Here is a 223591-nt window from a genome sequence, read left to right on the forward strand (position 1 = left end):
ACATGCTCAGCCGAAGGCCGCCTGCGTGCACCGCAGTTACCAGTCCGAGTGATCAAGTACGAGAGATCGTTCGGGCCCTGAGGTTAAAGATCAAGCTAAGGGCTGTCCCGTAATCCCTGGCGGGCGCACGACGACAGCTACGGAACCTCGCCGCGTTGTCGGAACGCCCGAATACATCCAGTATGCGGACGCTCCTCCGCCTTGCGATGCAGCGCATCTGACGCCGCGCGCTGATCCACCAGGGATTGCGGGACAGCCCTTAGGCGGACGATGATCCGGTCTGCCGCAGACTTCGAGATTCCGAACAGCGGGGCGAGCTGCCGCATTGTGAGGTTCGTGCGCCAGTAGGCCGCGACCATCAGGGCCCGGTTCTCTAGCGGGAGGCTCCACGGCCGACCTTTGCGGACCGCGTCCGCCACCCTGGCGCCGCAGCACCGTCACCAGCTTCCCGAAGGCACGGGGGCTGAGCCCGGTGAACGGGGTTACCCAGGACGGCTCCGACGCCGTGATCACACCAGCCACAACAAGATCATCCCAGGCCGGTCAGGGTGCCTTCGTCGAGCGAAATCGGCATGGGAGATCATGCAGGGCATGACTACCGAACTGATCACCTGGCTGCACGAGCAGATCGACGCCGATGAAGTGGCAGCCGCAGACCAGCCACCCATGTCATGGCTTCCCGAAGGGCTGTCCCCCGACAACCCGCTTGCCGCGCTCTACTCACCGGCCCGCACCATCGCCATGCGCCGTGACTTGCTCGCCGCATGGCGCGACCCGGAACACGCCGGTACCCATGACCACGACAGCGTCGACTGGTCCCTGCGGGTCCTTGCAGCAACCGCCTACTCCGATCGCCCGGGATACCGCGAAGAGTGGGCCCCTGCCGACGACGAGCCGGCCTGACACCGTCGACTCCGCCAGCTGGACCCGAGGGCTGGCCCAAGCCGGTCAAGCTTCGTTGAGACTCGTCAAAGTTCGCTGAGACGGGTCACGCAGCACAGTTACGGGACAGCCCTTAGCCGAACCTGCCCGCAACGGCCGACCGAACGCGTACCGGAGCGTACCGGCCTGCCTCAGCCGGCGCCGTCCTGCACCAGCTGGTGGATGATGACCGCACCGCGGGTGGCGTAGCCCATCGATGATCCCCCACATCGACACCATCGGTATGGGGCAACGACTCCCGCCAGGCCCGACCGACCACGCCTTCACTGCTTGCCTCACGTGCCTTGACTTCCTCCAACCCGCTGACCTGTGCAAACACTTCACAATCCAAGACAACGGCGAGAGTCGCCGTTCAGCACCGTGTGCATATCAGGTGACGGGTGCTCAGCGATGGCTGCGCCCGTCGGTCAGTCAATGCCTTCGATGATGCGGAAGTCGCGCTCGACGGCGTCGGAAAGGACCACCAGCGCCTCCTGGTATGCCTCGCTTTCGTGTGCCGCGACGGCCTGTTCGAAGCTGTCGAACTCGATCAGGACAACGCGTTGCGTGTTTCCGGCTTCGTGGGCGACGACCCGGCCGTCACGGGACAGGAGCCGCCCGCCCCCAGCTTGGACGGCCGGACGGGCCGGCTTGTCGTAGGCAGTCAGGCTCTCAGGGTCGGAAATGGCGCGGTAGACACTGACCCAGTAGCGCAGACGCCGCACAGCGCCGGCTACGGCTTCGGGCTGACCACCTTCGCCGCCAGGCTGGTCCTCGTCCCGTTCTCGGTGCTGGGGTTCGTCGCCGGCAGACTCACGCCCCGGGTTCGGACAATCGACGCACCCATGCTCCTGGCCGGCAGCGCCGTCATCGTCGGCGGCGGGTTCGTCCTCTCAGCCGAGTCAGGGCCGGTCGAGTCGGTGACCGGCTCGCCAGAAGGCCGACGGCCCCGTCGCCTCGCCTGCGGGCCGGCGCCGAGGAGGCATATCGACGATCGCCTACGCCAATGGCCTGCTGATACAAGAGAAACAGGCGGACCACGACTCGGCCGGCAACATGCGCCGCCTTGTCGGACACTGGCCCTGGACCCCCGTGATCACCGACAGCCGGGCCCGGCTCCACGCCCTCCCGGTCCCCGGATGCCCCCGCCTTCCCGTCCCTGATCGAGGCTGACTCGCGGATGTCCAAGCAGCTTTCGGGCTTTGTCCACGCACCACCCCTGTTTCACCGTTCCGTCCGGGCATACTGGGGCATGGAGTTCGATCCGGGTATGAGCCTCGACGAGGCGGCAGAACTACTGGCTGCGACAGTCGTTGAGGCGTACTCCAGCAGACCGTCTCTGCTGCTCGACGAGGACACGGTCGCGCTCGCTGCGTGGGTAGAGGATGCCGGCGTGCGCCCCGGGGACGACAAGGGATTGCTCGTCCGGCCCGACGCGGTCGTTCCGGTGCTCACCTACCACCTCATGACGAACGCTCTGTTCGACTCTCCTGTCAGCCTCGAGAAGTACTGGGCACTGAACGCCGTCCTGGACTCAGCCGGGGTGGTGGACACTGCTGTTGCCAAGTCCGCGACGACGCTGCGGGCCGACCACACCCGGCTGCTGATCGAGCTCAGCGCCGCCCTCTACCTCGGCCACGTCTCGGACGGCGACACCGGACACCTGCTTCTCGCTGCCCGAACTGCCCGTCTGGCGATGAAGATCGCACCGGAGTCGACGCTCCGGAGGAGCGCTGCCCGCACTGTTTTGGCCGTGGGAAAGACGTTGTCCGAGGAGACCCGCGATTCGTCGGTGCTCGATGAGGCGATCGAGCTGGGCCGTCTGCTCCACCGGACGATCAGCTCGCCGGGCGCGGTCACCGACGACATCGACGTCGATCTGCTCGCCAACTTCGGGGCTTGTCTGCATGCGCGAGGACGCCTTTCCCAGGAGTTGCCCTACTTGAGCGAAGCGGTCGACGTGCTGAGGCTCTCGGTGCGGATCGCGGCCGGACGGCCGGGCGAGGCGCTGGCCCGGCTCAACTTCTCCCAGGCGCTGTATTCGCTGGCCGAGACTCGCGAGGATCCCGCGGGCGCCGAGGAGGCCTTCGTCCACGTGCGGGCCGCCGCTAAATTGGTCAGAGCAGAAGACCCGCAACGGCATCAGTTTTTCCGGGCCCTGGGCGACGGGTGGGCCCGGCGCCCAGGCGACGAGGGCGCGGCGGCAGCCGCCGGTGCTTACTGCGAGGCACTGCGCACCGCGAACGAGGGCCGGGGCGGGCTGCTGGTCCGACTGGCGCGGAGCGTGGAACGCGCCTTTGCCGACGAGCCGGCCGCGGCTGCGGTTGTCGAGTTGATCAGTGGGGTGCGTGAGAGCGCCGAGGACGGCTGGATCGCGGACACCCTGTTCGCGGAGGGTCTGTCGAACGCGTTCAGCCGGAACAACCAACGCCGGTACCTCGACACAGCCGTCGAGCACGCGGAGCGGTCCGTGGACCGGAGCAGTCGTCACCCTCACGCGCTGGCGGCTCTCGGTCTCGCACTGTCCGAGCGCGGGCGCGTCACCGGATCGGTCCCTGATGCCGAGGCGGCGGCGGCCGCGCTTCGCGAGGCGCTGGACAAGTTCGTCGACCGGGAGGGCACCCGGCGAAGCGCGCGCCGCCTCTCCACCGTGCTGACCCGGTTGTACGAGCACAGCGAGGACCTGACGCTTCCCTCCTTGTTCCTCGGTGCGCTCCGGGATGCGGAGGCCGCCTCGCCGGACCTCGATACGCGCAAGGCGTTGGCGCGGGCCCTCGATGCCCGGTTCGAGCGGACCCGGGACCCGTCCCACGGTCGGGAAGCCGCCCGGCTGTGGCGTGCCGCCATGGGATTGGAGGCCGACGACGCCGAGTCGGTGTGGCGGCTGTCGGCGCTGCTCATGGACTTCGGCATCGCAGGCGATCCGGACGCTGCCGGCGAGGCGCTCACGCTGGCGTGGCGGCTGCGGCGTGGGGACCCTGAAAACCTGGCCCGCCTGGACGTGCTGGCAGTGGCCGCTGAGGTGGCCGGGCAGTTTCGTGAGCATGTGGGCGCCCTACGCGAGGTGGTCGACGAGGTGCGCACCGCTGCGCCGCCGCCGTGGACCGGCGCGGCAGTGTCCACCGTCATCTCCGGCGTGCGCCTCCTGCATATCCTCTTCGAGGAGACCGAGGACATGGACGCGCTCACCGAGGCGATCACCGTGGCGCGGCAGCTGGTTTCACAGCCCGGGGTCTCCCTTCGGCAGCGGGCGAAGGCTCGGGGCGTCCTGGCCCAGGGCCTCATACGGCGGCATGAGTTCAGTGGTGACGTCGCCGAACTGGACGAGGCCATCGACACGCTCCAGGACGCCCGCGAGGCGGACCACGTCGGCGACATCGGGAACGGACCGGGCCCGCGGCATGTGGAGTCAGGGCAGGCGCGGGAGCACGCCGTCGCACTCGCCTCCGGGCTGACCGGCCGGTACGGGATCACAGGAGTCGTCGCCGATCTGAACCGTGCCATCGCCCTGTACGACAGTGTGCTCGACGTCCTGGCACCGGCCGACCGGCCGACCGCGCTCAGCAATCTGGGCATGGCCCTGCGCCTGAGAGCGGCACACCACACCGATCCAGCTGACCTGCGCCGGGCGTACGAGGTAAGCCTTGAGGCTCTCAACCTGACCCCGGCCAGTCACCGCGAGCGTCCGAGGCGCCTGATCCACTTCTCTTCGGCGGCCATCGCGCTCGCGCAGGATGACCCTGACCAGGAGCGAGCACGTGGGGTGGCGGATCTCGGGGTGGCGGCAGCACGTGAGGCGCTGTCCACCGCGCCGGACGGACACAGCGAGGAGTTGCGCTACGCGCAGTCGCTGGCCATGGCGCTCCTGGTTCGGCAGCGCACCGGCTCGGACGATCTGGATCTGCGGGAAGCTACGCACACGTACGCGCACATCGTCGACCGCACGCAGCCGGGGCACACACAGCACTCTATGGCGCTGCTCAATCTCGCACGGGCGCATCACCAGCGCGGCATGGGTCCCGACGGCTCCGAGGGCGCCCTGGAATCGGCGGCCTCGTACGCGCGACGAGCAGCGGTCTCCCAGACCGCGGGGCAGGTACATCACGCCGACACCCGCATTCTGCTGGCCCAGGTGCTGAAGACGCTCGCGGATCGTACCGGCAAGGTGTCGTACGCCCGCGAAGCCGCGAGCCACCTCCGCGACGCCGCGCAGGCGCCGGACGGGCCGCCGGACGGCCGGCTCAGAGCCGCGGTGCACTGGGGGCATCTGGAGACCAGTCAGGAGCGTTGGCCCACGGCCCTTGCAGCATGGGCAACGGCCGTCGATCTTCTGCCGATCGCGGTCTGGTTCGGATTGGACCGGTCGTTGCGCGAGTCCCACCTACGCCGGTACGAGGGGATAGCACGCCATGCCGCCGCCGCAGCTCTCGACGCAGGGCAGCCGGAAACCGCGGTGGCCCTCCTCGAGCAGGGGCGCAATGTGCTGTGGGCGGGAGTGCTGCGCACACGCACCAGCCTGGACGAGGTCCGGGCGACCCATCCGGAACTCGCCACCCGCCTGGAGGAGGTGCGCGCCCGTCTCAGCGCCCTGAACCAGGCCGCCGCACAGTAGGGAGCTCACCCTGCACGGGAGGCGCGGGACGGTGGTCCATGGCCACGGAGCGGCCCGGCACGGAGGGAGACAGTTCAAAAGCTCCAACTCGCTTCTCTTCGCGTCGCGTTCGGGGGAAAATGGAGCGTCACGTCCTGGAAGTGAAGGAACGCGCCGCATGTCCGAAGCCAGGTCGCATGCCGATGAGCGGATGGCGCTGGCCCGCACATGGGACGAACTCGTCCATACAGTGCGCTCGGCCGGCTACGAGGACTTTCTTCGGCCGCCACCCCTCGACGCCCTCCTTCCGGCTGCCGCCGGCGGGCCCGTGGTCATGGTGAATGTCGGCAGGTGGCGGGGTGACGCCCTCATCGTGCGTCCGGCTGGGGTGACGCACACGCGGCTGCCCGGCCTCTCGGAACGCGAGGCGCAGGAGCAGACCCTCATGTATCTGCGGGTGTTGGAGGACGTGGACAAGGCAGGGCTCGAGGTCTTTCGCGCCCGGGCCCGTTACGACGACGGCGACGTGAGCCCTGCGGCGATCCGGGGGTACACGCAGGCCAAGGCCGAGCTGCAGCGCGCCACCCGTCGGCGGGACGCCACGTTCACCGACGTCCTGCGGTGGCTGTGGCGGACCGTCGCCGAACCCGTGCTGGACGAACTGGGTTTGACGGCGCCGCCGGAGCCCGGTCGGCCGTGGCCGCGCGTGTGGTGGTGCCCCACCGGACCGCTGACGCTCCTGCCGTTGCACGCCGCCGGCCACCACGACGAACCCGGACGGGCCGGTGGGCTCAGCGTGCTGGACCGGGCGGTCTCCTCGTACACGCCCACGCTGCGGGCGCTTATCGATGCGCGCCGTCCGGCCGCGAAGACGGGCCCGGACGCACACATGCTGATCGTCGCCGTCCCCGAGGCACCGGGCCAAGTGCCTCTGACCGAGGTGTCCGGCGAGAGCGAGCTGTTGTGCGCGATGTTCCCTTCCGCGCACACGCTTTTGCAGGCGGGCGACGCCACGGTGCCGGCGGTACGTGAGGCGATGGCACGGTCCCGGTGGGCGCACTTCGCCTGCCATGGGGGCCAGAATCTCGCCGATCCCTCGCAGGGTGGCCTGCTTCTGAGCGACGGCGTGCTGAGCATCGCGGACATCGGCGCCGGCCAGCACGACGGCGACTTCGCGTTTCTGTCCGCGTGCATGACGGCTGTCGGTGGCGTCCTGCTCCCGGACGAGGCGATCACGCTGGCCGCGGCGATGCACCTCACGGGGTACCGGCATGTGATCGCCACCCTGTGGTCGGTTCATGACCGGACGGCCGCCACGATCACCGCCTCGGTCTACGCTCGGCTCACGGTTTCGGGCGCGTTCGATCCGGCGGACTCGGCTCTGGCGCTGCACGACGCGGTACGCCATCTGCGCGACACCGAGCGCCTGCCGCCCGCCGCGTGGCTCCCGTTCACCCACACAGGTCCCTGACAAGCCCCCCTTTCCTCACTGGGAGACACAGATGACCGACCGCGACGAAGAGCGGGCGCCGCGACAGGAGCCGGAGCTCGAGTACCGCGAGACCACACGCCCCGAGTACGCGGAGTGGGTGGCCGAGAAGTTCACGATCGAGGAGCCGGAGCCGGGGACGCAGATCGTGCGGGGGCCGTGCCCACGCTGCCGTACCGTGATCGACATACCTGTCGTCAGTGCCGTCTTCCGGCTCGTAGTGGACGACGCTCTGGGCGTCACCAGGGCCGTTTGGGGCCGCAAGCGGGCGTCCGCGCCCAACCCGCAGGTGGAACCGATGATGTGTACCTGCGAAGACCCGCATCTGGGCCGTCCGCAGGACTACGTCGGGTGCGGCGCCTACTGGAACCTCACCATTTCCCCACCTCCTGGGCAGCCGACGCCTTCCCGCCGGCCGGACCGGGCCCCGTGACCCGTGACCCCCGGCTCTCCGCCGGGCCTGCCCCCGCGACTCCCGGCGATCTGCGTGCCGCCCAGGAGCGCGACCGTCTGCTCCGCGGCGAGCTGCCCCGTGTGCGTGAAGCCGCTGTCGCGTGGCGCAACGGCCTGGGCGCGCTGCTCGCCGGACTCATCGGCTTCGGTCTCGTCAAGGGCCGCTCCGACATCAGCCAGTTGGCCGCCGGATGGGCGGTAGTCGTCGGCCTCCTTCTTCTGGCATCTTTGACCGCCGGGGCCGCCGGGGCACTGCTGCTGGTCAGAGCGGCGCACGGCAGCCCTCTGCGTGCACCGACCCGCAACCCGCAGCCCGCCCGCATCGCCGACCACTTGGAGGCGCTCGCCGGCGCGAAGGCCCTCCGCTGGGGCGTGCTGGCAACGGTGTGCTGTACCTTGCTGCTCGTCGCGGCGGTGGGCACGACCTGGTACGGCCCGGGTCGGGAGAAGCCCTCGTTGCTGGTGCAGACGCCCGCGGGTCCGGTCTGCGGCGCGGTCGTCCGGCTCCATCAGGGCGTACTGGTCCTGAAGACGGCGGTCGGCGAGCAGCGGGTGAACATGCGCACCGCCAAGGGGCTGGCAGCTGTCGACGCGTGCTGAGAGAGGGATGCTCCGGGACGGGGCGGGACCGGGCGGTGTCCGGTCACGGAGGGCCGCCGGTTTGCGCGCGCCGGGTGACGGCCTCCGCCACCCGGGCATCGGTCGCTGCCGGGTGGCCCTCGTTACGCAGCCGAGTCCATACCGCTACGGCCTCGTCGGCGGCAGCGCGGGCCGGTCCGGCCTCACCGGCCCCTCTCCGGCAGTCGCGCAACAGATCAAGCATCAGGCCGAGCCAATGGCCCTGGAGCGGATCTTCGTCCCAGATTCGGCGCCCCCGTTCGACGCCTTCTTCGGCGACCACACGGCATTGCTCGAAGTCCTTCAGGGCCAGCAGATCGACGGCGAGTTCATGCATCGCCGCCAGCAGGTGAGGTTCGTACTTCGGCGGGTCGGCCGCGGCGGCCCCCCGCAGCGCGGCGAGGAAGGCGGTCATGACGGACGCCGCCTCCTGCAAGGCCGAGATACCTGACCGCCCCTCACGCATCTGCGTCACGGCAACGTTGCGAAGCGTGTGGTGCAGGTGGTTGCGGGCGTCGAACAGCCGGTCCTGGATCTCCACGGTGGGAGGCGTCGACTGCGCGGCGCTGAGCACGGCGATCTGTTGCCTGGCCGCGTCCAGTGCACCCTCCGGGTCGTGGTTGACCACGAGCAGCGCGGACAGCTCTCTCAGGGCTTCAGCCCACTCGACCGCGGTCTTTGCACCGCCGCCGTTCTCAACCCTGCGTCGGAGAAGGTCCGCCGCCTCCCGCGAGGAGTCCACCGCGGCGGAAGGGCTGCCGCCGCGGGCTTGGAGCGTGGCGCGTCGTCGCAGGACGCTCGCCAGCAACCCCTGCCCCGGTGTCAGCTCTGCGGGCATGTCACGGCACAGGAGTTCGGCGTGTTCCACGTGGGCAAGGGCCTGAGTGAGGTCGTCGGACCTCGCCGCAAGGGAGCTCAGTTCCAGCAGCACAGCGACACGTGCCCCCGTGCAGCCCGTCGCCTCGGCGCCGGTGAGAAGAGCGTAGGCATTCAGCGCCCGCTCCAGATAGTTCCTGCCACGCTGCGTGTCACCCAGCGCGCACGTCATCGAGCCGATCACGGCCAGGACGTCCGCGAGCTCCCTCGTGGTGCGCTCCGCAGGGTCCAGGGCCGCCTGTTCCTCCAGAAGCGCGGCCAGTTCGACGTTGACAGCGAGCGCTTCGTCGTAGCGTCGCAGCCGCGACAGGGCGCGGCCCTTCAGCCGCAGGATGCGCGCGAGCCATTGCGGCGGCAGCCGGGGTCCTTGGGCCGGGGGCAGGTGGTAGAGCTCAACGGCCTCGTCGGCGGCGGCGACAGCCTCCGCATCGCGTGCGAGCCCGGCGAGCCATAGGGCGGTGTTCGCCAGGGCGTTGCCGAGGTCGACTCTCCAAATGTCCTCGCCTCGCGCGACCAGACCGCGCATGACGGCGATGCCCCGCTCCGCGGTGGTGAGCGCCTCGGCGTAGTCGCCGTTGTCACCATGCTGCTCACTCAGAAGTACCAGGGCAAGTGCAAGACGGGGTGCGCCCTGCGCGGGAAAATCCTCGGCGTACTCGGTGAGGACATCGACGGCCTCGACGCGGGCCGCCGCACTGCCGTCGGTGTTTTGCATGCTGTCGAGCAGGCCCGCCAGACGCTCGAGGGTCGTGGACAGTTCGACGGTGTGGTGCGGCAGGCGTCTGGACAGCCGACGGCGGATCTCCGCTTCGGCAGTGAGGGCGCCGGCCGCCTCTCGTGGTTGGCCCGCCATTGCCAGGTATCGGCCCTCGGCAGCCAGAACGCGGGCGAGTTCCTCGTCGTACGCCTCGGGATTGGCGCGGGCCAGCTTGGTATAGAGCCGGACGGTCTCGCCCGCCGGGTCCAGTGCCTGGTGCGGACCCCGCTCGTGGGCGACGATCGCGGCCCGCTGTGACAAGGAGCGGGCGAGATCGGACTCGTGCACGGCAGGCAGCAGATCGGCCAGACGGCGGTAGATCTCGACCGTTTCACGGGAAGCGTCGTCGGCCTCCGCCCAGCGGTCGTTCTCCACCAGGCGCATCGCGAGGTTGGACAAGGACCGGGCCAGGTCGCTCTCGTGCGCCGGGGCCGAATGGGCTGTCAGGCCGCGTCTGAGGACCACCGCCTCCTCTTCTGCGGCCAGCCCTTCGGCGGGTGCTCCGGTTTCCGCCAGGTGGATGCCCAGGTTGGACAGGGAGCCGGCCAGGTCGCTCTTGTACGCGTCGTCGGCGCGTGCCAGTCGTCGCCAGACATCGTTCGCCTCGCGCTCGGCGGAGAGTGCCTCCTGGCGGCGGCCGTCCTGCCGCAGGTGGAGTCCGAGGTTGCCGAGTGCGGTGGCCAGGGCCACGTCGCTCTCCTGCTCGCCGTCGCCGTCCTCGCCTCCTTCGGCCCAGGTGCCGTCCCGAAGCCAGGTCCGGGCGATATCTGTTGCTTCCTGGGCGGCTGCCATGCCCTCGGCGCCGCGCCCGAGCCGCATCAGGTGGGTGCTCAGCACGCTCAGGGCGAGGGCGAGCCCGCCGGCGGCCGATGGCCGGGGTGTATCGGCCAGTCGTCCGCGCGACAGAGTCACGGACTCGTGTGAGGCAACCGCTGCGGCTTCGTAGCGTCCCACCTCGGCGAGCCGCACTCCGTACAGTCTCAGCGCGTCAGCCAGTGCGCCGACCTGCTCCGGGGCATCCCGTTCCACCTCGCGCCATAGGTCGACCGCGTACCCCGCGCTGTTCACGGCCTCGCCCAGCAGGCCTTCCAGCCCTTGCCGTGCGCTGAGTGCGGTGAATCCCGCTGCCTGCTGGGCACGGTCGTCGGCACTTTCCGATGCGCCGGCGGTCGCGGACACGATGGACTCGGCACTTACCTCGGGGCCGGTCAAAGCCCTCCCCCGGCCTTCCCCGGCCGGAGAGAGGTCGTTGTCACTCCCGGCGGTGATCTCGTGAGGGGCCGGCGCACGGTCCTGCGCAGATGGCCCCCGGTCATCCTGATCGCGATCCATGAGCCCCCTCCACCAGATAACGACCAGTATGCCCGGTCACAGTCCACGCGATCGCTGGTTGTCCGCAGCGCCGTTGCCTCGATCCTGTGAGCACCGGGGTAAGGGATTTCGGCAAGCGCGTGCCGCCTCAACCGGGCTGCCACCGCCCGCGGAAGCGCCCGATCCCGCCAGCCGACCGCCCTCCACGACTACCTAGGCCATCACCAGGTCCCCCGGGCCGAGGTCCTGGCGAACCCTGGGCAGTTGACCTCCGTACCTCCAAGATCCCCGACGGAGTCAAGTCAGCCCCATGGAATGCCACGTGCCAGCGTCTGGCGGTGCTGGCCGGCCCGTCCGGATGCCACCGGATCGCCGACACTCAACCAGCCCGAGCCGGGCACGTACAGGCACACCGCATCGGCCGGCGCACGGGGTGAAGCCGGCGGCCTCGAAGTCGATCAGCCGGGCATCGGCCGGGCCGCAGGCGTGTACCACGTACTGCGCACCACCGCCGCCGTGGAACTCACGCCGGGCGCGTACTCGATCGCCCTCCAGGTCAACGGGCGCCGTTTCCCGGCGGCGGGCCTTTCGTGTCCGGGGGCCATGCCGTACTGACCTTTCATCCGAACTGATCCGGTCCCTGTCGAAGGGCGGGGCGGCCTCCTCGCGCCACGTCCCGGTCAACTACGCCCAGTGCGGCTGGCGGTGGCCCATGGCTGTCTCCCTCCGGCTGTCTTGCGACCGGCGGCATTTCAGCCAACGCCCGCTCAGGGGGCACCTTGTGCGGCGCAAGGGCCCATGCACCCCGCAACTTTCGGAAGCCGCATGGAATCGGGATTCGAGACTCGGCCGAAAAACACGTGTTCGAAATCTCGATGGGCTCGTTGAACCGGACGACACCGCAACGACCCGCAGAAGGGAGCGACGTTGAGACGCACCGGCCCACGCCGCGATACTCCACCAGACGCAAAGAGCCCGCCGGCGAAGAACACGATCTCCGACGCGGAGCGCGAGCTGTACGGGGGCAGGCTGCGCTACGACCAGTCCTACGTACGTCACGCGGGCCCGCTCACCCGGCTTTCGTTCCGGCACATGGCGGCTGCGCTGCCGCGCATGGTCGCCCTGGTTCTCCGCACGGGCTGGCAGACGGACCGTCGGGCGATGGCGGGAGTGGTGGCCGCGCAGCTCGGGCAGGGAGTGACCGCGGCCTGGGGGCTCGTCGCGGTCAACAGCGTGCTCACGAATCTGTTCGCGCAGGGCCCGACGGCCGACAGGCTGCGTGAAGCCCTGCCGGCGTTGACGGTACTGGCGGCGACCGCGGTGATCGCCGCGTTGCTGACGGCGTGGTCGACGGCGATGTCCGGCCGGCTGGAGCCACAGGTCGAGCGGGCCGTCTCCGTGCGCTACTACACGGCCGTCACACGCGTCGAGCTGGAGGCGACCGAGCGCCCTGAGGTCCAGCGCGTGCTGGAGGCGGGCCGGTTCGGCACGGATTCAGCCCGCAGCATGCTGATGCTGTCGGTGGGGGTCGGCAACGTGCTCATCTCGATGACGGCGGCCGCCGTGGTACTGGCGTCGTTGCACTGGATGCTGCTGCCGATGCTGCTGGTGATCGCCCTGCCCAAGGGATGGGGATCAGTCAGCTCCGCGCGCCGCGAGTACGTGTCGAAACTGCACTGGATCGACCACCGAAGGGCCATCGCCTCACTCCTGGGTTTCCTCACCCGCCCGCACGCGCAAGGCGAGATCCGTGTGCACGCCGCCGGGACGAAACTGCTGAAGAGTTATGAGGAGATGTCGCACCAGACCGAGGTGGAGCAGCGCCGCCTGGCCCGTGCGCAGGCCTCCACGGACCTGGTCGCCGGCGCTTTCGCGGGCATCGCGTCGCTGGCCTGCTACGGGGTTCTGTGGTGGCTGCTGGCCGACGGCTTGCTGCCACTGGCGGTCGGCGGGACCGCCGTCCTCGCGATCCGCGCCTCGACCGCCCGGTTGACCTCGCTGGTCCAGCAGGTCAACCGGCTCTACGAGGAGCTGCTGTTCCTCACCGACACCGAGGACGCCATCGCCCTGGCCGCCGAGAACGCCATCCCCACCACCGGCACCCCGCTGCCTGCCCGCGTCCACCAGATCCGAGTGGACAACGTGTCGTACACCTACCCCGGGGCCGAAGCCCCCGCGCTTCGCGACGTCAGCCTGCGGGTGCGCCGCGGCGAGGTGACCGCGCTGGTGGGTGCGAACGGCTCCGGCAAGACCACCCTGACCAAGGTGCTGTCCGGACTGCTACTGCCCCCGGAGGGCCAGGTGTGGTGGCAGGACACCGACAGCGGTGACCGGGTCGAGCTCCGGGACGCCGACCGGGACGAGGTTTTCGCCCTGGTGGGGCTGCTCGCACAGGACTTCCCACGCTGGGAGATGACCGCGGCTGCGAACGTGGCGATCGGCGCCGGTGACCGCGTCCGCGACATGGTCCGGGTGAAGTCCGCCGCACGGTCCGCCGGCGTCCTCGAGTTGATCGAGGGGCTGCGCCACGGCTGGGACTCCATCGTCTACAAGGGCTACGAGCGCGGCGTTCAGCTCTCGGGCGGGCAATGGCAGAAGCTGGGCACGGCGCGCAGCCTGTACCGAGGCGCGCCTTTCCTCCTGGTCGACGAACCGACTTCGGCCCTGGATCCGCATGCGGAGATCGCGGCGTTCGAAGGCCTGTGGTCCCTGGCGGAAGAAGGCCACGCCGTCGTTCTCGTGACGCACCGCCTCGCGGCCACGGCCAACGCTGACCGCATCTACGTCCTCGACCACGGGCAGGTGGCTGAAAAAGGTACCCACGAGCAGCTCATGGCCCGGCCCAACGGCATCTACCGAGGCATGTTCACCGCCCAGGCCGCTCAATACGAGGCGAACGCTCCGCTCGTTCCTTCGCAGCCCGGACGCCCCTCGACGCCGGAGTCACTGAAGGGCGGCCCGCAGTGAGCGTCTCCGTGATGGGCCGGATCTACACCCGTGGGCTGGTGGGCACCGGCGCGGAACTCCTGGCCCGAGCACTTCAAGGACCACATGGCAGGGATCGGCTGCCCGATCTGCGCCCGCGACTACGCCGCCGAGCACATCGGGTGGGGCCTGCTGATCCACAAGGGAAGCGTCGCGAACACCTACCTCTGGCGCAGCGGACAGGTCCGCGGCCATGTGTGGTGACCCGCGCCGTGCTGCATGTCGCCGAGCCGACCGAGATGACCTCTTTCGAGGCCGAGGCCGAGGCCGCGGCCGCGGACTGGCCTGCCGGCCTGGTCACGTCCGTCGCCGCCTACCGGGAAGCCAACCCGGCCATCCAGTCACGGACCGCCCGGCAGTGCCGCGATTCGCGGCCTGCTGTCTGGCCTGCTCGGTATACCAGCTCTCAGAACCACTCGATGGCCCAGCTGCGGTTACTCCCCAGCTGGAGGCGTACGGACGGGCCCGCCGCGGGGCCCTGGGTGTGCTGTGCGCCCGCCTCGACGAAGCGGAGGAGGTGCTCCGCGACTCTCTCCGCTGACGTCACGATCTCTTCCCACTGAAGGTGAGTCCCTTGTCCACGTCCACCGGGCGAACCGCCAGCACAGCTGTGATCATCATCAACCGTCATGGCCAGTTCCTTCTGCATCTGCGCGACGCGCACAAACTGATCTGCGACGCGGGTACCTGGTCGCTGGTCGGAGGGGCCCCGGAGGGGGACGAGAACCTGGACGAGGCGATCGCCCGCGAGATCTTCGAAGAGACCGGCCTCGTCCTTCCCGAGGTGGCCCCGTACGCCACCACGAAGGCCCACGGCCCATACGTCACCGAGGACAACATCCACCTCTACACCGCCTGTTGGAACGGTGACGCGCGTGCGCTGCCGGTGTCCGAGGGCATCATGTTCGCCTGGTTCGACCTCGCCACCATGGACCAGCTCTCCATGTGCCCGTGGGCTCACGAGGCGATCAAGTCCCACCATGCCGAACGCCCCGTGCCGCCCGTGCCCGTGCCACGCCCCGTCGGTGGCCACGGCGGCGCGGGGGCAGTGAAGAACGTGATCGGCGCACACCTCTTCCTCGAGCGCGACGGTGCCACACTTCTTGGCCGGCGGCACCCCGACGTGGCGTTCGCCGGCGACGCCTGGCACGCCCTCGCGGGTCACGTCGAGTGGGAGAGCGTGGGCGCGTGCCTGGTCCGGGAGGCCTACGAAGAGGCGGGCCTCGTGATCGATCCGGCCGACCTCCAGTTGGTGCACACCGTTCACCTGCTCGACGACCACAAGGGCGCCGAGCCCCGCCTTCAGTTGTTCTTCGCAGCCTCCCGGTGGAACGGTGAGCCGGAAATTCTGGAGCCCGACAAGTGCACGGCCTGGACATGGTGGCCGCTGGACGCTCTGCCGGAGCCGATGGTCGCCTACACCCGTGCCGCGATCGACGGTATCCGCGCCGGCACCGCGTACACCGAACTCGGCTGGGATGGCCCCGGCCGGCCGGAGGAGCTGCTGACATGACCTTCCCTGCCTCCTCAGCCCTCTCCGGGCCCTGCGGGCCAGCCGGTGACCGGACCGGCCCAGCCCGGAAGGAGATGGTCGACCGCCTCGAAGATGACGGCGTGCTCACCGATCCCCGATTGCGCGAGGCCCTCGTACGGTTGCGCCTGGACGTCCTGCTGCCGCACGCCTACGTCCGAACCAGCGAACCGGGAATCGAACCGATCCAGTGGCACCTGCTCGACGGTTCCCATCCGGAGGACCGGCAGGAGTGGCTCGACCTCGTCCACAGCGGGGAGTCCGTCCTCCTTCAGCGCGATGGGGAACCGCTCGAGGCTCTTGGCCGCGGGCCGGTGACCGGCGGCCACATGACCTCCATGTCCACCTACCTGCCCGCCACCGTCGAAGCCCTGCAGACGCTGAGGCCGGCCCCCCGCAAGAATTACCTCGAACTCGGCCCCGGCCCCGGCGTCTCCTTGGCTCTCGCCGCCTTGGTCACCGGCCACGGCTACGCCACCGGCATCGAGCGGGACGCTTCCATGGCGGCTTTCGCCCAGCAGAACCTGGACCGGCTGGCGCTCGGTGCGACCGTCGCCCAGGGGGACGCGCTCGACGGTCACGTCCCCGCGGCCCCGTACGACCTAATGCATTCCGGTATCGGCGTTCCTCGCGTGCCGTGCGCCTGGGTGGAACAGCTGGCTCCGGGCGGACGCCTGCTGACGACACTGACGACCCGTACCCCGAGCTGGCCCGGGCAGCTGCTCGTCACCCGCACCCCGGCGGGCAGCATCGAGGCGGTCCTGCAAGGAAGACCGCGCGGGTACCGGCCGCTGCACGGCTACCGATGGCTCACCGCTGTAACTCTCCGGCCTCGGATCGCAGCCGAACCCGGACGGCCGCGCGCGACACGGCTGGCTCCTCTGCCAGATGACGCCTACGGCTTCTGGATCGCCGCCGCCTACCTCGCTCCCGGCCTGGTACGGGACTTCCAGGCCAAGACGATGACGGTCGTCGCCCCCGAGGACGAATCCTGGGCAGTAGCCGATTCCGACGGCGCCACCGTGCGCACCCACGGCCCGCGCGACGTGTGGGCCGAGCTGGAGGAGGTCCACGCGCGCTGGGTACGCGCCGGCCGCCCCAGCCTGTACCGGGTCGAGATCCCCGCGGCCGACGGGCCCCAGCACGTCACCTCCGGCACCGGTCCCGACGCCCTGACGTGGACGCTGCCCGCCGGCTCCGGCACCCCGCAACCCCGACGGTCCCCTTCCACACCTGACGTGAAGGAAGCACTGTGAGCCTGGACCTGGTCCGCCTGTCCGATGCCTGGGCCGGCCGTCCCGACCTGTTCGCCGCCTTCTTCTCCGGGTACGGAAGATCCCTGACCGCCGTGGAAGAAGCACGCCTGGTCATCGACGTGGCCCTCGATTCCGTGAGCGGCATCGCATACGGCAGCGAGAACTGTGATCCCGAACTGGTCGAGCGAGGCCGAAGGACGCCGGCCCGGCTGCGGTCCGAGCACCGTGAACCCTTCTCATCGACAGGAGATGCCCCGTGAACGCCCAGACAGCGCCCACTCCCGAGACCACACCGCCGAACACGGCCGCCGCCGGTCGGCCGCCGGTCCGTGCGGCAACACCCGATGACGCCGAAAACATCATCCGGCTGCGGTCCGAGCACATCCTGTCCGCGCCCCTGAGCGAAGAATGGATCCGGCGCTGTACGGACGAGCTGTCGCCGCGGCTGACGCCGGCGGGAGACGCGCGGGCCTTCGTCATCGACGCCCCGGACGGCACCCTGGCCTCCTGCGCCCTCGGCCTGATCCACGCCGTGCTCCCGGCCCCCGCCTACCCCCGCGGTCTGGCCGCCCACGTACAGGTGGTCGCCACGCACCCCGGGCTCCGGCGCCGTGGCTACGCCCGGACCGTGGTCTCCGCACTGCTCGACCACCTGTCCGAGGTCGAGGACGTCACTCTGTTCGAACTGACCGCCAGGGTGGAATCGGCGCCGCTCTACCGTGAGCTGGGCTTTGCGGGAGGCCCGACGCTGATGCGGATGACCCGTCTGAAGCAGCCGGCAGGCGCGAGCACCGTCGGCGGCAGCCCTGCTTGGCTGCCACCCGAGCAGTACGCCGAGACGGTCCTGAAAGCCACAGCGTGGGCATGTGTCCTGTTCACCGACGAGGACGACGGGCTGCTCCAGCTGCATTCCGTCTACTCCCCCGCGCATCCCTGGCAGTTCGTCGGCGGAACGATGGACCCCGGTGAACGCCCCTGGGAGACGGCGGTACGTGAGACGCGCGAGGAGACCGGCCTCGCCGTGTCCGGCCCGCCCCGGCTTCTGGCCACCGTGTACGGGCTGCCTGGCGCCGAGTGGCCCTACAGCACGATCGGGATGGTCTTCGACGGCGGCCGGCTCACCGCCCGGCAGATTCAGGGCATCACTCTGAATCCGCAGGAGCACGACGAGGTTCGCGTCCTGCCCCTCGCGGAGTGGAAGGCCCTGATGCCCGACCGCGACTTCGCGCGGCTGAGGGCGGTGGAGGAGGCCCGCCGCACCGGCGAGGCCGCCTACTTCGGCACCTGGGACTGGGGAAAGTAATGAGTGGCGACCTCATCTTGATGGCCGACCTGCGGGTCGCAATCTGGGCCCTGATGAAGGAGTACCCGGCCGCGGAGTACGGGCCGGAGGACTGGATCTGAAGGTGTGCCGCCAGAGCCGCCCCCCAGTGGGATCAGCCATCAAGGGCCGTACCCCGAACAGGAGAACAGAACGTTGCAGCAGATCTCAAGGGACGCCTGGCAGGAGCATTACGACGACGGGAAGGGCTTTCGTCCTCTGAGCGAAGCCGAGCGGGCGTTGCTGACGGAGCACGTTCCCGCCCCGGGCAACGGGCGCGCGCTCGATGTCGGATGCGGAACCGGTCAACTCGCCGTCGCGCTCGCGCGCACGGGATACGACGTGGACGCGGTCGACTACACCGAAGGAGCCCTGGCACGGGCCCGCGCGGAACACGCCGGGGAGCGGCGGGTGCGGTGGTTGTGTCTGGATGTCGAGGATGACGCCCTGCCCGACCCGCCCGAGGGACAGCCGCCCGGCTACGACCTGGTGGTCATGCGGCTGAGTGTCGCCTTCATCCAGAATCGGTCATCCGTGCTGCGCGCCCTGGGAGCCCAGTTACGCGCAAGGGGTGCGCTCGTCGTCATCACCCCGGTCGTGGAGCACACCTCGCAGGAGCGCCGGCACATCGCGCTCGACGAGGACGACCTCAGCCAGCTCACACAGGGTTTCGAGGAAGCGACGAGGTTCGACACGGAGGGGCTGGCCGTGGTGGTGCTGCGCGGCCCGGGCGGGTCGTTCACCGCGCTGGAGAAGGGGCGACCGGCGCCGCAGGCGGTGATGGGTGCTGTCGCCGTCCTCACGGATGGCTCGGGCCGGGTTCTGCTGGGCCGCTCGATCAAGGGCATGTGGGAATTGCCCGGCGGCAGAATCGAGGCGGGTGAGTCTGCGCAGGGCGCTGCCGTCCGGGAGCTGGCGGAGGAGACCGGGCTGACGGCCCACGAACAGAACGCCCACGTGATCACCGTCCTGCACGATGACCGCCTCGACCTCCGCCGGATCACCCCCGTCGTCCGCGTCACCGCATGGGAAGGCGAGATCCAACTCAGGGAACCGGAAAAGTTCACCCGGTGGGAGTGGCACCCGCTGCACACTCTGGCCACCCTGGGACCAATCTTCATGCCCGCCGCCCAAGCGCTCAACGCGGTGTGGCCGGGCGTGCTGACCGGCCTGCCGCCCATCCATTCCTACCCCGGCACGTTCGACGCCCCGGCCGTGCCCGGCGAGCCTGCCGAGGCCGTAAGCCTCCGGCACGCCATGGCAGACAGGATCGTTGCCGGCGGCTGGGCGCCCTCCCCCGCCGTCCGCCAGGCGCTCCGCACAGTGCCGCGGCACCGCTTCGTCCCCGAATCAACTCTGGTGACGGCCTATCACGACGACCTTGCCGTGGTGACGGTCCGGGAAGACACCGGGGCTGCGGTCAGTTCTGTCTCGGCGGCGTGGCTGCAGGCCGACATGGCGGAGCAGCTGAGGCTGGAGGCGGGCATGAGTGTGCTGGAGGTCGGATCGGGCGGGTTCAACGCGGAACTGCTTGCGCACCTGGTCGGGGAGCGCGGCCGGGTGGTGAGCGTGGACCTTGACCCGTACGTCGTGCACCGCACACGGCGGCTGTGTGCGGAGGCGGGCGGCGGCCGGGTTACCGCTGTCCTCGGCGACGGCTGTCTCGGCGCGCCGAGCCACGTCCCCGCCGACGGGTTCGACGCGATCGTGGTCACGCACAACGTGTCCGACATCGCACGGGCATGGCGAGAGCAGCTCGCCGAAGGAGCCCGGCTGGTCGTGCCGCTGGAGATGGGCGGCTACGCCCGCTCCCTCACCCTGGTCCGGCGCGGCAACGTGCTGCATGGCGAGCACTGGACGTACTGCGGGTTCGTGCGCGACCGCGGCGCAGCCGCCCGTACCGCTCCGGCCGTCCCTCTGGCTGATGGCCAGGTCACGGTGCGGTGGGAGGACGGGACGCCCGGCGACATGGCGGGTCTCGACGAGGCTCTGCGCGGGCCCCGGCACGAGCGCTCCACCGGCCTTGTCGTCCGGGGAAGCTTCAACTTCGAGACCTTGCAGATCTATGCCGCGACCACCCTGCAGGGGTTCTGCCGCCTGTCCGCGCCAACGGGATCCACGCTCGTGGCGCAGCAGGACGCGGCCGCGATCCTGGCAGACGGCTCGCTCGCCTACCTGACCTACCGGAAGGTCAAGGATGCCCCCGAGCCGGGCGACAGTTTGACCGAGTTCCTCATCCACGCCTACGGCCCTGCAGCCGAAGAGGTGGCGGAGCGCTTCGCCGAGTGCGTGCGCGTCTGGGACCGCGAGGTGCGCGAGAGCGGCTATCCGCCGATGACCATCCACCCAGCCGCCACGCCCGACGACCAACTGCCGCCCGGCGACGTGCTCGACAAGCCGAGCGCACGGCTTGTCCTCCAGTGGCCGGGCCGGCCCCCCGCCGACGCAGTGAGCCTCTCGACCGCAGGGGAACAGCGTGCCTGACTCCGACGCGCTGATCCCCGAGATGGCGGCGCCCTCCACGATGCCGTCCCTGCTCGGCGTGTTCGCCCACCCCGACGACGAGAGCCTCCTCGCCGGCGGTGTCCTCGCCCAGCACGCCGCCACGCACGCGCGCACCGCCGTCGTCACCATGACGTGGGCGCCCGACAGCCCCCGTGCTCCCGAACTCGCCGACGCCTTGAGGGCACTCGGAGCGGGCTCCCCTCGGATGCTCGGATACGGCGATGCCCGCAACCCGCAAGCGGCTCCCGGCCGTCCCCGCCTCGTCGACGCACCGCTCGACGAGGCGGTGGCCGCCCTGGTCCAGCAGATCCGCTCGTTCAGGCCCGACATCGTGGTCACGCACGACGCCCTGGGCCAGCTGACCGGTTTCCCTGTCAAGTCAATGTGTTCGCGTTGGTCCTTCGCGGCAGTGGCCTCTGCCGGAGGCCACGGCCCCCGGTTCGTTCGGCAAGCGAAGTAGCCGAGTTCCCCAATCAAGCGCTAATAGTGCGGCCGCAGTTATGGGGTCGGTGGCCGCGGCGGCGGTATTGGCTGAGGCGGGCTCGATACTGGTGGCGGCGGCACCACCGACCCCCATAACTGCGGCTGCAGTATTAGACCCTGGACGAGGTGAAGAACTTCTCCAGTACGGACTCCCAGCTGAAGCCCAAGATAAGAGCCGCATACCAGGCGATATCCTTCTCCGGCTCGGCGCTGCGGTAGATGGCCAACACGATGGCTGCCGTGATCAAACTGAATATGAGCAATGCGTCGTACTTTTTAACCCATGGGGGGAAGCCCCGGGGCGCCAGTCGGCGGAAATTCCTGCACTACGAAACCACGAATGACCGGGAAAACGACTCCGATGACAACACCGGCTGCGATGAGCAGATAGTCCGTCATATCAGCGCTCCCCTCAGAGGCAGTCGCCTCCTGCACTACCCAGCCCTGCGTCTGGCGGAATACCATCGGATTCGGTGGCGGCCACTGCGAACGAGGTGCGCCAGCTTGGGCCTTCCCGGGATGTTGGGCGGTCAATAATGAAGACGAATGCTGTCCGCAAGTAGCTTTGCCTTTCATATTTTGACGCTTCGTAGTACCCGAAGGCTCCAAAGACATGTGTCTCCAGGAATTCACCGCGGGTGATTCTTTCGAACTGGTTGGCGATCTCTCCTGGTGTGCGCCATCTACTCTCCATACTCTCCGTACGGACCCGGGTGGTGATGTCAGCGAGCGTCATGCCGTGCGACACGTAGACCGTCACTCGACCCCCGGGGCCCACACTGGGAACATCTTCGATCGAGGACTCCCAGGATGAAACGCTGGCACTCTCAATATCTTTGGGGAACTCGCCGACCAATGGTCGGCCGATGCCACGCCCAGGTTTCAAGATCCTATTATCGATCCATTTTCCTAGATGCTGAGCGAAGGAGACGATTCTCTGCAATTCGCCACTCTCGGCACTCACCCATTGACGTCTCTCCAGCGTGAAAGAGTCGTCACGGACTCTGACCTCGGCGCTTTGGGAGCTTTCTTTGAGGCGCCCAAGCACCTCATCACGGCCAGCCAGCTTGTAGTTGGCGGGCGGGAGGCGGCTAGACTGAATCTGTGCCACCCAGGACTCTATGTCACGGGCGGGCAGTTCGTTCCAAGTCAAGGACACACCTCTGCTCTGATCGACGGCGTATCTGCGGTCCTTGGGGGAGGTGGGTTACTCAACGTCGACTGCTGCAAGATGTATTCGGCGTCATCGTCGTCGTCTCCGATGGCGATGGCGACCGCGCGGTCCGTTTGGGGCAAGCTGGTCTGCTGGACCGCGCTAAGCCACGACGGTGCAATTGGCATTCCCGCCTGAAGATTCTCCGCGAATGCCAAGCCTCGCAAGGATGCTGATTGGTTGACAGTGGCAGGGCCTGCAAATCCCAGGATAAGCCGCAGCGCAGCGCCGACTCCCTGAGACCACGAATCCATCCAATTCGCATCAGAGAAGTCCACGAGGTCGCAAGTGTCAAACACGGCGATCACGGGCCCCGCTGCGCCTATCCCAGAGGAGGCTGGACTCCAATCCGCTCCATGGAGAGCGACCTTGTAGGCCGCCGACTTGTTTTCCCCGTGCGTGCTCAAATAGAGGAAATCCACAGCATCGGCCAGCGCCATTTGCGTCCCATCCAGATCCTCGGCGAGCAACCTCTCATCGAACCGAAGAAAGGAGATCGTGGCGCCAGCCCCGATCATCTGCTCGGCGAAGAGAGACGGTGCGCGGTATGCGTATCGCAGGCGGCGGTAAAGAATTCTCACCGGCCAAGGTCGGTCGAAGTGGGTTGACCACCCAACCCCCAGCCGCGGCGACGTGTTCATAGAACCCATTGTCATCCGCCGCGGCATCCCCCGCTCGGTGAGCCGAGCTCGGTGGCGGAGCACCCGGCCGCGGCCAGCGTGCGGGTGGGCATGGAGGGCCGAAACCCCGGTGCTGGCCGCGCTGCAGCTCACTACGGTAGGAGCCTCGGCGAAGAGCCGAACCCAAGACGTGGAGGGCGGCGGCGATGAAGCGCCTTGAGCTGGTGATCGTGCAGTTTGAAGAGGTCAAGCGCCTCATCGAGGTCGGGCGGGTCCCGCAGCTGCGGCTGGCCCACATCCTGCTCGACAGTGCCGTCGAACTGATCATGCACCGCATGGCCGAGGCCGAACTCCACTTTGAGCGCATCGACTTTGACCAGCTTGAGAATCTCCGTCGGCTTGAATCGATGCGCAAGAGCGACAATCCCTTGCATCGCCGCTTTGCGACCGGACCGAGCGATGACCAGCTCCGTGCAGAGATCCAACGACTTGAGGGAAGGGTGACCTCGAAAAGGAAGCGGAAGCGGATCAACGACAACTTCGGTGACAAAGTCGACTTCCTGGTCGAGAGGGAGAAGCTTCCTGGAGACCTTGCGCCGGTGCTGAGGAAGCTGCACGACTACCGGAACGAGACCTACCACCGCGACCAACACCGAGTCGAAGTGATCCGCCCCGCCGTCTTGATCTACTTCGACGCTGCATGCACGGTCCTCGACCGGTACGAGCCGGGAGTTCTGATCGGTGATGGCCGCCTGGGTCCCGAGCTGGCGCGTTTCCAGGACAGTTCGTCCAGCCAGCAGAACCCTTTCGAGATCTCCCACCGTGCTGCGAAGCAGCTGAGGAAGGAAGTCGGTCTCGACCTGGTGACGGTGAGGGACGCGCTGGTCGGCCATCTCCTTGGACGCCTTGAGGATCTTGAGTCGGGTCTCGCCTACATCGAGGAGAACAGCGCCAGCGGCGCGGTCCCGGGCGACGCCATTCGGATCATGCAGATCGAAGACGGAGACCTCGACGCGATCTTCGACAAAGATGTACTGCGGACCAGGAAGTTCCCGCTCACAATGAAAGACGTCAAGTCCTGGATCACGCGGGCCATGGCGATGGAAGAGATGGACGACAAGCACGCGCTCTTCGCAGAACTCGCCGCTCTTGAGGACGCCTTCGAGAATCTCGAACAGAAGGTCCGGGAAGCGGTCTGGGCAATCGACGAGGCAGCGAACATGCGCTAAGAGACCACCGCCATCGTTTTGCGAGGGCCGCTGCGGCGGCCCGCCCCGACGGGCGAGCCCCTCCGCAGCCAGTACTACGAGGCGGTCTCCACCGTTGCGCTGTCGATCCAGCGGGCTAGGAGGCTGAAGGCGGTGAGCTGTTCGAGAGCCTCGTGCTCGGGCAGCTCGGGAAGGCCGTCCTCGTGGCTGTTGGGATTGCGAATCGCCGCGAAGCAGCCCTCTGCGAACGCCATGACCCCGCGCTGCATGCTCTTGAATGTGTCGCTGCCGTCGTCGGGCACGACACGCAGCTTGGGCCGACCAGCGACGGGCTGCTTGTCGTTCAGAGAGTCCTGGAAGAGCTTGGTCTCTGAGAGGTCCCGACGACCGAGCTTGTTCTGCGTCTCGGCATTGATCTTCCGTGCGGCGGCAGTGACCGCCTCACGGAAGTGACCGCTCTGCCAAAGAGACCTGGCCCCCTCCCACGCCCACGGATGGAGAGCAGCGGCACTGATCTGCGGAGCGTTGTCGCCAAGCCTTTCACTGATCTCCGCGTCAGCGGCGATCGTCGCCTTGGCGCGGACAGCCAGTTTGCGATGCCCCGTCCATCGCCGGTCCGGGCTCATGTTCATCTCAAGGTTGTCGCGCCACTCGGGATCGAGGCGAGCGAAGATCCGCTCGACTACGACGGCCTGGGCAGTGATCTGATCCTCTTCGCCTGCGTGCTGCCGCCCCGGTCTTCCGCTGGGAAGGCGCTTATCCACGATTGTGGTCATGTTGATGAAGTTGTCGAGCTGTTGATTGGCCCACTCAGGGTCAGCGATGTTCGTCACGAGGCCACCATGCGGCAGCACTCGCTTGTTCGGCTAGTCCATTCAAGCGACTTAGCGGCGTACGACTTCGTCGTGCACCATCGCGTACGGACCTGTGTGCTCAGCCGCCTGTTCGAGCCGGGGCGGCCCGCGAGGGCTGGAGGCTCAGCTGGTGTGCGGGCGGAACGCAATGACGTTGTCCGGGGTCTGGGCGGGCTCCGCCGGCGGCGCCTCTGGCCCCTGGGTGAGGACAGCGCTGGCGAGGGTCAAGTTGGTCACCAGCTGGCGGAGCTCTTCAAGCTCGGTTCGCTGGTTCGCGATGGTCTTCTTGAGCTTGGCGACGGTCGCCCGCAGCTGCTTCTCCGTCTCCGGGACCTGCTTGGTCTCCGTGCGGACGCGCTCTTCGAACTCGTTCTTCAGGTCTGCGTGCCGCTTGTAGAGAGCCATGCGGTGGACGCCGGCCTCGGCGGCGAGCGCGGCGGCGGTGAGGCTGCCGTTGGAAGCGGTGGCCTTGCCGGCCAGCAGCCGGTCCATCGCCTCGCGGATGAAGGTGCGTTCGTCCTGGTTCTGCTGGTTCAATTCAAAGCCTCGGCGGTCTGGGCGGTGGCGTCATGGGCGTCGGCCATCTTGCGGAAGTTGTCGGCGTTGCGACGCAGCCGGGTGGCGAGCTTCTCCGGGACGAAGGTGGCCTTGATATCGATCTCGTCGGCCTTTTCCCGCATCTGCTGTGCGTGGGCGTCGGTGCGGACGGTGTTGCCGCAGCCTTGCTGGCAGGCGTACTGCCTCGGCGCGGTCGCTCCCGGATCGGGTTCGCAGAGCGCGTTGTCCCGCTTGAACGCGCAGATCAGAAAGGCGTCCGGGTTGTCGTAAAGCACGATGCCGCCCCGAGCGAGGAACCTGGCGGCCTTCTTCGCGAACGTCGTGGGGACGATCCGGCCCTCGAACCGCGGCGTCATCGCAGCAGCGGTCAATGCCCGGCGAGCGGCCGGGCCGGAGACCTTCTCCCCAGCAGCGACACGGTCGCGCAGGTGGGCGGCGGTGTCAGCGGCCGCCAGGGCCGTCTCGATGTCGAGGACGGAGTGGATGCCACCGCGGCTTCGGGAGCCGTAACCGCTCGAGGTCCGGGCGTCCAAGATGGTGCGCAGGTGTCCGTACTGGATCGCGAGCGCGACCAGCCCTCCGGGCTGTCGGGCGATGTGCCAGGCCAGGGTCCTTCTGAACCGGGACACGCCGAGCGCGCCGTGGGGGTCCTGGGGGATGGACTGGTCCGACAGCCCTTGCACTTGGGCCTCCTGGTTTACCCATACGATGAAGTCCTCGATCCGAAGGTTCAGGGCGTGTTTCTTCAACGCTCCATGGCGGCCTCGTCGTCTCAGGAAGTCGTGATGGGTGGCGCTGAACAGCAGCTCACCGTGGGGAACCATGCGTTCGAGGGTTCGGATCGCCCGGACAACAGGGGTGATCGCAACCCAGGGGACAGCGCGTTGTTCACCGGCGTAGACGTGGTTGCCGTCGTCATCGGTGACGTTCTTGAAGTGACGGCTGCGGATCAGGTGGCGCTTGACTGTGCGGTCTGAAGCAGGCTGCGGGTCAGGACAGCAGCCTGACTGCAGAGCTGCGACTTCCTGTGGACGCATTCCCGTCAAATAGAGGCATATCACCAAGGCGGCGGTTCCGAGATGCCGCATCAACTCGGCGGCTTCGTGGTAGTCAAGGGATTCGCGCCAGGGGCTTCCCTTGATGCGACCGGTGACCGGCACTTGCATAGGGCAGGGGCCAGGCCGTTGGGCGGCGAGCGAGGTGAGCCCGTGCCGAACATTCAGCCGGTCGACCTGGGCGAGGCTAGCGCCGGTTGTGCCGGCGAGGTAGGCGCGAGCGAGTTTGAGGGTTCCCTGCCTCCCCATGGCGGGCAGCTGGGCCCCTCCGCGCAGAAGGGGCAGCACCAGAGCCTCCAGTGCGACTCGCCCAGAGATCGTTGTCCGGTTTGTGGTGGCGAGAGATCGCAGGCGACAGTGTTCAGCCCACGCGGCCAGGATGTCGTCGGCGAAGTCTTCGACCATGCGGATGGCCCAGACCAGCAGTGGTCCGATGACCTGAGGATCGAGCGGCTCGGTCGAGTTCTCGGTCCTGGCACTGGCGGTGTCGGCAGGGGGAAGGAAGTCGTCGGCGCCCTCGGTGTCCCACGGGGGACGGTCGATTCCAGCAGGACGTGCGCTGAGCTGGTCGAACAGCCACAGGTCTGTCAGCCGCCCCAGGACTTTCTCGGCTTCTGTCCGGCTGCATCTGTCCGTCCAGCGCTGGGCAATGTACCGCCGCCATGCGTCGGTGTCGCATTCAGCGAGATCTGTGATCCCATGCGCGTGAAGCCAGCGGGCCAGCCGCATCCATTCACGGCAGGTGACCTGAAGCACGCCGGCGGAGCGGCGAGCTCGGGCCCGTGCACCGCGGGTCTGCAGATACGTGGATCGGAGGCGTCCGTTGATCATGGTCCAGGCGGCGAGTTTCACCTGGCCGTGGAGGTCTCGGGGGCATTTCTCCCAGTTGATCGCGGTGAGGTCTACTCCGGGGTTGTCGATGAGCGGTGCCAGCGGCCAGAGCGCGTCCCGGAAACGCGCGTTGTGGTGCGAATTGCCGGGCCGAATCCACTGAGGAAGCACCACCAGTGTGTCGCCTGCGGGCATGGGCAAGGTGTAGGGGTCGTCCTGGTGGGCGAGGGCGCTGGTCATGGAGCGAGGTTCCCTTCCAGCAGGAGATCAATGACGAGGTGGTCGTCCTCGTCGACCTGGCCCAGGGCGGCACTCCAGGACGCCGGGCCCAACTTGCTGCGCAGGTCGTCCAGCCGGAGCAGGTGATCTTGCCAATGCCTGTTCCAGGAGTCCTCGTGCAGTGCGGATCGCAGACTGAGGAGGCGTTGGTGCAGATGGGCCAGACGAGGGTGGTGGCCAGGGTGAACGTGAGCGTTGGGACAGGCCAGACAGAGTAGGTAGTCCGCTCCGCAGTCGCCGTCCCCGGTCGGCCAGGGACTGGCCGTCGCGTCCTCGCAGTCGGCCGTTGCCGTTTCTTGGTGCCCGGGCACTCGCTGTGGACTCAGGCTGCCCCTGAACACGACGTCCCGGGCCTGTTCCAGGGCCTCGGCCGCTCCATCTGCGATGACGCTCTGGGCGGCTCGTTGGACGTGCTTGTCCGGCAGGACGTAGACGCTCTCGTGTGTCCCCTGCGCCTGCTGCAACGGACGGCCTTCGCGAGTTACTGTCGTCCTGCGCGTCCGCTGGAACGGCGATCCGCCCAGTTGGTGTGCCCGCGCCCACCGCTTGCCGTCGGTGCCCGAGACGCCGAAGGCGAGCGGACCGACCGGCATAGGGCGGTCCAGGTTCTCGTGCTCCTGACCGATCCGGCCTGTGCGGGCTACCATCAGCAGATCAGTGCCTGGAGCCAGGCGGGCGGCCAGATGACGGCTGTGCTCGGTCGCTTCCAGGGCCTGAGTGATCAGTCGCCCGCGAGAGCCGGCCCCGGAGTCGGTGATGTTCTCCGTTGAGTACCAACGTCCGCCGCCACGGCGGCGCTTCTCGATCTGGACCTGGTAGGTCTTAGCTGCTCTCTCTGCCACTGCGGGCGCAGTGGTGGGCGTGGGCATGCGGTCATAGACGGACAGGTTCCATCCGAACCTGTCCGTAAGGAGGACGGCCAGCGCCGTCAGTTCGCCGCGGGTGAGGAACAGCCGCCCCCAGGTGCCCTCGGGCCTCCTCCCACCAGGGAGACGGTGGTTCCTCATGAAGGCTTTGCCCTGCGGGCCGACCTTGCGGGGGACGTCACCAGTGCGGGCGACATCGTCGAGGATCTGGCCAAGCCGCCACTCACGGCTACCTTCATCAAGCGCGCCGGACCGCCACTGATGCAGCAGCTCAGAGTTCTCCCGAATTCGTAGCAGGGCCGCCCGGAACTGCTTCTGCGCGGCCAGCCGCACCCGTTCTCGGTCCTCCTCGTCGTAAGACTGCTTACTCGGACTGGAACTGGGAATGCGCCGGGCAAGCTCCTCGGCCACCGGTCCGTCAGCCAGTCGGGGATCCCGCCAGAGCAGGGCACGGACGAGCTGCAGCGCGTTCCGCCCCGCGCTGGATCCGATGTGCTGCGTGCGCCAACGCTTGAGCATGGCCGCGGTCAAGCCGTCCAAGTCCGACGGGGGGTTCTCCACCTTGGACAGGAACCGCGCGAACAGGTGCAGCTTCTTCCATGTGCTCTCCGCCGTTCCGTGGCTCGTCCACCGGACGGACTGGGCGGCGAAAAGGGCAGCCAGGGACTGCTGCATCGGCGCGGCCACGGCCAACTGCGCGAAGTCGAACTCCTTTGCGTGGCCCGCTTTGTTCAGTACGGTCACCACAAGTGTGCCTTGAGCCAGCGGGGCCTCGGCGCGGTGCCCAGATGGCGGCCGGGCAGCACGACGCCCGCGGGGGCTCACGGAGCCCCCTCGAGGAGGCTGTCGATGTCCTGGATTCCCTGCGTCTCCCGAGCGAGGCGCGCGAAGACGTCGTCCAGGCTCTCGACGTCTTCGCCGTCGGCGGTGGTCTCCGCGGCCGCCAGGATGGACTCCAGCTGCAGGTGCGACACGGGTGCGAGATAGTGGCGCTTCGTGGTCTCCACGTCGGAGTGCCCGAGGAGGGTCTTCACCAGCCACCACGGATCGCCGAACAGCATGGCGAAGTCACGCAGGTCCGCTTTCGTCAGACCGTACCGGGACTCGAACAGCTCGTTCAGCAGGATCAGCATGTAGAGCGCCATAGAGTGCCTGGCGGCATGCGGGGTGGCGTACGGGCTCTTGCCACGGACGTTCGCCAGCCGGAACCTCCGGTCGACCTTCCGTTCCTCCTCGTTGAGCAGGACATCTTCGCATCGCAGGTTCGCGCTCCTGAACACGCCGTTCCAGCGATCCGGTTCCATGGGCAGGCCCTGTTCGGTCAGCCACAACCAGGCCGGCTCCGGCCCGTCCGGCCCTTCCAGAAACAACCGTCGTCGCTCGCGCCAGCCCAAGAGGCTCAGCTCCTGCCCGCCGGCGACGCCGTTGGCGTCCACCCATTCCACCTTCGGCTTGCTCCCGCGTGTCACGCTCGTGACCAGCCGCATCGTCGTCAGTCGGTCGTAGCAGCCCGCAGCCTGGGCCCGCTGAACGGCCCAGGCCCGCTCCGACTGGACATACGCCTCGACCTGGCCGACAGCGTCCACGGACGCGTAGAACGTGCGGGTGTTCTTCGCCCTCGTCACCGCGCCCGCGATACGGCCATGCAGGTAGCGGCCATGCCGCAGGTGCTGGGTCGGCAGCTCGAACGTCAGCAGCGAACCGCCCTCCTGCCGACGCAGGCCCGAGCTCAGCAGAAGCTGCACGAAGCTGGTGTTGCGGATCTCCGTCCGCGACTCCCACCCGGGCGCCGCCACCCCGGCCCGGGTGTGGCCGCGCAGCCCGACGTCCGACCACAGGCCCCATGTCCGCGGCGTCAGCCACGACACCCGCGCGCTGACCGAGTCTGGGGCCCGGTCCTCTCGTCGCGATATGTCTACCGGCAGAGGGTAGACCTTGCCCCACTTGAACAGCTTCGTGAACGCCGCCGCCTCGCGGTTCCACTTCGTCCCGCCGACCCGTTGGGGGTTCTCCAGGGCTCGGCACCGCCAGTCGCGGAAGTCCACGAGATCCTGCTCGGTCGCCTGCTGCCACGACACTCCGCGCGAAGACAGGAAGTCAAGAAGGATGCGAATATCCGTCGCGTAATTTCGCTTGGATTCCCGTTCCAGGTTCCGGAACTCCTTGGAACGGACGAAATCCAACAGGCTCGAATCGACCATGCCGTCCGGTCGCACGAATACAGGTCGCCCGGCATCAGCCTGATCTGGGACACCCCCGTCGGCAGGTCCTGTACCCCCAGCACGCCACCAGTTGGGAGCGTCCCCCAGTGCTCTGGATCCGGTACCCGCACCACATGCCACGTACTCAACCTGCGCCTCCCCTGATGCTTGAACACGCTCAATCATCAGGGAAACCGGTCACCCGGACCACCGCCGCACCCACCAGGCCGCTCTCCTCGCCGCTCAGGCCGCGGGCCTCCCGCACCTCCACCCTGAAGCAGGTGAACCCTGGCAACCGCACGCCCTGTACTGCGCGACGCACCCCGAGTCAGGTGTCAGGGAGCTCAGGCCGCATCTGGGGGCCGTCGGCAAAACCGTGCTCGCGGTCCCGGACCCGTACGCCACCACCACGGTCGATATCACCCCCTGGTGGGAGCAGAAATGGGCCGCGGTGTCTTCGCACCGCGCGGAGGTCGCCCGCGAACGGTCGCTGCCCGGAATCCTCGCGCGCCTGCCCGAGCCGATCCGGCGCAGGATCATCGCGACCGAATTCTTCACCCGCCTCGTGCCCGGGCCCGCCCCGGACGCCGCCCATCAACTCACTCGCTGACAGGGCCAACACCCTCCATTCCTGCCCCGTCCCCTTCTGACTCGGGGAGCCATGACAACCACATCCGCCCCCGGTGAGCCCCCAGGCAGCGCCCTGACCGACGAGGCGTAGGGCGCCCAGCGCGCCTCGGCCGCTCTGTGGTCGGGCACGTCTGTACTGATCACCCATCAGTTCGGTCAGATACTGGTCCAATACGTCGACCATCGCGACACATGTCTCGCACCAGGCGGTGGTCTTGACCAGGGCGAATCCCCCGCTCGCGGCACCGCCCGTGAACTGGAAGAGGAACTCGGCGTCACACCTGTCATCGATCGGTGCCTGGCCGTGGACTGGATCGCCGCCGTAGGAGTCGTAGATCAAGGCCGGTGTCGGAGGTATCCGACACCGGCCTTTGGTCGTTCGCGGGGGTGGTGCCGGCTGCGGAGACCTATGGCTGCGGGCGGACTGCGTACCTCAGGACAGCGCTTGGCTGCCTGGCGCGAAATGCGGGCGGGGTATCGGGGGAAGGTTCACGGTCGGCCATGCCTCCACCTGACGCGTAACGCCAAACGAAGATAAAATGAGATGGTCGTTACACCCTCCGAGTACATTGCCGCTTCACGGGAGCAGCCATGGCCGACGTGGTTTTTGCCAACAGTGAGAATCCGATAACCCCGAGCATTTCGATCATCCATGACGACGAATCGTTCCGTGTCGAATGGGTGGCTTTCAACGTCAGCACCCAAGACCTTCCGTCCTTCGTCGACCGTCTGCTCGTCGAGAGGATCCCGGAAGGCTGCCCCGGTTCCGACGACGTCGAACATGAGGCCGTCTTCGACAGCGACGTGGACGGGGACCCGGCGGACTTCACCGAACCGGATCTGCTCGCGGGTGAGGCGGGCCCGCTGATGCAGCCCCAGGTGGGGCCGTTTCCGGTCGGGGACTACCGGCTCACCGTGACGCTGGCCAACGACCTCGGAGTGGGGCACACGACGTTCCACTGCGTTCCCGTCGTGGCCGCGGTCTGAGCCGGCGGAGACGCGCGGGCAGAGGCAGTACCGAGGGCGGAACCGGACAACCGATCCGGTGATACGCACGAGCTGAGGAGAAATCATGCCTTACGGCGGAGCAGCCGCAGGCCCCACGTGCCCGGGAGCAGCGACGGCGGACACCAATGTTTCGCTGAGCAGTTCCCATTGGTACGAAATCGTCAATGACACGGACGACCCGATCGTCGTGGACATCGTATGTGAATTGTCCGATTCAGAAGGGCATACTGCGTCCGAGGTCCGCCGTGAGTCGATAGGGCCGCAGAACGACACGACCGCCACAGAGACGCTGTATCTGGTCGCCGCCTATCCCTCGCCGGGCCAGGTGACCGTCACGGCCACCACGACGCTGTCGGGCGATGTGTCGACGAGTGGGTCCAACATGTGCACCTTCAGCGTTTCGGAGGACGCCCTGTCTACGAGGTCCCCCTCACCGTGAACGCGGGCGGCCCGCGGCTCTTGCGCCGCGTGCGGCGGACCACGCGTCGCCCAGTGCGCTCGGGCGGGCGCGTCCGGTCGGCGGCCCGGCAGGCCAGCGCGTAGCCGGCGTTACCCGGTGCATGCCCCACCTCCCCTTCGCAGACGACCGTGGAAACGGACAGCGCTTCCTCGATCTTTTGGCGGCGGGTCGACTACCAGCCGATGAGCCGCTGGCCGGTCCCGCGTTCTTCACGACGGACCGGCGGCCGGGCGTCACCTCGCGCGGCCCGCACGCCCACCCGAGTCGAGCGGACCCCTCCTCCATGCAGTACAGGGTGCACAGGCCGTCGAACTCGACGATGTGGGCAAACAGCGTTTCCGCAAAGGGGAGTTGAGCGACGCTCCACATGAGCGGGAATGGCTGGCTTGATAAGAGCCACGGTGGAGACGCCCGTGCGAGCGGTCGGATGCCTTGGGCGTACTTGGTGTGCGCCGGCACGATGGACACGAACGTCGAAAGGCGGCGGAGGCTACTTCTCCTTTTGGATCCACCGTTTGACGATGGGCGGCGTGGAGACGGAGCAGGCGATGTCTGCAGCCGGACTGCCTGGAGTGCGCAGACCCTCCAGCAGCACCGAACAGATTCAAACGCCTGCCGAGCTTGTTCTTTACCTACCGTCCGCGTCATAGGACGAGGATGGGCGGTTCCAGACGGCATCTGACCGGCCGACAACCTTGCGAAGTTCGCGGGCGCTTCGTGGCGATATGGCCTGCATGACGGTGTCGAGGAGGGCACGTGCTTCGAGGGGGTTGCCGCAGCAGTACCAGTGCACGTTGCCCCACTCGTAGTCGTGCCACAGATCCCGCTCGGGCTGGTGGACGTAGTTCTTCCACAGGACCGCAGCCGTACTGACATCGCCTGGCTGCAGATAGTTGCGGGTGTGCTCGAGACGGGTGATCTCGGAAAGTGCACGCGAAGACAGGCCGTCGATGATTGGCCTTGCACCCATTGTCAGGTAGCTTCCGGGGGCGCCGGAACGGATCTGTCCTGGCCGTCTACGCGGCATGGACCTTTCGGTTCGTCGTCATGCGGTACATGGTGCCACGGTCTCGAATGGCTTCTCGAACGGATCCGCTCGCAGCGCTCAAGGAGCCCGCCGACCAGCTGCCTACCGAACTTCAGCAGCGCGGACAGCCGCCACCACGCGAACAACTACTGCAACGGCGCAAGGCCTTCATCTGCCATCTGCGGGCGGGTCTCCTGCGCCGCCTGCCACCCAAGGCCGTGGCGGGCGCGCTCGCCGGGCCGCCGCACACCCAGCAGCCCAGCCGTCCAGCCCACGCCGGTCGGACCGCAAGAGGAGTCGCGTGAGCACAGGGCGGGCTCAATTTCTGGGCGCTCTCGCGAGCCGAGCCGTCGGAGGCGACTTGTACCCTGCACTCATTCGACGATCGGACGATCACTGGCTCGGCCAGGTGGGCACGGGGCGGGCGTCCAGGAGCGGGAGCGCGGGGATTTCGATGAGTGACGCACATCCGATACGAAGCCGCAGACCGGGCCTGTCGGTCGGTGCGCGCATCATCGCCGGGCTCGTCCTTGCCGCGATCGGGGCCGTCGCCGCCTGGCTCCAGCACGACGCTCCCCGCCGAAGTGCGGAGCCGCGTACGGAATTCACCGCGAAAAATCCGCCCGCCGGTCTGCCCACCGCGCTCACCACCGGCCAGCACCTCCACTGGTCCCGCTGCACCTCGCCGCCCACCGCGCGCACGGGCTACGACTGCGCCGCCATGAGGACCCCCCTCGACTACCGGAAACCGGGCGGCAGGACGATCGACGTCGCCCTGATCCGCCGCAAGGCCACCGGCCCGAACGCCCGGCGCATCGGCTCGCTCGTCCTCAATTTCGGCGGCCCCGGCGTGTCCGGCGTGAGCGGACTGCCCGAACACCTCAACCAGTACAAGCCGCTCCTCGACCGCTACGACCTGGTCTCCTTCGACCCGCGCGGCGTGGGCGCGACCATCCCCGTGCGCTGCGGGAAGACCGCGGACGACACCGGCTACGAAGGTGCCGACGCCTGCGCCGAACATTCCGGAGCGCTCCTCCCGTACATCGGCACCTCGCACACCGCGCGCGACCTCGACCTGATGCGCTACCTCCTCGGGGACGAGCGGCTGCACTACTTCGGCGTCTCGTACGGAACGGCGCTCGGCGCGGCCTACGCCCACCTGTACCCGTCGCACGTGGGACGGCTCGTCCTCGAAGCGTCCGTCGATCCGACCGAGGACCTCGACGAGGAGCAGGTGTCGCAGGTCAAGGCGGTCCAGGCGGCGTTCGACCGGTTCGCTGCGCACTGCGCGGCCCGCATCCGCCACTGCCCGACCGGCGACGGGCCCGAGGAGGCCGCGCGTCGCATGGCGCGCCTGGCCGACCGCCTGAGGAAGAAGCCCGCCCCCGCCGGCGGCGGAGAGAACCTCGACGCCGACGACCTCGCGTACGCCGTCGGCGACCATCTCGACCTCGGCACGGACGGCTGGTCGCCGCTCGCCAAGGCCCTCACCGCGCTGATCGACCACAACGACGCCCGTCCGCTGAGCAAGGGCGCGGACGACATCGGCTCCGCCGACCAGACTGCGACCCCACGCGACAACACCCGCGCCGCCCTGACCGCGATCACCTGCGCGGACTCCAGCCTGCGCCCCGGCTTCGAACGCCTCGACAGGGACGCGGCCCGCGTCAAAGCCGCCTCACCCGTCTTCGGCACGGCCTGGTCCATCGGCGTCTACCTCTGTTACGACTGGCCGTTCGACGGCGAGCGCGCCACGCCCCAGGTGAACGCCGCCGGCGCGGCCCCTGTCCTAGTGGTCGGCGGCACCGGCGACCCGACTACCCCCTACCCCGGCGCCCGCCACATGGCCCGCGCCCTGGGCGACGGCGTCGGCGTGCTCCTGACGGCCGAGGAAGAGGGCCACGGCACATACCCGCAGAACCGCTGCGTCACGGAGACGGTCAACCGATACCTCCGCACCGGCCACACCCCGACCCCGGGGAAGGTGTGCCGGGGCAGCATGTCATGAGGCCCGTACGCATCCCTCAGGCGGCAGCCCGCACACCGGATCGCTCGCAGGGGCCCCGGCGGTGCACCATCACATCGCCCGGTCCGAGACCGCGTTCGGCTGGGCGCCGGCCGAGCGGTCGGCTTCCGTGGGGTGACGGCCTGGCGGCGGCTGTGGGAGTGGACCGAGGCCGGCGCCTGGGCGCGTCTGCACGAGGTGCTGGCCGAGTTGCGCAAGGCGGGGCTGCTGGAGATGGACGACGCGGCGGTCGACGGGACACACGTCCGGGCCCTCAACCGGGGGGTCACACCGGACCTTCGCCGGTCGACCGCGGGCGTCCGGGAAGCAGGCACCACCTGATCACCCAGCGGAACGTATCCCCCTTGTGGTGTCCCCGACCGGCGGAAACCGTCATGACGTCACGCAGTTGAGGCCTCTACACGACGTATTAGCCGAACCCGCCATCCGCCCGTGCTCCGGAGGGGGATGGCGGGATGTGGCGGGATTGCGTCCCCGAAGCGAGGAGGCGCGGCGCCATCTCCCTCCGGAACTTCAGGGGAGCGCGATTCTCATCGCTCCCACGGCGGAGGCGTTGCAGGCGGCATTCGACGCGCGCTGAGCGTTCCGCCCCCTACCGGGGTGCCCATTCTTTCAGCCGAGTCACGTTCGGATCCGCGGTCTCCGTGACAATGCGTCGGCCAACGGCCCCGCACGAGCCCTGCCGGGCGAAAGCACGTCCTGATTCATGTCCGAGGGGCCCGGGCACAGGACCGTCCTGGCGTTCAGGCCCAACCACCCCGAGGACGGCGTCGGCACACCCGCCCGGGCCCGCACAAGCGACGGCCCGGACGGCAGCGTCGTCTTCGAGGGAGCGCGGAACGGCCGATGAGGCTGTGGGCGTGCCCCCGGTGATCGAGCGGGGCGAGCGTCTCGTTCAGTTCGTGCATCGCCTCCGCATTGGACAACTGCACACGGGCCGCAAGGACGATGTCGGCGGCTGGCGTGGGACGAACGTCCGACCGGGCGAGCGAGCGACCCGACGCGGGCTGCGGGGGTGGGACGGGTGTGCTGGAGCTGGGACACGGCGTACGCAAGTTGCCCGGCAGGTCCTCGGATGCGGTCTCTTCTCGGCCGCGTCTTACACGGCCCGGGGCGGGCTTTCTCTGGGTTGTCGCCGTCGGGCGAGCCCGTCCGTCGCACGCGGTGGCATGAGGTCTTCGGAGCCCGTTCCTCCCACCGGGCCGGACGTCGGGCAGCCCCTTCGTGGCGCGGAGGTGCTCGGCGTCGCGCGCCGTGCGTACCCGTATGCCATCCCTGAGTGGCGCGTGACCATCGATACCGTAGCGCTCTCTTCCCTCGTCGACGTCTGCCATCCGGGGCGGGGTGATGCCGGCAGAACGGGCTCGCGCGAAGTGGCGTGGAGCGGGGATCACCAACCCGTGAGGCAGGCGTGAGGCGGGCTGGCGCCTGCGGTTGCGATCGACGCGATGACCGACGGCCACAGTGACCTGATCGCCCCGAAAGCGTTGAAGAAACACACCGGGCGCGCGCCCGACAACGAATCCGAGGGAAACCGATGAAGAGCAAGACCGTCATGCAGATCAGGACAGCCGCTCTGATCGCCGTACCGTCCATGGTCCTCGTGGCTGTCGTGAGCACTGCTGGCACGGCGGAGAAAGCGCCCCGCGACCTGCCCCCGACGGTCGGGGCGATGAGGGTCGCGCCAAACGACGGCGGCGTGGGGGTCCATTTCTGGCAGGGAATCTCGATTACTGATGAGTCAGGTGACTTCTGAGTCGTCAGCGACTGTTTCTGAAGCGATCGGCCCGGGGGGCTGGGCGTTGGCCCCTCATGGGCTTCCGTTCGCGGAACGGTCACTGTGACCCTCCCGCGAATGGTCTCCCAAGGCTTCCCTTTCGTGCGTTCTCGTTCCGACCTGCTGATTCCAAAGTTCCGAAAACAGGGACTCGCGTGGGGTGGGGCGGGTTTTTGGCGGCCTGCCGACCGCCTTGGGCGGAAGGGTTTCGGTGCTCCGGCGGGGCAGGCGGCTTGAAGGCGCAGGTGCCGAGAGCGCGGCGGATCCGGGCGGGAGTGAGTCCGTCGAGTGGGACGCACTGTCTCCCACGGCCGTCGGAGGTCGGCTGCCAGCGGGCAGGCGAGTCTGGGCCGGTTGATTACGGCCAGGAGCAGCCAGGTCCAGCGGTCGGCACATTCCGGAGCGCGGGTCTTCGGGCTGGCCCAACCCGTTCATACGGCGTCATCCCCTGAGCCCGTGACGGAAGGATTTGCTCCCTGGGCCGACGCAGAACCGCCACCAACTTCCCGGTCGGGGGCTCAACCCCGTGAACAGGGCTATCCAGGACGGCACCGACGCCGTGATCACACCAGCCACACGGAAATCATCTCCTGTGGCCCGGGCTCCGCGTGATGTCGCGCAGAATCCGGTGGTGCGGCACGGCTCTGGCATCAAGAATCACCGGATGCATGAAGTGAAGCTGTCCGACGGGATCATCACTCTGTCCCCCCTGCGCGTGGACGATGTCGAGGCGCACCTCGCCGGGGAGGACGAGCTACTCGTTCGTTGGCTCAACGGCGGTCCCGGCACGCGGGAGGGCATTGAAGCGTATTTCCGGCACTGCCGGGAGCAGTGGGACACCGCCGGGCCACTTCGCGCGTTCGGTATCCGGATGGGTGCCGACGAGGTGCTTGTGGGCACGATCGACTTGCGGTTCGCAGGAGAAGGCCTGGCGCCCGGCCAGGTGAATGTCGCCTACGGCCTCTATCCGTCCTGGCGGGGGCGTGGCCTGGCTACTCGCGCGCTCCTGTCGGTGTCCGAGTACGCCGCGAGTGAGGGCGGAGCGGAGGCGGTAATCCAGGTGGAACCGGAGAATCCCGCATCTGCCGCAGTCGCACAGCGGGCAGGATTTACCCCCTGCGCGCCGACGCGCAGCACGGCCGACACACGCTTCGACTGGTACATCCGGGACCTGCACGACGCCGCCCGGTGACAACCCAGAGTTACCGGACAGCCCTTGGGTGACGAATCAGGACTCGTTGGCCCATCATCCCTGTTCCACCCCCTGTGGGACCAGTTCCGCGCGCTGATTCCTGACCGGCCCGAGTTCGATCCGACCATCCATGGGCGTGCCACCGCCGCCGGGTGCCCCACCAGGTCGTCTTTCGCCGCGTCGTAGACGCCTGAACCACGGCTCGGGAGTGAGCGGATCGCCGGCAAGGAGAGCTCGGCCACTGCGATCCGCCGCCGGGTCAGAGAATGGGCTCACCTCGCACTCGCCACGCGGCTGCACGCGATCGCCCTGGCCGCCTACGACACGGTGATCGGCCTGAACCACAATGATTTGTCTGCTGACGGCTGTCACACCAAGGCCCCTTGCGCCGCGGCCAAAGCCGGACCGTCACCGGACGACCGTGCGAAGCAGGGACTCAAACGCTCCACGTTGGTCAACGCCAATAGAATCCCGTTGGGCATTGCGTCGGTCGGCGCGAACCGGCATGACTCGAAACTGCTAGAACCGACCATCGAGGCGGCCGAAACATGGGCGGCCCTGCCGTCGAATCCTGGACGATCACAGGCTGATCGGCGAGATAGCCGTTAAGGGCATCCCGGCTCCGATCCACGTTGTCAAGCGGTGAGTGGTCGAACGTACGCAGTCAGGATGAACGGCTACGGCAAGCTCCGGACGTGAGTCGAATGCGGCGGCGAGCTCGTCGATTTCTACCTCTCGCCGCCTCGTTCATCTCCGTCCGCGCGCTGATCCGCCGAGTGCGCAAGCTCTCCCGCTGAAGCACAGGCCAACAGCCCGCCGACTCCGCTGACCAGTGACGTTCGCTCTTAAGCGATCAGTAGGAAGCACCGGGCAAAGCTTCTGGATCCTGGACACGTTCAGTGGTGGCCGTGGGCGGTGTCAGAAGCTCCGCCGAAAAGCCGCGCGACAGCGCGGAAGGGGAGAGTGACAACGGTAGCAATGGCACCGCCGACAGAACGAAATACGTCTGCAATTGCCTTCAGCATGCTACTTCCTCCGTTCAATGGCGTCGACACGGTGTGCCGCAATACGCTGTTGATCAATCGCATACCCGGCCTGCCGGCGAGAAAACCAAGGCGATTTTCGTCGGCTACGCGTTGCAAGCGCAACATAACCGCGGTGGGCGGGCACGCGGGAGTTGCGCGGTCCCGGCGACAAGCCCCCGCCAACCCAACGGCGCTCGCCCCTGCGCTGGTGCGGATGGCGGGGCGATGGCAACGTACGCGGAGCGGCGGATCACTCCCCGGCTGACGACGGAGAAGGACTCCGCGTTGGTCGAGGCGGTGTGCCAGGTGGAGGCCTCGGCGTACGCGGGGACGGCTTCCCGGACCAGCACGAGGCGGCCGAGATGGGGGTGATCCGCACGCACGTCACGGTCACCGACGACCAGCGGTTGCTGACCGCACCGCACTGATCCGCATAGTCACCGGTGGCGCGTTCTCAGCCCGGGCCCTGTCCGACAGGTCTTCGCGGCCCAGCTGCGCCGCGTAGGCCCGGTGCCGCTCGGCTACATCCACGCCGGCGACAACCAATACCTTCATCAAGCAAGTCGGTTGTCAGGTGAAGGGCTGTCGGGTTTTGCCACGGCGGTCTTCAGCCGACTGTTGTCGCAGTGTGTGACCGTCGGATGTCCCGTGCGCCCATACAACTTGGCGATGGCTGCGCACTGAAGTGCCATGGCCAGCGCCATGGCCAGACAGATCCCGGGCAGCCCCGAACCCGACAGGCTGAATGCAAGTGCGAGTTGCAGTGCCACGCCGCACACCGTGATCCGCGCGAGGGCGGCGCTGCCACCGCTGCCCTCGAACACCCCGCCCAGCGCGATGAAGCATGCGAGAAGCACCAAGTACGGTCCCAGGCAGCGCAGATAGAGTGCCCCCGCCCCGACCACCTCTCCCTCGCTGCCGAATGCACGCATGATCGTCGGCCCGGCTGCGAGCAGTATGAGCAGAGCCGTGAACCCTAGCGATCCGGCGAGGAGCAACGCCTGCCGTCCGATGTCCCGTCGCTCGTCGCGGCCGGCACCGAGTAGATGGGCGGTGCGGATGGCGGCGGCCTGGCGAACCGCGTAGAAGGCCATGGTCGCGACGTACATCGCCTTCGTCGCGATCCCGTACGCGGCGACCTCACTGACGCCGATCCGGGCGACGATGGCGACAAGCGCGAGCGCCCCCGCCATTCGTGCGACGAAGTCAGCCGACATGGGAAGCCCTGTCGCAGCGGTCCTGCCCGCATCGGCACTGAGCGAACCGGCGCGGTTCGGGGCTGCCTGGGCTGCCTGCCGCAGTACGCCATTGCGATGCAGCGCCGCAAGGCCGCAGATGAGCGCGGCTGTCCGGCCCAGCACTGTGGCGATCGCTGCCCCACGCACCCCGAGGTCGAATCCCAGGATGAACAAGGGATCCAGCCCGAGAATCAGGCCGTTCGCGAGGATCGCCAGCTTCATCGGGGTGCGGGTGTCGCCCGTGCCTTTGAGGATGCCGTCTACGACGTTGGTGGCGAAGAACACCCCGATTCCTGGCAACGCGATCGCGAAATAGCCCGTGGTGAGGGGCAGCGAGTCGCCGCTGCCGCCGCCGAGCACGAGGTGGGCGAGCGGTTCGCGGCCCAGGTATCCACCGATGGCGACCAGAGGTGTGACGCCTGCCCACAGGACCCATCCGCCGCGCACGGCGGATCGCATCGCTGCCGAATCCCCCGCTCCTCTGGCTCGCGCGACCAGCACAGTCGTGCCCGAGCCGGCGACGAGGATGACGCCGAGCAGCAGGTTCTCGAGATTCGTGGCGACAGCTACCGCGGCAACAGCGCTCCCGCCGAGCCGAGCCACCCAGACCATGTTGATGATCCCGGCCGCGACCCCCGCGAGTAACTCGAAGTAGACCGGATACGCGAGCGACACCAGCGTGCGTCGGTGTTCTGCTGCCCCCATGACTGCCCCCTCTTTTCGCTGTACCTCTAATCGAGGTACAGCGAAAAGAGATAGCATGGCAGGATGGGCCGAGCAAGCGCGCCGACAGGCGCGGGAAGGAGTTCGGGGCATGCTGGAGCTGTCGATTCTGGGCTTCCTCTTCGAAGAGCCTCTGCACGGATACGAGGTGAAAGCCCGCATCCAGGGGCTCAGTGGCCACATCCGCCCTGTAAGTGACGGAGCGCTCTATCCGGCTATCTCTCGGCTCGTGAAAGCGGGTTCGATCAAGCAGCACACCGAGCCTGGAAGCGGTGCCGCACCCCGCCGGATCCTGTCACTCACGGAGGCGGGCCGCACCGAACTGCTGGCCCGATTGCGGCACCCCAAGGAGGCCGAAATCACCGATGGGCAGCGCTTCTTCACGCTGCTCGCCTTCCTGCACCATCTCCCGGACCGTGCCGAGCAGGCTGCGGTGCTGCGTCGGCGGCAGACCTTCCTCTCGATCCCGGCGAGCTTCTTCTACCGCGAAGGCGAGCCCGTACGAGCCGAGGAGGCGCCCACCCTCTTCCAGCAGGGCATGCTGCGCATCTCCCGCGCCACCGGCACCGAGGAAAAGAAGTGGCTGGCCGAGGCCATCGGCAGCCTGGAAGGTTGAACACTGGCCGATGGAGGCGCAAGGCGCCTACAGGCCGTGGGCCCCCGCGCCACCAAGGGATGGGATGTGCCCATCTTCAGCCGGTCATTCGTCCAGTTCCTCCCGGGCCCGGAAGCCGGGTGACGTGCTGAACCCCCCCGATTTACTCGCGGGTCTGCTCCGACTCCAGGGACAGCTCGGTGGCGGCGCGGAGCGGGGCGTGAAGACCTTCCCTCTCCGCTGCGAGCCCCGCTTTGATCTTCGTCAGGGTTCGCGCAGCACGATGTTGTCGTCGGCCATGCTCTGGACGACCTGCGGAGCGAATTTCTGCGCCTTGGCCCGCGGCCGGAACTCGTCCATGAGCTCTTCGTGATCGCCGTAGACAACGTCGCGCCATAGCCCGCACTTGGCGATCAGCTCGGTCCCCGTGAGCTTTGGCGGTGCCGGTCGTCCACCGCGTCGGCCTCCATGAACTCGACTCCCGGAAGGTGTCCGTACAGGCTGCGGGCCTTGATGGCGGCTTGCGCCCACCGCCCCAACCGCCTGGTGGCGCTACGCCCGGACGGGTGACAGGCTTGATCAGGTGGACCGTGACCGGATGGAGAAGCAGCTGCTGGACGGCTTGACCGTCGACACCAGCCGGCCCGAGCAGCCGATCCTGCTCGACGAGGCGGGCAGGCCGATCAAGACCTGGCGGGAGAACTACCCCTACGACCGCAAGATCCACCGCAAGGAGTACGAGCGGATCAAGCGCATCCTGCAGATCGAGATGCTGAAGCTCCAGCGGTGGACCAAGAGCACCGGCGCACGGGTCGTGGTGGTTTGCGAGGGGCGGGACGCGGCCGGAAAGGGCGGCACCATCCAGCGGTTCACCGAGCGCCTCAACCCGCGTGGCGCGCGCATCGTGGCCCTGGACAAGCCCACGGACCGCGAGCGCGGCCAGTGGTACTTCCAGCGCTACGTGGCCCATCTGCCGGCGCCCGGCGAGCTCGTGTTCTTCGACCGCTCCTGGTACAACCGGGCCGGAGTCGAACGGGTCATGGGCTTCTGCACTCCGTCCGAGTACGACCTCTTCCTCGGGCAGTGCCCGGAGTTCGAGAAGATGCTCGTCGACGACGGCATCATCGTGGTCAAGTTCTGGTTCTCGGTCTCCCGCGCCGAGCAGCGCACACGCTTCGCCATCCGACAGGTCGACCCGGTCCGTCAGTGGAAGCTCTCGCCCACGGATGTGGACTCCCTTGATCGCTGGGACGACTACACCACTGCGAAGGTCGACATGTTCCGCGCCACCGACACCGAGCACGCGCCCTGGACCGTCGTGAAGAGCAACGACAAGCGCCGGGCACGCCTCGAAGCGATGCGCAGTCTGCTCGCCCGCATCGACTACACGGCGAAGAGCGACGAGGCGGTCGGCAAGCCGGACCCCCTCGTCGTGGGCCCGGCCGCCACCCTGCTGGAACCGGGCGAGGAGGACACCGCTCTCTCGCCCACCCGCCTCGCCCCGCACGCCGAGGGGCCGGGCGAACATCCCTGATCGCTCAGCCGCGTGTGGCGGTGACGTCACCGTTGACCGTGGTCAGGGTCATGTCGTGCCCGTTGCGCTCCGTGGCGGAGGGGAACGCTACCGAGGCACGGCCGTTCCGCGTCGTCGCGTCGGCGGCGTAGTCGGGCGCGTCGCTGGGCAGCGTCACCCGCACAGAGCCGTTGGTCGTGGCGGCGTCGAGACGGGCCGGTGAGGTGGTGCTGCTGAGCGTCACGTCACCGTTGACGGTCTCCGCGTGCAGACGCGCCGAACTTAGAATGCCCGCGCGCACGGAGCCATTGCGGGTGACCAGACGGACGGTGGCGTCGTCGAGGCCGGACCGGGCGACCGTCACGTCCCCGTTGACAGTGGTGAGGTCCAGCGCCGCCGCGAGGCCGGCCACGTCGATGCCCGCGTTCCTGGCGGTGACCGTGACCGAGACCCCGGCGGGGATGCCGACCGCGGGCATGCGGGGGCACTGCCCGTCCTCGTGATCGCCCTGCTCGTCGGGCGCGGGATCTTCGTCCCCGGAGCAGGACAGGTCGAGGACCCAGGTGTCGTCCCGGTGGGACCAACGGCTGTCGATCCGGGTCTCGATGACCGCCCGGTCGTCTTCGGCCGGCCGCAGACGCACGCCGTTGTCGGTCGTGATCACCAGATGCGATCCCCGGCCCAGGTCGGGCGGCGCTCCATCGAGCCCTGCGCCGGGGTCCCCGCCGCACGCCGCCAGGAGGGGAACGGCCGCCAGCAGTGCGGCCCATCGCGATCGATGCGTGAAAGCCGTGAGGTTCATGTTTTTTCGTCTTCCCTGCGCGAAGCCAAGCCATCCCATGGCACACGGTCCTGACTCAGCGGGACAGCAGCTCGATCAGCTGGTACGGGACCAGGAAGAAGCCGAGAACCAGCGGCTACGAGCTGCCGCAGGCGACGCCGCTCGTCCCCAGCACCCACGTCCGCCAGCGGAAACGGCCTAGATCTTTTCGACGTGCCGAGGGTGGTACGCGACCGGTGACCTGGAGGGTGATGCACGACGGGTGACCTGCTGGGACGCGGCCAGACCGGCTCCGCCACGGTGCCGGGCGCACGGAACCGTTTGACGCCCTTCGCATCGACGAAGCCGACCATAGGTTCATCACGAAGCTCGTCGTCAGAGTGCTGCGCGCCAACCGGGGCACCGCGGCCACCGCCCACTCGGCGTCAAGGGCTTCCAGTGGAAAGCCCCGGCCGGTCGGGGGAGGCCTGCCGGGGCCGTATGAGGGGTGTGGGTACGGAGGGTGGTCGCCTCTCGGCGGAGGGCTCCACGGGGCTTCAGCCGAACGATCTTCCCCATGGGCTATAGGTGAGGCCCGGGGACACTGTCCCCTCCGTACCCACATGCAGATGAACGCTCAACTATTCGTGGGCATTCCCCGGCCCCGCGGCCCCGTTGACGAGATGGTCCAGACAACGGTGCCCGGTCACGGCAGACCACCTCCACCCCGGGCCGTTGCGCAACGACGCGAGCGAGGCACCTCTCCCCCGGCACCTGGCAGGTGCCGGTACTGCCTGCCTGCCCCAGCACCTGCCATGCCTGGTCGGACAACTCCCGCCGGGCCCGGGCTTGCGCTCCATACGGCCCTCCGTCCGCGGACACCAACACCCAGCACAGTGACGCCGCACGGGCGCCGAAGGACCCTGGACCCCGTTTCAAGTCCTCGGTGAGCCAGTCGTACGGCTGCGCGCCCTCGGCCAGGACCGCGCCCACGGCGCGGTCCTGAGTGCGGCTGGTCCAGTGGGCCGCAACGAACGCTCCGTAGGGCCGGCCCACAGTGCCCGGTCGTGAAACTTGCCGCAAACCTACAGAAGCCTGCGACGGGAGATTGCTAGGCGTCGCGGCGCAGTGTGAACCAGAAGGTCGGCACCGAGTTGGTGCCTGGTGTGACGTCGAGTAGTTCCCAGCCGGGGAACCTGGCGCGGAGCTCGTCGGCTGTGACGCCCGCCGCCCACGACGTGATCTCGGTGGTCGAGCTGCCGAGCGGCTCGGGGCCGTACCCGAACATCAGCAACAGTGCTCCGGGAGCGGCGCGGTGGGTGAGTCCGGCGGCGTATGCGTCGCGGCGGTGCAGTGGGACCCCGCAGTAGCAGCTCAGGTCGAAGAACAGGTCGAAGGGGCCCGGCACGTTCAGCTCGTCGAGGCGGGTGGCGTCCCCGTGCAGCAGCCGCACCGCGACTCCTGCGTCCGCGGCCTTCTCACTGGCCTGGTCGACTGCGCGATCGATCAGGTCGACTGCCGCCACCTCCCAGCCGTGCCGTGCGAGGTAGATGGCGTTGGTCCCCGTGCCGCAGCCCAGTTCGAGAGCGCGGCCGGGCGGCAGCGCGCCGTGTCCCTCTACCAGGGCGACCAGTTCGGGCGGCGTCACGCCGGTGTCCCACGGTGGCTTGCCGGCGTGGTAGTAGCCCTCCAGTGCCTGGTGGACGGACTCCTCCTCCGGGTCTCGTCGCGTTGAGGCCGGGGCCGGTTCCGGCTTCCGGCTGGCGTTGGACTGGTCCATCGTCCCCTCCAAGATATTAGAGTTAAACTCTAGTGACACACTCTAGAGCTAAACTCGCGACATGGAGCATGTCAAGCAGCCGGACAAGCGAGCGGAGCGCTCACGCCGCACGCGTGCAAAGATCGTCGAGGCGGCGCGCGAGCTGTTCGTCGCGCAGGGGTACGGGGCGACGAGCCTGCAGGAGGTCGCGGACCGGGCGGGCGTGGCCGTCCAGACGGTCTACTTCGTCTTCCGCAACAAGCGCACGCTGTTCAAGGACGTCGTCGACACGTCCATTGCGGGGGACACCGAGCCGGTCGCGACCATGGATCGTGAGTGGTTTCGCGCCGCGTGCGCCGAGCCCACCGCCGTCGGCCAACTGCGCGCGCACGTCCACGGCACCGGCGAGATCCTCGGCCGAGTCGCCCCGATCATGCCGCTGATCGCGACAGCCTCGGCCACCGACCCTGAGATCGCCGCACAGTGGCCGGACGGCCCCGACCCGCGTTACACCGTGCAGTACGCAGCGGCCGAAGCCCTCGTCCGCAAGCCCGACACCCGTCCTGAGCTCTCCGTCGAAAGGGCGGCGGACCTGCTGTTCGGGCTGCTCAGCCCGCAGCTGTACCTGATCTTCGTCCGCGACCGCGACTGGTCACCGGACACGTGGGAGGAGTGGGCCCGTACCGCCTTGACCTCCCAACTCTGCGCCGACCCCGGCCAAGCGGACGGACGTCACGATGGTCCTCCAGCCCGCAGTGCTGGTGGCTGACCGCCTGGCCGGCCTCCTGCGGGCCAGAGGGAACTGTTCCGGCCGGCATGCCCTACAGAAGAGCAAACGCGGCCGGCGAAGCACCGGACCGGGCATCAGGGCCTCAGCAGTCCGCCCACCCACCAGTCATGCGGCTTGCCGTCGTTGGCGATGCCGCGATTGCGCAGCGTCCCTTCGACGGTGAAGCCGAGTCTCTCGGCTACAGCACGCGAGCCGGTGTTCCCGGCCATGGCCCACCACTCGATGCGGTGCACGTCGAGGGTGGCCCAGCCCCATTCGCACAGTGCCCGGGCGGCCTCCACCGAGTACCCGCGTCCGCGCTGCTCCTTGACCGCCCAGTAACCGAGCTCCCAGACGCCGCGGCTGATGAGGGTCAGGCAGTACGAGCCGACGAGGGTGCCGGTGTCCTTGCGGAACGCGCCGAGGGTGTAGTCCTTGTCCTCAGCCCACTGGGCGGGCAGCTTCTCGCCGACGAGCTTCTCCGCGTCCGCACGCCGGTAGGGCACCGGCACCGGGGTGTAGAACTGGATGTCCTCGTCCTGGCAGGCTTCGTACACCACATCCACGTCGGCAGGCGTGAAGGCCCGCAGCACCAGACGATCAGTCTCAAGACTCACTGGATCCATCGCGGCAGTATGACCGCCGTCGACAAGTGGCGACCAGCGAATATCCCGACCGAGCACCACCCGTGACAACACCCCGGGCTGGTCAGCGGCCCCCGCACCCCCGGATCAGCTGCCCTGAGACGGGGCTACACCTACCAGCATTCGCGGACCGGGCTGTCGATCAAGATGTGGCCGTTTCTGCGTCCCATGCGCGTTGTTCTTCGGCGACGCGCGCTTCGTCTTCGACGGTGTGGCTGCCGACGGCGCGGTTGCCGTAACCATGGTGGACGACGAGGATCTGGTTCTTGTCCCCATACTTGTCGCGGGCGATCACTTGGTACTCCTTCGAGATGACGCCGGCAGCGTACTGAACGGTCCGACGGGCGGCCTCGTACGGGCGGTCACGTATGGGCGGTCACGCCCCGGGACAACCGCCCGCTCAGTAACCGCCCTTCAGCATCGCCGCGGTGACCCGCCACAGCCCGACGCCCTCGTCATCGTCGCGGCCTACGCCGAGGAAGCGGCGGCCGACCCGGTGGCCCGCATCCTGGACGGGTTCTTGCCATGACGGGCCGGGCCCCGGCCGTCAGGGCGACCGGGGCCGTCACTCACGCCCCACCGCCTCGACCCGCCGGGCCAGGGCCTCGTTCATCGCGCGGAACTGCGGGAGCGTGTCGGCCCTCAACTGCCCCTCCACGAACGGCACCGCGACTCCGGTGAAGGATTCACTCTGCGTAAGGCGGACGCGATGGTCCCCGATCTCCTCGATGACGAACCGGTGCTCCCCGTCCGCGATCCAACCGGGCCCCATCTTGCCGATCCACCGCAGCTCCCGACCCGGCTCCGCGGTCAGGACTTCCGGAGTGAAGACGGTGTTCCCGGTCCTGTCGTGCATCACGTTGCGCAGGGTCGCGCCCTCTTCGAGGCGTCCGCCCTTCGACGTGACCTCCGACGAGGTCATGAACGGGTTCCACTGCGGATAGGCGGACAGGTCGGTCAGCACCTGCCAGACGTGGTCGGACGACGCGTCGATCTCGAGGGAGGCGGTCAGCCGGACGGGGTGGGTGTTGCTCCACGCCGTGTACCCGCCGAGCAGGGCGACGAGCCCAGCCCCGGCCCCGAGGAGTACGCGGCGCCTGCGGTGCCGGGCGGGAGTCGGGGGCGTATCGGTCGGCGTGGCCGGTAAGGCGGTGGTCATCGTCGGACTTCCTCTCCATCAAGGGCACAAGGGGGTGCGGCGGGGACCGGCCTCAGGCGGAGGCACCCCGCAGCACGCCGGTCACGAGCCGGTCGACGTACATCGCGTCGATGGGGCGACCGGTGATGAGCAGCCGGTAATACAGAGCGCCGGCCAACTGGTCGAAGAGCACCTCGGGCTCGACGTCGTCGCGCAACTCGCCCGCGTTCCGCGCCTGTTCGATGAGCCGGAGCACCAGGGCGTTTCGCCGGGCGAACATGGCCTGTACGGCGGAACCGATGTCCGCGTGGCGCGCAGCGGCGGCGGCGACCTCGGCGACGAGCCCGGCGGACGTGTCACCGGACGCTGCGGGGCGTCCGGCGAGCCGCATCCGGTCGAGGCCGTCGACGATCGCACTGAGGTAGCCCGTGAGATCGGCGCGCACGTCACCCCGGTACTCGACGGGGACCTCGTCCTGCATTCGCGCCACGACGGCGACGACAAGGTGATCCTTGGTGGGCCACCGCCGGTAGAGCGTGGTCTTGGCGACCCTGGCCTTCACCGCCACTTCGTCGACCGAGAAGGCGTCGTAGCCGCGATCGAGCAGCAACTCCAGGGCCGCGCCGGTGATTCGGGCATCCGCCGCCTCGCTGCGCGGCCGACCGCGCCGGACTGCCGGTTCCATGAGCCCACCCCTTATCGCTACGACCGTCTCGTAAAACGAGGGTAGCGTCGCGCCCTGCATTACGCAACGACAGTAGCGAAAAGGTGCGAGAGCCTGGACGCCCGCGTCGCCGCGATCGTGAGGCACGTCGCCCGCGTCAGTCGCCTCTCACCGTCAGGCACCGGCCGCCGGCAACGGGCCCGTGCCGACGGCTCCTCGTCCCTCTCGTCCTCGGCCCTCCACGCCTCCGCCCCCGGTATGCAGAGGGGGATGAGGAGCCGTGCGGGCGGCGAACTCCTCCCGAACACGGCCTCATCGGGAAGACTCGGCGAAAGAGCGCCTCGTCCCCCGCAGCCCTACGGCGGTCGACCGGGCGAGCGTCTCCCGCACCGCCGGCTCGACGGGAAACGGCTCACCGCTCCAGCGGGATCCCGTAGCCCGCCGCGGCGTTCGGGGGTACGGTCTCGCTCGGTTCTCATGGGTCTCGACAACCACATGATCACCAGCCCACGTGCCTGCTCTGCTTTCCGGCACCCCGTGCCGCCCAATGGACTTGACGACACGTAACTCATGAGACCGGGGAACCGGACCAGTCCCCATCGCGCAATGCCAATGCCCGCCCCGTCGCCGGGACAGTGGTCAGAAAGTTGTGGCACGGAATGCGATGAGGGCGATGGAGACGGTCGTGAGGACGGCCGCTGGGGGTGCGCCCCTGTAGTCGCTGGCGCGCAGATGTGTGGCGACCGCGCCGACGAAATAGAGCGTCAGGCCGACGGCGGCGGCGAGGCCGAGGGCCCCCCACCAGAGCCCGATCACGAGGCCGCCCGCGCCGACGATCTGAGCGCTGCCCAGTAGCGGCAGCATGCGGTAGGGCAGACCAAGGGTGGACATCTGGTCGACAAGCCGCTTCGGCCGGGTGAACTTGGCTCCGGCCGAGACCAGAAGCACCGCTGACATGAGGGCGGCAACGATGGCATAGGTGATGAACATGGCGAGACCTCAGCTCTTCGACGGGGTGGAGCAGGGAAATATCGGATGGCCTGGTAGCGCCCTGTTTCGCAGGTCAGGCGTTGTCGAGCAGTAGGGCGCTGAGTCCTACGGACTTCGTGATCATGGCGTCACTTCCTGACGCCGGCCCATAAAAGCAAAACGCTCACCGTTGACTGAGTCTGCGAAATGGGCCCGACGGCCGGCTGGGCCCGGTCGGGACTGCCTCCCAGATGCACCAGCGTCATCGGCAGCCCCAAACGGCGGGCAGCCGTGCGCTGCCCGCAACCCTCCAACGGCTCTCCGCACCGGCGGCGCGCATGCAAGGCGGGGAACGAAGGCGACACCTTGCAGCGGAGGACGGAACTGCCCCGCCGCACGTGATCCCACCCCCTATGGCGATCATGCGCAGCAGGTCGACTTTCGCGGCAGAAACTTCTTCATAGCGCCCCATGCCGACGCCGAAAATCTCGAACGTCGCGGCGTAGGCACAGCGACGCGCCGTGATCTCGGCACGACCGCCTGAGATGAAGTCACCCTGCGCGAAGCCCTGGTAGCGACAGACAAGGTCGAGCACGCTCAAGACCGATACTGCAGGGGTCAGAGTGATGGAGGAGATTCTGGCAGCGACGGTTGCGAGAACGACTGCCGGCGAGGACACCGTGAACCTGGAGGTGCGATGGGCCCCGACGCCGAACACGTCGAGTCCTGCCTGATCCTCGAAGACGCCCACATCAACGGTGTCGCGGACTCGCCTCGGGCCGGTGTCACCTGGGAGCATGTCGGTGAGCGGGAAGACGCCGAGCTCGACCTCGGCGCTCTCCGGAGTGGTGCGTTGCATGCCTTCGACGTTAGGCAGCCGATAGGTACCTGAAGGTACCCTTCGGCTTGTGAGCCTCCGTCCCGGAACCGTCTTTCTCGCCGACTGTCCCGCCCGTATGGCCATCGAGATCATCGCCAGCAAATGGGCCGTGGTCACGCTGTTCGCGCTGAGTGACGGTGCCCTGCGGCACGGAGAGCTGGTCGAGCTCATCGGGGGCGTCTCACGCAAAGTACTGACGCAGACGCTGCGCCGTCTCCAGGACAACGGGCTCGTCGAGCGTCGCGTGTACGCCGAAGCGCCACCACGGGTGGAATACAGCCTGACCGAGCTCGGGCGCACCCTCGAGGAGCCGATCAGAAGGCTTACCGAATGGGCGAGAACCAACGGTGAGGCAGTCGTCGCCTTTCATGAGGCGGCTGAGGCGGCTGAGGCGGCTGAGGCGCAGGATGCCTAGACAGCGCCCTTCAGCCACACTGACCGTTTGTTTGGTATGGCGTTGGCTGACGGGCGGGAATCTGGACTGATCTGTTGCGCACCGAGCCTTACGAGCTCGTTGGCGCGCGGCGAGGGTACGGAGTCGTCCTCCAATCCCCGCCCCTGTCATCGCAAAGGCACTCGGCTATCACGACAAGACCGCCACCTGCCTGGTTACCGAAGCCGCCGGAACCTGGAGCCGATATACCCCTGGGCGATCACACGCGATGACCTCCGGGAACGGGTTGACGGACGCCTCACACCACCGACGCCCGGAAAGGATCAGTGGGATTGATCTCCGCGTCGTCGAAGAGTTGCTCCAACGCCTCATGCCCCTCGCGCCGGCGGAACTCGATTTCGGCGGCCGTCACAGGCAGGGCCCACAGAAGGCGGGCGTGCCCCCCGGGCAGCGGACAGCGCTCAAGATCAGGTCCGTGGAGATAGGGCAGGCTGATCAGCAGGTGGTCGCAGGTCGAGCCCGGCACCCATGGTTCACCGATCGGCATGCTGTGCTCCAGGTCGAGCTGGTGCCCTCCGCAGTGGTAGTAGGCGATCATGGCCATGAGGTCGATGAACCGCTGGTCGCGGACGTGGGCGGTCATGACGAACTCAAGCCCATGACCATCCTTCTCCATCGCGGCCCAGCATCCTGCGGTCACATAGGCCCAACTGTCGCTGCGCGGACCGGGGCCGACAACGAGAACCCGCAGGTCGGGCACAGCCTCGCGCCGTTCCCGCCCAAGGTCGCAGGCGACGGCCTCCACAAAATGCCCCTCGAAGAACGCCCGGACATGTGACTCAACGGCCTCCGCGGCCAGCAGCCTCGCATCACTCACCGCGCGATCATGCCAGAGCACAACCAATCGACCTCTCAGCGTCATGGTTCGTGGGCACCAGCCGCGAATACGCGACACCTCAACATGTGGGCCTACTGATCCCAGGGCCGTATGACGGTCTTCTCCGCGCGACTCGTCACCTTGTCTCGCGCAAGGGACAGGTGGGCTGGAATCTTCCGCATGCCCAGGGTGCGCCATAGGCGTCGGGTCCGATCCGACGACCCGGCCTATCGCGCGGTCTCGCGTGGCGCACCTTCACCGTTCCGCAGAGCCGTCTCGAGAACGGCGTCCAGAATTCGCCGGGAACTCTCCAGTTGGCTGATCGTCTCGGTGACGCGGGCGCGTTCGCGCCGCAACTCGCCGATGAAGGTCGGGCATCCGGATGGCACCGTCAGTTCGTCCTTGTCGCGCACACAGTGCACGACCTTGCCGATAACCGCGGTGGAGAGCCCTGCGGCGAGCATGGCCCGGATGTGGCGGACCATGGCGACGTCTGCCTCCGCGTACTCACGGTAGCCGTTGTCCAACCGTGCCGGCCGGAGCAGACCCTGCTCCTCGTAGTAGCGCAGCAGCCGCCTGCTCACGCCGGTTTCGAAGGCGAGGTCGCCAATTCGCATCCGGTGCCTTCTCCTTGACCTTCACATTGATGTGACCCCTTACCGTCCCCAGTATCGCTGATCACGAAATGGAGGGACCGGATCATGCCAAGTGCGGTGGTCATAGGTGCGGGACCGGGGATCGGGCAGGCAGTCGCCCGTCGGTTCGCCAGAGAGGGGATGCCGATCACGCTGATCGCCAGAGGCGGACAGACGCTGCGCGTCGTTGCGGAGGGGCTTGCTCCCTATGGCGTCCCGATCCTTACGTTGCAGGCCGACAGCACCGACCGAGCCGAGTTGGACGCGGCCCTGGACCAGGCCGTCAGAGAGCACGGCGTACCGGAGGTTGCCGTGTACAACGCCGCGCTCGTCCGCGCGGACGAGCTGGGAGAGTTGTCGGTGCGCGATCATATGGAAGCATGGGCGGTCAACGTGGTCGGCGCGCTGAATGCCGCAGCGCGCCTCGCGCCCGCAATGGCAGTACGAGGAAGCGGGACGTTCCTGGTCACAGGCGGCATGCCCCAGCCCAAGCCGGAGTATGTAAGTCTCTCCCTGGGCAAAGCGGGCGTCCGGACCCTGATCGCGCTACTCGATCAGCAGTACGGCTCCTTCGGAGTCCACGCGGCGAGTGTCACCGTGGACGGCCCGGTCGCCCCCGGCACCGACTTCGACCCCGACGACATAGCCGAGCACTACTGGCACCTGCACACCCAGCCGCGCCACCAGTGGGACCGCGAGGCGCTGCACGTCGGCCGCTCCTGACAGCGCGCGGCTGGAGTTGCCGCCGGACCCGGGCTGCCGGCTCCGGACAGCCCAGGGCCGTGACCTGCCTGAGCGGACTACGAGTGACCGTCGGGATCGGAGATCGGCCTCGTAGCACGGGAAACCGCTGCGTACGTGAGGGTGGCCACGTTCTGGCTGAGTTCGCCGGGTCACCGGCAGAGGCCGTGGAGACCGCGAAGGCGGAAGCATTCGTGCCGGCCTCATCGCCTCGGCGAGGGACGGGGTGAGGCGGCCAGGATGTCAACGGCCTCACGTATGGAGCGGTACACCGTCGCGACGCCGACGCGGACGCCGGCGGCCAACTGGGCGCAGGTGTCGCCGTACCGCAGGTGAGCCAGGGCGAGCATGGCTTGTCGCCTGGTCGTGAGATATCGCCACCGGATCACGATCTCCATCCGCCGGGAGCGAAGGTGCCGGTCCAGAAAGCACAGAGTACGGCTGGACAGATCGATCGACGACGGGCAGACAAGCAGGCGAGGCCCCGAGGCTCCGAGGCCCCGAGGCTCCGAGGCTCCGAGGCTCCGAGGCTCCGAGGCTCCGAGCACAGGTTGCCAAGACTCGCCGTCAGAAAAATGTCATTGGAGGTGGGGACTGAGTCTTTGCTTCGGACGCCTCAACGACCGCAAGGACGTGGTGGAGCGCTGTCAGGAGTCGGGTGTCCGCCGAGCCTCGATCCGCAGGAGTGCGCCGTGCATGAGGGCGGATCGCTGGTGTAAGCCAGTCCTACCGCCTGGAGGGAACCACCGGTCCCCGGGCGATCAGGACGTCGGCTTCGTGGCGCCAGCCGAGGGAGGAGTAGAGGCGCTGGCCTTCCTCGCTGGCGATGAGAAGACCGGTACGAGCTCCCCGGGCCACGGCGGCCTCCGCCAGAGCGCTCATCATGGCGCGCCCGAGGCCGCGACGCCGGTGCGCCGCGTCCGTCTCGATACGATCGGCGATCGCATCGGCGCCGACGACGGCGATGGTGCCCCGCGCCGCCACCTCTCCGGAGGAGTCATGGAGGGAGACCACCGTGACCGGCCCCTCCGTGCGCACCTCGCGCTCGTACGGCGCGGCGGGCGCGTGCTGCGGGTGCTCGGTGAGATCGGTCGTCATGAACCACTCAGACCGGTGGAGCAACTCCAGTCCGGCCGTGCCGACAACGGCTTCGACGCTGCCAGGGTGCAGCGTAGGTACCGTGAGCCAGGTGGTCTGCCGCGCGGCGGCGACGGCTGCCGCCAGCCGTGCCACGGACTCGGGCTCCTCGTCCGCACGGAGCGCGAACACTTCGACCTCGCGGCCGGGTTGGTCGCACTTGGACAGCAGGCCGTCCCCTGCGGACTCGACCGGCTCGGCCTCGGGCAGCGAGCGCGCCACGGTCCAGCCGTTCAGCCAGCGTCGTATCAGCTCTGGTTCGATCTTCGTCATCCGGCGATTAGAGCACGACCGCAACCGGTGGACAGGCGAATATTCGGCCGCCGCAATCTGCCGCGTCAGGCGACGCCGCTCTCCCTTTGACGGCCGGTCGGAACCCGGCCCAGGTCAACTGTCGTCGCTGATCGAACCGTTGTCGCCGAACCAGGGTCCAAGTCAGGTGCCGGACGGCCGAGAGAGTGCCGGGTCGGTAGACGTCGTGCAGGATCTTGCTCGTGCTACATATGGGGACCCAGTGGGACGATCTACCGCAGGACTTGGGCTTTGGGTCGGGCCTGACGCGCTAACGGCGGCTTGCCGCATGGAGCGAGGCCGGCGTCTGGCACCGGCTGCGTCTCGTGCTGCTGGCCAGGTTCCGAGCCGCGGGGCAGCTCTACTGATCGCGAGCAGTGATCGACTCCTCCCCCGCCCGGGCCGCTCGTACGGGGCGAGCGGCCCCAGGCCCGCCGCGGTCACTACACACGGCGCGATCACTCGTTCGCTGTGCAGCTCGGTCGAACCCGTCCCGCACCCGACACCACCCGGCCAAGATCCCCACACTTAAGCCGTTGACCAGGACATACACCGCAGCCCGACTGGAGTACTAGCGCTGCGGGGCGGACGTTCTGCCATTGGTGCCCATGGACTCGATCATGTCGCGTGCGGCACGGACGAGTGAGGCGTTGTCCTCGGCGGTGGTCCCGTCGGGCAAGTGGAGCACGTCTTCCAGGCCGATGCGCATGGACAGGTCGCGGGAGGAGGCCATGAGTAGGAGGGGCCATGAGGCGGGTCCTTCGCCGTGGAGGAGGAGGGGTGCTTCAGCGGCCGGTGAGAGTTCGCTTATGAGTCCGGCCGCCGTGGCTGTGACAGTCTGCGGATCAGAATCGGTGACCTCCGCCAGGACGCGCAGGACCCGGTGGGCCTCGGGCCAGGCAAGGAATCGTTGCGTGGCCCGGGTTCCGGAGTAGATGCCGGCTTCGATGCCGATCCCACGCTCCAGCAGTGCTGCTGCGACATCGCTGGCCCCGTCCTCGTGCCAGTTCACTGAGGCGTGATCGGGAAGGACAGTCCAGGAACGGATGTGGGCAGCACGCTGGGCGGGGTCGGGGAGGGTCCAGGCGCCGGTGGTGACGCCAACGGCGATGTTCGGAACCGCTGCTCGGACGGCGGTGACCGCCGCGGCGACGACGTGCGGTTCCAGAGTGTCTTCACCTTCGGGGGTCTTGGGATGGAGATGGATGTCCTGCGCGCCCGCGGCGACCGCTGCCTGGGCAGCGGTCGCCAATTCTGTCGGAGATATAGGGAGCACGGGGCATTCGGTGCGGGTCCGGGCACCGTTCAGACAGACTTGCAGCATGTGCGTGATCTTCGCAGACTGCACGGACTGCACGGCAGTACCCGCCCCGCCTGGTGACACGGTGTTGGTGCCGATGGGGACTGCGGAACCATCCGCCGGCACTGCGCCACCGTCCGTGACACCCAGACTCTCCCCCGAACGTTGCAGGTCGACGAGCGCATCCCCATGCACGACGTTCCGGCCTTTCCACCGAATGCGAACAACGACCATCAGGCGTACTCAGCGGGCGTCCGACCATCGAAGCCGCTCGGCGGTCCGCCCTCAAGGACACCGCCATCGAAGAACGGGGACGCTACTGACGCAGCCACAGTCGCGGGTTGCTGGAAGTACACCGGCGCCTTGGGACAGCCGCCGACGTTCCCCGAGCGTCTGCTGAGTCCAGGCCCTGCCGTGGAGTCGGCCCCCAGCAGGGTGGTGCGGACGGACGGCCCGTGGCGGCTGATCTGCCCACCCATCTGAGTCCGGTCACGAAAGGCAGGGGCGTCCAGACGCCTCGGAAGGCCGCACGCGCCGAAGCTTCGCCTCAGGACGGGGTCGGGCGAGCAAGGCGGTTGCCAGCCCTCCCCGTACGTCTGGTGACCGGGCGGCGGCCAGGTTTCCGTTTCGCTCCATGGGGCCAGAGTCGGTCCGCCCACCCCTTCCCACTCCGGGATCGCGCCTCCCAGTCGTCGGTGCACCGATCAGCCGAGCTCCGGCCCTCCGTGCCCGGCGAAAGATCTGACCTCGCGACCGTTCGAATGGCCATCACACTCCCGCTGCTGCCCCGACCGCCTGCCCGATCTGCCAGAGCGCAACCGATCCTGCCCGCATGCAACAGCGCATCGACCGGCTGATCGTCTCCCGTGCTGGGCCGTGCTGTTCGTCGCCTGCAATCGATACCCGGGCCCCGTCGGCAGGCATCCGGTGTCCGCCGGGCGCACTGCCTGGCCTCGCTCTAAAGGGCGTTGTCCAGCGTCAGGGTGAGCTCGGCGATCCGCCACCTACCGTCGGACCGGCGCAGGCCGAACGTGTAGACCCCGGTCGAGACTATCTGGATGCTCTCGCCTGTGTTTCTCGTCTGCAGGAGGTAGGCCCGCGCCTCGGCGGTGGCAGCGTCCGTCGTCGTGACCACGACGTTGCCCAGGTGGTGCCGCACCCTTCCGGTCTGGGCCGTGTGCCCGTCACGGATGAAGTCGAGCACCGCCGCGCGTCCGGCGACCGGGCCGAACGTCCCCTGTCCGGGCATCGTGGAAGTCCAGATGGTGTCTTCGGTCAGGACTGTTTCCAGCCCGGGCACGTTCAGCTCGTCCAGGGCGTGCGCGTAGTGCGCCACGGTCTGCTGGAGTTCGGCGATCATGAGGCCACCGTCAGCACAATCTTGCCTTGGACGTGGCCCTGCGCGGCTCGCGTGTGTGCACGGACCGCTTCGGACAGCGGGTAGATGCTGTCCACCCCGACCTCAAGGTTGCCCTCGTCGAACAGGTGCCCGATCTCGGCGAGCTGGGCGCCGTTGGAACGTACCTGAATGTTCGAGACGGTGATGTCCAGACGCGCCGTCTCTTCCGGGTCGTACTGGGCGAAGAACACCGGAAGCATGGTGCCGCCGCGCTTGAGCACGGTCAGGAAGCGTGCACTGTCCGGGCCGCCGACGGTGTCGATCACCAGGTCGACGCCGCTGACCACGTCCGCGGCCTGCGTCGTGGTGTAGTCGATGAACTCATCGGCGCCGAGCTTGCCCAGGAACTGCTCGTGCCGGCTTGACGCCACCGCGATGACGTGTGCCCCCTTCCACTTCGCCAGTTGCACCGCGAAGTGGCCCACTCCCCCGGCGGCCCCGTTGACCAGCACGGTCATCCCTGGCGTGATCGGCACCGGCTGGTGCACCTGGCCGGTGAAAGGAGACGGCACGTCGTGCCCGAGATCAACCAGGTACTGCCAGGCCGTAAGCACGGCCATCGGCGCCCCAGCCGCCTGCACGTGGTCGATACCGGCCGGCTTGTGCGCCAGGTCCGAAGCCGGCGCGGCCACGTACTGGGCGTACGTCCGGCCGTCGAACCCGGGGAACCGCAGCATGCCGAAGACCTCGTCACCGACGGCGAACCCCTGCACGTCCGGAGCGACCGCCTGGACCACGCCCGACATGTCAGTTCCGGGGATCAGGGGGAACTCCAGCGCCGGCCTCATCTCGGCCGGCATGATCTTCATCCCCTCACGCAGGTACCAGTCCGGCGGGTTGATGCCCGCCGCGTGCACCCGGACGAGCACCTCGCCCGGACCGATCTCGGGAACCGGCACCTCGTCGTACTGCAGAACTTCCGGCCCGCCCGCTGCGTGGAACTGGATTGCCTTCATCGCGCTTGTCGCTTTCTTGGGGAAACGTTGCTCCTTCAGTCAAAGCCCGGGACGGCATGCCCGTCCAAGACCCGTTCGGCAACCTGATCATTCCGAAACGGCATGACGCGTACCCTGGATGGGTGAACGATCTGGGACAGGATTTGGAACTGCGGCTGGTGCGCTACTTCACGGTCGTGGCGGCGCACGAGCACTTCGGCCGGGCCGCCGCCGACCTGCACGTAGCCCAGCCGGCGCTGAGCCGCCAGATCAAACGGCTGGAGAAGTACCTCGGCACACGGCTGCTGGACCGCACCCCCCAGGGCACCCGGCTCACTCCGGCCGGGCAGACGTTCCTCCCCCAGGCCCAGGACCTGCTGCAGGCCGCCCGCCAGGCCGAGCTGGCCGTGCGCGAACAACCCCGGACCGAACGAATCGCCATCGGCTACGTCGAAGACCTGGTGATCACTGCCGCCGTACGGGAACTGCGCCGCCGTTACCCCGACGCCGAGATCACCACCCGGCATCTGAGCTGCCGCGACGTCGGGGCACTGTCCGACAAGCGCGTCGACGCCCTGATCGCGCGAGCCCCACTACCACTCGTCGCCGACGACGTTTTCACCACGCCGCTGTACGAGGAGCCCCGGATGCTCGTGGTCCCCCGCGGCCATCCTCTGGCCGACCGTGCGTCGGTGACCGCGGAAGAATTGGCCGGCGAAGAGGCTGCGCCGTGTGCGTTCGAGACCTCGGACTGGACGTCCTACCGAATCCTCGGGGACGGCGTGCCGCCGATCGAGAGCTACGAGGACAAGCTCGAACTCGTCGCGAGTGGCGACGCGATCGCTGTGCTACCGGTCGGCGATCGGCGTAGCTCACTGCGTCCCGACCTCGTCACCGTCCCGATCGAGGGCGCTCCCCCCAGCCGGGTCGTCCTGGTCACGCGCAAGGGTGACCCGAATCCGATGATCAGGAATCTCCGGCTGGCAGCCACGGCCGTCCTGACCGCCCCGGCAGCCTGACCGGGACCAAGGCGGGCGATGACCATGACCATAGGCGACGCGTCCACCACGGCCTCCGAGTGGAGGTCCTCCGGCACCGCAGGCTGAACACCGCTCGCCGCAGGGATTGCCCGTCTTGGCACCGAGGCTCTCGTGTGTCTCGGGAAACGCCAAAGGCCTGCGCTCTTCTCGCAGGGTGCACAGGTCCGGGGCGCTGGAGTGCAGCAGGACACTCCCACGGCCCGGGCCCCTGGATCCGGACCCGAAACGATAACGCGAACCTTCCCGGTCCATGATCCAAAGCAGAGGAACGCAGGGGAAAGCAGGGGAATCCCGGGGGTCTATGAGTGCTCGCATCCGACTGTGGTGTGCAGTGTGATTTCGGGGGTATCCGATGAGCCTTAGCCGATGTTGCTCATGACGAGGGTGGCGGTGTGCTCCCAGTGGTGCCCGAAAACGAAGATGTGCCGCTGGCCAGCCGCCCGATGCTGTCGGCTCTGGCCCTCGTCGGCGACGAGCCGGTGGCCGAGGCCCGGCGCGTGGCCCGTGGGTTCTTGACCGAGGCGCAGGCCGTGCACGGAATACCGGTGTCGGACCGTGCGATGGGCATGGTGCAGTTGGTGGTCAGCGAGCTGGTGACCAACGCGCACAAGTACGCGCCCGGCACGTGCCTGATGAACCTGGAGATCGGCGACGGTGCCGTGGAGATCAGCGTGTGGGACACCGATCCGACGCTGCCGGTGGCCCAGGCCCCTGATCCGGGCCGGATCGGGCAACACGGCCTGGAGATCGTGATGGGCGTGTGCCGCAGCTTCGAGATGCGCCGCGAGCCGGTGGGCAAGCGCATCAGGGCCGCCGTCATGCTGGCCGACGACCCCGGCGGGGGGCCTGCGGGCCAGCTGATGTGACTGGCTCCACCTGTGGAAGGACGACTTCCGGAGCGTGGGCGCCGGAGTATTTCGTCGACGACCTGCTCAATGACATAGGTCTTCTGCGCCCGGGAGCACCTCTTGGTCAGGGCGCTCACCCACTGGGCTTCTTCAGCGGTCGGCAGATGAGCGGCTCTCCCAGTACCGCTAGCCGCGCACGCTTCACCTCCATGAGCAGCGTCTTCGCATGATCGAACCGAGATACCTCGAACCCGACGACCGGCCGGTCCGGCGCAAAGCGCAGCCGGCCGCGTTCACCGAGGCCCCGTACGCCTCCGACGCGACACGTGCGGATCGGCGGGGGGAAGCGGGAGGCAATGGGGAGGAACGCTTGAGGAACCGGCCGGCGGTCCCCCGCGACCACGCCCTGGCGGCTGCGGGCCAGTTCGTCGCGGCCGCCGCCCGGGACGTCGCCTGACCACCCTCGCCGCGGACCGCTGACCAGGGAACCCGCTGCCATAGGCGCCGTTCGCCCCTGGCACCCCAGCCCCCCAATCTGACAATTTCTGCGCCCGCTCGACGTCGACTGGACCGGTCCCAGACAAGCGGTCCCTCCGCAACGGCAGACCGTTCGCACGGCGTCGCCAGAAACCTGTCAGGCGCAGCCGAACCTCGGCTGGTGCTGGAGCACCGCCTGCCTCAAGGAGTCCATCCGAAGCAAGGCCAGTGGTCTGGTCGACGTGCACGTCGCGGCCGAAGGACTACGCGCCGCTGAAGCGTTGCTCCCGGAGAACGCCGCTGCTGTCTGCAAAAGGCCGGGCCCGCCGTCCACAGGGCGGCGGCCCGGCAGATCCCGCCGCCTCGCTGACCTCACCTCAGCTCCCGGGCCACTCGCTCACCGCCCCGGAGACCGAGCTGTGCGCTCGACTCCGGTCCCGACCGCACCCGAACGCCGAGATGCGGTAGGACCTACGTGCTACCCGCTGTGGTCCGGGGCGAGCCCCCGGCACTGGGCGTTGATGCGCTGGGCTTCTTCGAGCTGGTCCTCGAGGATGACGATGCGGCAGGCGGCCTCGATGGGGGTGCCCTGATCGACGAGCTTCCGGGCGCGGGCGGCGATGCGCAGCTGGTAGCGGGAGTAGCGGCGGTGGCCGCCTGCGGAACGCAGCGGGGTGATGAGGCGGGTTTCACCGATCGCGCGGAGGAATCCCTGGGTGGTGTTGAGCATCTCGGCGGCCCGGCCCATCGTGTAGGCGGGGTAGTCGTCGTCATCGAGACGGCCGTAGGAAGCGTCTGCTGTCATCGCACCTCTCTGTGGTACACGCTGGAGGGGCCCGGGTGCCATGTGGCACCCGGGCCCCGAAGGAACTGCTACACCATCTGCCGACCCTTGTCCTGCGTCGGCCTTCTGTTTCCGCCGACCCGGCCGAACTGCTGGCTGGGATGCGGGGATCGCGGTTGCTTGACCGGAGACCACCTCACTATCGATGTCCTGCGGTACCCGGACTCAAGACGTCCGCCCGGGCGATCCTGATGGCGCCTGGCTCCTCCGTTCTTTCCCTCTTGAATGAACTAAACTGCGTACTGCTGGTGGCCTGCAACAGCGCCACTCTCCGGCAGCCAGCCCCGTCGCCCGTCCTGCATCTGCTCTGGCTTAGAACCCCACTGCCGAACCTCCCGGCACGCGCGCCCGCAGCTGACGCCTTTACCGAGGAACTACTGCAAACCGCACTGCTGGTACCGCTCCTGGTGGCCCCTGATCACTGCGGGCCACCCGGTCCGGTCGTCAGCCCGTCGCCGTCCTGAACTGCTCTGCTCTGGCTTCGGAACTCCACCACCGCACCGTCCTGCGAACTGCACTTGCGGGTACTTCTGCCCGGCAGTTCATCTCTGCCGGGCCCTTCTCGATCTCGGCTACGAGAGAAACCATAATCACGCCCACCCCCCAATGTCTACTCCGGCCAACAGAGATTTTCGTGTGTTCGACAGTGAGGTAGTCCCTCTCGAACGGGCAGGAACGGGGTTGAGGGGCCTCAGGCCGGGCACAAGGTGCCGCACAGGGCAGACCGGGCATGACGATCCAGAAACGGGTGGCCTGATGGACACGATGAGCGTCAACGGCGAGGCCGGCCCTTCGGCGACCGCGGTCGCGGACGCACGCGATGCCACCCGGGCCTTTCTGGAAGCCCTCGGGCAGCCAGGCCTCGCCCCCGCAACGGCCGACACCGTCGTCCTGGTCGTCTCCGAGCTCGCCACCAATGCGCTGCGCCACGGCGGCGGAACCTTCACGCTCCGCCTCACCGCCCGCCCGGAGACCATCGAGGTAGCCGTCGACGACGCCAGTCCGCAGGCGCCGCTCATGCGCACCCCCGACCTGAACGGCGGCACGGGCGGATTCGGCTGGCCCATGGTCAACCGCCTCGCCCACACCACCGCCGTGACACCCCGGCCCGCCGGGGGCAAGACGGTGAGGGCCGTGCTCGCCCGGGCCCAGTAGCACCGCCACGCCCCTCTCCCCGCTGACCTGAAAGGAAGCGGTGAACACGCTGATCAACGGGTACACGGTCCGGCGATGACCCCCAGGATGCTACGGAAGGACAGACGCACATGACCCTCTTGCCGCCCCTTACCCCTGCTCAGCGCACCGAGGCCCTCAAGAAGGCGGCTGCGGTCCGCCACGAGCGCGCCGAGATCTTGGCGGCACTCAAAGACGGCCGCGTCTCGCTGAGGGAGGTGCTCGACCGGGGCGATCCGGTGGTGGGCAAGATATTTGTACGGCGCCTGCTGGAATCGCTGCCCGGTATCGGCAAGGTCCGCGCCGGCCAGCTCATGGACAGCCTCGGCGTCTCCGACCGCCGCCGCGTCCAGGGGCTCGGCACCGTCCAGCGCGCCAAGTTGCTGGGTCTGTTCGACACCGCCCGTTGACCGGACCCGAGCCCCTTCGGATCAGCCCTCAGTCGGGCCGCGTGGTGCACCTCCAGCGGCGAAAGGCACCGAGACGGCATGGCGACGTTGCAGAACGGGGGCCCGCCGCCATGACCAGGCTGGGGACGTCGTAGTCGGCATCCCTGACGATCACGACGATCGGTCCCCACCTGCCACTGCCCTGCGTCAATGAGCCGTTCCACGACTCCCTCGGAGCTGGGCGGCTGTGACCGCGGTCGCAACGTCGGCCGGCCCGAACCCGAACATCGGCAAACCGGCGCGTAGTTGCAACGGATCGCCATGGGAATCACGCCCCGTATCCGCGGCAGAGGTATGCCGAGGATCACCCCGGGGTCAGCGGTAGCGCTGCCCCCGGGGCCCGGCCGGGTGTCAGCGGCGGGTTTCGACCCTCAGGTTGCCGCGGGTCACCGCGCGCATCCTGTCGCTGGCCAGCATGTCGTGCGGGAAGCCGAGTGCGATCGCGCCGGCCTCCTCCAGGCGGGCCAGCTGGGAGGCCGTGAAGTCGACCTCCAAGGCGCCCAGATTGTCCTCCAGCTGCGCAAGAGTGCGGGCGCCGATAAGCGACGCCGTCACATCCGGGTTCTGCAGGGTCCAGGCCAGCCCGACCTGAGCGGTTGTACGGCCCAGCTCCGCCGCGACCTCCTTCACCACATCAACGATGTCCAAGGCGCGGTTGGTGAGTCCACCATTGGCGATGTTGAAATTCTTACGGGTGCCGTCGTCGCCCGCGGCGTTCGTCGCAGTCAGGTCGTCGCGGCTGTACTTGCCGGTAAGTATCCCGCCGGCCAGTGGCGAGTACGGCACTACGCCCAACCCCATCTCGCGTGCCATGGGGATCAGGTCACGTTCCCCGCTACGCTCGATCAGGTTGTATTCGATCTGCAGGGCGACCAGCGGCGACCAGCCGCGCAGGTCGGCGATCGCCTGCATGCGCGACACCTGCCAGGCCGGGGCGTTGGAGATCGCCACGTACAAGACCTTGCCCTGCCGAACCAGATCGTCCATACCGCGCAGGATCTCCTCGACCGGTGTCGTGAAATCCCACACGTGCAGGTAGAGCAGATCGATGTAGTCCGTATTGAGCTGTCGCAGACTGGCTTCGACCGACGCGAACAGGCTCTTGCGGTGCGGGCCCCCGGAATTCGGGTCGCCGGGCCGGCGCAGCGTGGTGTATTTCGTGGCGAGCACCAGGCTTTCGCGGTTGTCGCGGGTGAATTCGCCCAGCAGGCGCTCGGAGCTGCCGTTGGTGTAGGTGTTGGCGGTGTCGATGAAGTTGCCGCCGCGTTCGACGTAGAGCTTGAACAACTTACGTGCCTCGCCCTGCTCGGCGCCCCAGCCCCACTCGGTGCCGAAGGTCGCCGCGCCCAGCGCCAGGGGTGAGACCCGCAGCCCGGAGCGGCCCAGCAGCCGGTAGGTATCGAGGGTGAGCGACATCATGTCCTCCTGAACTTGTGATCCGTTGTCGAGCACAAGCCTGGGACCGCCGCGAGCCGGGGATAAGGGAAAGAAGTTCCTGGGAACATCAGTCCTACCCTGGCTGTTGGATCGAACATGACGACGCCCACCGTGGACACGGCACAGGAGCTGGCCGCGTTCCTGCGGACCCGGCGCGAACGCCTGGACCCGCACGACTTCGGCCTGCCGTCGCGTCAGCGGGCCCGGCGGACCCCGGGACTGCGCCGCGAGGAGGTCGCCGAACTGGCCGGGGTCAGCATCGACTACGTCGTGCGGCTGGAACAGGCCCGGGGACTGCGGCCTTCGGCTGACGTGGTGGAGGCGCTGGCCCGGGCGCTGCGCCTGGCTCCCGACGAACGCGTCTACCTCTTCAACCTGGCCCAACAGCGCCCCCGCAACGCAGACAAGCCCGCCACCACTGCAGCACCGCCGCTGGCCCGGCTGGTCGCCGACCTGTCGCCGCTGCCGGCCATGCTGATGAACCACCGCTACGACATCCTGGCGTGGAACGCCGAGATGGCGAGGCTGCTGCTGGATTTCGACACCCTGCCGCCGTCGCAGCGCAATGCGATGTGGCTGTGCCTGGTGCACCCGGAAATGCGCGAATTCTATGTCGACCGCGAGCGCGTCGTGCGGGAGGGAATCGCCCACCTGCGCGCCGCATGGGCCGCGCACCCGGAGGACCAGGCGTTGACCGACCTCATCGCTGAATGCACCACCCATAACGAGGAATTCGCGCGATTGTGGGCCGAGCAAAACGTGAAGGTCAACGGTCGCGGACACAAGGTCATGCGGCATCCGCGGGCCGGTGTGATCGCCGTGCACTTCGAAGTACTTATGCCGCTCCAAGATCCGGACCAGCGGTTGATGATCGGCCGCGCCGCGGACGCTGAGAGCCGGTCGGCATTGGACCGGTTGTGCGCACGGTGACGTCAAGCCGGCATTCCGGCGTGCCTTCGGAGTCCATCGGTGAGATCCGGGCCGAAAGCATGCCGCGCCGAAAACCATCCGCTCTGGTCCGCCGGAACTGACTCGTCTTCCCGACCTCCGGCTTCCGTGCGGTGGCCTTCTTGCGGGGCCGCATCTTCTGCACCGTGGCGGCCCTGCCTGGCAGCGGCGGACATGAACCCGGGGTGTCACCAGGTCTCCAGACCCTGGATCGGGTCGATCGATCCCACCCGATCGCATCGGCAGCCACACAGGGCACCCGTGAACCGGTGAACCTGCCCGGTCGCAGCACAATCGTGTTGACCGCTCCCGGCAGGCAGTGCTTGAGTCGGTGAGTGGACAGCATCTCTACCAACCGGCGTTTCTGGAACCAGATCAGCAGCGCCTACCAGCAAAAGCACGACCCGCAGATCGGCGCAACGCCCCGGCTGTGGGGCACGTACGCCATCCCCGACGCGCACCTGCACGCCCTGGGCGACGTCACCGGCAAGCGCGTCCTCGAACTCGGCTGCGGCGCCGGCCAGTGGTCCAGGGCGCTCGCCGCTGAGGGTGCCACCGTGGTCGGGCTCGACCTGTCCGAAGCCCAGCTCTCCGCGGCAGCTCGCGCGATGGGAGCGGCCCGCTACTCGCTGGTGCAAGGCGCCGCCGAACACCTCCCGTTCGCCTCCGACAGCTTCGACCTGGTGTTCTGTGACTACGGCGGCCTCAGCTGGGCGCCCCCGCACCTGGCCGTCCCACAGGCCGCACGCATCCTGCGCCGCGGTGGGCGCCTGGTGTTCAACGTCGCCAGCCCATGGTTCGAAGCCTGCTACGACGAAGCCGCCGGCCGCGTAACGACGACGCTGCAACAGGACTACTTCGGGCTGGACGCCATCGCCGAAAACGAGGGCGCGGTCAGCTATCAGCGCACCTACGGCGACTGGATCAAGGTCCTGTGCGGCGCAGGACTCGTCATCGACGACCTCATCGAGCCGCGACCGGAACCCGGAACAGTCAACGGCTACAACCAGACCGACCCGCCTGACTGGGCAAGCCGCTGGCCGGCAGAAATGCTCTGGGTGACCCACAAACCGTAAGCACCGGGGGAAGCCAGCAGCCTCGATCCTCCGTTCCGAGCGGCGCCGTGCCCAGTCGTCGCACTCGGGCATGAGCAGCTCGGCGAGGTAGCCTGGTAGCCATCTCCCGGGAGGTGGGCACGACTCACCGACGTCGCTACCCCACCCGACCCGACTCCACGTCAGCTCGTAGTGCCCGCGACAGCCCCACTGCTACCTCTCGTCGACGTCCGGCACAGCAAGCAGCCGGCGAGAAGCAAGGAAGAGCCGTTGACAACTGTCGGCACCAGCTGAAGGACGAAGCGTGATGTCTCAACCTGCCCCGGACCTGGCCAGTCTCTATCCCGAACTCGGTCAGGACGGCACGCTGCAGATTGTCCTGCAGAAAGCCGTTCACCAGGCCGGATATCGGTTCGAGGTGCTCCCCGAACGAGCTGGGGCGTGGAAGCGAACAGGAGCCCGGGCGGACAGTGACAGCCGGACGACGAACGCTCACCTGGGCATTCAGAACCGCTGCTTCATCATGAGTTTCTGGGACCGCGGTGTCGCGATGGCCAAGGGCACGACAACCATTTTGAACGAGGCTGCCGCAGCTACCGGGCTCTGGCAGTCCGGCGCCAACGTGGAAGATATGGCATCCGCATGCCCGTTCGTCCACCCCGGCCCGCTCGCCGAGGCTCACGAGCGCGGCACCGCCGTCGAGACCAAGTGGACGATCTACCGTCAGACTGCGGCGTCGCACGTCGACCATGACCTCATCGAAGCGTCCTACGCCCAGCCACGGCTTCGCGCCTTGTTTCCCTTCCATAGCCACAGGTCCCTGGCCTTCAGCCGCTGCACCGGTTTCCCCTACACCCACGACGCTCCCGTGGTTACACCCGTAAGCGGGAGATACCGCGTCACCTGGTGGAAGAGTCGCTCGCCTCAGGGACCGGCGGACATCGGCGAGACTGACAACCCGCGTGACGCAGTCGCCTTGGTCGTCGCCCACCTTCCCCCGGAGTACGGGCCGGCGGTCGCCGGCACTGCCGATGACCTTGACAAGTCAGTTTCCGCATAGGCTCCATGGAAATTCGCCTACGGCCACTTGGCCGCCTCGGCGTCGCATGCCCACGTTCCTGCACCGGTCGTCGCGGGAGGCGGTTGGGCTGGCCGGAACCGCCATCCTTACCTGATGAGCCGCAGGCTCGCCCGAGTCTCGTCCCCCATGGGGATGCTTCAGGGGAGGTTAGCGAGTGAGGGTTCGTTTCGATGCTGGGACTGGGACTGGGTGGGGGTGGGCGACCTGGTCGTGAGAAATGATGCCTGGCTACGGCCTCCGGGCCTCGCCGTATCGTTCGGGCCTCCGATTCCGATCCGCTGCTCCAAGCCTCGGTCACGAGCATGACACTGCGGGGGCTCTACCCGTTCACCGGCCTCGGAGTCAATGCCGCGGCCGACGAGGCGCTTGAGCGTGTGATGCGTGCTGTCGATGTCACTGGCCCAGCACCAGCTTCTGCAGTGCCGCGCGCGCCCGGCTATCGGACTCGGCGCGCCGCGCTATCACGGTCGCCAGCTCCGTCGCCCACTCGTCCAGCGCCATCGGCCTGTTCGACAACACCACACCGTGCACCACGGTGACCACCCGGGCCCGCGGGCATCCCAGCGACAGATCCAGAATCAGGCGCCGGTCGTCCAAGGACACTTCCACCTTGCTCACCGAGCCCTTGCGCCCTGAAAGCCGGTCGCTCATGGAGCGCCGGCGCTCGAACGTCACCGACCCGGATGGCAGGGCGTCCGCCAGCGAGTCCGTCAGGACCCGGGCGTAGATCTCCAGATCCGCCAAGTCCTGGCGCAGAGCGGCGGCCAGCATGTCGATCGACATGGGTGCAGCGAACTCCTGCTCTTCGCTCATCGTGTTACCCCGCACTCGAAGACCCGACCGACAGCACGGACGCAGCGCCTCTCACCCACCGAGACTCAGCACCATCGTCGGCCGTTCGATCTCGTGATCCGGCCGCAGTTGCCGGACCGCCGTACCGATCGAGAAGAACTCCGTGGTGTGCCCACCCCAGCGGTGATTGTGCGCATCCAGTTGCACACCGACGACGCCTTCCGCGTGCAGCGCCTCCGCCTCCGTCTGCATCCGTGCCATCGCCAGCTCGCGCGCGTCGTACAGGGCTTGGGTGAAGGGCTCGATCTCGACGTTCCTGCCGACGTTCGAGAACACCGCGCCCACCTTCTGGTGGGCGATGTGATAGACGCAGGTGCCCATCACCATGCCGAGCGGGGCGTATCCAGCACGAATCAGTGTCCAGAAGTCCTGCCCGGACAGGTCGGACGTGAAGGCCTGTCCCTTGTTGTTGCGCCATTTGCCGCCACCCGGAGGGGGGTTGTCGGCCTTGATGGCAGTGCCGATCGCAATGAACTCCGCGATGTCATTGCCGAACTCCCGGGCCTCCACCGTCAGCCGGACTCCGACGATCCCGTCCGCACCCAGCTGGTCCGCTTCCGCCTCCATACGAGACATCGCCAACTCGCGTGCGTGGTACATCGCCTGGCTGAGCGTCTTGAGCTCCTGGTTCTTTCCCCAGCGCCGCACCTGCATGCCGACGTGGTAGATCGAGCTTCCCAGCACCATGCCGAGCGGTTGGAAACCCGCCTCACGCACCAGGAGGAACTCATTCACCGACAAGTCGCTGGTGAAGATCGACCCGGGCTTCCCGGGTTCCAGCTCCGCCAGCCGTCGCATCGCATCCGCGGGAACGCCCCCGGCGCTCGGCTGTGACATCGTCATACCCCTACCCCTTTATCGCGCCGAACGAAGCCGGCACCCGCCCCGGCGTCGGCGGAATCGCTCTCGATGAGTAGCAACTAGTTGTTGCGTTCCATGATCTCCTGCGCCGGCCGTTCGTAGCCCCGGCGTTCCCCCTTCGAGCCGGGCGCCATTGCCGCCAGCCGCTCACGCAGCCGCTCGCCCCCGCTGCCCAGCGGCAGCACCGACAGCGTCTCCTGCGGCTGGCGCAGCGTGCGGAATCGGGTGATGGCGGTGCCGACCATCGTCGACTCGGCGACGTGGTCCCACTCCTCCGCGTTGTTGATGTTGAGGCGTGCCTGGTTGCAGGACCCCTTCCAGACACGTAGCTCGCTGTCGGCCATGACGACCCCGTCCGCACCGCACTGGGCAGCCCGCTGCCACAGTTGCTTCCTGGCGTCGGAGCGCACCTCGTTCACCAGCGCGCTCCACCCGCGCATCTCGACATTGCGCCAGGATTCCCGCTGGAGGGCCGACTGGTAGTCGTCGTGCCGTACGGCGATGGACATGCCCACCAGGAGTTCGACCGGCACCCATCCGGCCCCGAGCAGTTTCGCAAACCCCTGACCGTCCAGATGTGAGGTGAACGGCCGTTGAGGGCGCGCGTCCGGATCCGAGCCCCGCGCGCGTACCGCCGTCCCGATGACCTGGAATTCCAGGCAGTTGGGCTGGGCCATGAAGGGCGTCATGGTCAGGCCGGCGGATACCACTCCGTCACCGCCCAGCGCGCGGCACTCGGCCGTCATCCGCCCCAGCGCGGAGCGACGGGCCTTGTCGAACACCTCGACCAGTCCCGCGGAGGGGGCCCCGGACCCCGACACGGCAACCTCGGGTTCGGCACCGACATCACCGCCGCGGCGGGCGTACGAGTTGTAACCGGCCCATTCATACGTGCAGTTGTGATAACCCGAGTACTTACCGGTGGGCCCGATGTGGAAAACCGCAGATCCCATCACCTGACCCACTGGTTCGAAGCCGACCGACCGAATCGCCGCGAACTCCCCGGTCGAAAGGGCCGACGTCCACGTCCCACTCTTCTCCACCGCGGCCATCCGCTCGGCCGCGGCAGGCGGCAACCCCTGGCCGTCCCATGGCACCGACATGTGCCTCGCCTTCCTGTCCGGCGAAACGCCGACCATGCCCCATCGCATCTTAGTGCTATGACCACGGGTCTCGCCGGTTCAGCGTCTCCGGTTCCGTATCGGTCAGTAGGCGGTCGTCGCTGCCCAGGTTCGGACCAGGGTGCGGGCTCGGTGGATGTGGGCCCGGGGAGCGACGTCGTGGTCAGCTGGCTGCCGGATGGCGCGTCGCTGCCGCCCTGCCGGATTCGGCGCCGACTTGCCTTTTGAGCAGGGCGTTGGCGCGTACGGCGACGGCGTGGACGCCCTGATCGCGGCGTCGAACACTTGCCCAGGAGCGGTGAGTTCACCGCCCTCGGGCTCCCTGACCGGGTGGCGGAAGCCGGCTGCGGCGTTCTCGTAGCTGAGGTCGGTCAGGGTGGGGATGCCCAGAGTGGTGGCGAGTCGGTTCAGGGCTTCGCCCAGGCCGTGGGCGCGGGCACAAGGGGCGCCGTGCTCGCGGCCCGGGCGGACAGTGGTGACCCGGCTCGGCCATCCGTCCGGGGCTGCGGCCTGCCGGGCTGACGCCCTCACGATGCCTGGTCCTCGATCCAGGCCACTACGCGACCTCGCGCATGGGCATCGAATGCCTGCTCGTGGGGCTCTGCACGTTCGAACCGGTGGAAGTACGCGCCACGCACGCCGGCCAGCTCGGAGTCGAGGGCCACCCGAAGGACCGCCAGTGTCCCGTCATCGAGCGTCGAGGCGATGGGGAATCCTCCCTCGCTGACCATACGGGTGGGCATCTCCCGTGCGGGGTGGACGACGTTTACCGGAACACCGCCTTGAGCCAGCTCGATCGCGGACATCACCAACGCGACCTTGCTGCGACAGTACGCCTGGATCCCGTCATAGTCGCGCTCGTAGTTCAGATCGTCCAAGTCGATCGGCAGCTGCCCCATGCTGCCCACCTGCACGATCCGCCCGGCCGGAGTCAGGGCGCCAGACAGCTCCTGGGCGATCAGGTGTGGGGTGATCGCGTTCACCGCCATCCGGAGCTCGACGCCCGCGGTGTTGGTCTCCCTGGAGGTGGGATCGGCTCCCCCGCCGACCGCGGCATTGTTCACGACGAGGTCAAACCGGCCCTCGCTGACGACCGTATGACACATCCGCTGCACCGCCATGTGGTCGGACAGGTCGCACTCGACCACCAACGGTGCGGGTGCACCCATCGTCCCCGCAGCCGCCACCAGGTCATGCGCCCGCGTCGCGGTGCGAACGGGCAGTACCAGTCTCCAGCCACGCCGTGCCAAATCCATTGCGATCTCGCGCCCAAGCCCGGAGGCGGCGCCTGTCACCAAAGCGGTATTCATGCCTTGAAGACTATCAAGAGATTGATGTCTTTCAACGGTTGTAGGCTAAAGACATGGCACTGACGGTGAGCGAACGGCTTGGGTACGACATCAAGGCCACTGAGGTCGCGTTCATGGCGGCGAAGACCGAGGCGCTGAGGCCGATGGGCCTCACGGTGGCCCAGTACGCCGCCCTGCTGACGCTTCGTGACAACCCCGGCATCAGCGGCGCGGGTATCGCCAGGGCGTGCCTGGTCACGCCTCAGGCCTCAGCGGCCACCCTGAAGACTTTGGAGGCCAAGGGCCTCGTCGTGCGCGAGCAGGACGATTGGAACCGCAACAGCCGCCCCAATCGCCTCTCCGAGGAGGGGCGGCGCCTGACCGACCTCGCAGACTCCGCTGCCGAAGCAGTCGAGCAGCGCATGTACAGCGCGCTCTCCCCGGCCGACCGCGACGCACTGCGACGCATCCTCGGCCAGTGCCGCGCCGCGGTCGTGGCGGGCCCCTGACCCAAGCGACTCCGGCTGCTCGCCTCAAGCGACTCCAGCTGCTCGTCTCCTTGGGCGACGCACTTCAGCCCCCACCACGCCGGCCTTGGGGCATTCACGCAGGGTCGGCGGGAGGGGCGGGGTGGGTCGAGCGGATGTTGTGCAGTGCTACTCATGCGAGTCGCCCTACCGATGCCGCCCAGCTCGGACACAGCGGTACCGCGCAAACAAAGTGCACCAACCGTCTTGAGGCGTTCGCGAGAAGGGTTCAGTGGGATGTACAGAGTCGGTCTCAGTAGACAGTGACGACAGGCGTGGTGTCGGCGGAGGTCCAGCAGCACAGACTCTGCCGCATCGGCATGCGATTCTCCGAGTTGTCGGTACTTCTCGGCCGGCATCCAAACCGTCATCGCATGGCTCCGAAGATCTGACGCTCCGTGACAGCTCCACGGGAGTGAGCCAGAACCCGGAAACAGACGTCAGTGGCAAGGGGTCCAGTCGCCGTAAGTCGCGTCCCAGCCAAGGATGCTGAGCGGAGCGGTGTGAGCATGTGGCGTCTACTACAGTGGCGAGCGGGCCGTGACTGGCGCTGAGGTGGAGCACCACCGGGGAGCGGCCTGACGAGAAGTCGATGCCGTGCGCCTGGGCGAGTGGTAAGCAACGCCTGGAGGCAACGATGTCCCCGACTCAGACAGCTCAGACCATGGACGGCACCAGCCTCGCCAGCCGCATGGTCGAAGAGGCCGCTGCCGGGGCGGCGAAGATCTCGCGGCGCACGGGGACCAGCCCCTGTCTGGCAACGGTGCTGGTCGGAGAGGACCCCGCTTCGGTCACGTATGTCCGTATGAAACGGACGCGGTGCGCAAAGGCAGGTATCCAGTCCCGGCACATTGCCTTGCCCGCAGCTACCACGACTGCCGAACTGATCGACACCCTCGCCGGCTTGTCCAATGATCCGGAAGTGCACGGCATCCTGCTCCAGCATCCTTGCGGTCCGCACATCGACGAGCGAGCAGCGTTCGAAGCCATCGCCCCGGAGAAGGATGTCGACGGGGTCACGACGCATTCCTTCGCCGCGATGACCTTCGCGCTGCCGGGCTTCGTCTCCTGCACTCCGGGCGGGATCATGCGACTGCTGGAGGAGTACGACGTCGGTCTCGCCGGCAAGCACGCCGTCGTGGTGGGTCGCAGCGCGATTCTCGGCAAACCGGTGGGGATGCTCCTGCTCTCCCAGGATGCGACGGTGACCTACTGCCACTCCCGCACGGCTGACCTGTCAGCGATTGTCCGGGAAGCGGACATTGTCGTAGCGGCCGTGGGACGGCCTCGGTTGATCAGGGGTGAGGACATCAAGCCTGGCGCGGTGGTGATCGACGCCGGCTACAACTCGGGCAACGTCGGCGACGTCGACTTCAACGCCGCTCTCACCCGCGCCCGTCTGATCACCCCGGTGCCCGGCGGAGTCGGGCCGATGACCATCGCCGTCCTGCTCGCACAGACCGTGGAAGCGGCCGCGAACCAGCTCGGATTTCAGGAGCTCTGACCTCCTCGTCAGAATCCCAAAGATGCCCTGACGGCAAGGTTCGGCCCGTGGAAGAAGTGGTACTCCGGCTGGAGGAGTTGCTGTTCCCGTCGATCGCAGATGTGGCGGTGCTGTCGGTCGACGTGAACGACGAGGCGGTACGCAGAGAGGCCCGAAGCACGGCGGCTGGGGCCGTCTGTGCCGGATGCGGGAGCTGATCACGGCGGGATCGCTCCTCCCTGCGCTTTCCTGGTGGTGTGCCCAGCGGAGGGAGGCGGCTCGCACTCTGCTTACGTGTCCGCAGGTTTCTCTGCCCGGTCATCTCGTGCGGACGGCGGACCTTCGGGGAACAGTGGTCAGGGTTGACCCGCCGTTACGGCAGGCGGACCGAGCGGCTGCGGTCGACGTTGGCTGCGGTCGGCCTCGCGCTCGCCGGCCGGACCGGTGCCCGGCTCTCCAGCGCCTTCGGAGTGGCCGTCAACCGCAGCACGGTGCTACGGCTGGTCACGGCATGGCCCCACCCTCAGAAGCCGTTGGCATACCGATGAGGGAGTCCGTCGATCGAAGGAGTCTCGTTCGGTTGATCGCGGGCCCTGCCGGCATGAGAGCAGGGCTTGGCGGTACGGGGAGGATTCGGGGGAGCGGACGGCCGCACGCTGCTACGGTCGAGCGCCATGAGCTGGCTTCCCGACGACTTCGTCCACCCCGTCCTGGTACCGCTGCCGGGCGGTGGTCATCACCTGCGGCCGATCCGGGAGGCGGACACATCGCTCGACTATCCGGCTGTGATGGGTTCGCGCGAGCGGCTGTGGACCATCTTCGGCCCGGCCTGGGGCTGGCCCGCGCCCACGATGACCTACGAAGCCGACCGGGCCGACCTCTTGCGGCACGAGAGGGAGATCGCCGCACACCAGTCCTTCAACTACGCGCTGTTCGATGCGGCGGAGACAGCTCTGCTCGGCTGTGTCTACATCGACCCGCCGGAGAGAGTCGGCGCGGACGGCGAGATCTCCTGGTGGGTGGTGGACGAGCTGGTGGGCAGCAAGGTCGAGCAAGCCCTCGACGCGCTGGTGCCGCAGTGGATCGCCGCCGACTGGCCCTTCGAGCAGCCGCGCTTCCTTGGCCGCGAGATCTCCTGGCCGGACTGGCTCGCCCTGCCGGAACATCCCGACGCGTAAGCAGCTGTTGTCGTAATGATCTCGGGACTCGGTGATCGAACAGCCGTCTCGATTGTGTGGTCGTCGGGTGCTCGATGCCTGCGCGGAGGGCCTCCTGAACAGCTCGCTGGTGTCGAATCACCGAGCATCAGGAGGCCCTGGTGTCACAGCCTTGTGCGCCGATGCCCGTGCAGTCCACCGCGGGCACCCGGGAGTGTGGCTGTCTCGCTCACCGGTTCGGAAACGCGGCCGACCATCCCCTGCGCGAGCGCCTGTATCCGACCGACATGTCGGACGCGGAGTGGGTGGTGGTACGGCCGTTGCTGCCGGTGCCGGGCTGGATGCGGGGCCAAGGCGGGCAGCCGGAGGCGTCCTGCCACCGCGCAATGCTGGACGCGATCGGCTATCTCGTGGATAACGGCATCACGTGGCGGGCGATGCCGGCCGACTTCCCACCGTGGGACCGGGTTTATGCGTTCTTCCGCCGCTGGCGCGACCACGACCTGGTCCGGGAGTTCCATGACCGGCTGCGCGAGCAGGTTCGGGAGAGGGCAGGACGCGAAGCCCTGCCGACGGCTGGGGGCGTCACAACTCGGCCGCCGTCACCCCGCGTCGTCCCCGACTGGATCCTCCGCCGGTCCGCGTCCCTGACAGAGACCGCCGCCTTCAGCTCAAGACGGTCCTGGTCCACTGCCCCGAACTTGACGCCCTGACCCCCAAGTAGCAGGCGCACCTGTCCACGCTGGGCATCGAGCCGCTTCATGCCCCCTCCCGTTCCGACAGCCACGCCCCCGAAGGGCCCGGACAAGGCGCAGCAGACGGCGGGGCGGGACCGGCTTGCCCAGGACCACCTGGTCGTGCTGCGGAAGCTGGGGGGCCGTGGGCTGAGGGGTGTTGCTGCCTTCGATCAGAGATCCGCCGGTACTGGCCGTGCAAAGGCCGGCGTACACGCGAATGCGCTCAGCCAGGTACGCGGATACGTACACAGGTTGCGGGCCGGCCCGAGCGCGGCCGCGGCCATCCGCCATCCGTCATCCGTCATCCGTCGTCTCAGGATGGCGGACACACACTGCCGGCCAGGGCTCCCTGCGGCCGACGCCTGCATCGCCCGCAGGGAGCCCTGGACGGGCATTCAGACGACGATGACCCGGCGCCCGCGGGAGTGGCCTGCCTGGCTGTCGATGTGTGCCGCCGCGGCTTCGGCGAGCGTGTACGACTTCTCGACCGGGATGTGCAGCTTTCCCCGCGAGATGAGGTCTGCGGCCAGCGCGAGCGCCTCCTGGACGCTCCCGGCTACGCCGGAGAATCGGACACCGAGCTCCGGCGCACCGAGATCGGCGATGGAGATCACCTTCTGCGGGTTCCCGGCCAGTTCGACGAGCTCGCGGATCACGCCCGAGCCGGCCAGATCGAGGGCCGCGTCGACCTGGCCGAGCTGCCGCACCCGCTCGACCCAGCCCTCGTCGTACGTCGTGGCGAGGGCGCCCAGACTGCGCAGATAATCCTGGTTCGCTGCCCCGGCCGTGCCGATCACCGTGATGCCGCGGTCGCGGGCGATCCGCAGCACCGCTGAGCCGACTCCCCCGGACGCGCCGCTGACCAGCAGGGTCTGCCCGGACTGCACACCGGCCTCGCGAATGATGCGCAGCGCGGTCTCCACTACGGACGGGTATCCGGCCGCCTCTTCGAACGTCAGGCCCTCGGGCATACGAGCCCAGGCCGACAGTACGGCGAACTCGGCATACGTGTGGGAGCCTTCGCCGAACACCTGGTCACCCACCTCGACTTCTTCGACACCCTCGCCGACCTCGTCCACCACCCCGGAGGCGTCCAGCCCGACTCCGGAGGGCAACTCGATCGGATGGGCCCCCAACTTCTGTCCTTCACGGATCCTCCAGTCGACGGGGTTCACGCCCGCCGCCCTCACAGCGACGCGTATCTGGCCGGGGCCCGCGTGGGGCTCCTCGGCGTCCACGAGGTGCAGGACGTCCGGACCGCCGAACTCGGCGAAGCTCACTTTCCTCATGCGGCAGACCGTAGCACTAACGGTTAGCCTTTTGAAACCGATGCAGTTTCGTATCTGATAGCGTCAGGGTATGACCGTGACGTCCGGACGCCGTGAACGCAAGAAGGCCGCAACGCGCCAGAGGATCGCCGACACCGCCCTCCAACTCTTCCTGGAACGCGGGTACGAGGCGGTGGGAATCCGTGACGTAGCTGCCGAGGCCGACGTGGCCGTCACCACGCTCTTCTCCCACTTCGCCTCGAAAGAGGCCCTGGTCTTCGAGCGGGACGATGACTTCGAGCAACGCCTCACGCAGGCGGTCACCGGCCGGACGCCGGACGAGCCGCTCATCCCCGCGCTGCGCCGGGAGATCCAGGCCCTGGTCCGCCATTGCACGGCGGACAGCGCCACCCCGATATGGCGCATGATCAACGGCTCTCCCGCCCTGCGGGAGTACGAGGAGTCGATGAGGCTGCGCCACGCGGAGACGCTGGCAGCGACCATCGCCGCCGATCCCGACCTGTCACAGACCACAACGGCGAGCCGGACGATCGCGCGGTTCGTGATCGACGCCTACTCACTGGCCCGCGAGGCGCCCGATCCGGACGCCGCGTTGGACGAGATCTTCCGGATGATCGAGGCAGCCTGGGCCGTCACCCGCCCCTCGGGAAACCCCACCGGCCCGGCCGGACTGTAGTCAGCACTCGACCCAGCCCCGAGCTCGCCCGTCCGGGAGGCCATCGCCGGCGTGCACGGCTTCATGTGTACGTACGGCCGTACCCGACTGAGCACACAGACCTGTACACCGACAGCAAGAGGAGTTCCGAGGGACTGGCCTACTTGGCCCATTCGGCCCAGGAAGCCCACGGGCGCATGGTCAGCGAGGAGGCCGAGGTGATCCGCTGGACATCCGGTGAGGGGTCCCTCGAGTAGTACCAGCGTTGATCGAAGCGATGTGTTCCTCGGACGCCACTGCGACACGGCGGTGACAGCAAACGGCTTGTCTCAACCTGTTGATGACGCTTTCGTATCTACACGAGCGCCGCCCGATTCGCGGTGGCGCGCCGATATCAGGGGTGGGATCAGCGTTGAGGAACACGTTAGGAAGAGGCGGCAGACTGACGACGGTGCTGCTGGCGGGCGCGCTGGCCGGATCGGCGCTGACGACGGCCACCGGTACCGCGTCCGCAGCCCCAGGGGTCGCGGCGGTGGCCGCGGTGCCGTCGGGTCCGGGCATGGAGCTGTCGGCCGCGTCGTTCACGCAGATGACGGTGGACGAGGTCAGCCGGCGCGTGTGGATCGCCGGGGACCGGGTCTATCCCGACGGATCGCGGGACGGCGAACTGGTCGGCGTGCTCTACGGGGGTGTCGGGCCCGCCGTCGCGAGCGCCCATATGACCGCCCCCCTGTCCGGCGTAGCGGTGGAGCCGGACGGCTCGAAGGTCTATGCCGGGCAGTCGGACCACATCGCCAACTACTCCCACCACACCGGGTTTTTGGACCCCCTCGACCCGATTCCGGCCCCGGCCGACGGCTGTGGGCGGGAGCTGGTGCACACCGGCGGGCGACTGTTCTTCACCAGCCGGCCGGCCGCGTCGCCGGAGGGCTGCGCCGGCGCGCCGGGCAGTGTCGGCGTCGCCGCGACGCCCGACGGCGGCAAGGCCGGGCAGGTCATGTACTCGAGCTCCCGGGTCCATCTCGAGGGAGGGCCTGGAGGTCTGCTGGTGACCGCTCCAGAGCGCTGGTCCCCGACCGACGATCCTGACCTGGGGATCTACCGGGTGACCGACGGGGCGGACGGGAACCTGCTGGAGTTCCTGGGTGAGCGCCGGTTCACCGAGGACGGCACGGGCCGGGGCATGGACTTCCGGGACGCCGACTTCTCAGCGGACGGCTCCGTCCTCGCGGTGGCCGACGGGGTCCGGGGAACCGTACTGCTCAGCGGCCAGGACGCCCGCTTCCTCGAGAACCACTACGCGCCGCTGCCGGAGGGCGTGGCGCCCACGGCCGTCGCCTTCAGTCCCGACGGCAAGTGGTTCGCCCAGGGCGGCGCGGCGTCGGGCGATACAGCCGACCTGACCCTGGCGTTCGCCGACCCGTCGGTCGAACGGCAGCCGCTGCGTATCAGCTTCGAGGACGAGGCCGCGGGCCACCGCGTCGTCCCGCGGGGCATGGAGTTCTCCGGGGACGGACAACAGCTCTTCGTCGTGACCTCCAACCCGGAGGGCACGAAGTTCTGGCTGCACACGATTCAGACCCGGGAAGCCCTGGCCCCGTCGCGGTTCGTGGACGTGACGCACGGCCCCGCCGTCGCCGGGGGGCCGTTCAGAGTGACCGGACGACTGGACCTGGACGGACTGGCACCTACCGAGGCGCCGCGGATCACCGTGCAGCGGCTCAACGGCCTGGAGGTCACCGACCTGCCGCCCCTCCCGGTCGCCGAGGACGGAACGTTCGTCCTGGAGGATGTTCTGCCGGACCTGGTCGGGAACGTCCAGTACATACTCGGCTATGCCGGTGACGAGGTCCACTCCCCCTCGGAGCACTGGCTTGTGGTGGACACGGTCGAGGCGTCGAGCACGGGACCCGCGGCGGCCGGTAGCCGGTAGTCGGCTCACGGTACGGCGGGCTACCTCGGGGGCCTGGCCGGTCATGGAGAAGGTGAGCGGCCCCGGCGGGCGTCCGAGGGGTTCGTACAGTCATGTTCGGCACAAGCCGGGCCGGGGCCATCAGCACACACACCACGACCGCCCCGCTTCGAACCATGCGCCCCGCCTCTCGACGAACCCGGAACGCACCAAGCCCCCGCAGCACCCCCGCACACGCGTTGGCCGGCCTCGGACGTGACCGGGCCGGCCCTGACCCCGCGCCGACGGCGCCCTCCCCCGGATTGTCCAGGGGTGGGTGCCGACGTCGGAGGTTCTCAGCACTTCATGGTGGCGCAGGACAACCCGTCGAGGCCCTTGAACTCGCCCAGACAGACGCCACTACGGGCAGGACTCAGCCCGTGGGGCACTGCGGCGTGGGTGCGTCGGCGTCCTTCCGGAAGCCGCCGTCGGTGAGGGATGCCTCCCATTGGAATGGCGGGCAGGCGATCAGCGGCACGGTGACGGAGATGCTCTTCGACTCGCCGGGGGCGAGTGACCCCAGATTGCAGATCGCGTCCTCGTCGGCAAAGAGGCATGCCGACGCCGGTGTGAACTTGAAGTTCGAGTGGATGTAGGAGGCCCCGAAGACCCTGAGTCCCGCGTTCTTGGTCTCCTTGTAGCCGTTGGTGACGGTCAGCGTGTAGCTGGCCATCGGCGGGTCGTACTCAGTCTTCCCCGCCGTGGCAGTGGGGTCACTGATGTTGGCCCGCAGCCGCTCCGTATCGACCGGGGTCTCGAAGGAGGCGTTCACGTCCATCGTGCCGTTGGTGCTGACTCCGTACTCGGCTCCGCCGTCGGACCAGGAACCGTCGAGGGTCACGTTCGCGGTGACCTCGTAGTTTCCGGGGCCCGGGTACTGAAGGCGGTCGCTGAGGCTGAAGTACCCGATCAGGTTCCCGTCCTTCTTGAGGGTGTAGTACGCGGACTGCCTGGTGCAGCCGCGCCAGCTGTCGAGGAGGCCCGGCTTGCACTGGGCCTCCAGCGTGATCCACATGTCGTGTGCATCCTCGTTGAGGCACAGCTGCCCCCACGTCTTCTTTGCGTTGGTGCCGTCAAATTGCTGCTCGGTGCAGACCTTCTGCGTGTCCGTCGGAGCAGCGACGGAAGTGCCGGCCATGGACAGGCTGAATGAGCCGGCGAGAGCGACAGCGGCGATGGCACGCCTCTTGTTGATCATTCCCTATGAACGACATCGGGCGCACCACGTCACGGGGCTCGTCCGGAATTACGCCGCAGAGCTGCAGGTCGGGCAGCATGAGCACCGGTCCGGCCCAGAGAAAGACGACCCCCCGGCGGCGCTCGGTCGCGGCGGGACCGGTGCACTTGCCGACGGGTGCCCGCCCGGCTCTGCCCCCCCCAGCATCCATGCCAGGTCCCCCAGCCTGCTGGTCTTGCCGGGGCCCGGCTCACCGAGAACGACCTGGACGGGCCGGCCCGGCTCCGCCGCCTCTGCTCCTCCAGGTGTCGCGCCAGTGCCTCCTCCTGGCCGCGGACTACGTACACGTCGGCCAGGGCTACTGCGTCGGGGCCGCTGAACGCGCTGGTCCGGGCGAGCGCACTGTCACTGGCATGCTCCAGGTACGTGTGGTGGCTTCTGCCGCCGTCGGCGGACCGGCGGGTCGGCGACCAGCAGCTCGCCAGCCCGTTCCGTCCGTGGGCCGGGCAGCCGGCCGCCCACCCGGCCCACGGAAATCATGGGGTCGAAGACACACAGTCAGTCCAGGCTGTGCGGCAGGTCGGGGGTGGCGCTCCGCCCCTGCTCCCGCCGGGCTCCACCCGCGTGGCGATCTCGCAGCGCGGCAGACGGTCATCGAGGAACGATCACTGCCGCTCCCGTGCTACATATCTGGACATGAACACGTCTGGCAGGGGCGGCAGTTCGGGCGCTGTGCACGAGTGGGTCAACACGTTGGGGGTGTTGTTCGCGGTCGGTCTTTCCCTCTTCACTCTGTACCGAGATCAGACGCAGCGGTCCAACGATCAGGCCCGGGAGGCGATGAAGGTCAATATGTACTGGACTGGTCCGGCGGCCGCGCCCACCGGGGTGATGGTGGAGAACCAGCAGTCGATCCGCATCGAGGATGTGACCGTTCGGCTTGAGGTGGGCGGCGCGAGCGTCCAGCAGGTTCGGTTCGGTGAGGTGCATTCATGCACGCTCGATTGGTTCCCCTTCGGTGCCCACCAGTCGCAGGTGAGGAATGACGCCTTGGTCGTGCTTCAGTTCCGGGATGCGTCAGGTCGTTGGTGGCGGATGAAGCCGGGGCCGGTTCTGGACAAGATCGGTGACAGGGAAGCTCGCCGGGAGGGCGGGGACGATCTGGTTGCTGCCTGGGGCCTTGAGCGCGGGACCAGCCCTTCCAACGGCTGCGTCTAGCGCCCGCTAGGCCGTGTCTGATAATTGATCTTGTGGCTGGTCGAGGTGAACTGACGGATGCGGCGTGGGAGCAAATACGACCGCTGCTTCCTGCGATGGATGGGCGGGGTAGGCCCTGGCGGGATCACCGGCAGGTGATCGATGGGGTGCTGTGGCGGCTGCGGACCGGTGCTCCGTGGCGAGATCTGCCCGAGCCGTACGGCCCGTGGCAGACCGCCTACGAACGCTTCGCCCGCTGGGAAACCGATGGCACATGGGCAAGGTTGCTCGAGCTCGCGCAGGTCCGCGATGACGCGGTGGGCCGCATCGAGTGGACCGTGTCGGTGGACTCCACCATCAATCGTGCCCACCAGCATGCCGCCGGCGCCTGCAAAAGGGGGAGCCCTGCGGGGACAAATTGGAGGATCCGCAACGCTCGGCGGCGCGGCAGGCTCTCGGCCGATCCCGGGGAGGGCTGACCACCAAGGTCCACCTGGCCGTCGACGGACGAGGCCTGCCGCTGTCCATCGTCCTGACACCGGGCAACGTCAACGACTCCACGATGTTCGACGCAGTCCTGGACGCCATTTACGTTCCCCGGTCCGGGATGGGCAGGCCACGACGCCGACCTGACCGGGTGCTGGCCGACAAGGCGTACTCCTCCCGGGCTATCCGGGCCGCGCTCAGGCATCGTGGCATCAAAGCCACTATCCCCGAACGCTCCGACCAGGTCGGCAACCGGCGCCGAAAGGGCAACGCCGGCGGCCGCCGCCCCGCCTTCGACCGGGAGGCATACAAGCACCGAAACGTCGTTGAACGCTGCTTCAACCGGCTCAAACAGTTCCGGGCCGTCGCCACACGGTTCGACAAGCTCGCCACCCGCTACCAGGCGGGACTGCAGCTGAGTTCGCTCATCTTGTGGCTACGCGATCTGGTGCCGTGACCACCGGGCGAACAGACTTCGCCGCCTGCGAGGCTGAGTCGTGAACGCCGTTTGCGGGACACCCAGCGCATCGAGCCGTGACATGAGCCGAACCTCTTGCTCTGATGTGACAGCGATCCACAGGACTGTGCCTGTGTCGCTGGCGCTGAAGATCTCTCGACCCTGTCGCCACGCCTCGGCATGAATCGTGTAGGGAGCCAAGGCCAGAAACACGTCGAACTGCGTGTCGTCGCGGACATCGACGTCAATCCCCATGCCAGGATCAGCTTTCGCAGGCCGGACGCCCTCGGCCACCTCGTTGGCGGCCATCGACAACACCTGCTCGTACGCGGGCGCCACTTCCGGTGGCCATGCGATATCGCTGTAGGCATCGACGTGAGCCGTCTCGATGCTGTCTCGCAGGACACGAAGCGCCTCGCGGTGAACACGTACCACGTCTGCCGCCTCCAGGCCGTCTCGGAGGAACAGGTCTCGACGTGGTTCAGCGGCTTCACTGGTCATGCGGCTCAGCCTTTCACGTGCCGATGTCGTCCGTTTGAAGGGCCTGACCGGCTGCGGCTGCCCTTGTGGCCACGCAGCTGACGACTTCCCTCGCCCACAGCTTGATCATTTATCAGACAGGGCCTAGCGCCACGGCCGGCCGCTCGCCCGGCTCCAAGGTCGAGGAGATCGGCGGTCATGGCCGCCACTCCGCCCGGTGGTCGGGGTGGCGGCGTAGACACAGCTCGCCGACGCCGGCAACCATCGAAGTGAAGGTCAGCTGCCGCTGACATCTGGGCTGCACTATCTCGAAGCACGGTGGCCCACCAGCAGATGAACCCACGTCCGACCCCTACGCCGACCAGCTCGCACGAGCCGTCGACGCCGTCCTGTCCTTTCCGAAATGACAACTGGAAGGTCTCTCCGAACCGTTCGAGCAGGCCCATCCCGAACAAGTTGATCCTTGCGGGACCGACGTGCGTGGGGCGTCCCGTCCGGGACTGATTCACCCTTCGTCGGCAGTCTCCAGGATCGCGCGGAGGCGCGACAAGCATTCACTGACGAAGGCGGGATAGGTGCCCCAGTAGTACGACACCCCGCTGACTCCGACGGCGATGGCCCACGCCCGGGCACGCAACCACGTCACGTCGTCGAGGCTCATGGCGTTCCAGTACGCCTGCCGAGCCGTGGGCGGAAGGTCCCACAGAGGCGAGTGCTCGGCATCGGGAAAGCCGACCGAGAGGCATCCGAAGTCGATGACCGCATGCAGCTTTCCCTGCTGGACCCCGAGGTTGGTGGCTTTGAGGTCGCCGTGCAGCCAGACCTCTCGGCCGGATGGCTCGGGCAGGGCGAGCGCGCTCTGCCACAGGTGTCGCAAGCGCGCGATGTCGAGATCGAGACCTGGGATCGTTCGACAGACGTCGAAGCACCCACTGATCCACCGGTCACAGTCCGGCAAGGCACCTCCGCGGTACCAGCTGAGCTCGCCTTGACGAGCGGCTCCCATGAGGGGGAGGGAGTGCAGCCTCCGCACGATCGCTGCCAGGTCCGCCCCGAAGGCGGGCCAGTCGGTGACCGATCCTGGGCCGGCTTCCTCGCCGTCGATCCAGCGGTAGACCGACCAGACAAGCGGAAAGGCCGAACCCGGCGTACCGGCGTGCACCGGCTCCGGGATGCGACAGGGAAGATGCGGAGCCAGCCGCGGCAGCCACGTCTGTTCCTTCTGTACCGCCTTCGCGTTGTCCGGTGTGCGCGGCAACCGTACGAGCAACTGGTTGCCGAGCCGATACATCGTGTTGTCCGTGCCCGCACCGGCCGGCGAGATGGGGAGGCCGGCCCATTCCGGGCGCTGCTCCCGCAGCAGCGCTCGGACGATGGCCTCGTCCACATCGACCTCGTTCTCATGAAGTGTCACGGTGACAGCCTTCTCCCCGGACTTCGCCGTCACCAGTGAAATATTCGAGGCGGTCGTCGCTCGGAGCTCGATCCGCTGAGGATCCGCCGTGGCAGGTGACACAGAGCGAAGATCTGGCAGTTCCCATGGGACAGGACAGACGCCAGCCGCTCCAGCGGTGTTCCTTGGAACGAGATCTGACGGTCTCAGCCAAGCGTGTGGGATCCCATGTCCAGCGGACATGGGACTGCACCATCCAATCCCCGGCGACGAGTGGCTCTTCGAAGGCAGGACCGATCACGCTCCTGGAGAGGACATGCGACGTCGCCTTCGAGCTGCGCGGATTCCTGGAGGCGGATCCGCTGGGATGATCCGAGGTGACCGACCACTCCCATCCACCACGTACAACCCATGCCCGCCGACTCCCGACGGAACGGAAGTGTGAGAAGGGGCTTATCTTCTCGGGCATGGATCATCAGGGACAGTTTCGTCGGGCAGCGCTTGAGTTGGGCATCCCGGACGACGAGATCAGCAGGTTCAGCCAGCACCTTCGTCTGGCGATCGGATTGTCCGGGGGCGGCGATGGTTCTCCGGTCGGGCACATCGGTGGGTTGCCCCGACTGCCGGTGGGCATGAAGTGGCCGTCCGCCGGGGACATTCCCTTGCCGTTGCTCCTTTCCGTCGATTGTGGGGCGCTGCCGAGGGTCGACGGCTTCGACCTGCCGGCGGACGGGACGCTGCTCTTCTTCGTTCACCAAGAGATGGACTTCGGCGCATCGCGGGCCGATCCGGGGCAGTACGCGCGAGTCGTGTATGTACCGGACGGCACCGAAACCGCGGTGGCCGAACCCCCCGACTCCGCGTGTGCCGGCGAGCGGATCGACGTCTGCGCCGATCTCAGAGCCGATCTACCCCTGTGGCTCGAGGAGGGCGACGAGGACTGGCACGAGTTCTGGGAGGATCTCGAGTGGGACGACATGTCACCCTTCCAGCAGCAGTTGGCCCGGTACATGGAGCGTGAGCTGCCGCACCTGGACCAACTCCGGTCTCTGGCCTACGGCCTCTGGTCCTCCGGCGCCTACCGCGTCATCGGCGGGTACGCCGATGACGAGGCGACGGTCGGCAGCATCATGGCGAAGACCCTCGGGAAGGGAGAATGGCTTTCCTATCTGGACGAGGACGCGCTCCAACTGGCGAGCGAATGGATACCGCTCGCCAATGAAGGACGGGTCTACGAGGAGTACTACACGAAATTCATGATCCGTCACGACGACCTGGCCGCCGCTCGGTGGGACAAGGCGCTGGCCGTGACCATTTTTGACGCCCCGTGATCAGGTTCGCCGCACCTCTACCCAGGGGGAGCTGGCGAAGGCTGTGCACAAAGGCTGTCCAGGCGTCCGCGCCAACGGTCACGACCGGGCCGCCAGGGTTCTTGCTGTCGCGGACGGGAACGGTGGGGCAGGCGTCGCTCTGGGCCACCTCGACACACTGAGCCCTTCCCATCATCCGGCTGAGCAGGCCGGTTGAGCAGGCCAGCTGCAGGGCAAGGACGGACTGGACGAGAGCGGTGACTTGGGAAAGCGCGTGCCCCCGCGGCCTGTAACGGACAGTCCGGCGATACCGCAGGGCTCTGGCACCTGAGGGTGGCGGGAGTGATCGGCAAGACGTGCTGCGTGATCACCGACGAGACGGACCACTCCGCTGGCGCACTGGAGGTGAGGGGGGTTCGCTATCCACTTCGTGAAGAAGATCGATCAGCCGGCAGGGCCTCCAGCGCTGGAAGACCAATACACCACCCACGACGCTCGCCCTTGACAGACTGCGGTCGGTGAAGCTGTGCGCTGGGGCGGCGGGAGCGAGCCGGAGGGTGTGCGGAAACCCCCGCCGGCCCGGACGAGGAGGTCTCCGCCACCAGCCAGACGGGACGGCCGTCCCGTTCGAAGCGCTTGATGATGGCCTCGCTTTCGAGCATCGCAGCGACCTACCGGCTGGCCATGGGGACGGCGGTGGGAGGGTCGGTGATGCGGCGCACTGCTTCCAGGGAGGCGGCGCGGTGCTCGGCAAGCCGACTGACGGAGCAAGGCTCGCTTCCGGTGACAGCGGCCGGGCATATCGTTTTGGATCAGTTAGTCATTGGTCTGGACGGGCCGTTGAGTGACGCGCAATGGGCGCGGCTTGAGCCATTACTGCCGGACCACCGCACTCCGAAGCGAGGTGGCCGCTGGCGGAACCACCGTGAGGTGATCGATGCGGTCGCCTTCACGTCCGAACCGGCACGCAATGGGGCCACCTGCCAAAGAAGTACGACAACCGGCGTGGCGTCTACAACCGGCTGCGCATGTGGCCCGGCGACGGGAGCTGGGAACGGCTGTTCACCACGTTGATGGTCCAGGCGGACGCCGACGAGGACCTCAACTGGGTCGTCACGCTGGACGCCGCGATCGTGCGCACCATCAGCACGCGGCCGGAGCCCGCAAGAAGGGGGCCCGGATCGCGAACCGGGCGATCACGCCATCGGTCGGTCCCGCCCGCTGATCCGATCGGATCAGCGGGCCTGCTGCTGAGTAGCGCTGCTGAGTACGGATCGGACCGTCATCGCGGGGTCGGACGCTGAAGCTGGTATGGCGCGGCAGCGCCCACCACACTCTTGCCCATTTCTAGCCTGTTGGCTGTGTGGGAGCGTGACTTACGGCTTGTCAGCCGGCTTGAGGCTCTCGGTCGGTCCAGCGAAGGCGAGGAACAAGGAACGAGAACTGAGAAGCCACAGGCCGTTGACCTTGAGGAAGACGTCCTCGTAGTGGCCCACTTGGGTAGGAGGCCGTGGGGGCACGTAGCCGTTGGTGTATCCGTCGACACGATAGGTCGTGAAGTAAGTGGTCGCCGTTGCTGTTGCCTCGGATGTGAGGGTCACCAGGATATTCGTGCATATCCGACGTGAGAGGCGGTCTGCGGGACGACCAGCGAAATAGGACCGCAGTGCGTCACGGCCCTGGACCCGGCGGTCGCCTTCAGCCCATTCCCAGACTCCGTCCTCCGCGAACAGCTCGGCCACCTCACCCGGGTCGCCGAGGTCGAGCGTGTGGACAAACTTGACGATCAGGCGCTCGCAAGCTCGCTCAGCGAGGAGACGGTCCGTGGGATCAAGGGTTGCAGTGGTAGACATCCCCGATGTCTACCAGGGTGGCAAAGGGCATCGCGACACCTTTTGACGCCCGCGCGATCTCACCCTGAAGCAGCTTCGATTCGCCTCCGTGCCGATGAACTCCACAGAGCGGGAGCGATCCGACCGACCGACAAGCCATAAGCCCTGTCTGACAAGTACTGCGCGACTGAGAGAGCTTGCTGTATCGGATGTGCGCTGGGCGCTCGTTCTGCGGGCGAGTTTGGGCATCTTCCGATGCGTGGTGCACGTCCTACAGGACGTGCACCATCAGCACGATGGCGAGGGCAACTCCGAGCAGGCCCGCCATGTCGTAGTGCTTCCAGAATGGTGTGCGGGAAACGAGCGCCGTCTCCGCGCGCTCAGGAGCCACCGGGTCGTAGAGGACGGCAACGCTGTCCCCCTCTCGGGTGCCGGCGGGGACGTGGGCTTCATCTGCGCTGTGTGTCCGCTTGACACCGTCTGGCGTCGTGTAGCTCAGAAGGAACTGCGGGCCGCCCTTCCCTCGCCAGTCACGATCGAAGCACCGAGCGGTGACCTCGACACCCCGGAAACGAAGCGTCAGCCGGCGCCGCATCTGCCACACCACTGTCAGCAAAAGCAAAGCTGCGACGCCGTCGTAAGCGATCATGTCCTGCACCCTCAGAACTCCTCGGCTTCGCAGCGGCACTGATGAGCATTCAACCAGCCGTCGGCGCCCTCGAGGACTACGTTGCCGACTCGCGGAGCCAGAGGATGAGTGAGGCGAGGTGGAGTCGGCCCGGGTAACGAGCGGCGAGCTTGTCGAAGCGGGTCACGATCGCCCTCCTCCGCCGACCCCTGGCGCCCGGAGCTCCCTCGGGTCGTCCCCGGGCTTGCAGCACATCACCCACGACACGGCTCTACGTGCGCCAACGCCGTTCCCGTTACCGGATGTCGTGGTCGGGGTGGGCCCCGTCGTACTGGTGCCGAGCCTCGGCGATGACGGCGCGATGGGCGAGGGACCAGTCGGCGAGTGCTTTGACCAGGTGGGTCAGGCTGTCCCCCGTCGCGGTCAGGCGGTAGTCGACCTGGGCCGGGACGGTTGGGTACACGGTGCGCAGGACGAGTCCGTCGCGTTCCAGCCTGCGCACGGTGAGGGTGAGCATGCGCTGGGAGATGCCGTGGATGGCGCGTTGCAGTTCCCGGAAGCGACGTGGCCCGCCGGCGAGTTCGACGATCACGAGTACCGACCACTTGTCCCCGATGCGGTCCAGGACGTCGCGGATCCCACAGTCCGGGTGTTCTTCGTGCCCGCAGGGGTCGAGGTCGGCGGGTGCGGTGGTTACCTCGGTGTGCGTGGGTGACATCGAACTGCCTCCTTGTGGCCTGTCCTTGAGCGGATCAGGATCAAGCGTAGTTACTGAAGAGAACCACGACGGAAGACTGTGACTGACATGATCCTGGTGACCGGAGCGAACGGGCAGCTCGGCTCAGCCGTGCTCGCGGCGCTGCACACCCTCGGTGCGCCCGCGACGGGCGGCAGCCGTACCCCGGGCGGGGGGATGCGGAGGCTCGATTTCGACGACCCCACCGGCATCGATCTCGCCGGTGTGTCGACCCTGGTACTGATCTCTGCCGGCTATGCCGAGGACGACCAGGTCATCAGGCGGCACGCGGCCGTCCTTGACGCCGCCGTGCGAGACGGCGTCCGGCATGTGGTCTACGCGAGCCTGACCGGCGCCGGTGACCATCTCGCTTTCGCCCTGGCGCACCGTGCGACCGAACGGCTCCTGCGGGCCTGCGGTCTGCCCTGGACGATCCTGCGCAACGGCCTGTATGCCGAACTCTTCGGCGGTCTGGTGATGTGGGCCGACCATGGGATGGAGTCCGCATTCGGCGACGGCGCTCTGGCCGCGGTCGCTCGTGTGGACCTCGCCGAGGCTGCGGCGATCATCGCAGCCGGTCCGGCACGCCACGGCGGGCGCACCTACGACCTGACCGGCACGCCGATCACCGCAGCTCAGGTCGCCGACCGGCTCGTCGTCCCGCACCGGACCATCGGCCTGGCCGAGTACCGACGCAGGCTCCACGACGAGATGCCTGAATTGCTGCCCTTCCAGCCGCCCATGCTCGTCTCGATCGCGACCGGCATCCGGCACGGCTTCCTGAGTGGCACCGGTTCCGACCTCTCCGACATCCTCGACCGCCCGGTCAGCGACCCACTGATGACGGCTGTCGCCGCCGCGTCCGCCACGAGACCGGGGCGCGGTCAGGAAGCGGCGCGCAGCACGCGGCGGACGACGACATGAGTCCTTCCCTGCCTGTCGAGCACCCTCGTGGTGTCAGAGGTGGTCTGTAGGGAAGCTACCGTCCGGCGCGAGGACCTCCGCACGGAGCATGGAGGCAACCCGACTGCGGGGAGCGTCGAAGCCGCAGCTACGACGCTCCCCGCCGCTACCGCGGGCGCGAGGGCAGCTCGAAGTGCCATGTGAACACGCGGAATCCTGGACGGACCCGGACCCGGGCTCGGACTCGGACTCCGGACTCCGGACTCCGGGCTCGGACTCGGACTCGGACTCGGGCTCGGACTCGGGCTCGGGCTCGGACTACGCACTCGGACTCCGCACTCCGGACGGTCCGTCCTGCACCGGCTATGCGGTGGGCGGGACGTGGGTGTCCGGTGCCAGGGTGCGCAGGACATCGAACTCGTTGCCTTCGGGGTCGGCCATGACCACCCAGCTCCGGGCGGGGTCGTGGCCCATGTCCACCCTGGTGGCACCGAGGCTGAGCAGCCGTGCGACTTCTTCGTCGGTGCTGTTGTCGACGGGGCTGATGTCGAGGTGGAGCCGGTTCTTCACGGTCTTGGCCTCAGGCACCTGTATGAAGACCAGGGTGGGCGGCATCTGGCTTGCCCGCACCGCCTCGACGGTCGGCTCCCAGGAGCCGATCTCGGCCTGGCCCTCACTCCGGTCGAGCACCGTGAAGCCCAGGACTTCGCACCAGAAGGCCGCGAGCCGCTCCGGATCGTGGCAGTCGACGACCAATTCGGTGAACCTGCTGGTCATGGCTTCTCCAGGGCGGTAACGGTGGAGGCGGGCGTGCTGAGGATGCCATCGAACGCGTCGATGACCGGGGTGCGCTGGAAGACGCTCTGCATACGGATGTGCTCGGGGCCGCTCAGTTTCTCTGCCCGGGCCTGACGGAGATCGGCCACGGCGAGTCCGATGCGGGTGTCGGCGAAGGCCGCTTCGATGCTTTCGGGCACGGGCGGATTCAGCGGGGTGTCATGGATGCCGAATCCGAAGGCAGCCTCTTCGTCGCGGCGCATCTCGGCAGTGTGCCCCATGACGCTCGTCAGGCCGAGGGCGAAGTAGGAGTCACCGAGGGCGCTGTGCAGGTGCTGCCCCATGGGGAGCCCCGTGAGGTGGCCGTCGAAGAAGATCGGTGTCTTCTGGATGTGGGCGTTGTGGGCCACCAGTACGACGCGGGCCGTGGGGTCCGCTCGGTTCAGGTGCCACAGCAGCGATTCGGCCATGTAGAGGTCACGGGCCGAGGTGTCGGCGGTGAGGCCCTCTCCGGCGAAGAGGGCAGCCATGGCGCGGAAGGTGTAGTCGCCGTGACAGGCGGCTTCCAGGCAGCGCAGGGCGCTGTCGTAGCCCCGCTGGTCTCCACGGGAGAGGTACAGCGGTTTGAGGGCCCGGAATCGGATGTGCAGCCGTGTCAGGAGTGCGCTGAGGGTGTCCTGCTCGGTGGTGGCCAAGCGCGCCCACGCCGGTGCGGCCACGGCCGCGGAGTCGCCGGCGAAGGATGCGGCGATCGCGACCGCGCTCCGGACCGCCGGCAGGGCTTCCGGGTCGATCCGGCGGAGGTAGTCGGCGACGGGGGTCAGGGCGGGAAGCAGCGACCCGCCGGCCGCCGGGATGTCGATGCCTGCGAAGCGAACGGGTGTTGCGGCGGTGCGGTTGTGCCGGCGGATGAAGCGCAAGGGTTCGGCGAGTCCGATGGGCACCGACGAGGCCAGGAGCGCGGAGAGGTCGCCGTCGGCTCCCTGACCCTGGGCCCAGGCGTCGAGGGGGATGCCCTCGCTGAAGCCGTACTCGAAGGCCAGGACGGTGAAACCGCAGCGTTCGACGAGGAATCTCAGGATGCGCCGGCGCATCGCGGCGAACTCGTCGATGAAGTGAGAGTGCTCCCCCAGAGCGACCACTCGGGCGCCGTCGAAGAGTTCGCGCAGCGGTTCCAGGTCATCCAGGGGCGCTGCGGGGTCGAGGTGGCTGAGCCGGGTGGCATGGCTCTGGAGCCAGCCGGTGAAGGGCGTGGGGTCGGTGACAGCGGGCATGCTGGTGGCTCCTCCGCGAAAGGCCGTGACGAGGACGCGGGCGTGCGGGGTGGATCACGGGCGCCCGAGGGTGGGCGCCGCGTCTTCCAACTGGTCGACACTGCCGGACATGAGAGTCCTTACGTGCTTGGTGATGTGCTCCACCGGCCAGTCCCACCAGGCCAGCGCGAGCAGCCGGGCGATGTCCCGGTCGTCGTATCGGGTGCGGACGACACGGGCCGGGTTGCCGCCGACGATGCCGTAGTCGGGAACGTCGCGGGTGACCACCGAGCCGCTGCCGATGATGGCGCCGTGTCCGATACGCACGCCGGGCATGACGGTGGTCCCCTGGCCGAACCAGACGTCGTTGCCGACGACGGTGTCTCCGCGATTGGGCAGGCCGGCGAGCAGATCGAAGTGGTCGGCCCAGGAGCCGCCCATCGTGGGAAAGGGGAAGGTCGAAGGCCCGTCCATGCGGTGGTTGGCGCCGTTCATGATGAACCGCACCCCGGTGCCCAATGCGCAGAACCTGCCGATGACCAGCCTCTCCGGGCCGTAGTGGTAGAGCACGTTGCGGGTCTCGAACGCGGTCGCGTCGTCCGGGTCGTCGTAGTAGGTGTACTCCCCGACCTCGATCAGCGGGGATGTGACCAACGGCTTGAGCAGCACCACCCGCGGCTGGTCGGGCATGGGGTGGAGGGTTGTGGGGTCGGCGGGTACGGGCATGGCGAGCGTCCTCATCGTGCAGGAGTGGTCGGAACGGGGTCCGGCGTCGGCCGGTGGGTCGGGGCCCCCTCGTTCTGCGGAGGTCCGAACCAAGCGAAAAGTGATTGCCGCAGTGCGGGTGCGAGGCTGCCGGAGGATGCGCCCACGGGGGCGGCCCAGGCGATGTGGCCGTCCGGGCGGACCAGGATGGCGTCGGCCGGCCGGAGCTCGGTGCCGCCGACGTGGACGTCGACGCGGTGGGCCCAGCCGTCGGCGATCTCGCGGAGGTCGGGACGGTCCGCGAGGTCGAGGAACACGGGGCGCGCGGGATGCATGAGTTCCGCGACGCTGGTCGTGCCCTGGCCGGTGTGCAGCGTGAGGTCGGGCGCGAAGGTGCCGGTCAGGGCATGCTGGTCGCCGTCGGGCGACGGGTGGCGGATATCGCTTCCGGCGACCATGGCTCCGATGCGGCGCAGGGGTGCTTCGTCGCCGAGCAGTTCCTGGAAGACCTCGCGGAGCGCTTGTGCTGCGGGGTCGTGTCCGCGTCGTAACGCCGCCTGGGCGCGGGTGTGCAGCAGCGTCCGCGTTCCGGCGGCGTGCCGCTCGCTGTGGTAGGTGTCCAGCAGGCCGGGCGGCGCCCAGCCGTGGACCTGGGCGGCCAGCTTCCATGCGAGGTTGACCGCGTCGAGCATGCCGGCGTTGAGGGCGACCCCGGTGGCGGGGAACTGGTGGGCTGCATCACCGGCAAGCAGGATGCGCCCCTCTCGGTATCGCTCGGCCTGCCGGGCCTGGAACTGGTATCGCGACAGGCGCAGCGGCTCTCCCAGGGGCAGGTCCGCACCGAGAACACGACGGATGCTGTCCTGGAGCTCGGCCAGGGTCATCGGCGCATCGTCTTCGTAGGTGGTGTTCTCGTCCTCGGTGGTGGAGATGAGCAGTACCTCGGACGTGAGCCAGCCGAACCCGAACACCCCGTGCTCGGTCCGCGTGAACCCCGCACGGATCCTGTTCAGCCCGGGCACGTCGAGGTCGCCGTTGTCGCACCGTCTCGCCCCCTCGGACAGCTTGACGTGACTGAGCCGGTTGACCTCGGGACAGGTGGTTCCAGGAAACGGGATGCCTGCCACCTCACGCGCATGGCTGCGCGCGCCGTCGCAGCCGACCAGGTAGGGAGCGGTCACCCTGTACGGCCCGTCCGCGCAACGGACTTCCGCGGTCACGCTGTCCTGGTCCTGGCTGACGCGGACAACCTCGTGTCCGCGGCGGATCCGGGCCCCGAGCCGTCCGGCGCGTTCCTCCAGCAGATACTCCAGACGCGGCTGCGGTATCTGCACCGAGCGCAACGGTGGATCTGCCACGTTCCTGAAGTCCAGGTGTACGTCACCGAACGGGAACCGAGGAGCGGGGTGAGGGTCCGTGGCGGCCGCGTGAAGATCTGCCAGCATGCCCCGGTAGCGGAGCAGTTCCAGGATCTGCCCGCCCACCCCGTTCGCTCGTGGCGTCTCGCGCAGCTGCTGTTGCCGCTCCAGGAGCAGGGGGCGCACGCCGGCGGTTCGCAGTTCTCCGGCCAGCATCAGACCGGTCGGCCCCGCACCCACGATGATCACGTCAGCGTCCACTCGCCCCTCCCCACTAAGGCACGGCACGTGCCGTGTCGATGGGCAGAAGCGTGCCTGGATCATGGAGTCCTGTCAAGAACGGCACGTGCCGTGCCGGTAGGGTGGGACCATGACCAACGCCCGTCGTAGCGGCCCCGACCTGACAGAATCGATCAAGCGAACAACGCTGGAACTGGGCCAGGAGCTCGGCTACGCCAAGCTCAGCATCGAAGCGATCGCCGCCCGGGCCGGTGTCGGCAAGCACACCATCTACCGCCGATGGCCCTCGAAGGGCGCCCTGCTGCTCGACTCGCTGCTTTCGCTCAATGAGCCAGGTCTGGACTACCCCGACACCGGCGATGTTCTCGCAGACCTGCGCCAGCAGATCCACGAGGCCGTCGACCTCCTGACCGCGGCACCGCTCCGGCCCCTCTTCCAGGCCCTGGTCGGCGAAGCCCAGCACGACCCCGGCGTCGCCGCCGCGCTCAACGAGCGCTTCATCGCTCCCCAAGCGGACAAGACCGTGGCACGCCTGAGAACAGCCCGAGACCAGGGACAGCTCTCGCCTGACTTCGACCTGGACCTGGCCATGGCGATCCTCTCCGGACCGCTGTACTTCCGTCTGCTGATCACGCAGGAACCACTGACCCACGAGTACGTCGATCGAACTCTCGACGCTCTCTTCACCGGGATGGGGCCCCGAGCGTGAGATGAGATCAGCTTGCCGGCGCTGGGGCAGCACTCGGCGGGCTTTCTGACGGCAGCCGAACCGGGCCGGTCCCGGCACGGGCGTCGAAGGCGCGGGCGGGGGTGAGCACCCGCGTACGGTCGAGGAGAAACGGCACTGCGTCCGGACCGGTCGCATGATCAGACAGCAAAGGCCACCTGATCAGGGGAAATGCCGCGCCGGATGCCCGTGCGGGAGCCACCGGGACGCTATTACTGGTCGGGTCCGCCGCACGCCATGACGGAGGTGTGGCCGACCCGACCCCGGAAGGAACTCAGTCATGCGGAAGTCCGCCACCCTGCTCGCCGCCGTTGCCCTCGCCTTCGCCACCGCGTCGCCCGCCAGCGCCGAGGTGAACAGTACGTGCGGCCAGTACATCTGTGTCATGACGGCCCACCACAACCGCTTCGTACAGGACATCACCGTCCAGACCCGCGATGGCAACGCGGGTGTGCTGCGGGCCTACTGGGGTGAGTTCCGGTCGGGCCGGGTCACCGCCGCCTCCCACCGCTGGGCCGTCGGGTACGAGCAGGCGGGCGCCAAGCTCGTCTGCGGCGCCCTGGAGCGCGACGGCCGCACCATCGAGGACGGTATTTGCGTGACCATCTGACGCCGCTACGTCCCAGAGGCCCGCGCGACGGGAGCGGTCCGCCCCACTTCCCCGCGCGAGCCCCCGGACGTGCCCTGCGGCAGCGGACTGCCGGCTGCTACAGGATGGCTCATGAGCAGTTCGTTCCAGGCACCTGCGGAGAGCGGCCCGGTGCCGCCCTCCCGCCGGCCGGTACGGACCTCTCGACGAGGGCCTCAGTGTGGGTGACAGATACGTGTCCCCGGGCCGGAGCTCCGCCGGTCGCCTGCGCTGCCCGGCGGCCCCGGCCGACTTGGTGTCGACCATCGCCGCCGACCCCGCACGAGGCGGATGACGTTGGCCTCGTGCGGTTCCGCCTCGCCGCTCCCTCGGCGCGGGCCCGGATCCCGGCATCCCGGCCCCGGAACACGGTCGGCAGTTCGGTCAATCTGTGGCCCGGTGTGCCAGGTTCGCCTCACGGAAGGCCTCCCAGGCGTCCGCCACAGGGCCGACGTGCCCGAGCTTGTCAGGGTTGTTGACCGTGCGGATCGTCTGGATCTGCCCGTCGAGCACGTCAAGCGCCCAGGTGCTGAGGACCTGGCCGTTCCGGTCGCGGAAGACGGCGCCCGGCTGGCCGTTCACCGGGTGCGGCTCCACCATGCCACCGCTCCTGATCACCAGCGGGGCAAACGTCGCCAGCGCCCCCAGCACGTTTTCGGCACCGAAGACGACGGGCTTGAATTGCGGGGCCTTGCCGCCGCTGTCGCCGACCATGTGAACGTCGGCGGCCAGCAGCTCGGCCAGCCCGTCGACGTCTCCATCCCGGAAGGCGTCGAAGAAGCGTTCGGCGAGTTCTTCACGTTTCTTCCGGTCGGCCTCGAACCGGACCCGGCCCGCATCCATGTGTCGGCGTGCCCGCGTCGCGAGCTGGTGACATGCCGCCTCCGACCGTCCCACGGCCGACGCGATCTCCGGGAAGCCGAAGGCGAACACCTCCCTCAGGACGAAGACCGCGCGCTCGAGCGGGGTGAGCCGCTCCAGCAGGAGCAGGGCCGCCATCGACAGCGAGTCTGCCAGCTCCGCCGACCGCTCCGGATCCTCGTACGGATCGGTCAACAGCGGTTCGGGCAGCCACGGTCCGGCGTACTCCTCCCGCCGGACGCGAGCCGAGCGCAGCACGTCGATCGAGATCCGGGTGACCACGGTCGACAGGAACGCCTTGGCCGACCCCGGCCGGGTGGAGGTGGCCTGGTCGCGCAGCCATGTCTCCTGGACCGCGTCCTCTGCCTCGCTCACACTGCCCAGCAACCGGTAGGCGATCGAGAACAGCAGCGGCCGCAGTTCCTGGAACTCTTCGGCCTTCGTCACTCCGGATCCTCCTTGAAGTCACGCCGCCACGAGCGACGGCAGAGCTCCCAGTCGGAGAAACCGTGTCTCTTGGCGAACAATTACCCCTGTCGGGTGGCCGGCTGACACCAGGGTCGAGCTATGTCGCCGGTTCAATACAGCGCAGCTGTCCAGGACCACCATCACCAGGGCACCGGGCCCTCCTCGCTGAAGAACCCGGCGGTCGCTCCGTCCGCGCCGAGCGTAGCCAGGCGCACCACGACTTCGGCGGCCTGCGCGACCGTGAGGAACCCCGTGTGGTTGTTGCTGTCCGTGTCGACGAATCCGGGGGCGACCGCGTTGACCAGGATGCCGTGCTTCCGCAGCTCGTTGGCGTACTGCACGGTCAGGGCGCTCAGTGCGGTCTTGGACGGCGCGTACGCGGCCGACGGCAGCAGCGCTGTGAAGGGGCCGTCCGGATCGCTGGTGAGAGTCAGCGACGCGGCATGACTGCTCACGTTGACGATGCGTGGCGCCGGCGACCGCCGCAGAAGGGGCAGCATCGCGTTGGTCACCGCGATCACCCCGAAGACGTTGGTCTCGAACACCGCCCGGACCATGTCCAGGTCGACGGAGCTCGGGACTTGGTCGTGGGCGTCTTCGGGCGACACCTGTCCGGAGCCGGTGATGCCGGCGTTGTTGATCAGGACGTCGAGCCGGCCGAAGCGCTCCTCGACCTGCTTCGCGGCCTCTTGCACGGTGGCCTGGTCGGTGACGTCCAAAGTGATCGCGTGCGCGTCGCCGCCGACCGTGCGCACCGCCGCGGCGGCCTCCTCTCCACGCAGTGGGTCTCTGGCCCCGACCACGACCGTCATGCCCAGCGCGGCAAGTTGCCCGGCAACGCCACGACCGATCCCCTTGTTCGCCCCGGTGACCAACGCGACTCGCTGGTATGTGCTCTGCTCGCTCATGGCCTGCTCCTTGTTGTCGCGGCGGGTTCTTCGCGGAACCTGTCTTCACGACCTGAGACGAGACAGCCCGGCCGTCTCTGACACGCGGACAGAAGAAGTCTTCATCGGGGAGGCGGATCGGCCGAGGTCGTCAGGCAGGACGGTCTACGCGCTGTCGAGGTTTCACCCAGCGGTGCCACCGGTGCGACCAGTCCCAGAACCGCCGGGGTGAGCCACCACCGCCCGCCGCCGGCGATGCCCGTAGCGTCGAGGCAGCGGCGGCAGGCGGGCGCTGGATGGCGGCATGCAAGGCTGAGCGCGGACGGCCGAGAGCGCCCGGGCTTGTCGATGACGTCGGCGTCACCGTCGGCGTTGGCGTTGGCGTTGGCGTTGGCGTTGGCGTTGGCGTTGGCGGTACCGTCGCGGCGCCGGCGTCGAGGACCACCCCGGGCTCCTTCGCTCACCGCGCCGAGCCGCCGCCGCACCAGCGCGTCTTGGCCTCCGGCCGCCACCACCCGTCAGCCGAGCCGGGGATCCGGATAGGTGTGAGGATGTCAGGACGCCGACGTGGCCAGGTAATCCCCGTGCTCCAAGTCGTCAAGCAGTGTCGGGTGGATGGGTGACCAGCCGAGCAGCTCCTGAGTGTGAGCGCTGGAGACGGGCCCGTCGAAGCCGTAGGCGGTGGCCATGAACGGACTCACGAAGTGCGTGGCAGCCTCGGCGGGAGTCAGCGAGACCGTGGGCAGATCCAGGCCCCGGGCGATCGTCTCCGCGATGCTCTTCAGGGTGACGCCGCTTTCGGCCACTCCGTGCAGCACGCTGCCCGCAGGCGCCTTCTCCCATGCGAGGCGGAACAGGACTGCCGCGTCGAGTCGATGTACGGCAGGCCACCGGTTGGCGCCGTCGCCGACGTAGGCCGACACGCCGGTCTTTCGTGCGGTGGCGATGAGCATGGGGATGAAACCGTGGTCCTCGGGACCGTGGACGGTGGGAGCGAGGCGGATCACGCCGGCGCGCACTCCTCGGTCGGCGAAGCCCAGGCACGCACGCTCGCCGACGATGCGGAAGGCAGCGAGCCCGGCCGCGTCGGGCTCGTCCTGCTCGGTGGTCTCCCGGCCCGCGGGCATGACCAGGGTGCCCGAGGTGACGACGAGGGGCTTGCCCGAGTGCTCCAACGGCCGGCCCAGCGTCTCGATCGCGGTCCGGTCGCGCCGCATCATGTCGTCAAGGTCGGAGAAGTCGCCGCCGTACGCCATGTGCAGGACGCCGTCGGCGGCTGCGGCGCCGCTGTGCAGGCTGTCGAGATCGTCCAGGGAGCCGCGGTGCGGGGTGGCCCCCAGGGACTCCAGCCGGGCAGCGGCGGCATCCGAGCGCGCCAGACCGGTGACCGAATGGCCGGCGGCGACGAGCTCAGCGACTACTGCCGGGCCGGTCTGGCCGGTACCACCGGTAACGAAGACATGCATGACACTCTCCCCTTTCTTAACGCCAGTAACTGGCGCTACGTCGTGGCCTTGACTGTAGGTAGCGTCAGTAACTGACGTCAAGTAGCGCCAGTCAGTGACATATCCGGTAACATCGAGGGATGCCACGGAGCGGAGCAGAAGCGCGACGCCGCCTTCAGCAGGCGGCCCTGGAGCTGTACCAGGAACGCGGGTACGACCAGACCACCACGGCCGAGATCGCCGCCCGGGCCGGCGTCAACGAGCGCACGTTCTTTCGTCACTTCCCGGACAAGCGCGAGGTGCTCTTCGACGGCGAAGCCCGCCTCCGGGCCGCGCTGACGCAGGAGGTCGCCGACGCCGCTGACGGCCTGCGGCCGCTCGACCTGCTGCTCTGCGCCTTCCGGAAAGCCGGACGGATCCTTGAGGACAACCGCCCGTTCTCCGAACCTCGGCTCAAGGTCATCGCGGTGACACCAGCACTCCGCGAACGCGACTTGGCCAAGGCCGCGTCGCTCACCGAAGCCGTAGCGGAGGCGCTGCGGCAGCGCGGAGTCCCCGACCGGCTGGCCGGCCTGGCAGCCCACACCGGCTGGGCCGCTTTCCATCAAGCAGCCCAAGCCTGGATCGACGACCCCTCAAAGAGCTTGGACGCACATCTCATCCGAGCCTTCGACGATCTACGCACCCTCTCCGCGACCGCCCCACCGGCACAGACGCAGCCTGAAGGCCGATAAGGCCGCGCACGGCCGCTGATCAGTACGAACGAAGTGGGCACGACCACTGCGCGGCTCGGCCGCGACGTCTACGTCGATCCGGGTGCCAGGTCGCACACCACGCCGACGAAGACGGCCGTCTCTGCACCGATTCCGTACGCGATGAGGGCACCGAGTGCACATGCGGCGACTGCCGCGCCCTGCCGAAGCTCGGCCGACCTCGTCTCCGACGACCGGGAGAGGACGCTGCCGCCTGGGCTACCTGCAGGCGAACAGACCCCGGCAGAAATGCCCGGCACAACCCTGCGCCGCGCCATAAAGTCTTGCCTCGATGCAGAGACAAGTGCAGTTCACCGAGCAGGTTGTGCGGTTCCGTGACTACATGCCGGAAGAAGATCGGGAAACGTTCCTGCGTCTGGTCACCAGGATCGCAGCTGAGCCTGAAGGCGCCGACAGCCACCTCACCTACACGACCGACACAGTGACACGCACGGTGTGGGAAGACCACGTAATGGTCCAGTACGTCGCGACAAGCTTCTACGTGATCTTCATCGAACTGGACATCTACGACGCATCACGCGGCTTCAACGAGGTGTAGTCGGCCACGAGAGGGCCCCGGTCACCCGTCGGGCCATCGCTACCCCAGCCTTCATCGACATCCCCGCACCTCCGACGACACCGGGCCCGGTCGCGCCACTGCCACCGCACACGGAGGGCTCCTCTGCGGAACTGGCCGAACCCACCCACCCCGTACCCGGCACCACTCCGTTGAAATGCTCAGGCTCAAGCCGTGGACCACGACATACACCGCCGATGTCCGGCTGGAGCAGCAAGGCCTGGCCGGCGGATCTTGGTGGGTAGGAGGTGTCCGACGATCCCCGGCCACCGGCCGGCCGCGGAGGCTGTTCCGGGAGCACCCGCCCAGGCAAACCCCTCGGTATCGCCACAGAACCCATCACCAGCCCTGTTCACCACGGCGCATCAGGGGCACCACCGGAACGGCGGCTTCCACCCTCTGCGTACGATGCGGGCGGTCAGCTTTCGCACATACGGATGGAAAGGCTCCGCGCCACCATGTCCGGCCCTCAAAGCCACGAGTCCTCGCCTCCCCCGCCCTCCGCACCCGGCCCCTGGTGGCAGACGGGCACCGCGCGCGTGGGAGCCATCGCCGCCGTCCCCCTGCTGGGCCTGGTGAACGACCGGCTCGGCGGCGTGGCCCTCCTCGTCGCTCTGTTCCTCTTGTGGCGGCGCAGCCCCTGGCCCAGGTCGGCCCGGGTTGTCGCCTCGGTCGCGGCGATGGCCCTCTTCGGGGCAGTGCTCCCCGAGCAGCCTGCCGACACCCCGGCCCGGGCGGCGAACGCCGAGGCCACGAAGCCGCCCACCCGCCCCAGCCGCTTCCCCACCGCCTCGCGGGCGACGCCTGAGGCCACGATGCCCACGGTGCCCGACCTCACGGGCGACTCGCTGGACGTGGCCTTCCCGAAGTCGCGGAGGAAGGGCTTCACGGTCACCTACCACGACGCCTCGGACCAGAAGCGGGAGGTGACGGCCCGTTCGCTGTGGAAGGTCTGCTTCCAGGAGACCGGCGGATCGCCCGCGGAGCCGATCGTGGACTTCGGTGTCGTACGCCGCGAGGAACCGTGCCCCGAGACCGAGGGCAAGACGGTGCCGTGGAAGAAGATGCCCGACGTCCTGGGGCTGACCTGGCGCGCCGCCGTCCCGAAGGTGACGGCCGCGGGCGTATCCGAGGACGAGGTGCACGCCGAGGCCGCGTACCTCAACGACACGCTCCCCCGTGAGGGCGAGTTCGACGATTGGCGCGTGTGCCGGCAGGACCCGGCGAGCGGCGGCCCCCTCACTGACAAGATTTACGTCGTGAGCCTCGCGCTCTCCTCGCCCGACCACGGCTGCCCCGCCCCGGACCGGGGCAGGGACGCCTACCTGCCGGACCGCGACGACGACGGCGACCCGGACTACCTCGACCCGTACCCCCGCGACCGGAACCGCACGAGGCTGTACCCGAACGGAATCCCCGGCGGTGCGGGCGGCTCCGGAGGTTCGGGTGGCTCTGGCGACGGCTGGCACATCTGCCGCCACACACGCTGGTGCTGACGGTGTCTTGACGCGGCGGGGAACAGTCCGGCCTTCACCGGTTCCCGCCCTCTGACGTTCACCCCCCAGGATGGGTTCACCTGATCTTGGTCCTATCCGCGATGCCCGCGGCCTGCTGGACCTTGGTGGTCAGCCCGCCGCGGGCCCGGCCGGTCAGTGACGGCTTTGCTGCAGCCGAGGCTGCGGAGCGGGGTCTCGGTGGGTCGTGGGCTGGCTAAGGGCTGTCCCGTAGGCTGGCGGTCATGAATCCGGCCATGACCAGCGGTGGGCCCTCTGAGCCCGCCATCCTTGACGCCATGGAGCTGACCGCTGATCCAGGGATGGAGGTCCGGTTTGCGGAGTCGGCCCACCAGATCCTGGCGGAGCTGGTGAGTGGGGGCGCTGCGCTGGGCTGGGTCGAACCACCCTCGCGGGATGAGGTGGTGGAACTTCTCGGCCACGTCGTCTCTGCGGTGCAGGACGGGGATGCGGCCCTGCGTGCCGCTTATCTCGACGGTCGGCTCGTGGGGCTGGGGTACTGGCTGCGCTACGCCCGACCGACCCATCGGCCACATGCCGATCTGGAGAAGATCGCGGTAGAGACTGCTGCCCATGGTCGGGGCGTCGGTCGGGCGCTGGCCTCTGCGTTGATCGCTGACGCCCGGGAGGCGGGTATCGAGGTCCTCACCCTGGATGCCCGTGGCGACAACACCAGTGCCCTGCACCTCTACCGGTCGCTGGGCTTCACCGAATACGGCCGTCTTGCCGACTTCGTCGCCGTCGGCGAACACCGCTACGACAAGGTCTTCTACATGCTGGACTTCCGCCGGTACGCCTGACCAGTGCCACGCAACAAGGCCCCGACGGCGGCCGGCCGTGCTCCGCGATCCTCCATGCGAGATGATCAAGACAGGGGTGGTGGGGAGGGACTGTTCTACGGCCGCCTGGTCGACAAGGAGGAGCGGACTCCGTCGTCCCCCTCCCGGCTCGCGCAACCCCCGAACGCGTCGCCCAGAACACCGCCGCGGCCGACCTGCCCTCACCGCCGACGACCTCGCCCGCATTACGGAGTCGCCCCCGACGGCGGCATCGGCGGACGCCTGAACTGACACAAGCGTGCCCTGCCCACCCCTCTTCCGAAACGATGTCACCTGGCTCGTCCCGCCCAACCATGTCGTACAGACCGGGCGCGTCAGTTGGCCACTGGGCGTTCCGCCTGGCCGACCTGGTACTCAAGGCCGACATCGTTGTGTCGGGTGTGCAACCAGGGCACAAGCTGCGCGATGCCCCACACGATCTCGACGGTGAGGAACAGCCAGAGAATCCGCGCGGCACCCTCGGCCAGCGCGTACACCATCCACACGGAGAACAGGGTGCGTGCGACGCCGTCGAACAATCCGTGCACACGCAGCGGCCGAACGATGCGCAGGGCGGCCCAGACGACTACGACCGAACCCATCAGATTTGCGTACAAGGTTTGCCACACGTCGAGTTCCGGCAGGACACCCCACCCGAGTGCGTCGCCCGACGACGACAGTGCACCGTGCACCAGCGCGTACGTCCACGGTGTCGCGAATCCCGCGGTGACGGCGAGGTCGTACCAGGCGCTCGCGCGTACGACACGAAGATAGGCGGGACGTGCGGGGGCGGAAAGACGGATCATGACGAGGTTCCTGTTCGTCTGGGGGTCACCGACGCCTGAGGCTAAACAGTGGAGTACGGTCCAAGGTCAAGTCCGTGATCCGTGAAGGGGGCGCTGAAGTATGCGCATCGGAGAGCTGGCCGCTCAGACGGGGATGACCAGGGACACCCTTCGGTTCTACGAGAAGATCGGCCTCATCGAGGGGCAGCGCCTGGCCAACGGCTATCGCGACTTCGGGCCCGAGACAGTGGCCTGGCTGCACTACGTCCGTACCGCACAGACACTCGGCTTCTCTCTGGCGGAGATCGCGCGGACCGGCGAGAGACTGAGCGGGGCGCCGGATGTCGCTGAGGCGCTGTCCGCACTGTTCGAGGAAAAGATCCAGCTCGTCGATGCACGCATGGCGCAACTCGCCACCCTGCGCGCCGACCTCGCCGAGCGCGTCGGCACCGGCTGTCCCTTGCGAGCAGGCCGGCTGACCGATGGTGGCGGTAGTGAGCGGCGTCAAGGTGTGTCGCCCGGGTAGCGGAAGGGCCCGTGAGATGCACGGTGCTGAGCGCTGTGCTGTTCTGGAAAGGTCTGAGGGTCCAGCTCAGGTGGGCCGACGCACCTACGGAGCGGCGGAACATGACACGAAATGCCTACCTTGCAATCGCCCTAGCCGTGGCTCTGGTAGTGCCCTCCGGACTTTCCGTAAGCCTGCCTCTCAAGTCTGCAGTCGCCGCCACTACGTGCCCGGTTCATTTCCTGGGCCTGCACGGCTTGAACGAAGAGAGCGATCAGCGGTCCGAGCCCATCAACGCGACCTGGACGGCGTTCAAGTCCGCGGTCGACGCGAAAGCGGCCCGCCCCGTTCGAGATCTTGTCTTCTTCCCTGAAGTGACGACACAAGAATTCCTGGACAAGACGTCCAAGAGCCGGAACGGGATCGCGCCGGATGTCAACGCAAGCGTCTCGGCCCTCCAGAACGCTATGGACCGAGCCGTCAGTCAGTGTCCGTCCACGAAGTTCGTGCTTGCCGGCTATTCCTTGGGGGCATGGGTCGTCGACAAGTTCCTACTCACCGACTCGCACCGCCGTCCCCTCGTACTCGCGGCCCAGCTGTATGGCGACCCGCAGTGGAACGCTCCAGGAAAGGGGAAAGGGCTGGCCGTCATCCTCGGCCACAGTCTGCGCACCCCTTACCCCCCGTTCGCCGACCGGGTGCAGAGTCTCTGCAACCACCGTGACCCGGTCTGCGGGACCGGCTACCGGGCCGGAACAGCGGACCTCACCCGCCGGGCGGCGGATCTGCATGACGTGAAGTGCCCCGGCGACTCCGCTCACTGCTACGCCGGCCCGGCCACCACGCAGGGTGGGCAGTTTCTGGCCTCCAGAGCCACCGTCGACTGGAAGAACCGTGCTTACGGTGTGACGTGCGATGACATCGCCGACCAGGCGGTGCCCATCTCGGTACGCAACGGCCGAGGGGTCGCGCGGGGAAGCGGCATCGGGGGTTACGACCAGTGGCAGGTGCGGATTCAGCGGATCACCCGGGGCACAGTGCCGCGCCTCGGTGACGTGACCGCCGTGCTGTTCTCCTGCAGCCCACAACCGAGCAACTTCAGGCTCCAGGAGTTGCGCGTATACCGCACGGCGGACGGTCGGGAAGTCGGCCGCACGCCCACGTTCCAGGTCGACGGACTTGCCCCGGAGTATCAGCCGGGCACCGTGAGCTTCCGCAGTGGACGCCTCCTGGCAGACGTCAAGTTCTACGGGCCTGGCGACAGCCATGCCACTGGCCCGTCGATGCTCCGTCACATCAGCTGGCGCTGGGACGGCAGCCGGTTCGTCCAGCAGTCCGAGATCAGCACCGAAAAGCCCGACCGTACAGCCCTGAGCACACAACACGTCACCGTCAACGGAATTGGTCCCCTGACGATAGGCATGCCCCGCACCGAAGCCGAGCAGGCGATCGGAGCCCGCATCCCTGATGGCCCAGGAGGCCCTGACTGTAAGGATCTGCGCATCGAGGGAGGGCCGGAAGGGCTGCTGCTGCGCTTCAGTACTGACGACCGTCTCGTCGCGGTCTATGTCCTGTCACCTGCGTCGACCATGACCGCATCGGGAATCCGTCGGGGCAGCACACGGGACGCGGTACTGACGACATACGCCGAGGAGATCGAGGAGCCGAACGCGGACGAACTCGTCTTCACCCCGAGCGGAGCACAATTCCAGGGCAAGGTCATCACCTTCGCCATCGACGACAAGGGCGAGGTCGACCGCTTCATCGCGGGAGAGACGAACTTCGCCGACCCTCGGCCCTGCGGTAGCGACTGACGCCGATTCCGGCATCGGCAACATCCACAACGGAACAACGCTTTGTTGTCTCAGTGGGTGCCGGCTTCGCGGCACGCCTCTCAGCCTCAAGCGGTCCCTGCGTCAATCCTGCGGTGGTCGCAGCGGGCATGCGGCCGCAGATGCGCCGGATCCACGGACCGTGCGGTGGGGTGCGCCGCCCCCAGACCCGTACCTGCGGCGCACCGACCGGCAACCGGAGTTGGTACACGCCGGCCCGGCCCGTTCGCGTACGACAGCAGATGAGCGACGCCTGCAGGGGATGCTCGAACTGAGGCAACGGCAACTGGCGGGGGACCACGTCCCACGACAGCGGTCCCGCTCCTCATGTTCTCGCTTCCACAGGGCGCGAGCCGCCTCTTCAAGACCGCACTGAACTGACCCATCACCGAGGCACCGGACGCCGAGACCGGTGACACCATCTCCACTCACACCGACACCGACCCCGACACCGGACCGAGAGACGGAACTTCCCGCCAGGCGGGTTCCGGGCCATGCAGACGGCCGGTTGGATCCTGTCACTGTCCCAAGCATTCACTTATGCTCGGGTTCGGCCTATCCGCCTGTTCCTGTTCCAGGAGGTTTCATGCCACCGTCCAGGATGTACTGCTTCACCTGCGACTCTGACGAACAGCACCGCCCCCTGACCGGGAACGAGAAGGTCTGGCTCAAGAACCGTACCGGTCGCAGAACGGTCGACGAGTTCTTCATGTGCACGGCGCCGAGCTGCCGCAATGTACGCAGCGGTTTCAACAAGCGCCCGTTCGAGCCCGTCATTCGCGTACCCCTACCCGACTGACACGCGAGCGCAGCGCCGGCGCCACCGCCCGTACGGACGACGGAGCGCGAGGCGGGATCGGCAAGCCCTGCGCGTGACAGCTGGGCCGCCGCCCGGAGCCGGTCGCGGTCTGGACGTGATCAGGTCCCCGCGGCGACGGGATGTTCGCTTGCCCACCGGCCTGGTCGAGCCGACATGCCTCGCGCCCTTGGAGAGCGCCCCCGGGCGCGGAGGGCGGACCTTGCGCCGCGCCTGCCCATCTCCGGGAGGGAGAAGCAGCGTTGCACCGCCGCCAAGGGGCCCCTCGCGCCCCCTCACGGATGGCGCGGCCCGACGGGTGGTGGAACCATGGAATTGGTGCTCTACACCACTCACTCCACGCTCTCGCGAGGAGGCATGGTCATGGCCAAGCGTCTGGTCGTCTGTTGCGACGGCACATGGAACTTCGCCGACCAGCCGAGCAAGACGAACGTTGCCAAGGTCGCCCTGTCCGTGCGCCAGGGGTCCGTCGGCGGGAAGGACCAGCGGGTCTACTACCACAGCGGCGTCGGTACCCAGCAGTGGGAGCGGCTGCGGGGTGGCGCCTTCGGAGCGGGGCTTTCGCGGAACGTCGCGGACGCCTACCGGTTCCTCGTCGAGACGTACGAGCCCGAGGACGAACTGTTCCTCTTCGGCTTCAGCCGGGGCGCGTTCACCGCCCGCAGTCTGGCGGGGCTGGTGCGCAACAGCGGCATCCTGCGGCGGGAACACGTCGACCGCTCGCAGGCGGCGTGGTCCCTCTACCGCAACCGGACCGAGCACCCGAACGGCGCGGCGTCCACGTTGTTCCGTCGTTCGTACGCCCGCGAGACGGGAATCCGCTTCATCGGGGTGTGGGACACCGTGGGTGCGCTGGGCATACCTCTGCCGGACGCCGCTCCGCTCCAGGCGGCGGTGAACGGGTTCAACCACCGCTGGGCGTTCCACGACACCGAGCTGAGCGGCTGGGTCGAGGGGGCCTTCCACGCGCTGGCCATCGACGAGCAGCGTTCGGCGTTCCGACCGGCGCTGTGGCACCAGCGGCCCGACGCCGCCCGGCAGGGACAGGAGCTGAAGCAGGTCTGGTTCGCCGGGGTGCACTGCGATGTCGGTGGCGGGTACACGGAGGCAGGGCTGTCCGACATCGCCCTGCTGTGGATGGCCGACCAGGCCCGGCGCTACGGGCTGGGCTTCGACGACGAGGCGCTCAGCGCGGCCGGGCCGGAGGAGATGACGCCGCACGACAGCGTGGACTTCCGGGTCGAGCCGGACAGTTCGGGTGAGTTGCATGAGTCGCGGACGCGCATGTACCGGCTGGCCAAGGCCTACCACCGGCCGCTGGGCAGCGCGGTGAACGACCGGGACGAGCCCGACGGGAACGAGTTCCTGGCGGTCCCGGCCAAGGAGCGCTACGGGCGTGACGCCGGATACCGGCCGCCGGAGCTCAGTCGGTACCTCGCCCACCAGAAGCGGGTCCGGCTGGAGCCCGTCCTGCTGCCGGACCTCGCGGCCGGCCTGCCGCCGATGCCGCCCGCCGCGTCCGCACCGAGGACCGGCCGCACCACCCGATGAGCGTACGCACGGGGGCGCCGCACCACCCGAAGAGCGTCCGCACGGTGGACCGGCCGCGCCACCCGATGCGCTGACCACCGCCGGACGCCGCGCCTTGCTGCCGGCCTTCGCCCGCGTCTGCCCCTTCGCCACCTACGGCCCGCGTCCCTGCCGGACAGCCTGGAGAGCCCCTCTGTTCTGTCGAATCGGTACTCCTCCTGCGCGACGAACAGGCCCTGGCCTGGGCCGTCGGGGAAGCGGGTCACCGACCGCGCGAGGAGCGGATCGACCACTACGCGCGCTGGATCGCTGTCACCCCGACTCCCACACCGGCCACGAACGGAGCCACCCACGAACGGAGCCACGAACGGAGCCGAGCCACCGGCCGAGGGCCGAGGCCGCCGCGCGCGGAGGACCGGGGGCGGATTCACTGAGCCAGCAGCCGGACTGGGACCGGCAAGGATCCCGCCGGGCCGGTGCGGCGGGGTCCTTGCCGGCCCCAGACCGTCAGCCGGTCTCCACCAGCGCCGACTTCTCACGGTCCCGGTCAGCCGTGGATTTCTCAGGAGTCCTCGAACAGCAGGTCCTCGGGCGGGCGGGTCATCCGCACGGTCGCGCCGTTCGTGGTCTCCACGACCCGGTGCAGTCCGACGCAGCGTTCGCCCGTGGACAGGATGGAGAACCGGTCCCCCACGCCGGCCAGAAAGGCGGGGAAGCAGGTGAGCGGCATCGTACCGAGGTTCAGGTAGTCCACCAGGCGGCGGAACAGCTTGGGCAGGAGCACGGCGTCGTCCGTCAGTGAGGACAGGCCGTCCACCTTCACTCCGGTGAGGGTGACGTCGCTCGGCCACAGGCCCCGGCCCTCTGTCCGGGCCTGTTCGGCCGTGGTGGCCATCTCGGCGCGCAGGCTGGTGAACAGGCTGCGGTAGAACGTCGGGTAGGCCAGACCCGCGGTGAGCAGGTGGTGGTTGAGCGTCGTCCGCAGCACGGCGGGGTCCACGTCGATCTCCCGGCCGCTGTCCCCCGGGGGTGCGCCGCGGCCCGCCAGGGCAATGCACCGGCCGTGGACGTCGGTGCCTCGGGTGAGAACGAAGCCGGGGACCGTGTCCGGGGTGGAGGCGATCACGCTCTCGCCCTCACGCTGGACCTCGGTGAAGCCGATCCAGCTCAGCAACTCGTCGCGCGCGGCGTGGGCGAACTGCAGGGGCTGGTGGACCCGGTTGGCGCCGTAGTGCGTCTCCAGTGCGTCGATCGCGTCCAGCCGCAGCTTCGCGCGGCCGGTGGCGCTGTGCTCGACGCCGCGGCCGAGCCCGCCGCCCACGAGGTCCCACTCGGCCGGGTCTCCGGCGGTGAAGGCCACCGTGTCCCCGTCCGGCTGGGAGCCCTTGATGTCGTAGAAGCCTCTGATCAGGAGCATCGGCATGGCGACTCCTCAGGGTGGTCCCCCTGTGTTCAATTATGCGTCTGAACAGGGCCTTTCGCACTCTACGGAGGGCAACGAGCCGCCGTCGTGCCGTCAGTTGAGCGAGTCTCGACGGCACGTCGGGCCCGGGTGTCCGGGCCCTGGCCGTACAGCCGCGGGGCAGGGCCTCGGTAAGGGCGCACAAGGCCGTGGATGAGGGCGCCGACGCCGGGAGGGCGGAGCTGCCGAGGCACTAGCGGAATGCGCGCAGCGCGGCCTGGTCGGCGACATGGTGACGCAGGCAGGCGTTGCTCCTCGTAACCGCGCGGCAGGCGTCGTGGACGCCGCCCAGGAGCCGCAATACTCCGCTCGGAGCGCGGGCCGGCGGTCGCCTCCACCGCTCGCCTCCCGGGGCCGGCTTCGACGACCGCGTCCAGCGCCACCGGGCCTCACCGCCCTGCCCGCGACCGTACCCGCGACGACTGTGGGCAGCGCGTCGGCCGGCGCCCGGCACATGGCCGACCTCAGCCGGAACAGCCGGGTACGCGTAGCCGTAGGGCCCCGAGGGGTGGCGCGTGGACGACTGCGGGGCCCTTTTACGCGGCCTGGGTCAGCTCGGCGCGGCCGAACAGGAGCGCGTAGCCGTTGGGGAGCCGGCGCAGGATACGGGTCAGCAGGTCGGGGCCCGCCAGGGCGGCGACGGCGGCGAGGACAGCGCCGGTGTCCCAGCGGATGGTGGCGGGGGTGGCTCCGGCGCGGTCGGCGAGGTCCTTGACGAAGGACCAGCCGGTGAGGGGCTGGGTGTCGGGGACCTGGGCGGTGAGGACGGCGGCGGCCTCAAAAGGGAGGCGGCCGGCGAGTTCGACGCGTTCGTCACCCGTCAGCTGGCGCCCGAGTCCCGCCAGGACCAGGCGGACGGCTTCCTCGGCCCGCTCCTGGGTGGGGTAGGCGCCTTCGTAGCGGACCTTCTCCAGCATCTGCCTGTACGTCATCACGAGCGGGCGCTGGAGTGGTGCGCGCAGGTCGGAGATCACTTCGGTGGGTTCCTTCCGGTATCCGAGATGGTGGTGCCGGTTCCCGGGCAGACGCGGGCACCGGCGCGTGGTCGTCAGGTGGGCTGGGGGCGGCCGAAGAGGAGGTCGTAGCCTGCGGGCAGCTGCAGCAGGATCTGCCGCAGCAGATCGTCGCCGGCCGCGTCGGCGACCGTGCTGAGGACCGCGCTGACGTCCCAGGCCGCGGTCGTCTCCGTGGCTCCCTCGATCCAGGCCGCAGTGGCCCGCACGAACCGCTCCGGCACGAGGGGCTCAGCGCTCTGCAGCGGATTGAGGAGGATCAGGGCGAAGCCCTCCGGCAGACGCGCCGCCAGCTGGGCCCGTACCTGGCCGACCAGGTGCGCGCCGAGCAGGGCCAGCACCACGCGGGCCGCGCGTTCCGCCTCCTGCCGACTGCCGTACTCGCCGCGTTCCTTCACGTGGTCGAGAAATGCTTCCCATCGCAGAGTCATGTCGGCCGCCACCTCTTTTGTCAGGTCTGGTGGTTAAGCAGGACGGGGCGGGGGGAGACCAGGCGCCTCTCCCCCGCCGGACCGCCCAGGACGCCGGGCTCAGCCGGAGAGCTGCCTGTGGGAGGACTCCCCGCCGACGGCGATCTTGCGGGGCTTGGCGCGCTCGGCGATCGGAATGCGCAGGGTGAGAACCCCGGCGTCGTAGTCGGCCTTGATGCGCTCGGTGTCCAGCGTGTCGGCCAGCACGATCTGGCGGGAGAAGACACCCAGCGGCCGCTCCGACAGCTCCATCACGACGTCGTCGGCCTTCGCCGCGGGCCGGCGCTCGGCCTTGACCGTCAGCATGTTCCGCTCCACGTCGATGTCGATCGCCTCCGGGTTGACACCGGGGAGGTCGAAGGCCACCACGTACTCGTCGTTCTCACGGTAGGCGTCCATCGCCATCACGGACGGTCGCGACCACGTACCGGAGCTGGTCAGCTGCTGGGCGAGACGGTCGAGCTCGCGGAAGGGGTCGGTGCGCATCAACATCGTGAAACACCTCCAGAAGGTTCGGGCAGTACCTGCCAATGCGCTGCACTGAATCCGTTGTAGCATGTCATCCAATGGATGACAAACAGGAAGTCATCGAAAGGATGACACTTCTGAAGGAGGTACTCATGGCAGCAGCCGACTCGTCGGCCTCGTCCAGCGCCGACGGCCACAGCCCGGCATCATTTCTCGCCGCCGCGGCAGCCCTGGAGACCATCAACAGCGCTGTACGCGCCGCCCAGCGCGAGGATGTCGATGCCCCCTCCGACGAGGGCACCGACCCGGAGCAGGCCCTGACCTCCCTCCTGCTGCTGCGCCACGTACGCGAGCAGCTGGCCGGATGGGAGTCCGGCCTGATCGAAACCGCCCGCGACGCCGGAGCGAGCTGGGCCGACCTCGCCCACCCCCTCGGTGTCGCCAGCCGCCAGGCCGCCGAACGCCGCTACCTGCGAGGCCGCCCCGGCCCCCCGGGCACCACCGGAGAACAGCGCGTCCAGGCCACCCGCGAACGCCGGGCCGCCGACCGCACCACCGCCACCTGGGCCCGCGACAACGCCGCCGGCCTACGCCGCATCGCCGCCCAGATCACCAACCTCACCGACCTCCCCACCGCCGCCCACCACCCCCTCAGCCAGCTCGACACGGCCCTCGCCCAGGACGACCCCGCCGCACTCCTCCCACCCCTCAACGCCACCCGTCCCCACCTCACCACCACCCACCCCGACCTCGCCGCCCGACTCGACACCCTCACCGGCCCCGCCCACGACAAGCCCGACAGCCATCCGTGAAACAACCCCGAACACCCTGGCCACCCACCCACCCCACAACAGGAAGCCGAAGCCTGTCCCGCTGCCGCCGCCCAGAACAACGCTCTCGTCTCACCCGGTCCCTGTCCGTGACGACCGGGACTCTGCCGGGAATGGCACCGCGGCGTCCTTGCCGCATCGACGGCGACCCCGGCACAGCAGCCGAAGCTTCCGCCGACGTCCTCGAGCGAGTCCCGAACGGCTACCGCACCGGCCTGGTTCGCGCACTCCTGCTCCAGTCCGCCTTGGCCCACGTCCACATGCTGCTGACGCAGCAGGCCCTCGTCGGCCCGAAGCGGGCTGACTCCTCACCGAAGCGGACCGGCGGGCGCACACCCCGCTGTTCTGGACCCATGTAATGCCTACGGCAAGGACGGCAAGGTTCGAACTGGACGTGGACAGACGCCTCGGTATGGACCTGACCGCGCGGGCCCCCGCGCCCGGGCCGCGCAGCCACCGAGGGCAGACCGGCTGCGGCCACAAGGTGAGGAGCTGAGGCCCGGACTCCCGCCGAGCTCAGTCACCACTGCTCACTCACGACTGCTCAGTCAGTGGGTAGAACTCACGCCGGGCTCAGCCCCAGGTCTGACCGGCCGGTTCCTTCACGGTGCGGTTGAGCCGGTTGAAGAAGTTGGTCAGCGCGATCTCCAGGTTGATCGCGCCGATCTGCTCCTCGGTGAAATGGGCGTTGGCCTCTTCCCAGATCTCGTCGGTGACACCCTCCGCACCATCCTGCAGCCGGGTGGCTCCCTCGGCCAGCGCCAGCGCCGCGCGCTCCGCATCGCTGTAGAACGGCGCCTCACGCCACGCCGCCACATTGTGCAGCCGCTCGTCGGTGTCACCGGCCTTCTTCCCCCCGGTGACACCGGCGTGGACGCACGCCGAGCAACTGTTGATCTGGCTGGCGCGCAGGTGGACCAGCGCGAGCAGCTTCGGGTCGACGCCCCCGGCAGCGATCGCCTTGTGGAGGTGCTGGATCGCGGTCCACACATCGGCGTTGTTCGTGTTCTTGTTCTTGAGTCGGTTTTCCATGTGGGGTGCTCTCCTTCTTCGGGTTACGTTGCGGGGCTGGTGCCCGTCACCCCTATGACGAAGCACCTTCCATGGAGGTAACAACATGCCCGGCGCCCATCCCACCGATCCGATCGCCGATGCCTTCGAGTCCCAGCGTGACCGGCTCCGGGCCATCGCGTACCGCGTGCTCGGGTCACACGCCGACGCCGAAGACGTGGTCCAAGAGGCGTGGCTGCGTCTCTCCCGCCAGGACGCCGACACCATCAACAACCTCGGCGGCTGGCTGACGACCGTCGTCGGCCGCATCAGCCTCGATGTCCTGCGGTCCGGCCGGACCCGCCCGGAAGTCGCCTTCGACGACCAGGTACCCGAACTCACCGTGACACTCGACGACGCTCCTGCTCCGGAAGACCTCGTGACCCTCGGGGATGCCGTCGGCCTCGCGCTCCTCACGGTCCTCGATTCGCTGCGCCCGCACGAACGACTGGCGTTCGTGCTGCACGACGTGTTCGCCGTGCCCGTCGAGGAGATCGGCACCATTCTCGGCAAATCCGCTGATGCGACCAAAATGCTGACCAGCCGCGCCCGCAGGAAGGTACGCACGGCTCAACAGCCGGCAAGCGCCCTACGACAACAACGCGAAGTGGTCCAAGCCTTCCTGGCCGCGGCCCGTGACGGTGAGTTCGAGCATCTTCTACAGATCCTCCACCCCGAAGTGAAGTTCACCGTCAACACCGCGAACGGCCAGTTCGTCATGCTCGGAGCCACCGAAGTCGCCACCCGCGCGCGAATGGCCAGGGACGCAGCACGAGGACATGCGGCGACCGTCAACGGCCGCCCCGGCGTCATCTCCTGGAGCGAAGACGGCACCCCGCTCTCCCTCCTCGTCTTCAACGTCGTCGACGGTCGTGTCACCGAGATCACCGCTGTGATCGATCCAGCCGAACTCGCGCTATTGGACCTGCCGTACCCGGTGTGACTCCCAGCCGGCGACGGACCCTCGTCCACCCGTTCCGGGCGGGGCTGGGTGAGGGGCTGGGCCGGCCCCGTACGGTGCTCAGCACCCCACACCGGCGGGTGGCCACTACTTTGGCCAACGCCAAGGGCGAACCTCGCGTCGACGAAAGGGAGGACAGCTCCAGGGCAACAGCAGAAGTCAGGGACGGAGGAATCAGAGTTCAGGGGCAGGGGGACCGATCGTCACGAGATTCCCGATGCTCGTACGAGCATCCAGGCGGGCGGGCGCAGCTACGGCCATTCGACCTTGCCACCACGGACCATCAGGGGCTCGAACCGGTCCGATTCGCAGAATCTGGTCCAGCCCACGTGAACCGTACTGGCGGCGGAACGGTGTCGGTCATCGGCTTTGGCAGCGAGCCAGCTGAGCAGTTCGCCCGTGAGGTCGAACTCGTCAGGGTGGATCTCCTGCCGAACGGTCAGAGCCCACGGCCCCTGACCGGCGGGCTCAGGGCGAAGCAGCACCGACACGAGTGCTCCGTCGATCTTCCAAGCCTCGCCCTGCCGGCTCAGCAACGGCACGGGATGGTCCTCCACGACGAGTTCACCGCAGTCGTCCTCCGTCACGGCGGGAAACCCGGAGATGATGTGGAGAGTGTCCGGCTTGGCTCCCAGCCCGAGATGCCACCGGAGTTCTGCGGCCTCCTCGTCCGAGAGACTCCCCCGCAGGTTCAGGACTATGAAGAGCTCATAGATGTCAGCCATGATGGCAAGCTATCGCTTCAGTAAGGCACCGCCATCAGCGGCGTCATGAGGCCTCCCGCCTCCCGCTCGCTCCCACGCCGGCCCAGGGCCGCACCCCGGCTTTCACCGGACCGGCCGGGCGGAACGCCCACCTGCGGACGACGCGCCATCAGCGCCGAGGTCGCGGCCCCCGAAGCACCCAGACGGCACACCGTGCCGCGAAGCAGTCCCACAGGGCTGCGGGGACCAGCCCCAGGAATCACAGCCCCAGAGATACGGGAGAAGGCACTCCGCGACTTCTACGGCGCGGCCCACCACCAGGGTGAGGGGTATCCAGCGTCAGATCGCATCGGTGGCGCGACAGGTCACTGGGCCGGCCAACCGAAACCCTGTACCGGTGAACCCGTGCGGGGGGACAGCATCGCTTCTATGTGTGCACACGCCGACGCCTCATCTCCTGCGCCTGTCACCCGGGAACCCAGGAGCCCGGGTGACACCGGGACCCTTCACCGCATTCGGCAGCCCCGCCGGCCGAAGCGTGCCGGACCTGCAACCGGTACCCAGGTACAGGCTTACCGTCGGCGGTGTCTCCGGCCTCGGGGGCTGTTTGCCGACGCCGAAAATGCCGACGGGTCCGGCACTGACGGTGCCGATCACCGAGAACAAGACCGCACCACTGGGGTGGTCCCAGCGGGGCGTTCGCCGACGAGGTGTCGCGGTCGCCGGCAAGGTACCGAGGCGCAATCAGTCGAACTTCATGCCGAAGTATGGGTCGGGTTCGCCTGAGTAAGGGTCGACGCCGGACTCCCACCGTCGTCGTTCCTCGCGCCAATGGACGAAGTGCGGAGAGGGCTCTCCCCAGAGGGAGGCGTCGCTGAGTGGACACTCGTCGAAGTCCTTGGTGAACAGGCGCCGGAGGAACTCCGCCATTCCACAGTTGTGGATTTTCCAGTGGGGCGAGCCGTGCCGTTCCCACACGACAACGGGCCACTTGTCGGGGTCGTGGTCAACGGTGAGCCAGCCGAAAATGTCGGCTCCGCAGCTGACGCCCCAAGCGACGACAGAAGCAGGTCCGGCATCGACCTCGTCCGGTCCCCCTTCGGACTCCCACATGTGCCGCATGTTGGCTGTTTCGGCCGCCATGCCCCCGAGGTCAGAGCTGTCGGCCGGCTGCGTGCTCGCTTCGGGGGTCACAACGCTCAGCGCGCCGTCGATGCCGCCGGCTCCGTACGTGCTCATGAAGGCGATGTAGTCGGAGGGGAAGCCGACTCCCCAAGCCCGCCGGATCGCATCCCAGTCCACCTGCTCATCGGCCCCGTCATGTGGCGGCATTACCACCGTGAGCGCGGCGAGAGCTGTTCCTCGAGACGGCATGTCCCCTCCAGTGGTGTGCATCGTCTGGTGCAAGGTATCCGGCGCCACCGACATCGAGATTCGAGGGTGGGGAATGTCAGTGCCGGACATACCAACGCGCCCCGCACCAGGCACATCGACCCGTGCCGGGTCAGCCTCTATCGTGAGCACAGCGCCTCCGCGCGCTACACGGCCCTCCCGGCGCTCGCCCAAGAGATACCGAAAGGGCCTTTCACATGCCCTTCGTCGGCAAGATGCCACCCCAAATCTGCACCTCTTCGTCGGCAGGCACGCTTACCGATCATGTCTGCACCAAGCTGCCCAAACTGCCGCACGCGTAGGCATTTTCAATGACGTCTGACACGGGGCGTGACGACGGGAGTGAGGGCGATGAGCGATCCGGCGTGGGTGCCGCAGTCCTGCACGCTGCCCGCCGAGGAGCGGCCCCTGCGGGCGGCGGAGTGGGACGCACTGTTCGACGAGCGGCTGATTTCGCTGTCGAGGCCCGAGCCGCTGCGGCTGCGCCTCGACCTGGCCGGCAGGCCCGGTCGAGGAACAGGTGAGGGACCTGGTGGCGCGGGAGAACGGCTGCTGCTCGTTCTTCACCTTCACCATCACTCCAGGCGAGGACCGGATTGGCCTGGACATGGGAGTGGATCCGGCACACACACCGGTCCTGGACGCCCTTCGCCGCACGGACCGCGGCCCAGGGACAGCGCAGGCCTGCGCAGCGGCAGGTCGCCGACGCGGCCGGGGTGAACATCCAGACCCTGCGCTACTACGAACGCCGCGGCCCGCTATCCGAGCCCGAACGCAGCCACGGCGGCCACGGCCTCCACAGCGAGGACGCGGTGACCGCGCTGCGAGTGATCAAGGCCGCCCAGCGTTTCGGGTGCACGCTGGAGGAGGTTGCCGAGCTGCTGGAAGCAGGCCGCCACCGCAACGGCCGCCCCGTCGCCGGGCTCCAGGAGCGGGCCACGGCCAAGTCGCCGAGGTCGACGCGAAGATCGCCGACCTCACTACCATCCGCACTTCCCTCGCCACAGCCGTCGAGGCGGGCTGCGATGATCTGACCGTCTGCGCCGCCAGTTCCTGCCGCCCCATCCCCTTCACTGCCCAGCGCACGGGCCGTGCCGCTCACGGCGGCACATGCCGAACAGGTGCCGGCCATCCATTCACCTGAACCTCAGTCCCGTTGTGTGATCGCGCGGACGGCTTCACGGGCCGGCGGCGGACGCCGATGAAGGGGCCGGCCCGGGGCCGGTCCAGACGAGAAGGTCCGATCGAGAGCGCGCAATGGGCCGTACGGGCTCACGGACGCGGATTGCTGCGCTGCCAGCGGGGTCGCGCGTCAGGTCCTCGCCGCCCTACCGCGGCGCCGCAGCGGGGACAGACTCTCTGGACGCGGTCGGCGGCGCCCCCGGACTCAGGGAAGGTCTCCTGCCAGGTGACATGGGGGAAGCGCCCGAGTCGGGAGCGGCTGAGCGACAGCCCGCACACCGTCTCATTCCTGCCCTGCTCCCATGCGTGAACCTCACCCGCCGGAAGCCGCTGATTGCTTTCTTCGTCCCACCACTGCCCGGACGCTGCGACGGCATACCGCTTTGTCACCATGAGGGTTGACCTTCCTATGCAGCAAGGCGGCCTCTTCTGGCGCGTCTCTTCCTGCATCCAGCACCGCCAAGTTCGGCAGGGGACGAACGACGCGTCATACCCCGGTGCGCCGCGTCCTACGATCACTCCTATTTTCCTCCTGCGCCGTACGAGATCCAGAAGATACGCCACATCGAGTGTCACCGCGACGATCGAGAGCCAGATGCGCGGACCCCGAGCGCGAAAGGCCGCAGTGCTCGCCGCCACGCTGGGTGGAACGTTTCTTGTCATCGTTGTCATGCGAACGCGCCCTCGACTCCGCTCGGGCCGCAACTAGGACTACCGGGAACCGCCGAATACGGCAGCGATACCCTGCCGCGCACCCGCGCCTGGATAGTCGGTTACCAGTGCGCCACCGACCTCGCGGGGGGTGGCGCTCCTCGAAGACAGCGGTTCCGGGGGCGCGGACGCGGGCCCGGTCGCTGCGCGTTCCTGAGCGCCTCGCGCGGTGCGCCAAGACCGGCCAGTCCGAACGGCCGCCCCGATGAACGCCCGACCTCATGCACCGTCGAGAGCGTGCCGCCCCGTCGCGCTGCCCTTGCCGTGACTCGATCTGCGCGAGTACGTCCTCGGCATCACCCTCCCAGCGGACAAGCCAGCCGCACTGACCGACTGGTTCAAGCGCAACACGACCGGCTCTCCGTGGGGGTGCCTAGATGATCGAGTCCAAGGGCTCGTAGCCGTAGGCTGCCGGCGAGCGGTGTCGCATGTCGCTGCCATCGCTCGCCGGCAGCGCGTGCAAGGTGTGCCCGTTTCATCCTGACGGTCAGTGGAAAGCGCGCGACGCGTGCTTCAGCAACTCGGAGGACGTCTCGGTCGGGGCCCGCTTGGGAGTGGCCTTGAGTCTCCAGTGACTGGAGACAGCAGAGTGGGGGACATGGACGTTACGACCCTCTACTCGATCGGGGAGCTTTCCCGACGGACCGGCTTGCCTGTGAGGACCATCCGGTTCTACTCCGATTCGGGGGTGGTAGCGCCGACCACCCGTAGTCCCGCCGGCTATCGGCTCTACGACCTCGACGCACTGCTTCGTCTGGAACTCCTCCGCACACTGCGTGAGCTGGGCATGGACCTGGCAACGATTCAACGGGTACTGGACCGCGAGCTCTCGGTGGCGGAAGTCGCCGCGGCGCACGCCGACGCCATGGACGTCCAGATCCGGATGCTGCAACTGCGTCGGAGCGTTCTGCGAGTCGTGGCCAGACGCGGGTCCAGTCCCGAGGAGACCACACTCATGCACAGGCTTACACAGTTGTCCCGCGAGGAACGCCGCCGTTTGATCGACGATTTCGTGGATGGCACCTTCGGCACGGTGGATGCCAACCCGACCGCGGTGGCCATGGTTCGCGCTGCCCTTCCTGACCTCCCCGATGATCCGACCAGCGAGCAGGTCTCCGCGTGGGTGGAGCTTGCCGAGCTGGCCGGCGACGAGGAATTCCGTGCCCGGATGCACCGGACGGCCGTACGTCAGGCCACCGAACGCCCGCTCGACATCGAACGCGATGCCGGCGAGGAGCTGATGGAATTCACCCGTCAGAAGGTGGCCGAGGCCATGGAAGCGGGCATCGACGCGCTCAGCGACAGGGGCACACCCGTCATCGACGACCTCGTGCACCGATTCGCCGAGGTGCTCGCGCGCACCCCTGACACGGAATTCCGGGAATGGATGGCCCAGCAGTTCGAAGAGGCGCACGATCCCCGGGTAGACCGATACTGGCGGCTGGTGTGGATCGTCAACGGCTGGCAGGTAGTACCGAACCTGATCCCGGTGTACCCCTGGCTCATCCAGGCCCTGCGAAATGGCCGTGACGCATAGTCACTACTTCGGCCGCGAGTTCGAGCACGGCCTTGCCGAGCGTCACCTGAGTTGTTGCGGTCAGCCCGCAAGGGGGAGGCCGAGCAGGCTGGGGCGCACCTGTTCAAACCGCTGCGGCCGGTCGTCGAGTCGATCAATCAGACCGTCAAGGGGCAGCTCGACCTGGAGCGACACGGCGGCAGAAGCCCTGCAGGGGTGTCAGCCCGGGTCTTGTGCCGGATCCTCGCACTCGCAGCGGCGATCTGGCACAACGACCATTCTGGACAGCCCATCAAGCGATCGCTCACGGCCTACGATCACTGACCGCAACAACACCCCCTTGGACTCATTCATCTAATGATTACTTCCCCGGGAGCGGAAGTTGAACGGACCGCTACAACCACGGTTTGCGGTGCGGGAGCTGCGGGTGTTGCACGGTCGCCGGGCGGGTCTGAAACGTCGGGGCACGTGCTGTATGAGCCCCGCCCCGCCCCACGGTGTCTCCGGCACACGTGGTGGCAGGTTGACCGAGCAGCCGCGGTCAAGCCGTCACGGTCGAAGTTGATCTTGCGCTGCACTGTACTCCTCGGTCGGTAACGCCTTCCCCGCGCTGCTGGTGAGGCCGACCCGGTGTTCATGCGGGTGCCCTCTCGGCTGGGGAAGACCGTTCAAGGGCTGGACGCCACGTTTCGAGAGTGACTCCGGGGCAGCGTGTCCACAATGGGAAGAATCTTTCCTGGGCATCGGCCCTCCTGCAGCTGAGGGAACGCCTCATCCGACTGGTTCGCCCGGGTCCGGCCTCGCGCCGAGAGCGCTCGTCGCCGGCGACCTCGGCACGACGAGCCTGGCCGCCGACACCTTGTGCACCGACGGGGCGAGCAGACCGGCAGTGGACCGATCACACGTGCGCTGCCGTGCAGAACGACCACGCGGTCTGTCCGCACGCCCGCTTCCTTGAGCTGGTACGTCAGCCCGGCAGCAGCCGCATACAGCCTTCGGACCAGGGCCGGATGCCCCCGTCCCGGCCCGTCAGGATCCGGACTGCTTGTCTTGGATCGGTCGGCACCCCCTCAGGCTTCCAGCACCGCCGGGACAGCTTGTTCGCCCGAGCCCCGGACGATCAGCCGGGTGGGGACGGTGATGGTCCGGGCACGTGAGCGGTCACCGTCCAGACGAGCCAGGGCGGTGACCGCTGCCCTTCTGCCGATTTCTTCGGGGTCCTGGGCCACCACGGTCAGGGCCGGTTCAAGGGCTTCGGCGAGCGCCACGTCGTCGAAGGCGACGACGGCGACGTCCTTCCGTTTGCTACGGGCGAGTTCAACGACGATTCCCAGCGCGACAATGTTGTTGCCGGCGAACAGGGCAGTAGGGGGATCGATGAGGTCCAGGAGCTGCGAGGTGCCGACGGAGGCACCACGCTGGTCGTGTGCGTTGGTGACGAGGGAGCGGTCGTAGGGGAGGTCGGCCTCCGCCAGGGCCGAGCGGTATCCCGCCAGGCGCTCACGGCGGGTGTAGAGGTTGGTGGGGAGGTCCCCCACGAAGCCGATGCGGCGGTGGCCGTGAGCGATCAGGTGGGTGACGCCCTCGTGCGCTCCCGCACGGTTGGAGCTGACGACGCTGTCCGTGGCCAGCCCGGCTCCCGGCCGGTCGATGAAGACCACCGGCAATCCGGCGGCCCGGTGCGTGCGCAGGTGGGAGTGGTCGGAGCCGACGGCGGGAATGACCATCAGGATGCTGACGCGTCGGGCCAGGAACTTATCGCTCAAGGCGCGTTCTCGTTCAGGCTCGTCTGCGGAGGACCCCATGAGCAGGGTCAGGCCCCGGTCTCGCATGACGTCTTCGATGCCGCCGGCCACTGCGCCGAAGAAGGGGTTGCCGAGGTCGGGGACGACCAGACCGATGGTCGTGTCGGGCCCGCCGACCCGGATGTTGCGTGCCATGAGGTTCGGCTGGAAGCCGAGTTTGGCCACCGCTGCGAGTACCTGTTCCCTGGTCCGGGCTGAGGCGGGTCCGTCCTCGTTGAGGACTCGGGAGACCGTCTTCGCGCTGACGCCGACTTCGCGGGCGACGTCGGCCAGGGTGGGGCGGCGGTTCGCTGCCATGGAGGAGGTGTCTCCTGTGCTCGTCGGTTCCGGCCGCGGCCTCGGCCGGAACCTGTGAGTGTGCTGAGTCGTGTCAGGTGGCCTGGACTCCTGCCGCCCTCGCGGCTTCGGAATCCGCTACGACAGTACCTCCGGCCCCATCGAGAGTCAGCGCGCCGGTCATGATGGCGACGACCTCCGCCATGGTGTGGTCGGAGGGTTTGATCACGGCGGCGCGGCGGCCCAGCCGGTGGACGTGGATACGATCGGCGATCTCGAAGACGTGGGGCATGTTGTGGCTGATCAGGACCACGGGCATGCCCTTGTCGCGGACGCGGCGGATCAGGTCGAGGACCTGCCCGGACTCCTTGACGCCGAGGGCGGCGGTGGGCTCGTCCATGACGACGACGCTGCGCGCCCAGGCGACAGAACGTGCGACCGCGACGGCCTGCCGCTGTCCGCCCGAAAGGGTTTCGACCGCTTGCGTGAGCGACCGCAGGCCGATCTTGAGGTCGGCCATGTGCTCGGCGGCCTCCTGGCGCATGCGCTTCTTGTCCAGCATGCGGAAGACGTTGCCGAGGACGCCTGGTCGGCGCAGTTCGCGGCCGAGGAACATGTTCGAGGCGATGTCCATGGAGGCGGCCACGGCGAGATCCTGGTAGACCGTCTCGATGCCGTGGGCGCGCGCGCTCTGCGGCCCGGAGAAGTGGATGGGTTCGCCGTTGAGGCGTATCTCGCCTTCGTCGGGTGTCACCGCACCGGTGAGGGCCTTGATCAGGCTGGTCTTGCCGGCGCCGTTGTCGCCGATGACCGCGAGGACCTCGCCGGGCATCAGGTCGAAGTCCGCGCCGTCGATGGCGGTGACGTGACCGTAGCGCTTGACCAGACCGCGGGCCTGCAGAACGGGGACGGGAGTGGTGGTGGTCATCGGGCCTTCCTCCGGGACATCTGGTCGACGGTCACCGCGAGGATCACGAGGATTCCGGTGATCAGGGTCTGGTAGATGGAGGCCACGCCCATCAGTTGGAGGCCGTTGCGGAAGACACCGACGATGAGGACCCCGATGAAGGTGCCCAGGACCGAACCGCGTCCGCCGAAGAGACTCGTGCCGCCGAGGACCACGGCGGTGATGCTGTCGAGGTTCTCGGTCTGTCCCGCTTGCGGGTCGCCGACGCCGGTGCGTGAGATGAGCAGCAGGGCGGCGAGTCCGTAGAGCACGCCGGCGACGGTGTAGATGCCGATGGTCAGAGGCGAGGTACGGATGCCGTTGAGGCGTGCGGCTTCCTGGCTGTTGCCCAGGGCGTAGACGTGCCGGCCCCATCCGGTGCTGCTGAGGGCGTAGGCGAGGAGGAGGAAGAGGGCGATCGTGACCAGCGAGCCGTAGGTGATGTCCGTGTGGCCGAGCGGAAAGGTCTGGCCGAGGGCTGTCAACGGGCCGGGCAGGCTGGTGACGGTCTGTTCTTCGGAGTAGATGTGGGTCAGCGCGAACGCCACATTGAGCATGCCGAGCGTCACGATGAACGGCGGGAGCGGGATCTTCTGCACCAGAAGTCCGTTGAGAAGTCCGAAGCCACCGCAGACGACCAGACCCAAGGTGATGGCGAGGAGCGGCGGCAGGGCCCCCTCGGCCGCCATCTTGGCGATCACGATGCTGCCGAACGCCATCACGGCGCCGCACGACAGGTCGATGCCCGCCGTGAGGATGATCAGTGTCTGCCCGATGGCGAGGGTGCCGACGACCATGACCTGCTGCACGATCAGCGAGAAGTTGCCGCCCGTGAAGAACTGGTCCGTGGACGTGGAGAAGAACGCACAGGCAAGGAGGAGTGCGGCCAAGGGGCCGGTGGTCGGCGCGGTGAGCAGTCTGCGGACCGTGGTCGGCGTTTTGAGCTCTGCGTACGGCGTGGTGGTGGCTGTCATGCGAAGTCCTTGTCGGAAGAACAGAGGTCCTTGTGGGAGGACAGGGCGCGGCGGCCCTCCCTGATCGGGCAGGGCCGGCCGCCACGCCGACGGGTGTCGAACTGCGGCGGCTCGGGGCGGCAGGCTCAGCCCCAGCAGTTGTCCAGGCCGTAGGCGGTGTCCTTCGACGCGACCCCTGCCTGCGCCTTGTCCGTGATCAGGCTGACGCCGGTGTCGGTGTAACCGGTCGCCTTCTTGCCGTCCTTGGCGTACGTCACGACGGCCTTGACGCCTTCGGCAGCCATCTTCAGCGGGTACTGCTGGGAGGTTGCGGCGATCTTGCCCTCCTTGACCGCCCGGGTTCCGGTGCAGCCGCCGTCGACGGACACGATCAGGACGTCCTTCTCCCGGCCCTTGGCCTTCAACGCGGTGTACGCGCCGAGGGCGGCCGGTTCGTTGATCGTGTAGACGACGTTGATGCCGGGCGCCTTCTGCAGGCAGTTCTCCATCGCGGTCTGGCCCTTCGCCTGGTCGCCTCCGGTGTCCTGCGAGCAGACGATGGCCGGGTCCTTTTCACCGAGGCCGAAGCCCTTGAGGAAGCCGTTGTGCCGCTGGACGCCGACGGCGACGCCCGGTGCCAGGTCGAGGGTGGCGATCTTCGCCTCCTTGCCCTTCATGGCGGCCTTGGCGTAGGCGCCTATCAGTTCACCGGCCGCGAGGTTGTCGGTGGCGAAGAGGGCGTCGACCGCGCTCTGGGGGTCGGTCGGTGAGTCCAGGGCGATGACCATGATCCCCTTCGCGCGGGCCTTCTCGAGGGCGGGCACGATCGCCTTGGAATCGCTCGGGGTGATGAGGATGCCCTTCACTCCCGAAGCGACCATGTTCTCGACGGCGGTCACCTGGCCTGCGTTGTCCCCGTCGAACTTGCCCGCCGAGGAGATCAGTTGGGCTCCGCTTTCCTTGGCCGCCTTCTCCGCACCCTCCTTCATCTTCACGAAGAAGGGGTTGGTGTCGGTCTTGGTGATCAAGCCGACCTTGACGCTGCCCGATCCGGAACCCGCGGAATCCGAGCCGGAACCGGACCCGCAGGCCGTCAGGGTGAGAGCCGCGATGCCCGCGCATGCGGCGGCTCTGATCAGCGAGGGGGTCAGACGAGTGGTGCGAGGCATGAACGACTCCTGCGGGATTGCGTACGGATCGGCGGCACCGAAGCATGCCGCCGGAATGTCATCGTTGACTTATGTCATCGTTGACACTGCCTGCCGAGGATGATGGACTCCGTCTCCCGGGAACGTCAATGCCTTGCGCCCGTCACAAATCGGCAACGTCCCGGCCGTCGCCCGCCCCTGGCCGATCAGCGCCCGCGCCGCGACGTACCCGGTTTGCCCGTCCGTCCGTCCGTCCGTCCGTCCGTCAGAGAAGAGCAGCCCATGAGTCCGCGTCAGATCACCGTCCTGGGGGAATGCGTCGCGGACGCGTTCACCCGCCCGGCAGACGCCCCAAATGAACTGAACCTGCATGTGCTGCCCGGCGGCGGCCCGGCGAACACAGCTGTGGCCCTGGCCCGCCTGGGCACCCCCTCCCGCTTCCTCGCACGGCTGTCCGGGGACGTGTTCGGCCGGCTGTTCCGGTCCCGCCTCGAGGCGTCCGGGGTCGACCTGTCGCATACCGTCGTGGCCTCGGAGCCCAGCACGCTGGCGGTGGCGGAGCTGGACACCCAGGGGCAGGCCGCGTACTCGTTCCACGCGCAGAACACGGCCGACTGGCAGTGGGCGAGCGCCGAACTGGCAGACGTGGACCTGTCCGAAACCGTCTGCCTCCACACGGGCTCACTGGCCCTGGTCCGGGAGCCCGGGGCGAGGGCGGTGGAGGAGTTCCTGGCAACGGCCGCACCCCGGACCACCATCAGCCTCGACCCCAATGTCAGACCACTGCTGGTGCGCCCCGAGGTCTACCGCGCGCACCTGAACCGCTGGTGCGGCCTCGCGGACATACTGCGGCTGAGCGAAGAGGACCTGAAGCTCCTCCTGCCCGAAACACCCCTCGCCCGGGCGTGCGACGTCCTGCACAGCGCCGGAGCGCGGCTCGTCGTGCTCACGCGCGGGGCCGACGGCGCCCTCGTCTCGCTGGACGGCGAGCGGGCCCACGTGCCGGCCGTGACGACGCAGGTCGTCGACACGGTCGGGGCGGGAGACTCCTTCACGGCGGGGCTGCTGCACAACCTCGGCACCCGCGGGCTCCTCGGGGGGCGGCTGACCGGCCTCCGTCTGCACGAGGTGGTGGAAGCCTGCCTCTTCGCCGCCCAGGTCGCGGCCCTGACCTGCTCGGTCGCCGGTCCGAACCCTCCGTGGCAGAGCCAGCTGCCTCAGTTCGCGTCAACCGAGCACGCATGACGGGCGGACCGGCCGGACCGAGGACGTCACGTCCCAGCCGTTGACGTGTCGGCCAGGATGCGTCCATTATCGGGCCCACCAAATGTCATCGATGACACATGTCAACGATGACATCTTCGGCCAGCGCGGTGTAACAGTGCCGACATGGCCTCCCCCTCTCTCGTTCCGTCCGCGCCGGGAAGCAGACACCCGGCTGCGCGCACGGCCGTAGCCCAGGAGACACCATGAGCTCTAGACGCGTATCCGGGCATGCCCGCACCCGCATGATCGCCGCAACGGCGACCGCGTGCGCCCTGTCCGCAGCTCTGCTTGCGCCTCAGGCCGCCGCTTCCGACCCCCGGCCCTCCACGGAGACCTACCGGCCCCAGTTCCACTACACACCGCAGAAGAACTGGATGAACGACCCCAACGGGCTGGTGTACTACCAGGGCGAATACCACCTCTTCTACCAGTACAACCCCAACGGCGACTCCTGGGGCGACATGTCCTGGGGGCACGCGGTGAGCACCGACCTCGTGCACTGGAAGGAACTGCCGCTCGCCCTGTCGCACGACGACAAGGAGATGGTGTTCTCCGGCAGCGCGGTCGTCGACCGGAACAACACCACCGGGTTCGGCACGAAGGACAACCCGCCCATGGTGGCGATCTACACCAGTCACGACAAGAGCACCGGCACTCAGGCCCAGTCGATCGCCTACAGCACCGACCGCGGCCGCACCTTCACCAAGTACGACGGCAATCCCGTCATCGACATCGGCTCCAAAGAGTTCCGTGACCCCAAGGTCCAGTGGTACGCGCCGACCAAGAGCTGGCTGATGACGGTCTCGCTGTCCACCGAGCACAAGGTCCTGTTCTACTCCTCGAAGAATCTCAAGGACTGGCAACCGCTCAGCGAGTTCGGGCCGGCCGGGGCGACCGGCGGCGTGTGGGAGTGCCCCGACCTGTTCCCTCTCGCGGTCGACGGGGACAGGAAGAAGATCAAGTGGGTCCTCGTCGTCAACATCAACCCCGGTGGAATCGCCGGTGGTTCGGGTGCCCAGTACTTCGTCGGCGACTTCGACGGCACGAAGTTCACCGCCGAGGACAAGGGCACCTACACCCCGCCCGCCGGCACCGTCGTGCAGGACTTCGAGAGCCCGGGCTTCGGAACGTGGACGACGACCGGCACCGCGTTCGGCCAGGGCCCGGCCGCCGGCGCACTGGACGGGCAGGGTCCCGTGAGCGGCTTCGAGGGAAAGGGGCTCGCCAGCAGCTTCCACGGGGGTGACGGCGCCACCGGCACGCTGACCTCCCCCGCCTTCACCGTCGACAGCCCGTACCTCAACTTCAAGGTCGCCGGCGGACAGCACCCGCACCAGGCCGGCACCGTGCAGGAACGGGGACCGGTGCCCGAGGGGACCACCCTCGCCGACTTCGAAGGCGGCACCTACGGCGGCTGGACGACGACAGGCGACGCGTTCGGCACCGCACCGGCCACCGGAAGCCATGCCGGCCAGCAGGAAGTCTCCGGCTTCCTCGGGGGCGGACTGGCCAACTCCTTCCTGAACGGCGACTCCACGACCGGCAGTCTCACCTCGCCCGAGTTCACCATCGACCAGGATTACGTCGACTTCCTCATCGGCGGAGGGGGCCATCCCGCCACCCAGGCCAACCCCACCGCCGTCGAACTCCTCGTGGACGGAGCAGTGGTGCGCAGCGCCACCGGACACGACGGCGAGGCGCTCAACTGGGACTCCTGGGATGTCCGTGACCTCGCCGGCAAGCAGGCCCGTATCAAGATCGTCGACGACAACACGGGTGGGTGGGGCCACATCAACGTCGACCACATCGTGCTCTCCGACACTCAGGCCCAGCCGATCTCCCGGGAAACGTCCGTCAACCTGATCGTCGACGGCCACGTCGTCGGCAGCGCCACCGGTTCCAATAACGAGACGCTGGACTGGGCCTCCATCGACATGCGCCCCTACGCGGGCAAGAGGGCCCGGATACAGATCGTCGACATGAACACCGGCGGCTGGGGCCAGATCATGGCCGACCGGTTCACCACGGCCGACACGCCGGCCAAGTCCGCCGTGCAGCGCGCCGACTGGGCCGACTACGGCAAGGACTACTACGCGGCCGTGTCCTGGGAGGATGCTCCGGGCGGCAAGCGATACATGATCGGCTGGATGAACGACTGGGAGTACAGCGGCTCCGTCCCCACCTCCCCCTGGCGCGGCGCGCAGAGCATTCCGCGTCAGATGGCCCTGCGGACCGTCGACGGCCGGATCCGGCTGACCGGAGAACCGGTGAAGAGCCTGGCTTCGTTGCGGGTGGGCCACCCGGTGGCAGCGGGCGGCGTCACGGTGACGAACACGTCCCAGGCTCTGGGGCGCCCGGCGGCCGAGGGCACGGCACTCGACATCGAGGCGACCTTCTCCCCCAAGGACGCCGAACGGTTCGGTATCAAGGTGCGCACCGGTACCGAGGGCGAGGAGACCGTCATCGGGTACGACACCACGACGAGGGAGCTGTACGTCGACCGGACCCGCTCCGGCGCCGTCGACTTCAGCGAAGCCTTCCCCGGCGTCCAGCGCGCACCGCTGCGGGTCGAGAACGGCAAGGTGAAGCTGCGGATCCTGGTCGACCGGTCCTCCGTCGAGGTCTTCGGCGGCAGCGGCGAAGCGGTGATCACCGATCAGATCTTCCCCGACCCGTCCAGCCAGGGAGTTCAGGTCTTCGCCGAGAACGGCTCGGTGAGGCTGGACCATGCCCTCGTCCGGCAGCTCGGCTCCTCCCGAAGGTGACCCCCGACCGCATGGGACCACATGTGAACAAAACCTTGCTCGCCGAGTTCACCGCCCGCGAGGGAGCGGCGGACGAGGTTGCGCACCTGCTGCGGGAGTACGCCCGAAAGGTGCGGAAGGAGGTCGGCAACCTCACCTTCGAGGTCTACACCAAGGCATCCGATTCCCGCGCCTACTGGATCTTCGAGGTGTACCAGGACGAGGCAGCCTTCCAGTGGCACCTGCGGGCTCCGTACGGCGCTCCGTTCAACACCGCCCTCGCCCCACTGATCGAGGAGGACGCCTCCCGCCTGACGTTCCTCGACCCCATGACCTCAGGTCATGGGCCGGCGGGCCCGTAACGGAGGGCCCGGCCCTCGCCATCCTGAACGAGCCCGAAAAGCGGCCGCAACGGGTGGTCGCCCGGCGTGCGCGCCCCACTGCCTCAGCCGTCCACCGGGGCAGGGGCGGGCGCGTGCTGGGCGGCCAGCCGGGCGGGCGCGTTGGCCATGCCGAAGCCCTGGTAGCCGTCGACGCGTTGCACCAGTTCGAAGAAGACCCTGCCCACCGTGACGGTGTACAGGTGCAAGAACTCGCCCCTGTCGTCCCGGTCGTACAGCAGGCCGAGCTCGCGCAGTTCCCGGTGGCGTTCCTCGCCGAGGTCGAAGCGTGCCCGCAGGTCGTCGTAGTAGTTGTCCGGGATCGGCAGCGTCACGTGATCCGTCAGGTCCCGCAGTCGCCGGGCCGTCGCGCGGATGTCGCGGTCCGCGAGGGCGATGTGCTGGCCCGGCAGGCCTCGGGGGCCCACCTTCGCGATGTTGAGCACCAGCCGGAACGTCCCGGCGGTGTTGGTCATGGCGCGGCTGCGCAGCAGTCCGTACGGGTCGGGCACCTCAACGCTCTCGTGCGGCCGCAGGCCCAGCACCGCGCGGTAGAACAGAGCGGCCTCGTCGAACTGGTCCCACGGATGCGCGAGCACCACATGGTCGATGGAGAGGACGGATCCGGTCCCGCCCTCGGGCGGAGAGGCCGGGGAGAAGTCCTCGCGCCACAGCGGCTTCGCCGCATCGCAGAAGAACAGCTCGGTGCCGTCCGGCGCCGCCACGGCGTCGAGCAACGCCTCGTCCGGTGCGCGGTGCCGAGGAAGCACCGGCGACAGCAGCGCCTTGGCTCGCGCGGCGGAGAGGGCCGGGTCCGGCGAGTCCAGTCCGAGCGCCACCAGGGAGGTGGCGCCGTCGTCGGCGGACTCCGGCCCCGCCCGATGGAGAAGGATCCTGGCACCGGACTGCTCCCACAGCTCGACCGGCTTGGTGGCGTGCTCACCGGTACGGGCGAAGCCGAGCGCGCCGAGCAGCCCGCCGAGACGCTCGGGGTCGGGGGTGGCGATCTCGGCGAAGGCGAAGCCGCCGGGCTGGCCGGGCCGAGGCAGGGAGGAGCCGGTGGCGAGGACATCGGCGACGGACTCCTCCAGCGCGATCAGCGACCGCCTCGCGTCAATGGCGGTGCGCCCGGGGTCGGCCTGGCGGAAGTTGTCGTTGAAGATCTCCAGCGAGAGCGGCCCCGCGTAGCCGGTGCGCAGGACGTGCGCGAGGAGTCCCGTCAGGTCGAAGCCGCCCTGGCCGGGAAAACAGCGGTAGTGCCTGCTCCACTGAAGCACGTCCATGGCGAGGAGCGGCGCGTCGGCAAGCTGGAGGAAGAAGATCATCTCGCCCGGAATCGCCTCGATGCCGCCTGGGTCGGAGCCGCGCGACAGGATGTGAAAACTGTCCAGGCAGATCCCGAGGTTCGGGTGGTCGGCCGCCCGGACGATCCGCCAGGCATGGAGATACGTGTTCACGTGCCGACCCCAGGCCAGTGCCTCGTACGCGATCCTGATGCCATGGTCCGCCGCCCGTTCGGCGAGCAGGCGCAGTTGCTCCGCAGCGAGGTCGTCGTCGGTGACCGCGTCGGCGGACACGTTCGAGCAGACCAGCAGGGTGTCGGCGCCGAGGCGTTCCATCACCCGGAACTTGTTCTCGGCGCGGTTCAGGTTGGCCCGCAACCGCTCGGGCGAGGTCGAGTCGAAGTCCCGGAACGGCTGGTAGAGGTCGATGGAGAGCCCGAGCTGCCCCGCCCGCGCGCGGACTTGTCCGGGGGTGAGCGGGCAGCCCAGCAGATCGTTCTCGAAGATCTCCACACCGTCGAACCCGGCCCGGGCGACGGCCTCCAGCTTCTCGGTCAGGGATCCGCTCAGGGAGACGGTGGCGATGGAGGTGCGCATGTGGGGGCTCCTGCCTAGGCGGCGACGAGGGTGGCCATGTGGGCGAGCATCCGGTCGGAATCGGGTCGGCGTCCGGTGAACAGCTCGAACGCGTGCGCGGCCTGGTGGACGGCCATGCCGCCGCCGTCCAGCGTGCGGCAGCCGACCGCCCGTGCGTGACGCAACAGTTCCGTGTCGAGCGGCCGGTACACGACGTCGGCGACCCAGAGCCCCGGATGCAGCAGCTCGGCGGGGAACGGCAGTCCTGGGTGGTGGGCCATGCCCGTCGGGGTGGCGTGCACCAGTCCGTCCGCCTTCGCGAGGAGCGGGGCCAGGTGCGCGCGGGGCGCGGCGCACGCCCGGTCTGCGCCGAACCGGACGGCAAGGCCGGTGGCCAGCTCTGCGGCCCGGCCGGGGTCTGCATCGACCAGGGTGAGCCGCTCCGCCCCCAGGGTGAGCATGGCGTGCGCCACCGCGGCTCCCGCGCCGCCCGCCCCGAGTTGCACGACCCGTCCGATCGGAGCGTCCTCCATACCCCGGGCGAACGACTCGGCGAAGCCGCTCCAGTCGGTGTTGTGTCCGCGGGAGCTGCCGTCGGGGCCGAACACCACGGTGTTCACCGCGCCGAGCGCCCTGGCGTCTTCGGACAGGCCGTCGAGGTGCGGGATGACCGTCTGCTTGCCCGGATAGGTGATGTTGAGTCCGTCGTATCCCAGCCTGCCCGCTGTGCGAACGAGGGCGCCCACGTCGTCGGCGCCGAGGCCGAGCCGGTCGAGGTCGATGGTGCGGTAGACGAGGCGCAGACCGTGATGGCCGGCCTCCCGTTCGTGGAGCGCGGGGCTGAGGGAGGGGCCGATGCCGGACCCGATGAGCCCGACGAGGTACGAGGACGTGGTCGCGGTCATGCGGTGCTCTTCTCCCCGAGGTGGGCGATGTGGGTGAGTGCGAGGGCGTACTCGTGGATCCCGGTGCCTGCGATCACGGCGTCCGCGACCTCCGCGACGTGAGACCGCTGCCGGTACTCCTCGCGCTGGTGACGACGACGGCATGAGCTCTCCCTGACGCGCGTCTCCGGGTGGTCGGTCACGGTCGATCGAGTCGTGACAGCGAGCCTGCCGCGTGGCGGGCGGCCAGGTATCCGAAGGTGAGGGCGGCGCCGATCTGGCACCCCGCTCCCGGGTACTCCGATGCCATCGGGGAGTTCGCGTCATTGCCGCATGCGTACAGTCCGGGGGCCGCGTTGCCGTGTTCGTCGAGGACCCGTGCCTCGGCGTCCGTCTTGAGTCCCAGTGAGGTCGCCAGCGGGGTCGGGACCACCGCGATGGCGTAGTACGGTGCTCGCTCGATCGGGCCGAGGTTGACGTTCGGTGTGTGGGCCGGATCGCCGTACTGATGCCCGTAGGGGTGTTGTCCCTTTCCGAACTCCTCGTCGACGCCGGAACGCGCGTAGAGGTTGCTGTCGGCGAGGGTGCGGGCGAGACCGGCGGGGTCGACCTCGATCGCGGCTGCGAGCTCGCGCACCGAATCCCCCGTGCGCAGGTAGCCGGAACGGATGTGCCGCTCGAGAAACGGGCGCGGGGTGTGTGGGCGGATCATCCCGAGTCCGTACGCGGCCAGGGTGCGCGCATCGGTCACGAGCCACGCCGGGATCGTCGGTACGGACGCGTGCGCTTCGTACATGGCGCGGACGAAGCGGTGGTAGGACACCGACTCGTCCACGAAGCGGCGTCCTGCGGAGTTGACCGCGATGATCCCGGGTTTGGCCCGGTCCCAGATGTGAGGGAAGACCGCGGTGGAGCCGTCCCTGCGGCGGCCGACGGAACTCGGGAACCACAGGGCGTTGTCGCCGCTGGACTCCGCGAGCGCACCGCCGACCCTTCCGGCGAGAGCGATGGAGTCTCCGGTGGCCCCTTCCGCCGCGCGGGTGAACTGCGGTGTCGGCGAGGGCAGGTGGCGGGCGCGCAGTTCCGGGCTGGCGGAGAACCCGCCGGCGGCGAGGACCACACCCGCCCGGGCGGCGATCCGGATCGTACGTCCCCGCTGAGAGACGACCGCGCCCACCACGCGGCCGGTGGCGTCCGCGACCAGTTCGGTGGCTCGTGCGGTGAACCACACATCGCCGCGGAGGCGCAGAAGCCGGTGATAGAGGTTCGCCGTGAGTGCGTTGCCCATGGCGAGCCGCGTTCCCCGGGGGTAGCGGAGCATGTCCACTGCCCACCGGGCCCCGAGGCGCAGCGCTGTGGCCATGCCGCGCGCCGATCCGCGGAAGACGGTGAGCAGGTCGTTCACCTCCGATCGGCGGACCATGAGGGTGCCGTAGAAGAGTGCGAATTCCGGTACGGGAGGGCGGATACGGCCGAAGCGGGCTCTGCCGAGCCGGCGTCCGTCGAACGTCTGGGGTTCGAGTGCCCGCCCGGTGCCGCAGCCCGGTGTCCCGGGGTAGTAGTCGACGGCCGTCGCGGAGTGCCGGAACCCGACCCCGATCCGTTCCAGGTAGTCGATCACTTGGGGGCCGTGTGCGAGGTAGCTCTCCCGCAGTTCCTTCGGAGCCTTGTCACCGACGAGGGCGTCCAGGTACCTCCGGGCTGCGGCGCTGTCCGCTGCGGGATCCTCCTGGTGGTGGTGGCCGGGGATCCAGGCTGTGCCGGCCGAGTAGGCAGTGGTGCCTCCGAGCCATTCGGTCTTCTCCAGCACGAGGACGCCGAGGCCCTCCTGGGCGCCGACGACAGCGGCACCGAGGCCGCCCGCGCCGGAGCCGACGACGAGGAGGTCGACGTGGTGGTCCCAGTGGTCGGTCATGGTGTGCTCCCTGTCGAGGGTGCCGGGCAGCGGCGTAGCTCCGTGGCGGCGGAGCCGGCTGGCAAAGGAACCCGTCCACTTGGGCGTGAGCTTGCGACCTGAGTTCCTCCACCAGCCGCTTTCCCGGCGGCCGGTCGAGGTTCAGTCCGCAAGGATGTTCCGCCGCGACGGCGGACCGGGCGCGGGCCCGCTCATAGCCCGAGGTAGATCTGGCGGACTCGCTCGTCGTGCGCGAGGTCTTCGGAGGTGCCGGACATCGCCACCGAGCCGTTCTCCATCACGAGGCAGTGGCTCGTGACCCCGAAGGTCAGCTTGGCGTTCTGTTCGACCAGCAGGAGACCGAGCCCTTCGCCTCGCAGCCGGACGAGGATGTCCAGGACGTTCTCGATGAGCTTCGGTGAGAGTCCCATCGAGGGTTCGTCCAGCAGGAGCAGCCTGGGCCGGGACATGAGCGCCCGGCCGATGGCCAGCATCTGCTGCTGCCCGCCCGACAGGTCGCCGGCCGCCCGGCCACGGAAGTCCCGCAGGATGGGGAACAGGTCGTACACGTGCGCGAGGGTGTCTCGCGTTTCTCCCTTCCATGACCGGTGGTAGGCGCCGAGCATCAGGTTCTTCTCGACGGAGAGCCCGGGGAAGACGTGCCGCCCCTCCGGGACGTAGCCCACCCCGTGCCGGACCATGTCCCTGGCTCGGACCTTGCTGAGATCGGTGTCGCCGAGGGTGATCCGGCCGCTGCTGCGCGGGATGAGCCCCATGAGTGCCTTGAGCGTGGACGTCTTGCCGGCGCCGTTCGAGCCGATGATTCCCATGGACTCACCGGGGGCGACGCTCAGTGCTACCGATCGGACCGCGCAGACTCCCCCGTAGTGGACGGTCAGGTCGGTGACGGCGAGGCTGTCGGTGCCGGTGCCGGCCGTGGAAGGCCCGGTAGCGGTGGTCGTCATAGCGAAACCTCCGGTGCGACGCGAACGGGCAGGCCGGCCGGTGCCGAGTCGCCGAGGTACGCCTCTATGACCTCGGGTGTGGCCGCCACTTCGGCGGGTGTGCCCTCGGCGATGACGGTGCCGGTCGCGAGGACGGTGATCCGTTCGCACAGCGACATGACCAGTCCCATGTTGTGCTCGATGAGGACGACGGTGACGCCCTGGTCGCGGATGGAGCGGACGATGGCCGAGAGCTGTCCGACCTCCTCCCCGTTCAGACCCGCTGCCGGCTCGTCCAGGAGGAGCAGAGCGGGCCGTCCCGCCATGGCCCGCGCGATCTCGATGCGGCGCTGGATGCCGTACGGGAGCGACTGCGGGTGTGCGTCCGCGAAAGCGGTCAGTCCGTACTCCTTCAGGATGCGGTCCGCCTCGGCCTGCAACCGCTGCTCGCCCGACAGGACGCCGACGGGCCACACGGCGTACTGCCAGACCGTTGAGGTACGTGAGCGGTCGAGGACGACGAGGATGTTCTCGCGGACCGTCATCTGTGAGAAGAGGCGAAGGTTCTGGAAGGTGCGTGCCATTCCGGCCAGGGACAGCTGGTACGGGCGTGCCCGGCCGATGTCGCGGCCGACGCCGGCGACGCGGCCTTCGGAGGGTCGGTACAGCCCGCTGATCACGTTGAACAGGGTGGTCTTGCCGGACCCGTTGGGGCCGACGATGCCACGGATCTCTCCCTGTTCCACGGTGAGGGTCACGTCGTTGAGCGCGGTCAGCGCACCGAACCGCTTGGTGACGTGGCTGATCTCCAGGGCCGGCCCGCTGTCGGTGTCCCTGGGGGACGTGTGGTCCGCGGGGACGGCGTCGGGCAGGTAGGGCCCCAGCTCCGCGGCGCGCACGTCATCGCTCTTCCTGCGGCGGCTGATCGCTTCCCGGATTCGTTCGGGGATCCCGGCGATGCCGGTGGGGGCGAATACCACCATCAGGACGACGACGATGCCGTATCCGAGCTGGGCGTAGACGGCGAAGTCGACGAGGGCCTCGCGGATGAGCACGAGGCCGACCGCGCCGACCACGCATCCGACGAGGCTGCGCCGGCCGCCGATGATGACCATGGCCAGCAGCAGGAACATGTTGCCGAGGCTGAAGGTCTCGGGGGCCACGTACCGGATGAGTCCGGCGTAGAGGATGCCGGCCACTCCGCCGTAGGTGCTGGCGAGGAGGAACGCGGTCATCCGCAGGAGTGGGATCTCCGCGCCCATGGCACCGGCGGCGAGTGCGTCGTCGCGCATCGCGCGCAGCCTGCGTCCGAGCCGGGTCCGCACCACGAAGGTACCGAAGGCGAGCGCGAGCCCGAAGACCACGATCTCCAGGTAGTAGTACATGTACTCGTCGGCGAGATCGATCCCGAAGAGCGGCGGGACGGGGATGCCCGAGATGCCGTCCGCTCCCCCGGTGATCTTCGCGTTGGTGATCCAGTTGACGAATCCCAGAGCGAGGCCGAGCGTGACGATGCCGAGGTAGTGGGACTGCATGCGCAGGGCCGGCAGGCCCACCAGCAGACCCACCAGCATCGTGGTGACAATGCCAAGGATCGCGGCGGTCCAGAAGCCGTATCCGGAGTGGGTGGTGAGGATGGCGGTGGTGTAGGCCCCGACGCCGAAGAAGGCCACTTGGGCGAGGTTGATCTGACCCGCGACGCCCATGACGAGACCCATGCCTATGGCGAGGAGCGCGAAGATGATCGCGATGTCGACCACGTGGATCGAGTAGCTGTTCAGGCCGTACGGCAGCGCATAGGCCACTACGCACGCCAGCAGGATGAGCGCCGGCTTCGATTTGAGGATGCTCATGCCCGGCTCACCGTCCTCTCGCCGAAGATGCCGGTCGGGCGGATCATGATGGCCGCGGTGAAGACCAGGAAGGTGACCAGGACGCTGTAGCCCTGGAAGTGGTCGCCCGCATAGGAGTCCAGGACCCCGATGGCCAGGCCGCCCACCACCGCCCCGGGTATGCTCCCGAATCCGCCGAGCATGGCCGCGGCGAAGCCCTTGACTCCCAGGGCGCCGCCGAGGGTCGCGTCGACGTAGAGCATGGGTCCGGCGAGGCTGCCTGCGAGGGCCGCGATTCCGGCGCCGATCGCGAAGGCGAGGGCGTTGCTGCGGCCCACGTGGATGCCGACGGCGGTCGCTGCCTCGTGGTCCATGGCCACCGCCTGCATGGCGGCCCCCGGCTTGGTGCGCTGGAGGAACAGGGTGAGCAGGACCACGGATACGGCGGTGATGGCGATGACCATCAGGTCGTACGTGCGGATGCGGATCCCCATGAGTTCCAGGGGGCCGGAGGTGATCGGCGAGGGCATGGCCCGGCCGGTGGTCCCCCAGATGAGCGTGGCGGCAGCCTGGAGGACGGTGCCGAAGCCGATGGTGCCGATCAGCATCAGGTCGAAGTCCTTGTTCTCCAGCGGGCGCAGGACCCGCTCGATGACCAGACCGATGATGCCGGTGACGACGATGGAGATGACGATGGCCGCCGCGAACGGCACGTGCGAGGTGAGGTAGAACGTGGAGCAGGCGTAGGCGCCGATCATCGCGACGTCGGCGTGGGCGAAGTTGACGAGGCCCATGGTGCGGTAGACGACGGAGAAGCCGACAGCGATCAGGGCGTAGATGGCGCCCAGGCTGAGACCTCCGACGAGGGTTTGCAGAGTGACTTGCATGGTGGCTCCCTGAAGCCGGTGCGGCGCCCGGCTTTCGGCTCGACGGGCTGACTGAGCGGGACGGCCCTTACTGAGCGGCGGAGAGCTTTCCGTCCTGGATGATGCCGATGGTGGTCTTGAAGATGCCGACGCCGCTCTCGTCGTAGGCGAAGTTGCCGAGCAGACCCTGGTACTTGGTGGCCCGGATCTCGTCGGCGAGCTTCTTGCCGGTGGCGACGCCGCTGTTCTTCAGCGCGGTGAGCACGATGTTGGTGCCGTCGTACGCCTTGGCTCCGTGCAGTTCGGCGTCCTTGCCGTACTCGGCCTTGTACGCGGTGGCGAAGGCGCGGCTGGCGTCGCTGATGTCGTTGCTGAGGTAGGGCGAACTGACGATGGTGTTCTCGGCGTTCTTGGCGCCTGCCGTCTCGATGAAGACCGGTGTGCCCTGCGGTGCGGCGCCGGCGAACGGGGCGGTGATGCCGAGGTCGCGGGCCTGCTTCACGATGAGTCCGGCTTCGACTTCCTCGGAGCCGATGAAGATGGCGTCGGGCTTGGACTGCCGGATGCGCGAGAGGGAGGCGCTGAAGTCCTTCTGGTCGGTGGTGACGACCTGGTCGGTGACGGGGGTGATGCCCGCCTCCTTGAGCGCGGCGGTGAAGGCGTCGTGCTCGCCCTTGCCGTAGGAGCCGTTGTTGGAGATCATCGCGATCTTCTTGAACTTCTTGGTGGTGACCAGGTAGTCGGCCAGCGTGGAGTCGTAGGTGGTGCTGGTGGGCCCGTTGAGGAAGAGGAAGGGGCTCTTGACGTCGACGAGGGCGGTGGCCTGGCCGGAGGTGATGTTGGGGATCTCCGCCTGCTTGAGGATGGGGGCCATGGCCACGGTGACCGCGCTCTCCGCGGTGCCGATCATCGCCGTGTAGTTCCCGCTGTCCAGTTTGCGCGCGATGTTGGTGCCGGTGGTGGGGTCGCCCTGGTCGTCGAAGACCGTCAGCTCGATCTTGCGGCCGTCGATGCCGCCCTTCTTGTTCCACTCCTTGACCGCGAGCTTGGCGCCCTTGGCCTCCCAGTCGCCCAGCGAGGCGAGCTGACCGCTCTGGGCGTCCACCACGGCGATCTTGATGGGTCCGCTGCTGTCGGCGTCGTCCGAGGATGAGTCGCCGGGGGCGCTGCACGCGGCGGCGGCAAGGAGGACACCGAGGGCGGCGGCCGGAACGGTGAAGGTGCTGCGGGTTCTTGCGCGCATGGGAATCATCCTTCGTCGGGGAAGTTGCCGTGGTAGATGTCGTTGATGTTCCAGTGGCCGGGTGTGGGAACCGGCTCGTTGACCATGGGGATGTCGATGACCGCGGGCCGGCGTCGCTCCACCGCGGTGGCGAGTACCTTCGCCAGTTCCTCGGCAGAGGTCACCTCGTAGCCGTCGGCGCCGCAGGACCTTCCGTAGGCGGCGAAGTCGGGACTGTAGGGCTTGCCGTCCGGGCCGGTGAAGTCGCATCCGTATCCCCGGCCGTAGTTCGAGCGCTGGAGGTCGGAGATGGTGCCGTGGGCGCGGTTGTTCATGACGGCGAAGATGACCGGCAGGCCCTGTTCCACCGCCATCGGCACGGCCGGGAGCTGCGCGCTCATCCCGCCGTCGCCGATGAGGGCGACCACGGTGCGCTGCGGCTGCGCCATCTGGACACCGACCGCTGCGGCGGGGCCGAAGCCCATGGTCGACGCACCGCCGGGGGTGATGAACCTGCCCTCGGGCGGCAGGTCGTAGGACTGGGCGACGCCGTTCTTGTTCCAGCCGACGTCGGTGACCAGGATCGCGTCGGCGGGGAGGCAGGCTCGGAGATCGGCGAGGATGCGCTGGGGGCGCAGCGGAAAGTTGTCGCTCGCTCCGTTCTCCGTTGCCAGGTCGAAGAGTTCGGCCCTGCTGACGGCGATGGTCTCGCGGAGTCCCGGACGGGTCAGGGGCTCAGGTCGCAGCCTCCGGACGGCTGCCTCGATGGCGCGCACGGAGTGGCCGACGTCGGCGACGGCCCCGATCTCGACCGGGTAGTTGCGGCCGATCTCGGCGGGGTCGATGTCGATCTGGATGAGCTTGCTGGGCGGGAAGTTCCAGGTGTAGGCGGGGTCCCAGGAGCTCGCGTCGGTCTCCGCGAAGCGGGTGGCGAGGGCCAGCACCAGGTCGGCGTCCTTGGTGTGGGCGTGGGTGGAGTCCAGGCCCCAGAAGCCGGGCATGCCGAGCAGCAGCGGGTGCCGGTCGGGAAGGGCGCCCTTGCCCATCAGTGAGTGGGCGAGGGGGATGTCGAGGTGCTCGGCGAGGGTGAGCAGGGCCTGCTTGGCCTCGGGGGCGCGCAGGCCGCCGCCGAAGTAGATGAGGGGGCGCTCGGCGTCCAGCAGTGCCTGGGCGATGCGGGTGGCGGTGTCCTCGGCGAGGCCGGGAAGGGCGCTGTCGGGTATCGCGTGCGATCCGGGGGCGTACGGCTCGACCTGCCGCGAGAAGAGGTCCATGGGCACGTTGACGAGGACGGCGCCGGGCCGGCCCGAGGTCGCGGTCCAGAATGCGCGCTCCACGGTGCGGTGGAGGTCGAAGGTGCGCTGGACGGGCCAGGCGCGCTTGCAGAACGGCCGGTAGATCGCGGTCTGGTCGGCGTCCGCGTGGAGGTTGACCTCCTGGTGCGGGTGGCGGCCGTAGTAGTAGGAGGGGATGTCGCCGGAGATGACCACGAGCGGGACGGAGTCCATGGCGGCCGTGGCGACACCGGTGACCGCGTTCATCATGCCGGGGCCGACGTGGGTGAGCAGGACGCCGGGCTTGCCCGAGGCGCGGGCGTAGCCGTCGGCGGCGTGGGCCGCGGCCTGCTCGTGCCGGGCGATGACGAAGTGGATGGGGCTGGGCCCGAGTGCGTCGAGGAGCGCGATGTTGGTGTGCCCGCAGGTGCCGAAGACGTACTCGACGCCGTACGATTCCAGTTGCGTGACGAGGGCTTCAGCGGCGGTAACGGTGGTCACTGGTTCTCTTTCGTGAGGTCGTGGCGTTCGCCCCAGATGGACAGGCCGCGGAGCATGAGGGTCTTGACGACCGTGTAGTCGTCGATGAGCCAGCGCGGCGACTCGCGTCCGAATCCGGAGTCCTTCACGCCGCCGAACGGGATGTGGTCGAGGCGGAAGTTCGACGTTCCGTTGACGATGAGTCCGCCCACTTCCAGGCGGCGCCAGGCGGTGAAGATGCGCTTGATGTCGTGGGTGAAGAGACCGGCCTGCAGCCCGTAGCGGCTGGCGTTGCACTCGCCGAGGACCGTGTCGAAGTCGTCGTAGGGCATCACGGCGACGAGCGCGCCGAAGACCTCATGGGCGACGACCGAGGCGTGGGCGGGTGGGCCGGCGATGATGGTCGGGGTTGCCGTGGCCCCGTTGCGGGTTCCGCCCCGCAGCACGGTGGCTCCCAGTTCAGCGGCTTCGGCCGACCAGCGGACCACCCGGTCCGCCGCGTCGTCGTCGACCATGGAGCCGATGTCGGTGGCCGGGTCCATGGGGTCGCCGATGACCAGCTTGTCGACGGCTGCGGCAAACGCGTCCAGGAAGTCCGTGTACAGACTGCGGTGGACGTAGACCCGCTGGACGGAGATGCAGCTCTGCCCGGAGTTGCTGTATCCGGTGCGGGCCGCCGCCTTGGCCGCGGCCTCGATGTCGGCGTCCTCGCAGATGATGGTGGCCGCGTTGCCGCCGAGTTCGAGGGCGAGCCGCTTGGCGCCGGCGGCACGGGCGACGGCCGCGCCGGTGGCGGCGCTGCCGGTGAAGCTGATGACGTCGACCTCTGTGGCCGCGCACAGTGCGGCACCCACGTCACCCCCTCCGTGCAGCAACTGGACTGCCTGGTAGGGCATTCCGCTGTCCAGCAGCAGGGCCACCACGGCCGCCGAGATGGCTGGGGCCTGCGGCGGCGCCTTCACCAGCGTGGTGTTGCCGGCGGCGAAGGAGGCGCCGAGCTTGTGCGCCAGGAGATTGGCCGGGGCGTTGAACGGGGTGATGGCAAGGGCGACGCCGGCGGGAGCGCGGTAGGTGAAGGCACTGTTGCCGACTCCGGTGTCCCAGCCCGCGACCGGCAGGGTCTCTCCGTCGATGCGGCGAGCCTCGGCCGCGCAGACCTCGAAGGTGGAGGCGACCCGCTCGATCTCGATGCGGCTGTCTTTGAGCGGCTTGCCCAGCTCCAGAGCGAGCAGTGTGGCCAGTTGATCGCGGTGGGCCAACGCGGCGGCTGAGGCGCGCTGCAGGATCGCGGCCCGCGCCGCCGGGGCGAGCGAGGCGACCTGGGGCGCGTAACTACGGGCGTCTGCCACGGCCTGGTCGATCTCGGCCGGTAGTGCGGTGGGAGCCCGGCTGACGGTCCGTCGCACATAAGGGCCGGCCCGCTCGGCCCAAGGGCCGTCACCCGACCACGCGCCGGCAAGGAAGGGAAGGGCGTCAACGACTTCTGCGTCGGCAATGGACTTGAGGAGGGCTTCCAGCATCACGTCTCCAGATAAGCCATCTAGCGGTTTTCGTAGACCGCCTTGTGGACTGGCGTGTAACGTACGGGCGCCGGTTGGGGTTGGCAATAGCCCGGGCGAAAGAAGTTGAATCCTGAGGTTTCCCGCCGATTCGGCGCGAGTGCCCCCATGAGCACCCCGGCCCTCCCTGCTCCTGGCCACACTGTCGGCACAGGCCCTACGAAGGAGAAAGCATGGATTCCGATCAAGGACAGAACGGCGTACGCAGTGTGCGCCGGGCCCTGGACATCATGTCGCTGCTGACCGAGGACCAGCCCGTCGTCTCCCTCAGAACGATCGTGGAGGCGACCGGGCTGGCGAAGACGACCGTGGTCCGGCTCGTGCAGACCCTGGAGAGCTACGGACTGCTGTGGTCCACCGACGCGGGCTACACCGCGGGCCCGGGGCTCTGGCGCTGGGCTCACCTCGCCCAGGGCAGCTGGGAGCTGCCGCCGGAGACGACGAAGGCACTGAGGGCGCTGGCAGACCGGCGTGGCGAGACGGCGAACGTGATGATCCGGCGCGACATCCACCGCGTCTGCGTCGCACAGCAGGAGAGCCCCCAGCCGCTGCGCCACGTGGTGCGAGTGGGCGACGAGCTCCCGCTGTGGGCGGGCGCCTCGTCCAAGGTGCTGCTGGCCGGCGCGAGCGACGCCCTGCTGCAGCGGATCGCGGCGGCCTCACCGCACGGCACACCTCACGTGGAGCAGCTTCGGGAATGGATCGACCAGGCCGCACAGCAGGGATACGCCCTCAGCCAGGGCGAGCGCGACGTCGGCCTCACCGCTGTCGCCGTGCCGCTCACCACCTCGTCGGGAGTGGTGGTGGCCGCACTCTCCCTGAGCGGGCCCACCGCGCGCATCACCCAGAACTCGGTCGAGGACTTCGTCCAGGACCTCAAACAGGTGGCTGGACAGATCATGACCCAGGGATTCGACCATCCCCTGGGACCTCGGGGCTGACAACCGTGCCGGACTGCGGCGCCGGTCACCGGCGCCGCGTGAGGAGACACCACCCATGGATGCGCGACCTCTCGACGACATAAGAGTGCTGGACCTGACGAACGTTCTGGCAGGCCCCTACTGCAGTTACCACCTCATGCTCCTGGGGGCGGAGGTCATCAAGATCGAGCGCCCGGGACAGGGCGATCTGGCCCGCAGCCTCGGCCCCGACGCCGATCTCAACCGCGCCGGGATGGGTGCTTCCTTCCTGGCGCAGAACGCGGGCAAGAAGTCCGTGGAACTCGATCTCAAGGATCCGGCGGACCGCCAGGTCTTCGAGGAGATGCTGAGCGGCGCCGACGTCCTCCTGGAGAACTTCCGCGCCGGCGTGCTGTCCCGGATGGGCTACGACCAGGAGCGGCTCGACCAGATCAATCCGCGCCTGGTCTGCTGTTCCATCTCGGGTTTCGGACAGACCGGGCCGATGAGCGACGCGCCCGCCTATGACCAGATCATCCAGGGGCTCTCCGGGATGATGAGCGTCACCGGGACCGTCGACACCGCCCCGCTGCGGGTGGGCTTCCCCGTGTGCGACACGACTGGCGGACTGTCCGCGGCCCTCGCGGTCAGCGCCGCCCTTCTGCACCGGGAACGTACCGGACAGGGCAGCCGGCTGGACGTCTCCATGCTGGAGACGTCCCTGTCGGCCATGGGCTGGGCCGTCTCGAACTATCTGGTGAGCGGTGTTCCCCCGGAGCCGATGGGAGACCAGAACGCCACCGCCGCGCCTTCGGGAACGTTCCGCACCAAGGACGGCCCGCTCAACATCGCGGCCAACCAGCAGCGACAGTTCGAGACCCTGTGCCGGCTGGTCGGCGCCCCGGAACTCGTCACGGACCCCCGGTTCGCCGAACGCGAGGGGCGCAAGGCACACCGCGAGGAGCTCAACTCCGCTCTGAACGAGGCGCTTTCGCAGCGCTCCGCAGCCGAGTGGGAGCAGGTACTGACACCCGCCGGGGTGCCTGCGGCCCGGGTGCTCACGGTCCCGCAGGCCTTGTCCCAGCCACAGCTGCGGCACCGGGGCTTCGTCACCGAGCTGCGAAGGCCCGACGGGTCGGGCGCAGCCCTGCCCGTGCTCGGCAGCGGGGTGCTCTTCGACGGCGAACCGTTCCTGCCCCGTACGCCGCCACCGCTGCTGGGCGAGCACAACTACGAGCGCGAGCAGCTCGCCTCGCGCTGGTCCTCGACCGCCACGAAGGAGGTGACGGGCTCGTGAGTACGTCCCTGTCAGCGCACGACGAAGCCGCACAGTGGTGGGCCACCGCCGTCAGCCACATCGAACCCGGATCCATCGAGCTGCGGGACCGGCCGGTACAGGACCTGATCGGTTCGGTCGGTCTGGTGGACATGATCTGGCTGCTGCTGCGCGGCGACCTCCCCTCCCCCGGACAGTCCGCCCTGCTGGAAGCGGCGCTCGTGGCAGGGGTGGACCACGGGCCGCAGGCACCCTCGATCGCCGCCGCCCGGATGGCCGCGACCTGCGGCGTGGGCCTCAACAACGCGATCGCGACCGGCGTCAACATGCTTGGCGACGTCCACGGCGGTGCGGGCCAGCAGTGTGTCCAGATGCTGGAGGAGATTCGCGCACTCCACCTGGCCGGTGCGCACTGGGACGCTGCCGCTCGTGAGGTCATGACGCTGTGGCAGGCCCGATCCCGCTACCTGCCCGGGTTCGGCCACCGTTTCCATCCGGTCGACCCGCGCCGCGATCCCCTCCTGCGGCTGACCGAGGAGGCTGTCGCCGCCGGGGTCGTCGCGGGCGACCATCTCCAGGCGGCTCTCGCGGTCGAACGCGCTCTGCGCGAGCGTCGTGCCGGTGCCCGCCCCGTACCGATGAACATCGACGGCGCCACGGCCGTCATCTACGGCGAGCTGGGCTTTCCCGCGCCGCTGGCCAGGGGCCTGTTCGTGCTGAGCCGGTCGGTCGGCATCCTGGCCCACGCGTGGGAGGAGACAGGCCAGGGCCGCCGGAACAAGGGCCCCATCCCCCGTTCCGTTCTCCCGGCCCGGCTCAAGCCTGTGGATCCGGCCTCCGCCGAGGAATCCGCGTCATAACCCTTGTCACGCAACTGCGGTGTCCTTAACGTATGGAACCACTTCTCGGGGACCATCGTGCGGGTCATACAAACCGCACAGCGGACCATGATCCGCTTCCCCGCTCTCTCTCCCCCCTCACCTCCAACCGGACCACCAGGTGGACCCGGACTCGGCAGGGGCACGTCACGAAAGAGGGTTCATGGACAGACGCAGTTTCATCGCCAGTGCGGCGGCCGGCACCACCACGGCCGTCGCGCTCCTCAACTCGCCCGCCCATGCGGCCGAACCGCACAGCGGAACGCTGGCCCTGCCCGTCCCGAAACAGGCGTTCAAGCCGACGGACCGCGACTTCCCCAAGGCCGGCGGCAACCTGGCCAACCAGAACTACTCAGCCCTCAAGAAGATCACCCCGCGCAACGTGAGGCAGCTCGGCGGCGCCTGGCACATCAACCTGGAGGGCGGCGACACCGGCCGCGCCCAGCAATGCGCCGTCGTGGCCCAGGACGGCGTCCTGTACATCGCCACCACCCAGCAGAACATCTTCGCCGTCAACGGGCGTACCGGCGCCGTCAAATGGAAGACGAACGTCGGCAGCGAGACGACCAACATGCGCGGGGTGGCCCTCGGCCAGGGACTCGCCTTCACCATCTCCGGTGCCAACATCATCTACGCCCTGGACCAACGCACCGGCGCCGTCGTGTGGACCCGGGAAATGCTCATCGAGGACCAGGGCGATCCCGGCTGCGACCCGGCCAGCGGCCAGTGCGGCGGCAGCAAGGGCAGCCTGGCCGGCGCGGTCGTCTACTGGGACGGCATGATCTACGTCGGCACCCAGGGCAGCACCGCCGGCGCCCGCGGCCGCGGCTACGCCTTGAACGCCGCGACCGGCGAAGTCGTCTGGACGTTCTGGGGCACACCCGGCCCCGGCGAGTTCGGCCACGACACCTGGGAAGGCGACACCTGGAAGACCGGGGGCGCGGTCTGCTGGATCCACCCTGCGGTCGACCCCGAACTGGGCCTGGTCTACTGGACGTTCGGCAACCCCTACCCCCGCACCGACGGATCCACCCGGGGCGGCGACAACCTCTTCGCCAACTGCCTGGTGGCCATCGACGCCAAGACGGGGAAGCGGCGCTGGCACTTCCAGTCCGTGCACCACGACATCTGGGATTACGACGGTGTGATGTCGCCCGTGCTCGCGGACATCCAGATCGAGGGACGCAAGCGCAAGGTCGTCGTCTACGGAAGCAAGACCGGGATGTACTACATCCTGGACCGTGCCAGCGGAGACCCGGTGCACGGCATGGAGGAGCGCCCCGTACCGCAGCACGCGGCGCAGAAGACCGCCCCCACCCAGCCCTTTCCCGGCGGCGAGCCCTTCGTCGAGACGGAACCGCGCATCGACAAGGCCACCCGGCCGGTCCCGTTCTACGCCACCGGCGGCCTCTTCGAGGTGCACTGGGACCGGCCGACCATCCTGTATCCGGGCGCGGGCGGCGGTGCGGACTGGTCCTCCCCGTCCTTCAGCCACCGCACCGGGCTGGTGTACGTGGGATACGGGCTGATCAACTCCGCCTACTCCAACACCCATGGCGGCCGGGTCAACACCGCGCGCCCCCTCGGTGAGTACTTCGCCGGCGGAGTCGCCGCAGTGGACCCCCGCACCAACACCGTCTCCTGGCGGCAGGAGGGTGACTGGTCGCTCGCCCACGGGAACGGCGTGCTCAGCACCGCGGGCGGGGTGCTCTTCCAGGGGCGCCCCGACGGTGTCCTGACCGCCATGGACGACGCGAACGGCAAGGAGTTGTGGACCTGGCAGTGCGGCGCCGGCGTCAACACGAGCCCGATGACGTACGAGATCGACGGCGAGCAGTACGTGGCGGTGCTGGCCGGAGGAAACGGTCTGCCCTACCCGGACATCCCGCGCGGCGACCACCTGTGGGCCTTCAAGGTCGGCGGGAAGGTCGGGCCCGCGCCCGCGCCCGTACCTCCCTCCAAGCGCAACCAGATCCGGGCCGCGGCGGTCACCGGCAGCGCGGCGGGCAACACCGTCACGCTGGGCCGCGTCTGGGACAACGCCAAGGGCGCCCCGGGCGCCACCGAGAACCTCGTCTCGCAGAACGCCATGTCACCGCAGCATCTCGTCATCGAACGCGGTACCACGGTGACGTTCACCAACCCCGCGACCAACAAGACCGCCCACGGCGCTGCCGCCTTCTTCGAGGCCGAGTTCGACACCGGCCTGCTGATGCCCGGGGACTCGTACACGCACACCTTCGACACGGCGGGCGAGTTCTTCTACAACGACCCGGTCTCCCCCCAGAGCACGGGCAAGATCGTCGTCTCCTGACCTCGCACTCCCCCGGCCGCACCACGCGGGACGAGTCCGCTCCATCCGCATGCCCCGTCCGCCATCACCCCGGACGCCGCCCGCATGCCCCACCTTTCGGCCGCGACGCCGCACGCGGACGTACGGGCGCATTCACCCCGTCCGGCCAGGCCATGCCCGGCGTGCCCCGCCCCTCCTGCGCGGCGGCCGCCACGGCCGGGCGGCTCACCGCCCGCCCGCAGGCCCCCTCCCTTTCGCCCGGCGCCGCTCCGGCGCGCCATCGACAACAGAAGGAAGCACACCCATGCCAGGAAGAACCCTCCGAGCGAGAGCGCTGAGCACTCGCTCGGCCGTGCTCGCCACATTGGGGGCGACGATCGCCATGGTCGTGGCGCTCATCGCCACCGGCACCCTCAGTTTCGCCCACGGGCGGATCGGCACCGGGGCCGAGGAGCTGGGCGACCCGGACTACGGGGTCTGCCGCGGCCTGGACCCTGACTGCTACCACGACTGGGGCAACTTCGACCCGGCCAAGGGGTACAGGGTCCTGCTGTACACCCACACGGCGGGGCCCCGGCACGCCAACCTCGGTCCCGCGCTGGCGACCGGGCTGAACCCCCCGGTCACCGACGCGAACGTGGTCCAGAAGGCCATGCTCAAGCTGGGCGAGCAGGGCGGCTTCCAGGTCGACTACACCGAGGACGTCACCCAACTCGCTTCCCCGAACACACTGTTCAAGTACAACGCGGTGGTCTTCTTCTCCACCAGCCGCGACGCGCTGGATGACGCCGCCCAGACCTCGCTGCGCCAGTACGTCCGCGGCGGTGGCGGCTTCGTCGGCATCCACAACGCCTTCGGAACCGAGTACAACTGGCCTTGGTACGAGGGCCTGCTGGGCAACGCCAACTTCTACGACCACGGAGCCAACCAGCCCGGCACCGTGCAGACGGTGGAGCGCAGGGACGTCTCCACCAAGGAGTTGCCGACCCGGTGGAACTTCACCGACGAGTGGTACAACCTGGTCCCCGCTCCCACCAGGGTCCGGGTCCTGGCCGAGGTGGACGAGAGCACCCTGACCAAGGGAGTGGCCGGAAACTACAACCACCCCGGCCACGGTGACAACCACCCGGTGGCCTGGTGCCAGTACTACGACGGCGGCCGCTCCTGGGTCACCACGCTGGGCCACGACGCGAAGGAATTCACCACTGACGGCTCCTTCGCGGGAGCGGCCGAGTTCCAGAAGCTCATCACGGGCGGCATCCAGTCCGCAGCGGGCATGAAGCCCTTCTGCAAGTAGCACCGGATGCGGCCTGGCATGCCGATGGCACGGCTGTGCCGCCGTGCCATCGGCATGCCGGCAAGCACGCAACAGCAGGCGAAATCAGTGGCACCCTCCCTCTTGCTCCCGGCCGAGCGCCTGCATAACGTATGAGGCAATCCACCTGACGGGCCACCAAAACCGCTCAGTGGTCGAGAGATGGCTCGTCGCAGCACGCTCCGAGATACACCGCACCCGATGCGCAGCCGGCCACACGCCCCCTGCGCAAGCCCGGTCCGGGCCTCCCCCGCCGATACCCCGGCACCCCGCTTCCGCCTCGCCGAAGGGACACCCGCCATGCTCGACTCCCCCCTCACCCCCGACCAGCAGACCCTCACCGCACCCACCGCCGACGCCTGGGTCACACCGGACTTCACCGTCATCGAAACCGGCATGGAAGTCACCGCCTACTACCTCAACGACCTCTAGAAGAAGCCCGATGCTGCTGCTCACTCTGGGCACGGCAGCGGGTGGAGGGGTTCCCCAGTGGAACTGCGCGTGCCCCGGCTGCACCGGGGCACGCGCCCACCCCGACCGTCGCCGCAGCCATGACTCGCTTGCCGTCCTCGGCCAGGATCCGTCGTCCTGGTTCCTCGTCAACGCGGGCCCGGACATCACCGACCATCTGGAGGCGCACCCCCGGCTGCGTCCCGGAGCGGGCGAGGAACGCACCCCTGTGATCCGGGTCCTGCTCACTGACGCGGAGCTCGACCACACGCTGGGCCTGCTGCGGCTGCGCGAGGCGCGGAACGTGGAGATCTACGCCACCGCACCGGTACGCCGGGCTCTGCGCGAACGCCTCGCGCTGGACACCGTTCTGACGCCGTACACCACCCTTACCTGGCGGAACCTGCCGCCGCCGGGTCAGAGCCCGGCGGTGATCGCGGGGATCGAAGTCTGCGCCGTGCCCCTGTCCACCAAGCGTCCCCGCTACGCCGCCGACGCTCCGGAGGACGACTCCTGGGTCACCGCCGCCCGCCTCCACGACCCCGGCCGCGGAGGGACGGCGCTGTACGCGCCCGCGCTCGCCGGCTGGACTGCGGAGTTCGGCAAGGAGGCCGCCGCGGCGGACTGCGTCTTCATCGACGGAACGTTCTGGGACGACCAGGAACCGCGACGCCTGGGCATCTCCACCAGGACGGCCACCGCGATGGGCCACCTGCCCATCGACGGACCCGCCGGCACCGCCGAGCACCTGGCGCCCCTGTCGGCCCGCTGCCTCTACACCCACCTCAACAATACGAACCCCCTGGTCGACCCCCTTGCCCCGCACCACGGCGTCCTGGCCGGACGTGGGCTCGAAGTGGCCCAGGACGGGATGGTGATCGAGCTATGACGACAGCACCCGCACGGCCCGGACCCGGAATCGCGCACGTCGCGCGGCCGGACGACTCACCCCTGCCGCCCCCCGCGTTCGAGTCCGAACTGCGGGAACTGGCACGGAGCCGCTACCACGACAAGCATTCGTTCAACGTGCGCATGCACCGGGGTGACCTCAGCCCGGCAGAGCTGCGCACCTGGGTCGCCAACCGCTTCCACTACCAGCGCAGCATCCCGGTGAAGGACGCCCTGATCCTCGCCAAACTGCCCGAGCCCGCCATGCGGCGGTCGTGGCTGCGCCGGATCCAGGACCACGACGGTATCGCCGAGGGCGAGGGCGGCATCGAGCGCTGGCTGCGGCTCGGAGAGGCGGTCGGCCTGGACCGGGCCGACCTGGAGTCGGGCAGGAACGTCCTGCCCGGGGTGCGGTTCGCCGTCGACGGCTACGTGAACTTCTGCCGGCTCAGTCCCCCTCTGGAGGCCGTCGCCTCCTCGCTCACCGAGCTGTGCGCGCCGAACATCATGCTGACCCGCCTGGAAACCTTTCCTGTCCACTACCCATGGATCGAGGAGTCGGGGCTCGCCTATTTCCGGAGCCGGGTACCGCAGGGGCGCCGCGACGGCGTCGAGGCACTGTCCTGGGTGGTCGACTGGGCGCGGACCCGGGCCGACCAGCTCGGCGCGCTGTCCGCACTGGCCTTCAAGTGCGACGTGCTGTGGTCGCTGCTCGACAGCGTCGAGCACGGCAGCCGGCCGGGAGGCGTGGGATGAACGCCCGCCACGGCGATCTCTGGTGCCCGCGACGGGCGCCCGCCGTCCTCATGAGGCACGACCGGACGCGCGGCAAGGACGTCCTGCTCATGCCGGAACGCGTCGTCGTGCTCGAGGGCAGCGCCCGATCGATCATCGAACTGTGCGACGGTACGCGCACGGTGACCCGCATCGCTGACGAGCTGCGGGAACGCTTTCCCGCAGCCCCCGTCGACACCGAGGTGAGCACGTTCATCGAACGGCTGCACAGGGAAGGCTGGATCCGATGACGGTGACGACCCCACCCCCGTGGGGGCTGCTGGCGGAACTCACACACGCCTGCCCGCTGCACTGCGGCTACTGCTCCAACCCCTTGGAACTCACCCGCCGCTCCCGCGAGCTGACCGCCCCGCAGTGGGTGGACATCTTCCGCCAGGCCGCCGATCTCGGCGTCCTGCAGACCCACCTCTCCGGCGGCGAACCGCTGCTCCGCAAGGACCTGGAGACCATCGTCACCGGTGCGGAGGAGTCCGGCATCTACACCCAGCTGGTCACCAGCGGCTCGGGCCTCACCGAGGACCGTCTGCGCTCCCTGATCGCGGCGGGGCTGCGCAGCGTCCAGCTGTCCGTGCAGCACGCGGACCCCGCCACCTCCGATGCGATCGCAGGCAGCCGGGCGTTCGCCGCCAAGGAGGCCGCTGCGGCCCTCGTCCGCAAGGCCGGGCTGCCCCTCGGCGTCAACGTCGTGCTGCACCGGCACAACCTGGACGCCATCGACGCTCTCGTCGAGCTCGCGCTGAAATGGGACGCGGACCGGATCGAGCTGGCCAACACGCAGTTCTACGGCTGGGGCCTGCTCAACCGGGAGGCACTCATGCCCGGCCGCGACCAGCTCGCCCGCGCGGTGGAGTCCGTCGACCGATGGCGCGAGCGGCTGGAGGGACGTCTGGAACTCGTCTGGGTCACGCCCGACTACTTCGACGGGGTCGCCAAACCCTGCATGGGCGGCTGGGGGGCCGTCTCACTCACCGTCGCCCCTGACGGCACCGTCCTGCCGTGCCCGGCAGCCGCCACCTTGCCCGGCCTGGACCCGGTCAATGCCAAGGACCACTCCCTGCGCTGGATATGGGAGGAATCGAAAGCATTCAACCTGTACCGCGGTACGGACTGGATGCCCTCCCCGTGCCGCAGTTGCGACCGACGGGACAAGGACTTCGGCGGCTGCCGGTGCCAGGCGTTCGCACTCACCGGCGACGCCACCCGCACCGACCCGGCCTGCTCCCTCTCCTCGGACCACGCGACGCTGACAGCCCTGGCCCGTCCCGCTGCCGGCGGCATCAGTGACATGGTGCCGCGCCGCCCCACCGTCGGCCCGCGGGCGTCCGCGAGCGCCTGACCACCCCTCCGGTCGCAAGGCTGCTCGGTCAGCCCCGAGTCAGCCCCGGACGTAGACCGACCGGGCCGGAGCCACGGTCCGCCTGCGAAACGGGAGGAGAAGCCGCGAATACCGGCGAGAAGGGTGACTCGCCGCTCCCTCCCGGAGGCGCGAGAGTTCCCGCAGCGCGCTCTTGCCGTGGCGCGTAAGCTGGTTTTACATCCGCCTGGTGGAGTAAGCCGACGCTAAGGGCTGTCCCGTAATCCCTGGTGGATCAGCACGCGGCGTCAGATGCGGTGCATCGCAAGGCGGAGGAGCGTCCGCATACTGGATGTATTCGGGCGTTCCGACAACGCGGCGAGGTGCCGTAGCTGTCGTCGTGCGCCGGCCAGGGATTACGGGACAGCCCTTAGGTGGCTGTAGTACGTATCGTAAAATCCTGGTCCGCCGGAGTGCGGTCCTCTTCCTGAGCCCACGGGTGCCAGCGACGAAGGACGGGCACGATGAATCAGGCCATTCTTCATCCTGAGGGGAAGTCCCGGCCGCCGAACGCTCCACGCTATGTCAGGGGCAGGCGCCTCCTGACTCGAACGACATACAGCGTGAGCCGAATTTCACGGATGAGGCGGGTGCGGCGGGAGGCACGACGCAAAAGCGCCGCCACTCGGAAGTGGCGCGGAAGATGGACACCCGGCACCTACGTATGGATATTCTCGATCGCCGGCTCAGCCCTTTTCTTGTCCTGGATAGCTCTGGCCGTCTACGTCATCATCGATGGCAAAGCCGGGTATGTGGAGCGGACGTGCCGTCCCACAAACACATCCTGCAGTGCGGTCATCAGTTTCTCCACACCATTCCTTGCTCTGGCGCTGAGTACGCTCATATTTCTCACGGTGCGGTACTGGAAGATCGTCCGTCCGATCCGCAGGATCGCGAAGAAGAATCCTCAGGAGCTGGTCCCCACGGCAGGGGCCATCATGGAAGAGGTCGTCGGCCGTCAAGAACTGTGCGCGGTGATTGCGGAGGCCCTGCGGGACCGTCACAGCCGACGTCCGTACGTGCTCGTCGGCAGCATCGGCAGCGGAAAAACAGCCGTTCTCGTGCAGCTGACGCAGCTTCTGGCCGAGAAAGGCGCCATTCCCGTTCCGATTCACCTGCGCGGCGCCGACCTTGACGGCGTCGACCTGAACTTCAGCGAGTTGGCCAAGCGGCGCTTCTGTGAAGAGGTGGACCCTGGAGTGATCTCCAGGGCGCAGGCGGAACGAGTGTGGCGACAGATCTGCATGAACGACAAGGTCGTCGTCATCGCCGACGGGCTGGAGGAGGCCTTCAGCGACGGCAGGCAGCAGAGAAACCGGGACAGCGTGATCCGCCGCGCCATCAAGCGGGCGGACAAGCAAAGGCTCCCGCTCGTGATCGCCTCCCGTCCGCACGCCACGCTCGAAGGAACGCAGGCGGCCGTCATCGATCTCGAGCCCCTCAGCGAGGAGGCCGCGTTCATATACCTGGAACAGAAAGACCCCGGTGTGGACAGTCGGCGACTCGACTGGATTGTCGAGACCGCCGCAGTCGCGGAGTCCCCGCTGTATTTGCAGATCGCGCGTCAGCTCGGGCAGCACCAACTTCTGGAGAACTTCGAGAACAACAAGGGATGGGAGCCCATAGACATACGCGGAAGCGACCGGTCGGGAATACGACTGAGCCTGCTGAACTCCTGGCTCAAGGCCCTCGTGGAGGGCCATCTCCGCGCCCAGTTCGACCTTGACTCGGAGCAACGCAAGAGAACCGTGGATGTCGTATCGGCACTGGCTTGCATCGGTCTGCTGAATGACAGGCTGGAAGTCAGGTTCGACGAACTGATCAGCTGGCCCACTGACGAAAGGGAGTGCCGACCGGCAGCCGAATGTCGCTATGCGCACATCCTCCGTCAGCTCAAGGAGCGTGTGGCAGACCTGCCTAAAAACGAGAACAATCGGTGCTGGCAGACCACCCTGGCGCGCTATGCTGCGCAGGGTGAGCAACTCGGACTGGTCGAGGCGCACAATTATAAGGTCAGATTTCCGCACAGTATCCTTCAGGCATGCCTGGGTTCCCGCTTCCTTGACGCTGTCCAGCAGCACTCCTCCGACGACCTCAAAAAAGCGCTCGCCGAACCCGGCCGTGAACTTCTGATCGCCCTTATCATGCGATCTCGTCTTCATCGCGATACCACCCCCCAGCAGGCCACGGTAAAATTGCTCCTCGCCGCCGCTGAAGATCGTCAGGACGACAAGGCATTCGATCTCTTCGCCGCAGCGCTCGAGATCGACACGGGCCGAATTAATGATTCCCTTCACGAAGAAATCGCCGGAACTGTCCTGACACGATGGCCTGAAATAAAAGGTGGGGACCGGCGGACGCGGGATGAGGCGAAGCTGAGACTCGTGCACCGCTTCGGTGAGGCACTTCGCCGACTCGACCGTGCGAGAAATGACCGCCCGGACGAGTGGGCGCGTCCGGCATATGGCGACCTGATGAGGATCAGTTGGATCGAGCCCTACTATCCTGTGCGACTGGCCATCGCCCAGGAGATCGGCGCGGGCGGCGCCACCGCGTTCGATGAACTACGCAAGCTTTTCCCGTGGCCGACGAAGAAGGACGATCCGCGCGCCGACAGGTACGACCCCTGGAAGCAGTACAAAAAGGCCATCGAAGACGAACAGTACGAGGAGAACTCGAAGCGCGAGAGGAGAATCTGCAATCCGGACGCAGCGGACCCGCCGGAAAGCGGGGAGTCGCCCAGAGACCGAATCTGGCGGCAGTTCGTCACGAGAGCCTGGCTGGTCCCCATGATCGTGGGATCGGTCGGAAGCGACCGCCAGAGCCAGGCACGGGAGAGAATGGATCTCTGGCTGCAGCACCTGGTGCCCAACCCCGCGACCGGACGGGCGGACCTGCCCATTTCCCTGGAGATCGCTCTCTCGCAAGGCTTCAAGAGCGCGGCGAACCGTAGAAGGCGGCACCCGGCAACTTCCGAAGAGGCCCGCGAGTACCTGATCGGGCGCGCCGAGCACATGCTCACCCACGCGCGCTACTGGTATTCCCAACTCTCCCTCATCCACGCACTCTGCCTGTGGGAGTTGCCGGACAGAGCCGACGACCGGATCGAAGGTGCCGGAAACGGCAATGGCGGCGCCGGTACGGACCCGTTGCGCGCCGTGGAGCGTTGGCTCTCCATGGCCGGCAGCGAACAGGCTCCCGCCGATCAGCCCGCGGACGAGCTGACAGACGGCGGAGCAAGGAAATTGCATCCTTTCGTCGCCGAGGGCGCGGATCTCGCGGCGCTCGCACTGGAGACCCGGCATCCCGAGCGATTCATCTGGATCGATGAGAAGGGAGCCACCGTCAACATCGGCTCGAATCCCGCAGATGCCACGTTCTGCCGGAGGCACAGCCTCTGGATTCCGCCCTCGGTGGGGTGGAGCACGCTGCACCCGCGGGCCCAGCAGCTCCTCGCCGACATCCTTCTGCTGCTCAACGTCACGGAACGCGACGGTCTGGTGGTCGACGACCGGCTGCGTCGCACGAACCGCACGACACTCCCACCGTGCCTGTCCACGGACCGGACATCTCTCCACCCCGAGCGCACAGTGGGCATGCCCGGAACCGCCGAGCCCGGGATCTGCTGCCAGCGCAACTGCAAGTTCGAGCTGTGCCCGTATCCAGCAAAGGGAGAGCAACCGGGAGCCGAACTGAGCGAGCCCTTCTGCCGACAGCAGCAGGCGCTGCTCGCAAGTCGCGACGCGCGGCGCAAGAAGGCTCCCTGGCAGGGGATGACCGGCCGCGAACTCAGGCGGTTCTGGGCGGCGATGGCTGAGCGGACCCGTACGCCCAAGGTGTAACTCGGGGACCTGAGGCGCTCTTCGATCGGACAGGGCCCACCACTGGCCTGGTTCCCAGGGCCGGTGCCCCCTCCCCACGCCTTCTCGCGCGTACCGCGAAGTCCTTCGCCGGGCAGCCACACCGCGGGCTCCGCGTTTCCCCAGTACAGAAGGGGGGCTGGCCCCACCATCGACCCGCCCGCTGCCCGGATGGCCCGGCGGCCCTGGCATGACGAGGCTGAAAGCGTACGAATCGAGTACAGATCCACCAAGCAAAAAGGGAAAACCTCTGTGTTCAGCTTCAAGCCGCCGCACCGCCGTACCGCCCGCGCCGCTGCTGTCGGCACCCTCGCCGCCGCGGCCTGCGCCACCGTCATGGCCGGCAGCGCCGGGGCCATCGTCAACGGGTCGGATTCCACCGAGAGTTACTCGTTCATGGCGACCGTTCCCGTGTCGGCCCCGAAGGCCGGTCTGCTCGACGGAACCTGCGGGGCATCGCTGATCGATGAGCAGTGGGTGCTGACGGCGGCCCACTGCGTGGAGGGCGAGGACCTCGAGCTGGAGGGCATCGTGCGCGTCGGCAGCGACCACCGCAAGTCCGGCGGCACCGTCCGGAAGATCGACCGGACCTTCGTCCACCCCGGCTATGTGAACGGCGACAACAAAGCCGCCAACAAGGACGACATGGCACTGATTCGACTGGACCGTCCGGTCGCCGGAGAACCCGTCAAGATCGCCGAGCAGCCTGGCAAGCCCGGCACTCCGACCCGGCTCCTGGGCTTCGGCACCACGTCCGACACCGAGTTCGCGTTCCCGGACCGGCTGCGGGAACTCAACACCCGCAGGGGCGCTGAGTCCGAGTGCGCGCCCGGGTATGCGGACCGGACCCGGCTGTGCACGATCACTACCGTGCCCGACGCCATGGCGTGCTTCGGGGACTCCGGCGGACCGCAGGTCCGGATGGGCCGGGACGGCCGCTGGGAACTGATCGGCGTCACCTCCGGGCCCGGCGCCCCGAAGGTGCCGTGCTCGCAGGGCCCTGGCCTCTACTCCAGCGCGCCCGCCTATGCGGACTGGATCGACGGGACCATGAAGGCCAACAGCACTCCGTCGACTCCGGTGAAGCGCTCCACCCTCGCCGAGACCGGCACGAACGACACCACCGCGGCTCTGGGCGGGGTGGCCGCGGCGCTGATCCTCGCCGGCGGCGGCACCGCCGTCGCCGTGCGCCGCCGCAGGGCCCGCCGCACCACCTGAGCGAACTCGCCGCGCCGGGAGGCACATCGCACCGCGACCGGGTGTGGAGGAGTCGCCCGGACTACCGGCGCATCCACGCGATCGTCCGGCAGGCGGACGGCCCGGTCATGGTGCGGCAGGTCGCGACTGCCGGCAGGCGCCGCACCACCGCGCCGCCTGCCGGCAGCCGGTCAGGACGCGGAGCGCTTCTTCGCGGCCGGGCTCTTCTTCGCCGTGGCCTTCTTGGCCGCCGGCTTCTTGGGGCCGGCCTTCTTGCGTGGCCGCATCTCGTGCACGGTGGCGTCCTCCCCCTCTTCACCGCGGCTTTCCTTCGCCGCCTTGACGGAGGCGTTCAGGGCGGCCATCAGGTCCATGACCTGCCCGGACTCCTGCTGCTCGCCTTCGGCCGGCTCGGGGCGCTCCTTGCCCTCGGACTTCGCCTCGATCAGCTCTTCCAAGGCCTCGCGGTAGCGGTCCCGGAACTGGGCGATGTCGTCGGTGGCCATGTTCTCGGTGAGCTGGACCGCCCGGTCGATCTCTGCCTCGTCCAGCTCCACCGGTCGCGGTGCGAGCGAATCGGGGCTGCGGACCTCGTCGGGCCAGTGCATGGAGTGCAGCACGATCGCCCCCTCACGGACCCGGAGCAGCCCGAGCCGCTCGCGTCCGTGCCACGCGAATTTCGCCACCGCGACTTTGTCGGACCGCTCCAATGCCTTGCGGAGCAGGGTGTACGGCTTGGCCGCGACCTGGCCGTCGATGCCGAGGTAGTAGCTGTCGCCGATCCGGACCGGGTCGATGGTGCCCGCGTCGACGAACGCGACGATCTCGATCGCCTTCGCGGTCGGCAGCGGCATCGACTCGAGTTCCTGGTCGGTGACGGTGACGACCTCGTCCTTCGAGACCTCGTAACCCTTGCCGATCTCCTCCTGCTCCAGTGGCTCGTCGTTGATCTCGCAGACCTTGCGTGTGCGGACCCGTCCCATGTCCTCCAGATGCACCCGGCGAAAGTGGATCGAGTGGTCCTCGGTCGCACTGATGATCTTGATAGGGATCGTGACCAGGCCAAAACTGATCGCACCCGTCCACAACGGCCGCGGCATACGCACACACCTCCAGGCCCCCCTGGTGGTCGGAGACAGGAACGGCCCACGCACCGGGACAGGCCGACATGAAGGACCCGGGCCGGGGCCACCGCCCGCACCTCGATACTCACGCCACTCACTGTCCGCCGCACCCCGGGCGGCACCTTCCGGCGGCCGGCCACCGGCCACGGTGTGACTCCGGCTGCGGCGAGCGGTGTGCGCGGGGTGGTTCCCCCCGCGCACCAGGTGCGGGGTGGGGTGGGGTGGTGAGCGAGGTACTCGCCACCGTGGCGGACGGGTCAGCCGAGGAAGTTGTCAGGATGCGCCTCCGTCTGCAGCGTCCAGAACTCGCCCGGGCACGGGGAGGGGAGCGGCGGGAAGCGATGGCCCTTCACGTCCGTACTCCAGTGATGCTTGCTGCCACAGTCGCATTCATAGATCCCGCTGGCGGGCACGATCTCGCCCGGGTGCCACGATGTCTTCTCCTCAGTCATGGTCCCTGTCTACGACCGTGCACCGCACTCCGCCTTCGGGCACGACCCGAACGGGTCCGTGGACCACACGCCTGCCGCACGGGTGAAAGCGCCGCTCACGGCAGGGGGCAGCCGCCGCGTTCCAGGGTGACGCGACCGTGCAGGCCGGCGCTCCGGCTGTGGGCCTGCGGCACACAGGTGGACGTCGGTGGCCCACGCCCCCTCCCCCTCCCACTGCCACTCCGGCTTGGGCCTCCTGGCGTCTGCGCAGGAGGTCGGCGAGTCGTGGACCGCTCCCCGCGAAGGCCGCTCCTTCCCGATCCTTCAGGCCGAGTCCGTCACCCGGTGCCGGGTGGCAAGGACCACCAGGCCGCCGAGGACCGCCAGGCCCAGCAGGACGGTGCCGAAGATCGTGGTACCGCTGGTCAGGCCCACCGCGTCGCTGAGGTAGCCGGCGGAGACCGGCAGGATGCCGGCCGGGAGGTAGCCACCCACGTTGAGCGCGGCATTGGCCTCGGCAAGGCGCTGGGGCGGGACCGTTGAGTTGAGCAGCGAGAGACCGCCGAGCTGTCCCATGCCCTGGCCCGCCCCCGCGAGCAGGGCCGAAAGGACGAGCACGGCCACCGCCGAGGTCTGTACGGCAACGATCAGCGTGATCATGCTCAGCGCGGTACTGGCCGCGCCGGCCGTGAGGATGGTGCGGCGGCGCAATCTCCGCACGGCGAACTGCACCCCGGTGGCGGCGAGGAACATGACGAACGCCATGCCACCGGCGACGATCCGGCTGGTGGTGCCGAGCAGGTCGGACAGCAGCGAGGGGCCGAGCGAGAGCACGAAGGACGTGGCCGTGATGCCGGGCGCGAACACGGCGATGCCAAGGACGAGTTGGCGGCCGTTGCCGGACGGGACCCCAGGCACTCGCACCCAGGCACCCTGGACGCGCACGGCGGGACGACGCACCGGCATGCGCAGCACCACGAGCAGCGCGGTGGCCAGGAGGACGGCCTCTACGACGAAGACGCTCACGGTCGGGGCGGGCGCCATCTCGGACATGACACCGGCGATCAACGGGCCGAGCCCGGCACCGAAGACCATGGCACAGGAGGCGAGCAGGGCGGCGACGCGCTTGCGCTCGGGCCCGGCGATGTCGGACACCGCGGCCATACCCGCCGAGACGACGGCACCGACCGCGACCCCGGTGAACAGTCGCGCCACGATGAGTGCGGCCACACCGGTGGCGGTCGCGAAGATCAGGCAGGCCGCGAGGGCGAGCACCAGAGCGGGCAGCAGGACGGGTTTGCGGCCGACCCGGTCGGAGACCACGCCGGAGACCAGCAGTGAGCCGATCAGACCGACGATGTAGAACGCGAACACCACGGTCAGGGTGCCTTGGGAGAATCCGATGTCGCGCTGCCACAGCACGTACAGCGGCGTCGCGGCGTTCGAGAGCACGAAGACGGCGGTGACCGGCCATGCCGCCAGCCACACCCACCGTAACGGCGCGGCGCTCGGTCGCCGGCTGGCTTCTGGGATGCCTGTGCGCTGGCCCCCGCCGACGGCCCCTACGGACTCGGTCCGGGTCTCGGACATGGCTGTTCCTCCCGTTCGTCTTTCGGCTGGCTCCGACAGTACGACTTTAATCGAACTTAGCATGCAGTACGATTACAGTCGTACATAAGAATCGCGCGGTGAGGAGCTGCCCATGTCCGCGAACGCGGCCGTCGCACCCGGTATCAGAGTGCTCCCCGAGCCCTCCGACCTGCCCGAACCGCTGCCGGAGCCCGCCCTGGACGCACTCCGCCTGGAGACCGTGTTCGGTGCGCTCAGCGACCCCCTCAGGCTCACGATCGTCCGCAAACTGCTGCTGGAGTCGGAGAACTTCGACCACACCTGCGGCTGGTTCGGCTTCGACCGGCCCAAGTCGTCGCTCACACACCACTTCAAGGCGCTGCGCGAGGCCGGGGTCATTCGTCAGCGCCAGTACGGGCTCGAACGCCGCAGCCATGTCCGCGTCGCCGACCTGAACGCCCGGTTCCCCGGTCTCCTCGCCATGGTTGCGAGCTGGACGCCGCAAACCTGACAACGGGCGAGCGGCCTCGGCTTGCCTCGTCGGAGTCCTGGGGATTGGCTGCACGGCGACATGGTCGACACATACGCGCATGCCGTTCCTCTGACCCGGACGACCGCCGAGGCATCCGCCGCCCTCTGCCCCGAGGCAGCCGCCGAAGCGCCCGTCATTCTTCGTGTGCCCCCCTGCGGTCGGGCAGGCATGCCTTGCGCTCTGCGCACCCGTGCGAGCCGTGCGAGCCAAGGCGGAACCCCCGCACACGGAACGCGCCGCAGGCAGAAGCCTTGACGGACACCGAGTCAGGGGACAGGATGGCCGCAATCTGACAACGTTGTCACCGCCCGGAGGGCCTCATGACGGATATCCCGACCTCTTACGACCGGCGTAGATTCATCCAACTTGCTGGGCTGACAGGGATGTTGTCCGCAGGCTCACTGGCCCTCCCCGGCGTGGCAGCAGCCGCTACCCGGTCAGCAGCCACCGGCGGCCGTCACCACGACGGCGAGGAGGAGCGGGACAGCATCGCGGAGACCTACTACCAGGTGCTGCTGACGCACACGCGCTGGGCGGAGACGCAGTGGGACTCCTCGCGCGGGCACTACACCGCCAAGGACTTCGGCTTCGCGGTGGTGCTCGGCAACGCCGTGCTCCTGACCCAGGGGGTCTACGACGCCGGGGCCGCCGGCATCGGCGAGGACGAGCTGCGTTCCCGCACACTGGCCACCATCAAGCACTTCGCGGCCTCCAATCGCCTCACCGGTGGCACGGAGTGGGGGCGCACGCTGTTCTTCGACACGACCTTCCAGCTGTACTTCGTACTCGCCGCCCGGCTGCTCTGGGATCAGCTGGATGCCGGCACGCGGCAGAACGTCGACACGATCGCCCGCGAACAGGCGCAATACACCACAGCCCTCGGCAGCAAGACCGACCCCGCTTCCGGAAGCTGGACGCCGAACGGGCTGAAGGGCGGCTACGTCGGTGACACCAAGCTCGAGGAGATGGGCGTCTACGCCCAGTCGCTGGCACCGGGCCTTGCCTGGGCCCCCACCGATTCCCGCTACGAGGAGTGGGCAGCCGCCTTCGGCCGGTGGACGCGTAACGAAGCGGGGCTGCCCGCGGCGGATCTGGCCAATCCTGCCCTGGTCGACGGGGTCGCCGTCCAGGCGAACACCGCGACGAATCTCTACGACACGTTCATCGTGGAAAACCACAACTCCTTCGGCCCCCACTACCAGGAGGAGCTGTGGCGTACCTCGGGCCGTAACGCCGCTCACTTCATCGCCGCGGGCCGTCCCCTGCCGCAGGTCCTGACCGCGCAGCCGAACGCCGGGCCGCTGTGGCGCACTCTGCTCATGGTGATGAGCGACGCGGGCGAACCACTGATGCCCATGGTCGCGGACCGCGAACACCTCTACGGACGCGATGTGATCCCGCTGGCCTTCCTCGCCCAGGTGACCGGGGACCGTGCCGCCGCTTGGGCGGAGGCGGCCATGGCGAAGCGGCTCGTGCCCTACCAGGCATACGCGCCGAAGTACCGGCTCGCCAAGTTCTCGGGTGAGGCGAAGTACGAACCCGAGGCCCGGGCCGAGATCGCCATCAGCTACCTGTTGCACCGATGGCGAGCGGCCAACGGCGGGGTCGTGACACCGCTGTCCGATGCGGAGTTCTACGAACAGGCCTCCGGAGTAAGGGACTTCGCCGGGGGTCCCGGCCTGGTGGTCCAGCAGACGCCGGCGGCGTGGGCGGCCTCGGTGAGCAAGCCCGGTTTCGTCAAGTTCGCTTGGCAGCCCGCGCACGACGACTGGCTGTTCGCGCTGAGCGGCAACACTCCGATGTTCCTGCCCTCGACGGGGGGCAAGGTGCTGCGACGCTCGGTCACGACCTACCGCAGGGTCCGCGACGGTCTCGACGCGACCGCCTCCGTCCTCGAACTCGACACCGGAATCGCGGGGTTCACCACCCTCCCGTCGGGTGCGGTCGTCTACGCGACGAGCGGTACGGCCGCCGGTGAGGGGCGCCTGCAGATACACAACCTGACGATGCCGGGGCTGGCGGGCCTGGACGGCAGCCGTACGTACACCTCGGCCGAGGGTTCGGTGCAGGTGAAATCGAAGGACAGCGGGAACACCTCCGGCGGTGCCGGTCCCCGGGTGGACGCCCTCGTTCTCGCCCGCGGCTCCTACCGCTTCGTCCGCATGCAGGGTGTCTCCGGACACCCCCAGTACGGGTACTCCCTCTACTCCTTCTCCGTCCAGGACGGCGCGGCCGGCGCGGACATCGCCCGCGGAGCCGCAGTCACCGCTTCGTCAGCAGCTGCGGGGCACGAGGCCGCACATGTGCTGGACGGCGACGAGACCACCCGCTGGGCCGTCGCCGTGAGCGAACGCACCCGCCAGGACAGCTGGCTGACGGTGGACCTCGGCAGCAGCGTCGCCTTCGACCACGTCACCCTGGCCTGGGAGACCGCTGCCGCGGCCAAGTACCAGGTACAGGCATCCGATGACGGGGTGCACTGGACCGAACTGGCCAGTTTCCCCGAGGCCGAACTCACCAGCCGGGGCGGCTGGCTCTCCGTGGACGGCAGGGCCGGGCTCGTGGTCCGTGGCGCCGCCAATCCCCTCGCCGTGTACGGCGACATGGTGGTGCTGTCCGACGGTCCTGCCGAGGCCCTCACCGTCGAGGGCCATCCGACCGGAGACCCCACCGCGCTGAGAGTCGCGGCATCGCGGGAGGCGCCGCGGGCTGAGAACCCCTCCGTTCACGCCAGTACCGTCGGCGGGCACCTGAGCCTGTTCAACCTCTCCCCCGACGCCGTGGAGACCGTGGTGGCTCTGCCCCGGCAGGGAACCGGCACCGTTCTGTACGCCGGTTCGCAGACGGTGACCGCCTCCGGCACAGACTTCACGGCCGAACTGAACGGGGCGAGCGCGGCTGTCGCCGCGGCCCGGTTCACCCTGCTCCCGGCAAGGGGACGGACCGTGCCGCCGGGTGTCCGCGCCGATGTGGTCGACGCCGCGACCGTCCGTCTCACCGGGCCGTCGTGCGAGCTGATCGTGACGGCGGACGACGGCCGACGCACGAAGGTGCGCCTGCGCCGCGGCCGCACCGCGACGGTGTCGTTGCGCGACGCCGTCCCCTATCCACTGGCCGACGCCGCGCTGGGATGCGACACGTTTCCGAACGCCCCACGACCCGCCGGCATGTCCGATCCGTCGGCTGCGGTGGACGGCGACGGGAGGACGTCGTGGACCCCGGGTTCCGAGCAGGCGCGGATGGTCGTGGACCTCGGATCCGTCCGCCCCGTCGAGCGCGTGCTCGCGGAGTGGACCACGAACAGGGTGCCGCGGGCGACGGTCGAGTTCAGCGACGACGGCGTCACGTACAAGCCCGGTGGAACGCTGCGGGGCCGCAACACCACGACCGGTCTCACCGTCGGCGCGACCGCCCGGTACATAGCGCTCGATGTCTCGGGCTGGACCGTCAAGCACGCCCGGCTCCGGGCCCTTTCCGTGCTCCCCGGATAGAAGTCGCCGCACCGTACACGCACCCGACACAGCTCGACCGGCAGTACCGGCCATCGGCCGTGAAGCGGTCCGGGCTTGAGTCGGCCCCACCAGCAGGAGCTGGTGGGGCCGCAGGGCTCGGACAGGCTCAGATGTGTGCCTGCTGGAGCTCGGGTCACCTTTCGTGTGCCCGGAGGGGCCGGAACTATGTGTGCAGCTTCCCCGGAGCGGGCCAGCGCCGCCCGGCTGCCCGGGCGGTGCGGACGCGCCCTGGGGCGAGCACCGTTTCCGCGCAGGGGAGTTTACGATGCCAAGCCGTCGAGCTGTCCGATTCCCCGGGCCGCACCGGCGACGAGCGGCGCGGACAAGAGGGCTGGGCACGGCCTGGGCCCCTTCGTCCGGCCCGAGGCGGTCCGGACGATCTCTCGACGGCGGCGTCGACCCGCATCGTCCATGTCCCTCCGCCGGGCACATGCAGACGAGTACACCGGCCGAGGGCCGGTGCCACACGGGTCTTCCCGACGCCGGGAGTCGATGCCGCTCACGGGCGGACCGAACTGGTCCTCCCGTACCTGCTCCAAGCCGGCGGCTCCGACGGGCGGACAGCTCCTGGAGTACGGAGCGCGCCGGCCGCGCCCCCGGGCCGGGCGTGTGCCGGCAGCGGCCGCCGCGGAGTCGTCACGGCCCACCACTCCTCCGGCGCTTCCTCACCGCTCGGAGATCCGCCCGTATCCCAGCAGCTCCCCATGCCGCCCACGGGGTAGCTGAACGCGTGCAGGTGAAGGGTCATGACCGTACCGACTCAGCACCCTGATCGAGGGCTCGCGTCGGGACTACGGCTGGTCAGAGAACGTTCACCGCACGTCGCCTGCGGCGGTCCGCTCGGCCAGCTTCTGGAACTCTCCGAGGTCGTAGTTGGCCAGAACGGAGTCGAGATTGGTGAGGGCTCCCAAGTGCTCCACGAAGCCTTGGGGGTCGTACTCGATCTGCAGCGTCAACCGGCTCGACTCGTCGTCCAGTCGATGGAAGGTGACCACACCGGCGTGATGCACGCCCTCCGTCGTCTTCCAGGCAATCCGGTCTTCCGCTACGACCTCGGTGAGTTCAGCGACGAAGCTCTTGTCGACCCCGGGCAGAGCGAGCTGCCAGCCGAACCGACGCCCGTCCAGCGGATCGACGCGCTTGACATGGCTGAGGAACCTGGGCCACTGCGTCACATCACTCCACAGTGCCCAGCTGATGGCAACGGGGGCCTTCATATCTACTGTCTCGACAATCGAGGAAGACATATGAACTCCTTTGCAGGTTCGCGGATGCGCGGGGTGCTTCGCGGGGACACCAGGGCGTCCCACGCAGCGGGCCGGACAGGGCCTGTCCGGCGGATCAGCCGGGTGTGGCCATGGTGAAGGGGTGTCCGGCAGGATCGGAATAGAGGCGCGCGTCACGGACGCCTCCGTTGTTCTTCGTATCCAGAGGGCGCGCGCCGAGACCGACGGCCTCGCGCTCCGCCTCGTCGATATCCTCACGAGCCACCAGAATGCGCAGATGCGCCTGCTGGGAATCATCGGGCCGTGGCCAACTGGGCGGTGCGTAACCGTGGTCCCTGCGGATCGCGAGATGCACCCCGCTGTGGCCCACGACCTCGACGATATCGGGCTCGTGGCCGACACGGACTTCCGCGTTGAGTAACGCGGCGTAGAAGTCGGCCAGTTCCTCCGGCTCCGCACAGTCCAGCACCAGCACGCTCGTCTTGGGCACTGCCATGGCCATCCTCCGGTGTCGCGGGTATCCGGGTTCCGGACGTCGTTCCGACTACCCACGCCCAAGATCCGCACACCCGGACCTGCCGAATGGTCTTGCCGAGGCAGGACCCTCCCCACGCTCAGCCGCCTCCGGCCTCGCTCCGACCGCGACAGCGGAGCGCGGGCCCACACCCCTTCCGCCACCGTCGATGCGCGGCGACGTGTGACCCCGCCATGATCCGCCGAGCAACCTCGCCTTGCTACCCGACGTGAACTTGTGGTGTCAAAAGCCTCCGGGTGTGGGCTCGATCGGAACTGCCGCCCGAACTGACGCACTTGCGCACGGGGGTGCGATGTCGCTCTACGCCGGCGGCATGACGAACTATCCGGGCTTCGGTGGGCTGCTCGCTGCGTTGTCCGACCGCAAGAGCTTGGACGCCGGCGCCCTCGCGCGACGAGCCGGGGTCCTGGAAGCCGAACTGGAGGGGGTGCTCGCCGGCGTCATGCCCAGCCCGTCGCTGCTCCGGCGGCTCGGACCCGCGCTCGGCCTGCACGCCGTGAACGTATGCGTGATCGCGGGAGCGACGATTCCCGACGACCTCGCGCCCCTGGACGCAGACGCCCGGAGATGGGTCCCCGTGCCGTGGGACACCCCGCAGGCCTTCCGCAGGAGGAGAGAGGTGAACTGCTCGAGTTCGTCAGGTCGTTGGGACCGTACGACTGCGTGCAGTCCCCGCCGGTCCCGCAGGACTATGACCCGCCGGTCGGTCCACCGGGGGCCCTTCTCGTGCGCATGCTCAGGTACCGGAACCTGGACTGGATGGGCATGGCTCGGATCTTCGCCCATCTCACCGGCCGGTACTGGTCCGCTTCCACGTACGGAATGGTCGGATCGGGCCGCAAGGCGCTGACCGCCGACCTGGTTCACGACTTCGGGACCGTGCTGGGCATCGCCCCGGACGACCTGGCCGCTCTGACCGGCACCACGCTGTCCGTGGAGCTTCGGGGTCCGGAGCCGGCGGCGGTCGACATGGCCGAGTTGATCTGGGACCTGCGACGCCTGACCGCTGATCAGGTGCAGCGCGTCAGCGAGGTGGCGGCGTCCATGCAGCGGACGTGCGCGGACGTCGGGGCAGCCGTCCCACCCCTCTTCACCGCGACCCGGGCCGTCGGAGCACGCTCCGGCGGCCCGGGTCACCATGCGATCAGGCGGACGTGATGTTCTCCGCCTGCGGGCCCTTCTGGCCCTGCGTGATGTCGAAGGTCACGGCCTGACCCTCCTGGAGCTCACGGAAGCCGGTGGCGTTGATGTTCGAGTAATGGGCGAAGACGTCCGGCCCGCCGCCGTCCTGCTGGATGAAACCGAAACCCTTTTCGGCGTTGAACCACTTGACGGTTCCGCTGGCCATGCCGGTGCCTCTCAATCGTGTCCAGGGTCCGCACCACACGGACCCACAGGATGCCCTGGCCCCTGTACAGCAAAGCGCCCGCGCCGAAGCGCGGGCAGCCGAGGAACCACGGCATCTGGAAAAGACGCTACATGGCGAAGCCCTCTGCCACCAGAGATCCAGGCATGGTTGCGGATGTCCAGCAGCAAAAGTCACCGCAACAGAGCCCGGGGAGCGGGCCGGCCGAGTCCTCGGCCCTCTGCTGGCGAGGCAGACCGTCGGGGTCGAGCCGCCTGGGGGTGAGGAATGCCTGGGCTGCGGTGACGAGGGTGACGAGGTGGTGTCAGCCGGCGCAGGACGGGGAGGACGAGGTCCTTGACCGAGCCGGGAGGAGCGTCCTTGCCCGTGCCAGGTCGACGGACCCTTCGCTTGGCGGGGCGCTCGCATGCCTGAACGCAGCTTTCACGGACTGACGGCGGGGCCCGCGCCTACCGCTTTCGCCCCTGCACGACCTGTCGCGACTGCTCGTCGGCCGTCGGGTGGAAGCGCGCCAGCCGCGCCTCGGTCTCGTCGATGGGCACGTCATGGCCGGCTTCGCACCGCACAGCCGGGACGAGCAGCTCACCGCAGTCGGCGTGCACGAGTTCGACCCCGCCCTGCACGCCGTCCGCCTGCCGGCCCCAGTTCATCAACGCGACGAACAGCGGGAACAGGGCGCGGCCCCGGTCGGTCAGCACGTACTCGTGGCGGGTGCGCGCACCCGGCACCCGGTAGGGCTGCCGCTCCATCAGCCCGTCGGCCACCAACTGGCGCAGCCGCTTGGAGGCGACCGTCTCCGCGAGGCCGGTACGCCGGACCAGGTCGTCGAAGCGGCGCCCGCCGTAGAACGCCTCTCTCACCAGCATCATCGCCGAGCGGGTGCCCACCACTTCCAGGGACCGTTCCATGGCGCACCATCCGGCCGCGGTGAAAGCGTCCCGGTCGGCGAACTCGCCCGTGCGCGTGAACACCGTCTCGTCGTCCTGCAGGTCAGCGCGTTCCATGAACCCATCCTAACCTGACTAGCGTTTTCAGAAGCCAGACTGCTACGTTCCTGGCTATGCAAAACAGCAGCCAGCCCTCCGGTACGCGCACCGCACCCCCCATCGCCCCCGCCGCATCGACGGTCGGCATACCCGCGCACCCATGGCGCGGAGTGCTCACCGTCTGCCTCGGCGTGATGATGGCGTTCGTCAACGTCTCCTCCACCATCGGGGCGCTCGGCGCCATCCAGCGGGACCTGCATCCGTCCGCGAGCACGCTGGTATGGGTGACCAGCGCCTACTCCCTGGTCGTCGCCACCCTGGTGATGTTCGCCGGCACCCTCGCCGACCTGGTCGGACGCCGCGCCGTCTTCCTCGGCGGAGCAGTGGTGTTCACCGGTGGCAGCCTGCTGGCCTTCGCCGCCGATGGCACGGGACTGCTGATCACCGCGCAGGCGGTCATGGGCGTGGGCGGCGCGGCCGTCCTGCCCGCCAGCCTGTCGATCGTCAGCCACTCCTTCACCGACCCGCACCAGCGGACCAAGGCGATCGGCACCTGGGCCAGCTGCTCCGGCCTCGGCCTGGCCGTCGGCCCGCTCGGCGCCGGGCTGCTCCTGGGAAGCTTCACCTGGCACGCGGTGTACCTGATCGACGTCGTGATCGGCGCGCTCACGGTGGTCCTGACGCCGTTCATGGTGCCGGAATCCAAGCACCCGACCCGGCGACTGGACCTCGCCGGCGTCCTGCTGGGAACCGTCATGATCGCGTCCGCGACCTACGCCATCATCGAGGGCGGCTCCTCCGGCTACGCCTCGGGCCGCATCATCACCGTGTACGGCGTCTTCGCCGTCTCCCTCGTACTGTTCCTCACCGTCGAAGCCCGCCACCACGACCCCATGCTGGACCTGCGCCTCTTCCGCAACCCGTCGTACAGCGCGATCATGGGCGTCGCAGCGGCCTCCATGTTCGGCTTCGTCGGCACCTCCCTGCTCGCCGTCCTCTACATGGAACGTGTCCAGCAACTGTCCGCGCTGGCTACCGGCGTCCGGCTGCTGGCCATGTTCGCCACTTACATCGCAGTCAGCGCCCTCGCCGGACGCCTCGTCCAGAAGATCGGCTTCGCCCTCACCCTCACGGCCGGCCTCGTCGTCCTGGGCGGCGGCGCACTGGCCCTGCTGGCCATCGGCCCCTTCACCGGCTACGGCGCCCTGTGGCCCGGTCTGCTGATCGCCGGCATCGGCTCGGCACTGCTGACCGCGCCCTCAACCGCCGCCGCCGTCAACAGCGTCCCCCGGCTGCAGGCCGGCATGGCCAGCGCGACCGTCAACATGTTCCGACAGATCGGCTCGGTACTCGGCCCCAGCGTCCTCGGAACCATCGTCACCACCAGGTTCCCCCGCTACCTGGAAGAACGGCTGGTCTCCTCCGGTGTGCCGGCCCCGGACGCCTCCCACATCACGGAGGGAGCCGTCCACGGCGACAGCGCGAACTCCCTGCCGACCACACTCGCCCACACCGTCACCGACTCCGCAGCACGCGCCTTCACCGACGCCGTTCACCTCGGACTGCTCATCGGGGGCATCACCCTGCTCGTCATCGCTGTCCCCACGGCGATCTTCGTACGACACCGCAACGCACCGGCCCCCGCACGGGCAGCGAGCTGACGCTCAGCGTTGCGGATCCGGAGCCTGCCCGGCGGACGCGGCGAGCCCGCGTCCGCCGAAGCCGCCCGGGGCAGCGGTCACGTGCGCGTGCTCCGCCCGGACTTCACCGACCGGCGGCAACGGACCCCCGGCGCCCCCTGTTGCAGCAGCCGGTGTACGCGTCCGCCCTCGACCAGCAGCTTCAAGCCGAGAACGGCGAGCTGAGCAAGTCCTGCCCCTCGCATAAGCTGACCGTCCGACGGCCGGTATGAGGGGCATGCAAGGCACGGTGTCGACAACGGTGACCGGCGCCTGCTGAGGCTCGATGACTCCAGCGCGGCCGCCTGGCATCGAAGGGCCCACCAGCAGTACAGGCGAAACCCCACCGAGCGTGCGCGAGCTGCCGAGTTCGAGAGAAGGTCCAGAACCTCGGTCGCGGCTTCGGCGCTGATTCCGTATTCCCGAAGCTCATCCGTCTCGGGCCATCGTCCGGCGGCTTCGGGCAGGAACGATCGAGCTGCTGAGGCCAGCGCCTCCTGCAGGGTGTCGGACACACTGATGATGAAGGCACGCTCCGCGTCCGGGGACGAGAGGAGCTGCCCTGAATGGCCGGCCCGGGTGTCTCACCGTCAGGGGCGGATGCGCACCCGCACCTGCTGAGCGCCGGGCCGCGATCGGCGGGCAGCGGCGCCGCGCATCGCGTCCGCCCTCCGAGTACCGCCTCGAACAGACCGCCGCGCGGGAGCCCCGCCACATCGCGGCCGGACATTCCACCGGTCGAGCCGGGCCGACCGACCTGCCGTGAAAACCGGCCAGGTCCTTCAGGGGGCCCGCACAGGCTCCGGATCGGCTTCTATGATCCCAGCATCCGAGGGCCGCTGTTCTGCGCGGCCGACTCTTCGCACACCCGACAAGGTTCAGGAGCTGCGGTGTCAGATCTCGCGGAGTCGATCGAATCAATGGAACAGCTCGCCGTGGTGTGGCGCGCCATGGTGCTGGACCGCGATGCCGGTGCGGACGTGCGCGACCTGCCGGGTATAGCCGTTCGCTGGGCCGACTGCCGGTTCGCGTTCTGGAACTGTCTCACGCTGACCGAGGTCGGCGCGGATACGGGCCTCGTCGAGCAACGTGTGAGCGAGGCGGCCGACATCATGCGCTCGAAGAAGCAACCGGGCTTCCTCTGGGTATTCGATGATCTCCTCGACGACGAGGCACGCACCGGGCTGGACGCCACGGCAGGGCGGGCCGGCCTTGAGCACGCGTTTCCCGGCACCGGCATGGCCGGTGACCTGCTCCCCGTACCCGACCCGGTCCATCCGGACCTGACGTTCGTCCGGGTGAGCACCGACGAACATCTGCAGGCCTTCGCCGACATCAACTCGCGCGCCTACGGATTTCCCCTGGAGGACGGCCGCGACGGGCTCGTCGGCTCCTCCCTGTGGAAAGACCAGGTGCACGCCTACCTGGGCATGCGGGACGGGGTGCCGGTGACGTGCGCCGCGACCGTGGAAGCGGAGGGCCGCCTCTTCGTGGTGCTCGTCGCCACCGATCCCGGCCGAGAACGCAAGGGCTACGGCGAGGCGGTGACGCGCAAAGCGTTGTACGAGGGAGCACGGGCCACGGGCCTGACCCGCGCCACCCTGCACGCAACCGTCGCGGGCGCGCCCGTCTACCCTCGTATCGGCTTCAGGCCGAACTCGCCGATGCGCTTCTACGCGCTGAAGAGCTGATCCGGTGACTCGGGCGGCCGGGTACCGGAGAGGTCGCCCGCTCACGCCTCAGGGTCCAGCCGCAAGAAGACGGGCCCCCGACGTACGAGCCGGTGCCCCGCCCGAGGTCTCGCGTCCAAGGAACCCAGCCCTTGGTGGAGCCCGCTCGCCACGCTCCGGCAGGTCACGGTTCTTGCGACACTGAACAGTCACCTGTCAAAATGGTGACGTGAACCTTGACCATGTGTTCGTCTGCGGGAACCCGGCCCTCGACTTCGCGGCAACCCTCCGTGCCCGCCGGTCGGCGCGCTTCGAGATGCTCGTGACGCCGGACCGGCTGAACGCCTGGTATGTGGAGTCCGGCGTCGTCGACACCCTCACCCCTGGTGGGGAGGGCGATGTCGAGCAGGCCAGGACCGTGCGGGAGGCGATCTACCAGCTGGTCACAGCCCGTCGTCTCGGGGAGGAATTCGGCGGCGAGCCACTCGCGGCGCTGAACGACGCCGCACGCAAGCCGCCCGCCACGCCGCAGCTCACGCCGTCCGGGCGCCGGACCGAGGCGACACCCGCGCAGGCCCTGTCCACCGTCGCCCGGCACGCCGTCGAACTGCTCAGTGGACCGGACGTGCCCCTGCTGAAGGAATGCGGCAATCCCGAGTGCACCCGCGTCTACATCGACAGGTCCCGCGGCGTGCGACGGCAGTGGTGCGGCATGGAGTCCTGCGGCAACAAGATCAAGGCAGCTGCCTACCGGGCCCGCAAGAAGACCGCGCCTGCCAGGGCCGCACACTGACCAGGCACACCTGCCACGGCCGCTCATCGGACCGCCGCGCCGGACTCCGTCGGTACGTGTGACGGCCGGCCCGTGCCACTCCCTGACACCTGGACGGCGGGGGCGAAGGGCAAGAGCGCGGGGGTGGGGCCTGTCTCCTGGTGGCGTCAGGACCTGATGCTTCGATCATCAGCCTCCGGCAGCGCCCCCGGTGAACGTCGGGACGGTGGGCTGGAATGCTCAATTGCATGAAAATCGCGACAGCCCAGTTCAGCTGTGTTCCTGCTGACATTTCGGCCAATGTGCGGCAGATGGTCGCCCTCACCGACACGGCGCGTGTGAGGGGTGCCGAGCTGGTGGTGTTCCCTGAGCTGGCGTTGACCGGGTACGAGCTCGAAGCTCTGCTTGCAGACCGCGACCTCTGGGTGCAGGCGGACGACCCGCGGCTGGATGCGGTCCGGGCGAGTGGTGTCGCCACGGTCGTCAACTGCGCCGCGGCCACCGACGAGGGGCGCCCTGCCATCGAGACGCTGGTCTTCGGGCCCGACGGCGAACTGATCACCACGTACCGCAAGCAGCACCTGTTCGCGCACGAGCGGGACCTGTTCGTGGCAGGACAGCATGACGGTCGATTCGAGTTCGGCGGGCTGCGCTTCGCCCTTGCCACGTGCTTCGACAACCACTTCTCCGAGCTGGTCTCACGGGGTGCGGCCGATGGGTGTCAGGTACATCTGGCCAGCTCGCTGTACGGCACGGGCGGCGGAGTGGAAGAGCTGGCGGTGGTATATCCGGGCATCGCCAAGGACTTCGATCAGCACGTCGTCGTGGCCAATCATGTCGGACCTGCCGGGCCGTGGACCGGCTGCGGCCGCTCCACGATGTGGGCTTCGGGCGGCGACCTACTCGCGCAGGCCGACGCCGACTCTCCCATGGTGGTCACCGCGGAGATCGGACAGAGCGTGCGTGCCATGGATCAGACGCAGCGAGTTCAGAAGCGCGGCAGCAGTAGCGGTCCCCAGGTGGATGTAGCCGCGCTCGCGGTGACGCGCGGCGTCGGCTGTGAACCGCTGCAGCTCCGGCTTCACGGGCAACATCCTCCGCGTCTCGCTGGACCGTGAAGCGCTGGAAGACCTGGAAAGGGTGAGGCTGCCTGCGTACCAGTCCTTGACCCACGCCCGGGGCCACGGCTGTGGTCGACGTGCCCGAGGTCATGGCGGCGCACCAGGGGGTGCCCCTGCCGTTCGGCGGGGTGCGGCAGGCATCCCCTGGTGCGCGGAGTGGAGACAGGTCGCCCATACTGCACCACGTACGCTTCGCGGTAGAGCTTCTGCCGCCCGGCCCCAGAGCTCCGCAGCGGAAGGCTGAACACGTGACCACGGTCGCATATCAGGGTGAACCCGGATCCAACTCGGCGACGGCAGCCCACGCCCTGTTCCCCGACGGACGGGGGCTCGCCTGTACCGGCTTCGAGCAGGCTCTGGACGCCGTCACACTCGGCGACGCCGATGTCGCCGTGATCCCGGTGGACAACTCCGCGGCCGGACGCGTGGCGGACGTGCACCATCTGCTGCCCGAGTCGGGGCTGTTCATCGTCGCCGAGTATTTTCTCGCCATCCGCTTCGACCTGATGGCGGTCCCAGGCACGGCCCTTGACCAGGTGGAGTGCGTACGCAGCCATGTGCACGCCCTTGGACAGTGCCGGAAAGTGTTGCGCGAGGGCGGCTGGCGCACCCTCGTCAGCGATGACACGGCCGGGGCGGCGCGAGAGGTGGCCGAGCTGGGTGATCCGCGGCATGCGGCGCTCGCCCCACCGGCCGCGGCACGGCTCTACGGGCTGGACGTCCTGCGCTCCGAGGTCGAGGACGACCCGGACAACACCACGCGCTTCGTCGTCCTCTCGCGGGACTCCGCCCTCGCACCGGACACCGGCGAGCCGACGATGACAAGCCTGTTCTTCTGCGTACGGAACATCCCCAGCGCGCTGTACAAGGCGCTCGGCGGCTTCTCCAGCAACGCCGTGAACCTCACCAAGATCGAGAGCTACCAGATCGGCGCCGGGCTCAATCCCAGCCGCTTCTACGTGGAGATCGAGGGCCACCCCGACGAGCCCCGTGTCGCCCTCGCCCTGCAGGAGTTGCGGTTCTTCTCGTCCGAGGTGCGCATTCTGGGCGCCTACCCGGCGCATGCGCACCGGCTGCGGGGCCGCGCCTGACGGGCCGGCGGCGGGCTTTCTGAGGGGCGGCCGTTCGTCGCCGGCACCGCGGGGTGCCGGCGGCGGCGTCCAGACCCTCGTCGGCCCCCTGCATGATGCGTCCGCGAGGCACTCCGCCCGACGTTCGGCGACGGTGCTCAGTCTTCGCCGCCAGAGGCCACGTAGGCGACGGGGCCCGGGGTGATGTGCGCAGCGCACGCCCACAGCAGGAGCCCGAGGCAGCTGAAGGCGGCACCCAGCGCGCATACGGCGCCCCAGCCGGCCACCGTGTAGAGCGAGGTCGCGGCGATGGCGCCGGTGGCGCTGCCGATCGAGTAGAAGACCATGTATCCGCCGATCAGCCGGCTGCCGGCTTCCGGTCGCAGCGCGTAGATCAGGGTTTGGTTGGTGACGTGGACCGCCTGCACGGCGAGGTCGAGAAGAATCACCCCGACGACCAGGGCCCACAGTGAGCTACGCATGAAGGCCAGAGGCAGCCACGATCCCGCGAGCAGTGCCAGGGCGATGCCGGTGGTCCACCGGGAGAGTCCGCGGTCGTTGAGGCGGCCCGCGACGGTCGCGGCGACGGCGCCGGCGACGCCGATCAGCCCCAGTGCCCCGATCGCGCTGTGGGACAGGAAGTACGGGGCCTCGCTGAGCGGCAGCGCGACGCTGCTCCAGAGGGTGCTGAAGGAGGCGAAGATCAGCAGCCCGAACAGGGCCCGAAGCCGCAACAGGCGTTCCCGTGCGAACAGGGTGATCGTGGAGCGCAGGAGCTGTCCGTAGCGCAGCGTTGTCGGCGGAGTGCCACTGTGGCGCGGCAGCACTCGGTACAGGACCAGGGCGAGCAGGGCGGTGAGCGACGCCGAGGCCACGTAGACGGAGCGCCAGCCCGCAAGATCGGCCATGAGGCCGGACGCGGTGCGGGCGAGCAGGATTCCGATGACCACGCCGCTGGTCACCAGGCCGACGACGCGTCCCCGCCGGGCGGGAGGGGCCAGTGATGCCGCGAACGCCACCAGCGTCTGCGTGACGACCGCGAGCAGCCCCGTGGCGGCCATCCCCGCGAGCAGGACCGCCGCCGTGGGAGCGGCGGCCACCGCCGCCAGCGCCACCACCAGGAGCAGCAACTGGGCCACGATCAGCCGTCGGCGGTCGGTCACGTCGCCCAGCGGCACGAGGAAGAAGAGTCCCAGCCCGTATCCCACATGCGTGAGGGTGACCACACTGCCGACGAGTGCCGGGCTCATGGCGAGGTCGTGGCCCATGGTCACCAGGAGCGGCTGGGAGAAGTAGACGTTGGCCACCGCGGCACCGCAGGCGACGGCGAACAGGATGACGAGGCCTGGGGAGAAGGCGTCCGCAGCACCTCCCTCGCTTCGGCCCTCGGTCCCTTGCGTCACAGCATCACCGTCGGTCGCCATCAGCAGCGCCCCTCCATCTGGTTTCATCTTGCTACCGACGGTGAAGGTATCCATCTTGGTAGCATGTTGCAACCATCATGACCGTGCGAGAGTGAGGGACACCATGGTGACCAGAACGCGATTCGACGACAGCGAATGTCCCGTGGCCCGGTCGGTGGACGCGATCGGTGACTGGTGGTCCCTGCTGATCGTGCGCGACGCCTTCGACGGAAGCCGGCGCTTCGGAGAGTTCCAGCGCAGCCTGGGCGTGGCGAAGAACATCCTCACCGCGCGTCTACGCACCCTGGTCGCCGGCGGCGTCCTCGAATCCGTCCCCGCGTCGGACGGCAGCGCCTATCGCGAGTACGTACTGACCGCGAAGGGCAAGGCCCTCTTCCCCGTCATCGTGGCTTTGCGGCAGTGGGGCGAGGAGAACTTCTTCGCCGCCGGCGAGCCACACTCAGAGCTGGTCGACCGCCGACAGGGACATCGCCTCCGCACGCTGGAGGTGTTGTCTGCGGACGGGCGGCGGCTGGACCCCGACGACACCACCGTCCAGAAGGTTTCCCCCCGGTGAGGTGAGCCGGGGACGATTCCGGTACCCACACGTCGCTCCGACCGGTGATGTCGAGGCCGGCCGGGAGAACGGCGCACCGGGTTGCAGCATGTCCCACCGAACGCGTCCGAGGCATCGACCGACCTCCCCGCACTCTTCCCACTCTTCCGCGCTGCCGGCCGGGTTCCGAGCCGGTGCTGACCCCTCGGAAAGGCCTCTGCCCCTCGTCCGCTCCGCCGACGCCCCCTCACCTGCGGTGCGGAGCACGGGTGTTACCGCTGAGACGCGAAGGCGGGCGGTCATGCCGCGATGCGCTTCACCGTACGACCGTACCTGGTGGCCCCGGGCGCGTTGCCGGGCTTCCGCAGAGGTGCAGGCCGGCAGCCCGGGGCACCTGTGCGGGGTTCGCAGGACGCGCCGCCTCGAACGGGCTCGGGACCGCCGCAGCCATGTGCGCGGCCAGGATCATCTGCTCAGGCGCGCAGGTGGCGGCTGACGTCACCCACCAGATGGATGCGGACCTGACGCTCGGTGAACCGCCACTGCTCGTCACGACGCGCGAAACGGTCACGGTAGCGCCCTGCGGCCACGGGCTGCGGGGGAAAATCGGGCAGCGCCTGGAACACCGTGACGTAAGAACGCGCGGCCGCGGTTCCCGCCTCGTCGTCGACATCGACAGTGATGTGGGTCGTGACGTGGTGGGTTCGGGGAGCTCGAGGCGTGCGGACACGTGTCGAAGCCCGAAGCACTGGCAGGTGAAGCACCCGGCCTTCACGCGCCGCTCCCACGATCGCCCGCCTGCTGGCGCAGGGGGCGCATGCAGGTGGGGCCGACCGTGAACTGCGTGGACGGTCAGAGCCCCAGGTCCAGTGCCAGGCATGAGAACTGATTCCACGAGGCCTCCGGGTTGTACCGCTCACTCGACCCGTCGTCAGGGGTGGCGACCTCTTCTTCGATCATGTCCTCGTAGCGGATGCGCTCGGGCAGCGTGCCGAACCGGGCATGACGTGCCGCCGCGGCGTTATCGATGGCTCCTGCGGTGTTCACCGTGCGCCTCCGCTCCCTCAGTGGCGGATGCCCCGCCCTCTCGATGACGTCAGGATGCACCCGCGAGCGTCACCCGTCAAGGCGGTGACGCAGTGGGCCGGCTCGTCACGCCCGCAGTCCGGTCGGTCGTGGGCACAGGTATCTCCAGCAGGCGATCGAACCGCCGGGAGGCCGGAGGTCGGCCCACGGGGGCTGGGCTCGACGAGAAGCACCAGTTCCCCCCTCCCACGACCGATGCCGCCGCCTTCCGGGCGGGGCCGACTCCGCGACCCCATACGTGCCGCCGGGGATGCGCCACACCCTCCGCATAGCTCCTGCGGACCGGCAGCGACTTTTTGGACTTGCAGGTCCATTTTTCGAAGTGCAGGCTGCGATGGACCAAGCAGTCCAGACGTGGTCGGCCCACCGGTCCCGTAGCCGGCCGACCTCACCAGCAGTTCCGGAGGGAAAGACCATGGATCTTCAACTGAGTGGCCGACGTGCACTGGTGACCGGATCGAGCAGCGGCCTCGGCGAGGCGATCGCCAGGCGACTGGCAGCAGAAGGCGCGTCCGTGGTCGTGCACGGGAGGGACGTGTCAAGGACCGAGGCGGTGGCCAAGAGCATCGGCGCGGAGGGCGGGGACGCCTCGGTGGCGATCGGTGATCTGGGAACCGACTCGGGTGCCGACGCGGTACACGCCGCGGCTGCCGAAGGCGGCCCGATCGACATCCTGGTGAACAACGTGGGCACCTATGACATGGCCCTCGGGTGGGCCACCACGTCGGCCGAGCAGTGGGCCGAGACGTACAACACCAATGTCCTGACCAGCGTGCGGATGATCCAGCGTCTCGTTCCGCGCATGCGGGAGCGGGGCTGGGGGCGGGTCATCCAGATCAGCAGCGTGACCGGCGAGCGGCCCGCCGCGTCCCAGCCGCACTACGCGGCGACGAACGGGGCGCGTAACGCCCTCGCCAAGTCGCTCGCACGGGAGTTGAAGGATTCCGGTGTCACGTCGAACACCGTCGCCGCAGGCGGCATCCTCACCCCGCAGTCCCTGGATCCGTTGCTGACGCTCGGCAGGCAGAACGGATGGGGACAGACGTGGGAAGCGATCGAACCCCGTCTGACCGCGGAACTCGCGCCCAACGATGTCGGCCGGATCGGGCGCCCGGAGGAATACGCCGACGTCCTGGCGTTCCTGGCGAGTCCGCTGGCGGCTTACATCACGGGCGCGACACTCTCGGTGGACGGCGGCTGGTACGCCTGAGGCCCGCCCGGCGCGGGCGGTTCACGGACCGGTCGGGCCGGGCCCGACGGTCCGGGAACCGCCGGGCCGCGTCGGGGCGTTGTGACGTCACGCCACCGTGTGGGCGGCGCCCCGCAGATCCGCGATCCCCTGGTCAAGGGCGGCACGCAGATGGCCGGACCGGCCCGTCGACAGCAGGATCGAGACCCCTCCCTGGATGCCGGCCAACAGCGCCGCGGCTCTCAGGCCGGCGTCGACCCCCCGAGGCAGCAACCCTGCCGTCTGCAGCGCCCGGATACCGGCTTCCAGGCTCTCCTGCCAGCGGCTCATCAGGCCGGAGACGATCGCTCGCGCCCCGGGAGTCGAGCGCCCGACCTGAAGGAACAGCGATCCGAGGGGGCACTGGTCCCCCTGGGCCTCGTAACGTGCGATCACCACGTCCCGCCACTCGTCCCATGCCTCCCACGAGTCCAGCCGGCCCAGATACGGCTGCTGGTCCTCCAGCACTCGATCTGCCTCGAACTGGGCTACCGCGAGGAGCAGTTCGTCCTTGCCGGCCGGGAAATAGTGGAACAGTTGGCTCTTGCTGGTCATGGTCCGCGCCATGATGTCCTCCAGGGTCGCCGCTGCGACGCCCTTCTCCCGCAGCACCGCCGCAGCGCCCTGGACGATCCGGCTCCGCGTGGCTCTCCCCTTCGCCGTCAGTTCACCGACCATGACCCACCTCCGGAAAATGGACTGCTGGGTCCACTGTAGTTCGGTGTTCGGTCCGTCCGCTCGGCGGACTTACGGAGCTGTCGCTCCCCCGCTGCCACCCTTCGCGTCCACCACTCTGCTCGCCACGAGACGGCCGGGTAGCCGGCCCGCGAAGCCGCTGGCCACACGGCCGGCAAGGAAGGCTTCGGGGCAGCCCTGGAGGCCCTAGCTTCTCGCAGCAGCTCGGGGCGGGGGCCATGGTCAGGCAGGCCTCGGCTCTGCCGGTCGTCGCGATCCACGTACGGATCTTGAGGCCACGAGCAGCCCATGGCAGGCTCATGCCGCATGATCGATGAATTCGCGAAAGGCGACCTGCACGGGAGACTGCGGCGGGACCGCGAGGCGCTGCTCTGGAAACTCGACGGCCTATCCGAATACGACGCCCGCCGACCTTTGACAGCGACCGGGACCAATCTCCTCGGCCTGGTCAAACACGTGGCCGCCGTCGAGGCCAGGTACTTCGGCGAGGTCTTCGACCGCCCTTCCCCGCAACCGCTGCCCCGATGGCAGGACCACGACGGCAGCGATCTGTGGGCGACCGGGGACGAGACGCGCGATCAGATCATCGAGTCCTACCGGCGCACATGGGAACACTCGGACGCGACGATCAACGAGCTGCCCCTTGACGCCCCCGGCCACGTGCCGTGGTGGCCGGAGCCCTATTCCCACACGAACCTGTTCGCCATCATGGTCCATGTCCTCAGCGAGTCCGTTCGGCATGCCGGGCACGCTGACATCCTGCGCGAGGGCCTCGACGGTCGGACCGGGCTGCGCGCCGAACACGAGCAGCGGATCGACGAGGAAGCCCGTGCCGCCTATTGCACGAAGATCGAGGAGGCCGCCAGATCGGCCGCATCAGTCAAGGGGTAGAGGCTGCCCCACGTGACGCGATGTCCGAGCGGCACGACGCCGGCCGTGGGTGCTGATCTGCCCAGGGTGCTGCTCTGTCGACGCATCTGGTTCCTGCCGTGGCGTCGGCTGCATCGGTCAACCGGCCGGTCCGTCCGGAGACACCCTTCAGCCGCCTCGCCGGCCGACGCTGCGGTTGCTGTGAGGTGGGCGGGGCGCGACGGTGGTGGCATGACGAGTCGGTACGAGGGCGACGCGGTGCTTGTCGCCGGGCACGTGCAGATCCCGGTGGAAGCTCACCTGGTCACCAAGGAGCCTGACGGGTGGCACGGCAGCCTGCGCGGGGTGCCGACCAGTCGGGTCTTCGACCTGCACGACAGTGACGTGCTCCGCCTCAGCATGCCGGACGGGCAGGTGCGGCAGGTCCATCTGGAGCCGGCCAGCCATGCCCACGAGAGCGAGTTCACCGTCGTCCCCGTATACGGTGACGGCCCGGCGCCCTTCTCGTAGAGACGTCGCGGCTGGACGAACGGTATGAGAACCACCGGCGCAGGCCCGCCCGCGCCCTGGGGGGCCGGCCGCATACTTGTCGGTGCACGGTCAGCGGATAGTTACGGTGGGCGGTGGATGGTGGACAGGCCTTGGCCGCCATCGCATGGCAACGCTGGGGCGGCTGTACGTCAGCGATGTATCCGGGCGTGGATCGGGTCCGCCGTCTCACGGCTCGAAGCATCGGCCATGGGTCGCCGCACATGGCCCGCAAGGTTCGTGGCAGCGTCCGCAGGAGTACATGTGAGCCTGACGAAGTCATGGACAGGCCGCACACCTGATACGTAGGGAGTCTCCGTGCAAGGGCTCACCTCATGTCACGCGGACACCGGGCACAGGGTGCTCCCTGACGTGTTCCGCACCGGCCGATGCCCCTGCCTTCAATGCCCTGGCCCTGTTCGAAGGCGGTGGCCGCACACATCATCATGCGCGGGCAGAGGCCTCCGTACGGGCAACTTCCGCACCCCCGGCGTACACCCCCGGCGGACGGCGACGGCCCGCCGAGTCGACTACGATTCCTCACACAGGGGCGGAGCGCCAGGTAACCCGCTGCTGCGGTGGCCCCGACGCGGAAACACGCCCGGTCCATCGTCGTGAGCCGTCCACACCTCTCGGCGCGGCACCTTCACGGTGGGTACCATGCGCGGCATCATCCATGAACGAAGGAGTGACCGCTTGTGACCAGCCAATCAGCCGCCACGCTCCGCACACGGTATGTACAACAGGCCGCGTCGGACCTGGAGGAGAACCGTCGTCTGCAGCAGGAACTGGCGGAGAAGATGGGGGTGTTGAAGCAGGAGGAAGCGCTTCTGTCGGACATCATTCATCTGGCCGAGCAGTACGAGGGATCGTCCCGCCTGCCCGAGCAGGCGCAGGACGAACCCGCTCTCACAGAGGCGAAGCAGGGTGCCAAGGGCGCCGTCACCGGCAAGGCTGCGCCCCGGCGCTCCGCGCCGGCCAAGGCAGCGCTCGCACAGGGCACCGCGAAGACGCCCGCGAAGACGCCCACGAAGGCGAAGGGGAAGGCGCGCCAGCCGCTGCTGGGAGACACGCTCCTGGACCTGCTCCGGGCGCACAACGAGCCGCGGCTCGCGAAGGAGCTGCGCGACGAGCTCCTGGCGAAGCACCCGGACCGCACACCGACACCTCAGGTGGTGCGCAACACCCTTGAGTCACTGGTGGCCAAGGGCCGTATCCGGCGCCACAAGCAGCAGCGGTCGGTGATGTACTCCCCGGAAGAGCGTTCCTGAGGCAGACGATCGACGGCGATCCGCTGTCGGGGGCCGGGGCCAACTCCCCTGCGACGACGGCAAGCCGCCGAGCTTGGCGTTCGCTCTCCGCCCGACCCGTCGTGGCCGTTCCGGTATGCGTCACCGGCAGACGTGCCACTGCGCATCGGTCGCAGTGATCAGCCTCGGCAGCGCATCGTCACGGCAGTGGCGTCGAAGTCGGGCAACTCACGTGCCACCGTTTCCCTCCACCAGCAGTCGCACGGCGCCCGCATCGCCGCCGAGTCCGGAGCTTCCGCCAGTGCTTTTCGACGTCTCCCGCGGCGACCTCGCCGACATCTTCGGCGAGGGCCGGCTCGTGGCCCTGCCCGCAACCGCCTTCCCGCCCTCCGCCGCGGGCACCCGGGGCGCCCGCCTCCTGCAGACCGTCGGCGTACCCTCCGGGACGCTGTGGCTGCGGGAACCCGACGAGGAATCCGGCCGACTGCCCCTCGTCCAGGACGTCGTCGGCTCGGAGGACTTCGAGGACTTCGAGGACGCCCCGGAGGGCGCGGGCACATGGCCCGTCATCGGCTGGCTGCTCAACGCCCACCTCGCGCTCGACCCTGGTTCCGGCAAGGTGTACGCCGTCGACGCGGACGAGGAGACCGTGCAGGAACTCCACACCGACGTCTCCTCCTTGGTCCATGTCACCCTCCGGTTCCAGCGGCTGCTCGAGGAGTTCACCTTCGGCAGCGGTGACGGCGACGGCAGCAGCGACGACGAAGCCGACTTCGAGCGCCTGGAGCGCGAGGTCGAGCGGATACGTCAGGAGACGAGCAGCGTTGACCCGCTCCCCTTCCTGCACGACGAGACCGTCTGGTGGGTGGTCGGCGAGGAGATCGCCTCGGGCCAGCGCTTCACGGGCGACAGCCCGGGAGCCCGCTCGCTCTACGGGTGATCCCGATCCCGGGCCGATGTCGCCTGCCGCGACGGCCGCCTGCGAGCTGCGCTCCACCGGCCGGGACGCCGGGACCTTGGCCGTGTCACCCCGCGCACACCTGTCCTCACCGCATCCAGTGCCCGTCGGTGCTCCATCCCACAAGGCGCCGGGCGCGGCCGGCGTCCGCCGTTCCGTCACGGTCGAATGTGCCGCCCTCGGCGACCAGGGCCAGGCCCGCCAGGGCGGGAGCGAGCCGGGTCGCGACATGGGCCGGGTGGCGGGCCGCCTCCTCGTTCAGGCCCGCGATGACCCGCCCCTGCTCCTGTGGCGGGCACAGGGACAGGTGGAAGACCATCTGGCGCCATGCGTAGGCCGCGTCCTTGATGGTGCCCAACGGCCTCGGGTTGTGATGGACACGGGCGGTGAGTCGGCACACGGTCGCGAAGCAGCGGTGTGCCAGGTCGGCCCAGCCGGGGCGGGGGGCGATGCCCACCCGGTGGACCAGCGTGGCCAGGTTGTGGGTGGTGAGGATCTGCGCCTGCTCGATCACCGTGCCGTTCGCCGCGGCCGACCAGGACCGCGACGCCGTCCCGGCACGCTCGGCGCACAGTCGCGCGAAACCAGGAGAGGTGCGGGCGCCGGTCGAACTGGTCAGGGCCGCGGCCGTCTCGATGATGGCCAGGTTGCGTATCGCCGCGTAGTCGATGCTGTAGTAGCGCTCGTACAGCGTGCCGCCGAGCAGTTCTGCGGCGATCCGCGCCGCCCTGAGGAACTTCGGGCTGAACGTGCCCATGAAGATGTCGGCGGCCAGCTCTTCCACGAACGGGGCGCCCAAGCCGCACTCGCGTTCAAGCACGCCGAACTCGCGGACCAGCGGGTTGGGCAGAAGCGTTCCGGGGAACGCCTGCACGGCCAGCTCGCCCAGCCGGCGCAGCACGGACAGCGCGCCTTCTCCGTCCGGCCCGCCGAGCCCTGCGGATCGCTGCCGCGACACCGCCCGCACCCAGGGCAGTTCCTCGACGCGCACCTGCTGTTCCAGGTCGAGGAGGAGCAGTGAGCGGCGTCTGCGGAAGGCCCGGTAGTTCGCGGCCATGAGCGCGCGCAACGTCTCGTCGTCGTACGCGTGCGCGGTGGCGGCGACCAACTGCGGCACCAGCTCGGCCAGGACTTCGGCGGAAGGGACGACACCCCGCTCCACGAGCGTGCCGAGCGGCGCGCTCAGTGCCGCCTCGACCACCTGGCGGATCGCGGCCGGGACGACGGCGCCGGTGGGCAGGCCGGTCTCCCGGCTCTCCTCCTCGGTCACCACGGCCAGGAGCGCGGGCACATCGTTGATGCCCGTCTCCTGGGGGAGTACGGCGAGTCGGCGCAGCATCAGCTGGGCCAGTGCGTGGTGGGAGGGGAGCGCCGCCTGCTCGGCCTGGCGCCGGCGCAAGGCCGTGTGCGGGGCCGAACCGGGCAGGCCGCGCCGCCGCACCATGGACTGCGCCGCGTGCCGCAGCAGACCGAGCCGGCGCGCCTCCAGCGGGCGTCCGGCGACGATCTCCTCCAGCGCACCGCGCAGAATGCCCAGGTTCTCCTTGGGGTCGCGGTGCTTGGTGCAGCGGGTGTGCTCCGCGGCGAGCCGCCGGTAGCGGCCGAGCAGGGCCTCGCCTTGCTCCAGCCAGCCGGCGTCCGGGACACGTGTGAGGATTCGCCCGTCGGGCGCCGTCCGCAGCCAGTGGGCGAGCAGTTCGTCACCGAACGGCTGCCACACGGCGAGCGCCTCACGCTGGGTCTCGACGGCCGTGTGGGGCCGACGCCGTACCAGGGTGTCGACGGCGTCGGAGACGGTGCGCCGATGGACGGCCACGGTGGCCGGCGGAGTGGGCCCGTCCGCCGGGCGGGGCAGGAATCGCAGCCGGTCGGCGAACGGCTCCAGTTCCGCGACGAGGCCGAGGGCAGCGTCGGTCTCCCCGTGCCGGACCAGCCAGGCCACGGTGAGCAGCGCTGCCTCCTCGGGCACCCCGACCTCATAGCCGCCGTTGTCCAGCCGGGCCCACAACCAGGCGAGCCCGGGCTCGGTGAGGCAGTAGGCGAAGAGCGCGCGCCGCTCGGCGGGCACTTCGAAGAGGTGCGCCGCTTCGAACTCGTGGGGCTGCAGGGGCCCTTCCGCGCTCGCCGTGCCGGTGGCGAAGCCTCCGCGTACCACCTCAAGGGTCACCCACGGCGCAAGGCCTTCCACGGGCGTACGAGAACCGACCGACAGCCGGCCCGCGGCCATGGCCGACAACACCATGCGCCAGCGCTGCCCGCGCGCCTCCGCGCGGCGCCGGGTGTCGGGGTCCTCGTGGGTCAGAGCGGTCACGAAGGCCTTGGCCAGCTGGGCCTGCGGATAGGACGGGGCCACGATGCGGGGCTGCTGCTCAGCGTTGTCATTCATAGGCCGACGTGGCAGGTTCCGCCCCTGCGCCCTCCGGGTCTCGAGCCCGGTGCTCTGCTACTGAGCTACACGCCGATGACGGTAGACGTTAGGGGTCCAGGCGATCACTCCACAAACCGTTTTTCATCAGATCGCACGTCTCCCGCACACCGTGGGGAGGGCGGGCGCTGCCCGTGGAGCTCCCTCGAGGGGCCACTCGGAACGCAGGGGTGACCAGCGATGACGGAGCGGGTGCTGTTTGACCTTGACACGGTGACAGGCCTTTCACTGCTGTCCATGGAGGTGGTCCACATGACGATCCCGAGACAGGACACGGTCGCCGCGCGAGCGCTCCGGGGCCTGGAGGACGGCCGTGCGTCCGTGCGGCTACAGGCTGCTCTGGCGGCCGGGGCGACGCCTGACGCGCGGTACGTCGACAGACTGGTCGAGCGATGCGCGATCGAGCCCGACTTCTTCGTACGCGACATGCTGACCTGGGCGCTCACCCGCCAGCCCGTGTCCACGACACTCCCCCGCCTGGTCCGCGAAGTCCGCTCGGAGCGGGCGCAGGCACGGAGTCAGGCGCTGCACACCCTGTCCAAGATCGGGGACCGGCGGGCTTGGCCCGCGATCACCCGGTGCCTGTTGTGCGACACCGACCGCGAGGTGGCCCGGAGCGCCTGGCGGGCCGCGGTCGTGCTCGTGCCGGAAGGCGAGGAGTCCGCCTTGGCCGCGGCGCTGGCGACGCGACTCGGCCGGGGTGAGCGCGAGACGCGGCTGAGTCTCAGCCGCGCGCTGGTCGCACTGGGCGATGTGATCCTGCCGGTTCTGCGATCTGCGGCGGCGGCTCCCGACCCGCTGGTTCGAGTCCACGCGCTCGCCACAGAGCGCCTGTTGCACGATCCGGACACCGGATTCGAGTGCGCGATCGAGGAGGCGAAGCGCGTCGTGGCCCTCGGCGGGGCCGGCCCGGAGGGAGGATAGGACGTGTTGATCGGTGAGGTGGCGCGAAAGTCCGGGGTCAGTGCCCGCATGCTCCGGCACTACGAGTCGCTCGGCCTGTTGCGGCCTCGCGGTCGCACGGACTCGGGCTACCGGGAGTACTCGGGGGAGGACGTCCGGCGCATCTTCCACATCGAGAGCCTGCGCTCCGTGGGGCTGTCGCTGCGGGAGATCGGGCGCGCGCTCGACGATCCCGGTTTCACTCCGGCGGCGCTCGTCGGTGACCTCATCCGTCAGACACGCGAACGCATCGCGGCCGAGACCGAATTGCTCACGCGGCTGCGCCGGGTCGATGCCGCGGACCCGGCCCGTTGGGAGGACGTCCTCCAGGTCGTCGCGCTCCTCCAGGCACTGGGCTCGACGAGTGCTGACGCGCGGCAGCGCGCCGCCCTTTCCTCGGTCGACGCAGTATCGGTGCCGGTGGAGGCACTGGTCGAGGCGGTACTGAGCGAGGCGGATCCGAACGTTGCCGGAGCGCTTCGATGGGCCCTGGCACGGTCGGGCGACGGCGGTGCGGCCCTGCTGGCGGAGGGCCTGGGCTCACCGGTGGCGGCCGTGCGGGAGCGCGCCGTCCGGTCCCTCGGCGAGATGCCCGGCGACGAGGCGACAGCGAAGCTGCGGCCGGCCCTCGTGCACCCCGACCTCGTGGTCCGTCGGCATGCGGCTCTGACGCTCGGGACACGTGGAGTGGCGGACGCCGTCCCGACGCTCATCGACATGATCGTGGAGGGCCAGTACGACACCGATGCGGCCGATGCGCTGAGCGTGCTGGCGAGCGACTCCGGAACGGCTGATCTGATCGCCGCCGGGCTCGTCGACCGCCTCGCCACCGGTACCCCCGAACCGCCTGCCCGTGGGCGGCTGGCCCAGGCCCTGGCCGCCGTCCCGGGGGCCGCGGCGGCACGTGCCCTCGGGGAGCTGTCACACGACGAGGACCGGGCCGTCGCGCTCACCGCGGCATACCTCCTCCGGCTACGCGAACCAGGGTGACGTCGCTGTGCCCAGAATGACGCAGAGGTGCTCGGGTGACGCGGCCACCTCGGGGACGGTGGTGTCGCGCGCTCGCTCGATGCGGCGCCCCGTCGACACGACCACGTCACCCGCGCGCCGTGCCGTACAGCTCCCGTGGCGGCCGTCATCACCCCTTCAGCGGCTATATGCAGTCATATGCATATTTCTGTTCCTACCTTGGTGGAGACACCTGTCATCCACCTATGCTCAGGAGAGAACATGCCGACCAGGCGCACCGGCCTCACCGCCCTCGCAGCGACAGCGCTGCTCGTGGGTGCGACTACCGCGGTAGCCGCACCGAGTGACACCGGCACGACTTCGTCCACATCACCGACGGCCACAGGAATCGAGCACCTGCGCACCCAGGTCGACCTGCCGGCCGGCGCCTGGACCAACACCCCCCTGGAAGTCACCCTGCCCAAGGCAGGCACCTACGAACTCGACGCGGATGTCCGCGGGCGCCTCCAGGGTGTCCCCCCGATCAACCTCTTCATCACCGCGCGGCTGTGGAACGTCACAACCGGCACCGCCGTCGCGGACAGCGAGCGACTCGTCAACCAGATCATCGACTCCAACGCGGGTGATGCCGAACTGGGTGACAACCAGACCGCACCGATCAGCGAGCTGATCAGCGTGACCCAGCCGACGACGATCCGGCTGCAGGCGCAGCGGATCGACGCCGTCGGGGCGGCGACCATCGGCCAGATCTACTCCGACGGCAACGGCTTCACCTCCCTTCGTTACGAGAGGGTCGGCTCCTGACGGAGTCGTCCCGTCTCCCTTCGTTACGAGCGGGTCGGCTCCTGACGGAGTCGTCCCGACCGAGAGATGCGTGGCCCCTGCCCCGGCTGTCCGAGGCAGGGGCCACGCCCCGTTTCGGGGAGGGCATCCGGCCCGTTGAGCGCCGGACGGGAGGCCGGCCCACCCCGTTCGACCGAGCCCGGCCTTCCAGGACGCCGTCCGTGCGGTCCTCCACGCGTACGGTCCCCCGCTCCGGCGCAGCGCGCGCCGAGGGAACGTCAGGAGCCGACGGACCGAGAGTATTGGCGTGTACACGTCTTGACTGTGGGGCGCTGCCGCACGCACCTTTGCTGGGCCGATCTTTCCCAGGGGGGTACATGAACAACAAGGTCCTCGGCGCGGCTACGGTCCTGGCCCTCGTGGCCGTGGTGGGCGCCTCGCCGGCGCCTGCCTCCACCCCGCCGCGGCCGGGGACCGCGCGCGCCCTGCCGCTGGGCGCCGTCGGCTTGACCGAGACGCGCAGCACGCGGACGCTGCAGCCCGGTGTCACCCTCACGCGGATCGTGCGCGGTGCCGACGCACCGGCCCTCGCGTGGACGGTCGAGCTCGCCATACCCGGCGGTGTCACCTCGCCGGACCCCGACGCGCCGCCGACGGCGTTGAAGGACCGGGCGAGCGCCGACGAGCTGACCGCCGACGTGCAGGCAGCCGGCTTCGACGCCCGGGCCGAGGAAGTGACGACTCCGGCCGTCGCCGACTACGCCGGCGGGTCGCTCGGGTGGCGGGTCCGGGTCGGGCTGTTCGGCTCGCAGTCCGCCGCGACGGCCGAACTCACCCGGCTGAGAAGAGACGGGTACGCCGGGTCCGCCGTGTACACCGGCTGGGACGGCAACTCCTCGGACCGTGGCCCGTGGCGGATCGACGTGCTCACCATCGACCCGGGCCGGTTCCGCGGCGCGCTCAAGGCGTCGTACGGTCCGGATCTGGAGAACCGTGAGAGGACCAGCGAACTGGCGGCCGCGGCCGGCGCGACCGCGGGCGTCAACGCCGGGTTCTTCGTCCTCGATCCGAACGCCGGCGCACCGGGCGACCCGGCCGGCGTCGGCGTCTACGACGGGCGGCTGCTGAGCGAGCCGGTGAACGGGCGCCCGGGTCTGGTGACAAGCGACACCGGCAGGCACACCACGGTCGCTCGGCTCACCTGGCGGGGGCGGGTGGCCGGCCGGGGCGCGTCGCGGCCCCTGGACGGCATCGACCGTGTGCCGGGCCTGATACGGAACTGCGGCGGCACCGCCGACACACCCACCTCACTCCCTCTGCACGATGTGACCTGCACCGACCACGACGAACTGGTCGCCTTCACGCCCGAATACGGTGCGCAGACGCCACGTGGCGACGGCGTCGAGGCGGTACTGGACGCCCGCGGCCGGGTATCGCACCTGCGGTCGCCACGGGGCGGACCGCTTCCGGACGGGGGCGGTTCCGTCCAGGCGACCGGCAGCCGCGTCGCCGAACTGACCGCCCTGGCACAGGTCGGCCGGCCCCTGCGCGTCGAAAGGACGTTGCGGGACGGGAACGGCCGCGAGGTCCCCACGTCACCGACGACCAGCATCCTCAACGGGGGCCCCGAACTGGTCCGCGACGGTCGCCTCCACGTGACGCCCGCGACCGACGGCATGGTGCAGCCCGGCAACCCGAGCTTCTACTACGGCTGGATGCACAAACGCAATCCGCGCACCCTGGCCGGGGTGGACGCCGCCGGCAGGACCGTACTGGTGACGGCGGACGGACGCAGCACCGACGCCCTCGGCCTGAGCATCCCCGAGAGCGCCGCCGTCGCCCGGGCACTCGGCCTGCGCGACGCCATCAATCTCGACGGCGGTGGTTCGACCACGATGGTGGTCGGCCCCGAAGTGATCAACGATCCGTCCGACGCCGCAGGCGAACGCCCCGTCGGGGACGCACTGCTGATTCTGCCCGGCCGGAGCTGACCCGCCCCGGCCCGAGAAGGCCCCCGTCCGCGACCGCCCACCGCCAGGAGTCGCCATGACCGCCCCCGCCGTCCCGATCCGACGAGCCCGCCTCCTGCTCATCGTCGGCGCACTGCTGCTCACACTGGTGTCGAACCCGCCGGTGCCGGCCGCCGCCTCGACCGTGCCCCCCGCCGCGGAAGCGAACGGGCGCGCCTCGTCCCGGGGTGCCGAGGTCGTCGCGATCACCCAGGTCGCCGACCGGCAGGTCGACCTCTCGGTCCGTTCGCCGGCGCTCGGCGGCCGTACGGTGAAGGTGCGTCTGCTCACGCCCGACGGCTGGGACCCGACGGACCGGAACCAGCACTGGCCGACCCTCTGGCTGCTGCACGGCTGCTGCGGGGACTACACGTCGTGGACCGGCCAGACCGACGTCGCACGGACCGAAAGCCTGCGCGACGTCCTCGTGGTCATGCCGGAGGCCGGCTGGAACGGCTGGTACAGCGACTGGTGGAACTACGGCCAGGCCGGCGCCCCGGCATGGGAGACCTTCCACACCAAGGAGTTGCGTCTCCTCCTTGAACACGGCTGGGGAGCGAGCGGCAACCGCGTCGTGGCGGGACTCTCGATGGGCGGCCAGGGCGCGCTCCTGTACGCCGCCCGGCACCCCGGAATGTTCAAGGCCGCCGCCGCGTACTCCGGCTCCGTACATCCGCTGCTCAACGACGAGTCGGTGAACCGCATCATGGGGTTCTTCGCCGGTCAGGGCAACGACCCGCTGAGGGTCTGGGGCGACCCGGTGGCACAACGCGAGGTCTGGGAGGCCCACGACCCCTTCCATCTGGCCAGGCGTCTCACGTCCATCCCGGTCTATCTGTCGTGCGGTGACGGCACCACCGGCCCCTTGGACCCGCCCGGCGGCACGAGCGACTTGGAGGCAGACTTCAACCGGCAGAACCACGCCCTCGCGAGCGAGCTCGAACGCCGGGGCGCACACCACCTGGTCACCCACTTCTACGGACCCGGCACCCACGGGTGGGCGTACTGGCAGCGTGAGTTGCACTCCTCCTTGCCGATGCTGCTCCACGCGCTGCGGGCCGGGCGCTGAACGGACCCTGTCCGCGATCACCCTGCCCAGCTTCCGCGCCGTGCGGGGGCAACGGCCCCGTCGGCCGCGACTCGCCCCGGCGGCGCCCCGCGCCGTGCACCCTCCGGGCGGCCGGCCGATCGTAGGGTGACGTGGGTGATCGTTCGTGAGGGTGCGGTGGGAACGGGCGTCGACCGGCGGCTCGGCTATCTCGCCGCGGCTGTGGTGTTCGCCATCGGGATGGCCGGGACCACGCTGCCCACTCCCCTGTACGGGCTCTATCAGCGGCAGATCGGTTTCTCCGAGCTGATGGTGACCGTCGTGTTCGCCGTGTACGCCCTGGCGGTGATCACCGTTCTGATGGTGGTGGGCAACTACTCCGACATGGTCGGCCGCAGACCCGTGCTGCTGTGCGCGATGGCCCTGTCCGCGGCGAGCGCCGGATGCTTCCTGCTGGAGCACGGGCTGCCGCTGCTCTTCGTGGGACGACTGCTGTCCGGTGGCGCGGCCGGCCTGCTGAGCGGAGCGGCGACCGCGGCCGTCCTGGAGCTCGCCCGTCCCGCGCAGAAGGCGAGGGCCGGATTCGCCGCCACGGCCGCGAACATGGGAGGGCTGGGCTGCGGACCCCTGCTGTCCGGCTTCCTCGCGGAGTACACCCCGTGGCCGTTGACCCTTCCGTTCTGGGTGCACCTGGGCCTGGTGATCGTGGCGTGCGGCATCACTTGGCGTCTGCCGGAGACGGTGAAGGAACCTCGGCGTCTGCCGCGTCCGGCGCCTCAGGGCGTGGCGGTGCCACCCGAGGTGAAGGGGGTGTTCGCACGCGCCTCCGTGGCGGCGTTCGCCGGCTTCGCGCTTCTCGGGCTGTTCACGGCGGTCGCGCCGAGCTTCGCCGCACAGACGCTGGGCGTGGACAACCTGGCGGTCACCGGAGCCGTCGTGTTCTCCGTCTTCCTGGCCTCGACCGTCGGACAGTCGCTGACCCGGCGCGTCGGGGCGCGCCTCGCCCTGCCGCTCGGGTGCGGCGCTCTCGTCGTCGGGCTGCTGCTGGTGGCGGCGTCGCTGATCGCCGAATCCCTGCTGCCGCTCGTCCTCGGCGCGCTGTGCGGGGGCGCCGGCCAGGGGCTGTCCTTCCGTGCCGCACTCACCCTGGTCAGTGACGCCGCTCCGGACAGGCATCGGGGCGGCACCATTTCGGCCTTCTTCGTCGTCGCGTACACCGGTATCTCGGTGCCGGTGGTCGGGGTGGGAGCCCTGGCCACGTGGCTGGGGCTCCGCGAGGCCGGGCTGGTCTTCGCCGGCTGCGTCATCCTGCTGGCGGCGGGGGCGGGGACCTACTCCGCCCTCAGGCCGCCGCCGCGTGCGTAGCCGTACTCCACCCGGTTCGTACGGCGTGCGCGGCGGTGACCGAGGGCGGAGTCCGCGGCGAGGACCCGCTCCTCGGAAGGCCGCGGCCTTCCGAGGAGCGGGTCACCGGGACACCTCCGGCGGTTCAGTGCGCGACGACCGGGATCTTCACCTCGTCCTGAGTGCCGTCCGCGACGCGTGAGACGGCCGCGGGGCCTCCCTGGTGACCTGCCTTGATCATGGTCAGTGCGATGCCCGCGGCCAGCACCAGGATGCCGACCGCCCACCGGGTGGCGCCGGCGTAGCCGTCCACCATGGCCTGCGCCTGGACCAGCTTCTGTGCGGCCGGGGTCGTCGCACCCGCGGCATGCGCGGCGAGGTACGCGGTCGTGGCCGAGGCCGCGATGGTGTTCAGGAGAGCGGTGCCGATGGCGCCGCCCACCTGTTGCGAGGTGTTGACCATCGCGGAGGCGACACCCGCGTCACGCGGCTCGACGCCGTGGGTCGCGAGCGACATCGCGGGCATGAACGCCGTGCCCATCCCGAGGCCGAGCAGCAGCAGACCCGGCAGCACCAGACCGGCGTACGAGCTGCCGATGTCCATCCGGGTCAGGAACAGCATTCCGGTTGCGGCGACCAGGAAGCCCGGGCCCATCAGGAGTCGCGGGGGAATCCTCGTCATCAGCCGGGCGCCGATCTGGGTGGAGCCCGTGATCATGCCGGCGACCATCGGCAGGAAGGCCAGACCGGTCCTGATCGGAGAGTAGCCCTGGACGATCTGCAGGTAGTAGGTGAGGAACAGGAAGGTGCCGAACATCGCGATGACCGCGAGACCGAGCGAGAGGTAGACACCGCCGCGGTTGCGGTCGGCCGGCACGCGCAGCGGCAGCAGCGGTGCCTTGACCTTCGCCTCGGTGAGCAGGAACGCACCGAGCAGCACCGCGGAGGCGACGAACATGCCGATCGTCAGGGGGTCGGACCAGCCGGCCGACTCGGCGCGCGTGAAACCGTAGACGAGGGAGACCAGCCCGAGGCTGGAGAGCACGACGCCCGGGATGTCGAGCGGCGAGCGGTTGCGGCCTCCGGCGGGCTCACGGATCACGAAGTACGCGCCCAGAGCCGCGACGATCGCGAAGGGGATGTTGACGAAGAAGGTCCAGCGCCAGTTCAGGTACTCGGTCAGGGTGCCGCCGAGGATGAAGCCCACGGCGCCGCCGCCACCGGCGATCGCACCGTAGATGCCGAATGCCTTGGCGCGTTCCCTGGCCTCGGTGAAGGTCACCGCGAGCAGCGAGAGCGCGGCGGGAGCGAGCAGGGCGCCGAAGACCCCCTGCAGCGCACGGGCGCCGAGCATCATGGCCTCACCATGAGCGGCGCCGCCCAGCACGGAGGCGGTGGCGAAGCCGGTCAGGCCGACGAGGAAGGCCCGCTTCCGTCCCCAGAGGTCGGCGATCCGGCCGCCGAAGAGCAGCAGACCACCGAAGGCCAGCGCGTAGGCGGTGATGACCCACTGCCGGTTGCCGTCGGAGATCCCCAGGTCCTGCTGGGCGGAGGGCAGCGCGATGTTCACGATGGTCGCGTCGAGCACGACCATCAGCTGCGCCAGGGCTATGAAGATGAGCGCTTTCCAACGCTTCGGGTCGGGGCCGGTGTCGACTCTTCCGGCGGACAGGACTGTTTCGGACATGGGGGTACCCACTTCGGGACTCAATTCGGGACTGAACGAGGAGGAACGGAGCCGCGCTGCCCCGTCGTACACGCCTGCGCGGCGGGAGCTGTTTCCGGAGCCTGTGTCCGCACGCTCCGGATGCGTGGTCAGGCGGCGTTGCGGGGGGCGGCGGGACGGCGGCGTCGCCGGGCGGTGTCGGTGAAGGCGGGTGGGTCGCAGGCGGTGCCGGAGACACCGAGTCCTGCGGACACCGTGGCGCCGGAGCAGGAGGAGGTGACTTCGATGCAGGTCCGGCCCTGCGGGCGGTGTCGCACGCGTCTCCTTCCTACGCTGGGCTGCCGGTCGCGGGCCCGGCTAGAATGAAACCGGAACACCGTTCAGCAATCACAATACGGAACATCGTTCCGGAGTGCAAAAGGAATCCGCCCCATGTCTGATCGCCCCACCGAGGAGCCGGCCGCCCGCCGCGTACGGCCCGACGTCCAACGCAACCTGGACGCCCTGCTGACCGCGGCCGCCGAGGTCTTCGCGTCGGACGGCGTGGACGCCCCCGTGCGGCGGATCACCGCCAGGGCCGGGGTGGGCGCCGGCACTCTCTACCGCCATTTCCCGCAGCGCTCCGACCTCATCACCGCCGTCTTCCGCCACGAGGTCGACGCCTGCGCCGAGGCGGCCCCCCTCCTCGCCGAGCAGTACGAGCCCGTCGAGGCCCTCACCCGGTGGCTCCAGCGCTACGCGCGGTTCGTCGCGACGAAACGCGGCCTCAAGACCGCCCTGCACTCCGGCGACCCCGCCTACGAAAGTCTGCCCGCCTACTTCCAGGAGCGCTTCCTTCCGGTCGTGACGGACCTGCTGGCCGCTGCCGCCGCCTCCGGTGGGCTCCGCGCCGACATTCCCCCGTACGACTTGCTGCGCGCCATCAGCGACCTCGTCTCCCCCGACGACCAGGGCTACACGCAGCGCATGATCACGCTGCTCGTCAACGGCCTCCGGTACGGCACGGACGCACCCTGACTCTGACCGCGAGCGGCACGCTCGGCCGACGGGGGCGTCCGCGTGCCCGTGGCTGCCCGGGTGCGCCGCCGCCCTCCCCCTGCCCTGCCGTCGCGCCGAGCAGCCCGGATACGGTACGAAGTCCGACGTGAACGAACAGACACAGCCCGCGACCATCCGCGTGTTCATCGCCCTCGCCCCGCCCGACGCCGCCAAAGAGGAACTGGCCCGGGAACTTCGCCCGGTCTACGGCACCCACCCCCACCTGCGGTGGAATCGCGTGGAGGACTGGCACATCACCCTGGCGTTCCTCGGCGAACTGCCCGCCGAAACGGTTCCGCTCCTGTGTCCGCCCCTCGCCGACGTCGCGGCGGCACACCGGCCGCCTCGCCTCGCGCTGCGGGGCGGCGGGGACTTCGACGGCCGGGTGCTGTGGACCGGGATCGACGGGGACACGGACGCGTTGCACGAGCTCGCCGCCGACGTACGCAGCACCGTCAGGAGCTGCGGCATCGCGTTCGAGGGGCGGCCCCTGCGACCGCATCTGACCCTGGCCCGCGCCCGCCGAGGAGATCTGACCTCGGCAGGTGAGCTCGCGGCGGGGCTCGCCGGATTCACCGGCCGTCGGTGGCCTGCCGAACGGCTGCATCTGGTCGGCAGCAACGCCGGCCGGAGCAGTGGGCCGATCCGCTATCGCGACATCATGGCGTGGCCGCTCGGGCCCGGGCGCCCCGACCATGGGTCTTCGACGCCTTGGCCGGCCACGGACGGGCGGCGCCCCGCCTGTCCGCCCGCCGCTGACACCGCCCATGACGGTTGATCGCTCATGCCGCCCCCAGGGAACGGACCCGTACGAAGCCCGCGCCGTCACGCCTGACGTCCCACCCCAGCCACGCGCCTTCCGCCGCGCCCCCCGTAACCGGCGGTGGGCGGACGGCTCTCGGTCCGGAGCGCGGAAAACACGTGTGCTTCGGTGAGCGAACCGGGCTAAGGTCCTTCACATGAACGTCACCGGCCTTTTCAGCACCGCGACCGCGCGAGCGCCCAGCTCGCCGGTTGCCGCCGTCTGACGTTCTCTCCCCCGGCGACCGGAAACGGTCCGTCGGTAGTGCCGTGGAGCCTCTTGCCCCGGCCGGGCGACTGAACGGTCCCGTTCTCCGGTGCCTCCCCCGCTGTTGCGCGAAGGAGCCACTCCCATGCACACGGAACAACTGGTCAGTACGTTCGTCGAGTACTTCGAGGAGCGCGGCCACCAGCGGATCGTCGGTTCGACGCTCCTGCCGCCACCGGGCGACCCGGTGCTGTTCACCACCTCCGGCATGCACCCGCTCACTCCTTACCTGGAGGGGCGCCCTCATCCGCTGGGCAAGCGGCTGGTCAATGTGCAGCGCTGTCTGCGCACCACGGACCTGGACGAGATCGGCGATGCCACGCACCTGACGGTCTTCGAGATGCTGGGCACCTGGTCGCTGGGCGACTACGGGGGCCCGCTCAGCCTCGACTGGGGGTACGGGCTGCTCACCGAGGGCCTCGGTATCGATCGCGGCCTGCTGCACGCCACGGTCTACGCCGGCGACAGCCAGTGCGAGCAGGACGTCGCTTCCCTCGAACTGTGGCAGGACCGCGGGGTCCCCGTCGAGCTCACCGTGGAGGACAACTGGTGGTCCAACGGCGCCGTCGGGCCGTGCGGTCCGGACTCGGAGATCTTCCTGTGGAGCGGAGACGGCCCGCCCCGGTCGACACCCACCCAGGACGACCGGTGGGTGGAGGTGTGGAACCACGTGATGATGAAGTACCGCCGGCTCGACGACGGTTCCCTCGTGCCTCTTCCCCAGCGGAACGTCGACACCGGACTCGGCCTGGAGCGGCTCGCCTCCCTGCTCCAGGGCGCGTCGTCCGTCTTCGACTGCGACCTCTTCGAACCCTGGCGCCGGCTCGTTCCGCCCCTGTGGCGCCTGGACGAACCGTCGCTGCGTCTGGTCTGCGACCATCTGCGCTCGGCCGTCGTGGTGCTGGGCGACGGCGTGCGCCCGGCCAACACCGGACGGGGCTACGTCCTGCGCCGCCTGGTGCGACGTGCCCTCACCGTGCTCTGGCGGGAGGATCCCTCGTACAGTCTCGACGACCTGCCGGGCGACCTGGTCCAGCACACCCTGGACCACTTCCGGCAGGACGTGCGGCCGGCCGACGTACGTCATGTGCTGCTTGACGAGGAGCGCCGGTTCCGACGCCTCATGGAGCGCGGTCGGCAGGTGCTCGCCCGCCCCCGGTTCCGTGACCGGCTGACCGAGGAGGACTTCCACTACCTGCACGACACCCATGGCCTGCCTCGTGAACTGATCACCACCCTGCGACAGGGGTGAGCTCCGGCCCGGTCGGTACGGCGTCCAGTCCGCCGTACCGACCGGGCCGGGCGGGGGTGACCACCGACCGGCGGCGTCCCGGAACGGTCGGCCGTGCTCTCCGGAGCGTTGTCCTGCCCGGGGTGCTCCGCTCGGCAGCCCGGAAGCCGCAAGGCTCACGCAGCGGGGAGCGGACGACGTGTGCGCGACGGCCGGCTCCGGTCCGACTGCCCGGCAGCCCGTCCCGCCGGGGCCGCTTCGGTGACCCGAGCGGCTCCGAACGAGTGGAATCACCGGAGCGCGTATCCGCCGCGCCCGTCCGCCCCGGGCCCGGATGGTGATGTTGCCGTCCACTCCCCCACCTGGACGAGGCCTCCCGACATGCAACGCATCCCCACCCGACGTCTGTTCGCCGCAGCACTGCTCGTCGCATCCGTGCTGGCCCCGACGGCCGTCACTTCCGTCCCGGCGGTTCACGCCGCGGCCGTCGACCGGCACGGCCAGGACGACCGTCCGGCCGGCGGCCTCGGCCCCGAGGTGAACGCCCGGCTGGACAAGGCCATCGCGGACGTCCGCAAGCAGGCCGGCATTCCCGGCGTCGTCGTCGGATTGTGGATGCCGGGCAAGGGCAGTTACGTCCGCGCGACGGGCGTCGGTGACACCGCCACCCGCGCACCGATGTCCGCCGACTCCTTCATCCGGATCGGCAGTGAGACCAAGACCTTCACCGTCACGGCACTGCTCGAACTCGTCGACGAGCACCGGGTCGAGCTCGACGACCCGATCTCCACGTACATCCCCGGCGTGCGCGACGGGCACCGGATCACGCTCCGTCACCTCGCGGAAATGCGCAGCGGTCTGTTCCCCTACACCTCCGACGCCGACTTCACGCGCGCGCTGGAGCGGGACCCGCAGCGCCACTTCACCCCCCAGGAACTGCTGGCGTACGGCATGAAGCACCGGAACACCTTCGAGCCGGGCGCCCAGTTCCAGTACTCCAACTCCAACCTCATCCTGCTCGGCCTGGTGGTCGAGAAGGTCAGCGGCCACAAGCTCGCAGACGTCATCCGTCACCGGGTACTCCGCCCTTCCCACCTGCGCCACACGCTGTTCCCGTCAGGGCCGGAGTTCCCCGAGCCGCACGCGCACGGCTACACCCAGCAGTCCCTGAGCGGCGAGACCGTGGACGCCACGGACTGGAATCCCAGCTGGGCCTGGGCCGCCGGCGCGATGATCTCCGATCTGCGGGACCTGCGCCGGTGGGCCAAGATCGTCGCCACCGGAGAGCTGCTCAGCCCCGCGACGCAGGCGCAGCGGCTCAAGACGCTGCCGACGGGATTCCCCGGTACCACGTACGGCCTCGGCATCTTCGAGACCAACGGCTGGATCGGGCACAACGGTTCCCTGCCGGGATACGAGACCGTGACCGTCTACCTGCCGTCACAGAAGGCCACTCTCGTCGTCATGATCAACACGGACATCCTCAGCGGTGGCCAGGAGCCGTCGACGCTGGTCGCCCGGGCGGTCACCCAGGTCGTCACGCCGGACAACGTCTACGCCGGGGCCGTCGTAGCGCACTGAGTCGGGGCGTCGGGTCGCCGTCGCACCGAGTGTGCGGCAGGGGCAGCCGGCGATCCGCACGCGGCTCGGAGCCCGCCGCCGGGTCCATGCCTCCCGGCGGCAGGCAGACTGTCCTTGTGACGACACTGAGCAAGGGCGCCAACATGCCGGTGACGGCGACCACCGTCAGAGCGGTCCTGGGCTGGTCGCCGGGGCCCGGCGTCCCGGATGTGGACGCTTCGGCACTGCTGCTGACCACGAGCGGCCGGGTCCGTTCCGACGACGACTTCGTCTTCTACAACCAGCCGCAGCATGCCTCCGGAGCGGTGCGCCACCTCGGCAAACAGGCGGGCGCCGACGCGCTCGAAGTCCATCTCACGGGACTGGGAAGCGACGTCGAGCGGGTCGTCCTGTGCGCTTCTGCCGACGGCGGGACCTTCGGGCAGGTGCGTGGACTTCATCTGCGGCTGCTCGAAGCCGCGTCGGGTGCGGAGTTGGCCCGCTTCGACATGGAGGCCTGCTCGGAGACGGCGTATGTGAGCGGCGAGTTCTACCGGCGCGCCGGCGGGTGGAAGTTCCGCGCCGTCGGCCAGGGGTATGCGGACGGGCTGGCCGGCCTGGCGACCGACTTCGGGATCAGCGTCGACGAGGAACGGCCCGCCGCCGCTCCCCCGCCCGCCGCCCCGCTGCCGTCGCGCCCCGCTCACGCTCCCCTCGCGCCCGCCGGCCCGCCGCTTGCCACCGCCGGCTCACCCTCCGGAAGCGATCAGCCCTCGATCCGGCTCACCAAGGGGGAGGAGAATCTCCCGGTCGACATGCGCAAGCGCCTGTCCCTGCGCAAACAGCAGGTCGCCGTCAGCCTGACCAAGCACGGTCTGACCAGACTGACCGCACGAGTCGTCCTCGTCCTCGACGCGTCCGGATCGATGAGCGCCCTCTACACACGCGGCACCGTGGCGGGCGTCGCCGAACGCATGGCGGCCGTCGCGGCTCAGCTCGACGACGACGGAGAGATGCAGGCATGGACGTTCGCCAGCAACCCCGCCCGGTTGCCCGACCTCGTGATCGGTGAACTGCCCGAATGGCTGACGCTGCACGTCCGCGTGGGACAGGTGAGCCTCTTCGGCCGCAAGAAGCCGCCGAAGGGGCTCCGCCCCGGACAGGTCGACATGCGGGCGGTCGGGATCCAGAACGAGGAGCAGAAGGTCATTGCCGAGGTGCGCGCCTTCGTGCGCGACAATCCGGTGCCCGACCCGACCCTCGTCCTGTTCTTCTCGGACGGAGGCGTGCACCGCAACGAGGAGATCGAGCGGGAGCTGCGGGCGGCGGTGGAGGAGCCGGTCTTCTGGCAGTTCATCGGACTCGGCCGGGGTCAGTACGGTGTGCTGGAGCGGTTCGACACCCTGCCCGGCCGACGGGTCGACAACGTCGGGTTCTTCGCCGCGGACGACATCGAGAAGGTCCCGGACGCTGAGCTGTACGACCGGCTCCTGTCGGAGTTCCCGTCCTGGCTGAAGGAGGCCCGGCGGCTCGGCATTCTGCGCTGAACGCTGCCGAGGGACTGCTCACCGCCGGACGAAGGACGTGAAGCCGTCCGTACGCCCCGGGGCTGGAGGCCGCACGTGCCGCCTCCAGCCCCGGGGCCGCCCCTCTACGGAGACAGCACCCGTCAGTCAGTCGGTCACGGCGTCACCACGGTGCCGCCGAACGCCACGACGAGGCGGCCGTCCGCAGCGAACGACCAGTCCATGGCTCCGTCGTACGAGGAGCACCGGGAGCCGTTCGAGCCGGTCCAGAACTGGTTCGAGCTGTCGGCGTCGCCGACGGTCTTGTCGTTCGACCCGCTGCCACTGCGGCAGGAGGTGTTGTTGCGGTACACGGAAGTGCCCTTGTCGAAGGAGAAGTTGCGCTCCTCGTTGTCTATGCCGACGTTGTCCGACACCGTCATCGAACCGGGGTTGCTGTTGTACGTGAATCCGTGATGGCCGTTGCCGTAGGCGATGTTGCGGCGCACTATGTGATCGACCTCGATGCCGTCGCCGCCGAGCTTGAAGCCGTTGCGGTCGCCGTCGGAGTTCACGGTCCCGTCCGAGAGCGTGCCGTTGCCGTAGGAGAGGGAGTCCTCGATGGTCACCGGACCGATCGGGCCGGTCTCGTTCTTGGTGTAGAGGTCCCACCCGTCGTCGATGTTGTTGTGGGACACGGTGTAGCGGAAGACGTTTCCGGGGCCGGAAGTGAGCTTGGAGGCGAAACCGTCGGCGTCCTCGCCGTCGGAGTCGGCGTTGTCGTGCGACTCCGAACTCAGGATGAGATTGTTTGCGGGCCACTCGTCGTCGGGGGTGGTCGAGGCGATCCGTGAGATCTGCAGTCCCGAGTCATGGTTGAAGCGCGTCACGACCCGTTCGACGATGTTGTCGCTGCCGCCGACGAAGATCCCGTTGTCACCGGCGTGCTCGACGGTGATGCCGTTGATGTGCCAGAAGTCGCCGTTCACGGCGAGCCCGCGGTTGGCCGGGTCCTCGCTCATCTCCGAGAAGTTCAGCACCGGGGCCTCACCCGGATAGGCGGCCAGGGTCGTGCGGGCGCTCGACGAACCGTCGTTGCCCTGGGGGATGGTGACCGTCTGTGCGTAGTGGTACGTCCCGCCGCGCAGGTAGACCGTGCCGCCGGAGTCGACGCGGCTGATGGCCGAGGCGAGCGTCGTCGGGTCCGCCTCGGTTCCCGCTGCGTCGTCGGTACCGTCGGGCGCCACGTAGAGGGCGGTGGCGTCCAGGGGCTGGGAGACGACCGCCGTCTCGCCGCGGGCGCCGCGCCCGGACAGGCAGGAGCCTCCGTCCGCGCCGGAAAGGGCGCAGGCCGCGGACGACGGTCCGGCCCGGTGCAGGGTGGGCACGGCCTGAGCGGTCGTGCCCGACACGGCGGCGAGCGAGCCGGCCAGCAGGGTGACACATGCGATGACGGGCTTGATCTGCATCGTTCGACTCCAGGTGGGGTTGGTTCGTTCGACGAGTCGCGCTGTGAGGTCGTGTGGTGGTGCGCTCGGTGAGTCCGCGCCGCATGGCCGCGCGGTGGCTCGGGTCCGCCTCTGGGTGGGGCAGCGGGTGGGCCGAGTGTGGTGCGGGCATGCCGGTTTCGGCACGGAGGAAACGGTGGCCCCGTCAGCTGAGAACGTGAGCTCCCCTTCTGCCGAGGCTTCGGACGTGGCACCGTGTCTGTTCGAGTTCATGAACGGTTCCCAGGGAAGAGAACCGGTGATGAGCCGCGCAAGCGCTTTCTATGCACTCTAAGCGTCGGTCATGTTCACGTCAATGACATGTACATGAAATATGGCTATGCATGTGAACGCGGCGATGTTCCCGATTCGGGGTGGCATGGCTCACCTGCCGCCAGCGGCCTCGGCCGTAGCCGCGGGAGTCATGGCCGCTCAGGCCTGTGTCCCGGCCGAACCCGCATTTCGGGCTCAGCCGGGACACAGAGGCGTTCGACGCGGCCTCGCACCCGTCGCGTGGACGGCGCGGGCGATGAACAGGCCAGGCGGGCAGCTTCGCGCCCGGGACGAGGAACCCCCGCCCACCTCGGCAGACCGGCTCGTCGGGCCGGCTCGTCGGGCCGGCTTCAATCGGGGCGCGTGGTACGCGCTTCCCGCTCCGCCGCTTCGGCGACCCGCTTGATGTGCTCCAGTCTCCGGTCCCAGTCGGCCGCGAGGGAGGTCATCCACCGCGCCGTCGCGTCGAGCGCCGCGGGCCGGACCGCGTAGCGCATCTCGCGGCCGACCCGGGTCCCGGACACCAACGCGGCGGCATCCAGGACGGCGAGGTGCTTGACCACCGCCTGCCGCGACACGGGCAGCCGTTCGGCCAGCGTCGTCGCGGTGGCCTCGCCCTGCGCCGCGAGCAGGTCGAGCAACTGGCGTCGCGTCGGGTCGGCGAGCGCGCCGAGGACGCTGCCGACGGCCTCGGCGACGCCAGGGGATTCCTCCGTCATGCGTCGGGCCGTTCGGCGCGCGTCTTGAGCGCGTCGAGCTCCAAGGGCCAGCCTCCGGTGTGGTCCTTGAGGTTCTGGCTGCGCAGCTCCTCGGATCCCGCCAGTGCCGCGAACCCGCTCTCGACGACGCGCAACCGCGTTCGATCCCCCTCCTGGGTCAACGTGAACTCGACGAGGGTGCTGTTGTCCTCGCGCAGTTCCTCTCCTGGGAACGCGCTGGTCCAGCGGTACGCCAGATAGGTCGGCGGCCGGACCTTCTCCACACGCACCGGGAAGTCGCCGTGCTCGGCGTGCTTCGCCACGATCGATTCCCCTTCCCTTGCCACGGTGCCCGGCAGGCTCGCCTTGTCGGCCACCCAGAAGCCGGGCTGGGCCACCAGCGACCAGACCCGTTCCAGGGGCGCCTCGATCAAGGTCTCTCGTTCGATCCGGTCCTCACTCATGAGGTGACTCCGTTTCATCGTCGCCAAGTGACTTGCAACTCCAGGGTTGCACAACAAGATCTCGCGTGCAACCCGCGAGTTGCACTAAAGGGGGGCGCGACGAGCACCACCACGCACCATTCACTCGACATCTTGTTCATTCGAACATCATGGTGGTAGAAAGTTCCCATGAGTGTCGCCCATCGTTTGGACCTGACCCTGCGGCTCGTGCAGGGTGCCGACGGCTCCGACCGGGTCTCGGTGTCGGAGCTCTCCCAGCGCCTGGGCGTGTCGGAGATGACCGTTCGCAGAGACCTGGACGCCCTGGAGGGCCAGGGGCTCGTGCGGCGCGTTCACGGCGGAGCCGTGGCGACGCGTTCCCGGGCCGAGGACGCCGGGTTCCTCGCGCGAGAGCCGTGGCAGGCGGCTACCAAGGACCGCCTGGGCGACGCGGTGGCGCAGATGGTGGAGCCGGGATCACGGGTACTGCTGGACGCGGGGACCACGACCGTGCACGTGGCCGAACACCTGGCGGCGCGGGCCCCGCTGACGGTCGCCGTGCTGAGCCTTCAGGCCGCGGTGTGCCTGGCCGACCGCCCGGGGATCGAGCTCCTGATCGTGGGCGGGCGCTCCCGCCCCGGCGAGCGTTCCTTCGTGGGCCCCCTGGCGCTGAACACCCTCGCGTCCCTGGCCTTCGACTGCTTCGTCATGTCCATCGGCGGGGTGCACGCCGAGCACGGCTGGTCGGAGTTCTCCCTGGACGACGCCGCCGTCAAGCAGGCGGGGCTGGCCCGGGCCGACCGCACCATCGCGGTGGCGGACGCGACCAAGCTCGGCGTGCGCGCCTTCAGCCGGGTGGCTCCCCTCGACGCCGTGCACCGCTTCGTCACCGACCGCGCCGCCGGGAGTGCCGGCACCCATCCCCGCGGTCCGCAGACCCTCGACGCCCTGCGTGACGCAGGTGTCGAGACCGTACTGGCCTGATCCCCGCCCCCACCCAGATCCCTTGAGGAGTGTGCCGTCGTGGCCACCGACACCCGTTCACTGATGATCCTCGTCGCCGGTCCCTACCGGTCGGGAACCGGCGACGACTCGCACAAGCTGGAGGAAAACGTCCGTGCCATGAACCTGTCGGCCCTCCACCTCTTCCGCGCCGGACACCTGCCCGTCACCGGCGAGGCCCTTGCCCTGCCGCTCCTGGACGCCGCGGGGAGCGCCCGTCCCGGCGATGCGCTGTTCGACGAGATCTTCCACCCGGTCGCCGAGCAACTGCTCGCCCGGTGCGACGCCGTCCTGCGCATCGGCGGCCCCTCACAGGGGGCGGACCGGATGGCCGCCCGGGCCCGGGCCGAGGGCCGGGCCGTCTACACGGACCTCGCCGATGTGCCGGCTGCCCGATGACGGCCGGCCTGGACACCCCCGACCGTCGTGGCCGCACCGGCCTGCACTTGCACGGCCTCGGCCTGACCGGCAATCCCCGCGTGCGGATCCGCGAGGTCGAGGTGCTCTCCTGCGACTGGTACGTCCTGCGCAGGACCACCTTCGACTACGAGCACACCGACGGGCATGTCAGCAGCGAGCAGCGGGAGACCTACGACCGCGGCGACGGGGCGACGATCCTGCTCCACAATGCCGAGCACCGCACCGTGCTGCTCACTCGTCAGTTCCGTCTGCCCGCGTACGTCAACGGGCACCCCGACGGCATGCTCCTGGAGACCGCGGCCGGCCTCCTCGACGGAGACAGCCCGCACACAGCGATCCGACGCGAAGCCGCCGAGGAGACCGGACACGTCATCGGAACTCCCGAGCACGTCTTCGACGTCTACATGAGTCCCGGCTCCGTCACCGAACGCCTGCACTTCTACGCGGCCCCGTACGATCCGGCGGACAACCCGACGGGGACGACCGGAGTGGCGGCCGAGGGCGAGGACATCACCACCGTCGAGCTCCCCTTCGCCGAGGCGCTGGCCATGGTGCGCGACGGCAGGATCGTCGACGCGAAGACCATCATGCTGCTGCAATGGGCCGCGCTCGACGGCCCGTTCCGTCCCGACGCCCTCCGCGGCCGGGACTGACGCCCGTACGACACCGGTGGACGCCGCAGACCAGGGTGGCAGTCGGCGACACCGGGCTGACACCTGACGGCGGTCAGAGGCCCGCGAGCAAGCCGTCGAGAGGGGCGGGTACGCGGTCGGGGTCGAGTGCCTCGACGAGGACGCGGCCATAGTGGATCTTGCGCCCCTTCTTCGTACCCAGGAAGCGCCGCACCTGCTGCTGCGGGGGACGGCCCCGCTGGGCGGGCTGGTGCAGGAAGGTCCGGAAGGCGCGCAGGTCGCCCTCCGCCTGGAAGAGTTCCTCCACCCGCCGCACACCCAGCGCGCGGATGAGCTCGTCCTCCAGATCCGCCGCGCAGACGAAGATCCCCTCCCGGGCGGCACCTGGGCGCTCCAGAGCACGCGTGTAGTAGGGGCGTTCCGCCTCGTCGCACAGTCCCGTGAGACGAAGATCCAGTCCGGGTGGCCCGAGCAGGCGGGCGAAGCGCCCGACGCTCATGGCACCGCCCATCGGCAGGACACAGACCCCTTCGGCCGCCAGATCCCGCCCGCGGCCCGCGGCCAGGGCGTTCACCGCCGCGCAATCGCTCGGCCCCTCCAGCAGGACGGCTGCCCGGACGGACAGCCGTGCGGCCAGATCGCGCGCGGGCCCACCGGGGCCGCCGGCCGCCCACGCGATGACAGCCTCCCGGAACAACCCCATGTCAGCCACGGAACCAGTCTCGGCCATCCCCAGCCACGACGACACGGAATTTCCGCCGGCGACCCGGCCTTGCTGCGGGTCGCCTGACATCTGGCGGTCACGGAACGCCGCTACCCCGAGCGGACCGGGCCCGGCGCGCAAACGGTGCGCAGCGCGTGCGTCAGCGCTGTCGCGTGGAGGCGGTCGAGGTGGCGATGGCGCCGTACGCGCGCCTCGGCGGCGGCCAGTGCGCCATCGCAGGAGGGCGCCGTCCGGGCGGCGGCCGAGTCGGCGATCGCGCGCACGAGTTCGCCGTTGACCCGGTTGATCTCCTCGCGCACCTCGGTGAGGCCGGGGCGGAGCGTCGGCGCCTGGGAGGGATCGGCCTTCCAGCGGTCGTGCAGTGCGCGCTGCACCTGCTTGTTCGCCTCGATCTGCTCCCGGAAGACGCGAACGGTCTCCCCAGGGTCAGCCCCCGCCGCGCGCGCCTGCCGGGCGACCGATTCGAGCACCTGCTGCTCGCGGGCCGGATCGTCGACAGGGCCGCCCGTCCCCCACTTGGCGGCGGCTACGACGTCCGCGGTGGCCAGGCGCCGCACCGAGAGATCGACGAGCGGATGGAGCCGGTCGGGTCCGTTCCGGCTCGCCGCGGCGACGGAAGCCGCCCGCGCCGGCGCTGCTGACGCCTGCGCGCCGGCGAGGAGGGCGGCTGCCGCGACGGCGGTCAGGAGGCGCAAGGGGTACGCGGTCGTCGGCATGGGCGGATCGTAGGGTCGCGCCGCGGCGGCGCCCCCTGCCACGCGCCGAGCGGGCGGGTGCGCTACCCGCACGGCGGTTCGGCTGGTGGGGAGGGGCGCCGCCCGCGAGGGTGCCGGAGTTGTGCGGACCGCCCCGTCAGACCCTTGTCCGCGCTCGGCCCGTCAGTGGCCGGCGCCGGTTCCTGACTGCTCGCGCAGGACCGTGCTCAGGGGAGTCGGTTCACGGCCGATGAGATCGGCCAAGGCCGGGTCGACTGCGGCGAACTCACCAGCGCGGGCGGCGGCGAAGACGCCCAGCAGTTGGCCGGCCACCTCGGTCGGCACGCCCTTGCCCGTCAACTGGTCGTGGAACCGGCCGTCGGGGGTGGTGGTCCTCGTGACGGTGCGGCCCATGATGTCGGTGGCAAGGCGGGCGACATCGTCGAAGGTGAGGGCCTGAGCGGCGGTGAGCGGGGGTGTGGGGCCGTCGAACCGGCCTTCGTCGGCCAGGACGGCGGCGGCCGCTTCGGCGAGATCGGCGTGCGCCGTCCAGCTGACCGGCCCGTCCTCGGGGAGTTCCAGCCGGCCGGAGTCCGCGGCATGGCCGAGGAACTGCACCGCGGCGGCGGCGTGGAAGCCGTTGCGCAGGGCGGTGAACGGCACGCCCGAAGCGCTCAGCGCGCGCTCCGTGGCGGCATGGTCACGGCAGGCCTGGAAGTGCGACGAGGCTGCGGCGCCCATGTGGCTGGTGTAGAGGATGCGGCGGGCACCCGCGGCGACGGCCGCGTCGATGGCGGTTCGGTGGAGCCGCACGGCTTCTTCGCCCATCCGGTCGACGGACACGATGAGGACCTGGGAGGCGCCCTCGAAGGCATGAGCGAGGCCGGCCGCTTCGTCGAAGCTGCCGTGCCGCACCCGGACCCCCTGATCCGCGAACGCCTGCGCCTTTCGCGGGTCCCGGACGCTGACCCCGACCCTGTCCGCCGGCACGCGTACCAGCAGCCTCTCGACGATCTGACGCCCGAGCTGCCCGGTGGCTCCGGTCACGATGATCATGACGCACTCCTCTGCTTGGTTCCAATGGAATCGACTTCACGATAACACCGATACTATCGACGGAACCAACAACCCTGTATCGTTGATACATGCCATCCCGTCCCCTCAGCACCACCACCACCACCGCCGGCTCCGGCACCCCGGCCCCGGATCGCGAGCAGCCGCGGCAGCGGGTCATCGAGGCCGCCGCCGACCTCTTGGCGCGCGAGGGCCGCGACGCGGTCACCACTCGGGCGGTCGCCGTCGCGGCGGGCCTTCAACCACCCGCCATTTACCGGCTGTTCGGCGACAAGGACGGACTGCTCGAAGCGGTGGCCGAGCACGGCTTCACCCAGTTCCTCGCGGCCAAGCACGTCGACCCCGCACCTCTGGATCCCCTCGAGGACCTGCGGGCCGGCTGGGACCTGGCGGTCGAATTCGGTCTGGACAACCCAGCCTTGTACTCGCTGATGTACAGCGAGCCCACGCAGCCGACATCGGCCGCCTTCCAGGCCGGAATGGAGATCCTGAGGGGCCGGATCCGGCGCCTCGCCGTCGGTGGCTGGCTCCGGGTGGACGAGGAACTGGCAACCATGATCATCCATGCCACCGGGCGCGGCGCCGTACTCACCTGGCTCTCCCTGCCGGAAGACCGGCGCGACCCGGCCCTGCTGACCACGCTGCGGGAATCCATGGTCGCCGCCGTGACCCACCAGGAGCCGGCCGTGCGGAGCGCAGGGCCGGCCGGCGCCGCGCGCGCCCTGCGCGCCGCGCTGCCCGATCAGACGACTCTCAGCCCTGCGGAGCAGCAGCTCCTCAGGGAGTGGCTGGATCGTCTCGCGTCCGACAACCGGCAGGCCTGACGGCGTGCCGCCCGCACCCAGCCACTCCCCCGACCCCGCTCATGCCCTCACCAGGATGTACTCCGTACCGGACGACACCTGGCACCTGCAGCCGCAGCTCGTCGCCGACCGGCGGACTCCGGCGCTCGCGACCATCCCCCGCACCCGCGCCTGCCGGTAGCCGACGAGGGCGACGGAGCCGGGCCGTTCGGGGACCGGTTCCGCCGTCAGCCGGCCACGGGATGCACCAGCTGCTCCCGGTGCGCCCGGGCCGTCGCCACCAGTACGTCGAGGGTGTCCCGGGTCCGCACGAGGTCGTCGATGTGCGCGGAGAGCCGCTCGCGCTCCTGGGCCATCCGCTCCAGTGCGGAGTCGGAGTTCTCCCTGCTGGGCGCGTCGACACAGGGCAGCAGCTCGACGATGGTGCGGCTGGACAGACCTGCCGCGTAGAGGCGCTGCACGAACGCGACCCGTTCGACGTCGTCCTGCGTGTAGTGCCGCTGCCCGCTGGGGCTGCGGGTGCTGGTGAGCAGGCGCTGCTCCTCGTAGTAGCGCACGGACCGGACGCTGACCCCGGCCCGTGCCGCGAGTTCCCCGATGCGCACGCGACTCTCCCCACCGTGTCCTGCGTCACAGGACTTGCCTCTGACATCAATGTGAGGTTTTAGCGTAACTGCATGCCCGGGCTTCGGGCACCGCTGAACGCGAAGGAGTCCTGACGTGACATCCCTTTTCACCGGCTACGGTCTCGCCGGTCTGACCCTGCCCAACCGGGTGGTCATGGCCCCGATGACCCGGGTACGGGCCGCGGCCGGCGGTCTGGCGACACCGTCCATGGCCGCCTACTACGCCCAGCGGGCCAGTGCCGGACTGATCGTGAGCGAAGGGGTCCAGCCGAGCGTCATCGGACAGTCCAATCCGGGGACGCCGGGGCTGCACACCGACGAGCAGGTCGCGTCCTGGCGCCCCGTCACCGCCGCCGTCCATGCCAACGGCGGGCGGATCTTCGCCCAGATCATGCACGGCGGCCGCGTCTCGCACCCCGACACCACCGGCATGCAGCCGATCGGGCCCTCGGCCGTCCCCGCTGTCGGTGACGTGTTCACCCCGACCGGGCCCCAGCCCGCCCCGATGCCCCGCGCCCTGGAGACCGGCGAGGTGCCCGACCAGGCACAGTCGTACGCCCGGGCCGCGCGCCGCGCAGTCGACGCCGGCTTCGACGGGGTGGAACTGCACGGCGCCAACGGCTACTTGATCTCGCAGTTCCTCTCGACCAACGCCAATCTGCGCACGGACCGCTACGGCGGCCCGGTCGCCAACCGGATCCGCTTCGCCGTCGAGGCCGCCGCCGCCACCGTCGACGCCGTCGGCGGTGCCAGGACGGGAATCCGCCTCTCGCCGGGCGGGCTGTTCTGGGGAGTGGAAGACAGCGAGACCGTCGAGCTCTACACCGCGCTGCTGACCGAACTGGCCCGCCTCGACGTCTCGTACGTACATCTTGAGGCCACCGTCGAGGAGGAGACGCTCCTCGCGCTGCGCCGCGCGTGGCCGGGCACCCTGATCATCAACCCCACCCTTCCGATGGGGCCCAAGCAGACCGGACGGGACGACGCGGACCACTGGCTCGGGCTGGGTGCCGATCTGATCAGTTTCGGCCGGGCCTTCATCGCCAACCCCGACCTCGTCGAGCGGTTGCGCGTCGGACTGCCGATCGCGCCTGTCGACGAGGCCACGTACTACCAGGGCGGCGATGCCGGTTACCTGACCTACCCGGCCCACCCGTACGCGGCCTGACGCCTCGTCTGCGCCTTTTGGGCGCGCCCGCTCCCGGAGGGCTGTCGGTGCGCGCCGGGAAGGGGCGCAGTACGCCGCGGTGAGCGGGCCGTTCCGCGGCGTACTGCGGGCTTCGGACTCCTGGATCACTGGGCCGCCGTGGCCGATCGCGCGTCGCGGCCTCGGGGGCCCGGGGTCTTCGGCGGGTTTCCCACCGCTCGGCCGACGGTGACGCGTTCCAGGACCCAGAGCACGACGGTGCCGGCCGAGAGAGAGGCGCCCAGGACACACACGCCGGTCCAGCCCTCGCGCACCCAGATCACCGAGGTCAGCGCGGACCCCACCGCACCGCCGACGAAGAACGAGGTCATGAAGGCGGAGTTGATGCGGTTGCGGGCCTCAGGGCGGAGGGCGTAGATGACGTTCTGGGTGCTGTTGAGCACCGCCTGGTGTGCCAGGTCCAGCGCGACGACGCCGATGAGCAGCCAGACGAGGGACCGGGCACCGGCTGCGACGGCCGCCCAGGACGCCAGCAGCAGGACCGTCCCGGCGCCGGTCACCCTCTGGACGTGCCCGCGGTCCGCCAGCCGCCCCGCGACCGTGGCGGCCACCGCGCCCGCGGCGCCGACCAGGCCGAAGAGGCCGATGGCCGACTCCGACCAGCCGTAGGGGGACCGCACCAGCAGGAACGTCAGCGCCGTCCACAGCACGCTGAACGAAGCCATGCTCAGGGCACCGATGCACGAGCGCCACCGCAGCAGTGGCTCGTACCGGAACATCGCCACCGTCGAGCGCAACAGGCCGGGGTAGCTCAGGCCGCCGCCGGACCCGTGGAGCCGGGGCAGGAAGAGGCGCAGCAGGAGGGCCATCAGCGCCATGAGGACCGCGTTCATCCAGTAGACCGTCCGCCAGCCGCCCAGCTCCGACAGCGCTCCGGACGCGGTGCGGGCCAGCAGGAGGCCGAGCAGCAGACCGGTCATCACCGTGCCGACCACCTTGCCGCGTTCGGCCGGGGCCGCCAGGGACACCGCGAACGGCACCACCACCTGCGCCCCCACCGAGGTCAGCGCGGTCAGGGCCGTACCGACCAGCAGCACCGTCGCGTCGGCGGCGGTGGCCGACACCAGCAGGAACACCGCCGTCGCCGCGTAGAGCAGCACCGCCAGCTGTCGGCGTTCCATCAGATCGCCGAGCGGCACCAGCAGGATCAGGCCCAGTGCGTAGCCGCCCTGAGCCACCGTCACCACCAGCGCCGCCGTCGTGGTTCCGAGTCCCAGTTCCCGGCCGATGAGGTCGAGCAGGGGTTGCGCGAAGTAGTTCCCGGCCACCGCCAGGCCCGTGGCCACCGACATGAGCAGGAGCAGCCCCTGCGACAAGCCGCCGCCCGTGTGAGGTCTTGTCTTTGTCATGGCCTCATCGTCGGTGACGGGTGATCAATGAGTCCAACACATGCTGTTCATCGAACCGATCGTGCATCACGATTGATCCATGGACCTGCAGCAGATGCGCTACGTCGTCGCGGTCGCGGAGACGAAGAACTTCACCCGTGCCGCTGAGCAGTGCTCGGTCGTCCAGTCCGCGCTGAGCCATCAGATCGCCCGGCTGGAACGGGAGCTGGGCGCCAGACTGTTCGAGCGGACCAGTCGCCGGGTCCGGCTGACCGCCGCCGGCGAGGCGTTCCTTCCCGCGGCCCGTCAGGCGCTCGACGCCGCCGAACGGGCCCGGGCGGAGGTGGCGGCCGTCGCCGGGGAGATCCGGGGCCGGCTTGCCATCGGAGCCATTCCCACCGTGACGGCGGTCGACCTGCCCGCCGCGCTCAAGCGGTTCCACCTGCGTCATCGAGAGGTGCGCATCAGCCTGCGCGCAGGCGCGAGCGAGGAGCTGGCCGAACGGGTGCGGCAGGGCACGCTGGACGCCGCCTTCCTGGGACTGCCCCCCGGGCCGCGGCCCAAGGGAGTACGCGGCCGGGAGCTGGCACGCGGTCACCTTGTCGCGGTGGTTCCACCGGGTCACCCGCTGGCGGACCAGGGGGAGGCGGACCTGGCGCGGCTGGGGGACGAGCCGTTCGTGGACTTCCCCGAGGGCACGGCCGGGCGGGTGCAGTCGGACGACGCATTCGCCGCTGCGGGCGTGCTTCGCGAGGTCGCCTTCGAGGTGACGGCTCCCGACCCCATGGCCCGTCTGATCCGGCAGGGGCTCGGCATCGGGATGCTGCCCGCCGCCTTCGTCGACGAGTTCCCCGACCTGCCCGTCGTCCGCCTCCGCGACGCGCCGGTACGGGTGGAACACCTGGTCTGGAGCAGCTTCCGGCCCTCCCCCGCCGCGACGGCCTTCCTGTCGATGTTCGGGGTCGGGGAAGCGCCGGAGGCCCGGAACGAGTGACGGGAGTGCGGTGTCCGGGAACATCCGTTCGGGGTCGCCCGCGCGTGTCGGGCCACCGCTCCCGGGTGACGGCGGGCCGAATATCGGCACGTGACGCACGCCATCCGTCGGGCCCGCGATCTCGGGGAAGGTCTCCGGTACGGTGTCGAACGCTCCGGGCCCGGCAACCACGGAGCGCTTCGCCACCGCCATGTGACCACCGGATGCCCGTACGCGCATCCCGTGCGACATCGCCTGTCCCGAGGCCACGCGCCCGTGACACGACTGGGGAGTTTGATGTTCGACAAGGTATTGGTCGCCAACCGCGGAGAGATCGCGATCCGGGCGTTCCGCGCGGCTTTCGAGCTCGGCATCTCCACCGTGGCCGTGTACCCCCACGAGGACCGCAACTCCCTGCACCGCGCCAAGGCCGACGAGGCCTACCGGATCGGGGAGCCGGGGCATCCGGTTCGGGCCTACCTCTCGGTCGACGAGGTGATCAAGGCAGCCCGGAAGGCGGGCGCGGACGCGATCTACCCGGGGTACGGCTTCCTCTCGGAGAATCCGGACCTCGCGGCAGCGTGCCTTGACGCCGGGATCACGTTCGTCGGGCCGCCGGCACCGGTGCTGAACCTGACGGGGAACAAGTCCCGGGCGGTCGCGGCCGCACGGGCGGCCGGCGTTCCGGTGCTGAAGTCGTCCGAGCCGTCCGAGGACGTGGACGCGCTCGTCGCAGCCTCCGAGGACATCGGCTTCCCCGTCTTCGTGAAGGCCGTCGCCGGTGGCGGCGGGCGCGGGATGCGCCGGGTGGCGGAGCCGGGTGAGTTGCGCGAGGCGATCGACGCGGCGATGCGCGAGGCCCGCTCCGCGTTCGGCGACGCGACGGTCTTCCTGGAGCAGGCGGTGATCAACCCCCGCCACATCGAGGTGCAGATCCTCGCCGACGCCGACGGCAATGTCGTCCATCTCTACGAGCGCGACTGCTCGTTGCAGCGCCGCCACCAGAAGGTCGTGGAGATCGCCCCCGCCCCGAACCTGGACCCGGAGCTGCGGGAGCGGATCTGCGCGGACGCGGTCGCCTTCGCCCGCCACATCGGATACGTGAACGCGGGCACCGTCGAGTTCCTCGTCGACGAGCGCGGCAACCACGTGTTCATCGAGATGAATCCGCGCATCCAGGTCGAGCACACCGTCACCGAACAGGTCACCGGACGCGACCTGGTGATCGCGCAGCTGCGCATCGCCGCCGGCATGACGCTGCCCGATCTGCATCTCACGCAGGACGACATCACCCTCAACGGCACCGCGATGCAGTGCCGCATCACGACGGAGGACCCGGCGAACGGGTTCCGGCCCGACACCGGCACCATCTCCGCCTACCGCTCTCCGGGCGGACCCGGCGTACGACTGGACGGCGGCACCGTGCACACCGGGGCCGAGGTGTCCGCGCACTTCGACTCGATGCTCGTCAAACTGACGTGTCACGGGCATGACTTCGCCAACGCCGCCCGCCGTGCGCGGCGGGCGATCGCGGAGTTCCGCATCCGGGGAGTGGCGACGAACCTGCCGTTCCTGGGGGCCGTGCTGGACCAGCCCGACTTCCGGGCAGGGCGCATCACGACCAGCTTCATCGAGGAGCATCCGGAGCTGATCCGCGCCCGCCCGTCGGCCGACCGGGGCAGCCGCATGCTGAGCTATCTCGCCGAGACCACCGTCAACCGGCCGTACGGCCCCCGTCCCTCCGTCATCGACCCCGCCGACAAGCTGCCCGCCCTACCGGCCGGAACACCGCCGGCCGGGTCCCGGCAGCGGCTCGCGGCGATCGGTCCTGAGGCCTTCGCCGCCGAACTGCGGGCCCAGTCGGCCGTCGCCGTCACCGACACCACGTTCCGCGACGCCCATCAGTCGCTGCTGGCCACCCGGGTCCGTACCCGCGACCTGCTGGCCGTCGCCCCGCACGTCGCGCAGACCGTCCCGGAGCTGCTGAGCATCGAGTGCTGGGGCGGGGCCACCTACGACGTGGCGCTGCGGTTCCTGGCCGAGGACCCGTGGGAGCGGCTGGCCAAGCTGCGGGAGGCCGTGCCCAACATCTGTACGCAGATGCTGCTGCGCGGGCGCAACACGGTGGGCTACACGCCCTATCCGACCGAGGTCACCGAGGCGTTCGTCACCGAGGCCGCGTCCACCGGGATGGACATCTTCCGGATCTTCGACGCCCTCAACGACGTCTCCCAGATGCGTCCGGCGATCGATGCCGTCCGTGCCACCGGCACCTCGGTCGCCGAGGTGGCCCTCTGCTACACCGCGGACCTCTCGGACCCCGGCGAGACCCTCTACACCCTGGACTACTACCTGCGTCTGGCCGAGCAGATCGTGGAGGCGGGAGCCCACGTTCTCGCGATCAAGGACATGGCCGGACTGCTCCGCCCGCCGGCCGCCCGCACCCTCGTCACCGCACTGCGCGAACGGTTCGACCTGCCGGTCCACCTGCACACCCACGACACCGCCGGCGGGCAGCTCGGCACGCTGATCGCCGCGATCGACGCCGGAGTGGACGCGGTGGACGCCGCGGTGGCCTCCATGGCCGGAACCACCAGCCAGCCTCCGCTGTCGGCGCTGGTGGCGGCCACGGACCACACCGAGCGCGCGACCGGCCTCTCCCTCCAGGCGGTCGGGGACCTGGAGCCCTACTGGGAGGCGACCCGCAAGGTCTACGCCCCCTTCGAGTCCGGACTCGCCTCGCCGACCGGCCGGATCTACCACCACGAGATCCCCGGCGGGCAGCTGTCGAACCTGCGTCAGCAGGCCATCGCCCTCGGTCTCGGCGACCGCTTCGAACTCATCGAGGACTGCTACGCCGCCGCCGACCGCATGCTCGGCCGGCTGGTGAAGGTGACGCCGTCGTCCAAGGTCGTCGGCGATCTGGCCCTGCATCTGGTGGGGGCGGGGGTCGACGCCTCGGACTTCGAGTCGGACCCCGGCAAGTTCGACGTACCGGATTCCGTGATCGGATTCCTGCGGGGCGAGCTGGGTGACCCGCCCGGCGGCTGGCCGGAGCCCTTCCGTACCCGCGCGCTGCAGAGCCGCCCGGCGAAGGCTCGGACGCCGCACCTGTCGGACGAGGACCGCGAGGCCCTGCGCCGGTCGCCGCGCGCGACGTTGAACCGACTGCTGTTCCCCGGCCCGACCAAGGAGTTCGACGCCCACCGCGAGGCCTACGGGGACACGTCCGTACTGCCGACGCAGGACTTCCTGTACGGCCTGGAGACGGAGACCGAGCACACGGTCACGCTGGACCCCGGAGTCACCCTGCTGATCGAGCTGGAAGCGATCTCCGAGGCCGACGAGCGCGGCTTCCGGAGCGTACTGGCCACCCTGAACGGGCAGTTGCGGCCGGTCTCGGTACGGGACAAGTCCGTCGCGACGGATGTGAAGGCGGCGGAGAAGGCGGATCGCAGCAACGGAGGTCATGTCGCCGCGCCGTTCGCCGGAGTCGTGACGTTGCAGGTGGAGGAGGGCACGGCGGTGTCGGCCGGTCAGACGGTCGCCACCATCGAGGCGATGAAGATGGAGGCCTCGATCACCGCGCAGGCCGCCGGGACGGTACGACGGCTGGCGATCGGCAAGGTGCAGCAGGTCGAGGCCGGTGATCTGCTCATCGAGATCGCCTGACGCTCCTGGCCCGCCCGTACGTGCGCGGGCGGGCCGCCGGACGTCCCTGGTGCTGGACGGGGCGGGTCCGGGTGCGGCCGGGACACCGGTTTGCGCGGTAGGAACGGCAACGAGGCACCCGGCGCGATCAGGAAAGGCGTGCGCGCGCCGGATCCGCAGGGTGTCGCGCCGCCCGCCCGGTGACGTGGAGCGGCGAGGCCGCCGGCGGAAGGCCGACGACCCGCTGCACCGGGAGGGTGCCCCGGGGGGCCGGAGGGCCGTCATCAGGCGGAGGCCCTGCCGAGGAAGTCGAGGAGGAGCGCGGACCATTCCTCGGGGCGTTCAACGAATGGGAGGTGCCCCGTGGAGAGTTCGGCGTACTCGGCCCCCGGGATCGTGTCGGCGAGTTGCCGGTGGTGATAGGGCGTGACGAGCTGGTCGCTCGTGGTGGAGATGATCAGGGTCGGCACGGTGATGGCAGCCAGGTCTTCCCGTACGTCGACGTGGTCGATGAGCAGGTCCAAGTGCTCGAGTGTGCCGGACGGGATCGAGGTCGTGGTGGCCATGAGGGCGGCGGAGAGCTCGTCCTGGCCGATGGCGTCCAAGGCGGGGGCGCTCAGCCCGACCAGGGCCACGAACGCGGCCAGATGTTCGAGGTCGCCCGAGCGGAGCAGGTCGCGCCAGAACCGGGCGGCCAGCAGGAACCGCGGGTTGGGGTGGGCGAAGCCGGCGGTCAGGACGAGCCCGGTGACGCGGTCGGGGTGCCGGGTGGCGGCACGGATGGCGACCGGGCTGCCGAGCGAGTACCCGGCGATGGCGAAGGTGTCCACGTTCTCCTCGACGGCGGTGGCGACCAGGGAGTCGGCCAGGGCGTCCAGGGTGAGGGGGGCTTCGGCGCGGGGGGTGCGACCGGTACCGGGGTAGTCGGGTCCCACGACGGTGTGGTGGGCGGCGAGGTTCGCCATGATGGGGCCGAAGTTGGCGTCGATGCCGCCGCCGGCGCCGTGGGCGAGCAGCAGGCCGGGGCCGGTGCCGCGCACGATGCGGCCAAGGGAGGAAGTGGGCAGAGCAGTTGAGGACATGCGGATTCTCTCCTTCGGGTTCTCAGGGGTTACTGGACGGAGCAGGTCGTCGGGGCGCGAGGTTGACCGCGGCAGTACTGGGCAGCAGTGCCGACGGCGGCGAGCGTCACGAGCCGCCGATCCCCCGCAGGTCGCCGAGCAAGGAGCCGGCGGTGACGGCTCGACCGCCGAGGGGGGAACCGACGGCGACCCCGAGGTTGAACGCGGAGGCACTGATCGCCGTGACCGGAATGGGAGCCTCGGGGCGGACGCCGGTGCGCGGTCCCGCAACCATGGGATCAAGGCGGCGGCGGTGACACCGCGCATGAGCACGGTGGCGGCGGCCGCCCAGCGGATCCGGCTGGTGCGTGTGCAGATGGCCAGCCCAGTGGCGAGGGCGGCAAGGGGCGCGCGCTGCTGCGGCGCGATGACCGCACCGGCGCGGGAGAGACAGCGGTCATCGGGACCGCGCTGTTCGTCGTCATGCGGCCGACGCTAAAGTCTCACACCAATGTGAGAGTCAACGCGGTGAGGTGCAGGTCACATGCGCATAGGAGAGATGGTCCGGCGAACCGGCGTCAGCGAACGGCTGCTGCGCTATTACGAGGAACAGGGCCTGCTCCACCCGACCCGGCTCCCCAGCGGCTACCGCGTCTACAACGAGGCCGACATCGACACGGTGCGGCGCATCCGCAGCCTGCTGGCCGCCGGCCTGTCCACGACGATCATCGCCAGGATCCTGCCGTGCGTTCGCATCGACGGCTCGGCCCTCACCCCCGTGTGCTCCGACACCATCGCCGAGTTGCAGCGAGAGCGCGAACGCCTCACGCACACCATCCACGAACTGCAGACGTCGCGAACCATGCTCGACACCGTCATCGCAGCAGCCCCGGCCACCTGATGGGCGTCCTGGAAGCGCCCCACGTGTGCGCGGGAAACACTCGCCTCAGCCCTTCGCGCAGTTCCTGAACCCACCCGCACTCCTTCAGCTTCACCCGCTGAAGGGGATGCCGGAGCTATGGGCTGCCCGGTAGAACCGAGTTGGGCGACTTCCAGCAGCGTGCTCGACGACAGTCGCGCAGGGCTCCAGCCCTTCGGCAGAATGGAGAAACGGAACGCGCACTGCCGCCGCGGAACCCTCCCCTCCGACACCCCGGCCATCGCATGATTGCCTCACTCTCATCACACGATCCTGAGGGGGGAGCCATGAGGACCCGCACCGTCGTCGCCTCGATCGCCTTGCTCACCGCCGCACTTGCCGCGTGTGGCGCGGCCGAGACCGACAGGCAGGCCGACTGTCAGAAGGCCATCAACGCCACACGCACTTACGGCATCCCCGACCGGCCCGAGGCATGTCAGGATCTCAGTGACGAGGACTACGAGACGCTGCGAGCGGCCTGGGCGAGCAAGAACAGGGGCATCAACCCAGGGAGCGGCGTCGTCCACACGGACAGGTGAACCGGAGGCGGGCAGCAGAGGCTTGGGGGCGATATCCACACGCCACGGGCGCACAGTCCCGGCAGGATGAGGGCTGTGAACCACGTTCTGTGGGGCCTGGCCCGCAATGTCTCCCTGCCGGCCGAACTGGTCGACCGGCTGATCGCGGTCGCGGACGGCGATGTCGCCGCGTGCCTCGCCGGCCGTGCGGACCTCACCCGTGAGCGCGCGCTCGCCTTGGCCGCACACGTGCCGGAGAGCGCCGTCCAGCTCGTCCGGGAGGGCCGGCTGACCGCCGTCGACGTGGATCCCCTGGCCCAACCCGATGCCGCCCTGGCCCTGCTCGAGGAGGGGGCCGGCACCGCGGCATGGGCCCGCGCCTTCGCGGCCGACCCCGCCGTCGAACGCCGGGAGAAGCTGGCCGCCTGCCCCGGACTCCCGGCCGACGTGGTGGAGGCGCTGGCCGCGGACCCGGACGCGCGGGTGGTCGCCGAGCTCGCACTGTGGGCGACGCCTGAAGTCGCCACCGGGCTGGCGGGGCATCCGCACGCCGAGGTGCGCCGCGCCGTGGCGGACAACCCCAGGACGCCCGCCGCCGTGCTGGCCGCGCTGGTCACCGGTGCGGGGCTGCCTCCCGCGCGGCAGTGCCTGGTCTGTGAGAGGGAGCAGACACCGTTCGTGCACGACCGGCGGTGCGGGAGGCTCGACTGCGAGCTGCCACCCGGAGCGTCGTGCGACGGCTCCCACGAATCCACCGTGCGCGACACGTATCGGGCGGCGCTCCACAACCCTGCCACGCCCACCGACGCCGTCATCCCCTTCTCCGGGCACCCGTCGGCCCTGCTGCGCTGGGCCCTTGCCTCCCGCCGCGACCTCACGCCGGAGGTGAGCAGGCAGCTCGCCGAGGATCCGGTTCCGGGGATACGCGCGGACCTCGCCGAGAATGGCTCGGCCGACGAGACCGTGATCCGCACCCTGGCAGGCGACCGCGACCACGACGTACGGCGCGGCCTCGCCCACAACCCGCACGTGCCTCTCGACGTACTCATCGACCTGTCGCGCACCACCCGGGTCGGTCCTACGCTGCTGCCGCGCATCGCCTCCGCGTCCCTCGCCGAGGTCGAGGAACTGGCCGGGTCACCGGTCCCCGCCGCACGGATGCTTCTGGCCCTGCGCCGCGATCTGCCCCCCGGCATCCGCGACGCGCTCGCCGCCGACCCCGACGCGAAAGTGGTCAAGGCCATCGCTCCGCACCCGGGCCTCCACGACGTCCAGCTGCGCGCCATGATCGAACGTCACGGGGCCCAGGTCGCGGCCAGGGTGGCGACCAACCCGGACGCGACACCGGCGCTGCTGGACCGCCTGGCCCGAGCCGAGACACCGGTGAAGAAGGCTCTGCGCGCGATCGCCCGGCATCCCCGCGCGCCCGCTGCGGCGTTGCTCGCGTGCTTGTCGGACGAGAAGGCGCGGGAGGCGGCCGCCGGGCATCCGGCACTTCCTCCGCACGTCGTGATCGACCTGCTCACCGGCCTTGACCGGCAGGTGGCGGAGGCGGCGGCCGCCAATCCCTCGCTCCCGCCTGCTGTGATGGGGGACCTGGTGCCCCCGGCGAGGGAGGGCCGCCACCGGACAAGCGGCGGGGCGGAGCGAGTTGCGGACCACCGTCCGCCCACCGAAGGGGAACGATCGACATGACCGCTCGGGTTGATCTGCGTCAGCTGGACGAGGAAGCCCTCCAGTCGCTACTCACGGTGGCGGTCGGGGACGCCGCCCCGACCGAGGTCATGCCTCCGGTGGCCGGACCGCCGGGCTGGACGGCGGACCGGCGCGCGGCCTTCCTGGCGTGGCACCGGGCCCGCCGGACAGGGCTCGGGGGTCCCCTTCGCGAGAGCACCTACGCGATCGTCCACGGAGGCCGGATCGTAGGGTCCGCGCGGCTGGCCCGCCACGACGGGCCGTACGTCCTGGAAACGGGTATGTGGCTCGGCCGTTCCTCGCGCGGAGTCGGCATCGGAACCCTCGCCCTGCGCGAGGTTCTGGCCGAGGCCGCGAACGCCGGTGCCCATGCCGTGATCGCCGAGACCACGGCCGACAACACCGGCGCACTCGCCGCCCTGCGACACAACGGCGCACACCTCACAGCAGCCCCAGGCAGCCCGCACGTCCATGCGCGGTGGGAACCGCGACAAGCGCAGCGGGGGCGCATGCCCTGACCCGCAACCGTGCGTCGGGGCTCAGGACCCCAGGGACTCAGCGAAGCGATGAGGAGAGGTGTCACCGCCCCGCGTGTTGCAGGCCCGCGCGCGACCGGCCCGGTGTGCAAGGGGGAGACACACGTCACAGACGCCCGTGTCACATTCCGCC

Annotated in this window: 205 protein-coding genes, 1 tRNA gene, 12 pseudogenes and 1 riboswitch; of the genes and pseudogenes, 117 read left to right on the plus strand and 101 right to left on the minus strand. The window is 69.0% G+C overall.

The features are described 5' to 3' along the window. Nucleotides 1-269: 269 nt before the first annotated feature. Nucleotides 270-522 (minus strand): annotated as a pseudogene (locus ABZ454_RS02600) (transposase family protein); the annotation flags it as partial. Nucleotides 523-591: 69 nt separating this feature from the next. Between ABZ454_RS02600 and ABZ454_RS02605 the strand changes: the two are divergent. After that, nucleotides 592-903 (plus strand): DUF6221 family protein, encoded by a 312-nt coding sequence (locus tag ABZ454_RS02605; RefSeq protein ID WP_359535752.1) that lies wholly within the window; start codon nucleotides 592-594, stop codon nucleotides 901-903. 446 nt (nucleotides 904-1349) lie between these two features. Here ABZ454_RS02605 and ABZ454_RS02610 read toward each other — a convergent pair whose 3' ends face one another. Beyond that, nucleotides 1350-1637: a DUF1330 domain-containing protein gene (locus tag ABZ454_RS02610; protein WP_359536162.1), complete on the minus strand. Its 288-nt coding sequence runs from the start codon at nucleotides 1635-1637 to the stop codon at nucleotides 1350-1352. 554 nt (nucleotides 1638-2191) lie between these two features. Between ABZ454_RS02610 and ABZ454_RS02615 the strand changes: the two genes are divergently transcribed. From ABZ454_RS02615 to ABZ454_RS02630, 4 genes are all read left to right on the plus strand, one after another. After that, a complete protein-coding gene (locus tag ABZ454_RS02615; protein WP_359535753.1) occupies nucleotides 2192-5533 on the plus strand; it encodes a hypothetical protein in 3342 nt (1113 codons plus the stop codon). A 157-nt stretch (nucleotides 5534-5690) separates the two neighbouring features. After that, entirely contained in the window at nucleotides 5691-6983 is a 1293-nt protein-coding gene (locus ABZ454_RS02620; protein ID WP_359535754.1) for a CHAT domain-containing protein, read from the plus strand. A 31-nt stretch (nucleotides 6984-7014) separates the two neighbouring features. Then, on the plus strand, nucleotides 7015-7434 hold the full coding sequence (locus tag ABZ454_RS02625; RefSeq protein WP_359535755.1) for a hypothetical protein: 420 nt from the start codon (nucleotides 7015-7017) through the stop codon (nucleotides 7432-7434). Then, nucleotides 7431-8054: a hypothetical protein gene (locus tag ABZ454_RS02630; RefSeq protein ID WP_359535756.1), complete on the plus strand. Its 624-nt coding sequence runs from the start codon at nucleotides 7431-7433 to the stop codon at nucleotides 8052-8054. The genes ABZ454_RS02625 and ABZ454_RS02630 overlap by 4 nt, the downstream gene beginning before the upstream one ends. A 43-nt stretch (nucleotides 8055-8097) precedes the next feature. Here the strand turns inward: ABZ454_RS02630 and ABZ454_RS02635 are convergent, their stop codons facing one another. Further along, on the minus strand, nucleotides 8098-11037 hold the full coding sequence (locus ABZ454_RS02635; RefSeq protein WP_359535757.1) for a hypothetical protein: 2940 nt from the start codon (nucleotides 11035-11037) through the stop codon (nucleotides 8098-8100). Between the two features lie 294 nt (nucleotides 11038-11331). On the opposite strand from ABZ454_RS02635, the gene ABZ454_RS02640 reads away from it, so the two are divergent. The 3 genes from ABZ454_RS02640 (at nucleotide 11332) to ABZ454_RS02650 (ending at nucleotide 14205) form a co-directional block, all read left to right on the plus strand. After that, nucleotides 11332-11631 carry a hypothetical protein gene (locus tag ABZ454_RS02640; protein ID WP_359535758.1) on the plus strand — a complete coding sequence of 100 codons (300 nt, stop codon included), beginning with the start codon at nucleotides 11332-11334 and terminating at the stop codon, nucleotides 11629-11631. Nucleotides 11632-11943: 312 nt separating this feature from the next. Beyond that, nucleotides 11944-13983, plus strand: coding sequence for an ABC transporter ATP-binding protein (locus tag ABZ454_RS02645; RefSeq protein ID WP_359535759.1), 2040 nt, complete (start codon nucleotides 11944-11946; stop codon nucleotides 13981-13983). A 30-nt stretch (nucleotides 13984-14013) separates the two neighbouring features. Beyond that, nucleotides 14014-14205, plus strand: coding sequence for a hypothetical protein (locus ABZ454_RS02650; protein WP_359535760.1), 192 nt, complete (start codon nucleotides 14014-14016; stop codon nucleotides 14203-14205). 202 nt (nucleotides 14206-14407) lie between these two features. On the opposite strand, the gene ABZ454_RS02655 is transcribed toward ABZ454_RS02650, so the two are convergent. After that, complete coding sequence (locus ABZ454_RS02655) at nucleotides 14408-14548, minus strand: hypothetical protein (RefSeq protein WP_359535761.1); 141 nt, start codon at nucleotides 14546-14548, stop codon at nucleotides 14408-14410. Between the two features lie 27 nt (nucleotides 14549-14575). Between ABZ454_RS02655 and ABZ454_RS02660 the strand changes: the two genes are divergently transcribed. The 6 genes and pseudogenes from ABZ454_RS02660 to ABZ454_RS02685 all read left to right on the plus strand — a co-directional run. Further along, complete coding sequence (locus tag ABZ454_RS02660; protein WP_359535762.1) at nucleotides 14576-15514, plus strand: NUDIX hydrolase; 939 nt, start codon at nucleotides 14576-14578, stop codon at nucleotides 15512-15514. Beyond that, nucleotides 15511-16788 (plus strand): methyltransferase, encoded by a 1278-nt coding sequence (locus ABZ454_RS02665; protein WP_359535763.1) that lies wholly within the window; start codon nucleotides 15511-15513, stop codon nucleotides 16786-16788. Before ABZ454_RS02660 ends, ABZ454_RS02665 begins: the two co-directional genes overlap by 4 nt. Then, nucleotides 16785-17048: a hypothetical protein gene (locus ABZ454_RS02670; RefSeq protein WP_359535764.1), complete on the plus strand. Its 264-nt coding sequence runs from the start codon at nucleotides 16785-16787 to the stop codon at nucleotides 17046-17048. Before ABZ454_RS02665 ends, ABZ454_RS02670 begins: the two co-directional genes overlap by 4 nt. After that, nucleotides 17045-18091 (plus strand): GNAT family N-acetyltransferase, encoded by a 1047-nt coding sequence (locus ABZ454_RS02675; RefSeq protein ID WP_359535765.1) that lies wholly within the window; start codon nucleotides 17045-17047, stop codon nucleotides 18089-18091. Before ABZ454_RS02670 ends, ABZ454_RS02675 begins: the two co-directional genes overlap by 4 nt. Before the next feature lie 174 nt (nucleotides 18092-18265). Next, nucleotides 18266-20593: a methyltransferase, FxLD system gene (fxlM, locus tag ABZ454_RS02680; RefSeq protein WP_359535766.1), complete on the plus strand. Its 2328-nt coding sequence runs from the start codon at nucleotides 18266-18268 to the stop codon at nucleotides 20591-20593. 22 nt (nucleotides 20594-20615) lie between these two features. Then, a pseudogene (locus tag ABZ454_RS02685) lies at nucleotides 20616-20987 on the plus strand (PIG-L family deacetylase); the annotation flags it as partial. A gap of 522 nt (nucleotides 20988-21509) precedes the next feature. Here ABZ454_RS02685 and ABZ454_RS02690 read toward each other — a convergent pair. Together ABZ454_RS02690 and ABZ454_RS02695 are read right to left on the minus strand one after the other, a co-directional pair. Continuing rightward, the gene (locus tag ABZ454_RS02690) at nucleotides 21510-22208 is read right to left on the minus strand and encodes a hypothetical protein (RefSeq protein WP_359535767.1); all 699 of its coding nucleotides are present in this window, start codon (nucleotides 22206-22208) and stop codon (nucleotides 21510-21512) included. Between the two features lie 38 nt (nucleotides 22209-22246). After that, complete coding sequence (locus ABZ454_RS02695) at nucleotides 22247-22951, minus strand: DUF6345 domain-containing protein (RefSeq protein ID WP_359535768.1); 705 nt, start codon at nucleotides 22949-22951, stop codon at nucleotides 22247-22249. Nucleotides 22952-23136: 185 nt separating this feature from the next. Between ABZ454_RS02695 and ABZ454_RS02700 the strand changes: the two genes are divergently transcribed. Then, nucleotides 23137-24159: a hypothetical protein gene (locus ABZ454_RS02700; RefSeq protein ID WP_359535769.1), complete on the plus strand. Its 1023-nt coding sequence runs from the start codon at nucleotides 23137-23139 to the stop codon at nucleotides 24157-24159. Between the two features lie 74 nt (nucleotides 24160-24233). On the opposite strand, the gene ABZ454_RS02705 is transcribed toward ABZ454_RS02700, so the two are convergent. From ABZ454_RS02705 to ABZ454_RS02725, 5 genes are all read right to left on the minus strand, one after another. Further along, complete coding sequence (locus tag ABZ454_RS02705; protein WP_359535770.1) at nucleotides 24234-24971, minus strand: TIGR02391 family protein; 738 nt, start codon at nucleotides 24969-24971, stop codon at nucleotides 24234-24236. Between the two features lie 144 nt (nucleotides 24972-25115). Beyond that, the gene (locus ABZ454_RS02710) at nucleotides 25116-25529 is read right to left on the minus strand and encodes a hypothetical protein (protein WP_359535771.1); all 414 of its coding nucleotides are present in this window, start codon (nucleotides 25527-25529) and stop codon (nucleotides 25116-25118) included. Then, nucleotides 25526-27676: an integrase gene (locus tag ABZ454_RS02715; RefSeq protein ID WP_359535772.1), complete on the minus strand. Its 2151-nt coding sequence runs from the start codon at nucleotides 27674-27676 to the stop codon at nucleotides 25526-25528. Before ABZ454_RS02715 ends, ABZ454_RS02710 begins: the two co-directional genes overlap by 4 nt. Further along, the gene (locus tag ABZ454_RS02720) at nucleotides 27673-29325 is read right to left on the minus strand and encodes a hypothetical protein (protein ID WP_359535773.1); all 1653 of its coding nucleotides are present in this window, start codon (nucleotides 29323-29325) and stop codon (nucleotides 27673-27675) included. Before ABZ454_RS02720 ends, ABZ454_RS02715 begins: the two co-directional genes overlap by 4 nt. 77 nt (nucleotides 29326-29402) lie before the next feature. Then, complete coding sequence (locus ABZ454_RS02725) at nucleotides 29403-30782, minus strand: site-specific integrase (protein ID WP_359535774.1); 1380 nt, start codon at nucleotides 30780-30782, stop codon at nucleotides 29403-29405. A 376-nt stretch (nucleotides 30783-31158) separates the two neighbouring features. On the opposite strand from ABZ454_RS02725, the gene ABZ454_RS02730 reads away from it, so the two are divergent. The 8 genes and pseudogenes from ABZ454_RS02730 to ABZ454_RS02765 all read left to right on the plus strand — a co-directional run bounded on the left by ABZ454_RS02730 (nucleotide 31159) and on the right by ABZ454_RS02765 (nucleotide 37689). Continuing rightward, a complete protein-coding gene (locus tag ABZ454_RS02730) occupies nucleotides 31159-31392 on the plus strand; it encodes a hypothetical protein (protein WP_359535775.1) in 234 nt (77 codons plus the stop codon). A gap of 159 nt (nucleotides 31393-31551) precedes the next feature. Next, nucleotides 31552-31950, plus strand: coding sequence for an NUDIX domain-containing protein (locus tag ABZ454_RS02735; RefSeq protein WP_359536163.1), 399 nt, complete (start codon nucleotides 31552-31554; stop codon nucleotides 31948-31950). 53 nt (nucleotides 31951-32003) lie between these two features. Next, complete coding sequence (locus ABZ454_RS02740; protein ID WP_359535776.1) at nucleotides 32004-32399, plus strand: hypothetical protein; 396 nt, start codon at nucleotides 32004-32006, stop codon at nucleotides 32397-32399. Nucleotides 32400-32484: 85 nt separating this feature from the next. Then, nucleotides 32485-32859, plus strand: coding sequence for a hypothetical protein (locus tag ABZ454_RS02745; RefSeq protein ID WP_359535777.1), 375 nt, complete (start codon nucleotides 32485-32487; stop codon nucleotides 32857-32859). A gap of 1095 nt (nucleotides 32860-33954) precedes the next feature. Further along, a complete protein-coding gene (locus ABZ454_RS02750; protein WP_359535778.1) occupies nucleotides 33955-34212 on the plus strand; it encodes a hypothetical protein in 258 nt (85 codons plus the stop codon). Nucleotides 34213-34361: 149 nt separating this feature from the next. Beyond that, nucleotides 34362-35915 carry an alpha/beta hydrolase gene (locus ABZ454_RS02755; RefSeq protein ID WP_359535779.1) on the plus strand — a complete coding sequence of 518 codons (1554 nt, stop codon included), beginning with the start codon at nucleotides 34362-34364 and terminating at the stop codon, nucleotides 35913-35915. 117 nt (nucleotides 35916-36032) lie between these two features. Continuing rightward, nucleotides 36033-36363: pseudogene (locus ABZ454_RS02760) on the plus strand (IS5/IS1182 family transposase); the annotation flags it as partial. A 1107-nt stretch (nucleotides 36364-37470) separates the two neighbouring features. Continuing rightward, the gene (locus tag ABZ454_RS02765; protein ID WP_356314474.1) at nucleotides 37471-37689 is read left to right on the plus strand and encodes a hypothetical protein; all 219 of its coding nucleotides are present in this window, start codon (nucleotides 37471-37473) and stop codon (nucleotides 37687-37689) included. A 174-nt stretch (nucleotides 37690-37863) separates the two neighbouring features. Here ABZ454_RS02765 and ABZ454_RS02770 read toward each other — a convergent pair. Continuing rightward, nucleotides 37864-38138, minus strand: a pseudogene (locus ABZ454_RS02770) (transposase); the annotation flags it as partial. A 56-nt stretch (nucleotides 38139-38194) separates the two neighbouring features. After that, nucleotides 38195-38286 (minus strand): annotated as a pseudogene (locus tag ABZ454_RS02775) (IS5/IS1182 family transposase); the annotation flags it as partial. An 88-nt stretch (nucleotides 38287-38374) separates the two neighbouring features. Here ABZ454_RS02775 and ABZ454_RS02780 point away from each other — a divergent pair. Beyond that, complete coding sequence (locus tag ABZ454_RS02780) at nucleotides 38375-38902, plus strand: GNAT family N-acetyltransferase (protein ID WP_359535780.1); 528 nt, start codon at nucleotides 38375-38377, stop codon at nucleotides 38900-38902. 24 nt (nucleotides 38903-38926) lie between these two features. Further along, a pseudogene (locus ABZ454_RS02785) lies at nucleotides 38927-39731 on the plus strand (IS5/IS1182 family transposase). A gap of 67 nt (nucleotides 39732-39798) precedes the next feature. Here ABZ454_RS02785 and ABZ454_RS02790 read toward each other — a convergent pair. Then, complete coding sequence (locus ABZ454_RS02790; protein WP_356314477.1) at nucleotides 39799-39927, minus strand: LPFR motif small protein; 129 nt, start codon at nucleotides 39925-39927, stop codon at nucleotides 39799-39801. A gap of 219 nt (nucleotides 39928-40146) precedes the next feature. On the opposite strand from ABZ454_RS02790, the pseudogene ABZ454_RS02795 reads away from it, so the two are divergent. Further along, a pseudogene (locus tag ABZ454_RS02795) lies at nucleotides 40147-40346 on the plus strand (ABC transporter ATP-binding protein); the annotation flags it as partial. Nucleotides 40347-40481: 135 nt separating this feature from the next. Here ABZ454_RS02795 and ABZ454_RS02800 read toward each other — a convergent pair. After that, entirely contained in the window at nucleotides 40482-41870 is a 1389-nt protein-coding gene (locus ABZ454_RS02800; RefSeq protein ID WP_359535781.1) for an MATE family efflux transporter, read from the minus strand. A 109-nt stretch (nucleotides 41871-41979) separates the two neighbouring features. Here ABZ454_RS02800 and ABZ454_RS02805 point away from each other — a divergent pair, with 109 nt between their 5' ends. Together ABZ454_RS02805 and ppk2 are read left to right on the plus strand one after the other, a co-directional pair. Then, complete coding sequence (locus ABZ454_RS02805; RefSeq protein WP_359535782.1) at nucleotides 41980-42504, plus strand: PadR family transcriptional regulator; 525 nt, start codon at nucleotides 41980-41982, stop codon at nucleotides 42502-42504. A gap of 577 nt (nucleotides 42505-43081) precedes the next feature. Beyond that, entirely contained in the window at nucleotides 43082-44017 is a 936-nt protein-coding gene (gene ppk2, locus ABZ454_RS02810) for a polyphosphate kinase 2 (protein WP_359535783.1), read from the plus strand. 4 nt (nucleotides 44018-44021) lie between these two features. On the opposite strand, the gene ABZ454_RS02815 is transcribed toward ppk2, so the two are convergent. Together ABZ454_RS02815 and ABZ454_RS02820 are read right to left on the minus strand one after the other, a co-directional pair. Further along, nucleotides 44022-44798, minus strand: a complete 777-nt coding sequence (locus ABZ454_RS02815) for a DUF4097 family beta strand repeat-containing protein (RefSeq protein ID WP_356314494.1) — start codon at nucleotides 44796-44798, stop codon at nucleotides 44022-44024. A gap of 1069 nt (nucleotides 44799-45867) precedes the next feature. Then, nucleotides 45868-46536: a class I SAM-dependent methyltransferase gene (locus ABZ454_RS02820; RefSeq protein WP_359535784.1), complete on the minus strand. Its 669-nt coding sequence runs from the start codon at nucleotides 46534-46536 to the stop codon at nucleotides 45868-45870. Between the two features lie 61 nt (nucleotides 46537-46597). Between ABZ454_RS02820 and ABZ454_RS02825 the strand changes: the two genes are divergently transcribed. Then, entirely contained in the window at nucleotides 46598-47284 is a 687-nt protein-coding gene (locus ABZ454_RS02825; RefSeq protein ID WP_359535785.1) for a helix-turn-helix domain-containing protein, read from the plus strand. A 95-nt stretch (nucleotides 47285-47379) separates the two neighbouring features. Here the strand turns inward: ABZ454_RS02825 and ABZ454_RS02830 are convergent, their stop codons facing one another. The 6 genes from ABZ454_RS02830 to ABZ454_RS02855 form a co-directional block, all read right to left on the minus strand. Continuing rightward, on the minus strand, nucleotides 47380-47910 hold the full coding sequence (locus ABZ454_RS02830) for a GNAT family N-acetyltransferase (protein ID WP_356314504.1): 531 nt from the start codon (nucleotides 47908-47910) through the stop codon (nucleotides 47380-47382). 160 nt (nucleotides 47911-48070) lie between these two features. Further along, nucleotides 48071-48223 carry a hypothetical protein gene (locus ABZ454_RS02835; RefSeq protein WP_359535786.1) on the minus strand — a complete coding sequence of 51 codons (153 nt, stop codon included), beginning with the start codon at nucleotides 48221-48223 and terminating at the stop codon, nucleotides 48071-48073. A gap of 270 nt (nucleotides 48224-48493) precedes the next feature. Continuing rightward, the gene (locus ABZ454_RS02840) at nucleotides 48494-49087 is read right to left on the minus strand and encodes an SRPBCC domain-containing protein (protein WP_359535787.1); all 594 of its coding nucleotides are present in this window, start codon (nucleotides 49085-49087) and stop codon (nucleotides 48494-48496) included. Nucleotides 49088-49139: 52 nt separating this feature from the next. Continuing rightward, nucleotides 49140-49751 carry a TetR/AcrR family transcriptional regulator gene (locus tag ABZ454_RS02845; RefSeq protein ID WP_359535788.1) on the minus strand — a complete coding sequence of 204 codons (612 nt, stop codon included), beginning with the start codon at nucleotides 49749-49751 and terminating at the stop codon, nucleotides 49140-49142. A 618-nt stretch (nucleotides 49752-50369) separates the two neighbouring features. Continuing rightward, nucleotides 50370-50720: a DoxX family protein gene (locus ABZ454_RS02850; protein ID WP_359535789.1), complete on the minus strand. Its 351-nt coding sequence runs from the start codon at nucleotides 50718-50720 to the stop codon at nucleotides 50370-50372. 241 nt (nucleotides 50721-50961) lie between these two features. Then, nucleotides 50962-51558 (minus strand): LLM class flavin-dependent oxidoreductase, encoded by a 597-nt coding sequence (locus ABZ454_RS02855; RefSeq protein ID WP_359535790.1) that lies wholly within the window; start codon nucleotides 51556-51558, stop codon nucleotides 50962-50964. 97 nt (nucleotides 51559-51655) lie between these two features. On the opposite strand from ABZ454_RS02855, the gene ABZ454_RS02860 reads away from it, so the two are divergent. Then, nucleotides 51656-51994 (plus strand): helix-turn-helix domain-containing protein, encoded by a 339-nt coding sequence (locus tag ABZ454_RS02860; RefSeq protein ID WP_359535791.1) that lies wholly within the window; start codon nucleotides 51656-51658, stop codon nucleotides 51992-51994. A 277-nt stretch (nucleotides 51995-52271) separates the two neighbouring features. Here ABZ454_RS02860 and ABZ454_RS02865 read toward each other — a convergent pair whose 3' ends face one another. Beyond that, nucleotides 52272-52850: a suppressor of fused domain protein gene (locus ABZ454_RS02865; RefSeq protein WP_359535792.1), complete on the minus strand. Its 579-nt coding sequence runs from the start codon at nucleotides 52848-52850 to the stop codon at nucleotides 52272-52274. A 227-nt stretch (nucleotides 52851-53077) separates the two neighbouring features. Beyond that, on the minus strand, nucleotides 53078-53467 hold the full coding sequence (locus ABZ454_RS02870) for a MerR family transcriptional regulator (RefSeq protein ID WP_359535793.1): 390 nt from the start codon (nucleotides 53465-53467) through the stop codon (nucleotides 53078-53080). Between the two features lie 84 nt (nucleotides 53468-53551). Between ABZ454_RS02870 and ABZ454_RS02875 the strand changes: the two genes are divergently transcribed. Beyond that, a complete protein-coding gene (locus tag ABZ454_RS02875) occupies nucleotides 53552-54208 on the plus strand; it encodes an SDR family NAD(P)-dependent oxidoreductase (protein ID WP_359535794.1) in 657 nt (218 codons plus the stop codon). Between the two features lie 248 nt (nucleotides 54209-54456). Here ABZ454_RS02875 and ABZ454_RS02880 read toward each other — a convergent pair. After that, a pseudogene (locus tag ABZ454_RS02880) lies at nucleotides 54457-54702 on the minus strand (transposase family protein); the annotation flags it as partial. Nucleotides 54703-54952: 250 nt separating this feature from the next. Further along, nucleotides 54953-55636, minus strand: coding sequence for a GNAT family N-acetyltransferase (locus ABZ454_RS02885; protein WP_359535795.1), 684 nt, complete (start codon nucleotides 55634-55636; stop codon nucleotides 54953-54955). A 212-nt stretch (nucleotides 55637-55848) separates the two neighbouring features. On the opposite strand from ABZ454_RS02885, the pseudogene ABZ454_RS02890 reads away from it, so the two are divergent. Further along, nucleotides 55849-56088: pseudogene (locus ABZ454_RS02890) on the plus strand (transposase); the annotation flags it as partial. Nucleotides 56089-56225: 137 nt separating this feature from the next. Here ABZ454_RS02890 and ABZ454_RS02895 read toward each other — a convergent pair. The 3 genes from ABZ454_RS02895 to ABZ454_RS02905 form a co-directional block, all read right to left on the minus strand. Next, nucleotides 56226-56978 carry a 3-keto-5-aminohexanoate cleavage protein gene (locus ABZ454_RS02895; RefSeq protein ID WP_359536164.1) on the minus strand — a complete coding sequence of 251 codons (753 nt, stop codon included), beginning with the start codon at nucleotides 56976-56978 and terminating at the stop codon, nucleotides 56226-56228. 934 nt (nucleotides 56979-57912) lie between these two features. Then, on the minus strand, nucleotides 57913-58314 hold the full coding sequence (locus ABZ454_RS02900) for a nuclear transport factor 2 family protein (protein ID WP_359535796.1): 402 nt from the start codon (nucleotides 58312-58314) through the stop codon (nucleotides 57913-57915). Next, nucleotides 58311-59309, minus strand: a complete 999-nt coding sequence (locus tag ABZ454_RS02905) for an NADP-dependent oxidoreductase (protein ID WP_359535797.1) — start codon at nucleotides 59307-59309, stop codon at nucleotides 58311-58313. Before ABZ454_RS02905 ends, ABZ454_RS02900 begins: the two co-directional genes overlap by 4 nt. A gap of 122 nt (nucleotides 59310-59431) precedes the next feature. Between ABZ454_RS02905 and ABZ454_RS02910 the strand changes: the two genes are divergently transcribed. The 3 genes from ABZ454_RS02910 to ABZ454_RS02920 all read left to right on the plus strand — a co-directional run bounded on the left by ABZ454_RS02910 (nucleotide 59432) and on the right by ABZ454_RS02920 (nucleotide 61633). Beyond that, the gene (locus ABZ454_RS02910) at nucleotides 59432-60307 is read left to right on the plus strand and encodes a LysR family transcriptional regulator (protein ID WP_359535798.1); all 876 of its coding nucleotides are present in this window, start codon (nucleotides 59432-59434) and stop codon (nucleotides 60305-60307) included. A 464-nt stretch (nucleotides 60308-60771) separates the two neighbouring features. Next, on the plus strand, nucleotides 60772-61194 hold the full coding sequence (locus tag ABZ454_RS02915; RefSeq protein WP_356314846.1) for an ATP-binding protein: 423 nt from the start codon (nucleotides 60772-60774) through the stop codon (nucleotides 61192-61194). A gap of 208 nt (nucleotides 61195-61402) precedes the next feature. Then, nucleotides 61403-61633, plus strand: a complete 231-nt coding sequence (locus tag ABZ454_RS02920) for a hypothetical protein (RefSeq protein WP_359535799.1) — start codon at nucleotides 61403-61405, stop codon at nucleotides 61631-61633. A 498-nt stretch (nucleotides 61634-62131) separates the two neighbouring features. Here the strand turns inward: ABZ454_RS02920 and ABZ454_RS02925 are convergent, their stop codons facing one another. Continuing rightward, the gene (locus ABZ454_RS02925) at nucleotides 62132-62458 is read right to left on the minus strand and encodes a MerR family transcriptional regulator (RefSeq protein ID WP_356314532.1); all 327 of its coding nucleotides are present in this window, start codon (nucleotides 62456-62458) and stop codon (nucleotides 62132-62134) included. A 795-nt stretch (nucleotides 62459-63253) separates the two neighbouring features. Here ABZ454_RS02925 and ABZ454_RS02930 point away from each other — a divergent pair. Beyond that, nucleotides 63254-63652: an ATP-binding protein gene (locus ABZ454_RS02930; protein WP_359535800.1), complete on the plus strand. Its 399-nt coding sequence runs from the start codon at nucleotides 63254-63256 to the stop codon at nucleotides 63650-63652. 110 nt (nucleotides 63653-63762) lie between these two features. Next, the gene (gene mihF / locus ABZ454_RS02935; protein WP_359535801.1) at nucleotides 63763-64080 is read left to right on the plus strand and encodes an integration host factor, actinobacterial type; all 318 of its coding nucleotides are present in this window, start codon (nucleotides 63763-63765) and stop codon (nucleotides 64078-64080) included. Nucleotides 64081-64470: 390 nt separating this feature from the next. Here the strand turns inward: mihF and ABZ454_RS02940 are convergent, their stop codons facing one another. Further along, a complete protein-coding gene (locus ABZ454_RS02940; protein ID WP_359535802.1) occupies nucleotides 64471-65535 on the minus strand; it encodes an aldo/keto reductase in 1065 nt (354 codons plus the stop codon). A gap of 117 nt (nucleotides 65536-65652) precedes the next feature. Here ABZ454_RS02940 and ABZ454_RS02945 point away from each other — a divergent pair, with 117 nt between their 5' ends. Next, on the plus strand, nucleotides 65653-66486 hold the full coding sequence (locus ABZ454_RS02945; protein ID WP_359535803.1) for a helix-turn-helix transcriptional regulator: 834 nt from the start codon (nucleotides 65653-65655) through the stop codon (nucleotides 66484-66486). A gap of 353 nt (nucleotides 66487-66839) precedes the next feature. Further along, the gene (locus ABZ454_RS02950; RefSeq protein WP_359535804.1) at nucleotides 66840-67580 is read left to right on the plus strand and encodes a class I SAM-dependent methyltransferase; all 741 of its coding nucleotides are present in this window, start codon (nucleotides 66840-66842) and stop codon (nucleotides 67578-67580) included. A 3-nt stretch (nucleotides 67581-67583) separates the two neighbouring features. On the opposite strand, the pseudogene ABZ454_RS02955 reads toward ABZ454_RS02950, so the two are convergent. Next, nucleotides 67584-67673, minus strand: a pseudogene (locus ABZ454_RS02955) (AAA family ATPase); the annotation flags it as partial. A 193-nt stretch (nucleotides 67674-67866) separates the two neighbouring features. Here ABZ454_RS02955 and ABZ454_RS02960 point away from each other — a divergent pair. Then, complete coding sequence (locus ABZ454_RS02960) at nucleotides 67867-68619, plus strand: DUF6193 family natural product biosynthesis protein (RefSeq protein ID WP_359535805.1); 753 nt, start codon at nucleotides 67867-67869, stop codon at nucleotides 68617-68619. Between the two features lie 414 nt (nucleotides 68620-69033). On the opposite strand, the gene ABZ454_RS02965 is transcribed toward ABZ454_RS02960, so the two are convergent. The 4 genes from ABZ454_RS02965 to ABZ454_RS02980 all read right to left on the minus strand — a co-directional run bounded on the left by ABZ454_RS02965 (nucleotide 69034) and on the right by ABZ454_RS02980 (nucleotide 72784). After that, the gene (locus ABZ454_RS02965; RefSeq protein ID WP_359535806.1) at nucleotides 69034-69453 is read right to left on the minus strand and encodes a hypothetical protein; all 420 of its coding nucleotides are present in this window, start codon (nucleotides 69451-69453) and stop codon (nucleotides 69034-69036) included. 51 nt (nucleotides 69454-69504) lie between these two features. Continuing rightward, the gene (locus ABZ454_RS02970) at nucleotides 69505-70335 is read right to left on the minus strand and encodes a heavy metal-binding domain-containing protein (protein WP_359535807.1); all 831 of its coding nucleotides are present in this window, start codon (nucleotides 70333-70335) and stop codon (nucleotides 69505-69507) included. A gap of 77 nt (nucleotides 70336-70412) precedes the next feature. Continuing rightward, nucleotides 70413-71306 (minus strand): heavy metal-binding domain-containing protein, encoded by an 894-nt coding sequence (locus ABZ454_RS02975; protein WP_359535808.1) that lies wholly within the window; start codon nucleotides 71304-71306, stop codon nucleotides 70413-70415. A 695-nt stretch (nucleotides 71307-72001) separates the two neighbouring features. After that, the gene (locus ABZ454_RS02980) at nucleotides 72002-72784 is read right to left on the minus strand and encodes an SDR family NAD(P)-dependent oxidoreductase (protein ID WP_359535809.1); all 783 of its coding nucleotides are present in this window, start codon (nucleotides 72782-72784) and stop codon (nucleotides 72002-72004) included. 53 nt (nucleotides 72785-72837) lie between these two features. Here ABZ454_RS02980 and ABZ454_RS02985 point away from each other — a divergent pair, with 53 nt between their 5' ends. The 5 genes from ABZ454_RS02985 (at nucleotide 72838) to ABZ454_RS03005 (ending at nucleotide 76643) form a co-directional block, all read left to right on the plus strand. Further along, nucleotides 72838-73272: a MarR family transcriptional regulator gene (locus ABZ454_RS02985; protein WP_359535810.1), complete on the plus strand. Its 435-nt coding sequence runs from the start codon at nucleotides 72838-72840 to the stop codon at nucleotides 73270-73272. Nucleotides 73273-73820: 548 nt separating this feature from the next. Then, nucleotides 73821-73906: riboswitch (ZMP/ZTP riboswitch) on the plus strand. Nucleotides 73907-73927: 21 nt separating this feature from the next. After that, nucleotides 73928-74794 (plus strand): bifunctional 5,10-methylenetetrahydrofolate dehydrogenase/5,10-methenyltetrahydrofolate cyclohydrolase, encoded by an 867-nt coding sequence (locus ABZ454_RS02990; protein ID WP_359535811.1) that lies wholly within the window; start codon nucleotides 73928-73930, stop codon nucleotides 74792-74794. Between the two features lie 47 nt (nucleotides 74795-74841). Continuing rightward, nucleotides 74842-74991 (plus strand): hypothetical protein, encoded by a 150-nt coding sequence (locus ABZ454_RS02995; RefSeq protein WP_359535812.1) that lies wholly within the window; start codon nucleotides 74842-74844, stop codon nucleotides 74989-74991. Between the two features lie 456 nt (nucleotides 74992-75447). Further along, entirely contained in the window at nucleotides 75448-75951 is a 504-nt protein-coding gene (locus ABZ454_RS03000; protein WP_359535813.1) for an N-acetyltransferase, read from the plus strand. Between the two features lie 161 nt (nucleotides 75952-76112). Beyond that, on the plus strand, nucleotides 76113-76643 hold the full coding sequence (locus ABZ454_RS03005; RefSeq protein ID WP_359535814.1) for a transposase: 531 nt from the start codon (nucleotides 76113-76115) through the stop codon (nucleotides 76641-76643). 419 nt (nucleotides 76644-77062) lie between these two features. On the opposite strand, the gene ABZ454_RS03010 is transcribed toward ABZ454_RS03005, so the two are convergent. Further along, a complete protein-coding gene (locus ABZ454_RS03010) occupies nucleotides 77063-77956 on the minus strand; it encodes an NADP-dependent oxidoreductase (RefSeq protein WP_359535815.1) in 894 nt (297 codons plus the stop codon). Between the two features lie 70 nt (nucleotides 77957-78026). On the opposite strand from ABZ454_RS03010, the gene ABZ454_RS03015 reads away from it, so the two are divergent. Next, nucleotides 78027-78632: a TetR/AcrR family transcriptional regulator gene (locus ABZ454_RS03015; RefSeq protein ID WP_359535816.1), complete on the plus strand. Its 606-nt coding sequence runs from the start codon at nucleotides 78027-78029 to the stop codon at nucleotides 78630-78632. Between the two features lie 430 nt (nucleotides 78633-79062). Next, nucleotides 79063-80544 carry a hypothetical protein gene (locus tag ABZ454_RS03020; protein WP_359535817.1) on the plus strand — a complete coding sequence of 494 codons (1482 nt, stop codon included), beginning with the start codon at nucleotides 79063-79065 and terminating at the stop codon, nucleotides 80542-80544. A gap of 391 nt (nucleotides 80545-80935) precedes the next feature. Here ABZ454_RS03020 and ABZ454_RS03025 read toward each other — a convergent pair whose 3' ends face one another. Next, a complete protein-coding gene (locus tag ABZ454_RS03025; protein WP_359535818.1) occupies nucleotides 80936-81700 on the minus strand; it encodes a hypothetical protein in 765 nt (254 codons plus the stop codon). A gap of 735 nt (nucleotides 81701-82435) precedes the next feature. Between ABZ454_RS03025 and ABZ454_RS03030 the strand changes: the two genes are divergently transcribed. Both ABZ454_RS03030 and ABZ454_RS03035 read left to right on the plus strand, forming a co-directional pair. Continuing rightward, the gene (locus ABZ454_RS03030) at nucleotides 82436-82957 is read left to right on the plus strand and encodes a hypothetical protein (protein WP_359535819.1); all 522 of its coding nucleotides are present in this window, start codon (nucleotides 82436-82438) and stop codon (nucleotides 82955-82957) included. Nucleotides 82958-82989: 32 nt separating this feature from the next. Continuing rightward, nucleotides 82990-83879 (plus strand): IS5 family transposase gene (locus ABZ454_RS03035; RefSeq protein WP_359535820.1). Its coding sequence is split into 2 segments (ribosomal slippage): nucleotides 82990-83341 and nucleotides 83341-83879, totalling 891 coding nucleotides; the frame shifts between segments, so codons are not numbered across the junction. Here the strand turns inward: ABZ454_RS03035 and ABZ454_RS03040 are convergent. Continuing rightward, entirely contained in the window at nucleotides 83859-84380 is a 522-nt protein-coding gene (locus ABZ454_RS03040; RefSeq protein WP_359535821.1) for a hypothetical protein, read from the minus strand. The genes ABZ454_RS03035 and ABZ454_RS03040 overlap by 21 nt on opposite strands. A 484-nt stretch (nucleotides 84381-84864) precedes the next feature. Beyond that, nucleotides 84865-85773: an aminoglycoside phosphotransferase family protein gene (locus ABZ454_RS03045; RefSeq protein ID WP_359536165.1), complete on the minus strand. Its 909-nt coding sequence runs from the start codon at nucleotides 85771-85773 to the stop codon at nucleotides 84865-84867. A 446-nt stretch (nucleotides 85774-86219) separates the two neighbouring features. On the opposite strand from ABZ454_RS03045, the gene ABZ454_RS03050 reads away from it, so the two are divergent. Next, on the plus strand, nucleotides 86220-87083 hold the full coding sequence (locus ABZ454_RS03050) for a DUF1963 domain-containing protein (RefSeq protein WP_359535822.1): 864 nt from the start codon (nucleotides 86220-86222) through the stop codon (nucleotides 87081-87083). Here the strand turns inward: ABZ454_RS03050 and ABZ454_RS03055 are convergent. From ABZ454_RS03055 to ABZ454_RS03075, 5 genes and pseudogenes are all read right to left on the minus strand, one after another. Continuing rightward, nucleotides 87007-87258 (minus strand): DUF397 domain-containing protein, encoded by a 252-nt coding sequence (locus ABZ454_RS03055; RefSeq protein ID WP_359535823.1) that lies wholly within the window; start codon nucleotides 87256-87258, stop codon nucleotides 87007-87009. The genes ABZ454_RS03050 and ABZ454_RS03055 overlap by 77 nt on opposite strands. Before the next feature lie 1180 nt (nucleotides 87259-88438). Continuing rightward, nucleotides 88439-88915: a nuclear transport factor 2 family protein gene (locus ABZ454_RS03060; protein WP_359535824.1), complete on the minus strand. Its 477-nt coding sequence runs from the start codon at nucleotides 88913-88915 to the stop codon at nucleotides 88439-88441. A gap of 250 nt (nucleotides 88916-89165) precedes the next feature. After that, nucleotides 89166-89543: a DUF3592 domain-containing protein gene (locus tag ABZ454_RS03065; protein ID WP_359536166.1), complete on the minus strand. Its 378-nt coding sequence runs from the start codon at nucleotides 89541-89543 to the stop codon at nucleotides 89166-89168. 76 nt (nucleotides 89544-89619) lie between these two features. Next, nucleotides 89620-89733 (minus strand): annotated as a pseudogene (locus tag ABZ454_RS03070) (IS5/IS1182 family transposase); the annotation flags it as partial. Nucleotides 89734-89817: 84 nt separating this feature from the next. Next, on the minus strand, nucleotides 89818-90240 hold the full coding sequence (locus ABZ454_RS03075) for a helix-turn-helix domain-containing protein (RefSeq protein WP_356314619.1): 423 nt from the start codon (nucleotides 90238-90240) through the stop codon (nucleotides 89818-89820). An 87-nt stretch (nucleotides 90241-90327) separates the two neighbouring features. Here ABZ454_RS03075 and ABZ454_RS03080 point away from each other — a divergent pair, with 87 nt between their 5' ends. Then, on the plus strand, nucleotides 90328-91182 hold the full coding sequence (locus tag ABZ454_RS03080) for an NmrA family NAD(P)-binding protein (RefSeq protein ID WP_359536167.1): 855 nt from the start codon (nucleotides 90328-90330) through the stop codon (nucleotides 91180-91182). Nucleotides 91183-91524: 342 nt separating this feature from the next. Here the strand turns inward: ABZ454_RS03080 and ABZ454_RS03085 are convergent, their stop codons facing one another. The 4 genes from ABZ454_RS03085 to ABZ454_RS03100 are packed head-to-tail and all read right to left on the minus strand — an operon-like array spanning nucleotide 91525 to nucleotide 95515. Further along, entirely contained in the window at nucleotides 91525-91938 is a 414-nt protein-coding gene (locus ABZ454_RS03085) for a VOC family protein (protein ID WP_356314623.1), read from the minus strand. After that, on the minus strand, nucleotides 91935-93212 hold the full coding sequence (locus tag ABZ454_RS03090) for an erythromycin esterase family protein (RefSeq protein ID WP_359535825.1): 1278 nt from the start codon (nucleotides 93210-93212) through the stop codon (nucleotides 91935-91937). The genes ABZ454_RS03085 and ABZ454_RS03090 overlap by 4 nt, the downstream gene beginning before the upstream one ends. 54 nt (nucleotides 93213-93266) lie before the next feature. Next, the gene (locus ABZ454_RS03095; protein WP_359535826.1) at nucleotides 93267-93917 is read right to left on the minus strand and encodes a CatB-related O-acetyltransferase; all 651 of its coding nucleotides are present in this window, start codon (nucleotides 93915-93917) and stop codon (nucleotides 93267-93269) included. A gap of 11 nt (nucleotides 93918-93928) precedes the next feature. Then, nucleotides 93929-95515, minus strand: a complete 1587-nt coding sequence (locus ABZ454_RS03100; RefSeq protein ID WP_359535827.1) for an FAD-dependent monooxygenase — start codon at nucleotides 95513-95515, stop codon at nucleotides 93929-93931. A 109-nt stretch (nucleotides 95516-95624) separates the two neighbouring features. On the opposite strand from ABZ454_RS03100, the gene ABZ454_RS03105 reads away from it, so the two are divergent. Both ABZ454_RS03105 and ABZ454_RS03110 read left to right on the plus strand, forming a co-directional pair. Further along, nucleotides 95625-96203 (plus strand): TetR/AcrR family transcriptional regulator, encoded by a 579-nt coding sequence (locus tag ABZ454_RS03105; protein WP_359535828.1) that lies wholly within the window; start codon nucleotides 95625-95627, stop codon nucleotides 96201-96203. 298 nt (nucleotides 96204-96501) lie between these two features. Beyond that, entirely contained in the window at nucleotides 96502-96831 is a 330-nt protein-coding gene (locus ABZ454_RS03110) for a hypothetical protein (RefSeq protein WP_356314641.1), read from the plus strand. 402 nt (nucleotides 96832-97233) lie between these two features. Here the strand turns inward: ABZ454_RS03110 and ABZ454_RS03115 are convergent, their stop codons facing one another. The 3 genes from ABZ454_RS03115 to ABZ454_RS03125 all read right to left on the minus strand — a co-directional run bounded on the left by ABZ454_RS03115 (nucleotide 97234) and on the right by ABZ454_RS03125 (nucleotide 100531). Further along, entirely contained in the window at nucleotides 97234-98157 is a 924-nt protein-coding gene (locus ABZ454_RS03115; RefSeq protein WP_359535829.1) for an RNA polymerase sigma-70 factor, read from the minus strand. Nucleotides 98158-98318: 161 nt separating this feature from the next. After that, nucleotides 98319-99086 carry an SDR family oxidoreductase gene (locus ABZ454_RS03120; protein ID WP_359535830.1) on the minus strand — a complete coding sequence of 256 codons (768 nt, stop codon included), beginning with the start codon at nucleotides 99084-99086 and terminating at the stop codon, nucleotides 98319-98321. Between the two features lie 533 nt (nucleotides 99087-99619). Beyond that, nucleotides 99620-100531, minus strand: a complete 912-nt coding sequence (locus ABZ454_RS03125) for an SDR family oxidoreductase (RefSeq protein ID WP_359535831.1) — start codon at nucleotides 100529-100531, stop codon at nucleotides 99620-99622. 119 nt (nucleotides 100532-100650) lie between these two features. On the opposite strand from ABZ454_RS03125, the gene ABZ454_RS03130 reads away from it, so the two are divergent. From ABZ454_RS03130 to ABZ454_RS03145, 4 genes are all read left to right on the plus strand, one after another. After that, entirely contained in the window at nucleotides 100651-101244 is a 594-nt protein-coding gene (locus ABZ454_RS03130) for a helix-turn-helix domain-containing protein (RefSeq protein WP_359535832.1), read from the plus strand. Between the two features lie 322 nt (nucleotides 101245-101566). Further along, nucleotides 101567-101821: a hypothetical protein gene (locus ABZ454_RS03135; protein WP_359535833.1), complete on the plus strand. Its 255-nt coding sequence runs from the start codon at nucleotides 101567-101569 to the stop codon at nucleotides 101819-101821. A 476-nt stretch (nucleotides 101822-102297) separates the two neighbouring features. After that, complete coding sequence (locus tag ABZ454_RS03140; protein WP_359535834.1) at nucleotides 102298-103335, plus strand: PASTA domain-containing protein; 1038 nt, start codon at nucleotides 102298-102300, stop codon at nucleotides 103333-103335. Between the two features lie 242 nt (nucleotides 103336-103577). Next, complete coding sequence (locus ABZ454_RS03145; protein ID WP_359535835.1) at nucleotides 103578-104153, plus strand: N-acetyltransferase; 576 nt, start codon at nucleotides 103578-103580, stop codon at nucleotides 104151-104153. 353 nt (nucleotides 104154-104506) lie between these two features. On the opposite strand, the gene ABZ454_RS03150 is transcribed toward ABZ454_RS03145, so the two are convergent. Continuing rightward, nucleotides 104507-104977, minus strand: a complete 471-nt coding sequence (locus ABZ454_RS03150) for a hypothetical protein (RefSeq protein ID WP_359535836.1) — start codon at nucleotides 104975-104977, stop codon at nucleotides 104507-104509. Nucleotides 104978-105077: 100 nt separating this feature from the next. On the opposite strand from ABZ454_RS03150, the gene ABZ454_RS03155 reads away from it, so the two are divergent. The 4 genes from ABZ454_RS03155 (at nucleotide 105078) to ABZ454_RS03170 (ending at nucleotide 109661) form a co-directional block, all read left to right on the plus strand. After that, entirely contained in the window at nucleotides 105078-105482 is a 405-nt protein-coding gene (locus tag ABZ454_RS03155) for a MerR family transcriptional regulator (protein WP_359535837.1), read from the plus strand. 236 nt (nucleotides 105483-105718) lie between these two features. After that, nucleotides 105719-107275, plus strand: coding sequence for a cutinase family protein (locus tag ABZ454_RS03160; protein ID WP_359535838.1), 1557 nt, complete (start codon nucleotides 105719-105721; stop codon nucleotides 107273-107275). Between the two features lie 604 nt (nucleotides 107276-107879). Then, complete coding sequence (locus ABZ454_RS03165) at nucleotides 107880-108092, plus strand: hypothetical protein (RefSeq protein ID WP_356314679.1); 213 nt, start codon at nucleotides 107880-107882, stop codon at nucleotides 108090-108092. 381 nt (nucleotides 108093-108473) lie between these two features. Next, the gene (locus tag ABZ454_RS03170) at nucleotides 108474-109661 is read left to right on the plus strand and encodes a DUF2235 domain-containing protein (protein ID WP_359535839.1); all 1188 of its coding nucleotides are present in this window, start codon (nucleotides 108474-108476) and stop codon (nucleotides 109659-109661) included. A gap of 541 nt (nucleotides 109662-110202) precedes the next feature. Here the strand turns inward: ABZ454_RS03170 and ABZ454_RS03175 are convergent. From ABZ454_RS03175 to ABZ454_RS03190, 4 genes are all read right to left on the minus strand, one after another. Beyond that, nucleotides 110203-111063, minus strand: coding sequence for a nuclease (locus ABZ454_RS03175; RefSeq protein WP_356314685.1), 861 nt, complete (start codon nucleotides 111061-111063; stop codon nucleotides 110203-110205). A 575-nt stretch (nucleotides 111064-111638) separates the two neighbouring features. Next, nucleotides 111639-112076, minus strand: a complete 438-nt coding sequence (locus ABZ454_RS03180; RefSeq protein WP_359535840.1) for a DUF2267 domain-containing protein — start codon at nucleotides 112074-112076, stop codon at nucleotides 111639-111641. Nucleotides 112077-112150: 74 nt separating this feature from the next. Continuing rightward, nucleotides 112151-112546, minus strand: a complete 396-nt coding sequence (locus ABZ454_RS03185; protein WP_356314691.1) for a DUF2267 domain-containing protein — start codon at nucleotides 112544-112546, stop codon at nucleotides 112151-112153. Between the two features lie 99 nt (nucleotides 112547-112645). After that, entirely contained in the window at nucleotides 112646-113077 is a 432-nt protein-coding gene (locus tag ABZ454_RS03190; RefSeq protein WP_356314694.1) for an Hsp20/alpha crystallin family protein, read from the minus strand. 128 nt (nucleotides 113078-113205) lie between these two features. Between ABZ454_RS03190 and ABZ454_RS03195 the strand changes: the two genes are divergently transcribed. Then, on the plus strand, nucleotides 113206-113865 hold the full coding sequence (locus ABZ454_RS03195) for a type III effector protein (RefSeq protein WP_359535841.1): 660 nt from the start codon (nucleotides 113206-113208) through the stop codon (nucleotides 113863-113865). 591 nt (nucleotides 113866-114456) lie between these two features. Here the strand turns inward: ABZ454_RS03195 and ABZ454_RS03200 are convergent. Then, the gene (locus tag ABZ454_RS03200; RefSeq protein WP_359535842.1) at nucleotides 114457-114915 is read right to left on the minus strand and encodes a carboxymuconolactone decarboxylase family protein; all 459 of its coding nucleotides are present in this window, start codon (nucleotides 114913-114915) and stop codon (nucleotides 114457-114459) included. Between the two features lie 85 nt (nucleotides 114916-115000). Here ABZ454_RS03200 and ABZ454_RS03205 point away from each other — a divergent pair, with 85 nt between their 5' ends. Further along, a complete protein-coding gene (locus ABZ454_RS03205) occupies nucleotides 115001-115876 on the plus strand; it encodes a sigma-70 family RNA polymerase sigma factor (protein ID WP_359535843.1) in 876 nt (291 codons plus the stop codon). A gap of 269 nt (nucleotides 115877-116145) precedes the next feature. Here the strand turns inward: ABZ454_RS03205 and ABZ454_RS03210 are convergent, their stop codons facing one another. Continuing rightward, nucleotides 116146-116619, minus strand: coding sequence for a hypothetical protein (locus ABZ454_RS03210; protein WP_359535844.1), 474 nt, complete (start codon nucleotides 116617-116619; stop codon nucleotides 116146-116148). A gap of 723 nt (nucleotides 116620-117342) precedes the next feature. After that, nucleotides 117343-118062: an SMI1/KNR4 family protein gene (locus tag ABZ454_RS03215; protein ID WP_359535845.1), complete on the minus strand. Its 720-nt coding sequence runs from the start codon at nucleotides 118060-118062 to the stop codon at nucleotides 117343-117345. Between the two features lie 524 nt (nucleotides 118063-118586). Between ABZ454_RS03215 and ABZ454_RS03220 the strand changes: the two genes are divergently transcribed. Next, nucleotides 118587-119024 carry a MerR family transcriptional regulator gene (locus ABZ454_RS03220; RefSeq protein ID WP_359535846.1) on the plus strand — a complete coding sequence of 146 codons (438 nt, stop codon included), beginning with the start codon at nucleotides 118587-118589 and terminating at the stop codon, nucleotides 119022-119024. 238 nt (nucleotides 119025-119262) lie between these two features. Here the strand turns inward: ABZ454_RS03220 and ABZ454_RS03225 are convergent, their stop codons facing one another. Then, on the minus strand, nucleotides 119263-119565 hold the full coding sequence (locus ABZ454_RS03225) for a hypothetical protein (RefSeq protein WP_359535847.1): 303 nt from the start codon (nucleotides 119563-119565) through the stop codon (nucleotides 119263-119265). Nucleotides 119566-120481: 916 nt separating this feature from the next. Between ABZ454_RS03225 and ABZ454_RS03230 the strand changes: the two genes are divergently transcribed. Both ABZ454_RS03230 and ABZ454_RS03235 read left to right on the plus strand, forming a co-directional pair. Continuing rightward, complete coding sequence (locus ABZ454_RS03230) at nucleotides 120482-121420, plus strand: MerR family transcriptional regulator (protein ID WP_359535848.1); 939 nt, start codon at nucleotides 120482-120484, stop codon at nucleotides 121418-121420. Between the two features lies 1 nt (nucleotide 121421). Then, nucleotides 121422-121723: pseudogene (locus tag ABZ454_RS03235) on the plus strand (IS982 family transposase); the annotation flags it as partial. Nucleotides 121724-122469: 746 nt separating this feature from the next. On the opposite strand, the gene ABZ454_RS03240 reads toward ABZ454_RS03235, so the two are convergent. The 4 genes from ABZ454_RS03240 to ABZ454_RS03255 form a co-directional block, all read right to left on the minus strand. Continuing rightward, complete coding sequence (locus ABZ454_RS03240; RefSeq protein ID WP_359535849.1) at nucleotides 122470-123501, minus strand: LacI family DNA-binding transcriptional regulator; 1032 nt, start codon at nucleotides 123499-123501, stop codon at nucleotides 122470-122472. A gap of 73 nt (nucleotides 123502-123574) precedes the next feature. Continuing rightward, complete coding sequence (locus ABZ454_RS03245) at nucleotides 123575-124408, minus strand: ATP-binding cassette domain-containing protein (RefSeq protein WP_356314726.1); 834 nt, start codon at nucleotides 124406-124408, stop codon at nucleotides 123575-123577. Next, nucleotides 124405-125400 (minus strand): ABC transporter permease, encoded by a 996-nt coding sequence (locus ABZ454_RS03250; RefSeq protein ID WP_356314729.1) that lies wholly within the window; start codon nucleotides 125398-125400, stop codon nucleotides 124405-124407. Before ABZ454_RS03250 ends, ABZ454_RS03245 begins: the two co-directional genes overlap by 4 nt. 125 nt (nucleotides 125401-125525) lie before the next feature. Next, the gene (locus tag ABZ454_RS03255; RefSeq protein ID WP_359535850.1) at nucleotides 125526-126548 is read right to left on the minus strand and encodes a sugar ABC transporter substrate-binding protein; all 1023 of its coding nucleotides are present in this window, start codon (nucleotides 126546-126548) and stop codon (nucleotides 125526-125528) included. Nucleotides 126549-126809: 261 nt separating this feature from the next. Between ABZ454_RS03255 and ABZ454_RS03260 the strand changes: the two genes are divergently transcribed. The 3 genes from ABZ454_RS03260 (at nucleotide 126810) to ABZ454_RS03270 (ending at nucleotide 130899) form a co-directional block, all read left to right on the plus strand. Further along, a complete protein-coding gene (locus ABZ454_RS03260; RefSeq protein ID WP_359535851.1) occupies nucleotides 126810-127772 on the plus strand; it encodes a carbohydrate kinase in 963 nt (320 codons plus the stop codon). Nucleotides 127773-127996: 224 nt separating this feature from the next. Continuing rightward, a complete protein-coding gene (locus tag ABZ454_RS03265) occupies nucleotides 127997-130558 on the plus strand; it encodes a GH32 C-terminal domain-containing protein (protein ID WP_359535852.1) in 2562 nt (853 codons plus the stop codon). Nucleotides 130559-130581: 23 nt separating this feature from the next. Continuing rightward, entirely contained in the window at nucleotides 130582-130899 is a 318-nt protein-coding gene (locus ABZ454_RS03270; RefSeq protein WP_359535853.1) for an antibiotic biosynthesis monooxygenase family protein, read from the plus strand. Between the two features lie 83 nt (nucleotides 130900-130982). Here the strand turns inward: ABZ454_RS03270 and ABZ454_RS03275 are convergent, their stop codons facing one another. The 10 genes from ABZ454_RS03275 to ABZ454_RS03320 form a co-directional block, all read right to left on the minus strand. After that, nucleotides 130983-132797 carry a TIM barrel protein gene (locus tag ABZ454_RS03275; protein ID WP_359535854.1) on the minus strand — a complete coding sequence of 605 codons (1815 nt, stop codon included), beginning with the start codon at nucleotides 132795-132797 and terminating at the stop codon, nucleotides 130983-130985. A 14-nt stretch (nucleotides 132798-132811) separates the two neighbouring features. Next, nucleotides 132812-133681, minus strand: coding sequence for a shikimate dehydrogenase (locus tag ABZ454_RS03280; RefSeq protein ID WP_359535855.1), 870 nt, complete (start codon nucleotides 133679-133681; stop codon nucleotides 132812-132814). Further along, entirely contained in the window at nucleotides 133678-133863 is a 186-nt protein-coding gene (locus tag ABZ454_RS03285) for a type II 3-dehydroquinate dehydratase (protein WP_359535856.1), read from the minus strand. Before ABZ454_RS03285 ends, ABZ454_RS03280 begins: the two co-directional genes overlap by 4 nt. Beyond that, a complete protein-coding gene (locus tag ABZ454_RS03290; RefSeq protein ID WP_359535857.1) occupies nucleotides 133860-135575 on the minus strand; it encodes an FAD-dependent oxidoreductase in 1716 nt (571 codons plus the stop codon). The genes ABZ454_RS03285 and ABZ454_RS03290 overlap by 4 nt, the downstream gene beginning before the upstream one ends. Nucleotides 135576-135766: 191 nt before the next feature. Beyond that, nucleotides 135767-136519 (minus strand): ABC transporter ATP-binding protein, encoded by a 753-nt coding sequence (locus ABZ454_RS03295; protein WP_356314752.1) that lies wholly within the window; start codon nucleotides 136517-136519, stop codon nucleotides 135767-135769. Continuing rightward, the gene (locus tag ABZ454_RS03300) at nucleotides 136516-138351 is read right to left on the minus strand and encodes a branched-chain amino acid ABC transporter ATP-binding protein/permease (protein WP_359535858.1); all 1836 of its coding nucleotides are present in this window, start codon (nucleotides 138349-138351) and stop codon (nucleotides 136516-136518) included. Before ABZ454_RS03300 ends, ABZ454_RS03295 begins: the two co-directional genes overlap by 4 nt. After that, entirely contained in the window at nucleotides 138348-139217 is an 870-nt protein-coding gene (locus tag ABZ454_RS03305) for a branched-chain amino acid ABC transporter permease (RefSeq protein WP_356314758.1), read from the minus strand. Before ABZ454_RS03305 ends, ABZ454_RS03300 begins: the two co-directional genes overlap by 4 nt. Nucleotides 139218-139284: 67 nt before the next feature. Then, nucleotides 139285-140439 (minus strand): ABC transporter substrate-binding protein, encoded by a 1155-nt coding sequence (locus ABZ454_RS03310; RefSeq protein WP_356314761.1) that lies wholly within the window; start codon nucleotides 140437-140439, stop codon nucleotides 139285-139287. Nucleotides 140440-140444: 5 nt separating this feature from the next. Then, on the minus strand, nucleotides 140445-142193 hold the full coding sequence (locus tag ABZ454_RS03315; RefSeq protein WP_359535859.1) for a thiamine pyrophosphate-binding protein: 1749 nt from the start codon (nucleotides 142191-142193) through the stop codon (nucleotides 140445-140447). Further along, nucleotides 142190-143692 carry an aldehyde dehydrogenase family protein gene (locus ABZ454_RS03320; RefSeq protein WP_359535860.1) on the minus strand — a complete coding sequence of 501 codons (1503 nt, stop codon included), beginning with the start codon at nucleotides 143690-143692 and terminating at the stop codon, nucleotides 142190-142192. Before ABZ454_RS03320 ends, ABZ454_RS03315 begins: the two co-directional genes overlap by 4 nt. A gap of 212 nt (nucleotides 143693-143904) precedes the next feature. Here ABZ454_RS03320 and ABZ454_RS03325 point away from each other — a divergent pair, with 212 nt between their 5' ends. From ABZ454_RS03325 to ABZ454_RS03380, 12 genes are all read left to right on the plus strand, one after another. Beyond that, nucleotides 143905-144672 (plus strand): IclR family transcriptional regulator, encoded by a 768-nt coding sequence (locus ABZ454_RS03325; protein WP_356314770.1) that lies wholly within the window; start codon nucleotides 143905-143907, stop codon nucleotides 144670-144672. A 55-nt stretch (nucleotides 144673-144727) separates the two neighbouring features. After that, complete coding sequence (locus ABZ454_RS03330; protein WP_359535861.1) at nucleotides 144728-145927, plus strand: CoA transferase; 1200 nt, start codon at nucleotides 144728-144730, stop codon at nucleotides 145925-145927. Next, nucleotides 145924-146766, plus strand: coding sequence for a citryl-CoA lyase (locus ABZ454_RS03335; protein WP_359535862.1), 843 nt, complete (start codon nucleotides 145924-145926; stop codon nucleotides 146764-146766). The genes ABZ454_RS03330 and ABZ454_RS03335 overlap by 4 nt, the downstream gene beginning before the upstream one ends. Before the next feature lie 181 nt (nucleotides 146767-146947). Continuing rightward, the gene (locus ABZ454_RS03340) at nucleotides 146948-149098 is read left to right on the plus strand and encodes a PQQ-binding-like beta-propeller repeat protein (RefSeq protein WP_359535863.1); all 2151 of its coding nucleotides are present in this window, start codon (nucleotides 146948-146950) and stop codon (nucleotides 149096-149098) included. A 283-nt stretch (nucleotides 149099-149381) separates the two neighbouring features. Then, nucleotides 149382-150374 carry a ThuA domain-containing protein gene (locus ABZ454_RS03345; RefSeq protein ID WP_359535864.1) on the plus strand — a complete coding sequence of 331 codons (993 nt, stop codon included), beginning with the start codon at nucleotides 149382-149384 and terminating at the stop codon, nucleotides 150372-150374. 318 nt (nucleotides 150375-150692) lie between these two features. Next, nucleotides 150693-150824 (plus strand): pyrroloquinoline quinone precursor peptide PqqA, encoded by a 132-nt coding sequence (gene pqqA, locus ABZ454_RS03350; RefSeq protein WP_356314785.1) that lies wholly within the window; start codon nucleotides 150693-150695, stop codon nucleotides 150822-150824. A 10-nt stretch (nucleotides 150825-150834) separates the two neighbouring features. Further along, entirely contained in the window at nucleotides 150835-151731 is an 897-nt protein-coding gene (locus tag ABZ454_RS03355; protein WP_359535865.1) for an MBL fold metallo-hydrolase, read from the plus strand. Continuing rightward, nucleotides 151728-152486, plus strand: coding sequence for a pyrroloquinoline-quinone synthase PqqC (gene pqqC / locus ABZ454_RS03360; protein ID WP_359535866.1), 759 nt, complete (start codon nucleotides 151728-151730; stop codon nucleotides 152484-152486). The genes ABZ454_RS03355 and pqqC overlap by 4 nt, the downstream gene beginning before the upstream one ends. Next, nucleotides 152483-152755: a pyrroloquinoline quinone biosynthesis peptide chaperone PqqD gene (pqqD, locus tag ABZ454_RS03365; protein ID WP_359535867.1), complete on the plus strand. Its 273-nt coding sequence runs from the start codon at nucleotides 152483-152485 to the stop codon at nucleotides 152753-152755. Before pqqC ends, pqqD begins: the two co-directional genes overlap by 4 nt. Continuing rightward, nucleotides 152752-153861, plus strand: coding sequence for a pyrroloquinoline quinone biosynthesis protein PqqE (gene pqqE / locus ABZ454_RS03370; RefSeq protein ID WP_359535868.1), 1110 nt, complete (start codon nucleotides 152752-152754; stop codon nucleotides 153859-153861). Before pqqD ends, pqqE begins: the two co-directional genes overlap by 4 nt. 872 nt (nucleotides 153862-154733) lie before the next feature. Next, entirely contained in the window at nucleotides 154734-157721 is a 2988-nt protein-coding gene (locus ABZ454_RS03375) for an NACHT domain-containing protein (RefSeq protein WP_359535869.1), read from the plus strand. 270 nt (nucleotides 157722-157991) lie between these two features. After that, on the plus strand, nucleotides 157992-158957 hold the full coding sequence (locus ABZ454_RS03380; protein ID WP_359535870.1) for a serine protease: 966 nt from the start codon (nucleotides 157992-157994) through the stop codon (nucleotides 158955-158957). A 170-nt stretch (nucleotides 158958-159127) separates the two neighbouring features. Here ABZ454_RS03380 and ABZ454_RS03385 read toward each other — a convergent pair whose 3' ends face one another. The 3 genes from ABZ454_RS03385 to ABZ454_RS03395 all read right to left on the minus strand — a co-directional run bounded on the left by ABZ454_RS03385 (nucleotide 159128) and on the right by ABZ454_RS03395 (nucleotide 162081). After that, entirely contained in the window at nucleotides 159128-160036 is a 909-nt protein-coding gene (locus ABZ454_RS03385) for a Ku protein (protein WP_356314806.1), read from the minus strand. Between the two features lie 281 nt (nucleotides 160037-160317). Beyond that, nucleotides 160318-160512, minus strand: coding sequence for a hypothetical protein (locus ABZ454_RS03390; protein ID WP_356314809.1), 195 nt, complete (start codon nucleotides 160510-160512; stop codon nucleotides 160318-160320). A 303-nt stretch (nucleotides 160513-160815) separates the two neighbouring features. Continuing rightward, nucleotides 160816-162081 carry an MFS transporter gene (locus ABZ454_RS03395; RefSeq protein ID WP_359535871.1) on the minus strand — a complete coding sequence of 422 codons (1266 nt, stop codon included), beginning with the start codon at nucleotides 162079-162081 and terminating at the stop codon, nucleotides 160816-160818. 112 nt (nucleotides 162082-162193) lie between these two features. Between ABZ454_RS03395 and ABZ454_RS03400 the strand changes: the two genes are divergently transcribed. Both ABZ454_RS03400 and ABZ454_RS03405 read left to right on the plus strand, forming a co-directional pair. After that, nucleotides 162194-162571: an ArsR family transcriptional regulator gene (locus tag ABZ454_RS03400; protein ID WP_359535872.1), complete on the plus strand. Its 378-nt coding sequence runs from the start codon at nucleotides 162194-162196 to the stop codon at nucleotides 162569-162571. 341 nt (nucleotides 162572-162912) lie between these two features. Then, nucleotides 162913-166083: a discoidin domain-containing protein gene (locus ABZ454_RS03405; RefSeq protein ID WP_359535873.1), complete on the plus strand. Its 3171-nt coding sequence runs from the start codon at nucleotides 162913-162915 to the stop codon at nucleotides 166081-166083. An 833-nt stretch (nucleotides 166084-166916) separates the two neighbouring features. Here the strand turns inward: ABZ454_RS03405 and ABZ454_RS03410 are convergent. Together ABZ454_RS03410 and ABZ454_RS03415 are read right to left on the minus strand one after the other, a co-directional pair. Then, nucleotides 166917-167351, minus strand: a complete 435-nt coding sequence (locus tag ABZ454_RS03410) for an SRPBCC family protein (protein ID WP_356314822.1) — start codon at nucleotides 167349-167351, stop codon at nucleotides 166917-166919. Nucleotides 167352-167445: 94 nt separating this feature from the next. Then, on the minus strand, nucleotides 167446-167826 hold the full coding sequence (locus ABZ454_RS03415; protein ID WP_356314825.1) for a VOC family protein: 381 nt from the start codon (nucleotides 167824-167826) through the stop codon (nucleotides 167446-167448). Nucleotides 167827-168597: 771 nt separating this feature from the next. On the opposite strand from ABZ454_RS03415, the gene ABZ454_RS03420 reads away from it, so the two are divergent. Continuing rightward, a complete protein-coding gene (locus ABZ454_RS03420) occupies nucleotides 168598-169023 on the plus strand; it encodes a hypothetical protein (protein WP_359535874.1) in 426 nt (141 codons plus the stop codon). Here the strand turns inward: ABZ454_RS03420 and ABZ454_RS03425 are convergent. Together ABZ454_RS03425 and ABZ454_RS03430 are read right to left on the minus strand one after the other, a co-directional pair. Then, nucleotides 169010-169213: a cold-shock protein gene (locus ABZ454_RS03425; RefSeq protein WP_136326921.1), complete on the minus strand. Its 204-nt coding sequence runs from the start codon at nucleotides 169211-169213 to the stop codon at nucleotides 169010-169012. The two genes, ABZ454_RS03420 and ABZ454_RS03425, sit on opposite strands and share 14 nt — an antisense overlap. A gap of 467 nt (nucleotides 169214-169680) precedes the next feature. After that, nucleotides 169681-170235: a helix-turn-helix domain-containing protein gene (locus ABZ454_RS03430; RefSeq protein ID WP_359535875.1), complete on the minus strand. Its 555-nt coding sequence runs from the start codon at nucleotides 170233-170235 to the stop codon at nucleotides 169681-169683. Between the two features lie 56 nt (nucleotides 170236-170291). Between ABZ454_RS03430 and ABZ454_RS03435 the strand changes: the two genes are divergently transcribed. From ABZ454_RS03435 to ABZ454_RS03455, 5 genes are all read left to right on the plus strand, one after another. Continuing rightward, nucleotides 170292-171878, plus strand: coding sequence for an MFS transporter (locus tag ABZ454_RS03435; RefSeq protein ID WP_359535876.1), 1587 nt, complete (start codon nucleotides 170292-170294; stop codon nucleotides 171876-171878). Between the two features lie 908 nt (nucleotides 171879-172786). Next, on the plus strand, nucleotides 172787-173587 hold the full coding sequence (locus ABZ454_RS03440; RefSeq protein WP_356322233.1) for a GNAT family N-acetyltransferase: 801 nt from the start codon (nucleotides 172787-172789) through the stop codon (nucleotides 173585-173587). Between the two features lie 208 nt (nucleotides 173588-173795). Further along, on the plus strand, nucleotides 173796-174359 hold the full coding sequence (locus tag ABZ454_RS03445) for a CGNR zinc finger domain-containing protein (protein WP_356322232.1): 564 nt from the start codon (nucleotides 173796-173798) through the stop codon (nucleotides 174357-174359). 227 nt (nucleotides 174360-174586) lie between these two features. Continuing rightward, a complete protein-coding gene (locus ABZ454_RS03450; protein WP_359535877.1) occupies nucleotides 174587-175456 on the plus strand; it encodes a carbon-nitrogen hydrolase family protein in 870 nt (289 codons plus the stop codon). Between the two features lie 251 nt (nucleotides 175457-175707). Beyond that, on the plus strand, nucleotides 175708-176550 hold the full coding sequence (locus ABZ454_RS03455) for a prephenate dehydratase (RefSeq protein ID WP_359535878.1): 843 nt from the start codon (nucleotides 175708-175710) through the stop codon (nucleotides 176548-176550). A gap of 137 nt (nucleotides 176551-176687) precedes the next feature. Here ABZ454_RS03455 and ABZ454_RS03460 read toward each other — a convergent pair whose 3' ends face one another. Next, the gene (locus ABZ454_RS03460; protein WP_359536168.1) at nucleotides 176688-177953 is read right to left on the minus strand and encodes an MFS transporter; all 1266 of its coding nucleotides are present in this window, start codon (nucleotides 177951-177953) and stop codon (nucleotides 176688-176690) included. 103 nt (nucleotides 177954-178056) lie between these two features. On the opposite strand from ABZ454_RS03460, the gene ABZ454_RS03465 reads away from it, so the two are divergent. Next, nucleotides 178057-178509 carry a helix-turn-helix domain-containing protein gene (locus tag ABZ454_RS03465; RefSeq protein ID WP_359535879.1) on the plus strand — a complete coding sequence of 151 codons (453 nt, stop codon included), beginning with the start codon at nucleotides 178057-178059 and terminating at the stop codon, nucleotides 178507-178509. A gap of 452 nt (nucleotides 178510-178961) precedes the next feature. Here the strand turns inward: ABZ454_RS03465 and ABZ454_RS03470 are convergent, their stop codons facing one another. Then, the gene (locus ABZ454_RS03470; protein WP_359535880.1) at nucleotides 178962-179276 is read right to left on the minus strand and encodes a nuclear transport factor 2 family protein; all 315 of its coding nucleotides are present in this window, start codon (nucleotides 179274-179276) and stop codon (nucleotides 178962-178964) included. A 64-nt stretch (nucleotides 179277-179340) separates the two neighbouring features. Next, nucleotides 179341-179535 carry a hypothetical protein gene (locus ABZ454_RS03475; RefSeq protein ID WP_356322228.1) on the minus strand — a complete coding sequence of 65 codons (195 nt, stop codon included), beginning with the start codon at nucleotides 179533-179535 and terminating at the stop codon, nucleotides 179341-179343. A 454-nt stretch (nucleotides 179536-179989) separates the two neighbouring features. On the opposite strand from ABZ454_RS03475, the gene ABZ454_RS03480 reads away from it, so the two are divergent. Further along, nucleotides 179990-180784: an SDR family NAD(P)-dependent oxidoreductase gene (locus ABZ454_RS03480; RefSeq protein ID WP_359535881.1), complete on the plus strand. Its 795-nt coding sequence runs from the start codon at nucleotides 179990-179992 to the stop codon at nucleotides 180782-180784. Between the two features lie 87 nt (nucleotides 180785-180871). Here ABZ454_RS03480 and ABZ454_RS03485 read toward each other — a convergent pair whose 3' ends face one another. Continuing rightward, a complete protein-coding gene (locus tag ABZ454_RS03485) occupies nucleotides 180872-181480 on the minus strand; it encodes a TetR/AcrR family transcriptional regulator (RefSeq protein ID WP_359535882.1) in 609 nt (202 codons plus the stop codon). A gap of 324 nt (nucleotides 181481-181804) precedes the next feature. Between ABZ454_RS03485 and ABZ454_RS03490 the strand changes: the two genes are divergently transcribed. The 4 genes from ABZ454_RS03490 (at nucleotide 181805) to ABZ454_RS03505 (ending at nucleotide 185086) form a co-directional block, all read left to right on the plus strand. Further along, entirely contained in the window at nucleotides 181805-182389 is a 585-nt protein-coding gene (locus tag ABZ454_RS03490; RefSeq protein ID WP_359535883.1) for a DinB family protein, read from the plus strand. Between the two features lie 210 nt (nucleotides 182390-182599). Next, nucleotides 182600-182878, plus strand: a complete 279-nt coding sequence (locus ABZ454_RS03495; RefSeq protein WP_356322224.1) for a hypothetical protein — start codon at nucleotides 182600-182602, stop codon at nucleotides 182876-182878. A gap of 716 nt (nucleotides 182879-183594) precedes the next feature. After that, the gene (locus ABZ454_RS03500) at nucleotides 183595-184167 is read left to right on the plus strand and encodes a hypothetical protein (protein WP_359535884.1); all 573 of its coding nucleotides are present in this window, start codon (nucleotides 183595-183597) and stop codon (nucleotides 184165-184167) included. Between the two features lie 280 nt (nucleotides 184168-184447). Next, nucleotides 184448-185086, plus strand: a complete 639-nt coding sequence (locus tag ABZ454_RS03505) for an SUKH-4 family immunity protein (protein ID WP_359535885.1) — start codon at nucleotides 184448-184450, stop codon at nucleotides 185084-185086. A gap of 106 nt (nucleotides 185087-185192) precedes the next feature. Here the strand turns inward: ABZ454_RS03505 and ABZ454_RS03510 are convergent, their stop codons facing one another. Both ABZ454_RS03510 and ABZ454_RS03515 read right to left on the minus strand, forming a co-directional pair. After that, nucleotides 185193-187490: a hypothetical protein gene (locus ABZ454_RS03510; RefSeq protein WP_359535886.1), complete on the minus strand. Its 2298-nt coding sequence runs from the start codon at nucleotides 187488-187490 to the stop codon at nucleotides 185193-185195. 3 nt (nucleotides 187491-187493) lie between these two features. Beyond that, nucleotides 187494-187565, minus strand: a tRNA-Ser gene (locus ABZ454_RS03515). A 216-nt stretch (nucleotides 187566-187781) separates the two neighbouring features. Between ABZ454_RS03515 and ABZ454_RS03520 the strand changes: the two genes are divergently transcribed. The 6 genes from ABZ454_RS03520 to ABZ454_RS03545 all read left to right on the plus strand — a co-directional run bounded on the left by ABZ454_RS03520 (nucleotide 187782) and on the right by ABZ454_RS03545 (nucleotide 194645). Continuing rightward, nucleotides 187782-188453 (plus strand): HEAT repeat domain-containing protein, encoded by a 672-nt coding sequence (locus ABZ454_RS03520; RefSeq protein ID WP_359535887.1) that lies wholly within the window; start codon nucleotides 187782-187784, stop codon nucleotides 188451-188453. A gap of 3 nt (nucleotides 188454-188456) precedes the next feature. Further along, on the plus strand, nucleotides 188457-189461 hold the full coding sequence (locus tag ABZ454_RS03525; protein WP_359535888.1) for a MerR family transcriptional regulator: 1005 nt from the start codon (nucleotides 188457-188459) through the stop codon (nucleotides 189459-189461). A gap of 240 nt (nucleotides 189462-189701) precedes the next feature. Then, on the plus strand, nucleotides 189702-190244 hold the full coding sequence (locus ABZ454_RS03530; RefSeq protein ID WP_359535889.1) for a hypothetical protein: 543 nt from the start codon (nucleotides 189702-189704) through the stop codon (nucleotides 190242-190244). A 356-nt stretch (nucleotides 190245-190600) separates the two neighbouring features. Further along, nucleotides 190601-192214 carry a phosphodiester glycosidase family protein gene (locus tag ABZ454_RS03535; protein ID WP_359535890.1) on the plus strand — a complete coding sequence of 538 codons (1614 nt, stop codon included), beginning with the start codon at nucleotides 190601-190603 and terminating at the stop codon, nucleotides 192212-192214. Between the two features lie 55 nt (nucleotides 192215-192269). Continuing rightward, on the plus strand, nucleotides 192270-193301 hold the full coding sequence (locus ABZ454_RS03540; protein WP_359535891.1) for an alpha/beta hydrolase family protein: 1032 nt from the start codon (nucleotides 192270-192272) through the stop codon (nucleotides 193299-193301). Nucleotides 193302-193439: 138 nt separating this feature from the next. Further along, on the plus strand, nucleotides 193440-194645 hold the full coding sequence (locus tag ABZ454_RS03545; RefSeq protein WP_359536169.1) for an MFS transporter: 1206 nt from the start codon (nucleotides 193440-193442) through the stop codon (nucleotides 194643-194645). 124 nt (nucleotides 194646-194769) lie between these two features. On the opposite strand, the gene ABZ454_RS03550 is transcribed toward ABZ454_RS03545, so the two are convergent. Both ABZ454_RS03550 and ABZ454_RS03555 read right to left on the minus strand, forming a co-directional pair. Beyond that, nucleotides 194770-196311, minus strand: a complete 1542-nt coding sequence (locus ABZ454_RS03550) for an MFS transporter (RefSeq protein WP_359535892.1) — start codon at nucleotides 196309-196311, stop codon at nucleotides 194770-194772. 128 nt (nucleotides 196312-196439) lie between these two features. Beyond that, nucleotides 196440-196607: a hypothetical protein gene (locus ABZ454_RS03555; RefSeq protein ID WP_359535893.1), complete on the minus strand. Its 168-nt coding sequence runs from the start codon at nucleotides 196605-196607 to the stop codon at nucleotides 196440-196442. Between the two features lie 115 nt (nucleotides 196608-196722). On the opposite strand from ABZ454_RS03555, the gene ABZ454_RS03560 reads away from it, so the two are divergent. From ABZ454_RS03560 to ABZ454_RS03580, 5 genes are all read left to right on the plus strand, one after another. Beyond that, the gene (locus tag ABZ454_RS03560; protein ID WP_359535894.1) at nucleotides 196723-197307 is read left to right on the plus strand and encodes a helix-turn-helix domain-containing protein; all 585 of its coding nucleotides are present in this window, start codon (nucleotides 196723-196725) and stop codon (nucleotides 197305-197307) included. Between the two features lie 127 nt (nucleotides 197308-197434). Next, nucleotides 197435-198106 (plus strand): RNA 2',3'-cyclic phosphodiesterase, encoded by a 672-nt coding sequence (thpR, locus tag ABZ454_RS03565; RefSeq protein ID WP_359535895.1) that lies wholly within the window; start codon nucleotides 197435-197437, stop codon nucleotides 198104-198106. A 376-nt stretch (nucleotides 198107-198482) separates the two neighbouring features. Further along, nucleotides 198483-199649 carry an alanine--tRNA ligase-related protein gene (locus ABZ454_RS03570; RefSeq protein WP_359535896.1) on the plus strand — a complete coding sequence of 389 codons (1167 nt, stop codon included), beginning with the start codon at nucleotides 198483-198485 and terminating at the stop codon, nucleotides 199647-199649. A 360-nt stretch (nucleotides 199650-200009) separates the two neighbouring features. Beyond that, nucleotides 200010-201209 carry a serine hydrolase domain-containing protein gene (locus ABZ454_RS03575; RefSeq protein ID WP_359535897.1) on the plus strand — a complete coding sequence of 400 codons (1200 nt, stop codon included), beginning with the start codon at nucleotides 200010-200012 and terminating at the stop codon, nucleotides 201207-201209. Nucleotides 201210-201295: 86 nt separating this feature from the next. Further along, a complete protein-coding gene (locus ABZ454_RS03580; RefSeq protein ID WP_359535898.1) occupies nucleotides 201296-202735 on the plus strand; it encodes a VWA domain-containing protein in 1440 nt (479 codons plus the stop codon). 134 nt (nucleotides 202736-202869) lie between these two features. On the opposite strand, the gene ABZ454_RS03585 is transcribed toward ABZ454_RS03580, so the two are convergent. From ABZ454_RS03585 to ABZ454_RS03595, 3 genes are all read right to left on the minus strand, one after another. Then, the gene (locus ABZ454_RS03585; RefSeq protein WP_359535899.1) at nucleotides 202870-204162 is read right to left on the minus strand and encodes a right-handed parallel beta-helix repeat-containing protein; all 1293 of its coding nucleotides are present in this window, start codon (nucleotides 204160-204162) and stop codon (nucleotides 202870-202872) included. 641 nt (nucleotides 204163-204803) lie between these two features. Then, entirely contained in the window at nucleotides 204804-205172 is a 369-nt protein-coding gene (locus ABZ454_RS03590) for a metalloregulator ArsR/SmtB family transcription factor (RefSeq protein WP_356322209.1), read from the minus strand. Next, nucleotides 205169-205615, minus strand: coding sequence for an SRPBCC domain-containing protein (locus ABZ454_RS03595; RefSeq protein WP_359535900.1), 447 nt, complete (start codon nucleotides 205613-205615; stop codon nucleotides 205169-205171). Before ABZ454_RS03595 ends, ABZ454_RS03590 begins: the two co-directional genes overlap by 4 nt. 168 nt (nucleotides 205616-205783) lie before the next feature. Between ABZ454_RS03595 and ABZ454_RS03600 the strand changes: the two genes are divergently transcribed. The 3 genes from ABZ454_RS03600 to ABZ454_RS03610 all read left to right on the plus strand — a co-directional run bounded on the left by ABZ454_RS03600 (nucleotide 205784) and on the right by ABZ454_RS03610 (nucleotide 207669). Beyond that, nucleotides 205784-206578, plus strand: a complete 795-nt coding sequence (locus tag ABZ454_RS03600; protein WP_356322207.1) for a DeoR/GlpR family DNA-binding transcription regulator — start codon at nucleotides 205784-205786, stop codon at nucleotides 206576-206578. 63 nt (nucleotides 206579-206641) lie between these two features. Then, on the plus strand, nucleotides 206642-206995 hold the full coding sequence (locus ABZ454_RS03605) for a DUF4406 domain-containing protein (RefSeq protein WP_359536170.1): 354 nt from the start codon (nucleotides 206642-206644) through the stop codon (nucleotides 206993-206995). Further along, nucleotides 206992-207669, plus strand: coding sequence for an NUDIX domain-containing protein (locus ABZ454_RS03610; protein ID WP_356322206.1), 678 nt, complete (start codon nucleotides 206992-206994; stop codon nucleotides 207667-207669). The genes ABZ454_RS03605 and ABZ454_RS03610 overlap by 4 nt, the downstream gene beginning before the upstream one ends. Nucleotides 207670-207742: 73 nt before the next feature. Here the strand turns inward: ABZ454_RS03610 and ABZ454_RS03615 are convergent, their stop codons facing one another. The 3 genes from ABZ454_RS03615 to ABZ454_RS03625 all read right to left on the minus strand — a co-directional run bounded on the left by ABZ454_RS03615 (nucleotide 207743) and on the right by ABZ454_RS03625 (nucleotide 210123). Next, the gene (locus ABZ454_RS03615) at nucleotides 207743-208360 is read right to left on the minus strand and encodes a TOPRIM nucleotidyl transferase/hydrolase domain-containing protein (protein ID WP_359535901.1); all 618 of its coding nucleotides are present in this window, start codon (nucleotides 208358-208360) and stop codon (nucleotides 207743-207745) included. A 101-nt stretch (nucleotides 208361-208461) separates the two neighbouring features. Beyond that, a complete protein-coding gene (locus tag ABZ454_RS03620; protein ID WP_359535902.1) occupies nucleotides 208462-209088 on the minus strand; it encodes a chorismate mutase in 627 nt (208 codons plus the stop codon). 162 nt (nucleotides 209089-209250) lie between these two features. Beyond that, the gene (locus ABZ454_RS03625; protein ID WP_359535903.1) at nucleotides 209251-210123 is read right to left on the minus strand and encodes an NAD(P)H-binding protein; all 873 of its coding nucleotides are present in this window, start codon (nucleotides 210121-210123) and stop codon (nucleotides 209251-209253) included. 89 nt (nucleotides 210124-210212) lie between these two features. Here ABZ454_RS03625 and ABZ454_RS03630 point away from each other — a divergent pair, with 89 nt between their 5' ends. Then, the gene (locus ABZ454_RS03630; RefSeq protein ID WP_359535904.1) at nucleotides 210213-210965 is read left to right on the plus strand and encodes a TetR/AcrR family transcriptional regulator; all 753 of its coding nucleotides are present in this window, start codon (nucleotides 210213-210215) and stop codon (nucleotides 210963-210965) included. Between the two features lie 206 nt (nucleotides 210966-211171). Here the strand turns inward: ABZ454_RS03630 and ABZ454_RS03635 are convergent, their stop codons facing one another. Next, the gene (locus tag ABZ454_RS03635; protein ID WP_356322201.1) at nucleotides 211172-211549 is read right to left on the minus strand and encodes a MerR family transcriptional regulator; all 378 of its coding nucleotides are present in this window, start codon (nucleotides 211547-211549) and stop codon (nucleotides 211172-211174) included. A gap of 115 nt (nucleotides 211550-211664) precedes the next feature. Here ABZ454_RS03635 and ABZ454_RS03640 point away from each other — a divergent pair, with 115 nt between their 5' ends. Then, nucleotides 211665-212738, plus strand: a complete 1074-nt coding sequence (locus tag ABZ454_RS03640; protein ID WP_359535905.1) for an alkene reductase — start codon at nucleotides 211665-211667, stop codon at nucleotides 212736-212738. A gap of 125 nt (nucleotides 212739-212863) precedes the next feature. Here ABZ454_RS03640 and ABZ454_RS03645 read toward each other — a convergent pair whose 3' ends face one another. After that, nucleotides 212864-214126 carry an MFS transporter gene (locus ABZ454_RS03645; protein ID WP_359535906.1) on the minus strand — a complete coding sequence of 421 codons (1263 nt, stop codon included), beginning with the start codon at nucleotides 214124-214126 and terminating at the stop codon, nucleotides 212864-212866. A gap of 79 nt (nucleotides 214127-214205) precedes the next feature. Between ABZ454_RS03645 and ABZ454_RS03650 the strand changes: the two genes are divergently transcribed. Both ABZ454_RS03650 and ABZ454_RS03655 read left to right on the plus strand, forming a co-directional pair. Beyond that, complete coding sequence (locus ABZ454_RS03650) at nucleotides 214206-215099, plus strand: LysR family transcriptional regulator (protein WP_356322198.1); 894 nt, start codon at nucleotides 214206-214208, stop codon at nucleotides 215097-215099. Between the two features lie 276 nt (nucleotides 215100-215375). Then, nucleotides 215376-218750 (plus strand): pyruvate carboxylase, encoded by a 3375-nt coding sequence (locus ABZ454_RS03655; RefSeq protein WP_359535907.1) that lies wholly within the window; start codon nucleotides 215376-215378, stop codon nucleotides 218748-218750. 263 nt (nucleotides 218751-219013) lie between these two features. Here the strand turns inward: ABZ454_RS03655 and ABZ454_RS03660 are convergent, their stop codons facing one another. Beyond that, the gene (locus ABZ454_RS03660) at nucleotides 219014-219811 is read right to left on the minus strand and encodes an alpha/beta hydrolase (protein WP_359535908.1); all 798 of its coding nucleotides are present in this window, start codon (nucleotides 219809-219811) and stop codon (nucleotides 219014-219016) included. A 106-nt stretch (nucleotides 219812-219917) separates the two neighbouring features. After that, a complete protein-coding gene (locus tag ABZ454_RS03665) occupies nucleotides 219918-220085 on the minus strand; it encodes a hypothetical protein (protein ID WP_359535909.1) in 168 nt (55 codons plus the stop codon). A 249-nt stretch (nucleotides 220086-220334) separates the two neighbouring features. On the opposite strand from ABZ454_RS03665, the gene ABZ454_RS03670 reads away from it, so the two are divergent. From ABZ454_RS03670 to ABZ454_RS03685, 4 genes are all read left to right on the plus strand, one after another. Then, complete coding sequence (locus tag ABZ454_RS03670) at nucleotides 220335-220691, plus strand: MerR family transcriptional regulator (RefSeq protein ID WP_359535910.1); 357 nt, start codon at nucleotides 220335-220337, stop codon at nucleotides 220689-220691. Nucleotides 220692-220996: 305 nt separating this feature from the next. After that, on the plus strand, nucleotides 220997-221248 hold the full coding sequence (locus ABZ454_RS03675; protein WP_359535911.1) for a hypothetical protein: 252 nt from the start codon (nucleotides 220997-220999) through the stop codon (nucleotides 221246-221248). Nucleotides 221249-221323: 75 nt separating this feature from the next. Then, nucleotides 221324-222922, plus strand: a complete 1599-nt coding sequence (locus ABZ454_RS03680) for a hypothetical protein (protein WP_359535912.1) — start codon at nucleotides 221324-221326, stop codon at nucleotides 222920-222922. Further along, nucleotides 222919-223440, plus strand: coding sequence for a GNAT family N-acetyltransferase (locus tag ABZ454_RS03685; protein ID WP_359535913.1), 522 nt, complete (start codon nucleotides 222919-222921; stop codon nucleotides 223438-223440). The genes ABZ454_RS03680 and ABZ454_RS03685 overlap by 4 nt, the downstream gene beginning before the upstream one ends. Nucleotides 223441-223591 lie beyond the last annotated feature (151 nt).

It is taken from the genome of Streptomyces sp. NPDC005803, from assembly GCF_040630435.1.
Lineage (GTDB): Bacteria > Actinomycetota > Actinomycetes > Streptomycetales > Streptomycetaceae > Streptomyces.

Excerpts from the sequence above, each read along its gene's own strand:
- ABZ454_RS02605 (WP_359535752.1), top strand. The coding sequence starts at position 592 with ATGACTACCGAACTGATCACCTGGCTGCACGAGCAGATCGACGCCGAT.
- ABZ454_RS02615 (WP_359535753.1), top strand. The coding sequence starts at position 2,192 with ATGAGCCTCGACGAGGCGGCAGAACTACTGGCTGCGACAGTCGTTGAG.
- ABZ454_RS02620 (WP_359535754.1), top strand. The coding sequence starts at position 5,691 with ATGTCCGAAGCCAGGTCGCATGCCGATGAGCGGATGGCGCTGGCCCGC.
- ABZ454_RS02625 (WP_359535755.1), top strand. The coding sequence starts at position 7,015 with ATGACCGACCGCGACGAAGAGCGGGCGCCGCGACAGGAGCCGGAGCTC.
- ABZ454_RS02635 (WP_359535757.1), bottom strand. The coding sequence starts at position 11,037 with ATGGATCGCGATCAGGATGACCGGGGGCCATCTGCGCAGGACCGTGCG.
- ABZ454_RS02640 (WP_359535758.1), top strand. The coding sequence starts at position 11,332 with ATGCCACGTGCCAGCGTCTGGCGGTGCTGGCCGGCCCGTCCGGATGCC.
- ABZ454_RS02665 (WP_359535763.1), top strand. The coding sequence starts at position 15,511 with ATGACCTTCCCTGCCTCCTCAGCCCTCTCCGGGCCCTGCGGGCCAGCC.
- ABZ454_RS02695 (WP_359535768.1), bottom strand. The coding sequence starts at position 22,951 with ATGAACACGTCGCCGCGGCTGGGGGTTGGGTGGTCAACCCACTTCGAC.
- ABZ454_RS02700 (WP_359535769.1), top strand. The coding sequence starts at position 23,137 with ATGAAGCGCCTTGAGCTGGTGATCGTGCAGTTTGAAGAGGTCAAGCGC.
- ABZ454_RS02715 (WP_359535772.1), bottom strand. The coding sequence starts at position 27,676 with ATGACCAGCGCCCTCGCCCACCAGGACGACCCCTACACCTTGCCCATG.
- ABZ454_RS02725 (WP_359535774.1), bottom strand. The coding sequence starts at position 30,782 with ATGGTCGATTCGAGCCTGTTGGATTTCGTCCGTTCCAAGGAGTTCCGG.
- ABZ454_RS02740 (WP_359535776.1), top strand. The coding sequence starts at position 32,004 with ATGGCCGACGTGGTTTTTGCCAACAGTGAGAATCCGATAACCCCGAGC.
- ABZ454_RS02745 (WP_359535777.1), top strand. The coding sequence starts at position 32,485 with ATGCCTTACGGCGGAGCAGCCGCAGGCCCCACGTGCCCGGGAGCAGCG.
- ABZ454_RS02750 (WP_359535778.1), top strand. The coding sequence starts at position 33,955 with ATGGCTTCTCGAACGGATCCGCTCGCAGCGCTCAAGGAGCCCGCCGAC.
- ABZ454_RS02755 (WP_359535779.1), top strand. The coding sequence starts at position 34,362 with ATGAGTGACGCACATCCGATACGAAGCCGCAGACCGGGCCTGTCGGTC.
- ABZ454_RS02765 (WP_356314474.1), top strand. The coding sequence starts at position 37,471 with ATGAAGAGCAAGACCGTCATGCAGATCAGGACAGCCGCTCTGATCGCC.
- ABZ454_RS02780 (WP_359535780.1), top strand. The coding sequence starts at position 38,375 with ATGCATGAAGTGAAGCTGTCCGACGGGATCATCACTCTGTCCCCCCTG.
- ABZ454_RS02790 (WP_356314477.1), bottom strand. The coding sequence starts at position 39,927 with ATGCTGAAGGCAATTGCAGACGTATTTCGTTCTGTCGGCGGTGCCATT.
- ABZ454_RS02800 (WP_359535781.1), bottom strand. The coding sequence starts at position 41,870 with ATGGGGGCAGCAGAACACCGACGCACGCTGGTGTCGCTCGCGTATCCG.
- ABZ454_RS02805 (WP_359535782.1), top strand. The coding sequence starts at position 41,980 with ATGCTGGAGCTGTCGATTCTGGGCTTCCTCTTCGAAGAGCCTCTGCAC.
- ppk2 (WP_359535783.1), top strand. The coding sequence starts at position 43,082 with ATGGAGAAGCAGCTGCTGGACGGCTTGACCGTCGACACCAGCCGGCCC.
- ABZ454_RS02815 (WP_356314494.1), bottom strand. The coding sequence starts at position 44,798 with ATGAACCTCACGGCTTTCACGCATCGATCGCGATGGGCCGCACTGCTG.
- ABZ454_RS02820 (WP_359535784.1), bottom strand. The coding sequence starts at position 46,536 with ATGGACCAGTCCAACGCCAGCCGGAAGCCGGAACCGGCCCCGGCCTCA.
- ABZ454_RS02825 (WP_359535785.1), top strand. The coding sequence starts at position 46,598 with ATGGAGCATGTCAAGCAGCCGGACAAGCGAGCGGAGCGCTCACGCCGC.
- ABZ454_RS02830 (WP_356314504.1), bottom strand. The coding sequence starts at position 47,910 with ATGGATCCAGTGAGTCTTGAGACTGATCGTCTGGTGCTGCGGGCCTTC.
- ABZ454_RS02840 (WP_359535787.1), bottom strand. The coding sequence starts at position 49,087 with ATGACCACCGCCTTACCGGCCACGCCGACCGATACGCCCCCGACTCCC.
- ABZ454_RS02845 (WP_359535788.1), bottom strand. The coding sequence starts at position 49,751 with ATGGAACCGGCAGTCCGGCGCGGTCGGCCGCGCAGCGAGGCGGCGGAT.
- ABZ454_RS02850 (WP_359535789.1), bottom strand. The coding sequence starts at position 50,720 with ATGTTCATCACCTATGCCATCGTTGCCGCCCTCATGTCAGCGGTGCTT.
- ABZ454_RS02855 (WP_359535790.1), bottom strand. The coding sequence starts at position 51,558 with ATGCAACGCACCACTCCGGAGAGCGCCGAGGTCGAGCTCGGCGTCTTC.
- ABZ454_RS02860 (WP_359535791.1), top strand. The coding sequence starts at position 51,656 with ATGGCCATCGAGATCATCGCCAGCAAATGGGCCGTGGTCACGCTGTTC.
- ABZ454_RS02870 (WP_359535793.1), bottom strand. The coding sequence starts at position 53,467 with ATGCGAATTGGCGACCTCGCCTTCGAAACCGGCGTGAGCAGGCGGCTG.
- ABZ454_RS02875 (WP_359535794.1), top strand. The coding sequence starts at position 53,552 with ATGCCAAGTGCGGTGGTCATAGGTGCGGGACCGGGGATCGGGCAGGCA.
- ABZ454_RS02885 (WP_359535795.1), bottom strand. The coding sequence starts at position 55,636 with ATGACGAAGATCGAACCAGAGCTGATACGACGCTGGCTGAACGGCTGG.
- ABZ454_RS02895 (WP_359536164.1), bottom strand. The coding sequence starts at position 56,978 with ATGCTGCAAGTCTGTCTGAACGGTGCCCGGACCCGCACCGAATGCCCC.
- ABZ454_RS02900 (WP_359535796.1), bottom strand. The coding sequence starts at position 58,314 with ATGATCGCCGAACTCCAGCAGACCGTGGCGCACTACGCGCACGCCCTG.
- ABZ454_RS02905 (WP_359535797.1), bottom strand. The coding sequence starts at position 59,309 with ATGAAGGCAATCCAGTTCCACGCAGCGGGCGGGCCGGAAGTTCTGCAG.
- ABZ454_RS02915 (WP_356314846.1), top strand. The coding sequence starts at position 60,772 with ATGCTGTCGGCTCTGGCCCTCGTCGGCGACGAGCCGGTGGCCGAGGCC.
- ABZ454_RS02920 (WP_359535799.1), top strand. The coding sequence starts at position 61,403 with ATGATCGAACCGAGATACCTCGAACCCGACGACCGGCCGGTCCGGCGC.
- ABZ454_RS02925 (WP_356314532.1), bottom strand. The coding sequence starts at position 62,458 with ATGACAGCAGACGCTTCCTACGGCCGTCTCGATGACGACGACTACCCC.
- ABZ454_RS02930 (WP_359535800.1), top strand. The coding sequence starts at position 63,254 with ATGGACACGATGAGCGTCAACGGCGAGGCCGGCCCTTCGGCGACCGCG.
- mihF (WP_359535801.1), top strand. The coding sequence starts at position 63,763 with ATGACCCTCTTGCCGCCCCTTACCCCTGCTCAGCGCACCGAGGCCCTC.
- ABZ454_RS02940 (WP_359535802.1), bottom strand. The coding sequence starts at position 65,535 with ATGTCGCTCACCCTCGATACCTACCGGCTGCTGGGCCGCTCCGGGCTG.
- ABZ454_RS02945 (WP_359535803.1), top strand. The coding sequence starts at position 65,653 with ATGACGACGCCCACCGTGGACACGGCACAGGAGCTGGCCGCGTTCCTG.
- ABZ454_RS02960 (WP_359535805.1), top strand. The coding sequence starts at position 67,867 with ATGTCTCAACCTGCCCCGGACCTGGCCAGTCTCTATCCCGAACTCGGT.
- ABZ454_RS02965 (WP_359535806.1), bottom strand. The coding sequence starts at position 69,453 with ATGAGCGAAGAGCAGGAGTTCGCTGCACCCATGTCGATCGACATGCTG.
- ABZ454_RS02970 (WP_359535807.1), bottom strand. The coding sequence starts at position 70,335 with ATGACGATGTCACAGCCGAGCGCCGGGGGCGTTCCCGCGGATGCGATG.
- ABZ454_RS02975 (WP_359535808.1), bottom strand. The coding sequence starts at position 71,306 with ATGGGATCTGCGGTTTTCCACATCGGGCCCACCGGTAAGTACTCGGGT.
- ABZ454_RS02980 (WP_359535809.1), bottom strand. The coding sequence starts at position 72,784 with ATGAATACCGCTTTGGTGACAGGCGCCGCCTCCGGGCTTGGGCGCGAG.
- ABZ454_RS02985 (WP_359535810.1), top strand. The coding sequence starts at position 72,838 with ATGGCACTGACGGTGAGCGAACGGCTTGGGTACGACATCAAGGCCACT.
- ABZ454_RS02990 (WP_359535811.1), top strand. The coding sequence starts at position 73,928 with ATGTCCCCGACTCAGACAGCTCAGACCATGGACGGCACCAGCCTCGCC.
- ABZ454_RS03000 (WP_359535813.1), top strand. The coding sequence starts at position 75,448 with ATGAGCTGGCTTCCCGACGACTTCGTCCACCCCGTCCTGGTACCGCTG.
- ABZ454_RS03005 (WP_359535814.1), top strand. The coding sequence starts at position 76,113 with ATGCCCGTGCAGTCCACCGCGGGCACCCGGGAGTGTGGCTGTCTCGCT.
- ABZ454_RS03010 (WP_359535815.1), bottom strand. The coding sequence starts at position 77,956 with ATGAGGAAAGTGAGCTTCGCCGAGTTCGGCGGTCCGGACGTCCTGCAC.
- ABZ454_RS03015 (WP_359535816.1), top strand. The coding sequence starts at position 78,027 with ATGACCGTGACGTCCGGACGCCGTGAACGCAAGAAGGCCGCAACGCGC.
- ABZ454_RS03025 (WP_359535818.1), bottom strand. The coding sequence starts at position 81,700 with ATGGCCGGCACTTCCGTCGCTGCTCCGACGGACACGCAGAAGGTCTGC.
- ABZ454_RS03030 (WP_359535819.1), top strand. The coding sequence starts at position 82,436 with ATGAACACGTCTGGCAGGGGCGGCAGTTCGGGCGCTGTGCACGAGTGG.
- ABZ454_RS03040 (WP_359535821.1), bottom strand. The coding sequence starts at position 84,380 with ATGACCAGTGAAGCCGCTGAACCACGTCGAGACCTGTTCCTCCGAGAC.
- ABZ454_RS03050 (WP_359535822.1), top strand. The coding sequence starts at position 86,220 with ATGGATCATCAGGGACAGTTTCGTCGGGCAGCGCTTGAGTTGGGCATC.
- ABZ454_RS03055 (WP_359535823.1), bottom strand. The coding sequence starts at position 87,258 with ATGATGGGAAGGGCTCAGTGTGTCGAGGTGGCCCAGAGCGACGCCTGC.
- ABZ454_RS03060 (WP_359535824.1), bottom strand. The coding sequence starts at position 88,915 with ATGTCTACCACTGCAACCCTTGATCCCACGGACCGTCTCCTCGCTGAG.
- ABZ454_RS03065 (WP_359536166.1), bottom strand. The coding sequence starts at position 89,543 with ATGATCGCTTACGACGGCGTCGCAGCTTTGCTTTTGCTGACAGTGGTG.
- ABZ454_RS03075 (WP_356314619.1), bottom strand. The coding sequence starts at position 90,240 with ATGTCACCCACGCACACCGAGGTAACCACCGCACCCGCCGACCTCGAC.
- ABZ454_RS03080 (WP_359536167.1), top strand. The coding sequence starts at position 90,328 with ATGATCCTGGTGACCGGAGCGAACGGGCAGCTCGGCTCAGCCGTGCTC.
- ABZ454_RS03085 (WP_356314623.1), bottom strand. The coding sequence starts at position 91,938 with ATGACCAGCAGGTTCACCGAATTGGTCGTCGACTGCCACGATCCGGAG.
- ABZ454_RS03090 (WP_359535825.1), bottom strand. The coding sequence starts at position 93,212 with ATGCCCGCTGTCACCGACCCCACGCCCTTCACCGGCTGGCTCCAGAGC.
- ABZ454_RS03095 (WP_359535826.1), bottom strand. The coding sequence starts at position 93,917 with ATGCCCGTACCCGCCGACCCCACAACCCTCCACCCCATGCCCGACCAG.
- ABZ454_RS03105 (WP_359535828.1), top strand. The coding sequence starts at position 95,625 with ATGACCAACGCCCGTCGTAGCGGCCCCGACCTGACAGAATCGATCAAG.
- ABZ454_RS03110 (WP_356314641.1), top strand. The coding sequence starts at position 96,502 with ATGCGGAAGTCCGCCACCCTGCTCGCCGCCGTTGCCCTCGCCTTCGCC.
- ABZ454_RS03120 (WP_359535830.1), bottom strand. The coding sequence starts at position 99,086 with ATGAGCGAGCAGAGCACATACCAGCGAGTCGCGTTGGTCACCGGGGCG.
- ABZ454_RS03125 (WP_359535831.1), bottom strand. The coding sequence starts at position 100,531 with ATGCATGTCTTCGTTACCGGTGGTACCGGCCAGACCGGCCCGGCAGTA.
- ABZ454_RS03130 (WP_359535832.1), top strand. The coding sequence starts at position 100,651 with ATGCCACGGAGCGGAGCAGAAGCGCGACGCCGCCTTCAGCAGGCGGCC.
- ABZ454_RS03140 (WP_359535834.1), top strand. The coding sequence starts at position 102,298 with ATGTCCGGCCCTCAAAGCCACGAGTCCTCGCCTCCCCCGCCCTCCGCA.
- ABZ454_RS03145 (WP_359535835.1), top strand. The coding sequence starts at position 103,578 with ATGAATCCGGCCATGACCAGCGGTGGGCCCTCTGAGCCCGCCATCCTT.
- ABZ454_RS03150 (WP_359535836.1), bottom strand. The coding sequence starts at position 104,977 with ATGATCCGTCTTTCCGCCCCCGCACGTCCCGCCTATCTTCGTGTCGTA.
- ABZ454_RS03155 (WP_359535837.1), top strand. The coding sequence starts at position 105,078 with ATGCGCATCGGAGAGCTGGCCGCTCAGACGGGGATGACCAGGGACACC.
- ABZ454_RS03165 (WP_356314679.1), top strand. The coding sequence starts at position 107,880 with ATGCCACCGTCCAGGATGTACTGCTTCACCTGCGACTCTGACGAACAG.
- ABZ454_RS03170 (WP_359535839.1), top strand. The coding sequence starts at position 108,474 with ATGGCCAAGCGTCTGGTCGTCTGTTGCGACGGCACATGGAACTTCGCC.
- ABZ454_RS03175 (WP_356314685.1), bottom strand. The coding sequence starts at position 111,063 with ATGCCGATGCTCCTGATCAGAGGCTTCTACGACATCAAGGGCTCCCAG.
- ABZ454_RS03185 (WP_356314691.1), bottom strand. The coding sequence starts at position 112,546 with ATGACTCTGCGATGGGAAGCATTTCTCGACCACGTGAAGGAACGCGGC.
- ABZ454_RS03190 (WP_356314694.1), bottom strand. The coding sequence starts at position 113,077 with ATGTTGATGCGCACCGACCCCTTCCGCGAGCTCGACCGTCTCGCCCAG.
- ABZ454_RS03195 (WP_359535841.1), top strand. The coding sequence starts at position 113,206 with ATGGCAGCAGCCGACTCGTCGGCCTCGTCCAGCGCCGACGGCCACAGC.
- ABZ454_RS03200 (WP_359535842.1), bottom strand. The coding sequence starts at position 114,915 with ATGGAAAACCGACTCAAGAACAAGAACACGAACAACGCCGATGTGTGG.
- ABZ454_RS03205 (WP_359535843.1), top strand. The coding sequence starts at position 115,001 with ATGCCCGGCGCCCATCCCACCGATCCGATCGCCGATGCCTTCGAGTCC.
- ABZ454_RS03210 (WP_359535844.1), bottom strand. The coding sequence starts at position 116,619 with ATGGCTGACATCTATGAGCTCTTCATAGTCCTGAACCTGCGGGGGAGT.
- ABZ454_RS03215 (WP_359535845.1), bottom strand. The coding sequence starts at position 118,062 with ATGTCCGGCACTGACATTCCCCACCCTCGAATCTCGATGTCGGTGGCG.
- ABZ454_RS03225 (WP_359535847.1), bottom strand. The coding sequence starts at position 119,565 with ATGGTGACAAAGCGGTATGCCGTCGCAGCGTCCGGGCAGTGGTGGGAC.
- ABZ454_RS03230 (WP_359535848.1), top strand. The coding sequence starts at position 120,482 with ATGGACGTTACGACCCTCTACTCGATCGGGGAGCTTTCCCGACGGACC.
- ABZ454_RS03240 (WP_359535849.1), bottom strand. The coding sequence starts at position 123,501 with ATGGCAGCGAACCGCCGCCCCACCCTGGCCGACGTCGCCCGCGAAGTC.
- ABZ454_RS03245 (WP_356314726.1), bottom strand. The coding sequence starts at position 124,408 with ATGACCACCACCACTCCCGTCCCCGTTCTGCAGGCCCGCGGTCTGGTC.
- ABZ454_RS03250 (WP_356314729.1), bottom strand. The coding sequence starts at position 125,400 with ATGACAGCCACCACCACGCCGTACGCAGAGCTCAAAACGCCGACCACG.
- ABZ454_RS03255 (WP_359535850.1), bottom strand. The coding sequence starts at position 126,548 with ATGCCTCGCACCACTCGTCTGACCCCCTCGCTGATCAGAGCCGCCGCA.
- ABZ454_RS03260 (WP_359535851.1), top strand. The coding sequence starts at position 126,810 with ATGAGTCCGCGTCAGATCACCGTCCTGGGGGAATGCGTCGCGGACGCG.
- ABZ454_RS03265 (WP_359535852.1), top strand. The coding sequence starts at position 127,997 with ATGAGCTCTAGACGCGTATCCGGGCATGCCCGCACCCGCATGATCGCC.
- ABZ454_RS03275 (WP_359535854.1), bottom strand. The coding sequence starts at position 132,797 with ATGCGCACCTCCATCGCCACCGTCTCCCTGAGCGGATCCCTGACCGAG.
- ABZ454_RS03280 (WP_359535855.1), bottom strand. The coding sequence starts at position 133,681 with ATGACCGCGACCACGTCCTCGTACCTCGTCGGGCTCATCGGGTCCGGC.
- ABZ454_RS03290 (WP_359535857.1), bottom strand. The coding sequence starts at position 135,575 with ATGACCGACCACTGGGACCACCACGTCGACCTCCTCGTCGTCGGCTCC.
- ABZ454_RS03295 (WP_356314752.1), bottom strand. The coding sequence starts at position 136,519 with ATGACGACCACCGCTACCGGGCCTTCCACGGCCGGCACCGGCACCGAC.
- ABZ454_RS03300 (WP_359535858.1), bottom strand. The coding sequence starts at position 138,351 with ATGAGCATCCTCAAATCGAAGCCGGCGCTCATCCTGCTGGCGTGCGTA.
- ABZ454_RS03305 (WP_356314758.1), bottom strand. The coding sequence starts at position 139,217 with ATGCAAGTCACTCTGCAAACCCTCGTCGGAGGTCTCAGCCTGGGCGCC.
- ABZ454_RS03310 (WP_356314761.1), bottom strand. The coding sequence starts at position 140,439 with ATGCGCGCAAGAACCCGCAGCACCTTCACCGTTCCGGCCGCCGCCCTC.
- ABZ454_RS03320 (WP_359535860.1), bottom strand. The coding sequence starts at position 143,692 with ATGCTGGAAGCCCTCCTCAAGTCCATTGCCGACGCAGAAGTCGTTGAC.
- ABZ454_RS03325 (WP_356314770.1), top strand. The coding sequence starts at position 143,905 with ATGGATTCCGATCAAGGACAGAACGGCGTACGCAGTGTGCGCCGGGCC.
- ABZ454_RS03330 (WP_359535861.1), top strand. The coding sequence starts at position 144,728 with ATGGATGCGCGACCTCTCGACGACATAAGAGTGCTGGACCTGACGAAC.
- ABZ454_RS03340 (WP_359535863.1), top strand. The coding sequence starts at position 146,948 with ATGGACAGACGCAGTTTCATCGCCAGTGCGGCGGCCGGCACCACCACG.
- ABZ454_RS03345 (WP_359535864.1), top strand. The coding sequence starts at position 149,382 with ATGCCAGGAAGAACCCTCCGAGCGAGAGCGCTGAGCACTCGCTCGGCC.
- pqqA (WP_356314785.1), top strand. The coding sequence starts at position 150,693 with ATGCTCGACTCCCCCCTCACCCCCGACCAGCAGACCCTCACCGCACCC.
- ABZ454_RS03355 (WP_359535865.1), top strand. The coding sequence starts at position 150,835 with ATGCTGCTGCTCACTCTGGGCACGGCAGCGGGTGGAGGGGTTCCCCAG.
- pqqC (WP_359535866.1), top strand. The coding sequence starts at position 151,728 with ATGACGACAGCACCCGCACGGCCCGGACCCGGAATCGCGCACGTCGCG.
- pqqD (WP_359535867.1), top strand. The coding sequence starts at position 152,483 with ATGAACGCCCGCCACGGCGATCTCTGGTGCCCGCGACGGGCGCCCGCC.
- pqqE (WP_359535868.1), top strand. The coding sequence starts at position 152,752 with ATGACGGTGACGACCCCACCCCCGTGGGGGCTGCTGGCGGAACTCACA.
- ABZ454_RS03385 (WP_356314806.1), bottom strand. The coding sequence starts at position 160,036 with ATGCCGCGGCCGTTGTGGACGGGTGCGATCAGTTTTGGCCTGGTCACG.
- ABZ454_RS03390 (WP_356314809.1), bottom strand. The coding sequence starts at position 160,512 with ATGACTGAGGAGAAGACATCGTGGCACCCGGGCGAGATCGTGCCCGCC.
- ABZ454_RS03395 (WP_359535871.1), bottom strand. The coding sequence starts at position 162,081 with ATGTCCGAGACCCGGACCGAGTCCGTAGGGGCCGTCGGCGGGGGCCAG.
- ABZ454_RS03400 (WP_359535872.1), top strand. The coding sequence starts at position 162,194 with ATGTCCGCGAACGCGGCCGTCGCACCCGGTATCAGAGTGCTCCCCGAG.
- ABZ454_RS03405 (WP_359535873.1), top strand. The coding sequence starts at position 162,913 with ATGACGGATATCCCGACCTCTTACGACCGGCGTAGATTCATCCAACTT.
- ABZ454_RS03410 (WP_356314822.1), bottom strand. The coding sequence starts at position 167,351 with ATGTCTTCCTCGATTGTCGAGACAGTAGATATGAAGGCCCCCGTTGCC.
- ABZ454_RS03415 (WP_356314825.1), bottom strand. The coding sequence starts at position 167,826 with ATGGCAGTGCCCAAGACGAGCGTGCTGGTGCTGGACTGTGCGGAGCCG.
- ABZ454_RS03420 (WP_359535874.1), top strand. The coding sequence starts at position 168,598 with ATGCTCAGGTACCGGAACCTGGACTGGATGGGCATGGCTCGGATCTTC.
- ABZ454_RS03425 (WP_136326921.1), bottom strand. The coding sequence starts at position 169,213 with ATGGCCAGCGGAACCGTCAAGTGGTTCAACGCCGAAAAGGGTTTCGGT.
- ABZ454_RS03430 (WP_359535875.1), bottom strand. The coding sequence starts at position 170,235 with ATGGAACGCGCTGACCTGCAGGACGACGAGACGGTGTTCACGCGCACG.
- ABZ454_RS03435 (WP_359535876.1), top strand. The coding sequence starts at position 170,292 with ATGCAAAACAGCAGCCAGCCCTCCGGTACGCGCACCGCACCCCCCATC.
- ABZ454_RS03450 (WP_359535877.1), top strand. The coding sequence starts at position 174,587 with ATGAAAATCGCGACAGCCCAGTTCAGCTGTGTTCCTGCTGACATTTCG.
- ABZ454_RS03460 (WP_359536168.1), bottom strand. The coding sequence starts at position 177,953 with ATGGCGACCGACGGTGATGCTGTGACGCAAGGGACCGAGGGCCGAAGC.
- ABZ454_RS03465 (WP_359535879.1), top strand. The coding sequence starts at position 178,057 with ATGGTGACCAGAACGCGATTCGACGACAGCGAATGTCCCGTGGCCCGG.
- ABZ454_RS03480 (WP_359535881.1), top strand. The coding sequence starts at position 179,990 with ATGGATCTTCAACTGAGTGGCCGACGTGCACTGGTGACCGGATCGAGC.
- ABZ454_RS03485 (WP_359535882.1), bottom strand. The coding sequence starts at position 181,480 with ATGGTCGGTGAACTGACGGCGAAGGGGAGAGCCACGCGGAGCCGGATC.
- ABZ454_RS03490 (WP_359535883.1), top strand. The coding sequence starts at position 181,805 with ATGATCGATGAATTCGCGAAAGGCGACCTGCACGGGAGACTGCGGCGG.
- ABZ454_RS03495 (WP_356322224.1), top strand. The coding sequence starts at position 182,600 with ATGACGAGTCGGTACGAGGGCGACGCGGTGCTTGTCGCCGGGCACGTG.
- ABZ454_RS03510 (WP_359535886.1), bottom strand. The coding sequence starts at position 187,490 with ATGAATGACAACGCTGAGCAGCAGCCCCGCATCGTGGCCCCGTCCTAT.
- ABZ454_RS03520 (WP_359535887.1), top strand. The coding sequence starts at position 187,782 with ATGACGATCCCGAGACAGGACACGGTCGCCGCGCGAGCGCTCCGGGGC.
- ABZ454_RS03530 (WP_359535889.1), top strand. The coding sequence starts at position 189,702 with ATGCCGACCAGGCGCACCGGCCTCACCGCCCTCGCAGCGACAGCGCTG.
- ABZ454_RS03535 (WP_359535890.1), top strand. The coding sequence starts at position 190,601 with ATGAACAACAAGGTCCTCGGCGCGGCTACGGTCCTGGCCCTCGTGGCC.
- ABZ454_RS03540 (WP_359535891.1), top strand. The coding sequence starts at position 192,270 with ATGACCGCCCCCGCCGTCCCGATCCGACGAGCCCGCCTCCTGCTCATC.
- ABZ454_RS03550 (WP_359535892.1), bottom strand. The coding sequence starts at position 196,311 with ATGTCCGAAACAGTCCTGTCCGCCGGAAGAGTCGACACCGGCCCCGAC.
- ABZ454_RS03560 (WP_359535894.1), top strand. The coding sequence starts at position 196,723 with ATGTCTGATCGCCCCACCGAGGAGCCGGCCGCCCGCCGCGTACGGCCC.
- ABZ454_RS03570 (WP_359535896.1), top strand. The coding sequence starts at position 198,483 with ATGCACACGGAACAACTGGTCAGTACGTTCGTCGAGTACTTCGAGGAG.
- ABZ454_RS03575 (WP_359535897.1), top strand. The coding sequence starts at position 200,010 with ATGCAACGCATCCCCACCCGACGTCTGTTCGCCGCAGCACTGCTCGTC.
- ABZ454_RS03580 (WP_359535898.1), top strand. The coding sequence starts at position 201,296 with ATGCCTCCCGGCGGCAGGCAGACTGTCCTTGTGACGACACTGAGCAAG.
- ABZ454_RS03585 (WP_359535899.1), bottom strand. The coding sequence starts at position 204,162 with ATGCAGATCAAGCCCGTCATCGCATGTGTCACCCTGCTGGCCGGCTCG.
- ABZ454_RS03590 (WP_356322209.1), bottom strand. The coding sequence starts at position 205,172 with ATGACGGAGGAATCCCCTGGCGTCGCCGAGGCCGTCGGCAGCGTCCTC.
- ABZ454_RS03595 (WP_359535900.1), bottom strand. The coding sequence starts at position 205,615 with ATGAGTGAGGACCGGATCGAACGAGAGACCTTGATCGAGGCGCCCCTG.
- ABZ454_RS03600 (WP_356322207.1), top strand. The coding sequence starts at position 205,784 with ATGAGTGTCGCCCATCGTTTGGACCTGACCCTGCGGCTCGTGCAGGGT.
- ABZ454_RS03605 (WP_359536170.1), top strand. The coding sequence starts at position 206,642 with ATGATCCTCGTCGCCGGTCCCTACCGGTCGGGAACCGGCGACGACTCG.
- ABZ454_RS03610 (WP_356322206.1), top strand. The coding sequence starts at position 206,992 with ATGACGGCCGGCCTGGACACCCCCGACCGTCGTGGCCGCACCGGCCTG.
- ABZ454_RS03620 (WP_359535902.1), bottom strand. The coding sequence starts at position 209,088 with ATGCCGACGACCGCGTACCCCTTGCGCCTCCTGACCGCCGTCGCGGCA.
- ABZ454_RS03625 (WP_359535903.1), bottom strand. The coding sequence starts at position 210,123 with ATGATCATCGTGACCGGAGCCACCGGGCAGCTCGGGCGTCAGATCGTC.
- ABZ454_RS03630 (WP_359535904.1), top strand. The coding sequence starts at position 210,213 with ATGCCATCCCGTCCCCTCAGCACCACCACCACCACCGCCGGCTCCGGC.
- ABZ454_RS03645 (WP_359535906.1), bottom strand. The coding sequence starts at position 214,126 with ATGACAAAGACAAGACCTCACACGGGCGGCGGCTTGTCGCAGGGGCTG.
- ABZ454_RS03650 (WP_356322198.1), top strand. The coding sequence starts at position 214,206 with ATGGACCTGCAGCAGATGCGCTACGTCGTCGCGGTCGCGGAGACGAAG.
- ABZ454_RS03655 (WP_359535907.1), top strand. The coding sequence starts at position 215,376 with ATGTTCGACAAGGTATTGGTCGCCAACCGCGGAGAGATCGCGATCCGG.
- ABZ454_RS03660 (WP_359535908.1), bottom strand. The coding sequence starts at position 219,811 with ATGTCCTCAACTGCTCTGCCCACTTCCTCCCTTGGCCGCATCGTGCGC.
- ABZ454_RS03665 (WP_359535909.1), bottom strand. The coding sequence starts at position 220,085 with ATGGTTGCGGGACCGCGCACCGGCGTCCGCCCCGAGGCTCCCATTCCG.
- ABZ454_RS03670 (WP_359535910.1), top strand. The coding sequence starts at position 220,335 with ATGCGCATAGGAGAGATGGTCCGGCGAACCGGCGTCAGCGAACGGCTG.
- ABZ454_RS03675 (WP_359535911.1), top strand. The coding sequence starts at position 220,997 with ATGAGGACCCGCACCGTCGTCGCCTCGATCGCCTTGCTCACCGCCGCA.
- ABZ454_RS03685 (WP_359535913.1), top strand. The coding sequence starts at position 222,919 with ATGACCGCTCGGGTTGATCTGCGTCAGCTGGACGAGGAAGCCCTCCAG.